The organism is Armatimonadota bacterium (assembly GCA_018268395.1).
GTDB lineage: Bacteria > Armatimonadota > Fimbriimonadia > Fimbriimonadales > Fimbriimonadaceae > JAEURO01.
Map to the genome: position 1 here is coordinate 936821 of JAFDWQ010000001.1, position 180535 is coordinate 1117355.

The window sequence follows — 180535 nt, forward strand, 5'->3', positions numbered from 1 at the left end:
GATCGTGCCGGCATCGACCACGACCTGCAAGTCGGTGAAGCAGGAGCCGTCGTTCATCTGGACGAAGCTGACCCCTTTGCTGTCCCGGCGGGTCTTGACCCAACCGAACGCCGAAGCCTGGTTACCATGGCCGATCGACAGCAGGTCGCGAACGTACGAGCGGCGGTAATCCATGGGAAGACCGATTCTACCGGGCCCGCCAGGTTCGGGCAGGATCGGACAGAGCCCGGCCAGGGCCTTCTAGCGACGGGGCAAGGGAGACGCTGGTCCACAATGGCGGGACCATGAAGGCCGTCCTCTGCTCCGCACTCCTTGCCGCCCTGTTGGCGTCCGGGTGCGGAAAGACGCTCGCCGCGTCCGACCTGGCCGGAAACTGGGAAGGGACCGTGGTCGTTCCCGACGCCGAACTCCTCAAGCAACTGAAAGCGATGGGTAAGTCGGACAAAGACCTGCCGGAGTTCAAGAAGGCGATCGAATCGAACAAGTATCCGATGGAGCTCCACCCGGACATGACGTTCACGTTCGGTTCAGGGCTGGCCGCCGCATCGGGGTCTTGGACGTTCAAAAACCCGACCCTTACACTGACGATCGACAAGGCGCGCGGCATGAAGGTCGAGGACATCGTCAAACAGGCACCCCAGATGAAGGACGAGTTCAAGCCCATGGTCATGACCGCGTCCGCGGACGGCGGCAAGATCACGGGTTCGCTGCCGAACCCTGGCGGACAGTCCGTGTCCGTCACGTTCGTCAAGGCGAAGGGCTAGGTTTTCAGGCCGGTTCGAGGACGACGGCCGTACCGTAGGCCAAGACTTCGGTCACGCCGGGCATGATGTCGTTCGCGTCGTACCGCATGGCGATGATGCCGTTCGCTCCCATCGCCGCCGCATGTTGGACCATAAGTTGGTACGCCTCTTGCCTGGCCTTTTCCGCCAGTTCCGTGTAGATCGTGATGTTCCCGCCGACCATCGTCTGGAACGATGCAGCGAAGTTTCCTATGGCGCTCCGGCTCCGGACGGTCAGGCCCCTGACGACACCGAGGTACTGGGCGACCTTGTACCCGTCGAAGTGGTTGGCCGTGGTCACGTACTGGTGAACGTCGGGCGGACGGACGTAAGGGGGCGCTTGCGACATGGACGACATTATGCGGGTCAGGCAGCACCCGAAGGCGAGCGGTCGTAAAGGCCGCTCATAATCCGTTCGTACGCCCCGCTCGTGGCCCACTTCTCGAGTTCCTTCGTCCGGTGGACAGGCATCGGGTGCGTGGACTGCAGCCCGTAGACAAGGAAGACGAGGACCTTGCCGATCGCGTCCAGTGCCGTCATGTCCTGATAGGCGCGCGACTGGTCGAGGAACGGCTCGATGTTCGCTTCGTCCCGCAGCCGGGACGGCCCGGCGCACAAGAGGAGGTTGGCCTTAGCCGAGAGTTCGAAGTCCTGGGCGCAGAGCAACCCGGCCCTGTCGGCAGAAAACTCGGCCTGCCTCGACCACTCCAAAAAGGCGAGGACGAGGCCGATCGAGATCGCATCGCCGAGCCCGAACGTCCGGCGCCCGATGAGCTCCAGAAGCGGGATCAGGACGCGGGCGATCGAACCGTACAGCAAATGCCCGCTCTTGATGTGTCCGAGCTCGTGGCCGACCAGATGGTACAGCTGCTCGTCGTCGAGACAGTCGATCATGCCGCTCCGGATCGTCACGTACGGTCGCTCGACCCCTCCCGCGAAAGCGTTCGGGAACGGGTTGCCCGTGACATAGAGCTCCGGCTCGGCCATGTCCAAGATCGAACAACACTCCCGCATCGTCTCGTAGAGCCGGCTGTACTGCCGCGGGCCACAGCGGACCGCCGTCGCCATGTTGTAGGCGTACATCCACCGGTCGTATCCGACCTCGTGAAACTTCTGGACGACCTTAGGGAGGAGGGGGATCTTCTCCAAGGCCTCCTGCGCCTTCATGTCCGTTTCGCTGGAATAGGCTTGATGGGTCAGGCCGGGAAAACGCTTTCGCTCAGGCATCGGTGAGACCTCGGACCGGTTCGGCCCGTCTTAGCTTGCCATACGTCCGCGCAGGAACGAAGTTGCGCGGTCTGGGCCCGTGGTTCGAGACCGATAGACTCGCGGACGTGAGGTGCCCGTTCTTCCTCGTCGACGCGTTCGTGGCCGGCCCGTTCACGGGAAACCCCGCGGGGGTCTGTCTGCTCGAGGCCGGTCCGGACCCGGAGTGGGCCGCCCGCGTCGCGGCCGAAGTCAAACAGGCCGAGACCGCGTTCTGCTGGCCCATAGGCGACCGGTGGGGGCTGAGGTGGTTCACACCGACCGTCGAGGTCGACCTGTGCGGGCATGCGACGCTCGCGACCGCCCACGCGCTCTACGAATCTGGCAGGCTGGCGGACGCCGACGCGGTTTTCGAGACGAAGAGTGGAACCTTGACGTGCCGTCCGGTGGGCGGCGCGATCGAGATGGACTTTCCCTCGGCCCCGCCGTCGGCCTGTCCTTCTCCGGACGGCTTGGCCGAGGCCCTGGGGACCGATTGGACCTGGTGCGGAGAAAACGGCACGGATTGGTTCGTCGAGGTCGGCGACACGGCCTGCCTCCGAGGCTTGTGGCCGGACATGGCGAAGGTCGAGCGGCTCGGAAAGCGCGGTGTGACCGTAACGGCGGTGGGGGACGGCACGGCGTGCGACTTCGAGAGCCGCTTTTTCGCACCCCAAAGCGGTATTCCTGAGGACGACGCGACGGGCTCGGCCCACTGTGCCCTTGCGCCGTATTGGGCGGAACGGCTCGGACGGAACCCGCTGACCGGCCACCAAAGGTCTGCGCGGGGCGCTGTGATCCAAGTCGAGGTGCGTGACGGCCGCACCGCATTGCGCGGTGCGGCCGTCACGTCCCTTCGCGGCGAATGGCTCCTTTAGCCCGGTTCAGGCGGCGGCGCGCTTCGTCGACTCTTTCAAGCTCACGTTGATCTCGAACGAGCCGGCCTCGGGCACCGTCATCGGAATGACGAGAGCGGGGACGTTCGAGGTCGAAATCCGCACGTTGGAGCCTTTGACGATCGTCGGCGGCGTGATGTCGCAAGTGAATCCTTGAGTCGACAGGAGCGTCATCGCGTTACCGCTCACGATGTTGCCCAACTCCGCGATGGCCGAGGCCGTCAACTGATCGAACTTGTCGACTTTGGACCCGATCATCGAGCCCGCGATCTTGTACGCCGTGACAAGGGACATCCCGTAGATGACCTGGCCCTCCACGTCGCCCGTGATGCCGCAGACGATGCTGAGCTGTTGCGACGTGAAGACTTGCGGACGCGCGCTGAGTTGGCCCCTCTCCGGCGTCGTGTGGACGATCTGTTTGATGACATTGACGCTCGCCTGGACGAACGGCATGATGTATTCGATTTTCATCTGTTTTGATCCCCCGATCGAGCCGTCCGTTAGGCGGCGAGCAGCTTGCCGACGGCCTCGAGGACGCGGTCCGGCTGGAACGGCTTGACGATGAAGTCCTTGGCACCGGACTGGATCGCTTCCACGACCATGCTCTTTTGGCCCATAGCCGTACACATGACGACGGTCGCCCCAGGATCCATCGCTTTGATCTCCTTCAGCGCCTGGATGCCGTCTTTTTCCGGCATGGTGATGTCCATCGTGACGAGGTCGGGCTTGAGCTCGGAATAGAGCTTGACCGCCTCGTTGCCGTTCTGAGCCTCGCCGCAGACTTCGTAACCGTTCTGCGTGAGGATGTTTTTCAAAGTCACCCTCATGAAGAGAGCGTCGTCCGTGATCAGGATGCGTTTCGCCATTGTCGTTCACCGTTTTCGGGTCGTTGATAGAAGAGCGGGATCCGAGATTCGAATCCGATTTCGGAGGCGCTGAATATGCGCTCCGTTCCTCCGACGAACAGCACCCCCCCTGGGCGCAGCGCGTCGAAAAACTTGCGGTAGAGCATGGACTTCGCGTCTTCTGTGAAGTAGATGACCACGTTCCGGCAAAGGATGAGGTCGAAGTCCTTGTCGAAGGTGTCCGCCAACAGGTTCTGCTTGCGGAACTCGAGGTGTTTCCGGGCGGCCGGCAGCGACTTCCATCCGCCGCCTTCGGCCACCAGGTACGCGTCGCGGTACTCCTTGGGAACGCTCTTGACGTCGCTCTCGCTGAACTCGCCACGCTTGGCCTGGGCGAGGGCGGCGTCGTCGATGTCCGTTCCGAGGATCCGGTGCGGGCCTGGGAAGTTGCGGTCAAGGACCATGCCGAGGGTCGTCGCTTCCGCGCCGTAGCTACAACCTGCCGACCAGCAGCGAAGTCCTTTGCCCGGCCTCAGAAGGCCGGGGATGACTTTCGTCCGAAGTTCGTCCCACTTTTCCGGATTCCGGAAGAGCTCGGAGACGTTGATCGCCAACTTGTCCATGAACCAGGACAGGTTCTCCTTCGAGCCGACGATCCACTTTGCTAGATCGGCCAGGTCGGCGTGGCCCTTCGACTCCGCCATCATCCCGATGCGCCGTTGGAGCTGGTTCGCCTTGTACTGGCTCAAGTCCAGTCCGGACGCCTTCAACACGGCCCGGTAAAGGTCGTCCCATTCGCGTTCGCTATGAAGCACGGCGCGCCCTCCCGTTCAAACTGGCGACGATGGCCTGCGCCATCTCGTCGATCGGAAACTCCGCATCGACGGCCCCGATCTCCTTGGCCGCTTTCGGCATCCCGTAGACGACGCAACTCGATTCGCATTCGCCGAGGACGGTCCCACCTGCTTCGCGAAGGGCCAGGGCGCCGGCTGCCCCGTCCCGGCCCATGCCCGTCAGCACGACCCCGATCGCCTGATCCTTGTACAGCTTGGCGCCGCTCTTGAAGAGGACGTCGGCGGCCGGTCGGACCCCGTGCTGGGGCGCTTCGTCGGTCAGCTTGACGCGTCCCTCGGACGTGACCGACATGTGTCGGCCGCCGGGAGCGACGAGCGCGATGCCCGCCTTGACCGTTTCCCCGTCGGACGCTTCGTGCACCGGCATCGCCCCGATCTGTTCCAGTCGTCTCGCGAAGCTGGCGGTGAATCCGGCGGGCATGTGCTGAACGATCAGGACGGGGGCGGGAAAACCCTTCGGCATTCCGGCGAACAGAGTGGCCAGAGCCTTCGGACCGCCTGTCGAACTGGCGATGAGGACGGTCTTGTCGGTCTGCCGAACGCTTGTCGGACGCGCGGTGTGCGACGGCCCGCACCGGCCGCCGACCCGGGCGCTCCGGACGCCGCGGAGCTTGTCCAGGAGTTCGTCCTTAGAGCGGACGAACTTGAATCCGGCACCGCCGTCAGGCTTCGTCACGAAGTCCACAGCGCCCAGTTCGAGCGCCTTGATCGTCTGCTCGGCTCCTTGCGTGGTGACGCTGCTCACCATGAGGACCGGCACGGGGCCGACCGCCATGATCTTCGCCAGCGCCGTCAACCCGTCCATGACCGGCATCTCGACGTCCAAAGTGACGATGTCCGGTTTCAGTTCTTGGACCATCCGGACGCCTTCCTCCCCGTTGGTCGCCACGCCGGCGACTTCGAAGTCCGAAGCGTCCTTCAGCCAGTCCGAGAGCATGCGCCGGATGAACGGCGAATCGTCGATGATGAGGACCCTTGTTTTCATGCTGCCGCCAACTCCTCGAACATCCGCTCGTAATCCTCGTACCCGGTCACGAACGCGTCCGTGATGGCATCGAGATCGTCTTCCTGGATCCCGAGCCGTCGGAAACTCTCCTCACACACCTTGTAGTGGAGGCCGTCTCCACCGAGACCGAACCCCATCGACATCGTGAGGTAGATGCCGAGGTGGACGCAGTCGACGATCGGCGACGGCGGATCGCAACTGTCCGGGTCGTGGTGCCACCGGACGGCTTGAACGATCTCGTCCGGCAGGTTCCAGTTCAAAGCGAGGTGCTCGCCCACTTGACAGTGGTCGTAACCGAGGATCTTGCGCTCCGCCTCGTCGAAGGGCACCTGCGCCTTCTCGGCATAGTCCACGACCAGCGCCGTCCGGTTTTCCAGCCACACGCTGAGCGCGACCTTTCCAATGTCGTGGAGCAGGCCGGCCGTGAACGCCTGATCCTCGTTGCAGAGCCCGCTCTTCTTGGCCAGGAGCTGGGCACCGAGGGCGGTCCCGAACGAATGCGACCACAGTTCGCGCGGGCCGAGACAGTAACCGTCCAGCTTCCGCGACATCCACGGGTACGTGGCCGCGACCATGCAAAGGTTGCGGACGCACCGCATCCCGAGCACCACGACCGACTCTTGGAGGTTGGTCACCTTGCGCGTCAATCCGTAATAGGCGCTGTTGGCCAATCGGAGGACGCGGGCGCTGAGCGCCTGGTCCTGCGCCAGGATCTTCGCGATGCCTGAGGCGTTGCTCGTGCTCGACTCCGCCTCACGCATGACTTTCAGCGCGGCCGCGGGCAAGCTCGGCAAGTCCGGTGTCCGCTTGACAATGTCTTCGATCGTGATGTTCTCGGCCATCAGGCCACCTCCCGTAAGCTTCGTTCGCGCAGATTGCACACGAGCTTCTCACCCGTGTTGACGGTGCGGACCTTCACGTTCCCGGTCGAGAGTTCGACGGTCACCGTGCGGCCGTTCGCCCCGCCGACGTCCGTAAAGATCGGCCGGATCCCAAGGGCCCTGACGGCGGCTTCCACGGCCTCGATGTTCCGCGCCCCCACGTCGAGCCTTCCCGCCCCTTGATCGCCAAACTTGAAGACTTGCGCCCCGCCCGCATAGGCGACGACGAGCCGCGATTTGGGCGCGCCCGCGGATTCGAGCAACCGGAGCATCTCGGGCAAACCGGTGTCTGCGAACTTCCCAGGCTTGTCCACAGGTTTGTCCTTGAACGACGCGGGCAGCATCAAGTGGATCATCCCTGCGACCTCGCTGACCGGATCGAACGCGACGAGCCCGATGCAGCTTCCCAACCCGAGACAGCTCAGGACTCCTGGGGACTTGACGACGTGGATCTCCGCCATGCCGACGACGACGGTCGAGGACGCCACGTTCAGGCCGCCTCCTCGACGCCGAGGCGCCCGAAGATCGCTTGGAGTCCGCCGACCGACGGGATGCAGAGGAAGAAGCCTTGGATGTCCCTGGAGCCGTCGACGAAGATCTCCGTCTCGATCGCTAGGGCGACGGACTCGGACATTTCAGCTTCGGCGACCAAGGTGCTGACGACGGTCGAACCCAAGTCGGCCGAGACAAGAGGCGGCGTCGCGTGCATCGCCAGGCCCGTCATGTCCGAAATCGCGTTCAGAAAACTGGAATTGATGATGTTGCCGACTTCGAGCGCGGCCGAAGCGCAGAGCTCGTCGATCTCCGCGGGGCTCTCCGGCGCCGTACCGATCAGCGTCCGGATCAGTTCCTGGGCGCTCGCCCACGGGAACAGGAAGGCAAGATGGCCCTCCACGTCACCGTCGAAGGGCATGTAGATGCCAAGGACGACGCCGTCTTCACCTCCAAGGACCAGGCCGGCCAGTCCGACGTCGACGGTGTCGACATGAGGCACGGCCATGTTGAAACTGCGGCCGGTCATGTCGGACAAGGCCGTCGTGGCCCGTCCGAGACCGATGTTCGCCAGTTCTTTGACGACCGACGAGGCCATCGGACCGAGGTTTCCAACACTGAAGACACCCATAACTACCGCCCGAGCCTGAAGCCCCGCCGACGGACGGCGGTCCCTCCAGGACACCCATGAGTGCATTCCATAAGCCTACGATCTGGGGTGCAAGTAGATTCACCGGTCAAATATGTGGAGGAAATGTGGAGAAAAAGGGGCGTTCCTCTTTACATCTTTTCAACACTTGTGGTTCAATACCTGGTAGAAGTACAAGGTGCGACAGCCGCCGGTTCGGGGGTAGGACGTACCTCAAAAAGCTTCAAAGCGTTCGGGGTGTGACGTTGCTCCTCTCCAGTCATGCCCCGTTTTTTGTTCTCCGGACGCCTACGGTAACATCCCTGTCGATGGCGGGTTTGGACCGAGACACCTTGACCGACGTCCTTCGGGTCGCCCGAGACCACGGATACCGGTACGTCCGCATCAAATCCGGACGACACTCCTTCGAGGCGGACCTTCCTGAGCCGGACACGCAGGAGCCGGATGAAGCGCCGAACGTCGTACTCGAGACTCCGTCGTCCGTCGAAAGCGAACGGATGTTGACGGCTCCGGTGGTCGGGTATTACCGTCAGCCTGACCCGCCGCTGACGGTGGGCGCAAAGATCAAGACAGGTCAAGTCGTCGGCGAAGTCCTGGCTCTAGGGATCGCGAACGACGTCGTGTCCGACGTCGAGGGCGAGGTCACCGAAGTCCTTGTCGAAGACGGCGCGGCCCTAGAGTACGGTCAAGCGCTCGCGAAGGTGAAGTCACCATGAAGACCAAAGGCCAGTCGCTCGTCGGCATCATCGTCGGCATCGGCATCGTCATTTTGCTGGCCGTCGCGTTCACGGTCGGATCGGGCGCGTTCGGAGGAAAAGTCGAAGCCCGTCCCGACGGTAAGGGGAACACCGTCGTCGGGAGGTCGATGTACCGGGCCAAGGACGAAGCTTGCCGGTCCAACCTGTCGCAGCTCCGCCAGTCCATTCAGATCAATACCGACCCCGTGGAGAACGTCCCGCCCGCACAGCTATCGGACACGAAGCTCGGCGCCGATTTCATGAAGTGCCCTGTCGGCGGCGAAGGCTACGTGTACGATCCGAAGACGGGTACCGTGTCCTGCCCGCACCCGGGGCACGAAAAGTACTGATGTTCCAACGCGTCCTCATCGCCAACCGCGGCGAAATCGCCTGCCGCGTGATCCGAGCCTGTCGACAGCTCGGTATCGAGTCCGTCGCCGTCTACTCCAGGGCCGACAAGGACAGCCGTCACGTGCAGATGGCCGACCGCTCCTTCTGCATCGGTGAGGCGACGAACCAGGACAGTTACCTGAACGTCGGCAACGTCCTGACCGCCGTCGAGATCACGGGCGCCCAGGCCGTCCACCCTGGATTCGGATATTTCAGCGAGAACGCACGGTTCGCCGACGAGGTCGGCCGTATGGGCGTCAAGTTCATCGGCCCGTCGGTCTCGGCGATCGAAGCCATGGGCGACAAGGCGAAGGCCAAACACGCGGCCGTGGCGTCGGACTGCCCGGTCGTGCCCGGCAGCGAGGGCCCGGTCCCGACCGAGACCGAGGCCCTGAAGATCGCTGAGGGCATCGGTTACCCCGTCCTTCTGAAGGCCGTCGCAGGCGGCGGTGGCCGAGGGATCCGGCGCGTCGACAATCCCGACGAACTCCAGTCCCTCTGGAAGCTCTGTCAGTCCGAAGCCCAGGCCAGCTTCGGCAACGACGAAATGCTCGTGGAGAAGTTCGTCGTCGATCCGCGGCACGTCGAGATCCAGATCCTCGGCGACGAGCACGGCGACGTGGTCTACCTGGGCGAGCGCGAGTGCTCCGTCCAAAACCTCCGTCATCAGAAGATCGTCGAGGAAGCTCCGTGCGCCGTCTTGGACGAGGCCACGCGCCGGCAAATGGGCGAGGCGGCCGTCCGGGTCGCGAAGTCGGTCGGATACTCCAACGCGGGGACGGTCGAGTTCCTGCTCGACCCGCAAGGACGGTTCTACTTCTTGGAGATGAACACTCGGATCCAGGTCGAACACCCGGTGACAGAGATCGTGACGGGCCTCGACCTCGTGCATCTCCAGCTCAAGATCGCGGCCGGCGAACGGCTCCCCTTCGGTCAAGACGACGTCCGGCTCAAAGGCCACGCCATCGAAGCCCGGATCACGGCGCAAGACCCGGACAATGCGTTCGCCCCGAGCACGGGCAAGATCACGAAGTGGAACCCGCCGGGCTTCGGCAATGTCCGGCTGGACACCCACGTCTACGCCGGATTTACGGTCTCTCCGTTCTACGATCCGATGATCGCGAAGCTGATCGTCTGGGGTCAAGACCGTGACGAAGCCGTCCGCAACCTCCGGTCGGCCCTTCGCGAGTTCGACGTCGAAGGGATCAAGACCAACATCCCGTTCCTGCAACGGCTCTGCAACCACCCCGACTATCGGTCCGGGCAGGTCGACACCGGGTTCGTCCCGAGGTTCCTGTCGGAAAGCACGGTCGGCGATGCGTGAGGCCAAGCGCCCGAACGCGTCGCCTGCGGCCGCTCGCGACGCCGCCTTTCGAGCGGTCTACGCCATGAGGGTCGGAAACGCGCCGATCGAGGACGCCCTCTCCGAAGAAACGCTCGGCGAGACGTTCGCACCGGAACTACGGGCCTACGTCGGCCGGCTCGTCTCAGCCGCCCAAGTCGGGGGCGACTCCGAGGGCCGTCTGGTCCCTCACCTCGCCGGACAGTGGGAGATCGACCGCCTAGCCTTGACCGACCGGATCCTTCTCGCGATGGCGAGCCACGAGCTTTGGAGCGAACCCCAGATCCCTCCGAAAGTCACGATCAGTGAATATGTCAAGTTAGCAGACTTATACGGAACGGCTGACAGCCGACGATTCTTGAACGGCGTTCTCGGATCGTTGGTGCTCGCCAGCCCGAAAGCACAGTGGACGCCTCCCGCCGAGATGGACCCCGTGCCTGTAGCGGATCGAACGGAGACCGAAGCGGGGACTCCCGAGGTGCCCGAGCCTGAAGAGGAGAATCGGGAAGGGTCGGAAGAGCGGAGCACATCCCGCTGGATCCTGAAGTCCGACGGCTAGAATCCGGACACGGTGTCCGACCTTTTCGACGTGCCAGGGCAGTCCGGCCTCGGACAGCCGCTCGCGGCCAGGATGCGCCCGCGAGACTTGGACGAGTTCGTCGGGCAGTCTCACATCCTTGGACCTGGTTCTGCTTTGCGACAAGCCGTGCTCGACGGCCGTCTGGGCTCGGTCGTCCTATGGGCACCGCCTGGTTGTGGCAAGACGACGCTCGCTCACATCATCGGCCATCACGCTGGAGCCTTCGTCGAAGTCCGGAGTGCGGTGACGGCCGGAGTCGCCGACGTTCGTAAGATCGCGGAGGCGGCCAAGGACCGCTTACGGATGCACGGGACGCCGACGCTGTTGCTCCTCGACGAGATCCACCACTTCAACAAATCGCAGCAGGACTCGTTGCTCGGCTATCTCGAAGACGGGACGCTGCTCTTGGTCGGGGCCACGACCGAGAACCCGTTCTTCGCATTGAACCCAGCGCTCCTGTCGCGTGCCCGCGTCCTGCCGCTTCGACCTCTCGAGCCCCAAGACGTGTCGGCCCTTGTCGAACGGGCGCTCACCGAGAAAGAAAGAGGGCTCGGCAATCTGGGGATCACCCTGCACGCCGATGCCTTGGACTTTCTCGTCCGGATGGCGAACGGGGACGGCAGACTCGCTTTGAACGCCCTTGAAGCGGCCAGTCTGTTGACGGCGGTCGAAGGCCCTGAGGCCAGGGACGTCACCGTGCCCGTCCTGGAGCAAGTCCTCCAGCGGCAAGCGGTCCGATACGACCGACAGGGCGACTACCACTACGACACCATCTCGGCCTTCATCAAAAGCGTCCGAGGGTCGGATTCCGACGCCGCACTCCACTATCTGGCTCGGATGATCCAAGCGGGTGAAGACCCACGTTTCATCATGCGCCGCCTACTGGTCCTTGCCAGCGAAGACGTCGGTAACGCCGAACCGCAAGGGCTGGTCGTTGCCGCCGCCGGGCTGCAGGCCGTCAGTATGTTGGGCATGCCCGAGTCGCGGATCACGCTTGCCCAAGTGACGACCTTCCTTTGCGAGGCGCCGAAGTCGAACAGGAGCTATCTCGCAATCGATAAGGCCTTGAAAGACGTCGAAGAGAAGCCCCTTCCTCCGGTTCCGATGCACCTCCGCAACGCTCCGACGAAGGGCATGGAAAAGCTGGGTCACGGACAGGGATACCTCTACCCGCACGACTTCCCGGATGCGTGGGTGAAACAGGCGTACCTCCCGGAAGGCGACCTGGACACTCCTTACTATGAGCCGTCGGACAGAGGTTACGAAGCCCGTATGGACGAGCGCCGGAGGAGGAGGGGCGGTTAGCCAGGTTTGAACCTGACCGCCAGGTATCCTCGACGTATGTCGCGCGTCAAAGAAGGCGATCGGGTCCGTGTCGTCTCTCGACCGATCACGGAGCAGGACCGCACCGTCTACGGGTACTACGAGCACATGAAGGGGCTCACCGGGATCGTCGAGAACGTGTACGGCAAGGACGAGGTCGCCGTCAAGGTCGATCTTGACTGCCTGCCGAAAATCCCGGCCGATCTTCATAAAGACGCGACCCGTCGGATGCGCGAGCGCTTCACGGAATCGGTCGGTGAGGAAGCCCGGAAACAGCTCTCCAAAGAAGAACTCGAGTTCGTACCGCACTACATGTTGCTCGTCCGCGCCGAGGACCTCGAGAAGGCCTAAGCGTCCAGAACCAACTTACGCCCCGATCGCGTCCTGGAAGGCGTCGATGCCTGACACCGCCAACTTCTTCGTTTCGCTGGCGCTGATCCCCGTCATGGGCTTTGCGGCGGTTTGGATCGTCTCACGGATGGTCCAAGGTGACCTTGGCGTCGCACCCGGACTCGGGGGGCTTTGCGTCTTGGTCGCCCTCATGATGATCGCCGTCCTCGTCCCGGAACAGCGGATGACGGCACCGGTCTTCCTGGTGACCGTCGTGACGATGGCCTTCTTCCCGTTCGCCGAGACCTATCTGGAACGGATCGGACTCGACAGTGCGGAGACGGACAGGCTGGACCGGGCCCACCGAGAGCTCGCCGTCAGGCCAGAGAACGTCCCCGCGCGTTTCGATCTGGCCCGTGCGCTCTACGACCGTGGCCTTTCCGGCCATGCGATCGCCTTGGCCGAAGACGCTCTGAACGGCCTGTCGGCCCACATGGACCCCTTGACGAACCGGTCTCAAAGGGACCTCTTCGTCAACGAGGACATCATGGTGAAGAAGTGGCGCCGCGACCTCAAAGACCCGCGGGCCTTCGATCCTGTCAAGTGTCCGGACTGCGGCGCTCAAAACCCTCCAGGACACCTGGCGTGTGCGAAATGTAAGGGGCCCTACCTTCTGACGCTCGCCCGAAAGGCGGACCGCCAGGGACGGATCATCGGCAGGCTCCTGACCGGATGGTCGCTGACGGCCGCACTGCTCGTCGGGTGCGCATGGATCGGGGTCTCCGTGAAGTGGCCGGACAACGCGGGCTTCATCGCGGCCCTGATCGCGGCGATCGGCGGCGTCATGACTTGGCTGTTCCGTCCACGGACCCTCCGCGGCTAAGCGACCGTGCCTTGGGCCGTCCTCGTTTGAACCTGAACAAGGCATAATAACGGCAAAATGGCAGGCCATTCTAAGTGGAAGAACATCCGGCTGCGCAAGGGCAAGCAGGATGCGATCCGAGGCAAGCTCTTTACGAAGCTGGCCCGTGAGATCATCGTCGCAGCCCGAATGGGCGGCGGCGACCCGGACACGAACGCGCGGCTACGGTTGGCCGTCGAAAAGGCGAAAGAGAACTCGGTCCCCAAGGACAACATCGAGCGGGCGATCGCCAAAGGCTCTGGCGGCGGTGAAGGGACCAACTACGAAGAGATCCTCTACGAGGGTGTCGGTCCGGGAGGGGTCGCGTTCATGGTCGAGGTCTACAGCGACAACCGGAACCGGACGGTCGGCGAACTTCGCCACGCGTTCACGAAGGGTGGTGGTGCCCTCGGCGAGAACGGCAGCCAAGCGTGGCAGTTCAAACACTGCGGTCAGATCGTCGTCGAGAAGTCCGACACGGACGAGGAGACTTTGACGATGGCCGCTCTCGACGCCGGTGCCGAGGACGTCGTCGCGGACGAGGAGACGTTCACCGTCACGACGCCGATCGCCAATCTGCACGCCTGTAACGATGCGCTCAAGTCGGCCGGGATCCCGACCCACGACGTGGGACTGACGCGGATGCCGACGAACTTCGCGACCCCGGACGCTGACGATCTTCGCAGAGTGGTCCGGCTCATCGAGGCGCTCGAAGATCTGGACGACGTCCGGGAGACGTTCGTGAACGTCGACATCCCCGAGGAGATCTTCGCCGACGCCTGAGGTCGGATCGGCCGTGGGCGAACCGGGGTGGGACATATGAGCGCGACCGCAGAACCTGTCGGCCGTGTCGGGACGCCTTGGGTGACCCTGATCCTGATCGGGCTCAACTTCGTCGTCTCCCTCCTCGCCACGCTCGATCCGAACCTTCGTCTGGAACTTGCATTCGAGCCCGGCCGGCCCAGCCTCTTCACGGCTTTGGCGAGCCTCTTCCTTCACGCCAACACGCTCCACCTCCTCGGCAACATGGTGTTCCTCGCAGCGGTCGGCCCGAGGGTCGAGTCCGTGGCCGGCCGGACAGCGTACGGCTTGATCTACGTCATCGGCGGTGCAGCAGGCGTGCTGGCCCATTGGGTGGTCTCCCGCGCGGTCGGCGGGACGCCTTTGATGGGCGCCAGCGGGGCGATCGCGTCGTGCGCCGGCTATTGTGCGGTGCGGTTCATGAGCAGGCGGGTGCCTCTCGCCCCCAAACTCAGCGTGACCGTCGGCACCGTCACCCTGGTCTGGGTCGCCCTTCAAGCGATCGGGGCGTTCGTGAAGGTCGGCGAACAGCACAGCGGTGGGCCGGCGTTCTGGACCCATCTTGTCGGATTCGGTGCCGGCCTCCTCCTCAGCCTGCTGTTCAGGGCCCCGCAGCAAGCCCGGCGTCAGTTCGGCCACGACGTCCTGGAGCAAATGACCGAACGGGGCCCGGCCGCCCTCGCCCAGGCGGCCGAACGCCACCTCGCCGAACATCCGGACGATACGAAAGCCTTGAACGACCTGGCCTCGGCCGCCAACCAAATGGGCGACCGTGAGCAAGAGTCGGGCGCCCTTCTCCGGTTGCTCGACCTCTTGCCGACCCCTTCCCAACCGAACGTCCTCGAACGCCTGGAAGCCTGCGGCGCCTTGGGGGCGCTCCCGGCCGTCCGACGTCTCAAACTGGCGGAGACGCACAAAGCGACCCGCCCCGACGTCTCCAAGCGGCTGTCGTACAGCATCGACGAATCGGATCCGCTCCGTCCTGAAGCTCTGCTGGCTCTGGCGACGTTGGAAGAGGGCGAAGGTCGGGACGCGGTGACCGCCGAACTCCGCGAACGGTTCGCTTTGCACCCGGCGACCGAGATCGCGAGGCAAAAGGGGCTGCTCCGATGACGTTAAAACAGCGCTGGAGGAACGTCCGTCCTTACATCCTGGCGCCGTTGATCTACTTGATCGCCAGGTCGTTGAACCTGACATGGAGGATCCGGGTCGAAGGGTTCGACCGGATCGCCAAGCTTCCGGGCGGGGCCATCTACGCCGGTTGGCACGGGCGCACCATGGTCGCGGCCAGCTTCTTCCGCAAGAAGGGCGTTTGGACGATCATCAGTCAGAGCAAAGACGGAGACATGCAGGACACGATCTTCCGGAAGTTCGGCTTCAATACGATCCGTGGATCGACAGGCAGGGGCGGGGTCAAGGCCGCGATCGAGTCCATCGAGGTCCTCAAGAAAGGGGCGGTGATGGCGTTTACGCCCGACGGTCCCCGCGGTCCGAGCGGGATCGTCCAGGGCGGCATCATGCTGATGGCGAAGAAGTCCGGGGCTTGGTTGGTACCTGTCGGCGTTTCGGCCGACCGGCGGTGGCTGGTCAAGACTTGGGACCGTTACATGGTGCCGAAATGGTTCGCACGGTGCACGATGGTCTTCGGGGAGCCCTTCCAGATCCCTTCGGACGCCAGCGAACAGGAGGTCGAGGCCTACCGGCTCAGGCTGGAACAGGAGATGCACCGGCTTCAGGACGAAGCCGAAGCCAAGATGGGGCACGGCAGTGCCGAGGCCGCAGCAGCGACGACTTAAAACTCCGTATCCGGAAACGCCTCGGCAAGGGCCGCCCTCGTCGCTTCCTCCCCAAAACCTTTGGACGTCAAAGACCGCGCAGCCTTTCTCGGATCGGAGAAGCGTTTCGTGCGGAGCCAGGCTTTGGCGGCTTCCGATTCGTCCGCTTCGGAGTACGCGGTCATGGCTCGGTCCAGCACCGCTTCGTCGACCCCGCGCCGCTCCAGCTTGGCCGCGACCTTGAGCCGGCCGTCGAATCTCTGCGACTTGGCGAGTTCGGCCTCCCGGTCGGCGAGCCGCTCGTCCATCACGAACTTCTTAGACTTGCAGTAAGCCACGATCCGTTCGAGTTCGGCCTCTTCGACGCCCTTCTTGGCCAAGAACGACCGTAGCTCCGCTTCCGACTTTTCGCTAGCCGCGAGGTATCGAAGGGCCGGGCCCAAGGCGGGGTCTGGACCGGCGCTCACTCTTCGATCGCGGCAACGGCCGTGGCCGGTTCCGGCTTGGCCAATAGCTTGGCCCGGATCTTGGATTCCAGTTCGGCCCTCACTTCGGCGTTCGTGTCAAGGTACTCCCTGGCGTTGTCCCGACCCTGCCCCAGCCGGACCTCGCCGTAGTTGTAGTACGTACCGGCCTTGGTGATGTGGCCCAGTTCGACGGCTTGGTCGAGGACTTCGCCCGACTTGCTGATGCCGTGTCCGAAGATCACGTCGAATTCGGCCTGCCGGAAGGGCGGGGCGACTTTGTTCTTCACGACCTTCACCTTCGTCCTGGCGCCATAGGCTTCCGTGCCGTTCTTCAAGAACTCGCCGCGCCGGACTTCCAACCGGACGGAGGCCCAGAATTTCAGGGCCCGTCCGCCAGGGGTCGTCTCGGGGTTGCCGAACATGACGCCGATCTTCTCGCGGATCTGGTTGATGAAGATCGCGGACGTCTTGGTCTTGTTGAGGGAGCCGCCCAACTTTCGAAGGGCTTGGGACATCATCCTCGCTTGAAGGCCGACGTGACTGTCGCCCATGTCGCCTTCGATCTCGCTCTTGGGGACGAGGGCGGCGACCGAGTCGAGGACGACGATGTCCATCGCCCCGGAACTGATCATGGCGTCCATGATCTGGAGCGCCTCTTCGCCCGTGGTCGGTTGGGCGACGTAGAGTCGGTCCACGTCGACGCCAAGGGTCTTCGCGTACTCCGTGTCGAGCGCGTGCTCCGCGTCCACGAACAAGGCCATGCCGCCGGACTTCTGGGCTTCGGCCACACAGTGAAGGGCCAGCGTCGTCTTGCCGCTCGACTCCCCTCCGTAGATCTCCGTGATCCTGCCGCGGGGGAGGCCACCGACGCCAAGGGCGATGTCGAGGCTGAGCGAACCCGTAGAAACGGCGTCCACCTGCTCCGTCGTCCCTTCTCCGAGCCGCATGATCGTGCCTTTGCCAAAGCTCTTCTCGATCTGCTGGAGCGCCAGCTCCAAGGCCCTTTCCCGATCCGTCATGCCGTTTTTCTCCGTGGTCGCCATCGTCTGCCTCGTCCGGAAACAGTAGACATCAATTTACCATAGGTTGGTTGACGAATCAAGGCCTTGTCGTGTGAAACCGGGATACGGGCCCTTCCTTTAAGGGAGGGCGCTTCCGTTCGTGCGGCGGCCCCTCGTCTTTGGCGTAGACTCGGGCCGCCTGAAAAACCTGCTCGCACTCGCACTGGCGCTGACGGGCTTGACCGCGACCGCGCAACAGACCGTCATCCGCATGATGGCGGGGCCTGCGTTCGGCATTCCCCCGAAGGACGACCCGAACCCGCGCAACCTCACCCGCAGGGCGGTTTTCGACGAGTTCCACCGTCAGAACCCGGACGTCCGCGTCGTCAACGCGGGCGGTCTGGAAATGGTCGGAGACCAGGCCGAGGTCAATTTCCTGATGTCGATGGCGGGCGATACCGCACCCGACGTGTTCTACGTCAACTTCCGACAGTACTTCAACTACATCGACCAAGGCTTCTGCCGCCCCCTCGACGACCTCCTCGACGCCGATCCGGACTCGAAACGGCGCGTGCTCCCCGAGGTCGAAAAGGTCTTGCGCCACTACGACGGACGCATGTACGCGATGCCGTTCTATCAGGTCGCCCAAGCGCTGTACTACCGCAAGGACCATTTTCGGGAAGCCGGGCTCGATCCGAACGAACCGCCCCAAGACTGGGAGCAGTTCCTCGCTTACGGACGCAAACTGACCGAGCGCGGCGGAAGGAACGGATTCGTCTTCGAACAGGGACTCGGCGGGAAGGGTTACTGGTGGACGAACTTCGTCTGGCAAGCGGGCGGCGAGGTCCTCCAGCCCGCCGACCGCGGCTATTCCCGAGCGGTCGTCGGTTCGCCTGAAGCGGCGAAAGCCCTGGACTTCTATCGCAGGCTGGTCCGAGAAACGTGGACCGGGGCGGACGGCAAGACGTACGGTCCGGTCGCATCGATCTCGAGCGATTGGAGCCGGGACGTCCGCGAGGGCCGGATCAGCATGTGGTTCGCGTACACGAACGACGTGCTTCTGAGCATCAGTGACCTACCGCCCTCCCAGATCGGCGTCGCGGCCCTTCCCGCCGGGCCCGCAGGACGGGCCAACGAGATCAACTCCGGCATGTGGGCGGTCAGTTCACAGGTCAAGGATCCGAAGAAGATCGAAGCCTGCTGGAGGTTCATCAAATTCTTCGTCAGCCAAGAAGCCGCCCGCGTCCAGACCGAAAAACTCGTCGAACTGGGACTCGGCAGTCTCGTCAACCCGGTGCTTTTGAAAAAGTTCGGGCACAGCGACATCGCTGAGGCCATCGATCCTGGTTATGTCGAAGCGAACGTCGAAGTCTGGAAGACAGGTCATCCGGAGCCGTACGGACGGAACTCGCAGCAGGTCTACGAGTTCTTGGACCTCGCCCTCGACCGGGCGAAACTGCAGGACACGCCTTCCCTTCAAATCCTAAAAGACGTCGAAGCCGAGATGAACAAGCGGCTGCTCGGCTATATCGAGCCGCAGGAACTCGCGGCCAAGAGACAGACTGTTGCGATATCGATAGGTTTTATCGGAATTATTGGATTGATCCTCGGAATTACGGCGCTCCGAAAGGCACGGCGCACGTTGGCGGTCTACGAAGACAGGCTACCGGCGGGGTCGGACCGGAAACGTGTGCTCCGGTTTGTCGCCGCTTGCCTGTTGCCCGCCGGTCTCAGCATGCTCGTATGGGCGTACTATCCCTTGCTCGCGGGCCTTGTCATCGGCTTCCAGGACTACAGGATCGTTCAAGGCACGAAGTGGGTCGGGCTTGACAACTTCGTCTCCGTCTTGACGCAACCCGTCTTCTACCACGCGGTGCTCAACTCGTTCCTGTACGTACTGCTGACGATCGGAATCGGCTTCCTCTTACCGGTCGCATTGGCCGTCGCCCTGAACGAGATCACGCGGTTCCAACTTCTGTTCCGGACGCTCTTCTATCTTCCGGCCATGACGAGCGGCGTCGTGATCTCCTTCCTCTGGCGGCAGATCTATGACAAAAAGCCAGAGGGCCTCCTGAACCAACTTGTGGCTCCCTTCGCGCCCGCTTTGAACCCCGTGCTCGACGCGTTCCACGGCCCTCATTTGACGGCGGCCAACGACTGGCTGGGCGATCCCAAGCTCGCCCTCCTCGCCGTCGTGATCCCGGGGATCTGGGCCGGTGCAGGGCCAGGCTCGATCCTCTATCTCGCCGCCCTCAAGAACATCCCCGACGAACGCTACGAAGCCGCCGATCTCGACGGAGCCTCGTGGGTCCAGAAGCTATGGAGGATCACGATGCCGGGGCTCAAGCCTCTCATGCTCATCAACCTGCTCGGCGTGTTCATCGGCGGATTTAAAGCGATGGACAACGTGTTCATCTTGACCAAGGGCGGACCGCTCTACGCGACGCACACCATCGGCCTCGAAGTCTGGAAGAACGCGTTCATGTACCTCAAGTTCGGGTACGCGACCGCTGCCGCTTGGGTCATGGGCGCGATCCTGATCGGCTTCACCGTCACGCAGATCCGGTACCTGACGCGCCTGCGTTTCGGGACGGCGAAGGTCTGACGGGTCCGGTCAGTGCCGACCGTGCTCGAGCGGCCATCGTTCGCATTCGACGAGGACAGGCGGCGGAACGCCCTTGACGGGAGCCGGAACGTCCGGGCCGTTGGGATCTTGCCCCCAACCCCGCTCGGCCTCGAGCCATAGCCAACGTGCCCGCAACGTCGACGCCACCCCGAACCTCTCGTCCACGAACGTGAACGCCCTGTCCCGGTAGATCCGACCGACGACGAAGAACAGGTCCAGCATGGGGACAAGCCCGAGGGCCTGACGAAGATCGTCCATTTCCGCGAGGTACTCCTGACGGGTCACCCGCCCAGGATACTGTGCCATTCTCTGGGGATCGACACGTTCTTGGTCGCCGACGTCGGGCTCGACGCGAAGAGCGCCGGATCGCAAGCCGTCTACACCTATTTGGCGGGCCAGTCGCCTGTCCCCGTGCCCGGCGAAGCGTACTTCGTTCCGCTCGGTCCCCGGCGCGCCATCGGCTACGTGCTCGCCGTCCGCGAAGCCGATGAACGATCGCTCGGGTTCGCACCGTCCCGCCTGAGGCCGTTAGGAGCGCGTGTCGAGGGCCTGGCCTTGCCGTCCCAGACCCTCGACCTTGTCCGGGAAGTCGCCCGGCAGACCTTGAGCCCGATGTCCGTCGCCTTGACGGTCGCCGTGCCTCCTTCGGTGCGGGAAAGGCTGGTGACGACGTGGCGGGCGGTCGACCCGCGCCCGACATGCGACGAACCCTTGACCACCGCCCAACAGGAAGCTTTGCGCGTCCTCAAGGACCACGGTGGACTCACGGACAGCAAAGCCGCCCCTCTGGCCGACGGGGCGAAGAGTTCGTTGCGGGCCCTGGAGCGCCGGGGTCTCGCCGTCCAGTCCGTCGAATTAAGCCGGCGACGGGAAGACAACCGGCTCACCGGGCATTTCCGGTTGACGGCAGACCAGGCCAAAGTCGAAACGTTCCTGACCGGTCCGGGCAAAAGACGCCCCGCACAGACGGTCACCCTGATGAGGCTCCAAGGGTCTGAGTCCGCGAGTTTCAGCGTGCAAGAGATCAAGAGCTTGGGCGGAGTCACCGACCAGACGATCAAAGCTCTGGTCCAAGCCGGTCTGCTCGAAGAAGAGTCCGGATCCCCGTCCGGCCTCAAGGCCCCACCACGACCGAACGACCACCAGCAGGCCGCCATCGATGCGATCGGGCGACCGCTCCGCGAAGGACGCCACGAGGAGTTCCTGCTCTTCGGCGTGACCGGCTCGGGAAAGACCGAGGTCTACCTCCGTTGCGCCGCCGAGGCCCTCAAGCGCGGCAGGCAAGTGCTGTACCTTGTCCCCGAGATCGCCCTCACCGCCCAAGTCATCGCCCAACTCCGCGAGCGGTTCGGCGACCAGGTCGCCGTCGTCCACTCGAACATGACCCCCGCCGAGCGCCTCGACAGTTGGCTCAAGGTGAAGAACGGCGAGTGCCCGGTCGTGCTCGGGCCCCGGTCCGCCGTCTTCGCCCCGCTCACCAACGTCGGACTGATCGTGGTCGACGAGGAACACGAGTCGAGCTACAAACAGGAGAACGCCCCCCGCTACCAGACCAAAGCGCTCGCGTCGTACCTGGGCCGACTCTCGGGCTGCCCGGTCGTCTACGGGTCGGCCACGCCGAGCATCGAGTCGTTCTTCGCGGCCGAGCGGGGCGACACGACCCTGTTGCGCCTCCCTTCCCGGGCCGCCGAGGCCGTCCTCCCCACCGTCGAGGTGGTCGATCTGGCCCAGCTCTACCGCGAAAGAAGGCCGTCCGTGCTGTCGCCGCAACTCGACGACAAAGTCCGCGAAGCCTTGGCTCGCCAGGAACAAGCGATCCTCTTCTTGAACCGCCGCGCCTACTCGCCGTTCCTCATCTGCAGGGATTGCGGCCACCGGTTCATGTGCCCCCACTGTGCGGTCTCCCTGGCCTTCCACCGCCGCGACCGCAAGATGCGCTGCCACCAGTGCGGACACCAGGAGGACGTGACCGAGACGTGCCCCGAGTGCGGCGGAACACGGGTCGCGCCGTTCGGGACAGGGACCGAAAAGGTCGAAGAGACGGTCCAGGCCCTGTTCCCCGACGCCAAGGTCAGCCGTCTCGACCGGGACGTCGCCCGCAAGAAGGGCGCGCTCGAAGAGACCATCGCCGCCTTCCGGAGCCGGACGAACGACATCCTCGTCGGGACGCAGATGGTGGCCAAAGGGCTCGACTTCCCCAACGTCACGGTCGTAGGGGTCGTCGCCGCGGACGTGTCGCTGAACGTTCCCGACTTCCGCGCGGGCGAGCGCACCTTCCAACTCCTGTCCCAGGTCGCGGGGCGGGCGGGCCGAGGGACGTCGCCGGGGACGGTCGTCATCCAGACCTTGAGCCCGACCAACGAGGCCGTGCTCTGCGCGCGCGACCACGAATACGAAGGCTTCTACCGGAGCGAACTCGAGCAACGGCGCGAAGCCGGCTATCCGCCGTTCAAGCGGCTCGTCAACGTGCTCGTGACGGGCGAGAACCGCCAGGACGTCGTCGGGCTCGCGGCCGTCGCGGGACAACGCCTCCGCCTTGCGCTGGCAGGAGTGGAGGTGCTCGGGCCGGTCGACTGCCCGATCGAGCGGCTCCAGAACCTCTGGCGCCGCCACATCCTCGTCAAGATGGAACCCGGCTCCGACCCCGGCCCGGTCCGTGACGCGCTGGAAGGGCTGAAAGCGTCGAAGGCGCGGCTGGTGATCGACGTCGACCCGGCGTCGTTGGTGTGAACCTCGGCCTCTCGCCCCCTCCGTCCCGCCGGAGCGGTCCACCTCCCCCGAGTGCGGCACGGACCATCCGCGTTCAGGGGAGGACCTTCTTCGCTTCTCTGACGAGAAGGTCGCCGTGAGAAGCCGATCAGACTCCGCGCCATCGCCTGACCCGCTCCGACCCCCTCCGTCTGCGGGCACGGACATCCCGCAGCCACCTCCCCCGAGTGCGGCACGGACCATCCGCGATCAGGGGAGGATCTCACGCCCACGAGGTCCTCCCCTGATTCCGCGATGATCGTGCGCGGCATCGGGGGAGGTGGACCGCTCCGGCGGGACGGAGGGGGTAAACAGCCGCATGCCGAAACCCCGCGTGCGGTCGGCGAAGACGGTCGGGAAAGGCCGGCGGCTCCGCGCCGACATGAGCCTGCCCGAGGTCTTGCTCTGGCAGGAGCTCCAAAAGAAGCAGTGGGGCCGCAAGTTTCGGAGGCAGCACCGCCACGACCCCTACGTCCTCGATTTCTTCTGCGCCGAGGTCGGGCTCGACGTCGAGATCGACAGCGCCTGGCACGACGGCCGCGCGGCGCAAGACGAGGCGCGGGACGAGCACCTCCTGTCGCTCGGCCTGTGCGTGCTGCGGATCCCGGCGGAAGACGTCCTCGACAGCCCGGAAGCCTGCGCGTCCTGGATCGCCGACGCCTGCGACGAAGTCTCCACGTGGCGGGCGCTCGGCAGACCGGCCGGCTTCAGGTCGGAACAACGCGTGAGACGTCCGTCTCGTTGACCCGCCCGCGCCTCAAACCTGCAAGACTGCGTGTACTGTCTACATGATCGCGTGTCAATGCTGCAGGACCGCGTGTCAACCCTGCAAGACCGCGTGTCAAGCGAGCAAGATTGTGTGTCAATCCTGCAAGACCGCGTGTCAACGCTGCATGACCGCGTGTCAAGCGAGCAAGATTGTGTGTCAATCCTACATGTCCGTGTGTCCGGTCACAGGACGGAGGCTCCTGCAGACCTGACACACGCTCCTGTCGACTTGACACGGAACCTTGTCAAAAGGACAGGAAGAACCGTACGTCGGACATGTCCCCTGTCAAGGCCGACGACCGGCCTTGTGCCCTTGACGACCGCACAAGCAGGATCGACACGCCCGTTAGACGGATGGACGAACACGGGGTGCAACCGGTCTTGCCCCTTGGTCCGCCGGCCCCACGATGACGTTTCCCGTAGCCGGAACCGGCTTCCCGGTACCCTTGCGCCTGGATGACGGTCCGCGAGCTGAGGCAAAAGTATCTGGGGTTCTTCGAATCGAAGGGGCACACGCCCTTTCCGAGCGGCTCCCTCGTGCCCGTCGACGTGACCGGGCGTCTCGACGAATCCTTGCTCTTCAACGGCGCGGGGATGGTGCAGTTCAAGCCCTACTTCCGGGGCATCGCCGAGCCGCCGAACAAGCGCCTCGCGACCGCCCAGAAGTGCCTGCGCACGGGCGACATTGACGAGGTCGGCGACCTCTCCCATCTGACCTTCTTCGAGATGATGGGCAACTTTTCCTTCGGCGACTATTTCAAGCAGGGCGCGATCGACCTCTCGTGGGAGTTCATCACCTCGCCGCAGTGGCTCGCCCTCGACCCGGTGCGGCTGTCGGTGACGGTGTTCGAGGAGGACGACGAGGCCTTCGCCTGCTGGTCGCGGCACTTCGGATCGGTCGGGATCGACCCGGCGACGCGCGTCTTCCGGCTTGGCGAAGAGACGAACTACTGGCCCGCGGGGGCGTTTTCGAGCGGCCCGCCCGGCCCCTGCGGCCCGAACACGGAGATGTTCTACTGGGTCTCGGACGACCCCGTCCCGCCGACCGTGGTCTCGGCCGACGGCACGGGCTATAGCCGCGAGGACTGGATCCGGGACGACGCCGAGAAGCGCTGGCTGGAGTTCTGGAACGACGTCTTCATCCAGTACGAGTGGCAGGGCCTGCCTGTGCCGGAGGGCGGTTACACCAAGACGGGGATGCCCGATCTGCCCTTCCAGTCCGTCGACACGGGCATGGGGCTGGAGCGTTCGGCGGCGGTCTTAGGGCTGAAGTCGAGCGTCTACGACACCGACGTCTTCCGACCGCTGTTCCGCGCGATCGCCTCCTGCGGGCGGGGCACGGCGTACGGGTCGGACGAGACGACGGACCGCGCGATGCGGATCATCGCCGACCACCTCCGCGCCGCGAGCTTCTGCATCGCCGACGGGATCCTGCCTTCGAACACGGGCCGCGGCTACGTGCTGCGCCGTTTGATCCGTCGCGCGGTCTTGAAAGGCCAGCGGGTGCTCGGTTTCGACGAGCTGTTCGCGCACAAGGTGCTCGACGGGATCATCGACGCGATGGGCGACCACTACCAGGAGCTGCACTTCCGCCGGGACGTGATCGCGGAGACGCTGAAGAACGAGGAGTCGCAGTTCCGCCGCACGCTCCAGGCGGGGTCCGAGATCTTGGCGACGCACTTGCGGGACTGGGACGAGGGTTCGAAGCGTCCGGGCGAGACGTTGGACGGCGAGGTCGTCTTCCGGCTCTACGACACGTACGGTTTCCCGCTCGAGGTCACTCAGGAGATCTGCGCGGAGAAGGGCGTGGCGGTCGACATGGCGGGCTATAAGCGCGCTCTGGCCGAGGCGCAGGAGCGGTCGCGCGCGGCCGACGAACGCGAGACGGTCTATGGCGGCGTGGTGCAGTTGTTCGTCTTCGAGACCGACGACGGCAAGCCGACGCCGACGGCTTTCAGGGGCTATGAGACGACGTCGGCCAAGAGCCTGATCGTGGGCGCCTTGCCCGACGTGGACGAGGACGGCGTCGCGACGGGCCCGGTCGTGATCGCGCTCGACGAGTCACCGTTCTATGCGGAAAGCGGCGGTCAGGTGAGCGATACCGGGACTCTTTCGGTCTTGTCTCCGGGCGCCGGGTCGTCGGTGCTCCGGGTCGTCGACGTCACCAAGCAGGACGGCGTCATCGTGCACCTCGTCGAACCCGACGCGCCGCTCGGGCACGAAGGCAAACCCCAGTCCGAGGCCGCGCAAGTGCTGCAGGAACAGTTGTTCCGGCAAGCGGTGGACGCCGAGGTCGACGCGGACAGGCGTCGGGCGGTCACGCGCAACCACACGGCCACGCACCTGCTCCACGCTGCGCTGCGCCAAGTGCTGGGGGGCCACGTGACGCAAGCGGGTTCGCTCGTCGGGCCCGACCACCTACGGTTCGACTTCACGCACGGCAAAGCGATGACGCCTGAAGAGACGGCGCGGGTCGAGCGGATCGTGAACGAGGAAGTGTTGAAGGCGCAACCCGTGACGGTCTACACCGACGTGCCGATCGACGAGGCCCGCAAGATGGGGGCGATGGCGCTCTTCGGTGAGAAGTACGGCGAACATGTCCGCGTCGTGCAGATCGGAGGCATGGGCCCTTCCGAGCCGAGCTGGTCGCGCGAACTCTGCGGGGGGATCCACGTCCGGAACACGGGCGAGATCGGCCTCTTCAAGATCCTGCACGAAGCGAGCGCGGCGAGCGGCGTGCGCCGCATCGAGGCGGTCACCGGGTTGGGCGCCTACGACTGGGCTCTCGGACAAGAGGCCTTGCTCGGCGAGGCCGCCGAGCGGTTGAAGTCCAACCCCAAGGAGATCGTGGGGGCGATCGACCGCACTCTCGATTCTTTGCGCGAGGAACGCAAGAAGCGCGAACGGTTGGCCCAGCAGGGGACCGGCGGCCAGCAGTCGAGCGAACAGATCGGCCCGGTGACGCTCGTCGTCGAGAAGCTCCGCGACGCTGATCCGAAGGACGCCCAGGCGCGGGCGGACCGGATCGTCGAACAAGGCCCGGACAGGGTCGCACTGATCGCCAACGCCACCGACGGCAAGTTGCTGTTCGCGGTCAAATGCGGCGAGGCTGCCGTCAAGTCCGGAGCCCATGCCGGGAACATCGTTAAGGCCGTCGCGACCGCGGCCGGGGGCGGCGGCGGCGGGCGCCCGGACTTCGCCACGGCCGGCGGGAAGAACCCCGCCGGCCTGGATGCGGCCCTGTCCGCGGGCCGCGACACGTTAGTGGGCCAGGTCAGCGGACCGGGCGGCGCTTCCTAAGGAAAGCGGCGAGCCCGGTTCCCAGGGCGACGAGCGTGACGGGTTCGGGCACGACGTCGACGGCGGCGTTCTCGTGATCCGGCGCAAAGTCGGAGATCTGGTTGTTGTTGCCCGTCCCGACGCGCGGCCACAGGTTCCACGTGTACTTGTCGAACGCGAGCCCCTGGTTCGGCAGCTCGGACTTGGCCACTCTCGCGGTCAAGGTCGCGCCCGAAACGGTGACGGTCCCGGCACCGAAGTTCGTCGACCCTCCTTCGAAGATCCGCGTCACCGTCAACGTGGTGTCGGGCCGCATGACGACCACCGAGTCGAAGAGGATGTTCTCGGTACCGGGAATGGACGGTGAGAACCGTGCGGTGCCTTGACCACGGTCGAAACCCCAGACGTAAAGGGCACCTGTCGTCGATCCGATGACGCCGGCCATCGTCGCGCTGAAGACGTAGTCCGAACCGTCATAGCCGACCGTCGCAGAGACGACGTCGACGTCCGCGTTCGGCGGTCCGGTATAGGTCGAAATAAAGTCGCCGACGGCGTCGTTGACGGCGAAGGCCGACGAGGCGGCACAAGAGAACAGGGCGATCAGCAGAGGTGTCTTCATTCCAAGTCATCCCGCCGGCCCGACGGATCGTCGGGTCGACAGACCCCCGTAATGGTCCGGGGGTGACGGAAGTTTCAACCGGAGCGCTTTAGTCGCTCAGACGGACGTCGCGCTTGTCGGGCAAGAACAGGGCCCCGACGACGACGGTCAAGGCTGCGACCGCCATCGGATAGTAAAGCCCCGCGGTACGGACGTGGGTGGCCGCGACGATCGCCGTACTGATCAACGGGACAAGGCCCCCGAAGACGCCGTTGCCCAGATGGTAGGGCAAGGACATCGAGGAATAGCGCACTTTGGTCGGGAACATCTCGACGAGGAGGGCGGCCATGGGGCCGTAGACCATCGTGACCAACGCCACGAGCACGAAGACAAGGCCGAGGACGGCCATCGTGCTTCCGGTGTTCAGCTTGATGTCGGCGAACTCCACGACCGACTTCTTGAGCGACCGGCCGTCGGGACTGATGACGTCTTTATGGACTTCGGTCGCGGTCGTCCCGTCCGTGAACGAAACGCCGAACTTCGTCTCCGTCACGGAGTCGCCTGGCAGGATCCCGAGTTTCGTGTCGGCCTTCTTCGCAACGGTCGTCTTCGGCGTCGAAGGGGTCGATCGGGACTGTAAGGTCTTCGCCTTGACGTCGGCACATCCGGAGACGGCCTGGAAGACAGGGACGTACAGCAAGACCGCGAGCAGACACCCGGCGAGGAGGATGGACTTGCGCCCGATCTTGTCGGACAACGCCCCGAACACCACGAACAACGGCGTCGCCAGGACGAGCGCCGACGCCACGATAGTATTGGCAAGGACTTGCTCGATCTTGAGTTCGGTTTGGAGGAAGTAGAGGGCGTAGAACTGTCCCGTGTACCAGACGACCCCTTGCCCGGCGACGGCGCCGAAGAGGGCTATGGTGACGAGTTTCAAGTTCTGGGGATCGGCGAAACTGTCGCGCCAGGGGTTCTTCGACTGCTTGCCGGCGGCCTTCATCTCGACGAACACGGGCGACTCCTGCATCTTGCGCCGGACGACGTACGAGAACACGACCAGGACGCTCGAAAGCCAGAACGGGACGCGCCAACCCCAGGCTTCGAACGCTTCCTTTCCGAGCGTCATCCGGCCGCCGACGATGACGATGATCGACACCAGTAGCCCGAGCGTCGCCGTCGTTTGAATGTAGCTCGTGAAGTAACCGCGCCTATGGTCGGGCGAGTGTTCGGCGACATAGGTGGCGGCGCCGCCGTATTCTCCGCCTAGAGCCAGACCTTGGGTCATCCGGAGCAAGAGGACGAGGACCGGTGCGGCGATGCCGATCTGGGCGTATCCGGGGACGCACCCGATCGCGAACGTGGCGAGGCCCATCATCACGAGCGTCACCATGAAGGCGTGCTTGCGGCCCACGAGGTCTCCGACCCTGCCGAAGACCAGGGCGCCGAACGGCCGGACGATGAAGCCGGTCGCAAAAATCGCGAGGGTCGACAGGAGGCCCGTGGTGGGGTCGGTCTCCGGGAAGAACTGCGTCGCGATGATCGTCGCCAGACTTCCGAAGATGTAGAAGTCGTACCACTCGATCAACGTTCCCGCACTGGAAGCGGCGATGACCGTCCAGAGCTTGGCGCGCTCGACGAACGTTCGTTCAGAGGCGGTCGTCGCCGAAGCGTCCGGTTCCCGGGTCTCGGTCATTGCGGCGCAGTGTAACACGAGTCCTCGGTCTTCGGCGAGAGTGGTGCCGACGGTCGAGCCCCATCCTGACGACGACGGCCGGTATCCTGACCGGGTGGCGACGACGGACGGACGGGGATTCGGGTGGCCGTTGAAAGCCGTCGTCGAACCCCTTGCGTTCGTCGGCGAATGCACGCTCCTGGTCTTGGACATGGTCCGGCGAATCGTGCGCCGTCCGTTTGAGATCGGCGAGACCGTGAACCAAATGGCGTTCATCGGGGTCGCCAGCGTCCCGATCGTCGCTCTGACGACCTTTGCAAGCGGGGCCGTCCTCAGCCTTTACTCGGCCGAGCTGCTCGTCCGATACGGTGCGAGCAACCTCGCCGGAGCGGCCATCGGTCTGGCCGTCACCCGTGAGATCGCGCCCGTCTTAGCCGGCATCATGGTCGCGGCGAGGGCCGGGTCGGCGATGGCCGCCCAAATCGCCTCGATGGCCGTGACGGAGCAGATCGACGCCCTCCGTTCGTTGAACGTCCATCCGACGAACTATCTCGTGATCCCGCGGATCGTGGCCTGCGTCACGATGCTGCCCGTCCTCTGCCTGATCGGGATCTACAGCGGCGTCCTTGGCGGAGAGATCGTGTCCGTGTACCGCGGAGGGGTGCCTATGGGCTCGTTCTGGAACTCGGTGCGACAGTTCGTCGAGCCGACCGACTTCACGAACGGGATGCTGAAAACGGTCGTGTTCGGCCTCGTGGTCGCGGTCGTCGCGTGCCAGCAAGGACTGCGCACCAAGGAAGGGGCGGTCGGTGTCGGCCGAGCGACCACGAACACGGTCGTCGCCAGCATGGTCTTGATCTACGTCGCTAACTACTTCCTGACGGCCCTGATGTTTTCCGGAAGATAGGACGGCCCCCCGAAGGAGGCCGTGGATTGTGGGTCGGCGGCGACGAACCGCCGTACGAACCTATTGCGGCCGACGTTAAGGAACGTGACACGGCCTAGGACGTTCCGGGAATCAAGACTCCTTCGACTTTTTCGTCCGCTTCTTCCGCCACCGCTGGAACTCCTTTTCTTCGTCCGGGCCATGGACGAACACGCTCAGCGCATGGAGGGCCACGGCGATCCCCCATCCGGCGATCGGCCACATCGCCCAGTTGAGGGCACCGTTGCGAAGGTCGATCCAGAGCAGGAAAGCGTTGACGATCGCATAGACGCCGGCGTGCTGAAGAAGCTCGGCGACCTTCATCTTCCTGAACGCCGACCGGTCGCCAGACTCCAGTTCACGCGCGGATTCGGACCGGCGTTTCGCGGCCCACTCCCGTTCGGCCTCGGCCAAGGCTTCCGGGCTGATGCCCAGTTCGTCGGCGCTCTGGGCCAGCCTCTCCCTGAGCGAACCCGTGTCCGAGCCCGTCTGACGTACGGCCAGCCGCAAAATCTCTTCGACGTCCTCCTCGCTTTGAAGGTGTTCGAAGTTCTCGCTCATCTGTCGGGGCATTGTAATCGAAGCCGGGTCGGTGCGCAAAACGGTCCGCACTCCGTCAAGGGTCATAAAGACCGTTACCTGTTCCAGCACATAGAGGTTGCGAAAGGTAAAACCGGTGCGATGGGCCCACGTATCGCGGTGGTCGGAGCCGGTCTTGCCGGTCTGGCGGCTGCGCGGTCGTTGAAAGCGGGAGGTGCCTCGCCCGTCGTCTTCGAGTCGGCTTCCGAAATCGGCGGACGTTGCCGCAGCGAGACCATCGAAGGATTTACGTTCGACTACGGGGCGACGAGCGTGGCCCCGTTGGGCCGCGACCTTGGCCGCGTCATGCTCGAAGAGCTCCCAAAGGACGACCTCGTCGCGATCCCCCAACCCGTCATGGCCCATAACGGGTTCCGGGTCCAAACATCGGGGGTCACTGCGGCGAGGACGCCCCGGTACACCTACGCTCCTGGGATCGGTCGGCTCCCTCAGTTGCTGGCAGCAGGACTCGACGTCGTGACAGACCGGTCCGTGGCTTCGATCGATCCGAACGGCAAGGACGGCTATACGGTCGACGGCGAGCCTTTCGACGCGGTCGTCGTCTCGGTGCCGCTCCCGATCGCGGCATCGATCGTGTCTCCCGAGGGCAACCGCTTCGCTCTTTGCCGCTATCGTTCTTGCCTCTCGGTCATGTTAGGGTTCCAGAAGGCATTCGAGCCGCCTTATCACGCCCTCGTCGGGCCGGACCAGACCCATCCGCTGGCCTGGCTCAGCGTCGAATCGACCAAGTCGGCGCAACGGGCGCCTGCGGGATGTTCGTCGTTCGTCGCCCAAATGGGTTCCGAATACAGCAGACGCCGGTTCGACGCGGACGACGAGACCATCCTGGAAGAAACACTTGGCGATGTGAGCCGTCTTCTCGGAAGGGACTTCGCCGATCCCGTGGTCTCGAAAGTGGTCAGGTACAAGTACAGTCATCCGGAGACGGTCACGGCGTTCGAAACGGTCAATAGTCCGATGAGCCGGCTCGTGATCGCGGGTGACGGCATCGGAGGAAGCCGCACCGAGCTGGCGTTCGAATCCGGGGTACGGGCGGCGCGTCTCCTCTTGGACAATTTATGAGACACCTAGCCTTGTTCACGGTCTGCCTTGCACCAAGCGCGTTCGCCGGTGACGTCAAGCTCTCCATTACGGGACCGGACGGTCTGAAGGGCACCGCGACGATGACGAACAAGCTCCTCGAAGACGGCAACAAGCTCGTCCGTCTGACCATGAAACTCAAGTACGAGAACGGGGAGTCGGTGGACGTCATCCAGGAGTCGTCGTACTCGGCCGACGGCGAGCCGAAGCGGATGCTCCAGACCTACAAAGGGACGTCGCGCAAAACGTCGGTCGTCGTCACGTTCGACCCCGACGGAGCGCAGGTCGTCAGCGACAACGGATCCGGCCCGAAGACCAACAAGGTCGTCCGTCCGCAGGGGTCCGTCGCGAACACGGCCGAGTTCTGGTTCCTGCGCGACCGGCCCAAGGTCGGCCAAAGCGTCGAGTTCTACGCCTTCCGCGTCAGCGAACAGGCCTGGGCCAAAACGAAGGCGAAGTTCGAAGGCAAGCGCGAGATCGTCGTCGGCGGCAAGAAAGTGTCGGCGAACGTCGTCTCGATGGGCGAATCGAAGGCGTTCTATGACGAAGCCGGTGACCTCTACCGCTTCGAGATCGGCAAGATGACCTTCGAACGGACTGCCGAGTAGACTCGCGCCCATGAGCGTCATCAAGGTCGCCGTCGCCGGCGCAGCGGGCCGCATGGGCCAAGAGAGCCTCCGCACGTTCGGCAATTCCCCAGAGTTCGAGGTCGTCGCCGCGATCGACAAGGCCCATGTCGGCGAGTCCGCGTCGGACTTCGCGGGCGCCCCGGCCCCCGACGTCGCCGTGACGGCCCGGCTAGGCGAAACCCTCGACGCTTCGCGGCCAGACGTTTTGCTCGACCTGACCCACCCGTCCTGCGCGGCCGACAACACGTTGACCGCCCTCAAACGGAACATCGCGGTGGTCATCGGCACGAGCGGACTCGGGAACGACAACCTGTCCGCGATCCGATCGGCCTGCCGCGAGTACGAGACCCCGGCGCTGCTCGTCCCGAACTTCGCCGTCGGCGCGGTCTTGATGATGCGGTTCGCCGAAATCGCCGCCCCATGGCTTCCTAGCGCCGAGGTCATCGAATTCCATCACGACGGCAAGGCCGACTCTCCCTCCGGCACGGCGACGAGGACGGCCGAGATCATTTCGGCCGCGCGCGAATCGGAACCGCGAGGGGTCGTCGGGTCGATCGAGAAGTACCCGGGCGCAAGGGGCGCGACAGTCAAAGGCGTCCATGTCCATTCCGTCCGGTTACCGGGACTGGTCGCGCACCAAGAGGTCGTGTTCGGCGGTACCGGCGAACTTCTGACGGTCCGGCACGATTCGCTGAACCGCACATCGTTCATGGAAGGCGTGAAGCTGGCGTGCCGCGAAGTCCGGTCGCTCAGCGGACTCGTGATCGGGCTCGACAAACTGATGTTCCGCTCTCGCGAACCGTAATCAGTCGGGGCGTTCGGGATCGAGGGCAGGGTCTCCCGACGGTAGCACGTCGCACGCCCAATCCCGGCGCTTCCAGTCTGCGGCAGGCGTCAGCGCTCCTGGACGAGGAACGTGTCGCGCAGGCTCCACGATCTCCATTTTCGGAATGTACCGTTTGCAGTTCGGGAACGCCTTTCCGACGCGGACGACGACACCGAGCTTGGCCCCGTGGCACGCGTCGACAAGCGGCCCCTCGTACACGATTTCGGCCCTCCCTTCGACCCGAAAGCGCGTCTGGGCTTGAAAGTCGACGAACAGGAGGTGCACGCGCGGCTCACGGACGATGTTGCCCAGGCCGAGGAACATCCCGTTACCGTCGAACTCCGGCCAAAAGAGGGTGCTCGGGTCCAAGACGCGGACGAACCCTGGGTCGCCGCCACGGAACGTGCACGATGGCCCACCGTCCGGCCCGACCGTGGCCAGGAAGAACATCGGAAGCCGTTCGATCAACCTCTTGTCTTCCTCGTCGAGAACGGACTGGACCGTTTTCTCGACGATCCGGTCGGCAAGGCGACGGGAATCGAAGCGGTCTTGCAGTTCCCTTTGGCCCGGATGATAAAAGTCGTCCATCCTGACCAAGAACCATACCTATGAGTCCAGAAACGGCGAGGCGGAGCCTTCAGGCTCCGCCGTCGCCAAGAGAGGCGTTCCGAGGGCTAGGGGCTCAACCGCCACGTCGCGCGGTCGAAGCGGACGCACCATAGGTTCGTCGCCGTCGGGCCGGTCGCTTTGACGCGCACCCGGGACTTCACGCGTCCCGTACCCGCCTCGATCTGGGTCGCTGGGTCACAGACCACCAGGGCGTTCGATTCGGCCAATCCGAGCGGCGTCGTGACCGCCCGCTCGAACAGGCCCGTCGTCCAATTGAAGACCTCGGTTTCGGCGGACAAGTTCGGCGTGCTGCCTTTGGCGATTACGCCGAAAGTTAACGATCCCGACGGGAAGGCGCTCGGCACGGTCGCTTCGAACTCGACGTTCACGGGCGGGGTCGACGCGTTCGGCACGATGAACTTGCAGACTTCGAAGAAGTCGTTATCGTCGGCCTGGAGGGAGGCCAGGTTTCCAGAGTTCTGCCGACCGCGTTTGACTGACGCCGTGTCCGGGGCGAGGTCCATGTACGGCTGGAGGCGGAAGACGTGGCTCTCGGCAAGTCCCGCCAGGTTCATAAAGCCGTGGACGATGACGCCGCCGTGAGGCATCGCGACGATTCCCGACGGAATGTCGAAGTTGCCGACGCCCGTGTCAAAGGTCCACTGGTAGAGTTCGACGCCGCTCGGCGACAACGAGTTGACGAGCCAGTCGGCTCCAGGCTTGCCGAGGACTTCGATGTGCGAGAACGACGTGATCGTCCCGTCCGGTCCGACCGCCAAGTGGTCCATGAGGTTCCGACCTACGTTAGGGGTCGGGACGAACTGCGACCAGACGAGCGCGCCCGCCGGCGTCAGACGGTAGTACTTCGACCGGAACGGAGCGTCGTCGTCCGATCCGGCGAACGCGATGTCCCCGCCCGGCATCTCGGCGGCCGCCGTGAAATCGAGCAAAGGTTCGTCGAAGTTCCATTGGAACACGCCCGCGGGATCGAACTTGGCGATCCTGCCGACCGAAGTCAGCGCCGCCGCCGCCCGGACGTACGTGAGGTAGGTGGCCCCGGTCGTCGCATGGAAGACCTTCGGATCCCGGTCGGTGATCGCCGGATCACCGATCGTCTTCGAGTAAATCGGCACTCCTAACGGATCGAGCCGGTCGAGACCGATGTCGATCTGACCACCGTTGTCCACCGTACCGCCGACCAGGACCTGACCCGTGACGTCGACGTCGATCGACCGTGCGCTTTGATCGATCACTGCGGCTGGATTACCGAAGTTGTAGAGCCAGTCCGTGTTCAGCGCAGGGTCCAGTTTCACGACGACGGGCTGGTCCGGAGACAGCCCGTGACCGCAGAAAAGGACGTTGCCGCCGACGCCGACCTTCATGTCCCCGACTTGGTCGTTGGGGAATTCGTTGACGACACGGTCGTTGACCATGGCGCCGGTCGGCGACAGGACGACGAACCAATAATCGCTGACCGTGACGTTCCCCGTCACTTCGCAAGCAAGGTAGACGTCCCCGGTCGGGCTGAGCGCGGCTTTGACCGGAAAGACGTCCCCCGCAGCTCCCGGCTTCGGATAGGTCACGGTCCACACGACGTTCCCGTTAGGATCGATACGGACCGCCCAGAGGTCATGGTCGGTCACCAGTTTGTTGCCGACGATGACGATGTCGCCGTTCGGCATTTTCACCGAGTCGTACACCTTGGCGTCGGAAGTCGTGTTACTGAGCTTCCAAACGACGTCCGCCTGGCCCAACGGGGCGGCGGAAGCTCCTGTCGACAGTGCCGCCGCTATAGCGGACAGCAAAAGCAAGCGTTTCATTTTCATGTTCCCACGGGCCATCGCCCGTCGGTAAAAATGATGGGAAACCCGCTGTCACAGCATCGTCACAGCATCTGTCACAAAGCCGACAAGGACCTGCTACTTGAGCATCTTCTTGAATGACGCGAGAGTCAGCGAGACCATCACGACGAACACGCACGCCGCGACGAGGAACCCCTTTCCGATCGAAGGGTCGTCCCATCCGTTGAGCACCAAGGCCCGGACTCCCTCGATGACATAGGTCACCGGGTTCCACGCCGCAAGGATCCGGAACGTCGGAGGCAGGAGGTGCATCGGCGCCTGCGACGTCGTGAGGTACAGGAACGGAAAGACGATGATGAAGAGGGACTGGACCAACCGGGCGTTCTGGGTGCGCAGTGCCGAGATCATGCTCACGCACGACCATCCCATGGCGAACAGGACGAGCAACCCGAAGATCGCGACCGTTCCGAGGACTCCGGTCTGGATCCTGACGCCGACCGCGAGAAGCAGGGCCAAGACGATCAGCCCTTGCATGACGGCTTGGACGGCGACCTCCGTCAACCGACCGAGGATGATCGTCAACCGACTGATCGGCATGATCATCAGCTTTTTGAAGTAGCCGTTCGAGATGTCCTGGACCAGTTCGATCCCGGCATTGCCGCAACTGAAGAACACGGCCGTGAACAGGGCGATCGGAGCGATGAAGTCGCGGTAGGAGACGTCCTTCGGAAAACCGGGGACCTGAGAGAACGCGCTCAAGGCCGAGGCGTTCACGACGAAGAAGAAGACCGGGATGAACAGCGAAGGCAGCAACGCGAGCCACGGTCGCCAGATTTGTTTAATGCTGCGAATCGAAAGGTAGTACCAATCGGAAAAGAAAGTCGTCATCGCTACATCCGGTTCCTGGAGTAAGGGTCGGTGACGTTACTGCTGACGTCTTCGTCCCCTAGGTTGCTTCCCGTCGTCGTCAAGAAGACCTCCTCAAGGTCTTTGGCCTTGTGTTCGGCCAGCAATTCGCTGACGGTTCCAGACGTCACGATCTGTCCTTTGTCCATGATCGCGATCCGGTCGCACAGTTCCTCGGCCTCCTCCATGAAGTGTGTGGTCAGGAAGACCGTCATCCCTGACCGGTTCAGTTCTCTGAGATGTCCCCAGATGAGTTGGCGCGCGTGCGGGTCCAGACCCTGGGTCGGCTCGTCGAGGAACAGCACTTTCGGTTCGTGAAGGAGCGACAACGCAAGGTCGAAACGACGCCTCATCCCGCCCGAATACGCTGCGGTGTACTTGTCCGCGACTTTCTCCAACTCGACGAGCTTAAGGAGCCGGGCGACCTGCTCATCGATCTTCGGCTTGGGCAGGTGATAGAGGCGGCCGTGCAGTTCGAGCATCTCGCGCGCGGTCGCGGTCTCGTCCAGCCCGATCTCCTGCATGGCGAATCCGACCCGCCTGTAGACTTCCTTCGGGTTCTTCGTGATGTCGAGGCCGTCGATCGAGACCCGCCCGCTCGTCGGTCGGACGAGATTCACGAGCATATTGATCGTCGTCGTCTTTCCCGCTCCGTTCGGACCTAGAAAGCCGAAGAACTCACCTTGGTCGACGGAAAAGGAGACGCCACGGACGGCTTCTGTGCCGTCCGCATACGTCTTCCGCAAGTCTTCGACTTCGATCATCGCCGACATCGGTGTCCAGTATGACGCCGGGCCTGCCGGACCGTCGCAGGAACGGGCGCCGCGGTCAGGGCCCTTTCCGCTTCGGAACGATGCCGTACTTACGCTCAGCCGACTTGAGCCGTGCGGCAAAGGTCTTCGCCCGGTCGCTTTCTGCTGCAAGGTGTTCGTCCCAGGGACGGGACACTTTATAGTCGGCGAATCCGCGACGGACCGCTTTGACTTCCCAGGCGAACGAGTAGCTTCCTTTCCCGTGGCGCAGTTCGCGGACCTTGAAGCCGCCGATGCCCTGGACGACTACGGCAAGGCCTTCGGAGTCGGCCGACATCGGAGTGAGCTGTACCGTCATCCCGTCGGTCAGCGCGACGTTCTGGAAATGCTTCGGAAGGGCGACTTCGGCGGCCCCGTCGACCAGTCGAGCCGTCCCCCGGACGTAAGCTGCGGCTTCCGGGCCTTCGACCGACGCGTAGACGATGTCCTTTTCGAGGTCGTCGGGATCGGGTTGGACAAAGTTCTTCACATCGGCCTGCACCGTGCCTTTTTCGCTTCCGTCCGTGAACACCGCAGCTTGGACCGCTCCGTTCCGGTCACGGAGTTGGAACACGGGCCGTAGGTCGCCGGAATAAGTGGACTCGATCTTGGCCGAGTTCGTCCGGTTGACGACCGCGATGTAGCCTGTCGAATCGAGACCGAAGAGGTTGGAGACCTGGACGAGTGCTCCTTGGTCTTCAGCGATGATCGCAAGGCCTGTGTCCCCCATCGTCACATGGCGAGCGCTGATCGGGTTGCCGAAGATCCGAAAGTCGCCTTCGACCTGTGTCCGGCCTTGGAACAGTCCGGCGAAGCCGTTGTTCCCGTTCCACCGGGCAAGGACGCCGATGCCGCCGAAGTTCTTCGCTTCGCCGAACACGCCGGCGGTCCCGGTCCCGAAGCATTGTCCGGCCACACCGTATTGACTGTTGGTCGTCCCGAAGACGCCCTGGATCCCGGAGCCGACGACCCCGATCCCGTTCGAAGCCGTTCCCTGCACCCCTCTTCCTGACGGACTCCGTGACTCGCCATAGACGCCGATCCCGCCGGGGGCGATGTTGTTGGTCGCCGTGCCTCGAACGCCGGTTCCGCGTCTACCTGCCGAACTGAACGAGCCTCCGACCGTGTCGTCCGCGATCGCGGTGTTGTTCCCGACGACAGGGATGGTCGGCCCAGACGCCTGCTGTACGAAGACTTGTCCGGCGCGGAAGGTGCCTTTGATGTTCGCGTGCCCGACCTGGGCCGTGCCCGGCGTGTCGCTCTGGAGGAACACGTTGCCGATGACCGCTTGGATGCCTGAGTCCTGTGCCTTCGAGACCGCGAAGGCGAGGACGCCTCCCGCGACCGCGAGGGAGACGAAAGTCAAACGCTTATGCATAGGCGACAGCGTATGGCAGATTCCGACGCAACGGGACCTGACTTTCGTCAGACCCGCAGGCGTCCGTCCCTAGTCCTCGCGAACCGAGCACGGCCGACCGACGTTATACTGAGTGACGACTGGGGGCGAAAGGGTTCGACAGGGTCGGATCGAGCACCGGTTGCGAGCCGAGGCGCCGTTGGCCTCGTAAAAAGCGGCAAAAAAGTAAACGCGAACAACAACTTCGCTTACGCTGCGTAATTTCGCAGTGCGTCCACCGGAACCCTGCCATCGGGGTCCGCAACGGGCGACGCAAAGGATGGCTCGAAGGAAGGGCTTCGGTCCGTAGCCTGACCTTCTAAACAAAACCGGACTAGGCGGAAGCCTCGCTTGCCTCCCGGCAGGGCCCCGCCGAAGTTAACGGGAGGAGACGCTCGTGGTGACCTATGCGGCGGCGACTTTGGAACAGGGTTCAATTCCCTGCGCCTCCACCAGACTTTGATTGAAAACGCCAAGGGCTCCGGGCCCTTGTGCGTTCGGTCGGCCCGGACGGCTCAACACGGGCGACATTGGCCGGTCTTCCGGGAATTCGCCGAAGAATCTTCCTGTCTTGTGTGAGATGTCCGCCGGAACGCCGTTTGTCCCTTCGTGAAGAGACTCGAACTGTTCCCCTTCTTCGTTGGTTTCGACCGGAGCGCGCGCTCCCGAAGTCCGAAGGCCCCGGTACTTCCGGTCTTGGCGCTCTCAGCCGCCGTCGGGCTCGTCGTCCCCGCCCAAGCCCAGTCGTCCGATGCACCATTGGTCGCGTCGGCAGACCAGACGGCGGGAGCGGCAGCGGCTCCTGCCCAAACGGTCCCGCCCGCTCAGAAGAAGGAGTCGGCCAACTTCCACGTCATTAAGGTCGGCCTCACCGGACTCTCGATCGACGACTCTGACGAGTCGAGCAAGATCCGGAGGTTCGTCATTCCTCGTGACGGCGTCGTCCGTTTCGAAAACGTCGGTGCCAACGAAGCGACCCTCACGCTTTCGGGCGAACAGAGCCCGATCAAGCTCAAGAAGGGTGAAGCCAAAGAGTTCACGGGCACGAAGTCGAACGACATGACCGTCACCGTGTCCACGGGTTCAGGCGGGTTCACGACCGACGTCGAGATCATTGTCGCCAAGAAGCTCGAATTCTTCGGCAAGATCGGGGCAGGCATCTCGCTGACCTCGGGCGACGACTTCGGAAAGTACGACCTGAAGACCGACACCGGTGGCACTCAGAGGATCGTCCGAGGAGACAGCCGAAGGGTCACGGGCACCTTGACCGGGCAGATCTTCGTCGCGTTCGACGACGAAATGGGGATGAACTCCAAGTCGGGTTGGCTTCCAAAACTGTTGACGCTTGGCGCCTATTCGCCGTCGCACCACCGCTTCGGCTTGGTCGCATCGATCGCGGCCTCCGAAGCGACCGATCCCACCTATCAGATCGGACCGGCGTGGTTCTTGGACCGCGAAGGCAAGCTCGTCGTCTCGTTCGGCGTGCAATTCCGCCAGAGAGACGCCCTTCTGTTCGGCCTTAAAGACGGAGACGCCTTCTCAGGATCGGCCTTGCCGACGCGGAAGGAGTGGGTGAAGAACTTCTTCATCGGCCTGACCTTCAACCTCCAGAGCAAATAGGCGGACGGTGAGCATGTCCGTCCCCTGTTCGAAGAACGTCGGGAAGGAGACCCCCATCAACTGGGGGGCCTCCGCCCCTCCACCGTCCGTAGACCGGGCCAAATCCGTCACGGCGGCCCCAATGTCTCAAGGGAGGCATGTCGCCGTGGTCGCATTCCACGGCATCGGCACCCACCTGCCGAACTCGATGATGTCGGGAGCGGCCCGGCAGGTCGCCGACGCGCTCTCCGTGCGTTCGCCGCAACCTGCTCCTGTGGTCTCGGTCGACGCCGTCGAAGGCACGGAAGGAAGGATCGAAACCCGGATCGACGTGACTTCGGTGACAGCCGACGGAAAACCGCTCACGGTGTCCGTCTTCGAAGCGTACTACTCGCCGTTCCTCAAAGGCAAAATGTCCGTCGCTAAGATCCTCGCGTGGCTGGCGGGCGTCGCCTTCACCAACTTTTCGACGAAGGTGCTGAAACGGAGGATCTTCGACGAAGAGGTTTCGTTCCGGCCCCAGAAGCACACCAAGCTCTTTCTGGCCCTATCGCTCGGCACCCTCGTTTCGGTCATCGCCATCAACGGATACAACACGGAGGTGCTCCTCCTGGTCGCGCAAGGCAAGTTCGTTCCCAACGCCGGACACGTCGCTCTTGGAGCCGGATGCCTGCTGTCGTTGTTGACGGCGCTGGCGTTCGGGATCAGCGTCAAAGCCAAGGTCGACGCCCGACCCGTCGGGCCGCCTCCGAAGAAGTCGAAGTCGAACCTGGCTGGATTCATGGTTCTGATCGGCACGGTCATCGCGACCGCATCGGCCAGTACGGTCTTACGGTTCCTCTCGGTCTCGGATCTGCCGAAGGGCCACGTTCCGCCCTCGCCCTTGGCCGTCGCCTTCATCGTCGTCGCCTTGGTGGTCTATGCGGCGAGTTGGGTCGCGCGGTCCTTCTTGCTGAACTATGCGGGCGATCTGGCGACCTATGCGAACGGCTACTATTCGTCCGAGCACTTCGAAGTGCGGGACAGCATCCGGAAGCGCACGGTCGGCGTCCTCGAAGCGGTCCGCTCGATGGACAGTGTCGACTCGATCGTGATCTTGGCCCACTCTCTCGGAAGTGTGGTGGCCTACGACGCTTTGAACAAGTTCGTCCTTCAATACGTGAAAGCGGGCAAGGATCCGAAGGTCAGAGTGCTGATCACGTTCGGCAGCCCTCTCGACAAGATCGCCTTCCTGTTCCGACCAACGTCCGAGGGATCGTCGGAGCTCATGACGGCGGCGATCACGTCTCGAAGCCCGCTCGTCGGATCCCTGAGCGTCCGGTCACAGATGAAGTGGCTGAACGTCTATTCGAACAGCGACATCATTGCCGGAAGCCTCGAGTTCTTCGACCCGCGCACGGAGGACGGCGCCGTGGTGCCGTCCTACGTCGGGATTCAGGTCGAGAACATCGACGACGTCCAGAACGACGCCCCGGTCGCCTCGCACGGGCAGTACGACAAGCACGATGCCCTTCGATCGGCTTGGTCGAAAGCGTTGTCACACCTTGGTGTCTAAGGCTCCGGTGGGGTCAAGGACGGGATCACCGCCAGCAGGGTGCGGTGCCCTCCGGAGCCAGTTCCGTGCTGAGCACAGTCACCCTACTGTCAGAAATCTCAAATTGAATAAATATCCCTAAGTACTGTATCGAAAACGAAGATAATGAGTGTACAGTGTTCTCGTAGCCGCACTTCGGAGGCCAAGAGCGCGACGGACGTGGCGGCGACAGAACGAGTACCTCTAGTTGACTTGCAACAGATCGAAACGCCGGGTTCCCTCGGGGCCCGGCTGTTCTTTTCCCGGCGGCATCCACGACCTAGGCCCGGAGCGACCTTTCGCCGTTAGGGCCGTCTGAACCTCGTACCGAAACGATCGTATGCCGACGTTGTTCCCAGCCTGCGCCCTCGCGTTCTCCCTCTTGCAGGGAGCCCCCCGGGTCATCGACCGGACGGACGAGCGACTCCCCTTGATCGTGCGCGGCGAGCAGGTGATCGACGGGACGCTCGTCGACAATAATCCGGACCGGCCCGCCGTCGTGCTTCTGCCAGGAGCGTCGCTCAAGATCGGAGAGATCCGGCGCGCGGTCACGGTCCGCTGGGTCGAAGCCGAGGACCGCGGGATCGGTTGGATCTTTGGCCGCGAGTTGCCCAAAGTGGACATCGGGATGTCCCACCATGACTTTGCCCGAGCAGCGGTGGTCGGGCTTGGCACCGTGCACTTCGAGGCGGACTCTGTCTCTGCGAACTGCGGCGTGTTGCTCACCGCCGAACCCAGCGGGGACTATGGAAAAGGCAGCACGGTCGATATCGGCGAGATCAGCGGATTTCGAGAAGGCGTGCTCGCCTCGGGTCAGCAAGACCTCACGGTCACGATCGGAAGGGCGACGGCGGCGCTCTGGCCGAACGAACCGGCAGGGCACACCTTCTATGCGAACGAGTCGTACCTCGGTAAGACGTTCCTCCGCGTGAAGGGCGTCAAGCTCAGGATCGGATCGGTCCGGGCCTTGGCGCGTGCCTCCCGGATCCGCGTCGACCACTACACCGCAAAGTTCAAAGGGGCTTGGGGCGTCGACTACGAGTGCCTTGACGATCAAAACCCGTGTGGCGCCTTGGACGCCTTCGACGCCGCAGGTCAGGCGAACGTGGTCTGGAAGCACCCGGGCGGTGACGCACAAAGCCCGGTCGCCCTGGCCTTTCGACTGGCCGACCGTGGAGGGTTCGGGCAGGCTTCGGGCCGGTTCGAGTTGTCCGGCGTCTTCGACCACTCCCTCGCGCCCGACCCCAACGTGACGTCGGCCGCCCTCCACATGCTCGACCGTCCTCAGCGAAGCTTCGTCGACGGAGTCCGCTTGATCGGCCGTGCCAAGGCTGACGCGTACGACGGCGTCGAGACGCGGGGCATGACCGAAGAACCGCCTCGAAAATAAGTCCCAAGAGGGGGAACTTCTCGACCCTTGACACCGATACCTACACATGTAGGTATAACAGGTACCTACAAATGTAGGTGAGTCAAGGATGGACAGAAACGACGAACTCGCTCCCCTGACCGACGTCCAATTGGAGGTCATGCAGGCCCTATGGTCGGTGGACGAGGCAGGTCTGGGAGACGTGTGGTCCGAAGTCTCGAAGAGGCGGCCCTTGGCGAAGAACACCGTCCAGACGCTCCTCTCGCGCTTGGTCGACAAAGGCTGGGTGGACACCCGCCAGGACGGCAAGGCGTTCCTCTACCGCGCAGTGAAAGGCCAAGGCGCAGCCCGGCGGCAAATCGTCCGCCGCGTCCTCGATGCCGCGTTCCAGGGTTCGACCGAAGGTCTTGTGATGGCCCTCCTCGAAGAGAAGGGCTTGAGCAAGGAAGAGGCCGACCGCCTGAAGGCGGTCATCGAAGAAGCCGGGAGGAAGGTCAAGTGAAGCCGTTGTCCGAAGTGTTGCTCGAACCTTCGGTCCGCTGGGCGCTCCAGAGCGTGCTCGCCGTGACCCTGACCTGTGCCATCGCGCTTGTGGTCGGGCGCATGGCACGGCGTTCCGCGGTGCTGAAAGTCTGGGTCTACGCCACGGCGCTCGCCGTGTGCTTGGCGGCACCGCTCGTGTCTGGAGGGTTCCTCGGTTCGGGACGGGCGTTGATCCCTCTTCCGGTCCTCGGACAGCGGCAGCAGGTCGCAAAGGAGTCCAGGGTCGAACCTGCTTCCGCAACCGTCACCGTTCCAACGGGAACGTTGGTCGTCGAAGAGGACGTCCCTGAATCCGTTCCGCTCTCATCTACGGAAGGTCCGGTACCTGCCGACCTTCCCAGGTCTCAACCCGTCTTCGACCTCGCAGGTGCCGCCGCCGCCTTGTACGTCGGCGGACTGGCCCTTGCGTTGGCCAAGCTCGGAGCCGGGGCCGCCGCCGTCCGACGCGTCGTTTCGACGGCCCGGCCTTATTCCGAAAACGAAGCGACCGCGTCGGCGAGGCTCGCGCTTCCCAAGTCGAGGATGTTCCACCGCACGCTGGTCTCGGACACCTTGACCGTACCGGTCGTTGCGGGGGCGTTGCGCCCTGTGCTCGTCCTGCCTGAAGGTTTCGGCGAAGGCCTCTCTGCTGAACAGTGCCGTCAGATCGTCGCCCACGAGGCAGAGCACGCCAGGAGCTGGCACTTGTCCACAGGCCTCCTTGCCCGAACCGTCTCCGCCGTCCACTGGTTCAACCCGTTGGTCGGGCTCGTGCGCAAAGAGCTCAACCGCGCGATGGAAGAACAGTGCGACAACGCCTCGCTGGCCCATGGAAGCCGTGAAGAGTTTGCGAAGCTTCTCGTCAATCTGGCCCAAGGAGGGCGAGCGAACGCTGCGCCCGCTCTGGCCCTCAGCGTTTTAGACCCTCGGTTCCCCCTCGAGCAACGCATCCGCGGCTTGCTCGATCCTGAAAGAAGGACACACACCACCATGAAACCCACGACCCGACTCGTCGTCCTCGGCGCCTCCATCGGCGGGTGCCTGCTCTTGGCAGGCACCCAACTGGTCGCCGCCCAGACTCAAGAACGACCGGCCGAAGGCCAAGTCTTCGAAATCGTCCAAGACGCTCCGGCGGCCGGAGGCCGGGTTTTCGAAGTCGTTCAGGACGCTCCGGCGGCCCCCATGGTCGTCACCGACCGACAAGGCAAGCGCTATGTCCTCCGACCGGCCGCAGGCCAGCGGAAGAACGCCAAGCGCGCCGGCAATCAACGCACCCGGTACGTCTTGGTCCCGCTCGGCGAGACGGCCCCCGAGCCCGGACGTCCCGTCATGACCGGCCCCGCCCGGCAAGTCGCCGGCCGACCGGCTATGGTCGTCGAATCGACCGGTGCCAAGACGATCGCCCCGTTGGCCGCCGAAGGGCGGCCCGCGACGATCGGAAGCACGGTCGAACTCGATCCGATCGGACGGCCGACGATGATCGTCGAAGCACCAGCGGTGGCGGGCCAAGCCGCGGCTCCGACCCGCTATCGCCAAATCCGCGACCCGAAGGGAGGCAAAGTCTCGGCCGGACGGGCCACGACCGTGAGCGATGCGATGTTCGCGCCGTCCGGCTCGTTCCAGTTCGTCCGTCCGAAGGAGGGTACGGCCGTGTTCGCCCCGAGCAGTTCCTTCCAGACCGCTCGTCCGGCGCGAGGTTCGACCGCGTTCGCACCGAAGGTCGCGACGACGGGACGCCAGGCGGGGACCGTCTTCGCCAGCCCTGCCTCGGCACCGAAGTTCCGTTTTGTCACGACGAGGGACGCGTTCGCTCCGGTCCGCGATAACGCTCCGAAGCAAGACCCGTTCGGCGATCAGGACCGCGAGTACTTCCAGCGCGCTTCGGAGATGCTGGACGGAGCCCGACGCAAGTCCGATCCGCTGGCCGCGCCCCGTGAAGACGGGGTCAAGAGGGCTGTCGAGTATCGGCTCTCGACGGGCCTCCAGGTCAGGCCCGACGATGCCCGCCGTCTTGCGAAACTGGAGTTGGACCGCGCCGGACTCGCACGTCAAGCGGGCCTCGTGCGGCAGGACGCGCTGCGATCGACGGAAGCGAAGCGGTTGGCCGAGCTTGAACTGGGCCGTTCTCGGAACGCCATCGCCACCGCCCAGGACGCCCGACGGTCGGCCGAACTCGAACTCGCCAAGTCGCGGACTGCGGGCAAGGCGGGACAAGACGCCCTTCGCCGCGCCGAACTCAGGCTGGCGGAGACCCGCGTGGCTCAGGAACGGCTTGCCGAGACGCGGATCGCGGGAGCGGCGCGGTTGGCCGAAGCCCGGATCGCGATCGAACGCGCGGCCGCGGCCAAGGCGGTCGAGCGGGACGCCCGTCTGAAGATCAAGTCCGCCGACGGACGCAAACCGTACCGTGTGATCGAAGGTGCGACCGTGATCATCTATGACGACGGCACGACCGAGATCCGCCCGCCGGTCAAATCGAAGACCGCGAAGACGGTGAAGGCCGCCAAGGCCGCCGCTCCGAAAGCGATCAAGCCGGCGACGAAGCCTTCGACAACCACGAAGATCAAGCGCTGATCCTTCGATCGCGCCCGACAGGGTCCCTTGGCCACGGCCGAGGGATCCTTTCTTTTGCCCTCCCCACCGACCCACAATGGGAGCGTGTCGGAGATCTCCGATCTGGCCGCGTCGTGCGTGCGTTGCGGGTTCTGCCTCGAATCGTGTCCGACGTTCCGGATCACAGGCGACGAGAGCGAATCCCCGCGAGGCCGGATCTACTTGGCCCGAAGCGTGGACGACGGAAGCCTCGACCTGAACGAGGACGTCCGCCGCTCGTTCGACACGTGCGTGGGATGTCGGGCGTGCGAGACGGCCTGCCCCAGCGCCGTGCGGTACGGCGAACTGATCGAGACTGTCCGCGACAAGGCCGAGCAGCGGTCGCCCCGCCGGGCGGTCCATCGGCTCCTCGACCATGTCACCGATCCCAGGCGCCTGAGAGCGTCCTTGGCCCTCGCCGGGCTCTTGCCGCGCATGCCGATGCCCTCCCTCCTGGCGCGCGGACTGACGAAAGAGCGGCAAGTCGCAGACCTTCCCCGATTGCCGGAGCGGCGCGTGCTGCCGGACGTCGACGAAACCTCGCTTCCGCTCCTTCAGGGCCAGGTCGCCCTGCTCGAAGGTTGCGCGATGGGCGTGATGTATCCTGACGTCCATGAAGCGACGCGGCGGCTTCTCAGGCGCGTGGGGTTCCAGAGCACCCTGGCCCGCGGATGCTGCGGCGCCCTCCATGCGCACAACGGCCGTCTCGACGACGCCCGTCGCATGGCCAAGGCCGTCATGGCTGAAGGGGACGCCCTCCTCGTCGTGAACGCGGCCGGGTGTGGAAGCTGGCTCAAAGAGGCTTCGACCCGACCGGTGCAAGACGTCACCGAGTTCCTCGCCGCCAAGGGCTTGGCCCCGCTTCTGGAGCGGTCGCAAGGTTTCGGCGGCCTCGCCGTGGTCTACCAGGACGCGTGCCACCTCTCCCACGGGCAACGGATCACAATGCAGCCGCGGGCCCTCTTGGCGGCGGTGCCCGGTCTCCGCGTCCTCGAGCTCGCCGAACCCGGAGCGTGCTGCGGAAGCGGCGGGGTCTACAACGTCCTCCAGCCGACGCGTGCGAAAAAGATGCTCGACGCCAAATGGGCCGACATCAAAGCGACGGGGGCGCGCCTCGTCGTCACCGCCAACCCCGGCTGTCACGGCTGGATCGCCCAGGCCGCCCGCGAGGACGGTGGCGGTATCGAGGTCGTCCACATCGCGTCCCTGCTCGAAGCCTCCTTCACAGGTTTCTAAGGTCCCGGACCCGACGGTGCGGTTTGGCGTATGAAGTCATGGTCTCCACAAAAGCGCGGTCCGCTTATGCCCGATTCCCCTGAACTCAGCCCGGCTACTGCGACGTTGCCCGACATCCAGAAGACGCCCGACGAACGGAACATCCCGATCGACAAGGTCGGCGTGCGCGGCGTCAAGTTCCCGATCGTCGTGCTCGACCGGGCCAACGAACGCCAGCACACGATCGGCAACTTCACGCTCACGGTGGACCTGCCCAGCCACTTCAAAGGCACCCACATGAGCCGCTTCCTCGAGGCGCTCAACTCGCACGGCCGCGAGATCAGCGTGAACAGCCTGCCCGCGCTGCTGCACGAGATGTCCGAGAAACTTCACGCCGAGAAGGCGCACGTGGAGGTCACCTTCCCGTTTTTCATGGTCAAGGCCGCGCCCGTCACGGGCAAGGAAGGGATGATGGAGTACACCTGCGGCTTCAACGCCGAAGGCAACGGCGAGTTCGCGATCGAACTCTTCGTCAAGGTGCCCGTGGCGACGCTCTGCCCGTGTTCCAAGGAGATCTCCGCCTATGGTGCGCACAACCAGCGCGGTTGGGTGACGGCGCGCGTGCGCGGCCCGCGGCACATTTGGCTGGAAGAACTGATCGAGATGATCGAGGCCTCGGCGTCCTGCCCTCTGTTCCCCGTGCTCAAGCGTCCGGACGAAAAGTGGGTGACGGAACACGGGTACGAGAACCCGCGTTTCGTCGAAGACCTCGTGCGCGAGGTCGCGTTACGGTTCGACGCGGACGAGCGGATCTGCTCCTATGAGATCGAAGTCGAGAACGAAGAGTCCATCCACGCCCACAACGCCTACGCTTATCTGAAGCGGAAGAAGTAGGGCGGCGGCGTGGGCCTTCCAAGGGGCCCGACCAGTGAAGCGCATACGGGTGGTTCGGGTCGGTCCGGTGGTCCGGACGGAGCGCGGACTTCAGTCCGCAGGAGCCCTGGCTTCAGCCAGGCAAGTCCCCTGCATCCGGGACTTTTGGATGATGCGTGCAGCAAGCGTGTGGCAAGCGCGTAGCAAGCGTGCAGCACCTGAGGAGCGCCGTAGGTTCAAAAATCCGGTACCTGCACGAAAACCTAGAGAAAACGGCATCGGTGACCGAAGGGCGATCCTTCGCCCTGGTGCCTCGCTCTCACCCTTGCGACTGGAAGTTTTCGAGCGCGGCGGCATATCGGGGCGAGGACTGCGCTTTCAAAGTTGACTTTCCCCAGCTTTGAGGGTCCGTGTCACGGACATGGGTGCAAACGGGCACGGACATCCCGTTTCACCCATGCCACCCGGCCGGTTCAAGCTATGACCTGGAAGCATCACGCCATAAAACCGATGCTTCACGTCATGAACCCTCGGATTCACACCAAGAAACCGATGCTTCGCGCCGTAAACCCTCGGATTCACGCCATGAACACGAGGGTTTCTATGACGAGCTCGAGGATCAGATCCGACAGTTTGTCCATTCTGACAGCCAAAACTTACACGTATCGCTCGACGTGCGGCAAGGGCAAGACGCCCCGGCCGGACACGTTCCTTTGGAACCGGGGTGTAACCGGCACCCCGGCCAGTGGCGACGAGGTTTGTGATCCATCCGGTGTCGGCTGCCTCCAGACTCCGAAGTTCTCGCGATGCCGACAAGAAGCCAATTGAGTCTGGAGGCTTGACCGACGGCTCCCGGCAGTAACGCTTCCCCTGCTTGGCCAAGTGTCGGCACGACCAGAACCGGGATGTCCCGGAAGCCGACGTTTTCGTCATGTCGGCGTGCTGGGAATTCGAGTCGGTGCGGACGAAGCCTCCAGACGAGGTTCCGGCGGCGTGCGGAATGAGACGGTGTCCGGAGTCTGGAGGCAGCCGGGTCACCCGTTAGTCAAGCCACTCTATCGCGGCTTTTTCGGAACCGCGGACGCCCGCGTCCTTCAACCGGCCCATGCCTGACTCCGACCCTAGAAGCGGCGAACCTGAGCCTCCGTCCGTCCCAACGACGGACAGATGGAAGAAACGAAAGTCCCTCGTCCGAGGCTCGGGCTCTGGCTCTCGACGTCCCTCTTGGCCGGCGCCGTGATCCTCGTCCTGGAGATGTTGGCCTTCCGGCTCTATGCCCCGTACTTCGGCTACTCCATCTATGTCTGGGGCAACATGATCTGCGTCGTCATGGTCGCCCTGGTCATCGGCTACGCCCTCGGCGGGTGGCTGGCGGACAGGAGCCGCGACGACGGGCCGCTCTACTGGCTGGTGCTCTTTTCCGGCGTCTACCAGTTGGCGTTGCTCTTCACCGTGCATCCGCTTCTCGAAAAGCTCGCAGGGACGGGCGAGGTCACGGGCAGCATCCTCGCGACGCTGATCGTCTTCACGCCGCCGATGGTGGCCCTTGCGACCGTCGGCCCCTATCTCATCCGCCTTCTGGCCAAGGAGGGCCACGTCGGAACGACCGCGGGCCGGATCTATGCCCTTTCGACCGTCGGCAGCATCTTCGGCATCATCCTGACGACGTTCTTCCTCGTCCCGCAGATGGGGACGCAGGCGACCCTGGTGAGCGCCTGTGCGACGACGCTGGTGGTGGCGGTGGCGGGATTGGCCACGCGCAAGGCTTCTGCCGCGGCCTTCATCCTCTTGCTCGGACTCTTGCCCTTCGCGCCGCCCCCGGCGTGGGCGAAAGGCGCGACCTACGTCGCCGAGTCGGCCTACAACCTCATCCTCGTCCAAGAGGACGGCCCGGCCAAGATCCTCTCGCTCAACAGCACGAAAGGCGCCCAGACGATCAAGGTCGAAGGACAAGCGTTCACGGGCTTCTACTTCGACGACTTTCTTTTCGGCCCGGTCCTCGTGCCCGCGAAGAAGGGGCTGGTCCTGGGGATGGGGGCGGGCAGTTCCTTGACGGCGTCCCGGTTGACGTCGAAGGACGTCGTGTTCGACGCGGTGGAGATCGATCCGAAGGTGGTTGACGCGGCGGAGAAGTACTTCGGCATCCCGCGCGAAGCCCCCTGGCTCAAAGTCCACGTCGCCGACGCGCGTCCGTGGCTGATGGCCCGCAAGGACCGGTACGACATCGTGCAGATGGACCTCTACCAGGGCGGGCTCTATATCCCCTTCTATCTCGCGACGAAGGAATGTTTCCGGCTCGTTCGCGACCACATGACGGACGACGCGCTTCTCATGATGAACGTTTCCGACCCGAGCCAGGAGCGAAAGCTTCTCAAAGCGATCGGGCGGACGGTCTCGGAGGTCTTCCCGTCCGTGTTCGTCCTCCCGCGCGGCGAGGGCAACCGCATGCTGTTCGCGTTCACGAAGAAGGTCGAATGGTCGGAGTTCGTGGGGCGTCTCACCGAGGCGAAGGTCGAGCCGGAGATCAAGGCCCAGATCGGACGGGCGCTCCCGCACTTCGAGGTCTTCAAGCCCGACGCCGATTCGCCCGTGCTCACAGACGACCACTCGGCGCTCGAAGAGATCACGCGCCAGGCTTTGGCGGACGTCAAGCATTAACGCTCTCTGACACCCGGCCTGCCCTCCGGTCGGTCCCGTCCGACACCGGCAAAAAGCCACCGGGCCAGACCGGGGCACCCTCCTGTCGCGGCGGCCACGGTGTATCGTCACGCCATGGCACCCCGACTCGACGCGATCGGCATCGTCGTCAAAGACATGGCCGAGTCGCTGCGCTTCTACCGACTTCTCGGCCTGCCCTTTCCCGAGGAACCGGGCGGAGAGGACCATATCGAGGCGTCCACCGCAAACGGGTTGCGGGTGATGCTCGACGACGTCGAGACGGTGAAGAGCTTCATGCCGGACTGGGCGGAGCCGACGGGCCACCGGATGGGGCTCGCCTTCGCTTGCGACGGTCCAGCCGACGTGGACGCCGCCTATGCGACCGTCACGGGCGCGGGCTTCACGGGGAAGACCGCGCCGTGGGACGCGTTCTGGGGACAGAGGTACGCCCAGGTCGTCGACCCTGACGGGAACGTCGTCGACCTGTTCGCCGCGCTTTAGTCCTGCTCCTGCGCTTTCGGGCGTCGGCCGCGCGGCTCCAGCAACGGCGGAGCGGTGACGGTCTCAATGGCCGGAGCCTCTTCTCGGAGGGCGGCGACAGGTTCGGGCGTCGTCGGCGGCGTCGCTTTCGTCGACCCGAGGCCCTTCACTTTTTCGGCCAGGTCGATCCCGAACATCTGCTTCAGCTGTTCGTTGAGGGCCATGAGCCGGGCAGGCGAGACGGGATCGGACCCGTTCGCGCCGGACGTCTTGGCGTCGATGAGCGTCATCTTCCCGACGTTGGTCTCGGAGATCGTCGACGTCACTTGACGGATGACGCCCTCGATCTTCTGGAGCAGGAAGATCTCGCGGGCTTGGTCGCCGGCTTCCTGCCACGACTGCGACATCCGCGTAAGCGCCTCGGCTTTGGCTTTGCCGTCTTCGATGATCGCGGCGACGTCGGCGGCGGCTTGCTGTTCCATCGCCTCACATTCGGCCATTGCCGGTTGGATGACGTCGGCTTCGAGTTTTCGGCGCACCTGTTCGAGGCGCGCTTTCTGGACGGCGATATCGGCCTCGGCCTGGGCCAGAAGCGCGGCGACGGCGGCCCGTTCTTCGGCGATGACCGAGTCGCGGCGCGTCAAGGCGTCGGTGAGCCGCTTCTGGGCGTCGGCGTTCGCGACGGACGTCTGCGCGGTCATCTGCGACTGGACTTCCTGAAGCTGGTTCTCGGCGGCACGGACGACGGCGTCGGCACGGGCCTGGGATTCGGCGATCCGTGCGGACGACAGGAGTTCGGCGTTGCGGATCCGACCGATGGAGTCGAGGTACTTGACGTCGTCGGTGATGTTCTGGATCTTGAGCGTGTCGACGACGAGGCCGAGCGCGGTCATGTCCTGTTCGACCTCCTGCACGAGCTTCTCGGCGAAGAGGTTGCGGTCTTCGTTGATCTGTTCGGGCGTCAGGGTCGCAAGGACGCCGCGGAGGGAGCCTTCGAGCGTGGCTTTAGCGATGCCCATGATGTCCGCCCGCGACTTTCCGAGGAAGCGCTCGATCGCGTTGTTGAGGACGGGTTCATGGCCTGCGATCTTGACGTTCGCGACGCCTTGGACGTTGAGGGGGACGCCCCCCTTGGAATAGGCGCCCGTCGCGTTGAGTTCGATGATCATGTTCGAAAGGTCGAGCACGTCGACGCGTTCGATGAACGGCCTTCGCAGGGTGTTGCCGCCCTTGAGGACGCGGTAGCCGACGTTGCGCGCGCCGACCCTCCGGTTCTGACCGCTGAAGATGATGACCTGGTTCGGCGCGCACACGTAGAAGAGCGCTCGCAGACTGAGGGCCAGGAGTCCGAGCAGCGTCACGACGACGCCGACGGCGAACATGGCGATTTCCATTATTTGTCCTCCTTGCCGCTGATCGAGGCCGGAATGTCGATGCCTGTGGTCTGGTGGACGGCGTCGAAGACGTTGCCCAACATTTGGGGGAACCCGGCCATGTAGTTCGGAAGGGTCTGACCGTCCCCGCTGTCGATGATCTGGAGTTCGGCAACGTGGACTTTCTTCACGCCTTCCGTCGCCGCCGTCAGAAGGTTCTCGAGTTCTTCGATCAAGGTGATCTGCTTCGCGCTCGGGCCGGCCTTCTGCCACGCCTGATAGAGCAGGGTCAGAGACTCCGAGACGGCACGGCCCCGTTCACGGATGATCGCCGCCTGGCCCCGGGCTTCGTATTCCTGCGCGATGCGAAGGGCTTCGGCAGGAAGGACCTTGTCGGCCTTCAGACGGATCGCTTCCAGTTCGGCACGGACCTTCTGGAGCTGCTGTTCGGCGATGGCGCGGGCTTCTTTCGCCGCGGCGGTGGTGCGTTCCTCTTCGCTGTTGATCTTGGCCAAGAGGTCGGCCTTGACCGTCCTAAGTTCGTTCGTGAGTTTGGCGATGGCGGAGTCCGTTTCGGCCCGGGTGACGTTGGCTCGTCCCGTGTTCTGGGCTTCGGCCTGCTCGGCCAGGCGCCTGGCGTCCGATTCGGCGATCTCGGCCGAACGGACGACGTTGGCGATCGCCTTGCGGCTCGTCGCGTCGAGGTAGCCGACCTCGTCGCTGACGTGGAGGATCTTGAGCGTGTCGAGGTGCAGGCCGAGCTTCTTGAGGTCTTCTTCCGTCTCCTTCGTCATCGCCTCGGCGAAGACGAGGCGGTCTTCGTTGACCTGCTCCGGGGTCAGTGTGGCGACGACCCCTCGCAGATGCCCTTCGAGCGTCTCCTTCGCCACGCGGCGGACTTCGTCACGGCTCGTATCGAGGAAGCGTTCGACGGCGTTCGAGATCACGCGTTCGTCGCTACTGATCTTCACGTTGGCGATCGCCTCGACGTTCATCGCGATACCGCCTTGCGAGTAGGCGTTGCGGACGGCGATCGGCACCTCCATCAGGGCCAAGGACATCCGGTCGACCTCCGTCAACCCCGGGATGCTCAGACAGCGGCCCCCGATGACAGGCTTGAACCCGCGCTTTCGACCGTCGATCTCGCTGCCGCTCAAGAATCCGGAGATGATCAAGGCCTCGTTCGGCCCGCAGATCCGGAGGAAGAACTTGGTCAGGATGACGAAGAGGATCAGGGCCCCGAGCACGGTGACCCCGCCCATGACGGCCGTCCCGATGGGGCCGAGGGACTGTAGGAGTTCTGCGATGTTCATTTGGTTCACTCTCCCAAGATGTCTGTGCAGCGCGAGACCCGCGCCTGTCTGCCGTCGATCTCGATCACGACGACCTCTTCGCCCTGCAAGATCTCTCCGCCGTCGTCACTGACCGCGACGAGGTCGATCAGGTCGCCCTTGACGCTGGTCCTCACTTTGCCGGGAAGGCTGCCACGGATCGGGACGGTGACTTTTCCCGCCACGCCGAGGAAGTCCGTCTCGCTCGCCGAGCTCGTCCGCTCCATCTTGCTCAAGGCCCGGACGGCGACGGCCGCGATCGTGCCCGTCAAGAGGGCCGTCCCGACGGCCACGATCGCCGTCAGCGGCTCGCGACTGACGTTCGCCAGGGTCAGGAGCGTGCCCAGGAGCCCGAACGTCCCCACCGCATAGGTCCAGAAGCGGACGGAAAGGAAGGGGAGCCAGACGGCTCCCTCTGCGCTTTCTCCCAAGGGGTCGTAGTCGGCGTGTCCGCCCGCGTCATGGGCCTCGATCGGGCCGTGAGACGCGTCGACGTCATTGGCGAGGTCGCCCCCTCCGATCTCGGCATTGGCGCCCAAGCCCTCCAGCGCCGAGAACACGATCAGCCCGACCCCCACAATGGCCGCCACGATGTATGCGGCAAGCATTTTCAGACTTTACTATCTCGCGGCGATGCGGTCGGTTGCTTTCGATAGGGAGTTCGTCCGATCCGCCGGGCCTGAACTTTCAATAGTTTCTGAAAGTTCGTGACACGGCACGGTAGACTTTCGCTTCAGAGATGGGGTCCCGGGCTGACAAGCGCCCCTGGTTGGCGGAGGGTGAAGACAAGCGCGCGTTCGTCCGCGGGATGTTTTCGGACATCGCGCCCACTTACGACCTGCTCAACAGCCTGATGAGCTTCCGTCTCCATCGGAAATGGCGGACGATCGCGGTGGACGGGCTCCAGTTGAAGCCGGGTGACGCCGCGCTCGACGTCTGTTGCGGCACGGGCGACTTCCTTCCGGTCCTCCGTCGCGCCGTCGGCCAGAAGGGCCGGGTGGTGGGCATCGACTTCGCCGGTCCGATGCTCGACCGGGCCCGTGGGAAGACCAGATCCGGCCTTTGCCTGGGCGACGCGTGCGCGCTTCCGGTCTGCGGCGCCAGCTTCGATTCTTACAGTGTCGGTTGGGGCCTGCGCAACGTTCCGTCCGTCGAAAGGGCCCTGGCCGAAGCCGTCCGTGTCCTGAAGCCCGGCGGGCGGTTCACATCGGTGGACATGGCCCGCCCGAAGGGGTTGGCCGGAGCGGTCTCCGAGCGCGTGTTCCATACGGCCGTCCCGGTGCTGGGCCGACTGTTCGGAAGGACGTCCGCGTACACGTACCTTCCCAAGAGTACGACCGTCTTCCTCGAACCGGACGCGATGGACGACGCGATGAGGGCTGCAGGTCTGACCGATATCCGCCACAGGCGCTTGTTCTTCGGCAACATCTGCGTCCATTGGGGGACCCGGCCATGACCGCGCCCGCGATGGTCGGACTGCTGTCCAAGGTCGCGCCCCCTTGGGCGGTCTCCGGATTGGCGGAACGGCTGGAGGCGGTCGAAGCCTGCCTGCGACAGGAGTCGGCGAGCGTCGTCAAGACGGTCGCGGCCGTCGGCGAGACGACGCTGGAAGCGGGCGGCAAACGGCTCCGACCCGCCTTGGCCGTCGTGAGCGCGTGCGCGGCCGGGGGCTCCGACCAAGACACCCGCATCATCGGGATCGGCGCCTGTCTCGAACTGGTCCATATGGCGACGCTCGTCCATGACGACGTCATCGACGAGTCGCCGACCAGGCGGGGCCGGCCGACGGCGGCCAGCGTCGTCGGCAACACGGCGGCGATCCTCAGCGGAGACGTCTTGCTCGCTAAAGCGATGCGGCTCCTCGCGGCCGACGGCGATACCGAGATCATCAGAAGCGTCAGCGAAGCCGTGGTCGACCTGGCCGAGGGCGAGGTGATGGAACTGGAACTTCGCGGCTTGCTTTCCGCATCGGAGGACGCGTACCGGACCGTCGTAGCGCGCAAGACGTCCGCGCTCTTGTCCTGCGCGTGCCGGGTCGGAGCCATGACCGCCGGTGCGGACCCGACGGTGACCGTCGCGTTGTCCGAATACGGTCGACGTCTCGGCGACGCGTTCCAGATCGCCGACGACCTGCTCGACTACGACGGCGACCGCCTCAAGACGGGCAAACCGTGGGCTACGGACTTCCGCGAAGGACAACCGACCCTTCCGCTCATCTTCCTGACGGGCGCCCTGTCAGCGGAAGAATCGGTGTTCGTCGAGACGCGTTTCGGAAACGGGGTCGGCGACGACGACCTGACCCAGATTTGTGGATGGATGAAGGACCGAGGGGCCCTCGCCAAGGCCGCCGATGCCGCCCGTCACGAATCGGACCAAGCGATCGCCGCCTTGTCCGCGCTTCCCGATTCTCCGTACAAGGACATCCTCGAAGGCGTCGCTCGGTTCGTGGTCGAACGGGACGCCTGAACCGTGAAGGCCTATTCCCTGTACCTGTTCGATCTGGACGGCACGGTGTACCGCGGACGCCAACCCGTCCCCTATGCGCCCGCGACGATCACCGAACTGCTCCGGCGCGGTGCGTCCGTCAGGTATCTGACGAACAACTCGGCCGCACGGCCTGTCCAGGTTTCGGCGATGCTGAACCACATGGGCGTCCCTTGTCGGAGCGAATGGGTGATCGGTTCGGGACAGATCGCCGCCGCAGAGTGCCGGACGAAGCGCGAGGTCTACGTCGTCGGTGAAGACGCGCTTCGGCACACGTTGACGGAAGCGGGCGTGGCGCTCGGGGACCGAGACCCCGACACGGTGCTCGTCGGTATTTGTCGTCAGATCACGTACGAGATCCTCGATACCGCGGCGGCGTTCGTCCGACAGGGCAAGGAGTTCCTCGCCACGAACCGGGACGCGACGTTCCCCCTGGAAGGAGGCCGCCTTCAGCCGGGAGCCGGCGCGATCGTCGCGGCGATCGAAGTCGCGTCCGGACGTTCCCCGCGCGTTCTGGGCAAACCGGCTCCGGACATCGTGCTGGCGGCCCTTGCGGGCAGCGACGCCGCCTTGAGCGAAACCATCATCGTCGGCGACCGGATCGACACGGACATCGCCTGCGGCCAGGCCGCGGGATGCGACACGTTCCTTGTCCTGACCGGCGTGGAACGCGCGCTTCCACCGGGGCAAGCCGGTGCACCCGACCTTCGAGGCCTGCTGTGACCCGGAACGTCCCAACCGGTAGGCTCGCGTGATGGACGTCAGGTTCGAGCGGGTGCGGCTGACCAAGCGCTACCCCTTGACGATCAGCCGAGGGACGAGCACGGGCTCGGACAACCTCTTCGTCTTCGTATCGGACGGGCAGCACGAAGGCATCGGGGAGTGCGCGTTCGGGACGGGTTCGGACGGCGACCAGTCCGCTTGGGGCGAGGCGCAATTGGCCCCGATCGTCGAGGCCGGGTTTCATCGGCGCGACGTTCATGCCTGCTGGCAGGCGATGCACGATGCCGGAGTCGATCCCGCGGCCGCAGCCGCACTCGACACGGCCCTTTGGGACCTCAAAGGGAAACAAACGGGCCTTCCCCTCTACCGCTTACTCGGACTGCCGCTTCCGAAGGTCGCGTCCAGCGTCACGATCGGGATCAACCCACTGGACGTGATCCGAGATCGCGTCCCGGAAATCCTCTCGCGGACGGGCGCACGTTATCTGAAGGTCAAACTGGGGAACCCTGACGGGACCGAAGCGGACCAAGCTTCGTTCGAGGCCGCGCGGGAAGCGTCGGCACCGTTCCGTATCGGGCTTCGCGTCGACGCGAACGGAGGTTGGTCGCTCGAGACCGCGCGGACGATGGCACGCTGGTTGTCCGAGAGGGGCTGCGACTATGTCGAACAGCCGCTGGCCGCGGGACAAGAGGACGAACTGCCTGCACTTTTTCATGACGCCCCACTGCCGGTCTTTTTGGACGAGTCCGTCCGAACGAGCCACGACGTCCCGGCCGTCGCCGACCGGTGCCACGGCGTCAACTTGAAGATCATGAAGACGGGCGGGGTCACAGAGGCGTTGCGGCTCGTCGCCACGGCCCGGGCCCACGGACTTTCGACGATGATCGGGTGTATGAGCGAGAGCTCGGTCGCGATTTCTACGGGAGCGGCGATCGGCGCCCTGTTCGACCATATCGATCTCGACTCGCACCTCAACCTCGCACCCGATCCTGCGAGCGGTGCCGACTGGAAGGACGGCGTCGTAGTCCCGACGGACAAGCCTGGCCACGGTGCGGCCCTGAAGGCGGTCGATGTTCGGCCCTGAGGCACGGCTCGCCCTTTACATGGAGGGCGCCTTTGAGTCGAAGACCGGGAAGATGGGCCTCGGTGTCCTCCGTTATTCGCCGAACCCGGTCGTCGCCGTGATCGACAAAGGCCACGCCGGTGAGAGGCTGGCGGACGTCACGGGCATCGTCCACGGGGCCCCGATCGTCGCTGGAGTCGGCGAGGCGGCCGATCTGGGCGCTGAAGTCTTGATCCTGGGAATCGCCCCTCCAGGAGGGCAGATCCCGGACGACTGGCGTCCGGCGATGGACGAAGCGGTCGCGCGCGGCCTCAGCCTCGTCAACGGGCTCCATGAGGGGCTCTCTCGACGGTTTCCGACTTTGGGGCCTGGCCAGTTCGTTTGGGACGTCCGCGTCGAACCGCCAGGAATCGGGGTCGGCGGGGCTCAAGCGCGTCTGATGGCGAACCGCAGAGTCTTGACCGTGGGAACCGACATGAGCGTCGGCAAGATGACGGCAGGGCTTGAAATCGCCAGGTCGGCCCGGGCCAAGGGGGTCGAGACGGCGTTCGTCGCGACGGGACAGGTCGGGATCGTGATCACTGGGGCCGGCGTCCCTTTGGACGCCGTCCGCCTGGACTATGCGTCAGGAGCCGTTGAGAACGAAACATTAAAGTATTCAGCGTCTCAACTTATCGTTATCGAGGGACAAGGATCGTTGATCCATCCTGGAAGTTCGGCGACTTTGCCGCTCATGCGAGGATCTTGTCCGACGCACCTCGTTCTGTGCCACCGCGCGGGTATGACCCGTTTACCCCGTGTTCCTTGGGTCGAGGTCCCGCCGCTGAAGGAGGTCGTCCGGCTGTTCGAAGACACCGCGTCCGCCTGTGGCACGTTCGGTAGCCCCAAAGTCGTCGGCATCGCGTTGAACACGTCCCATCTGGACGAAGGCGGGGCCTGCGGGGCCGTCCGCGAGGTCGAGCGGGATACCGGGCTGCCCGTCTGCGACCCTGTCCGGGACGGGGCCGGGCCGTTGCTCGACGCGATCCTTCGAGCCTGACCGCCGACCGGCCATAATGTGGCCCATGAGCCTGGTAGTGCTGGACGCGAGCGCGATGAAGCGGACGCTCGGTCGCATGGCCCATGAGATTCTGGAAGCCAACGGCGGAGGCGAGGGCCTCGTCGTCGTCGGAATCCTTCGCCGCGGGTACCCGGTGGCCAAACGGCTCGCCTTCACGATGACGCAGATCGAAGGAACGACGGTCCCCTGTGGCAAGCTCGACGTCACGTCCAGCCGGGACGACCGTCGGGACGAGGCCTCCGACGCGAGCGAGATCCCTTTTGAAGTGACGGGGAAGAGCGTGATCCTCGTCGACGAGGTCGTCTTCACTGGCCGGACGATCCGGGCCGCGATGGACGCCCTGATGCGGTTCGGAAGGCCGAGCCGGATCCAATTGGCCGTCCTCGTCGACCGGGGCCACCGCGAACTCCCGATCCAGCCCGACTATGTCGGCAAGGTGGTCGAGACGGAGCGCGGAGACCACATCGTCGTCAACGTGTTCGAGAACGAAGGTCAAGACTCCGTCGTCCACCAGTTCGCCAACGAGCGGGAGGCGGTCTCCGGTTGAACAACGTGCTCTCCATCCGACAAACCCCGGTGGACGTGGTCCAAACCCTTCTCACCGCGGCTGGAGAGTTCAAACGGTCCGTCAAGAAGAGCGGCCCTGTGAAGGGCCTGCCCCGGCGCACGGTCGGTCTTCTTTTCTTTGAAAACTCGACGAGGACGAGGGTCGGTTTCGAGCAGGCCTGTCACTACCTCGGGTACCGGACGGTCAACTTCTCAGGTTCGGGCAGTTCGGTCAAAAAGGGCGAGACCCTGAAGGACACGATCTTGACGCTCCGGTACGAGCGCCTTGAGGCGGTCGTGATCCGGCACAGCGCGTCCGGATCCTGCAACCTGGCCGCGCGCTACTTCAACGGGCCCGTCATCAACGCCGGTGACGGATGGCACGAGCACCCGACCCAGGCTCTCGGCGACGGCCTGACCGTCATCGAGCGCAAAGGCAAGATCGACGGGCTGAAGATCGCGATCGTCGGCGACATCACCCACTCGCGCGTCGCGAGGAGCAACGCCTGGCTTTTCAGCAAAATGGGGGCCGAGGTGCGGTTCGTCGGTCCCCGGACGCTCGTGCCGGGACAGACGTCGCAATTCCCGGCGACGGTCTACCACGATCTCCGGGCCGGCCTCGACGGCGTCGACGTGGTGATGGCTTTGAGGCTCCAGCTCGAACGGATGGAAGAGGGGCTCGTCAGCATCGGCGAGTACCGACGGCTGTATCAGATCAATCGGTCGAGTCTGCGGTCCGCAGCCCCGGACGCCATCGTCATGCACCCGGGCCCGATGAACCGGGGCGTCGAGATCGACGATTTGACCGCAGACGGCCCGAACAGCGTGATCACCGAACAGGTCACCAACTGCATCTTCGGCCGGATGGCGTCGCTCGCCTACGCGTTCGGCGACGTCCGGGCTGCCGGGACGGGGGGTTTGACGTGAAGACGCTCTTGAAGAACGGCCGGATCCTCGACCCGTCTTTGGGCCTCGACATCGCGGGCAGCGTCCTCATCGAAGACGCACAGATCGTGGAGGTCGGAGCCGAGGTCGACGTCCAGGGCGTCCAGGAGACGTACGACTGCTCGGGGCTGTGGATCTGTCCGGGGCTGGTCGACATGCACACCCATCTCCGGGAACCGGGCGAGGAACACCGGGAGACGATACGGACGGGGACGCAAGCGGCGGCGGCGGGCGGATTCACGAACATCTGCTGCATGCCGAACACGACGCCTGCCCTGGACAACCCGGCACTGGTGGACTTCATCCTGGACCGCGCCTCGGCCCCTGACGCGGGGGGCGTGTTCGTGTCCCCGGTCGGCGCCTTGACGGTTTCCAACGCGGGGGTCCACATCAGCGACCTCGCCGCGTTGAAGAAGGCGGGGGTCGTGGCCGCCAGCGACGAAGGTAGCCCGGTCCAAGACTCGCGCGTGATGATGCGCGCGATGGAAACGTGCCTTCAGGTGGACTTACCGATCCTGGCCCACTGCGAAGACCGCTCTCTGAGTTCGGAAGGGTGCATGAACGACGGTTCCCGTAGCGCGTTGCTCGGCCTGGCCGGAATTCCCCGCTGTGCCGAAGAGATCATGGTCATGCGGAACTGCCTCCTCGCGCTCAACACCGGGTGCCGCATCCATATCCTTCGGGTCAGCACGTGGGGGGCCGTGGAGATGGTCCGACAAGCGAAGTACCTTGGCGCGCCCGTGACCTGCGAGGTCTGCCCCCACCATTTCAGCCTGACCGAAGACGACGTCGGAGAGTTCGACCCCAACTTCAAGACGACACCTCCACTGCGCACACAGGTCGATGTCGACATCATTCTTCAGGCCTTGAACGACGGGACGATCGATTGCATCGCCAGCGACCACTCCCCGTATGCGCCGTACGAGGTCGAAGTCCCGTTCCAAGAAGCCCCGTTCGGACTGGCCGGCCTTGAGAGCGTGGTCGGCGCCACATTGACCTACGTCACGCATAAGGGTCTGTTGAACCCGCTCGAGACCGTACGGAAACTGAGCACGGCTCCGGCCAAAGTGTTAGGGATCGAGGCCGGATCTCTGAGCCCGGGTTCGAGCCCGCTCGCCCAAGTCACCGTCATCGATCCGAACGTCGAGTGGACGTTCGACGCCGCCCGGACGTTTTCGAGGGGCAAGAACACACCGTTCCATGGCGTGCCGTTCCGCGGCAAGGCCGTCCTGACTTTCTGCGGAGGAGAGATCTATCGTGACCAGCTGTACCCGTCGGCGCGTTATCAAGTCGAGTTGGACTAGCCTCCTCGCCGCCGTGCTCGTGGCCGGGTGCTCCAACGGCAAGATCCCGGACCCCAACGACCCGCCGGTCGGCCAGACGATTTCGGGAACCGTCCTGCTGGCCAACGTCCAGGACGTCATGAACAATCTGGACGAACGGACGTTCCGCCGTGAGATCACGCCCGTACAGCGGGACGAGATGCTGCAACGCGTCGTCAAGCAAATGTTGAAGGACGTCGACGTGCCGGACGTCCCTGAAGAGGAGGCGTGGCAGTTCGGCGACGCCTATCGCATCGCAGGCGACTGGGAGACCGCCAAAGTCCTGTACGAACGGGCGGTCAAGCGGGCGAAGTCCAAAGACCGGATCGTGAACGACAAGCTCCGGTTAGCCCGGGCGCAAGCCCATCTCGGACCGGTCGAGAAGGCGATCGCCACAGCGCGCTCGACGTTCGATTCGGGGGCGAAAGACAAGGGTCCGATCCTGATGTCCGTCCTCTACGAGATCGTTCCGGAAGGACAAGGCAAAGGAAAGGACATGGCACTGGCCAAGCTTCTCGAGGACGCGATCCCGCAACACAAGGCGACGATCGTCGACCCTCGTTCTGAAGCCGGAAAGGCGTTCCTCCTCGCGCGTCCCCTTCATGTCCACAAGGCTTGGATCAAGATCGCCCAGCTCTATCAAGCGGCCGGCCGCGAAGACCTCGCCCGCAAGGCGATCCTTGCGGACGAAGCCGACCGTCTCGATAGGGCCGACCTTTAAGCCCTCACGGGTCTTTGACGTACCTGGCGTGTCCGTCGACATAGGCGACGCAACGCCCGCCCGGGACCGTGATGTAGCCGATTTCCGTTTTAGCCGGTTCTTTGACGTCGCTGATGTTGCCGCCCTGGAACGTCCAGACGAATCCGTCGAGAAGCCTATCGTTCTTCAGGTACGGCATGACCGACGACGAAAACTCACCGGTTCCGGGAAGCCTGTCTTTGTTGTCCGAGGCGAAAAGGAGCGCCGCGAGGGCGACCTGCTTGGCGTTCGACAACGCGACCGTCCGCTCTGCAGCCAGCTTGGCTTGACGGAAAATCTCGTAGTCGCCTTTCAAGATCTCGGACCGGAACAGGCGTCCCCCGCTCACATAGGCGACGAACGACATGTCCGGGGCCAGGAAGTGGGGGCCGGAGCAATCGGCCGCAACGAGCGCCCTGGTCGATTCGGTGTGCTTTTTCGCCGCCAGCCAAAGACCCTGGACAGGGCGGGACGTTTCCTTGTCGACGGTCAAGACGTGCTCGTGGAGTTCAAGCGTCAGTGGCAGCACGTCGACGGGTTCTGGATCAGGGTCGAACTTCTCGGCGGTCTCGACGACGGTCGCTTTGGACGGGTCCAAGACGATCCGGCCGTTGACGCCCTCGACGTTCTGCACTCCGCCGGCTTTGACTTGGGTTCCGAGCAGTACCGTCCCGCCCGCGCCCCACCTACCGTCGAAGAACGCCGCGCCCTTGACCGTCGACCTGTTCTTCCGGACAGACTTGCCTTCAAGGTCGAAGACCTCGACGTCGAACTGCGTCGTGCGGTCGGCCGGATCGACCGTCCGTTCGACCTTGATCCCGACGCGGACGGCGAACGGCTTGGTCGGTGAGACGAACGTCTGGACGATGACCGGTCCTTCTTGCGCGGTTGGACCGCCGAAGGCCCGCACGGCACCGGTCGAAAAGTCGACGCGGAAGGACCGCGTCGACCAGACTCCGTCGGAGCCGGACGGGCCCGGGCCGGACACCGTCGCGATCCCCACGGACGGATCAGAAGTCGGCTCCACTTGGACCGCTTCGGAGACGTTCGTGTCGAGTTGGACGGGATAGACCTTGTCGTTGGACGTGTCCCAGACCATGCATTTTCGCGCAGGCATGGAAACCGGTGCGCCCTTCAAGGCCTTTTCCAAGAACCTCTTCGGAACGTCGGTCGCCATCATGACGGCGTAGCGGCCGCCTGTCATGGGGGTCAAAGATCCGACCGTCAGGTCCGAAACCTGTCGGGCCGGTTCGGCGAAGAAGACGTCCCTGTCGACGACGACGAAGGGGTTCGGCGCGGGTTGGGCCGTGGCGTAAACCGCCGAAAGGCCGATCCAGCACAGGTTCCAGCCACGCATGCTCTTCAGTGTGCCTCAAGTTTCGGAAAAGTTCGCGTTAGTCGGCAGAAAGAAGCCCGAGAAGCCAAAACGCGCACGACAGTTTCGAACGGCGGCCCGATGACGCCTGCCCGTCCGCGGTGACGAGGGTCAACGCGTTGTGCCCGCTCTCAAAGCCGATCGTCGGATCGGAGACGTCGTTGACGGCGACCGCGTAGACCCGTTTCTTTTCCCGTTTTTCACGGGCAACCTCTAACCTGTCGTCCGGCTCCGCGGCAAAGGCGACGACCCTTGCACCGACTTTAGCGGCCGCGGCCAGGGTTCCGATCACGTCCGGGTTCTCGACGAGATCGAGCTCGGGCGGCCCGTCGCCCCTGCGCAACTTTCCAGCGACGGGCCGGGCCGGTCGAAAGTCCGCTACCGCTGCCGCGCCGATGATCAAGTCCGCTTCCTTACCGAACGGAAGGGCGGCGTCGAGCATTTCCCGGGCCGTCCTTACGCGTACGGTCCGGGCGGCCCGAGGCAACGGTTCGTTGGTCGGCCCGGTCACGACCGTCACCTCAGCGCCCATGACCACGGCGGCCTTAGCGAGGGCCGCTCCCATCTTTCCGCTCGAACGGTTGCCGATGAATCGGACGGCGTCGATCGGTTCGTAAGTCGGTCCGCTCGTGAGGAGTACGCGTCGACCCTTGAGCTTTTGGGTGCCGGCGAGCGCGTCGAGGGCCGCGTCGACGATGTCCGAGTTGGACGCGAGTTTGCCTTGGCCGGACTCGCCACAGGCGACGTCCCCTTCCGACGGTTCGACAAGCGTCACGGCGCGTTCGGCAAGGGCGCAAAGGGACGACCGGGTCGTGTCGTGGGCGTACATCGACGGGTTCATCGCGGGAGCGACGACCATCGGACCTTCGAACGCCAAGGCAAGGGTCGTCAACATGTCGTCGGCGATCCCGGCCGCGATCCGGTTGATCGTGTTGGCCGTCGCCGGAGCGATCAGAAGGAGGTCGGCGGACCGTGCCCAGTCGACGTGCGCCATTCGGCCGCGGACGGGCTCGTCGAAGGTATCGACGAGGGCGGGCTCTCCCGTCAAGGCTTCGAACAGGTCACGCGAAACGAACTTTTCGGCACCGTCCGTCAAGCACGCGCGAACACGGACACCGGCCCGCATCAGGTCCCGTGCGATGTCGCACGCGCGGTAGCACGCGACGCTGCCGCTGACGCCGAGGACGACCGTCCGGTCCTCAAACACTTGTTCCGGCTCCCTGGACGATCGCTTCCAGCTCTTGGACGGCCCGGTCCACATCGTCGTTCACGACCCTGTGAGCGTATCGCTCCGCGAGGGCCATTTCGACCAAAGCGCCCTCTAGCCGCCGCGCGACGGTGGCCTCATCGTCTGTACCCCGTCCCCGAAGCCTTGCGGCCAGGGTCTCTCCGTCCGGAGGGAGGACGAACACGGAGAGGGCGTCGGGGCGGGCGTCCATGACCGACACTGCTCCTTGAACGTCGATCTTCAGCACCGCGATCTTGCCCTCCGCCAACAGCCGTTCCAAGGTCGCGAGCGGTGTGGCATACCCGTTTCCGTGAACCTCTTTAAACTCGAGGAACTCGCCTCGTGCCGCCATGTCGTCGAACCGGGAGCGGTCCACGAAGCAGTAGTCGACCCCTTCGACCTCGCCCTTGCGGGGCGTACGCGTCGTGACGGCGACGACCCGCTCCACCAAAGGGTTAAGGCGCTTCCAGGCGTCGATCAGCGTGTCCTTGCCCACGCCGCTCGGGCCGCTGAGGATGACGATGTGCCCTGCCATGTCAGACAAGGTCCATCAGCTTGGCCGCAAGGCGGACCGGGTCGTGGCGGACGTAGTCCATTTCACTCATGAAGTCGCCGATGATCGGACGGTAACCCATCGTCGCGACGCGGTCGAAGTCGGGGACGACCAGTTCTTGTTGGAAGTCGCGGTACTTTTCGAGGGTCGCTTCGGTCGGGACGCCCGTGTTGATGACCACGAAGTCGACGACCTTTCCGGTCACGTTGGCCTGGATCGCCACCAGGTGTTCGGCGGCCGTGAACGCCTCGCTCTCCCCGCGTTGGGTCATGACGTTGCAGACGTACGCCTTCGGGGCAACCGAGGCGGCGAGTGCGTCCGCGATGCCAGGGACAAGGAGGTTGGGGATGACGCTCGTGTAGACGCTGCCGGGGCCGATGCAGATGAGTTCGGCCTCGGCGATCGCTTCCAAGGCCGAAGGGTGAGGAGTGCATTCGGAAGGGTCGACGTAGATCCGCCGGACGCGCTTTCCCGATCCGACGATGGCCGTCTCGCCGCAAATCTCGGTCTGGTCGTCCATGAGCGCCCGCAAACGGACATGGTCTTTCGTCGACGGGACGACCTTTCCGCGGATCGCGAGGACGTCGCTCGCCATTTCCAGTGCGAGGTCGATGTCTCCGTCCGCTTGCTCGATGAAGCCCGCGATCAGGAGGTTCCCGACCGAGTGCCCGCTCAGTGACCCGCTCTTCTTTTGAAACCGGTGTTGGAAGAGGTCGGTCATCAGCTTTTCCGCGTCGGCCAGGGCGACCAAGCAGTTCCGGATGTCGCCGGGCGGGATAATGCCCATTTCCTGGACCAGGCGCCCGCTGGAGCCGCCGTCGTCGGTCACGGTGACGATGGCCGTGATGTTGCTCGAATACTGCTTAAGGCCGCGGAGAAGCGTGCTAAGGCCCGTGCCGCCGCCGATCGCGACGATCCGGGGACCGGCCGCCAGGATCTGCTTGCGCCTCCAACCCGAGACCGCATCGGTCCGTCCGCTTTCGCCGTCACCGTCCTTCAGCCTTTGAATGCCCCTCGTTACGCCGAAGTAGAGCGCCGAGCCGCCGGCGACCATCAACAAGAACCCCAGGATATGGTTCGTCTCGTTCATGGAATTGAGCGGCACCATGTGGCTGATCGAGTCGAACCACCAGCGGGCCATGCCTTCCGTGACCGGCTTAAAGGCGAAGCGGAAGCTGAGCAGGACCCCGGCCTCCAAGACGATCAGGCCGGCCAGCGCCAGAAAGAAGTACCGCCGCAGCCCGCGGGCCGGAGCGAACCTCTGCCGCCACCGATAGCCCGTCAGCCTATTCTTGATCATCCTTGTCCGGTAGGAACGCGCCGAGGACCCCGTTCAAGGCGGAGTACAGGAGGCTGCCGACCAACGCCGCAGGAAAGCCCTCGATGTGGAACCCGAAATCGAGGTTCCCGACGATCAGCAACATAAAGGCGTTGATGAGGAGCGAGACCAACCCCAAGGTCAGACAATTAAGCGGCAGGGTCAGGAGTTTGAGGAGCTTTCCGAGGGTGGCGTTGACGAGGGCGAGGACGGCGACCCCGACGAACAGCTTGCCGACGTCCGCGACCGTGCCGACCCGGGCCTGGAACTTCCCGGCGAACAACATGTTCGTCAGGAAGGCCGCCACGACCAGCGAGAGGACGGCCAGCACCCACCGGAGCAGCAGCCTTTTCATTCGACCACGGTCATTCTAGCCCACGGCCCGTGTCCGGGCCGATCTGTTAGAGGCTCGCCTTGCCGACGTCGCTCAATGTGAACTTGACGGACTTCACCTGGCCCGCCGACCAAAGCTTCAGCGCGACCTCGGCTCCCGGACGGAGCGGCGAAACGACCTTTTGAAAATCTTCAATGTCTTTGACCGGTTTTCCATTGACCTCGGTCACGACGTCAAGTTCGTGGACGCCCGCGGTCCCAGCCGGGGAATCGGCCTCGACGTCGACGACCACCGCCCCTTCCGACGGCGGCTCGGACGAAGCGTTCGTGCGCTGCTTCAGTTCTTCCCGAGCGTCGGGGACACCGAGGACGCCCTGCCTGCGGATCAACTGGATCCCGATCCGGCCGTACTTGGCATACCCGAACTTGACGATGTCGTCGACTACCTGGCGCATCCGGTTGGAAGGAATGGCGAAGCCGATCCCGATGTTGGCCCGGGTGGTGGTCGCGATCGAGGAATTGATGCCGACGAGTTGCCCATCGGCGGTGCACAGGGCGCCTCCCGAGTTGCCAGGGTTGATCGCCGCATCCGTCTGGATGCCGTCGATGAAAACCGCGTCGCCACTGCCCGGAAGCTGTCGGCCGACGTTACTGACGACCCCCACGCTCAGCGTGTTCTCGAAGCCGAGGGGGTTGCCGACGGCAATGACCCATTGTCCGACCTCAAGCTTGGCGCTGTCCCCGACGTCGATCGGCTTGAGCCCGTTAGCGTTGACTTTAATGACCGCAAGATCGGAGCGTGGATCGGTGCCGACGACCGAGGCGGGCAGGTTACGGCCGTCGGTGAGCGTGACGAGGACCTTGTCGACCAACCTCGACCGACCGAACCCCATGTCCGTGCGGACGACGTGGTTGTTCGTCACGATGTACCCGTCGTCGGTCAAGATGACGCCGCTGCCTGCTCCGTCTTGGGTGATGTGACGGCCGAAGAAGTCCGCCCCGTCGATCTGGGTCGTGATGTTGACGACGCTCGGAAGGATGAGCTTGGCCGCGGCTCGGAAGTCCGGTGCGTTGCCCGTGTTGTCCAGCTTGACCGGTTGAAGCGTCACGCTCGGCTTTTTAAAGATCGAAGACTCGTTGTAACTCCGGTCGCGCCACAGCTTATCGACGCGCAAGGCCGCTGTGACCCCGGCAAAGACCACACCGAACACGGCGACGGTCGCGATCGCGATTCCACTCTTGGTCATTTTGGTCACCTAGTTCTATACCGGTTGACGTCGCCGTCGTTCCCACGGGCCTACCGTTCAGGGCCCGTACCGGGGAAGGACGTAGGCACGGACGAGCTCTGCCCATTGCGCGAGGACGCTGTCGTCAGGAAGCTTTCCGGCCCATTCCAAGACGGCCTTCGTCTCAGACTCACGGAACGGGAACGGAGGTACGACTCCGATCGCAGAAGCTTTCTTGACCTCGATCAAGGCATCGGCGGCCATGTTCGTCGTGCGGGCGAGGCACCAAGCGAGAAGGTAACCGGCCAGGGGGCACGGCCGGATCCGCTGGGCCTCGTCCAAAATCCGGGCCGCATCGGCGATCAGCCCGTGTCCGATGTAAGCGTCCGCAGCCTCAAGGAGCCGCACGGGGTCCTCGGCCAACGGTCGGACCATCGGATCCGGCCCGACCGAAGCGTCTTTCGATGCGGCGAGGAACGCCTCGGCGCGGAAAACGGGGTCGAGCGGGGCCAGGAACCGCCCGTTGAGGAACGAAGACCTCTCCGCCCCTTCGTCCTCGCCCGCCCGTCGCTCGCAAGCGGCCCGGAACCACCACAAGAGCGGGTCGTCCCCTTGGGTCAAAAGCGCCTGGTCGATCTGGCTGACCGCATCGGTAGTGCGACCTGCCGACGCCTCGGCCTTGGCCGACTGGACGGCACGGACGTGCTCCAACCCCCAGATCCTTTGCTCGGGGGTCTCGCCGCGCGCCAAGGCCCGCCAGAACGCCTCCTCCGCGCTTTCGGCGCCCTGGTCGCCGTCCGAAAACGGAAGATAAGCGCGTCGCGACGACTGAAGAAGGGCGTCTTCCGACTCGGACCGAGGGTCTAGAACCGAAGGCCTCGGACCGACGCGGGAGTCCGTCCGGACGAGGCCGGTCCGGTCGACCGTGGCCACTTCCGCCGCATCCCGGTCCAAGGCCGCCGCGAACAGTTCGCCAGGGCCGATGTCCAGCGGCGATTCGAGCGCCCGGCCGTCGCAGTCAAGGACCTGGACCGTCCCAGAGAAACCCGTCGACGAGACGGCCCAGACGTTCGCCCCGCGGAATCCGACAGCGAGGCCCCGCTCGAAGCCCTTGACGCCCGGTTCCTTGAGAGGCACGAGCCGGACGCGGAACATACGGGTCTGTCGAGGTCCGAAGAAGTCGCCTTCGGGGCAGCGGCCCAGACGGGCCGTTCCGTCGGTCCAAGCGACGGGCGCGTCCTCGCACCAGAGGGCAAAGCCTGGCGTCTCCGAAGTGCCCTCCCAGACGAGCGCTGGTCCGTCGGCCCGGTCCGGCACCGACCCTGCCCCAAGCTGGAACCCGACGGGGCACCGGGCAGGGACCAAGTTCCGGTTATGGACGTGGACGTCCACGAGGACGTCCGCCCGATCGGGCTCAAGAGTCGTGCACACGTGCGCGACGAACCCGGGTGCGGCCAGTGAACACGTCATCACGCCTCCCGGAGACCGTTCGGTCCGAGGTTCGAAGACCTCGAAAGCGAGCGGGTCGAGCCCGGACCGGTCGCATTCACCGAAGAAGGGTGTCAACCCGTATGAAAAACCAAGCGAACGGCGCCCCCACGGCTGGGGCACGATGCCGTCAGGTAGGGGCCACAGTGCCACACCGTCTGACGCCAGGTTCAGAATCCGCCCGCCGAGTCCGGGAACGACGGTCACGGAGACAAGACCGTTTTCAAGGACGACCGTCGGGAACGTCATCGCCCGTTTCTGACCGGTGCCTTTAAGTCCCGGCCAGGGGTAACTGGAGGCACCTTGGCCCGACAGGGCGAACGGTACGGCTTCCAGGGCCTCACACGCCACGTCCCACGGATGTTCCGACACTTGTACGAGCACGATCCTGACCTTTCCTGAGACGTCTGCCACAATAGCGTTGCATTGAGCGCCCCGAGGAGGAGTATGAAGTCCAATCCAGGCACGGTCGCGGCTCCACGGGCCGTCCGCCGCCCGGACTCTCAAGGTGTCCGGATCGCAAAGGTGGTCTTCTGGTGGGTCTGCCTGCCGGCGCTGATGATCTTCATCGGCTACCGTTTCGTCGGCCCCAGCATCGGTCGCGTTCCCGAAATCAAGAAGGGCGCCCAGAAGATCCTCGCGAACAGCGTCCAGGACCCGGAAACTCCCGACGGCGGCGACACCGTATCCGACGCCTCGAAACCGACGATCGATATCAGTGTCGAAAAGGGTGCGGCCCGTCCGAAGCCGCAAACGGAGCCTCGCTCCCGGAGGAAGAAGCCAAAGCCGAAACCGAGCGCTTCGGACGCCGACAGGGTGGAGTCGCCGAAACAAGACCCTGCTAGCGGAGACGGGGCCACCCCTCCTCCTGACGGCGATCCGGCCAGTGGGGCAGGCGACGGCACGGGACGGGGCGAAGGCGTGCTCGTCAGGCTGCCCGTGGTCTGATCAGACACGACTCGGTGTGGGAGGCCACTTGTGCCACGGCGCCGACAAGTTCGCTTTCCGGAAGCGCCACGAGCCCGAGGACGTCCTCCGACGGAGCGACCGCAGACTCGGTTCCCAATCCGTACCCGTTGGCGACGGCGAGGTAATCGGAATAGGCCAGTGCCGCGCGGGCGACGTCCTCTCCCGATTCACCGTTCTCAGGGCCGACGAGGGTCGCGAACACTTGAGGCAGTTTCCAGGCCCGGAAAGCACCCAGCGTGATGGCTCCGATCGGGCCGAACTGCTCCTCGAAAACGGTTTGGAACGAGCACCCTCGGAACTCGGCTTCCGAAGAGACACGGTTGAACTCTTCGGGGAAGCCGATAGCGACGAGCCCTGTCCCAAGATCGTGAAGGACGCCGGCTGCGAACAACTCGTCGCCGTTGACGGACGAGACGAACGGCGACGTCTGCTTTCGGCGGAGGAAGACGTACTTGGCCATGATCCCGACGAACGTCGAGTGTTGGACGAAGCGGACCGGATCGAGGCGCGACCGCTGTGAGCCGCTCATCACCGATTGCATGAGAACGGACATCGACACGGACTTGGTGCCGCGGACGCCCAAGATCGACAGCGCCGTTCTCATTTCGGTGACGGGTTTCGGGGACAGTGCGTACAAGGGGCTCGAGGCCGAACGCAACAGCCCGGCCGTCAGCGCCGGGTCGCTGGCGACGGTCCGAAGGACCTCCTGGGAGATCAGTTCCTGATCGACCAACTGGCACAGCTTGGTCGCGGCCATCGGGATCTGCGGCAGTGTCGTATCGCACGACAGCCGTGCGAGCATCTGGTCATAAGTCGGCATCCGTCGGTCTCCGTCAGGTTCATTTTCGGTTCCAAGGAGGAGAGAACTTAGCTCTGTCCTGCCAGGTGGCGAACGTCGGTCGAGACTCTGGTATAAGGGCTGGGCAGTGGCCGAAGGCGAATTTGACCGCGATCCCAGCTCGCTCGGCGACCTTTTTAAGCTTCAGTGCGGGCGGTTGGCCGAGCGGCCGCTCTTCCTCGTCCCCGACCGTCGGGGCGTCCAGACGCTCACTTATCGGGAAGCCTTCGACGAGGTCTACCGTTACGCGAGGGCGATCCACCGCTTCGGGCTCAAACCCGGCGAACGAGCCGTCATCGCCAGCGAAACGTGCCTCGAGTGGGCCCTGGTCGATTGGGCGTGCCAGACCCTTGGCATCGTCCTCGTTCCGGTCTATCCGACGTTGCCACCGGATCAAGCCCAGTACATCGCGTCGGACTGTGGCGCGAAGCTCGTCTTCGCCCAAGACGTCCGGCAATCGGAGAAGTTCGAAGGCGTCACGACGGTCACGATGGGCCGGGAGCTCCTCTCGACCGAAGCCGAGCTCGGCGTGGACGAATGGAACGCCCTCACGGCATCGGTGAAACCGGACGACACCGCCACGGTCATCTACACGAGCGGCACCACGGGACAGCCGAAGGGCGCGGTTCTGACGCACCGCGGGTTCTTGGACCTCTGCGCCGCGATCAAAGGGCCTTACGGCATCGGTGAAGGCGACCTGTTCCTCAGTTTCCTACCGCTCTCCCACGTGTTCGAACGGTTCGCGGGGCACGTCCTGCCCGTCGGCGTCGGCGCGGCCGTCGCCCACGCGGGATCGGTCGTCACGCTGGCGGCGGACATGCTGCAAGTCCGACCGACGATCATGTGCGCGGTGCCCCGGTTCTTCGAAAACCTGAGGCACAGGGTGATCGAAAACGCCCATAAGGAGGAAGGCTTGAAGAGGAAGGTCTTCGACCTGGCCATGGACCAGGCCGCCAAGAAGGCGAGGAACCGGCCGTGCCCCTGGTTCTGGCTGACAGACGCGTTGGTCGGCAAGAAGATCCGTGAGCGGACCGGTGGGCGGCTCCGGTTCTTCGTCAGCGGCGGAGCGGCCCTTCCGGCCCCCGTTGCCGATTTCTTCGTCGGGTTCGGCCTTCCGATCCTTCAGGGCTACGGCCTGACCGAGACGACTGCGGCGACGTGCCTGAACCTTCCCAGCGACAACCGTCCCTGGACGGTCGGGCCACCGATTCCCGGCGTCGAAGTGAAACTGGCCGACGACGGGGAGATCCTCATCCGAGGGACGGCGGTCATGACCGGTTACTGGGGCCTTGAGGAGGCCACCCGGGAAGCCATCGATCCCGAAGGCTGGTTCCATTCGGGGGACATCGGGGAGTTCGAGGACGGCAAGCTCAAAATCACGGACAGAAAGAAGGACATTCTCGTTCTGGCGAACGGTAAGAACATCGCGCCCCAGAAGCTCGAGGCCCTCTTGGCCGAACTGCCCCTCGTCGGCGAAGCAGTCCTTTTCGGAGACGGGATGGACCACGTTTCGGCCATGCTCGTACCGGACTTCGACAAAGTCGCCCATTGGGCCAAGGAGAACGGTCATCCTGAAATGGATCCCGAAGCGTCCGTGGCCTTCGAACCTCTAAAAGAGCACTTCAAGTCTGAAGTCCAGAAGCTGAACAAGACGCTCGCAGACTTCGAGAAGGTCAAGCGCCACGTGCTCGTCCCGGCGGTCTTCTCCGTCGAGTCCGGCGAACTGACGCCTTCGCTCAAGGTCAAGAGACGCTTTGTTAAAGAAAAGTACAAGTCTTACGTAGAAGACTTATTGAAATAACCGATTCTCGACGGTTCCGTCCTGTCCCAGTTCCTTTTCGGCTTGAGCGACGGCCCGTAGTTCGCCCAGGACCACGTCGATCGATTCGACGGACCGGGACCCCATCGCAGGGAGACCGGTCAACGCGAATTCGGCGCTCTTCGTTTCGATCTCGTCGGCGAGCGATTGGAGCCGCTCGGAGACGGTGCGGACGGACGGCAGGACTGCGGCGAGCTGACCGCTTTGGTGTGCGTAGGCCGTCCAGTCGGACGAGGCCATGCGTTTGAGTCCTTGAAGGGCGTCGCCGATGTCAAGGTCGACAAAGTCCTCGACGATGCTTTTGATCTCCGACTCCTTGTCCTGTCGAGGCGGGCCGACGCAGCCCTTGCACAGCAGCATCAGTTCGCCCATGGCCGTGTCCGCCGCCCGCTCTGCCTGCCTTTTCAAGGCGGACCAGTATGCGGGCACGTCAGGCCCGGACCACTGGGCTCCTCCGAGCGACGATCGGATCCGGGCCCAGTGGTACGCCGACGCCTCCAGATATTGGAGCGCGACCGGATCCACCCACCGGTGGAGTTTCCGCTGTTCGGACAATTGTCGCAGTTGACCGGCGAAGCGGCTGACCTCGAGCCTGAGTCGGGCCTCCGGATCGTTCTGCAGGCGCCTTTGCCGGACCAACGCCGTCCCGAGGGAAAGAGAGACGCCGACGAACGCTCCGCACCCGACGAGCGCGGCCAGCCACGCTCCTGCCGCCGCCAACGAAGCGAAGAGCACCATGGCCCCCATCGCCGAGACCCCGTAGACGACAGGCGGCACCGACTGGACCACCTCGCGGGTCGCCGATTCCAGCGTCGCGTCGACATAGTCGCGCAGATAGGGGAACCTCTTGTTGCGTGTCCCGGACATGCTCGCTTCCTCCAAGCATACGCCCGGACCCCGGATCGGGTTCGTCGACGCGGGTACACAGGGGCCATGCGGCTGACCGACACCCACTGCCACTTGAACGACGGCCGCGCGTTTCCCGTCCCCGAAGCGACCGTCGCAGAAGCGGCCGAAAGCGGGGTCTGGCGGCTCGTCGTCGTGGGCGTCGATTCCGAGTCGAGCCGAAGGGCCGTCGAGATCGCAGAGGGGTGTGACCAGGTCTACGCGGTCGTCGGCTGGCACCCCAATTACACGTCGGACTACCGGGAGGGGAGCCTGAAGGAGGTCCGGGAGCTACTGGACCACCCAAAGTGCGTCGCCCTCGGCGAGATCGGCCTGGACTTCTATCGCGACCACGCCTCACGGGACGACCAGCACAGGGCGTTGCGGGAGCAACTCGACCTGGCCGAGGACAAGGGCGTTCCCGTCGTTTTCCATTGCCGGGACGCCTACCCCGAGCTGCTCAGCGTTCTTGAGGGCCGCAAGGGCCTTCCCTACCTCTTCCACTGTTTCGCCGGATCGGACGACGATGCCGCGAGGGCGTCGGGTCTGGGCTCCTGGTTCGGAGTCGACGGACCGCTGACGTATGCGTCGGCCGGTCCGCTCAGGGAGGTCGTCGCCCGTCTGCCAAAGGACAAAATCGTGCTGGAGACGGACAGCCCCTATATGACGCCCGTACCCTACCGTGGCCAAAGAAACCGCCCGTCCTTCCTGCCGTACGTCAACGCGGCGTTGGCAGAGTGCTGGGGCGTGACGGTCGAAGAATGTGCGGCGCAGACCGAGGCCAACGCCGAGGCGTTCTTCGGTTTTTGACCGGGCAGAGGCTAGAGCGCGGCCCTTTCCTTGATGTCGAAATAGGCGCTGACGAGAGCGGCGGACAAGTCTTGCGGTTCGGCTTCGATGTTGGACAGCCCGGCTCCGGCCAACCGGACGGCGGCTTGGTCACGGTCCGATTGGTACCAGGTGGCCGCGGCCCTCGAGAACAGCGACCGTTCGGTGTCGACGGGCTGTGACAAAAGAGTGGACAGGCGCGGGTCTTTGACCCGGACGACGATGACGAGGTGCTGTCGCCGCATCGGACCGAGGGCGTCGGCCAGTTCGTCGGCTTGGTCGTCGTTCTCCGCATCCGTAAATATGACGACCAAGGAACGGCGCTTCCACTTCGAGGACAGATAGGTGAACGCCTTCGCGTAGTGCGGCTGGACAGGTTCGGCGACGACGTCGTGCGCGGCCTTCAAGACGGCCGCCACCTGTGCTTTGCCCCGTTTCGGCGCCACATAAGCCCGGACCGCGTCGTTGAAGGCGAAGAGGCCGACCAAGTCGCCCGAGCGTTCGGCCGCATGGAACAACATCAGTGCCGCGTCGAGGGCGTGATCGATCTTGCTGACGCCTTCGATCTCTCCGAGCATGTGCCTCCCGAGGTCCAGGCACACGATCACGGACTGGTTCCGCTCTTGTTCGAAGTTCTTGACGACGAGACGTCCCCGTCTGGCCGTCGACTTCCAGTCGACGAAGCGGAAGTCGTCGTCGTTGTAATCGCGGAGGCTCTCGAACTCGGTGCCCAGACCGCGGATCCGTGACTTCCGGACACCGACCTGCGAGAGCCGCCCCTTTTGCTTAAGAAGGTCGAAGTCGCGCACCTTACGGACGTTCGGGTAGACGCGGACCGGCATCGGATTGTCGATCTGCTGCTGGACCCATGCCAGTCCAAGAGGCGCCTTGAAACGGACGAACGTCGACCGGAACTCGTCGGAACCGCGCTCTCGAGGGATCACGGTGTAGGCGGTCGACTCCGGACGTCTCGGCGTCAGTCGAAGCCTTGTTTCGTTACCCTCGGCCTCGCAGTTCAGAGGCGCTTCGTCCCTAAGCTCGACGTCGAGCGTGACCGGTGCCCCGGACTCGACTTCGAGCGTCACCCGGTTCGGAGTACGGACCGACAAAACGGAGTCGTAGACGCGTCGGACAGAGACCGCGGGCCAACGGGCGGCCAACAATCCTGTCAAAGCGAACAGCGCCAAGACGGTCATGTCGTACGGCCAAACGATGCGTTCTAACCCCGGTACGAACGCCCCGCCGACCGGAAAGAGCAGACCGGCCGCCAGAAGGATCCACACCCGCTTCGTCGGGGAGACGCGCGACATGTGGACTGGTAGGATACTAGAGTGAACGACCGGTTCCTTGTCCTCACTCCGGAAAAGGTCGTGCTGGACTACCGCATCTGCGGGATCGGAAGCCGGATCGCCGCACACGTCTTGGACCTAGCGTTGGCCGTCGCGGTTTCCGCCGTACCGATCTATGCCTTCGCGTTTCTGGAACCGGTCTTGGGCAAGGCCGCGGCGGACATGGCGGGCGCGTTGGCCGGATCGTTGGCCTTTCTCGGCTATTTCGTCGTCTGCGAGGGCTTGTTCAGGGGACAGACGGTCGGCAAGATGAGCGCCCGTATGCGCGTCGTCATGGCCGATGGGACGCCCGTCACGTTCTTGGCCGCCTTCTACCGGAACGTGCTCCGGCCCGCGGACATGCTGCCGATCGCTTACTTGATCGGGTTCGTCTGCATGTTCACGAACCCGAGGTCTCAGCGCCTTGGCGACCTGGCGGCGGGGACGATCGTCGTCGCGGAACGCCCCCGAAAGCTCGGTTTCACACCTGCGCCGCACCATGTCGGGATCCATCGCTTCGAGGACTCGGTCGGCGCGCTGAGGAAGATGACGATCGAGGAGTACCAGGTCCTCAAGAACCTCTGCGACCGGTTTCCGGAACTTCCCGCGACGACTCAAGAGTGGAGCGTCCGGACGATCTGGAAGCCGTTCGCCGAACGCCACGGTATCGAGCCCGTCGAGAACGTCCATCCGGTCTACCAGATGGAAGCCACGGTCATGAAGTTCGGCCGGATGCACAACCTCATTTAAAAGGTCTGGAAAAGCTGTGGGGGCCGATTTTCAGTTTGGGGCCGTGGACAACACGGGTCGTTTTCCCCCAGGTTGTCCGGCCGATCCGACCCGCTTCGCCCAAGTTCAAGACCGGTCCGGTTTCCACCAGATACCTCTCGTAACAAATACAATCATCTTCATGACCAATGAAGGGTTTCAGAAAGAGAGCAGGTGGGAAAACCCCGCCCGATACTCTCTGGCTGAGATCCGCCTGACGGACTTTCGGAACTACGGTCCGTCACATTTGGAGTTCGATCCGGGCCTGAACCTCATCGCCGGAGCCAACGCTCAGGGGAAGACGAACCTCCTCGAAGCGGTGTCCCTCGTTTCGACTGGGCGGCTCTTGCGGGGCGGAAGGGACGCGCATGCCGTCCGCCACGGGTGCGAAACCGCGACGGTCGAAGGCACCTTAGGCGGATCGGGGACGACGGTCACGGTCGAACTCAAGAAAGCCGGTCGAAAGCGGGTGGCCCTGAACGGGGCGTCGCTCCCCCGAGCGTCCGACCTCCTCGGCCGTTTGCCGAGCGTCTCGTTCTCGGCTGCCGACTTGGCCGTCGTGACAGGGGAACCGGCCGACCGCAGACAGTTCCTGGATTGGGAGCTCGCTCAACTGTATCCCGCGTACCTGCAAGCCCTGGCCGTCTACAAGCGGGCGCTCGAGCAGCGGAACGTGTTGTTGCGACAAGCTCAAGAGCGGGCGGTCCCCGACGAGCTCTTCGAAGCCTGGGAAGAGCGTATGGGGCCGTCAGGCGCCACACTGAGGGCCTTCCGGACGGAATGGGTGGAATCCCTCGGGCGCTGGGCGAAAGAAGCCCATGCGGTCATGGGAGGCGGTGAAGACCTCGTCCTCGAGTACGTCCCCAAAGAGGACGCGTCGGATGCGGACGCGATGTTGGACGCCCTGGCCGCTTCGAGGCGGGCGGACGTCCAGCGGGGTTCGACCACGGTCGGCCCGCACCGGGACGACGTCGCCGTGACGGTCGGAGGCACCGAGGCCCGCCTGTTCGGCAGCCAAGGCCAACAAAGGACGGCCGTCATCGCGGTCAAGCTCGCCGTCCTCACGTGCGCCGAAGAGACGTTCGGTCAGACGCCCGTCCTCCTGCTTGACGACGTCTTCAGCGACCTCGACGAGACGCGGCGCGCCCGGCTTATCGGCTTGACGCTCGACCGGGGTGGGCAGGTCTTCCTGACGTGCACCGAGGTGGCACAGGCGGGTGTGCTCGCCGACCGGGCGACGGCGTTCCGGGTAGAGTCCGGCGAGGTGCGACCCCAGTGAAGAGGCTCTCCGACATCCTTCCCTCGGCCGTCGAGCAGAAGGACGTCCTCCGAGCGGCCCGCGCCCAATCCGTGTTCGTCCGATGGAAGGAGGCGGTCGGAGACGTCCTCGCCCAGAAAACCGTGCCGGACCGCTACGACCACGGGATCCTCTGGGTCAGTGCGGACAGCGCGACATGGGCACAGGAGCTTCGGATGCGTGAAGAGACCGTCCTCGAGAGGTTAAACGAACTGGCCGCGGAACCGGGCCTGTTCCGTCAGGTCAAGGTCTCCTTGAGGCCCCGGTTCCGCGACCTCATGGGGTGATCCGTGCGTGAGGAACTCGTCCGGCGCCCCCTCGTCATCGCCTTCCTTGGGCTGTGCGCCGGCCTGTCCTCTGGCTTTTCGGCTTGGAACGCGGCATGGGCGCTCCTGCTCGTGCCGTTGCTCTGGCGGCGTTGGGGACTGGCCGTCCTCGCAGGAGCGGTCGCTCTCGGCCTGATCCTCAAGCCGGAGCCCCGGACACCCGTCATCGTGAAAGGTGCGGTCTACCAGGGCACGGTGACGGTCGTCGACGTCCCGACGACGGGAAGGGGGCGGACGACGGCGATCGTGTCGGGCCGAGACCGACCCTACCGGCTTTATCTACCCCCTGACTCTCCGGCGAACCTTGGCGACGTCCTTGCGCTGCGGGCCCTCGTCGTACCCTTGCCCAAGAAAGCCGTCCGACACCACCTCGAAGTCGCGGCTCTGGCACCTGAGGGGCGGATCGTGGACGTGTCGCGCGGTTCCCCGGTGTGGAGGTGGGCGGTCGGGTTCCGCCGTTCGTTCTTGGACCATGTGGAGAGGCACGTCGATCCGGCAGCCGTCGGGATGGTCGAAGCCCTGTGCATGAACGTCACGGACGACATCGGCTCGGGGACGTACGAGGACCTCAGGCGGACGGGGACGATCCATGTCGTCTCCGCTTCTGGCTTGCACGTCACCGTCCTGTGCGTGGCTCTGGCCTGGCTCTTGATGGCGCTACCGCTACCCAAGTGGGTGCAGAACGTCTTGCTCGTCTCCGGGCTTTTCCTGTTCGCTGCCGCAGCCGGCTTTCATCCTCCGATGCTGAGATCCGTACTCATGGTGCTCGTCGCGACGTCCGCTTATGTCGTGCGTCGGGAAGCGGACGCGTTCTCAGCCTTGGCCCTTGCCGGAACGGCAGACTTGCTCTGGAGGCCGGCGGACGTCGCCGACCTCGGGTTCCAATTGTCCTTCCTGGCGGTCGGCGCCTTGATCGCCTTCGGCGGGCCGGCGCCGGACACGGAGACCCCCCGATTGGCGTCCAGGATCGGACAGTGGGGTTGTGCCCTAGCCAGGGCTTCGCTCGTGGCGACACTGGCGAGCCTGCCGTTGCTCGCGTCGACGTTCGGCGAAGTCTCGGTCGTAGGGACCGTTGCTAACCTTTTGGTGATCCCGGTCCTGCCCCTTGTCGTCGTCGGAGCGATCGCATCTTGGGCCGTGTCCTGGTGGTCGTTGCCCGTTTCGGTCGGCGTGCTCAAACTCGTCGTCGAACCGACTACAGGCTGGATCTCTGCGACCGTCGAGTCGGTCGCCAGGTGGCCCTTCGCGTCCCTACCCGTGCCACCTGTTCCCACCTTTTGGTTGGTGCCTCTTTACGCCGCTCTCGCCTGCCTCTACGAACCTCGGAGGCAGGCGGTCCCGGACTCGCGAGGAAACGTCACTCCGACATGAGCTTGAGGCTCGCTTCGACTTTGGACTTCTCTTCCATGAGCCTGGCGCAGTCGTTCCGGGCGGCATCGACGACTTCCGGTTTCGCCCTGCCCGTGAAGTTCGGATCGGCAAGACGGGCCTCCAATTGGGCGATTTTCGGAGTCAACTTTTCCAGTTCTCCTAGAAGGCGGGCGGCCTCCTTTTCCGGGTCGATCAACCCTTGGGTGGGAAGGAAGAATTCGAGGCCGCCGATCGCTGTCGAGAGGTGGCGTTCGTCGGGACGTCCCTGTTCCAGGGATTCGATCCAGGCCTGCGAGCAGACGACAGGCCCGCCGCCCTGAAGGTCGCCGGCGTAGAACGCACGGGGGATCTTGGCGCCTGGAGTCAATTTGAGCTCGGCCCGCATGGCGCGGAGCGCACGGACCGCCTCCATCCAGCTTTCGACGGTCGCTTCGGCTTCAGGATCCGTCCACTCGGGACAGACCTCGGGCCAAGACGACGCCATCAGCATCCCGCCTTCCGCCTTCTTGGGCAGATGGGAGTAGATCTCCTCGGTGATGTGGGGCATGACCGGGTGGGCGAGTTTCAGGAACGCCTCGAGACAGGTGACGAGCACGTGTTGCGGCGTGGCCCGGACCTTCGGATCGGCCAGCCGTGGCTTGGAGACTTCCACGTACCAGTCGCAGAGTTCGTTCCAAAAGAACTTGTAAAGGGCTTGGGTCGCAGACTGGACGTCGTACGATTCGTAACCTTCACGGACGGAACGCTCTGTCGCGGCGAGGCGGCTGAGGATCCATCGGTCGAAGACGTCGTACTCCCCGCTCGGCCCCTCAGGCAGGCCTTCTAGGTTCATTAAGACGAACCGAGAGGCGTTCCAGACCTTGTTCGCGAAGTTCCGGGCGTCGGTCGTCCGTCGTTCGCTGTAGCGGATGTCCTGGTTTTCGCCCGTTTGGCTGAACAGCGTCCACCGGAGGGCATCGGCGCCCTTCTCCTCAATGACGCCCATGGGATCGACGCCTGTCCCGAGGCTCTTGCTCATGCGCTTTCCGTCTTCGGTCAAAACGGTCGCGTAGATGTAGACGTCATGGAAGGGGATGTCGCCGACCAGGTCGCAGCCCATCATGATCATCCTTGCGACCCAGAGATAGAGGATCTCGCGACTCGTGACAAGCACGCTCGTCGGATAGTAGCGGTCGAGGTCCGCGGTCCTCTCCGGCCAGCCCATGGTCGCGAACGGCCAAAGTCCGCTGCTGAACCACGTGTCCAAGACATCGTCGTCTTGCCGGACGATCTTCTTGTCACCGGCCTTGCGTTGGGCGTCTTCCCGACTGAGCGCAGCGAAAGGCTCGCCCGACTCCGTGTAGTAGACGGGGATCCGGTGGCCCCACCACAATTGTCGGCTGATGCACCAGTCCCGGACGTTGCGCATCCAATCGAGATAGACAGAGGCGTACCTGGGCGGTGAGAACGTAATGCGTCCGTCTTCGACGGCCCTGATGGCTTCGACGGACAAGTTCTTCTGATCGACCCACCACTGTTCGCTGGCCATCGGTTCGATGACCTCGTGGCTGCGTTCGCTGATCACAAGGGCGAGTTCGTGGTCTTCGACGCGGTCGAGGAAGCCTTGAGTTTCGAGGTCGTCGACGATCTTCTTGCGGGCCTCGATCCGGTCGAGGCCTGCGTACGGGCCACAATCCGGCGTCATCTTCGCCGACTCGTCAAGGACGACGAGGATTTCCAGCCCGTGGCGCTGACCGACTTCAAAGTCGTTGGCGTCGTGTCCAGGAGTGATCTTGACCGCGCCTGTGCCGAACTCTGGATCGGGATACTCGTCGGCGATCAAGGGGATTTCACGGCCGACGAGGGGCAGGGTCAAGGTCTTCCCGACGATCCCGGTGTACCGTTCGTCCTTGGGATGGACAGCGACCGCGACGTCGGCCAACATCGTCTCGGGGCGGGTCGTCGCCACGATGACGTGTCCAGAACCGTCCGTAAAGGGGTAGCGGACGTGATACAGCTTGCCCTTGGTCACAAGCCGCTCGGTCTCGATGTCGCTCACGCTCGTCTTCAGGGCCGGATCCCAGTTGACGACGCGAAGGCCCCTGTAGATCAGGCCACGCTCGAACCAGTCGACGAAGACCTTGAGGACGGCCTCGTGATAGCCGTCGTCGAGCGTGAAGCGTTCTCGCTCCCATTCGAACGCGCAACCCAAGGCCCTGAAGCCCCGGAGTATCGCGCCCCCGCTTTCATGGCGCCACTGCCACACGCGCTCCAGAAACTTTTCACGTCCGAGATGGAACGGCGACGTCCCTTCCTTCTTGAGGATCTTGGTCACGACGCCTTGGGTGCCGATTCCGGCATGGTCTTGTCCCGGAAGGATCAGAACGTCGAACCCGCGAAGGCGCTTGTAGCGGCCGAGAAGGTCTTGGAGGCCGTAGCACAGGGCGTGCCCCATATGGAGGGAGCCCGTGACGTTGGGAGGGGGGATCGTGATGCTGTAGACCGGCTTTCCGCTCTCCGGAGACGGTCTGAAGAGGCCTGCTTCTTCCCAGGCCCGGTACCACTTGGATTCGACGAGGGACGCGTCGTAGCGCGTCGAAAGCTCTGTATTCATCTGTCCGCTTTCCTGTCTTGAAAGACCGGTCGAGTGTACCGTCGACCGTCGTTCGAGGCCGGGCTACAGGTTGTAGCGGCGCTTCATCTCAGCGAACCGTTCGTAAGCTTTGGCATCGAGCGCAGCGGTCAGGCGTTTGTTCAGAACAGGCACGACCTGGTCTTTGAGGCACCGGTCCCGGGCCATCCATTGATAGTAGTGGCGCCCGCCATGGTGGTACGGGCCGTAGAGCCTGGATCCGGGGAACCTGTCGACCAACCAACGGAACAGGTGTTCGTGGTCGACGTGCATCCGGAGGGTGACGTGGGGCTTCCGGCCGTCGCCCCCAAAATGACCCTCTCCGATCATGACCCCGACGAACAAGCCTGCGTCAAAATCGCTCAACATGGTGTTTCACCGTAATGTAACACGTGAAACACTGGCCGGTCAAGAGCGGGTGCCGAAGAGGTCGCGGATGACCTCCTCTGCGGAAACGTCTTCGACGGCGATGTCGTTGACCGGGTGGGCCTGTAGGATCGCCCCGGTCACCGCTGCTGTCTTCTCGCGGGCGACGGCCAGCACGACCGTCGAGTCGGCAGACTCCACCACGTCACCGAACACGGCCAGGTCCGGGACGGCGCCGTCGAACGTCAGTCGGAGCCTCCTTGTTCCCGAATAGCGCGCCGTCAGGGCTTCGAGCGTCCCGTCGAACACGAGCGTGCCGTGATCGATGACGACGACACGCTTGCACAATTCCTGGACGTCCTGCATGTAGTGGCTCGTGAGGAGGATCGTGCACTTCTCGCGCTTGTTGAAGTCTTGCAAGAAGTCCCGGATGCGTTTCTGGCTGACGACGTCCAGCCCGATCGTCGGTTCGTCGAGGAACACGACCTTAGGTGCGTGGAGCAGCGCGGCGACGAGTTCGCACTTCATCCGCTCGCCGAGGCTGAGTTTACGGACCTGCGTCCGGACGACGTCTTTGAGCTGAAGGGCGTCGAGCAGGTGCTCGATCCGCTCGTCGAACTTGTCCTTGGGGACGTCGTAGAGCTCCCGCAAGACGACGAAGCTGTCCCAAGCCGGCAGGTCCCACCAGAGTTGCTGACGGTTGCCCATGACCAGCGAAATCTGTCGGAGCATTTCCGGCTTCCGGTCGAAAGGCCGATAGCCGAGGACGCGCGCTTCTCCGCCAGAGGGGTAAAGGATGCCCGAGAGCATCTTCAAGGTCGTCGTCTTGCCGGCTCCGTTCGGCCCGAGGAACCCCACGATCTCGCCTTCGTCGACCGTGAACGAAATGCCCTTGACGGCTTCGACCAGGTTCTTTTCCCGGCTGAAGAGGGACTTGACGGACCCCCAGACGCCAGGTTCCTTCTTCGGGGTGGCGTAGACTTTTGTGAGGCCGCTCACCTCGATGACGGACATAGGGACAGGTTACCGTCTCACGGCCAAAGGGGCGAGTGGTAGAGTCCGGGGGACAGGGCGCAAAGGACGGTCGAGCACGGAACGGCGGAAAGGAGGAGAGAGTCGAGGCGGTCCAAAATGCCGCCGTGGCCGGGGAGGACGCCTCCGCTGTCCTTGAGCCCCGTGACCCGCTTGAGATAGCTTTGGGCGAGGTCGCCGACCTGGCCAAGGACTCCAGACGTCACGCCTGCAAGGGCGGAGGCTACGATCGGGATTTTCAGGGAAACGCCCACGATCAGCGACGTGACGACGCAGGCGGCGAGATTGGCCATCGCCCCCTCCCAGGTTTTGCCCGGCGAGATCGTCGGGGCGAGCTTGTGCCGACCGATCGCCTTCCCTACGACAAGGGCGAACGTGTCGCCCGCCCATATCGGTAACAGGAGCATCAAAGTCGCGTTCGGGACGAACGTGCCCGTGCCGAGTGGGGTCTGTTGGTGCGTCACGACGATCGTCGCTAGCGGTGCCGCCAGCCATCCGGACGACATCGGGGTCGCGTACTTCCGGCGGAACCCCTCGATGACGCCGAAGCATCCTGCGAGGTAGGCCGCCCACACGATGGCCCAGAACTGCCAGGATCCCGGCGGCGTGACGCGGGCGACGGTCAAGGGGACGACCAAGCACAGGACGCCGATCGTCGCCGTCGGCCAGGGCCTGTCTTCGAGTCCGGCGATCTTCACCAGTTCCATGAAGCCGATCAGGAAGACGAGCGACGAACAGACGACGATCGGCAGAGAGTGGGTCGTCAGCAACGCCCAAAGGGCCAGCGCGCCACCCAAGACGCCTGTCACGACCCTTCTCAGCATTGTTCGGGAGCCTGACGGTTTCAGCGGCGGTTCGGCGTCGTTGTCCAAGAGAGTGCCTCGGCCTTGGCGTTCTCGCGAAGTATCGCACAAGGCCGTGGCTGTGCGGCTTAGGGATTGACGACGACGTTGATCTTCGACGTGTGCGGAGCTTTGAGTCCGTAGACGTCCGTGACCGTGAGAGTGACGACGTACGTCCCCGGTTTGCTGAACCGTCGCTTGACGACCTGGTTCGTCGCGTCGACCTGGAGGCCGTCGGCCGCGTCGAAGTCCCACTCGAACTTGAGCGGGCTGGAGCCGGCGTAGCCGTTCGCGATAAAGTTGACGACGTCGCCGAGGGCCAGGTTCAAGTCTCCTTGGGTGATTTCGCCGAAGACGGGCGTGGCATCGTTGAGGACCCCGACTTCCCCGATATAGAACGTCGCGGTCGCGTCGCCCGCTAAGGCGATGGACGTGACGGACTTGTTCGTCCGGTCGAACCCTCGGATCGCATGGAGCGGGATGCCCGCTTTCGTCCAGCCTCGCTCGTCGGCGCCGCGTCCTTTGACTTCGAGAAAGGCCTCGGACTTGAGACCGTCCGACGTCGTGAGCACCAATCTAATGTTCTCGAGCCCGACCGGTGCCGAGGCTCCGGCGCCCTCGTTCTGAGACCCGCCGCCAGATTCGCCGCCGGCCAGTCCGCTGCCGCGTCCCGGGCCTTTGCCTCCTCCGGCGGCCCCACCGCCCGCGGCGGGGGCGCTACCGGTCGCGGAGGCCGGGATCCTGAGGACGAACTGCAACAGATTGTTCTTGTCGGCATAGGCGGCGCCGAGGTCGACGGGCGTTGCGAACGTGACGATGCCCCCTTGGAAGAAGTTTCGCGAAGAGACCCGGATGCTGGTGGTGCCTTCGAAAGCGGCTTCGTCGGTCTCCGCGATCGTCCCGCTGCCCCACGACTTAAAGGACATGCCCTGGTCTTTCGCCGATCGGGTCGGCGTGTAGAGCGTCTGCGCATGGGCGGTCGCCGCGAAAAGGGCCGTCAGGGCGAGAAGCGTCGTTTTCATCGTGGTTCCTATGGTTTCTTGATACGGCGGATCGCCGTCGCGCGGCCCGTCACTCTATTGACGTCTATGACCACCCCACAGATTACTCCAGGCTGGTCTGCGACTTCAAAGCGCGTGGGCAACTGAGTTCGGAATCGGTGCAGGATGACGTCCTTGTCCATCCCAAGGACGCTCGGATGGGGTCCGCACATCCCGACATCTGTGATGGCCGCCGTTCCTCCAGGAAGGACGCGTTCGTCGGCCGTCGTCACGTGCGTGTGGGTGCCGACGACCGCGGTGACCCTGCCGTCAAGGTGGTACGCGAACGCGATCTTCTCGCTCGTGGCTTCGGCATGGAAGTCGACGAAGACGTGGGGCGTATCGACGGGCTCGAGCGCCGCATCGATCCATTCGAACGGATCACCGTATCCGTCCAGGAAAACCCGGCCGCACAGGTTCACCACGGCCATTCGGACACCTTCGCGCTCGATGTAGCAGAGCCCTTGACCCGGCACTCCGGCGGGCATGTTCCCGGGGCGGACGATGGGCTTCCCTTGATCGAGGTAGCCCATGATCTCCCGCTTGTTGAACGCGTGGTTTCCCAGGGTGACCGCGTCGACGCCGGCTTTGTAGAGTTCTTCGGCGATGTCCGGCGTGATGCCGACTCCGGACGCGCTGTTCTCCCCGTTCACGATGACGAAGAGCGGGTCGTACTCGTTCATCAGGTCCGGGAGACGGCGGGACACCGCTTCACGGCCGGGACGGCCGACGATGTCACCGAGGAAGACGATGCGGTAGGTACTCAAGGTTCACGCCTAGGTTCGAGACTGTACTCGGTCGCACCGACCGGCGGTTAGGCTTCCGAAGTCCGGAGGAGGCTCTCCGGAACGCTTTCGTCCGGAAGCCGTTCGAGGCCGATGGAAAGGATCCTCCTACCGTCGGTCTCGGTCACGGTGAACCGGTACCCGTCGGCTTCGACGCACTCGCCTTGTGAAGGCTGCCGGCCGAACAGACCGAAGACGAACCCGCCGAGCGTATCGAACTCCTCGCTGTCGAAGTCCGTACCGATCAGCCCGTTCACGTCGTGGATGTTCATCTTTCCGCCGATGGTGAACCCCTTTTCGTCCCGGACGACCTGCGTCTCTTCTTGGTCGTATTCATCGACGATCTCGCCGACGACCTCTTCCACGATGTCTTCGATCGTCACGACGCCCGCCGTTCCGCCGAACTCGTCCTGGACGATCACCATTTGGGTCCGGTTCTGGCGCATCTCCTGCAAAAGGTCGTGGAGGTTCTTGTTCTCGGGGACGAACAGGGCCGTGCGCATCGTGTCCCGGAGACGGCGGTCGCCTTCGCCCCGGGTCATGGAAGACAGGACGTCCTTGGCGTGGACGATGCCGACGATCTGGTCGTCGCTCCCTTCGAAGACCGGGATGCGGGAGTGGCCGGTCTCTTCGACGATCTTTGCGACTTCCTGGAGCGTCGACTCCACGGGAACGGCGTCCATATCGACGCGAGGGGTCATGATCTCGCGGGCCACCGTGTCGCCGAACTCGAAGACCGAGTGAAGCATTTCCTTCTCCTCCTCTTCGATCTCCTGCGTTTCGACGGCCTGCTCGAGCCTCTCTTTGATCTCTTCCTCAGCCTGATTGCCGATTGAAAAGCTCGCTTTGGCCCCGAACCGGCGAGTCAACAGCCCTCCCACGGCAAGGGAGACTTGGGCGGCGGGCCGGAACAGGGTCGTAAAGAACCGGACGAACCCAAAGGTCCGGCACACCGTCCGGACCGGGTCGGCGACCGCGTACGAACGAGGTATGAGCTCGCCGAAGACCACGTTGAGGGCGACGACGGGGATGCCGATCAGGAATCCGGCGAGCAGGGCCGACGGCCAACCCGGCGCCGCTCCCGTCACGGCGGTCACGGAGGGCCCTGCCGCCAGGGCCATCGGGAACGTGATCAGGATCAGCCAGGCCCGCATGGTCTGCGAACCGAGGAAGCAGGCTGCGACCAGCAGAGGCTTGCGCGCCAAGGCTTCGGTCAGGATCCGTGAGTTTTTGTCTTCGGTCGCGACGAGCTTGAGATGCGAGCTCCGAAGAAGCTCGATCGCGGTCTCGGCCGCGGCGAACACGCCGTTCAGTGCGATGACGGCCAAGGCGGCGGCTGCAAGTTCGACGCTGTTCCAGCCCGTGACCGTGGCCTGGGACAGAAGTCCTTGGGCGAGAACCGTCAAGGGGACGACGAACAGTGTCAGTCCGATGACGCCCGATGCGGCGGTGCCGGCGTGAAGCCTTGTCGGCGCTGTGCGCCGACGACGTTCGGGGGGGTCGCTCATACTTGGGCGAAATCGTCCATGGACACCATGCCGTTCATGCGCCGCCCCGCCTCCGGCAATCCGGGGTGGCTTGAACCTTTTCGGTCTCGTTTCCGATCTCTGACATGGCTCTTGACCAGGGGTCCGGCGACTGTGCCGGACGCTCCACAGCTCATGGGCTATCGTCCATTGTACACTTTCGGTCGTTAAACGCCAAATCCTCTCCCTTCGCCCGGTTCCTGACGGATACGGTCACTTCGGCGTCAGTCCGAAGAGGAGGAGCCCGAGGATCACGCCGACGCTCGCGCCGAGCGTGAGTTCGAAGATCGAGTGGATCTTCGCTTCCCAACGGCTTTGCGCGATCATCGCCGCGAGCAGGATCCCGATCGCGGACACGGCGAGGTTGTCCGTAAGGAAGAAGACGCACGTGGCTAGGAAGAAGCCGTACGCGGCGTGTCCGCTGACAAGGCCCCCTTTCGTGACCTGTCCGTGCTTGCCAAGGCCCTTTCCGATGATGACGATGATCAAGACCATCACGAGTCCCATGCACAGCCTCAGGGCGAAGGGCGCGCCGATGTTCTCAGCGGTGAGGCTGATCCGGATCCGTTCCCATTGGTCGTCCCCGACCGCGATCATCGAGCCGACGATGATCGCCATGATCGTGGTGATCAGGACCGCGCCTGCGCTGATGTCCTTCGCGAACTTGGCCAGCGGATGGTAGTTCGGGCTGACGAGGTCGACGGTCGCCTCGATCGCGCTGTTGAACATCTCCGCGACAAGGACGAACGTGATGATGAACATCAGGACGAGGATCTCTCGGAGCCGCAGGTTCAAGATCATCGCCCCGAGGACCGTGATGAGCGTCACGTAGAGGTGGATCCTCATGTGACGTTGCGTCCGGAACGTGTGGACGATGCCTTCGAAAGCCACGCGGAACGGCCCGATGATGTCGCGGCTAGCCATGTCCCCCCGCGTCGCCGTGAGGCAGGCTGTGCCATCCGGAATCTTGAGGCAAGCCGGCGTCGGCCATGACGACGTTCATCCGGTGCACCATGTCGGCCCGGCCATCGTCGGTGGCATCGTCGAAGCCGACGAGGTGGAGCGCACCATGGACGGCAAGAAAGGCGAGTTCGGCCGACACGGGAACGCGACGCCGTCGCGCACCGGCCCGGGCGCGGTCAAGAGAGACCGCGATGTCGCCGAGCGGCGCCCCTTCCCATCCAGGGCCTTCGAAACTGAGGACGTCCGTCGGCTCGTCGACGCCCCGGAATTCGGAATTGAGTCGGCGGAGGCCGTCATCGTCTGTGACGAGAACGTCGATCACGTGTCCAGAGACGTGATAACGGACGGCGAACGCTTCGAGTGCGGCGACCATCGGCCTGGTCCGCACCGTTCGGCCCGTCGTGTTCCTGACGGAGAGCACCGGCGTTGGGTCCGAGGAGTCGACGGGTAGGGGGCGGTCCTTAGATCCGCGAACCGCGGCGGCGGCGCTGTCGGCGCTTCTTTTCGCTCGGCTTCTCGTAGTGGGCATGCTCCTTCAGTTCGCGAAGAAGTCCACTCTGCTGAAGCTTCTGGTTGAAGCGCTTCAGCGCGGAGTCGATCGATTCGTTGTTATGGACGCTGACGTAGACCAAGCCGTGTGCTCCTGAGGCGCGGATGATACCCTGCCCGCCGGCCGGGCGGCGGGCCCGTCCGGACAGGCCCTTACAGGACAGCGCCCGCTTCCAGTGGCTCGCTCGAGGGAACCCTCTTCCCTAAGCGATAAGAGTCGACCATTTCATGAAGGTCTTCGATAAACGCTAAATCGGGTTCTCGTCCTGAAAAGAGATGACGGTCGATACGCCAACAAACATGCCCTCGATGTGTATAAAGATCGATATGGACGGCCGACCCTTCCATTGATAGGATCTTCATCCGGGCGATTTCCTGTTCCTCTAGCCGCACGTTGGCAATAGATCGTAGTGGGCCGGACAATGTTCCGCCCAAAGCCCGATTGGGCCTACGGAGTTTCGGCGTCGGGCGAACTTCGCAAGTGTGCGGACAACCGCTTTGCGGCCTCAACGTTCGTCCGATGGCCGCTTTTGACGGCGACGACGTTAAGAAAGAAAGGCGGCATCCCTGCCAAGTACAAATCTCCGATCAAATCGAGCAATTTATGCCGCGCAGGCTCATCGTCCCATCTGGCCGGGTTCTGATAGGCACCGTGGCCGATGACGAGCGCAGACCCACTGTCGAGCCCTTGACCGAGTCCTGCGCCCAGCAAGAGGGGGACCTCTTCTTCGAACGCGAACGTCCGCGCTCCTGCGATCTCTCGCCGGAACGCCTCCGGCGTCAGTTGGCACTCGAACGACTGCGACCCGGGCCATCTTTCTCCGCACTCGAAATCGAACCGCCAGTGTCCGGAACCGACCGAGATCCCTATTCGGACGTCACCGTCGACATAGAAGACCCTCTCGAACAGCCTTAGACTCGCTGTCCCGATGTCTTCGAGTCCGACCGAGTCCAGCGCGGCCACGTACCCCGACGCGCTGCCGTCCAAAGCCGGCAGTTCGGCTCCGGTCATGCGGACCAACACGTCGGTGACCCCAAGGCCCGCTAAGGCGCTCATCGCATGCTCGACGGTCGAAACGCCGCTGAGGCGCGTACAACGTGTCGTGTCTGTGACCTCGTCGACCGTCGCCCGGGTTTGGACGCCCCCGCTCTCGAATACGATGCCGCCGTCCGAAGGGACGAATTCGACGTCGACGGGCTCGCCCGAGTGGAGCCCTTTGCCGGTCAATCGGATCGACGATCTGACCGTCTTCCGAGCGAAGCTAACCTCCACTCTTCAGCCGCTCCACTTCGCGCTCCAACGCACGGATCCGGTTCATCAGCTCGGGAACCTTAGCCTGGGTCGCCATCAACCTGAGGGCTTCCTTGATGGGGCGAGGCGGCACACCGAAGAACTCTCCAGGGCCCTCGAGGTCGCCCATAAGACCGGAACGGCCCGCCAGGAGGATGTCGTCTCCGCACCGGACGTGGTCGGCGAAGGCCACTTGCCCGCCGACGACCACGTTCTTCCCAATGGTCACGCTGCCGCTGACCCCGACCTGTCCGGCCAGGACCGAGTTCTCCCCGATGTGCGAGTTGTGCCCGATTTGGACCAGGTTGTCGATCTTGACTCCGTCCGCGAGGGTCGTCGACCCTGCGGTCGCCCGATCGACCGTGGTATTGGCCCCGACCTCGACGTCGTCGGCGACCTCGACCCTGCCGACTTGTGGCACTTTGATCCGCCTCGTACCGTCGGACGCGAACCCGAAGCCGTCCGTGCCAAGAACCGCACCGGAATGGACGATGCAGCGTTCTCCGATGGAAACGTCTTGGACCAAGACGGCGCAGGGAAGGACCTTCGATCCCTTCCCGACACGGCACCGTGGCCCGATGAAACTGTGCGGAAGGACGTCGGCCCCGTCTTCGATGACGGCGTCCTCTTCGACGACCGCATAGGCGCCGATCCGAGCGGTGGACGCCACGGAAGCCGACTCGTGAACGATCGCGGTCGGATGGACTCCCTCACGGCCCCGCAAGGGCCGGTCGCAAAGACTCAGGAGGTGAAAGAAGGCCAGTCGGGGCGAATCCGAGAGCAAGGCCGGCCTGTCGAAGTCCGGAGCCGACCTCTCGACGATGATGGCACCGACGTCGGTCGCCAAAGCCCGTTCGAGATAGGTCGGAGATTCGGCGAACGTCACGCCGAGCGGATCGCCCTCACCCGCCGAGACCGGTCGAAGGAACAGGGTCCCGGTGCTTCCCCTGGGTTCGGCTCCTAAGAGCCGTCCTAGCTCCTCTAGCGTCCATCCTTGCCGTCCATCCACGCTAAAAACTCCTTGGTCGCGTCCCGGACTCCGGGCCCCTTCCCGACGAGACGGTACCCCTTTATCCGCGCGAAGAGCCCGGCCAGTCGTTTGAGCCGATCGCTCTTGGCCCATTCCGGTCCCGGATCCGGTGGGAGCGGACCGCTCGAGAACGGCCGGGTCTCGAACGCGACGGATTCGCCCGGTACGCCGGGCAGCCGTTGCACCGTTTGGATCAAGGAGGCTTCCAGTCCCTTGAGGGCTTCCGTCGTCGCTTTTCGGGCCTCGGCTTCTGCTTGTCGCTCGGCTTCGTCAAGGGCGTAGATCCGTGCCGCCGCACCCTCGGAGGCTTTGAGCCGAAGCTCTTGCCTGAGCCCTTCCACCCGCTCCGAAACCGTCCTACGGTACTGAGCGTCCAGGGCCGCGATCTCGCTCCTGAGTGCGTCGGCCTCCTTGTCTGTCCGCTGCTCTAGGAACCCTCGCCGTCCTCGCCGTCTCGGCTTGGCATCGTCGGGGAACCCTGCGATCGTGGCCAATCGGACCCACTTTGGCCCGACTTTGTCCGCGTGGGCCTCGAACGTCGCTCTCAGATCGGCGAAGAGCTGGGTGAACCGGGCGTCATATTCGACGCGCAGTTCGTTGTCGCGGGCCTGGCTTTCCGCTTCCACTTGGGCCAGGAGCGTGTGCCGCAGCGAGGCGAGCGCCTCCTGGAACGCCCGTTCTTGGTTCTTCTTGGCCGTCTGGATCGCCCGCTTGGCTTCCTCTTCGCCGGATCCGATGAAAGCGTTCCGGGGACGGACTTCAGGAAGCGAAGCCTTGACGCTGACCGAGACCGGGTTACCTGGAGGAGGCTCGGGCCTGGCGACCGGCACGGACTCCGGGACGGTCACGTAGACCGCTTCGGGCGCCTTCCCGCACCCGGCCGAGAGGCCGAGTGCGAGCCAAACGGGCAGGGCCTTATTTCGCAGCATTCAGGGACTTCGTCACCGCTTCGGTGAGATCGTTGGCCCCGTAGACGCAAGCACCCGGCGACGAGAACACGAGCGTGTAACCGTCTTTTTTCGAAATGTCCTTGATCGAGGCGTCGGCCTTCTTCACGGCTTCTTGGATCAGGTTCTCCTTCAGGGTCGCAAGCTCGTTGTAGAACGACTGGCCCCACTCCTGGACGAGTGCTCCGGTGTTCTGGACCCGGTTGTTGTATTCCTGAAGCAGGTTGCGGTCGTCGTCGGTCGGGTTCGGTTTTTGGTTCAGAGTGTCGAAGTTTTTGGCCGCCTTGACGACCTCTTCCTTCACCTTGTCCAGTTCGGCCTTCTCCGTCGCACTGATCGGCGTCTTAAGACTGAGGTTCTTGAGCTTCTGGGCTTGCTCGATCGTGAGGACGCGGTGGGTCTGCATGAAGTCGATGACGCCCTGACGAGCGACGGACTCGGCGTCCATCTTCTCCCGGTTCTTCTTACCCATCTCGCTGTCGACGACCGCTTTGTTCACGTCTACGACACCAAACTTGTCCTGAGCGCCTTGGAACCCTCCGGTGAGCACGACGCCGCCCAACACGGCGGCCACGAGCCATCCCGCCATCGAGATCTTGTTCTGATTCATCTGATTCACTGTCCTTGTCCTTAGAAACTCGACCCGAACGAGAAGTGGGTCCGGTTCTGGCCCTCTTGGTTGAAGGCGAAGTCGATGCGGATCGTGCCGAGTTGCGGGACGCGGAACCCGACTCCCACGCCGTAGCCGAGCCTCAGACGCGGCTTACTGCTCTGGTCGAAGTCCTTGATCTGCCCGTACCCGCCCCATGCTCCGCCATAGTCCACGAAACCGATCACGTTGAACGACTTTTGAACGGGTTGTCGGTACTCCAACGTGGTCAAGAACGACTGGTTGCCCCAGAACCGCTGGTTCTGATAGCCGCGCAGGGACTCGGCGCCGCCGACGAACTGCTGTTCGAAGAACGGGGCCGTGCCCGACAACATCCCGTACTTGGCCCGGAAGGCGACGACCGGTCGAGGCTGGTCGATCGGAGCGTCCAACGGCAGCCTCTTCGACCAGAACTTCCGGTACTCGATGTTCGATTTCACGTAGAAGTTCTGACCCAGGACGTCTGTGTAGTTCTTGACGTTCCCGCCGATCGACGTGATGTTCGAATACCCGGGGGACACGGTGAGCTGTAAGAGCTCGCCCTTATAGGGCTCGACGCTCGGCTGGCGCGTGTCGTAGGCCGCACCGAGTTCGAACGTCACGAGGTCGCCGTCCTGCTGGATGAACTCGTCGGTCGGTCCAGGGTTCAGGTTCAGCGTCTTGATGTTCTGCCCGCGGACGCCCACGGTCGCCCGGAAGTCCTTCATCGGCCTGCTGAACGTCACCGAAGCGCCCGTGCGGCGTTCGTCGAACTTGCCCGTCGACTCGTTCCCGCCGAACGGGTCGACGCCGGCGCCCGTGAAGTTGTAAACGACCCTTGAGAACAACTGCACGTTCATCGACGTGTCGCGGGAGTCGTAGAAGCGGTTCCCGAAGGCGACTTCGGCGGAAGGGCCGCCGCCCACCGTCGCTTGGGCGAGTTGGATGCCCACGCTCTGGCCGCGGCCCAGGAAGTTCGAGTCGCTATAGCTTAAGGTCCCGACGAGCCGGCTTTGGGGGTCGAGCGCGATGCCGGCGTTCAAAAGGCCCGTACGGGCTTCCTTGAACTCGATCGCAAGGTTGTATTCGCCCGGTACGTCGGTCGGCTCGGGGATGGCGGGTTTGACCCCGTCGTTCTCGAACCAGTACGTATAGTAGAGCTCTTCGATGTCGCGCCGCCAGTCTTTCGCGCTCAGCGTCTTCCCAGGCTTGGTGCGCATGATCCGCCGGATGACTTTCTCCTGCGTGCGCTTGAGGCCGATCAGCTTGATCTCGCGGACCTTGGGTTCGACGATGCTGATCAGCAACGTGCCCGGCGACGAGTCGTCCGGTCCGAGCTTGTCGAACTGGACGCCCATGTAGCCCTTGTCCTCGTAGGCTTTGGCGACGGCGTCGCTGATCGCCTTGGCGTTGCGGTTGTTCCAGACCTGTCCCGTCGCTTGGGCCGTCGTCGCGATCTTCGTCACGTCTTCGGTCTTGAGCACGCTGTTCCCGACGACGCGGACTTCGCGCACGACCGGGTACTCGGCGACCTCGACGATGACCTCGGCTTCACTTTCCGAAACCGGCCGGCTGAGCATCTTCACGTCTTTGAAGAAGCCCATGTTGCGGACGGACGCCTCGTCGTCGAGAAGGTCCTTTTGGACCAGCGGCCGCCCGACCTTGATCTTCATGGCGGCCATGATCGCGTCCGACGTGACGTTCTGGTTCCCGCGCACCGTGACCGATTTGACGGTCGATCCGGCTTGCCCCCAAGCCATGGTCGCCAACAAGACGACCGTTCCGATTAGCATCCCGCGTTTCAACACCCGGCCCTGACTCCTCCGTGATTGGTCGGTAGTTTAGACGCATCGGCAAAATTCGCGTTATGAACGCTTCGGGACAGGCCCTACCGAACCTCGGGACGCCGGCATCCGTCTTCACAAATTAGGCCCGGTCCAGGTACAACGAACCTCTAGGGCCGAGCTTTCGTGCCGAAAATGCTCTTTAGAACGATGCGTACTTTCGTCCCTGTCGTGTTCCTCGCCCTCTCGGTGCCCTTTGCTCGGGCCGAGGAAGGCGGGAAGGTCATCGGAAAACTGGGACAGGCGATCGAAGCGACGCCGATCCGATCGGCCGCGACGTCGCGGGCCAAGGTCTATTACACGGCCAAGAAGTTCCAGTACCTCGTCATCAACACGACGAAGAACCCGGAATGGGTGAGCGTCCTTCTGCAGAACGGCCGCAGCGGCTATATCCAGGCGGACAAGGTCGCACGATTGCCGTACGACGTCAAGGTGAAGGCGCCGGAAGTGAAACCTGGGACGTCGGCCCGTGATTCTCGGGCGGCCTTGAACACGTCGAGAGGGACCGGGGTCAAGGCCCAAATGCTCGAGTACTCGTTCCAGTTCATCGGTACGCCGTACGTCTGGGGCGGGAACAGCCTGAAGAACGGTATCGACTGTTCGGGCTTCGTCCAGCAACTGTTCGGCAAGATCGGCGTCGACCTACCGAGGACCGCATCGGAGCAGGCCCTTGTCGGCATCCCGATCTCAAGGCTCGAAGAACTTCAGCCGGGCGACAGGCTCTATTTTTGGGAAGCGAAGCGGGCCAAGATCGGTCATACGGGGATTTTTCTCGGATTCCGGGAGGGACATGCGTTCTTCATCCACTCCAGCTCGGGCCGGCACGGCGTCCAGACCGACGACCTCGCTAACCCGAAGTGGCGCAAACTTCTTGTCGCGGCCCGTCGCGACGGCTAGTTGTTCTGAGCCGATGTCCGGGCGAGTTTCAGAACCTCTTGTAAGGTCTTGAAGTGGAGTTTGGCGACGTCCTTGAGAGCCGTCTTTCCGCCGGTCCCGACGATTTTCGCGCCCGCTTCGACGGCGTTCCGGTTCGCACCCTTTGGCAGGAAGCCGCCGAACGTTTCGGACAGGCTCCTGAGCCCTCGGATGAATTCGGCCCTGGCCAACACGCTGGCAGCGGCGACGGCCGGGTCGCCCTCCTCGTGCGGAACCGAGAACCGCACGGTCTTACCGCGGGCGGCTAGGGCCTTAGCGACCCCGTGAGCGTCGGAGATACGGGCGGACACGACCGTTTCACAGGCGACCTGGTCCAAGAGGTTCTCGATCGCCCGCGCGTGGCCCCAGGCAAGGAGCGCGTTCAGGTTCCGGACCTTCTCGTAAAGCTCGTTGTACTTGCTAGGGCCGATCACGATAATGGCGTGAGGGCAAGACTTGCGGACGAGGGCGTCCCATTCGAGGCACGCCTCGTCCTTGAGCTTCTTGCCGTCTTTGACACCTGAGAGGGCCGTTTCCTGCTCAGGGCCGACATAGCAGGCTGCGACCACGAGCGGTCCGAAAAAGTCGCCCTTTCCACCTTCTTCGACCCCGATCCTTGGTGTTGCAGCAGCCCCTGATCCCGTCATGAACCGATCCTACTCCTATGTGCGACGCCGGATCCGAGCCCTTGGCGACAAGGGTCCCACCGGGATCCGGGAAGCCGAATCCGGCATACTGTCGGCGGTGCTGAGGGCAGAGGGCCTGGGAATGAGGTTCGGAGGGACATGGTTGTTCCGGCACGTCAGCCTTGAATTGGACTCCGGCCAGTGTCTTTGCGTCCTAGGCCCGAACGGATCGGGCAAATCGACCTTCCTCAAGATCCTGGCAGGGCTTGTCTCGCCTACGGAAGGCCGGGTCCACAGGCCGGAGCGCCACGAGATCGGTGTATCGGCCTTGGACCTTGCGACGTATCCCCACTTGTCGGCCTTCGAGCACTTAGAGCTGTTCTGCAAACTGCGGCATCTGCCGCCTCCGGAACCCGACCTTCTCGAGCGCTACGGGCTCGTCGGTGTCGGGCCCAAGCCTGTCGGACGGTTCAGCACCGGGATGCGGGCACGCTTGAAACTGGTCTTGGCCCAGGTCCACCGACCGACCTTGTTGCTCCTCGACGAACCGACCGCAGCCCTGGACGAAGCCGGCCGTGAGCTTGTCGGAACCGTCATCGAATCTCAGATACAGCGGGGCGCCGTGGTCTTGGCCACGAACGACCCGGACGACCGCCGGTACGCTACGCATGAACTCCGATTGGATCCGTGAAGCCCTGGCCGTCTTCCAAAAGGAGTGGCTCAGCGAAGCGCGGTCGAGGCACGGCCTCTTCACGTCCCTTCTCTTCAGCTTCCTCGCCGTCGTCGCCGTCTCTTTTGCAAGTTTCGGAGAAAAACCTTCACCGATCACCGCGTCAGGCATGCTGTCCGTCGTCTTGATGTTCTCGGCCGTCGTCTCGTTACCACGTTCGTTCCTCATTGAGGACGAGCAAGGCACGTTCGACCTCATACGGATGGCCGCGGATCCGACCGCGCTGTTCTTCGGCAAATGGCTGTACAACGCCGTTCAAGCTTTGCTCTCGGCCGGGGTCCTCGCCTTGCTGTTCGTGGTCCTCACCGGCGTCGAAGTCCGGAACGCGCCGATGTTGGCGACCGGAATCGCCGTGATGGCATTGGCCCTCGCCGGAGGCGTCAGCGTGTGCGGCGCTTTGGTCATGGGTGCCGCGAACCGGTGGCTGCTCGGGACGGCGGCGGCCCTGCCGATTCTCCTGCCTCAAATCTTCATGGGGATGAGCGCGATGAGCAACGCTTTAGGACAGCGCGCTGGGAGTTCCGGATGGACCGGCATCCTTGGTCTGACCGGGTGGGCGGTCGCTCTTTGTTCGATCGGGCCCCTGCTCGCTGCGGCGGCTTGGAAGACGGACGAGTGACCTTTCGCGCACGAGACGGCCTGTCCTCGCGATAGAATAGGGTCAAGGAATGAGACCGACACTGCTTTTCTTAGGGCTCGGTTTCGTCGCGATGACCGCGTACAACTTCATCGTTCCGAACGCGATGGGGTTCACGAACGCAAGGGTCTTGCTCTGGCACTTGCCGTGTGCGTTCGTGTGCACCTTCCTTCTTTTCGGACAGGCCTATCTGGGCGTGCGCTACCTGATGGCCCGCGATCTGAAGTGGGACGCAAGGCTTGGCGGGTGTATCGAACTGGGCGTCCTCTTCGCCTCGTTGACGATGGTCACCGGGATCTGGTTCAGCAAGTTCGAGTGGGGCGCATGGTGGAGTTGGGACCCCAAGCAGACGTCGTTCCTGATCGTCCTTTTCCTGATGACGGCGGGCCTGGCGCTCAGGGCAGGTTTCCCGGACGAGAAGCGGCGCGCGGCCGTTTCTTCGGCCTATGCCGTCCTGACGCTCCTCCCGGCTTTGTTCTTGACGTTTGTCTTCCCGCGGCTCAAAGAGATCGAGAACCGGTCCCTTCACCCGTCGCAGACATTGCCCAAGAACCAGTTGGACGGCAACTATTGGGCGGGCGTGCTGGGCACGTTCGTCCTACTCAGCGTCTTTGCCTACGTCGCGTACCGGATGCGCGCGCAGGTCGCGATGCTCGCTTCCCGATCGGATGACAACTATGGAATGGAACAACCTTCTGTGGGCGGTCCCACCGTTACTCGTGTGGTTCGGCCTGTGGGCGTATCTGAGGACCATTGACAAGCGCCTTCGGGAGCTTGAAGAGCGCCGCTGACACGTTCCGGCTTTTAACGGTGCAGGCCCGCCTGTTCCGGCGCGGTGCCGTCACAGGCGGGTCTGTCCGACCCTCGTTCCAACGTCCGGACGTTGCTCGGTCGTTCGCCTCGACACGAACTTCGTCAAGGCGACCGTTCAGCCCTTAGCGGGAATCCGCTTCAACAGCTCTTTGACGGCCGTCTCGAGCTGAGGATCCCGGTCTTCGGCGGAGTCGTTGGGGTTCCACCGGACCTCGACGTCCGGCTTCCGACCGTTCGCTTCCAGATTCTCGCCGTTGATGGCGTACGCGCCGCTGCCAGGCATCCGGATCGATCCGCCGTCCCATAGTCCGAACGCGCCCGTCCCGATCACGCCTCCGGCCGTGGTCTCACCGACGACCGGACCGAGTTTGAGTCGACGGAACCCTTCCGAGAAGATTTCGGCGTTGCTGAAGGAGTACTGGTTGGTCAAGCAAGCGGCAGGCAGCTCGAGGGCGTTGCCCCGGAAATTGTTCTCGCTGAACTTGACCCCCGGGTTGTCCCGGACCGTCCGGATCAGCCACGGCGATTTCAACATCGTGTTGAGGATGATGTGGCTCGTGAAGCCTCCTCCGTTGTAGCGGACGTCCAGCAACACGCCGTCTTTCCCGTTCAATTCGGTCTGGATCTCTCGTAGGAACACGTCCAGGCTCGGCACGTCCATGCTCTGGATATGGATATATCCGAACCGACCCTTACTGTACTGATCGACAAGTCGGCGGTTCTTCTCGACCCATGTCCGATAGAGGATGCCGGTCCGTGCGGACGGGCGCACGGGTTGGATCGTCAATGAAACCGTCCGGTCGTTGCGGGACACCGACAACGACGTTTTGCGCCCGGCTTTCTTATTGAGGAGCGTACTGAGCGGCGTCGCGGAGGACAGGGCCGTGCCGTCGACGGATTCGATCCGGTCCCCGGGCTTCAGTTCCGAATCGGGGTTCGAGGCGGGCGTTCCCTCGTACACCTCCTTGACGACGTATGCGCCCCGTGTATCAAGGGCGACCGGGTCCCATTCGACACCGAGCCATGCCGCTTCGTCACCGCCCGTCCGACCGGCTCCGGGCGCATTGGCACCGAGGTGCGACGAGTCGAGAAGCTCCATCATTTCGCCCATCAGGGCGTAGAAGTCTTCGCGGCTCTGGACCCCCGGCACGATCGCCTTGAAGTCGTCCCGGATCTGACGCCAAGGTTTGTCGTTCATGGCCGGGTTGTAGTAGAGCCTGTCCATGGCCCACCAGACTTCTTCGAAGAGTGCGGACTCCTCGGCCGCCATGTCGACCGTGTACTGGGCATTGAACGCGACGGGCGCCAGCGCGCCTGATGCGACGGTCAGGGCCGAGGGCCTCCCGGCTTGGACGACATAGACCTTTTGTCTGTTGGAAGCGGTCTCAAGGCTTCCGACAGCGCCAGTGACGGCGGTCACAGGTTTGACGGCGCCCGTGCGAAGGTCGACGGTCGCCAACTGACCGTCGACGTTGGCGTAGACGGACCGACCATCGCCGGACCACAGGCCACCGATATCGCCCGTCGCCAAGACGCGGCGACGGTCTTGAAGACCGCGCTCGACGATACGGACCGAAGGGTCTTTGGGTGTTTCCTCCTTCGGAGCGTCGATCTTGTCAAGGTCGTCTTCGGAGTACGTGACAGGCTGGGGAACGAGGTCGACGACGACGAGGGGCCGTTTGCTGTCCCGGACTTCAGAGTAGTTGACGCCTTCGACGGCCGCATAGGCTACGGCCTTTCCGTCTCCGCTGAAGACAGGTGCGGACGCTTCCTTGCCCACCATGGCGAGGAGGACCGACTGTCCGGTCTCGACGTTCACTGCTTCGATCGCGATTCCTCTCGGCTTCGCCGTGCGGTAGGCCAGCCACTTTCCGTCCGGCGACCAGTTGAAGGCTCGGTTCCCTTCGAGCGCACCGCCAAAATCTCCCTCTGCCAGTTTTTTGGCGGTGCCACCCGCAGAAGGGACGACCCTGATCTCGCGGTCGCCGACATGGAACGCGACCCATTTGCGGTCGGGTGAGACGGTCGGGCAGGTCAGATCCTTCTCATCGGTCAAGAACGTCTTGACGTCTCCTTCGACGGTGACGGTCTGCAGCGAACGTTTGGCCCCGTCCCCGGACGCGGCGAACAGGACGGTCTTGTCGTCCAGCCAGGCCGCCTGCCCGTCGTAGCGGGGCGAAGTCGTCAGACGGCGGGTCGTCCCGCCTCTCTCCGGGATCAGGAACAAGTCGCCCCGGACGGCCAGAACCGCCCGTTTCCCGTTTGGTGACACGGTGAATTCGCGGGCACCGGTCGTGAGGGAAAAGTCTTGGGACGGATCGCGCTGGCTGTCGGCGGGCGCCTCGATGTCCATCGGCGCGGCCGCGCCCGAGTTCAGGTCGACCTTCCAGATGCGGGAGTCCTTCTGAAAGACGGCTGTCCGGCCCGCAGCGTCGGCCGATGGGAGCCGGACCGTTCCGGAGGTGAACTTCGTGATCTGGCGCAGCCCCTTCCCGTCGGTCCTGACGGTCCACAAGTTCGGTGCGCCCGACCTGTTGGACACGAAGAGGAGGGTCTCCGCCCCGATATAGGTCGGGAACAGGTCGTCGTGGTCACCAGGCAGCACCATTTTGTGGTTCCTGAAGGGGACGACGTTGTCGGCGATCCAAATACGGGCTGTGTTCGAGCCCCCGTGTCCCGGTTTCCTCCAGTTTCCGGGCCCACCGCCCGTGTTGTAGACGACTTTGCTCCCGTCGGGCGAGACAGACGGATAGTATTCGACTTCGAACGGGTGGGACGTCAGTCGGACGACGTCGCCGCCGCCGGTCGGAACGCGGAACACGTCCATACGGCCGAACGAGGTCGTATAACCGTAAAGCCTGCTCCCGTCGGGAGAGACGCACAGCGGATACTCGGCCCCGCTGTCGTAGGTGATCCGCTTGATGTCGTCACCGGACGGAGCCATGGCATAGACGTCCATGGAGCCGTTCCTCGTCGACGCGAAGTAGATACGGCGGCCGTCGGGAGACCAGCGGGGGAACGTGTCGTCGGCAGGATGGACGGTCAAACGTCGCGCCGGGCCGTCTCCCGACACGGGCGCGGTCCAGACGTCGCCCTGCCAAGAGAACGCCACGGTCTTGCCGTCGGGCGACAGGCAGGGGTCCGTGGCGCGGAGGACAGGGCGTGCGGACGCCGGGACGACGACGGCGAGGGCCATCAGACAAAGCGAACTGCGACGGGACATTCCGTCGCAGTTCTACCGGATCGCGGAAGAAAAGGTCAGAGTTTCAGGTCGACGATGCCCGAGACTCCGACGCCGTCGACGGCTTTGATGTCGTTCTTGTTGGTCACGGACGAGGTCGAGACCGGGATCATGGCTCTGAGCCGGATCTCTCGGCCGAAGAGTTCGATTTCGGGGGACGCGACCGCCCGGACCTTGTCGACGTTGACTTTGGCCCCTTTGATCTGTGCGGCACCAATCGCGCTCTTTGCGCCGACGCCGATGCCGATGATCGGGACGACCTTGGTGTAGTTGGTGTCCGTGTCCTTATGGCCTGTGAGCTTGTCGAACTGTTTGTCGATGTCCGGCCCGAACTTGTCGACGGCGACGCCGACTCCGAGGATTTTGATGACTTGCTTGATCTGGCCCGTCCCGACGGCGGTGAGGCCCAAGACGGCGACGAGGGCGACGAGCGCGCGCTTACGGTTGAGTTTCATCCCTTTGATTCTGACGAAAGCGTCTTCCGACCGTGACGGCCAGGGCAAAAAAGAGGGCCCCCCGGTCCGAGGACCGGAGGGCCGTTTCGTCAAGCGTCCGTCCGAGGACTAGAACTTGAGCGAGAGCTGCGTGCCGAAGAGGCCGCCGCGGTACTTGCGGCCGCCGACCGGCGACGGGCCGAGCGGGTCGTTGCCCGAACCGACACCGAAGTCGACGTCGCTGAACTGGTAGGTGAACATCAGGCTCGTGTTCGCGCCGAGTCCATAGTTGAACCCGACGGTGTACCAGCGCATCTTGTCGTCCGGGGTCGCGCCCTGGCCGTCGAAGCGGGTGTCCTCGTAGCTGAACATCGCGCCCCAGTTCTCAGCGAGCTGGTAGTCGAGGCCGATGGTGAACGAGTTGATCTTGTCGTAGTTGGCGTAGTTGTAGCCGGCTCCGGTTTCCTTGGGCTCGTCGAACTCGCCCTTGGCCCACAGCTTCGTAGCCTTGCTCGGTTGGAACCAAAGCTTGGCGTTGAAGCCCTTGATGTTCCTCGGGCTCCACTGGTTGCCGAGGCGGCCCCAGCTGCCGGGAGCGGAGAAGAACTGCTCGACTTCGCGGTAGCCGAGACCGGCGCCCCACGTGTCAGCGGTGTAGGCACCGCGGATGTCCCAAGCCTTGTTCTTCGTGTCGAGCGCGTTGCTCGTGTTCTCGGAGAGCGTGGACTGGGAGTAGGCGCCCCAGAGGCTGAACTTGTCGAACTTGAGGTCGGCTTGACCGCCGAACACGTTCATCCTGTTCGCCGGCTGGTTGCCCGCGTCGAACGGGTTGACGTCCGCCATCCGGGTGTCGCTGTCGAACCAGAGGTACGCCAGGTTGATGCTGCCCATCTCGCCGACCGGGAAGTCAAGGGTGACGCCCAGGGTGCGGTCGATCTGGCCGGCGCCCCACGGGATCGGGTTGATCGCCACGCCGTTCGAAGTCATCGGGCTGTTGTTCGTACCACCGAGGACGTGCAGCGAGGCCTTACCGAAGTTGAAGCCGAGGATGCCGCCGTCGAAGTAGTAGTCGCCGTTGTCCCAGCGCTCGTTCTTGTAGTAGCCGGTGTAGTTCGACCTCTTGAGGAGGTACGGACCGACCTGCGCACCGACGCGACCGAGCTTAGCGTTGAAGCCCTGACCGGCGAGAGCCGAGTCGAAGGTGACGCTGGCCGTGTTGATGTACACGTCGCTCGAACCCGTGCCGAAGCCCGAGCCCATCGACTGCGTGCTCATGTTGCCGAAGGCCGTGTTGCCAAAGCCGCCGCCGAGCATGTTGTCGTGGACGAGGCTGACCTGCCACTTCGGACCTTCGGTGTTGGTACCCGTGAGGTCGAGCTGCAGGGCGTGATAGACCTGGAAGTCGCGGGTCATGCCGGAAGGCTGGCCGAAGTAGCTGCCCTCACCGACGCCGACCAGACGGTTGTCCGGGGTCATGCCGATGTTGCCGTCGGTCGAGTGACCGGCGAGCATCACGAGGTCGAAGACGCCATGGACGTCGACGGCCGGCTTGTGCTTCTCGAGCTCGGTGACGCGGTCGCCGAGGCTACCGAGGTCCTGGCGCATCTGCTTGACGTCGGCGCCAAGGCTCTTGAGTTCGGGTTCGAACTCCTTGACCATGCGCTCGACGGCGTCGAGACGGCCGCCCCAGCCCTTCATCATGTTGACGGAAGCTTCGAGGTCGTCCAGGCGCTTCTTGATCGGATTCAGGTCGACGCCGTCGCCGCCCATCATCTTCTTGAGCTCGGCGATCTGGTCGCTGAGCTCCTGATGCATGCCCATCATCTTCTTGTAGCACGCATAGGCGGCCGCAGCGAACTCGTAGCGGCTCATCGGCCTGTTGCCGTGGAACATTCCGTCCGGATAACCGACGAGACAGCCCGCTTTGTGCAGACCCTCGACAGCCTCATAGGCCCAGTGGTTCTCCGAATTGTCCGGGAACGGATCCTGAGCGAAGCCCGGAAGGGCGATGCTCGCGAGGACCGCACCCAGTGCGATTTTCAGCATTCGGTTCATTTGTGGTTTGTCTCCTGCGGTCGGAGACAGAAACGCCGTTACGGCAGACCGAATGCTCGGCGGACCCACAACTTTCCTTAAGTTCCCTGTAGGGCCAAGCGTCCAAGTGCCTTGGCGACGCGTCCTGCGTCTCGTTCCGCATACGAAGCCGGGAAACCCGACCTCGGTATCATTATCGTCCAGTTACAGGCAACTTTGCAAGGGCCTAGGCTGAAATCCTCGCAATCCTCACCCTTTCCGGGACCCTCGGCCTAACGGTCAAGCCCTGACGAGGGCGAGAAGCTCCTCCGTCTTTTCTTCGACCAAGGCCCGGTCGCCCCGCGACTCGACGTTCAGGCGAATGACGGGTTCGGTGTTCGATCCGCGTAGGTTAAATCGCCAATCCTTATACTCTACGCTCAGTCCGTCGGTCTTGTCGACGACGCCTTCGGAGGCATAGGCGGCCTCGACCCGTGCGATCGACCCGGCGACGTCGGCGACTTCAGAGTTGACCTCGCCGGAGCAGGGATAGTTCTCGATCATTTCGCCGACCAGGTCCCCGAGGGTCCGCCCCGTCGACGAGACGAGTTTCGCCACCAGGATCAAGGGGATCATGCCGCTGTCGCAGTACCAGTGTCCACGGAAGTAGTGGTGGGCGCTCATCTCGCCTCCGTATACGGCGTTTTCGGCCCTCATCTTCTCCTTGATGAACGCGTGACCCGACTTGCACATGACGGCCCTTCCGCCTGCCTGTGCGACGATCTCCAGGGTGTTCCATGTCAGCCGAGGGTCGTAGATGACCGTCCCGCCGGGTTCGTCGCCCAAGATCGCCTGAGCGAGCAGTCCGACGATGTAGTAGCCCTCGATGAAACCACCGTTCTCGTCGAAGAAGAACGCCCGGTCGTAGTCGCCGTCCCATGCCACGCCGAAGTCGTATCCGCCTCCGGCCATCGCGTCCTCGACCGGTTTCCGCGATTCCGGCAGGATCGGGTTCGGAACCCCGTGGGGAAAGTGCCCGTCCGGCTCGTACATCATCGGTGCGACCTGCAAGGGAAGTTTCGGCGTCAGCGCCTGCATCGCGACTCCGGCCGCACCGTTGCCGGCCGAGGCCAAGACTTTCAGCGGCTTTAAGGGCGCCGGGCCGACGAACCCCAGCAAATGCTCGACGAAATCGCTGTAGACGTCCTTGTCCGTCCGGGCGCCTGCACCTTTGCGCTCCCAGTCCTGGAGCTTGGTCCGTCGCTCGATGTTCTTGAGCCCGGTGTCCCCGCTGATCGGGCGGCTCTCCGAGCGGACCATCTTCATCCCGTTGTACTGGGGCGGGTTGTGGCTCGCCGTGATCATCACGCCCGCGTCGAACCCGTACCGGGCCGTCGCGAAGTAGACCATCTCGGTCCCTACCAGGCCCAGGTCGGTGACGTCGGCACCGGCGTCGTTCAGGCCGTCGGCCAAAGCGTCCAGGAGGCGAGGCCCGCTCAGCCGAATGTCCCGGCCCAGGCAGACCGACCCGGCACCGGTCTCGTCCGCCAGCGCGCGTCCGATGGCGTACGCGACCTCCGGGTTCAATTCGTCCGGGACGACGCCGCGGACGTCATAAGCCTTGAAGCAGGGGAGGAACTCGCCCATGTGTCCGGTCAAAGTACCTGAAGATCCTGTGAACGGATGAGGGGCCAGAAGGATCAAGGGTTACGAAGATGAGGGACAAAGGACTGGTGGAAAGGGTCCTCCAAGGCGACCGCCGAGCGGCGGGCCGACTTGTGGAAGAGCACTATCCGCCCATCTATAGGTTCCTGACCTTCTTGACCGGTTCCTCCGAGGAGGCCCGCGAGCTTTGTCAGGCGACGTTCGTGTCAGCAAGGCAGAACCTTGCGGGCTTCCGTTTCGAGTCCGGGCTCGGCGTCTGGATCAAGCGGATCGCGTACAACGAGTTCCTCAAGTCGAAGCGCGGCCCAAAAGTCCAGAGCCTGCACGACCTGGACGACCTCCCCGCCGATGGCGCGCTGTCCGCGGACGGGATCGTCCTTGCCCAGGCCGTCGCGTCACTGCCGGACGGCATCCGTGAAGCCTTCGTCCTTCGGGAGATCGACGAGCTGTCGGTCGCGGAAACGGCCGAGGTCCTCGGCATCGCCGAAGGGACGGTCAAATCACGGTGCCACTTGGCGAAGAAGTCGCTGAGGCGCCGGTTAGCGTCGACCTGGACCTGGTCCGAACCGACGCAAGAGGTGAACCATGCAACACAAGAAACCGTATCGGCGTGCGATCCGTGAGCTCAGGGCGTGGCGGCCGCGGGCCGGAATGTCCTCGACCTTAGCCGCGTTTGGCGCGGATACGGGCGGACGACGTCCGTCCGTCCGCACTTGGGTCGCGACTTCGGCTCTCACGGCCGTTGCGCTCGGTGCCGTCGTCCTGGTCGTCCCCACCAGGCCGGCCTATGGCATCGATCAGGTCACAGAGGCGCTCAAGAACGCTCCGAACGTGCACATCGTCATGACCGGGCCTTCGGGCGCGATGACCCAGGAAATGTGGGTGTCCGGGACGATGCGCCGCTACCGCTTCCAGAACGATTTCAAGATCCTGTACGAGTCGACCGGGATCGCCTCGACCGACTTCGTCATCGACCGCGGGTTCGATGGCGAGCGCGTCTGGGCCGTCAACCCCGGCCGGAAGTCGGCGAGCATCGCCCGGGAAGGACCGGTCGGTTTCGGTTGGAAGGACGTTCCTACCGTCGCCTCGATCGCAAGCGAGTTCGGAAGATTCGCTAAGGGCGAAGTTCTGAAGTCAGAAAGGACCGTCGGTGGCCGGTCCGAGGCCACCTACACGGACGCAAAATCCGGCTGGAAGCTCGTTATCACCACGGAGCCCGACAGGGGACGCCCTTTGAAAAGCGAGTTTCTCATGAGGGAGAAGGACGGACGTTGGACGGTCCGTTCTGCGAAGACGTACGAGTACCCGGAGTCCTTCCCGCAAGAGACGTTTTCGTTCCGTCCACCGGACGGCTACGTCGTATACGACTACGACACCATCGTCGGGGCCTTCGACAAGAACCTGTCGGGAGCAGGGCCGGCGCGGACCGTCGGCGGCGTCCAGATCCGGATCCTCGGAGCCTATCGGGAAGAGGACGGCACGGTCATGGTCGTGTGGTCGGGCGGGGCATGCCCGCCTCCAAGGGCCGTGGCGGGCGCGTTCGACTCGGACGGGAAGAGCCTGCCCGTCGATTCGATCACCGAGGGAGACGACCGGAACAGGCCGAAGAACCACGGCGTGCCGCCCAAGACGAAGCCGAAACCGGTCCCCCGCGATCAGGTCGTCGACATCGTCCGGCCGCTAGGATTCCGGAACGGGAATCCCGTGTACGGGCTGAGAGTGTTCATGCCGGGAACGACGTTTTTGGAACGTGGTACCGATCCGAAACCGCCCGCCGTTCCGAACAGGGCCGTGGATCTCACCGTGGTGTTGCCCGTTTGCAGGAAGATCACACCGAAGGTCGTCCGCCCGGCGAAAGGTTGGATCAAGTTCCGCGTCGACGGCGAGCAGGTCGGGACGGCCACGTTTGAGGTCACCGCCCGGCCGATCGACCGGTTCTGGCGGCTGCTAAAGTTGCTCGACCCGGCGCACTCTCCGAGCATGGGCGCCGTACCGCTCTCGAAAGTGCAGAAACCCTAGCGGCTCCTCGCGGGCATGGTACACACCGTCCATGCCCGCAACCTTGATCGGAGCGCACATGCCCACGGCCGGAGGACTGGACAAGGCCGTCCGGCGCGGCAAGGACATCGGTTGTACGGCCGTCCAGGTCTTCACGTCGAGCCCGCAGCAATGGAAGGCCAAGGAGGTCACGGACGAAGCGGCGGAAGCGTTCCGGAACGCGTGCCAGGAAACCGGCATCGGTCCTCACGTCGTCAGCCATGACAGCTACCTGATCAACCTGGCCGCTCCGGACGATGAACTCCGCGAAAAATCGGTGGCCGGTCTGACGGGCGAGATCCTCCGCTGCCACAAATATGGGATCCGGTGGGTGGTCAGCCACATGGGGGCCCACATGGGCCAAGGCCTCGACGTCGGTCTGAAGCGTGCCGCAGAGGCCGCCCTTCGGATCCTCGGGTCGACGCCTGACGATGTGACGCTCTTGATGGAGACCACGGCCGGGCAAGGAACCGTCTTGAACAGTCGGTTCGAAGAACTCTCCGAGATGATCGGACATTGCGGCGGACATCCACGTCTTGGCGTCTGCCTCGATACCTGCCACATCTTCAGCGCGGGCTATGACTTGCGTACGCCCGAAGCCTATGCCACGACGATGGACGCCTTTTCGAAGACGGTCGGATTCGACAGGCTGAAAGCCGTCCATTGCAACGACTCCAAGTTCGGTCTCGGTGCGAAGAAGGACAGGCACGAACACCTCGGTGACGGGCATTTGGGAGCCGAAGCGTTCCAGTGTCTCGTGCGCGACGACCGCCTGGCGACCGTTCCGATCCTTGTGGAAACGCCGGAAGCCGAAACGATGCACGCTGAGAACGTCAAGCGGCTCTGGAACTGGATCCCGGAATAAAAAGGCCGGCTAGGCGGAGAGGACAGACCGAGCCGGCACTTGTCAGATTTTTGGTCGCGCGACCTCCCGTCTCGTCGACGGACGGGTCGGTCTACGCCCTGGTTATCCGGACAAAGGAAGAGGGCCGACCGATGCACAACGTTTGTTGTTTTCGTTATTTTTGCCCACGATTGGGACCTTCGGCCTAACGGTGATCGGCGTCAATCCCCCGTACTCCTGTCAGGGTCCTGACCTTCACCCTGAGCCGTAGCGTTTTGCACCCGAAAACCTAAAGCAGAGACTTATGGTCGAACTCGCGGTCAGGATCGCTTTAGCTACGGCTCTGTTACTCGTCTCCGGGACGACGGGCCGGCCGACGTTCGACTTGTCCTGGAAGTCGGCGGCCGTCTTCACGACGTATTCGTTCTTCGCCTTCCTGCTGGAACGCAGGGGGATGAGGAACGCCGGGGTCAGCGGTCTGGTCGGGGTGGCCGATGCGGCCGTCGTCGTGTTCTTGTTGTCTGCTACCGGGCATGCGGACACCTTCGGTTTCCTCGCCTTGTTGCCGACCGCGTACGCCGTGGCGCGGTTCGGTGCCGACGCCTTGGCCGTTTCGCCCCTTGTGGTCGCCTGGCTGTTGATCGGTGCCGGCCTCTTCGGCGGACCGGGCTGGACCCCGTCGGTCTTGATCCAAGCTTGCGGCGTGTTAGGCTTGGGCATGCTCGGAGCCCGCCGCGAGAAGACGGTGCGGATCGTCGAGTATGTCGAGACCGTCGCCGAAGGCCCGGCGTCCGAACCGATCCCGGCCGAGTTCTTCGAACTGCGCGAGAAGTACAGGACATTGCGGCAACACGCGTCCGAGATCGAGCGTCGTTCCAAGCGCGACCATGTCACGGCGAGGCTCGTCGGCGGCAATCAAGCCGAGGGTCTGAGCCTTGCGTCGTTGGCGAACAGGTTGCGGGAGATCTTCGGGGTCGAAGGACTGACGCTTTACGCCCTTGACGACTCGCTCGACCTCTTGGTCGTCCGTGCGGCTTCCGGCGACGTCCCTGTCGCGGTGAGCGACTCGTCTTTCCCCGTCCCGGAGTTCGTCAGCGAGTGGCAGCTCCGCGACCGGCTCACGGACGCGGTCAAAGCCCTGAAGACTCCGGAAAACGCCCAGCAGACCGCGACCGTGGTCCTCAAGGACTGTGGCCGGATCGTCGGACTGTTGGCGCTCTTCGACGGTGTCAAGACCAAGGTTTCCGATGCCGCCGAGTCGGCGCGCGACGCCTCAGAAGCGATCGCCAGGTTCTTAAAGGGCGCTACGGCCCGGGACCGCGAGACCAAGCGTCTCCGGCAGTCCGAGCTTCTTTACATGATCGCGAGCACGGTCCACGGCGCCGAGACCGCGACGACCCTGAGCCACCGCATCGCTCGGGAAGTCTGGGAGTCGTTAGCCGTCGACCATCTGTCCATCGAATTCTTCGGACATCGCGGCGCCCGGTCCGTCCAAGGCAGCGCCTTCCCGCTCATCGCCTCGATGTCGTTCGATGAAGGCACAGGACTGGAGGGATGGAAGTCGTCGGGGGGCCCCGAAATCGTCATCGACGACGCAAGACAAGACGACCGGGCGCCCCGCGAGACGGCCCTGAAGCACCGAATCGGCAGTTTCTTCGCCGTACCGGTCCGGCACGATGGCGAGACGGTCGGCATCATCACGACCGGGACGCACCGGGCCCAGGGCGTCGACGCCGATGCAATTGAAGCCGTGCGGATCGTCGCGGCCGAGCTCGGTCAAGCCTATGGCAGGGCCGAAGGGTCGTCTCCGGGGCCTGGAGGGCTTGCGACGCCGATCGAGTTCCATGAGGCGGTCAAGGACGCGGACGAGGGCTTTTTCGTGTACCTCGATGTCCTAAAGCGCGACGAGTCGGTCGAGGCGTTCGGGCGGGTGGCGGTCGACAAGGCCGTCCGTCGTCTGGCCCACCGTCTGCGCTCCCTGTTGCCTTCCGGCGGGCTGCTCTGTCGCCGACCCGAAGGAGACTTCGTCGCGTTCTTACGGACGTCGAACGAGGAAGAGGTCCGTCACTGGGCCGCCCAAGCCGGGGTCGCCGCTTCGATGGTGACGTTGGACTCCTTGGACGGAAAGACCAAGATCCCGATGGCCGTCCGGGCGAAAGTCGCTCTCTTCGCCCCGCATTCCCACCGGATTTCTAGGGAGGTAAGGCGTTAGTGGCCCAATTCAGTAAGTTTCCTGGCCAGCCTCTCCCCCGCCATGCTGATAAAGTATCGGCAACAGTCGAAGGCCGGGAGGTCGCCGCGAGAACGGCGTTGGCCGCCTCCATGCATGGACTTCGACCTCAAAGGACGACCATGGAGGCTTACGACTGGCAGGGGACATTGGAGGCGTGTCAGATCACGCTCCGTCTGGACCCGGATCACTTGGGTGCATTGGAGACGTTGGCGCAGGCCCAATGGTTCGCCGGTCGTTACAACGACGTCATCTCGACCACGAGCCGCCTTCTCCGGTTGAACCCGTTGGAGCCCGGCTACCGTTACACGCGTGGGATGGCCCATTTGAGCAACGGCGACCTCGCCCTCGCCCAACAAGACTTCCGGACGGCCTTGGCCCAAAGCGACAATGCCGAGTTCAGGGCCCAAGTCGCGTCCTCGATGTCGGCGCTAGAGGAATGGATCACGAACCTTCCCATGCGGTCGTCCCGTTTCGGCTCGGCACTGGTCAGCCCTCTCGGGCGACTTAACTGACAACAGGCACAATCCCCGGGCCCCCGCGAAGCCCCGGACGGCTCTCGAACGTGTAGACTGTCGGACACCGTCCGTCACGAGGAAACAATGTCGATCCGTAAAGACCCTGCCATCGATGTCCTCCGGCTCTTGGAGAACCTCAAGACGTTGGCCCAGCGCCCGCGACGGGCCTTGGGCGTCACCTTCGGCTATGACCCGGACGAAATGGTGATGCAGATCGAGAAGATCCGGGCTTCGTTGCCGCGAGAGGTCAAGGACGCCGCCACGATCGCCAAGGAGACCGACCGGATCCTCGAGTCGGCGAAAGAAGAGGCGGACCGGTCCGTCGATCAAGCCGGTTCGCAAGCCCAGCGCATACTGGCCGAGGCGAAAGCCGAGGCCGAGAGGATCGTCACCCAGGCCAAGCTCCAGCAGGAGCAGCTTTTGAGCGAAAGCGAAGTCTTCAAGCTTGCGAAGGCCCAAGCCGACGAAGTCCGGCACAACGCCGAGCGCGAAGCCAGCCAGATGCGCCGGGGCGCCGACAGGTATGCCCACGACGTTCTTTCGAAGCTCGAAGCCTCGGTCGGCAAGATTTTGGCCCAGGTGGAAAAGGGGCGCTCCGAACTGGAGACGGTCGAACGCGAGCCGGCCGCCGTCCCCGTCCGGGAGAAGGTCAAGGCGCTCTGACGGTCAGTCGACCGGCCCGGCCTCCCATGCGTCCAGAAGGGCCCATGCCGCCATCGCACGCGCATAGTACGAACCACATTCCGGTTCGTTGAACGGGTTCCGATTGTGCCCGGCGTGCCGTTCACGGACGGCGGCAGCGACTTCGAGCCCTTCGTCCTTAAAGCCATAGTCCATGAGCAGGACCGCGGCTTGGTATTCGAAACCGGTCATGCATTCGCCCCAATAGGGGAACGGCACTTTGGGCCTCCCGCCTCGGGGGTAGGACGCGATGAGGGTCCCTTTCTCGTCGGCCGTCGCGAACGTCCGCATGTTGTTGTAGTGGTCGCGGAAACTGCGCATAAAGTTGTGCTTGTAGACGGCGTGGACCGCGTTCCGGACGTGGTAGCCGTCGAACAACGTCCCCAGTCCGACACGGTTGGCCTTGTACTGCCCCACTAACTGGTCGACAAGGCATCCGCGACCGATCTGGAAGACCGGTTCTTTCTTGTCGAGCTCTCCTCCCAATGACGACAGTTCGGCGGGCTTGGCCTCCGGCACCTCGACCCTCTGCTCGTAATACTCGCCGTTATAAAGGTTCTTGTCGACCCAGTCCCGACCGGTCTTCCGCAGGGCGTCGAGCTGTTCGGCCGTAGCGTCGTCACCGACGGTCCGGGCCATCTTCGCGACCGCCGCCATCGCGGCGTGGTAGTAGCTCGTGCACATCGGGTTCGGGCCTACGAACTCGACGTCGTACGTGTTGTGCTGATAACCCTCCATGACGCCGTCCTTGTCCGCGTCCCATCCGCCCGGGAGCCAAGCGTATTCGAGCATCTTCTTGGCCACGGGGTAGTACGTCCGGAGCCAAGCGAGGTCGCCGTCCTTGAGAAACTGCTGGTAGACGCGTACGATCAGGCCCATCTGACCGTCGGCTGCGGCGGCACCCCAGGACTGCTGGGCCATGGGGAGGGTCAACCGGAACCGCTCTGCGCCTATCGGAGTCATCCCGTTTTTCAGGTGGGACTCCAGCATGCTGCGATGGAGGTCGGGAAAGAGGTTGACCGTCGCTTCCTCGTAGTTCCAAACGTGGGTGCACGAGCCGTGACAGCATCCAGACTTGGACCCGCAGCCTTCCGAGGCCATGAACGTCCCGTCTTCGATACGGAAGCACGTGTGGGAGTTCAGGGTCGCGAGGTTGAACAGCGCCGCCTCCTTTAAGGCGGTAGGGACCTTTCTTGCGACCACGGAGTCCGTGAACTTGGCCGTCCGGGCCTTGAGGCCGGCCAACTGGGGCAGGACACTCATGGCCACGTCGGTCGCGTCGCGGAACAACGTCGCATAGTGGTTCCTGACGAGTTCGCCGTCCTTCCCTTTCCAGTCCCAGCCGTACTCCTTCATGTTCCGCCAAGGGAAGTGCCAGGCGATCAAGAGCCGCACCGACTTCTTCTCTTTCGGACCGACGCGGAACAACGAGTGGACCGAACTGTCCCATGTGTCGCTGGGGCTGGGAGGGCACGGTTCCGGGCCGAGATCGTCCTCGATGTATCCCTTGGCGAGCAACTCGTCGATGATGCCGAGCTGCTCTCCGTTCCAGCCCCGGTCCCGGAAAGCCCACCGACGTGCGGTCCGGACGTCGGAGCCGTCGGACAGCGCGACGAGCGTCCCGTTTTGGGGCGACGCCAGGTCTCGGGCCTTAGACCAGGCCATGCCTTTCCAACCGGCCACTTCGACGATCTCGGTCACGTTGTCCTTCAGATCGAAAACGACTCCGTCGCACCCGATGATGTTCGAGGCCAAGAACGAGACGGACGCGTCCAAACCCTCGTTCGTTTGATTCGTAACAGTGATGGTCAGGAGGCCGAACGGAAGCGACGATGATGCGGTGTCTCCCGGGATCAGAGGGTTGAACGCTTCGACTTCGACGGACAGCGGTGTCGCGGGATCGGAAAGCTTGAGGCGACCGAACGGGTACGTCGCCTCGAACGAGACGTCTCGGAACCTCGGGACTCCTGCGAGCACCTCCTCCTGGCCGCTGTTGTTGGCCCGACCGTAGACCAGGTCGCCTTCGAGGATCCGGAGTTTGGCGCTTTCGTCCTTGGTGTCGGCACGGCGCGTCCAAAGCGCCAAATGGCTGTACATCGGCCTCCAACCGCGGTTCGGCCTGCTCATGAGCTGCCAGTCGGTCAGGCGTCCTCTTCCATCGATGCCGAAGAACCCGGTCCCGATGCCTCCGATCGGCATCATCACTTCTCGCAGACTCTCGCCCTTATAGGCCCGCAACACCTTCCAATCGGCCATAGCCGATTGTGAGCCTCCGGGCGTCCCGCTGTAAAGCGTCGGAGGTTGTCTTTTAGGCGAGTCGGACGGGCAAGACGCGGATCCTGCGCTGCGGGTCGTTCCCGACGCTTTCGCTGGCCAACCGTTTGTTTTCGACGATCTGGTGCTGGATTTTCCGGATGCGGGCGTCCTGTGGGTTCAATTCGAGCGGCCTGCCCGTATGGATCACGGTCGCGACGGCTTCTTGCGCCTCTTGGATCGCGGCGGCTTCCCGGTCCGTGTCGTGACCGCCGCCCCGTAAGAGGTCTTCCAAGGCCGCCGAGATCTGTGTGAACGTGTTGGACTTGACCACGAACGTCGGAACGGGCCGTTGCAGGTCGCGGAGCTTGGCGGGCTTGGCCTGCGCGGTGGAGCGGATCGCGATCACGGCGTCGGCTTGTCCGATGTCGTTCGTGATCACGACCGGGAACTTCCGCTCGCGGATGGCCCTTTCGAGCCGCGTCCGGGCGATACCGTAGGGAAAGACCCTGAGGACAGGCTTCAGTTTGGCGTTCGACCTGTCCTCCGTGGGAGCGCGGTCCCTCGTCGTCCTTGGTCTCGAGGGCTGCTGGAGTTGGTCGGGTTCGGTCGCTCGCTTCGAGAGGGCCGGGAAGCGTTCGTTGAACCCAGGTTCGTCGATGTCTTGAGTCTCTTCCCTCTGGACGACTTCGACCATTCCCGAACCTGTCCGGACGCGGATCTCCGGACGGGGCTGGACTCCTCGCAACATCAGGTCCACCGTCTTCTGGACATCGTGGTGGACCGCGAGCTTATCGTAATCGATCAGTTCGATGACGACGTCGAACGTCGGCGGTGCCTTGCGCTCGAGAACCGTCTTTTGAGTTCCTCGCCGACGGGCTTCGTCGTCGGAGAGCGTAACGGCTTGGATCCCGCCGATGAGGTCGCACAACGACGGGTTCAACATCAGGTTTTCGAGAGTCTGACCGTGGGCTGTCCCGATCAATTGGACGCCGCGTTCGGCGATGGTCCGGGCCGCTTCGGCTTCGGCCGCGTTACCGATCTCGTCGATCACGACGACTTCCGGCATGTGGTTTTCGACCGCCTCGATCATGACCGCGTGTTGGAAGCTCGGATTGCGCACTTGCATCCTGCGGGCGGCACCGATCGCGGGGTGGGGTACGTCCCCGTCGCCACCGATCTCGTTCGACGTGTCGACGATGACGACCCGACGGTTGACTTCATCGGCAAGGACGCGTGCGACTTCACGGAGCTTGGTCGTCTTTCCGACTCCGGGCCGCCCTAAGATCAGAAGCGACTTGCCCGATCGGACGATGTCGTCGATGATGTCGATCGTGCCCTCCAGGGCCCGACCGACGCGGCACGTCAGACCGATGACCTTACCCACCCGGTTCCGGATGCACGAGATGCGGTGCAAGGTCCTTTCGATCCCGGCCCGGTTGTCTTCACCGAACTCGCCGATGTTCTTCACGACCCACTCGATGTCGTGTTCGCTCACGGTGACGCCAGGCCAGCGTTCGACGCTGTCCTTGTACCGCGCCTCGGCAGGTCGGCCATAGTCCAAGACCACTTCCACGAGACCGTTCAGGTGGGGATTGGTCAGGAGCTTTTCCCGGACGACAGGCGGGAGGATGTCAAGCAGTTGGGGGAGTCCGTCGTGTATCAAAGACACCATTGGTTCTGACGTCCGGTCGGTCGCAACCGATCCCGGAGCCGGTACCTGTTTTTCAACGGTTAATGCGTCCGAGGGTCAACCTGCCTCGTCGAACGAACAGCCGGAGCTCGGTTTCTCGGGTGCCATGGAAAGATCGATATCGATAGGTTTGATTCCTGTATACCTGGCAAGTTCGAAGTTCAGATCCTTCAACATGTCCTTGCTATAGCCCGGCCACTGTCGGAGCACCTTGCCTTCGGGGCCGATCAGAGTGGTGTACACCGAGCGCGAGGCCCGAAAGGCCTTGTAAACGGCCCCGTCACCTGCAAGGAGCATGGGATAGGGCACTTTGAAATCGTCACGGTATTTGCTGGCCACGTGGGCCGGGCCATCGATGATGCCCAAAAACGCGACCTTCCCGGAGTAGCCCTCGGCCAAGCGGTTGAAGAACGGCTGAGATTCGATGCTGCAGGGGCAACCGTCTTTCGTGAAGACGAGGACGACGGGCCCGATCTTGGTCAGGCCTTGAAGCGCGACGGTCCGTCCCTCTGGATCAGGAAGGCTGAAAGCCGGTGCGGTCTGGCCGATCTGGGCTTTCGCGTCCCGCAACATAGGTCCGGTGACCGGGTGTCGGGGCTCGTCAAGCAGGTTCGTCGTGTTCGATTCCGGGCGCGCACCGACGACTTGACCGTACAGCGCGAGCCCGACGCCTGCGAGGGCGAGGGACCCGATCAAAGCGAACGTCTTCGCAGCCCGGCCCACGAGAGCTATTGTAGTTGCACCTGAGGGCCGGTGAAAGGTCCGCACTTTGCCCGAACGGCGTCAGGCGCCGACGTTATACTGGCCTCATGGCCCAGCGGTTGCCCGACTGGCTGACGATCCGCCTCCCCCGCCCCGACTCGATCCAAGAAGTCGAAGGCATGATGCGCTCGAAGAACCTGCACACGGTGTGCGAGAGCGCACGTTGCCCGAACCTGCCCGAGTGCTGGAGCAAGAAGACGGCGACGTTCATGATCCTTGGGGACACGTGCACGAGAAGTTGCGGCTTCTGCGCGATCAAGGTCGGCAAGGGCGACGAACTCGACCCGTTCGAGCCGCTCAACGTCGCCCAGACGGCCAAGAAGATGGGCATGAAGCACGTCGTCGTCACGAGCGTCGCCCGCGACGACGTGAAGGATCAAGGCTCGGGCCAGTTCGCCCGCACGATCGAGCAGCTGCACAAGCACGTGCCGGAGATCATCGTCGAGGTCTTGACGCCCGACTTTCAAGGCAAGCGAGACCTGATCCAGACGGTCTGTGACGCCCACCCGGAGATTTACAACCACAACATCGAGACCGTCGAACGTCTCCACACGATCGTCCGGCCACAGGCACGGTACGAACGGACGATGTCGGTCCTCAAGACGGTAAAGGAGATCGACCCGACCATCTATACCAAGAGCGGGCTCATGCTCGGATTGGGAGAGACGCAGGCAGAAGTCGTCGAAACATTGAAGGACCTGCGTGCGATCGGCGTCGACGCCGTCACGATCGGTCAATACCTTCGGCCGACCATGAAGCACCTCCCTGTCGTCGAATACGTCCATCCGGCGGTCTTCAAGGAATACGAGGGGATCGGACACGACCTGGGTTTTGCGTTCGTCGCGAGCGCTCCGTTCGTCCGTTCGAGCTACAACGCGATCGCGTTCAGCGAGAAAGTGATGGGAGAACGTCTGGCGCGGGTTCAAGCCGTTCAGGCCTGATCCTTCGGGTTTCGCCGACCCAAGGCGTCCTGATGCGTCTATCCTAGTGAAAGCGCGTGGGCGTCGTCCGTTCTGCCGGGTCTTCTTTGGTCTCGTCGGCCGTTTGGTCGACGACGGTCGTCGTCGCCTTATGGGGCGCAGACACCATCGCCCGAACCTGGAAGGTCCTCCTCGCTCCTGGCGTCCCGATCTCCATGACCTACAAGGCCGAGGGCGGGACGCACGCCGTCGACGTCAGCCGGTTCGAGTGGGATCCGCGGTCGCTATCGGCGACCTTCCATGACGCCCGCTTGACGGGCCCGAAAGGCCATCGGCTGTTCGAAGCGGGTCTTGTCGCGGCGAAATACGACGACGGGCTCATCGTCGCGCAGGTCGACCGGGCGGGCATGACGGTGGAACGCAGTCAGGACGGTTCCTTTGACGTCGTTCGGGCGATCCCGGTCGGTCCGAAGGGACAGCACCCTCCGGCGTTCCAGATCAAGGCGTACCGCCTCCTGGTCCGCTACGTGGACTCGAGCAAGACTCCGACCATCGAGTCCGACGTCCGGATGGAGGACGTTACCGTGAACCAAGACTCTGGAGACTTCTGGGCGGACGCCAGACTGTCGGTCCCCGGCTTTCTCCCGACTCCGGCCCGCGCCCAAGTCGATCCGGACGGGCGGTTTTGGATGCGGGTCGAACGCATCGAGGGCGATGCGGCGCGACTCGTGCCTGTCCTCGAACGCTTTTTCGATCCCAAAGACCTCGGTCGTTTCGGTCCTGTCCGGACGAAACGCTTCATGGTCCAAGGTTCCGCCGAGATCGCCCTTCGCCCCGAGAAGGTGCCCGACGTCCGTGGCGATCTGCGGGTGAGCACCGAGCGGATCGATCTTGGGAACGCGATCGGCGGCGCATTGACGGCTTCGGTGAGCGGTTCCCTGAGCCGGGCCCGTATCGTCGGACAGCTTCGCGACGCCGGTCGTACGGTCCGATTCGACGGAGTCGCAGGAGCCGGCAGCGAACCGATCGTCGTGGGCAATTTCGAAGCACGGTTGCCGGGCAACAAGCTCTGGCCGATCGTTCCGCCCTTGCCACAGGGCGCCCAGTGGAGGAACGGAACGGCGCGCGGACGAATCGATCTGCGGGGCGAGAAAGTCTCCGCGGACGGTCGCTTGACCCTCGCTTCGGCTGGCGTACGGAACGAGCGCATCGAAGGCGCGCAGGCTCGGTTCGTCTTGTCCGACGGTTCCTTGAGCGTGGCCGTCGAGAAAGGCAGGTGGCGGGGCGGGGCGGTGACGGGTGTCTTCAAGACCGACTTGAAGACCGGAGCCCTGATCGGAGGTGCCGATTTGGGCACCGTCCCCTTGACCGCGTTCAAAAAGGAGCTGGGGGTGGAGGGCGTCACAGGTTCGGGGCGCGCCAAAGCGCTGTTCGCAGGAAAGGTCGACAAACCGGTCGTGGCCCTCGAGGCCCATGGGTCGGCCCGCTACGCACCGCGCGGCTCAGAACCATGGGACGTCGGCGCGTTCGAAGCCAGGGTCCAGTTCAATGGGACGACACTGCAGGCCCAGCGTTTGACCGTGAGCGGGCAGAGCGGCTTCCTGAGTTTCGACGGTAAGGCCGACCTGAAGTCCCAATCGGTGACGGGCGACTTTGTCGCGGGGGGCCTTCCGCTCCGAACATTGTCGCCCGACGCCCACGGGACACTGTTCGCACGGGGAGGTTTGCAGGGCACGTTTCAAAAGCCCGTGGTCTACGGGCGGGTCGAAGGGTACGGCGTCGGCATGAAGGATCTGACCGTCGCTCAGGTCGTCGTCGATGTTCAGGCCGACCGTGACACCCTGAGGGTGGCGGGTCTTCGGGCCCTGTCGGGAACGGGCAACGTGCTGGCCGAGGGAGAGGTCGCTTGGGCCACGAAGAAGATCAAAGGAAGTTTCCAGGCTTCTGACATCTCGCTATCGGAGTTTTTGGACAACGACGTACTCGGTCAAGTCGACGTCACGGAAGGCGTGTTCGGCGGAACGTACGACGATCCGACGGTCCAAGCCCGGATCGGATTGCCGCGCTTCTCTGCTTACGGCGTCATCGGTGAAGGTCTGACGGCAAGGACCACGTACCGGAACGGGGAAGCCAAGATCGAAGACGTGAAGGGCACGGTCGCGGGAGGCTCGGTTTCCGGGACCGCCTCGTTCCGTCCTGAATCCGAGAAAGGGACCGCCGAACTCTCGTTCACGGCCCTGGATCTCGGTGTGATCGGAACGCCAAGCGGCGCGCCCTCGTTGGACGGGCGATTGTCCGGAACCGTCAAGGGATTTTGGACGGGCAAGGACTGGACGGCCACGGGATCGGTCGACGCCTCACAGGTAGCGGTCAATGGCACGCCGTTCGGATCTGGCCAGATCACGGTCGACGGCCGTCCCGACATCGTGACGTTGACAGGCGAGATCGGCTCCGTCGACCGCTTTGTCAGTCTGCGCCAGTTCTCCTACGAACCCGAGTCTCAGAGGTTTTCCGCCGAGGCCACCGCCTACAACCTTCGCTTACAGGACCTCTTCTCGGCCTCTAAGCCGTACTGGGACCAAGGCTCAGCGGCCATGCCGGAGTGGCTTCAAGACGTGGACGGATCGTTCTCAGGAACGGCCTCGGTCAAGGGTGATCCGGACACGTGGACTTTGAGCGACAGCGAGTTCACGCTGAACGGGTTGATCGTCGGCGGTCGGGACGCGGGCGAACTGAAGGCGAAAGTCTCCCGGACCGGATCCAAATGGGCGGTGCCGATGCTCACATGGAAAGCCGGTGAGTCGAGCCTTACCGCTTCGGGCGAGTTCGACGAAGCGGGACCGATCAGCGGTAACGCGACGCTGACGAAGTTCGACCTCGGATGGATCCGGGCCGTCCTCCCGGACTCGCCTCCTTTGACCGGCGAAGCATCGGCGACGGCCGTGTTCGCGGGGACGAAAGACGATCCGACGGGGCGGGCGACCTTGCTCGTGACAAAGGCGGTCGTCGAGGGCGGCGAGGGTTCAAAGGCTTCGGAACCGGTCCAAGTCTTGCTGGACGACGTCTCGTTCGGCAACCGCCGGCTGACCTTGAACGGGCAAGCGACGTATCTCGGTTTCACCGGTGCTGTCTCGGGCGTCCTGCCTTACTCGGCCCTTGAACCCGACGACGGGCGCAGCATCCGAGAACCGTTATCGGCGCGTCTTGCGTTCGGCCCCCTGCCGATCTCGGAGTTCAGGGACTACTTGGCCGACATTGACGTTGACAAGTCCTCGGGCCAAGTCGAACTCTCGGCCCAGATCGATGGCTTCTGGGACAAGTTGCACGTGTCCGCCTTTGGAAAGGCTGACGCCGAAAAGCTCTATGTGAAGAGCTCCGAAGCGATGCTGAACGACGTCCATGTGACGTTTAGTCAAAAGGACCGCATCGCCGATCTGGACCTGAGCGCGAAGAGCGGACTGGGTGGAGCGGTCACGGCGAACGTCAGGGCGAACCTGGCCGACATCTTTAGCGGTCGGTTCAGTACCGACGCCCTGCTCGACGAGAGCAGCGTCCGAGGGACGGCCAAGTTCGACAACGTGGTTTGGCGTCAGAAACTCCCGGGAGCGACGACGGCGACGTCCACGGTCCTCAATGGGGCTTTGGCGATGGGGGGCCCGGTCCGTTCGCCTCGGATTTCCGGCGACCTGGACTTCGAAAAACTCGTGCTGTACCTGCCGCAAGAGTTCTCCCAGGGAGGGCCTGCGGAGTTTCCGGTCGATCCACGGTTCGACGATCTCACGGTGAGAGCCAAGTCAGGGACGAAGATCGAAACCGGAATCGGCACGTTGCAAGTCGTCGGTATCGGCAAGATCAACGGCTCGATGTCCGAACTTCAGGTCAATATGCCGCTGACCCTTGAGAAGGGCAGTTTCCGCCTGCCGAGCTCGAGGATTTCGTTGGAGCCGGGGGGCAAGATCCTTGTCAACTACGGCTCATTGGGCGGAGGCGAAGCCCTGACGAGGATCGATTTGGACCTGGAAGGACGGACGACCGTCGTGTCCCGCCTGGCCAACGGCCAGTACGAACCGTACGTCGTCAACCTTGAGATCCAAGGCAACGCGCTGGACGAGAACAACCTACGGTTCACGGCTGCCAGCGATCCGCCCGGACTTTCCCAAGAGGAGATCCTGGCCTTGATCGGTCAGCGCGACCTGATCCAGGGGCTCGCCCAAGGCGTGCTGGGCGGGTCCGGAGATTCGGACAAGCTCCGTGAGGCCCTGTATTCCGTCGCTGTGCCGAGCATCTCGCAGAACCTCACGCAAGGGATCGCGCAAGGACTGGACCTTGACTACTTCCTGGTGGACTATAACCCGTTCGACCAGTTCGTGCTCAGCGCCGGGAAGACCTTGGCCAAAGGGTTGACGCTTCACGTCACGAAGCAGCTCCAAGGAACGCAGTTCGGTCCGCCGCGATATGAAGTGAAACTCGAATACCGGCTTCCCGTACGGGACGACCTCCTCAGTCGGTTCAGGATCGGTCTCGGGTTCGACCAGAACGTGCCTTATAAGGTCACTTTAAGTTGGTCCAAGAGGTTCTGACGTCTTCGACGGGATTCCCGGCTAAGCGGTCCAAGACCGCACCCATGACCCGTTCGTTCAAGAATCCGTTCTTGAACACCCGTTCTTGCCCCGCCTCGGTGATCGCGAGCCTTCGAGGTTCGTCGGCGAGCAGGGCGACGCACTGACGGGCGCACTCGTCGGCGTCCGACCAGAAGACGGCCTCTTCTCCCTCGACGTACATCGCACCGTGCTCTGGTGTCCGTTCGGCGCAAAGGAGCGATCCGATCATGGGGATCTCCGTGCTGCGGGTCGTATGCATGTCGCGGTTCCCTTCACTGAGCAGGCCGATGCAGATCTTCGAGCACTGGATCCAGGTGGCGTACTCGTCGTCGTTGTAGACGCCGGGCGACCTCCAATACGGAACGAGCGAGTTCCACTCCTTGGCCATTTGCCACCGGTCGCCGACGATGGACAGTGGGACGCCGTGTTCCACCAGTCGGAGAAGGAACTCGTCCCGACCGGGCATCCACGTGCCTACGAAGAGGACGTCGCTGGAGTATTTACGGACGTTGACGGCCGTGATTTGCCGCGGGGCATGGGCGACCTCGTCCGCGCACATCATGATGCGCATGACTTCTTTCGCTCCCAGTGCCTTGGCCTCGGGAACGTTCAGCTCGCGGAAAACGACGACCAGATCGTATTCGGGGATCGTTTTCCGGAACAGCTTCCAAGAATATCGGTCCCTCGTTCCGAAGGGGTCGTCGATGTTGAGCACGACCGTTTTCAGCCCGGCTGAACGGCACTCCCGGACGAACTCCGGCCCAATGAACCGTCCATGGTCGACCCAGACCACGTCGAAGTCGTGCGGGGCCATGGCTTCCCATGTCTTCGCCCCGATCTCCTTTCCGATGAACATGCCACCGGTCTCGTAATGGAATTTCCAGAGATAGCCCTTGCGCGGCAAGTGTGCGGAGGGGTCGAACACGTCGACGGTGTGGCCGATGCGCCTCAACGCGTTGGCCCGATGGAGGCTGGTCCCCGAGTTGAGCCCGACGTAGGCGATGCGCAACGAAGCCTGGTCCACCACTCGTCGGCAGGATACCGTCCGTCAGGCTCCGACGCCGACCGCCGCCTGAAGCGCGCCCAAGACCTTGAGCCCGTCGGACGACCCGAGAAGAGGGCGTGTCGCGCGTTCCGGGTGAGGCATGAGGCCGAGGACGTTCCCCGTCGCGTTCAAGACGCCGGCGATGTCGTCGGTCGACCCGTTAGGATTGGCCGAAGCCGACGCCTGCCCGTCAGGGCCGACATAACGGAACGCGATCCTGTCCTCGTCTTGTAGCCGTTCGAGCGTGTCGTGGTCGCACACGTAACGGCCCTCCCCGTGGGCCACGGGACACCGGACGATACCGGTCACTCCTTGCGTCCAGAAGCTGACCCGGTTGACGGGCAGCAGGTGGACGTCGGCGTGGACGAACTTCTCGCTCGCGTTTTGAAGGAGGGCGCCTTCGAGCAAACCGGCCTCACAAAGGACTTGGAAACCGTTACAGACCCCGATGACGGGCCGGCCCTCACGAGCGAACCTTGCGACCTCGGCCATGATGGGCGCCCGGGCCGCCATCGCGCCGCACCGTAGGTAGTCGCCATAGGAAAACCCCCCAGGGAGGAACACGGCTCCGAAACCGTCGAGGCTGGTCGCTTCGTGCCAGACGTACTCCGCCGGGACACCGACATCATTGCGGAGCGACCACAAAGCGTCTTGGTCGCAATTGCTTCCTGGAAACCGGACGACCGCGACCTTCAAGCGACGACCTCAAATCGGAAGTCCTCGATCACGGGGTTCGTCAGGAGGCGCTCGCACATTTCTTTGATGCGCTCTTCCCGAGGTTCGTCGACGACCAGTTCGACGATCTTGCCGATCCGGGCGTCCTGGACCTCTGAATAGCCGAGTTTCTTCAGCGAGCCCGCGACCGTCCGACCGGCTGAGTCGAGCAGCGACGGTTTCAGGGTGACGAACACGCGGACTTTGACCATCGAACGAATTCTGGCAGACGACCGTCTTTTCGGTTGGGCGTAACCCGAAGTCCGGGAGACACGTCAAAATAGCGAACGGTCTAAAGACTCACTTCTTTGTGAATTTGGGCCAATACTGGAACTTCAGGAGGACGGACATGAATTTGGCAATGATCGCTGCAGGAGTCGTTTTGGCTCCAGACATGCAGCCGAAGCCCACGGCGCCAGTGCGCCGTGCCGCCGTGAGCCGGGTTTACAGGTGGATCGCCGTGCCAGGTGGATCGATCGTGCCGGTCTCGTTTCCGTTCACGCTCCTCGTCCCGGTGCCGGTGTCCCAAGACGCCTTCGATTCGGCCACGGTCGAGTTCACGATCACCATGGGCCAAGAAGCCTCCGCGAAGAAGGGCGGCTTTTCCAAGGCGTTCGCCGAGAAGTACAAGAGTGTCCTGACGGACAGCTGGTGCGACAAGACGAAGACCGATCCGAAACTCGTCCTCGACCCGGTCATGTCCGGGTTCTGAACCGGGCCCCCTCGCTTGTTCCGGCGGGCAGTAACCTCGCCGCATGCCGAAACGCCTCGTCACCGCCGCCGATCTGTTGACGTTCCAGTTCGTCGGCGACAGCCAGTTGTCGCCTGACGGGTCAGCGGTTTTGTTCTCGAAGCGTCACATCGACGACAAAAACGCCTACGTCACCAACCTCTTCTCTGTGGACGTACGCACGAGGGAGGTCCGTCAGTGGACGCAGGGTACGGGCGGAGCGGGAGCCGGACGCTGGTCTTCAGACGGATCGAGGATCGCCTTTATCGGGGGCCGGGACAAACCCGGCGCACAGATCTACGTCCTCTCGACCGCAGGCGGCGAGGCACGCAAGCTGACGACGCTGCCCGAGGGTTCGATCGGCGCGTTGATGTGGTCGCCGGACGGTCGTTCGATCGCCTTCCTGTTCCGAGAGTCGCATCCTGCCAGGACGGAGGCGGCCAAGAAGGAGCGGACCGAGAAGGGCCAGAGCGACCCACCCTGGGAGATCGACACGCTGTTCTATAAGATGGACGGCGACGGTTATTTCGGCGGTCAGCGGTTCAAACTGTACGTCTGCGACACGGAGACTGGCGAGTACCGCGAGCTCTATGCCAAAGATCCGCTCGGGTTCTATTCCTTCGATTGGCTTCCCGACTCGTCCGGTCTTGTCGTCGCCCACTCGGCGGCGAAAGACCCGCTGCTAGACAAGCCCAACGACCAACTGTTCATCGTGCCCCTTAAGGGTCGGGCGAAAGCCGTATCCTGCAACACCAAGGGGCAAAAGGGCTCGCCCAGAGTTTCGCCCGACGGCAAGACGGTCGCCTACATCGGATCGGACAGGCCAGAAGATCCCTGGGGAGTCCACAATTTGCGGCTCTGGACCTTGCCTCTTGCGGGAGGCGAAGCCCGGTGCCTGACGGCCGGAGACGACGTGTGCCTTGACGTCCTGACGCTTAGCGACACGATGTTAGGGCACACCGCCGACGGCGGGGGGAGCGGCCTGGTCCAATGGTCGCCTGATGGAAAGAGGATCTTCGTCAGTGTCGGCTGGGAAGGATCGGTCGACGTCGGGATCGTCGACGTCAAGAAGGGCGGGATCACGATGGTAACGAAGGGCGAACACGTCGTGATCGGTTGCAACCTCTCCAAGGACGCTTCGACCATGGCCGTGACCTTCGGCGATGCGCTCAAGCTGATGGAGGTCGGGGTGTTGGACACCGCGAAGGGGACGGTCAAACCGCTGACCTCGTTCAATGCGGCCGTACTGGACGGGCTTGAACTCTCCAAACCGAAGTCGGTCCGGATCGCTTCGACGAACGGGGTCAAGGTTCAAGCTTGGGTCATGGCGCCGACGGGCGCGAAGAAGGACAAGGCCGGTCGGTCCGCCGTCGTGCTTGAAATCCATGGCGGGCCGCACGCCCAGTACGGATGGAGTTTCTTCCACGAGTTTCAAGTCTTATGCTCGGAGGGCTATACCGTGGTCTTCAGCAACCCTCGCGGTTCGAAGGGGTACGGGGAGGAGTTCTGTGCCGCGATCCGGGGGGATTGGGGCAACAAGGACTGGGACGACGTGTCCGCGGTCAAGGACTGGATCAAGAAGCAGGCCTGGGCCGATCCGGCCCGGCTCGGAGTCATGGGCGGATCTTATGGGGGCTACATGACGAACTGGGCCGTGTCCCATACGCACGACTTCAAGGCGGCCATTACCGACCGGTGCGTGTTCAACTGGCTCTCGATGGCGGGTAACTCGGACTTCCCGTTGAACAAAGACGGATATTTCGGCGGGCAAGCATGGGGCCCTCTGGACAAGATCGGCAAACTTTGGCAGCAGTCGCCCATCTCCCACTTCGCGTCGGTCAAGACTCCGATGCTCATCATCCATTCGGAGGGCGACTATCGTTGCCATGTCGAGCAGAGCGAACAAGTGTTCTACGTCTTGAAGTCCCTGGGAGTCGAGACGCGGTACGTCCGGTTTCCGGTGTCGACGTCGCACGGTTTGTCCCGCGGAGGGCCGCCCGACTTGCGGATCCACCGGTTGAACGAGATCACGGCCTGGTGGCGCCGCTACCTGGTCAAGTAACGGGGTCGGTCGGGTCCTTCGTGCCGGATCCGGGCGAAGCCCGGCTGGAGCGCGAACTCCTGCCGGGCCGCCTCCCGTCTCTTAGTTCGGCCTCGACCCCGAAACACGTTCAAAGACGAGCGCGATGAGGACGTCCGTAGGAACCTTCATAGCGTGTGCCGGGCGGGATCAGACCCGCCCGGTCTGTTTTTGAAGCTTCTCTTCCGAATGCTGCAAGTCGACGAAGAGGCTCGGGAGTTTGCGTTCGGCCCGTATCTGGCGCGGAGAGGCCCCGAGCGTGTCCCTGATGAGCTTGCCGAAGTTCGAGAGTTCGGGCACGCCACACCGCACCGCGATGGACTTGATCGGTTCGGTCGTCGATGTCAGGAGTCGGCAAGCGAGATTGACGCGTTCGAGCCGGATGTACTCTTGGACGGTCGTCCCGTGCTCTTGTCGGAACAGCCGGTTCAATTGGCTTTGAGAAAGCTGGACTTCGCGGGCGAGGTCGGCGACACGGATGCTCCGAGAGATCCGCTCGTGGATCAGACCCTCGACCCGTTCGACATAGACGCTTCGGCGGACGTTCTGGGGACCCTCCGCGATGCTCCAAAGGACTTGCCACACGAGCGAGACCTGGCTGACGCGGCTGAACGGCAGGCGGTCGATGACCCGGAGCCAGTCCTGGATCAGCCACGTCATCCGATCGCCGATCTCTTTGCATTGGGGCACGGCGACTTCCTCCTCTTTGGAGTCGTCCGGTTGGAACCAACAGTACAGTTGCTGGTACGGCTCGGGGCCTGACCGTACGATCTGGCACCGGGCCCGCGGCGGGAACACGAGGACGGTCGACGGCTCGAAGGGGACCTCGAACCCGTTACACGTCACCAGTCCGCCGAACGTCGTGGCGACGATTTGCCACTTGTCGGCCGGCTGGTGCCAAGACAGCACCGTCTCTGCGGTCGAATAACTACCAATTCCGAGGATAGCGGGGGCTGATTTCAGGCTGATTCGAAAGAATTGGGCCATCTATCGTCCCCGATTAGGTCTTTTACGTCGAATCTTTTGAGCCTGAAAACAGTTCAAATGCGTAATATGGATCACTGAAGGCGATTGTACACCACTCTCATCAGGCGAGTTTATGGAAAAATTTGGTCTAACACACGGCCGGAAATCTTGGCCCGCCCTTCGGGGCACCGAGGCGATCCGGCGGACGGCCTTCACGGGCCGGATGGAGAGGAGGACGCGAGTCGTCCAGGAAAAGTCAGATCGTTGGGCGGCCCTGCTATCGGCCGCCCCTTTTTTTCTTGTCCCTGGCGTTCGGCTGCCATGTAGAATCCAACCGTGTCCGAAACCGTGAAGCTCTATGGGCTGAACAAGCTGAGGGAGACGTTGGTCGTGGCCGAAAGTACGAGGCGGTCCATGCAGTCGAACCGGGGCAAGGACACCAAGCCCGAACTGGCTCTTCGTAGGGCCTTGTGGGCGGCGGGCCTCCGTGGCTATCGTAAGAACGTACGGAAGTGGCCAGGGACACCGGACGTCGTGTACGGAAGGGCGAAGGTCGCGGTCTTCGTACACGGGTGTTTCTGGCACGGGCACGGTTGCGCCAAGGCCAGTATCCCGCGTTCGAACCGGACGTTTTGGACGGCGAAGATCGAGAGGAACCAAAGTCGGTTCCTTGAGCAGGTCTCGTCCCTCGAAGCCGAGGGCTTTCGTGTCCTCACGGTCTGGGAATGTGAGCTGAAAACCGGCGTGGAAGAGGTCGTCACCCGCATTGGAAGGCTCCTCTCGGAGCAATCTTGAGCACGGCTGAGTGGTGGGACGAGGCGCGCCGGGTCGCTGAGGACTCGGCGGAACGGGTCCGGACTCTTGGCCGGGCGAAGGTCGACCCGACCGAAGCCGCAGCGTTTGTCCACCGTTTCCTTCTACGGGCCGGATTGATCATCGCCTTGGAACCCCAGCGCTGGCTTCGCGAGCCGACAGGCCGGCCGTATTGGGCGTCGCTGTGCGAGGCGCCGGACGTGCCTTACCGCTTCGACCAACGGCTGTCCCTTCTCTTCTTCTCCGGGTTAGGCCAGCCGTCGCGCCGGGCGCGCCAGCTTGTCCGGTCACAGATCGGGGACGTCCCCTACCTTGGGACAGGCCTTTTCGACCCGGACACGTTCGAGTCCGACCAGACAGAGGGCGGGGCCCCTGCCATGATTCCGGAGCCGGTCGTCGAATGGATCCGCAGCGATGGTGCGGCACGGCTGGCGACCGCTTCCCTCGCCGGGCTCGCGACAGGATCCGAATGTTGGGACTCTTCGGAACATGTCCACGACCCCGAATGTGGACGCGGCGACCGGTTGGCCGAAGCTGCGCTCCGGATCGCGTCTGCCTCGAACGGAGACGACAGGCTCCTTGTCGCACGTTTGGACGGTTCTTTGAGCGGATTGGACAGCGACGTCTTGAACGTCCAAACGGCCCGGTTCCGGATCGCCCTGATCGGTCTGGCTTCGCAGAGCGGTCCTGAGCCGGTCCCGCTCCTCGACCTTCGACGAACGGTCCGGGTCGGTGTCGCAGCTAAGTCGGGCGTCTCCGCACTGGTCGAAGGGGCGAGGGTCGAGTTCAAGGCCGCTTTTGACTGGAATCCGGCCAAGGGGCAGCGCAGCGGCGACTTGCAGGCAGGCGTCCTTCGGACGATCGCCGCATTCCTGAACACAGAAGGGGGCTCGCTTTATATCGGAGTCAGCGACGATGGAACCGTAACCGGAATCGAAGAAGAACTGGCGACATTGAGCGACGCCGATCCGCGGGATGTCTTCGAGGGCCGGATCCGAGAGGCCCTGAAGAACCATGTCGAACCGCTCCCGCTTCACCTTGTAGAGCTGAGATTCATTAAGGAACAGTCGAAAGAAGTTATACGTATCGACGTGTTGCCAAGTCCTGGAATCACGTACTTTGTCCGTAAGGGCCCCGATGGTCGACTCCAGGAAGACGTCTGCGTCCGCGACGGTAACCGAACGTTAAGCCTCTCGGGCCGCGCACGGGACCAGTTCGTCGTCCGTAAGTCGGGTGGGTAGCGGCCTTGTAGCCTTCGGGTAAACCCCTCGCCATGAGGCGCTTCTTATTGGCGGGACTGGTCGCCGTATCCGCCGTGGCTTGGGCCGACACGACCGTCACCTTCATCCATACCAACGACCTTCACGCACATGTCGAACCTGTGAAGGTGAAGGGACAGGATCTGGGAGGGTATGCCCGGCAAGCCACCGTCATCAAGCGCCTGAAGGCGTCCGCAGTGAACCCGCTCGTCCTCAACGGCGGCGACACGTTCCAAGGGACGCTCTATTTCAACGTTTACAAAGGAATGGCCGACGCCGCGTTCATGAACGCGGTCGGGTATCAGGCGATGGCGGTGGGCAACCACGAATTCGATCTCGGTCCCTCGGCCCTAGCGGACTTCGCCCGCGCCGTCGACTTCCCGATCCTCGCGGCCAACCTCGATCTTGAAAACGAACCCGCGCTGAAAGGTCTCATCAAGGCGTCGACGGTCTTAGAGGCCGGCGGGGTCAAGGTCGGTATCGTCGGCGCCGTAACGCCCGAGCTTCCCCAGATTTCGAACATCGGCGATAACGTCCGTCTCAAGCCGCTCGTCGAAAGCGTCCAAGCCGAGGTCGACGCCTTGTCGTCACAAGGGATCGACAAGATCGTCCTCGTCAGTCATTGTGGGTACGGTCTTGAAAAGCAGGTCGCGACCAAGTTGCGAGGCGTCGACATGGTCGTGGGTGGGCACACGCACACCTTTCTGGGCGACACGAAGCTACCAGGCGACTTGCGGAGCGGCGGCCCTTACCCCACCGTCGTCAAAGGAGCCGACGGCGCAACGGTCCTGGTCGTCCAGTCGTGGGAATGGGGGAAGGTCGTCGGGCACATCGTGGTGACCTTCGACGACGGTGGCAAGGTGAAAGCGTGGTCGAAGGACCAACCGACGGCCGTGACGTCCGATGTCCCTGAGGATCCATTGGTCCGCTCGATGGTCGCGGCCCTAAGGAAGCCCATTGAAGAACTGATGACCAAGGACGTGGGCCGGACCAAGGCCGACGTCCCCAAAAGCGGCCCGGGCGCACAAGGGGTCATGGCCGACATGATCACGGACGCGATGTTAGAAGCCACGGTGAAGCAAGGGTCGGTCGTGGCCCTCATGAACGAGGGTGGGATCCGGTCGGCGCTGAACGCGGGGCGTATCACGTACGGCGACGCGATCTCCGTCCAACCCTTCAACAACACGCTGACCATCGTCGACTTGACGGGCCAGGAACTGAAGGAAGCACTGGAGTCGGGAGTCCTCTTCGTTTCCGCTGGAACGAGCTTCACGGTCCGGAGCGGCAAAGTGTCGGACCTGGTCGTCGCCGGCCGTCCTGTCGAACTGGAGAAGACCTATCGCTGCACGTTCAATTCCTTCGTGGCCAAGGGAGGCGACGGCCTCGAGGTCGTCAAGAACGCCAAGGGGTATCGGTACGACACCGGGCTTCTCGACATTGACGCCTTGCTCGACTATCTCAAGTCCAAGGGAGAGATCGACCTCAAGCCGCAGAACCGGATCCGTCGGGGATGAGGGCGTCATAATCGCCGACAGAGGATCGAATTGAACCTGATCGCATTGGCCGTTTCGCTGTTCGTCTCGCAGACGGCCGATCCCTGGGACCGGGCCGAACGTGCCCTGGCCTCGTCCCACGGCGTTTCGGCGTTGATGACCGTGACCATCGGTGGTGAACAGGCTTCAGGACGGTTACAGCTTCGGTCACCGGACCTCGTCCGATTGCGATTGACAGGCCCGACTGTGGACATGGAGTATCGACAGAGTCCGCGGGCTTCGATCTACATCGACCATCGCTCGCGCAGCTATCAGTGGTGGCCTTGGTACCCGGAAGCGATGCCCCCTCCGACCACGCCGCAAATGCTCCAGGTCGCCTTTCCGCAAGTCTTGATGCAAGGCAGCTTGAAGTCGTTCGGTCCGAAATCCGGTTGGAAAACGCTCGCCCGGGAAAAGGTCGGCAACGTGGATGCGGACGTCATCTCCGTCGGGCCGCCCGGCGGAAGCGGGACGAAGCTATGGATCGACGACTCCGGCCACATCTTGCGTCAGGTGATGTCGTTCCAGCAGCAGAGCGGACCGTTGACGATCGTGAGCGAGTTCCAAGGGGCGGCTTACGAAGCGTTGCCCGACAGTGTCTTCGGCATCGAACTGCCGGTCGGATACGAACCTGAGGCGACGCCGCGTTTGAACGACACGGCGGTCGTGGGCCAACGTGTCAAACTGACGACAGGGTTGCGCCTTCCCGAAGAGGCACCAGAGGATTTGAGTGGGCTCGGCGCGGTCGCACCGGTGATGGTCGTGGTCACCTCGGACGACCTTGAACCTAGTCCCGATGCCGAGACTTGGCCGACCTTGGCGGCAGCGGCCAAGAAGAAGGGCCTGGCCTTCGTACAGGTATGGGTCGGATCGAAGCCCGTGTTCAAGAAGACGCCGTGGTCGCAGTATTGGGACAAGGACGGGACGTTGGAAGTCCGGTTAGGGCCGACCGAAACGCCCTACGTCTATGTGATCGAGAAAGGAACGGTCGTCTCAGGATGGCAAGGGAAGATCGGCAAACGGTCGGCCGAGGTCGAGCGCGCCTTGTTCGCGCCGTATTCGAAGAAAGACGACTAGTCCGAAAGGACACGTTCCGCAAGGATCAGGGCGACAAAGTCGTCGACGGGTTCCGGCGGCGTCTGTAGCGTCGACGGGAGCAGCTTTCTCCAACCCCGACGGGGGTTGTGTTCCCAGTAGCGTTCCCTCGCCTTGAGGGTCGTGTCCCGTTCGTCGACGACCAGGATCCCGACGCTGGGCAGGCTCTCCCGGATTCCTGCGACGATATCCTTCGACCTCGTCCCAGAGCCGACGATCACCATCGAAAAGGCGTGCTCTCGGACGGCTTCCAAGACGCGGTCCTTGAGTTGTCCTGTGGGGACGACCGCACGCCACAGCAGATCGAGCCTTCCGGCGACCGACCGATGGACCACGGCCATGCCGCACTTGCTGCTCCCCGGGTCGACCGCCAACACCGTCCGTTCTCCGAGAGCCGTCATCGCAACCGGAATTCTAGCTTGAGACGGTCGGCGGCTCGCGTTTCTTGCGAGGCCAGGAACTGGACGCGGATGACCCTGTTGACCGCTTTGATCTCCCGGACGAGGGCCAGGGTCGCGTCGGACTCGAACGTTCCCAACGGGAGCGACGTGCCGACGGCCGGGATCATGCCGTCGCGGACGGCTTTTGCCGCGATGTTCGCGTTCAAGAATTCGGTCAACGCCTTGACGATCTGCTCTTCCGACTTCTGACCGTCGAACCGGGTTTCGATGACGACTTGACCGGACCGATAGACGATCGGATTGTTCTTGACCGTCAACTGGATCAAGACGGGCTCGCCTAAGAACGCATTGAACCAGGAGTTGGCCAAGATGACTTGGTTCCTGTCCTTCCCCGCCAGTTCCGCCGTCTTATCGTCGATCTTTTCCTTGTCCGTCCTGGGTTTTCCACCGGGCCCGATGACGTCGCCAAGCACGGCCGCAGGGCCGCCCCGGGTCGTCGGCTCCGCGCCTCGCTGAAGCGCGGTGTCGGAGGCGTCCTTGAGTATCGCGATCACGTAGTTTCGGGCTTCGGCCAAAGTCAAGCGCCCGCCGACTTGGATACGGGCAAGTTCGTCGCCCCTGTCGAAGATCAGGCGCTGCGTCCGTGGGATGAAGGCTGTCCGGCGGACGAGTTCTTCCGCGCTGGTCTTGACCGATTGGAGCTCGGCGCGGGCTTGCTCGAGATCGGCCTTGGCTTGTTCATAGTTCCCTTGGACTTCTTTCAAGTCTCCCCGGACGAGGTCGAGTTGCGACTTTGACGTGTTGAAGTCGGACTGCAACGTCTCGAGGTCCTTCTTCAGTTCGTTCCGGTCCTTTTCAAGCCGCTTTAGTTCTGTGTTCTGGCGGAGGACCTCCTGGTCGAGCCGCAGGTTCTCCCGCTTGATCTCGTTCAGTTCGTTAACGGCGTAGCTTCGCCGGGCGTCGACGCTCCTGTACTCGGCACGGACGCGGTCGAACTCGTGTTTGAGGGACGACAGGCTCCGTCGCACGTTCGAAAGGTCGGTGCGGACGCGCTTGGCCTGCTCGGTGAGGGCGGTCGAGGCCTTTTTCAGTTCGGCGATGTTGAGTTGCGACTTGCGGAGCTTGGCTTGTTCGGCTTTGACCCGGCCTTGCTCGACCTTGACTTCGCTCCGAGTCTTCTCGAGTTCGACTTCCGATTGGCGGACCGAGTCGTCTGCGGTTTCGAGCTTCTTGTTCAGCGCGACGAGCTGGCTCCTCATCCGGTCGCCTTCGAGGATCATGACCCGGACGGGGGTTGAAAAGAGGATCAGCAGTCCGATCGTGACCAAGGACGCGATCATGCCGAACAGGGCCGTGAACAGCGCGGCAGTGTGCCGCGGTCGGAGCCGACCGATGGTCTTCCGTTTCTTGCCGAAGTGCCGACCGATCAGGTCTCCCCAGTAGGCGAGGAGTCCGCTGAGGACGACGACGACCGCGATGAAGAACAGGCCGGTCGGGCTCATGTCACGTGTTGCGGCGATGGACCAGATAGCCCGCCAACGTGAGTCCGATCACGATGGGCAGGAAGCTGGCCGCAAACGCGGGGACGCGCCCTCCTTGCGCGGATATCGACATGACGTTCGCCAAAACCAGGTAGGCCAAGATGATGATGACAGCCTGCCAGAAGCCCGCCGAGGCCGGGACCCTGTGCGACCGGATCCCTAACGGCGCGCCGACCAGGCTGAAGACCAAGGCAGCCAGCGGAAGGGCGATCTTGTTCCAGTATCCGAATTCAAGGTTCGCGATCTGTGAACGCAGACCTGCGGTCATGTCCGGGCTCTTTCGGAGCTTTTCGATCTGACGGCCCATCTCCTTCATCGGGAGGGCGTCGAGGTCGCGAAGGGCCTTGGCCAGGAGCTCTTCCGGGGTCGCATCGAGATCGGGCATTTCCGTCGGTTGAGCGCTCCCGAACTTCACCAGCGACTTGGCGTCCGCGGACGTCATGCTCCCGCCGCCACGGACGACCCACCGCTTTTCGCTCGTGTACTCCAACTCTTCTACGAAAATGTAGTACGTCGGGAGTTGGTCGGATCCGTAAACGGTCACGATGACGCGGCTCAACGTCCGCTTCGAGAAATCAAAGTCTGCGGCCCAGAACGACGCGACGAGCTTGCCGTCCTTGTAGACCGCTTGCGACATCTCTTGTGCCGTCTTGCCTTTCAAATCCGCTTCGAACCGCTTTTTCAACCCGACGGCTTCTTGCGTGGTCAGAGGCACGACTTGCTCGTTCGTGCAGAACGTGAGGAACGAGACCGCCAGTCCGAAGGCGGCGACAGGCCACATGATCCTTCCGACGCTGACCCCTGCCGCCTTCAAGGCGACGATCTCGCTGTCCCCGCTCAATCGACCGAAGGACAGAAGGCCGGAAAGCAAGACGGCCATCGGGAAGGTCTTCACCATGATGCCCGGCATGAGCAAGGCCGTCAATTGCCCGACGAGCAAGGGGTTGATGCCGTCCGTGATGTAACGGGTCAGTTCGAACAAGAACGACCCCGCCATGATCAGGACGGTGAAGATGGCGACTCCAAAAGCCCACGGGCCGATCATTTCCGAGAGGATCAAGCGGTCCAGCCGCTTCATTCGCCGACCCCGTTCTGACCCCGGACGCCTTCGCCAAGATAGTATTTGCGGACGTGGGGGTCGTTACGGATCGCCCTCTCGTCTCCCTCGGCCTGGATCTTTCCGTCGATGAGGATATGGTTGTAGTCAGTGATCGAAAGGGTCGCCTCGACGTTGTGGTCCGTGATCAAGATGCCGATGCCCTGCTTGCTGAGGCGGCGGATGATGACTTGGAGCTCTTCGATCGTGACGGGATCGATGCCCGTGAACGGCTCGTCGAGCAGGATGAACTTCGGGTCGGTCGCCAGCGCCCGGGCGATTTCGACCCTCCGCCTTTCGCCTCCTGAAAGGACCCCGCCTTGACTCTTCACGACGTGCGTCATGTGCAGGTCCTCCGTGAGTTGGCGGACGCGCTCCTCCGCCGCTTTCCGAGGTGTACCGTGCATCTCCATGACGAGCTTCAGGTTGTCCTCGACGCTGAGCCTTCGGAAGACGCTGGACTCCTGGGCGAGATAGCCGACTCCGGCGCGGGCCCGCTTGAACATCGGCCATGACGTGACCGTCGTCCCGTCGAACTTCACTTCGCCTTGGTTCGGTCGGACCAGGCCCGTGATCATATAGAACGTGGTCGTCTTCCCGGCCCCGTTCGGACCGAGAAGCCCGACGACTTGGCCCTGCTCGATGGCGAACGAGACGCCGTCGACGACCCGGCGGCCCTTATAGGCTTTCACCAACCCTTCCGCCCGGATGATCATTGGCCGTCCTTGTCCCGAAGGCTGCCGGAACCGGAGCCTTTGGTCCGGACTTTGACGACTTCGAAGTCTTTGTCCAATGTGACCGAAGCTTGTGCGACGTCGAAGTCGAGGATCGTCCCGATCTTGTCCGGCTCCGTCTTATCGCTCGTCAGATGGACGTTCCCGGTCAGAGTGAGCACCTTGTTATCGCCTTCGGACCGGGCGTCGAGAGTGTTGCCGGTGAGCGTATAGAGGACGATCTTGCCTTTGCCGTCCCTTTCGTCCACCGTGATCGTCACGGGGCCGGAAACGTCGGCCGAGATCAATGGGTTCTCGTTCTTTTCCGCAAGAGAGCGCAGGACGAACGTACCTTTTGAGCCCCGCATGACCATCGTCCGCTTTCCGTAGTCCCCGCTCCGTGTGTTCGTGAACAGGATCGCCGTCGGCACTTTGACCGTGGCCGTGTTGCCGTCGTCGACCAAGTCGACCGAGGCGCTCTCGAATCGGGACGTTCCGGCGTTGTCGGACACGGTCAAGACCACGTTCCCCTTCATGTGCCCGGACTTCAAGTGCATGTCGCCGTCCTTGCCGCGGTTGATCAGACCGGTCATGTCCCGGCACGAGAACTCGAGGTTCTGATCCTTGGAAAACCCTCGGACGGGGTTGCCCGAGACTTCGAACGTCATGGACGTTTTGTCCGGGAAGGTGGTCGACGACTCCACGAACCACATGGCGAACCGCATGCGCTTGTCCGACAGTTGCGGGCCTTGTTGTCGGGCGACCGATCCCACAGCGGCGAGGACGAAGGCAAGGGCGATGGTTCGTTTCATTGGAATTTGGCCGGAGTGGCGATCTTCTTCAGGTCGGGCGTCGCCCAGATTTCAGGCAATGGCCCCAAGACCATGCCTGCCGAGGTTACCGTGACGTCGCCTTTAGCCACGAACCGCCCCAAATCTTGATCGTAAACGAGCGCTTTGGCCGCCAACGTCAAGCCTCGGACTTCGTCCGTGACGTTCACCTGGCCGTCCAAAGTCAAGACGCCCTTCTTCCGATCGACGGAACCGTGCGAGCCTTTGAACCGACTGACGACCTTTCCGGCCCTGACGACGTTTCCGGACACGCCCGCGAGCGTCCCGCTCGCGACGCCGTCCCGTTCGAACGAGATGTCGGACGTTTCCGAAAGCACGACGAACGATGTGCCCTGTTCGGCTCCGTTGACCGTGATCTCCGTCCCTTTTGCCGTCACGTCTTTGATCGGGGGCGCCTGTGAGTCAGGCTCGCTCGATCCTTCAGGACGGTTGCTCACTTTCGTCCCCGCCGGAGCTCCGCACGACACCATGAACGTCGCCAGGATCAGGGTCATGAGGAGAGCGGGACGTGAGATAAGGACTCCCTCCTTGCGAAGCGGCCCGTGTGCTGTCCGGCCAGTTGTCCACAAGCCGCCGCGATGTCGTGGCCCCTTTCGACCCGCTCGGTCACGTTGACGCCCCGCGATTCGAGCCCCTTTCGGAACGCGGCGATCCTCTCCCTAGACGGCCGGGCGAACCCGTTTCCGGTATCGACCCAATTGAACGGTATGAGGTTGACGACGCTCGGCATCCCTTTGACCAGACGTGCGAGCGCTTCGGCCTGTTCGGGCGAGTCGTTGACGTCCTGGATCAAGAGGTACTCGAAGGTGGCCTTTCGGCCCGTGGCCCTCTGGACCTGGCGCATGGCATCGACGACCTCGGCGACGGGCCACTTATGGTTGACGGGCATCAACCGGCTGCGGACTTCGTCAAACGGCGAATGGAGCGACAGCGCCAGGTGGACCGGTAGCGCGAGTCTGGCCAGTTCCAGGATCTGAGGCACGATCCCGACCGTCGAGACCGTCATGTGCCGATAGCTCAGACCCACTTCTTCGTGAAGAACCGTCAATGCACGGAGCACGTTCGGCAGATTGAGAAGCGGTTCGCCCATCCCCATGAGGACGACATGGCTGATCCTTCGCGGACTTAACCTCTGAAGCATCAGGTACTGCCCCACGATCTCTCCGGCCGTGAGGTTGCGGTCGAATCCGCCGAGGCCGGTCGCACAGAACGAACAGCCCATCGGGCATCCGACCTGGCTGCTCAGACAACAGGAAACGCGGTCTTCGTACGGAAGGTGGACGCACTCGTACACTTGGCCGTCGCCGTTATGGACGAGGAGCTTGTCGACGTCGTCGCTCGAGTGCCGGTGGGAGACCGTGGTGAGTCCATCGACGTCGTACGATTCGTCTAAGAGGGCCCGGAACGGCGCGGGCAGGTCGCCCATCGTCGAGAATGTGGGCGCCGCCTTCCCATAGATCCACTTTGCCAACTGGCGGCCGCGGAAGGGCCTTTCGCCAAGGCTTTCGGCCAAGGCTTCCAGTTCCGAGGTGGACATCCCCACCAGGGTCGGGCGGGGCGTGGACACCCTCGGATTCTACCGGAGGGCCAAGTCCTGCTCCGGACTGCCGTCAGGTTCGACGGCTTCAGCCCTTCGGCTTGGTCTCGACTTTGATCGTCCGGTTCTCCGTCCGGACGTACGTCAGGCCGGCCGCCTTGGTCACGACGTCCATCGCGTACTTGAACGACGTGCCGATCAGGAAGGCGTCCACCTTATAAGCAGGGACTTTCGGGTCGACCTCGATCGTGATCCCGGCTTGCTTGCCGAACTCGGCGAAAACGTCTCTGATGTCGGCCTTCGAAAGCTTCGTGGTCACCCGCTTCTGGAGGTCCTTTTCGTCCAAGCGGCCGAGCGGTTTCGGAGAAGCCTGGACCGTCTTCTCGGGCGTCACCGAAACAGGGGGCGCGATCCGGGTCAAGAAGTACACGCCGTTATTGACCTCGAACTTCAGATTGGCCGCATGGCACACGATTTCGAGCGCTTCGTCGAACGGCACGCCCGAGAGGGCCAAATAAAGGGACGTCCGCACGTTCTGATCCAGAACGAAGCTCTTCTTCGACTGGTTGAACAGGTCGAACAAGACTTCTCGCACGTCGCGACCTTTCGCCGCGATCGTCACCAGACCCGTGTCCTGTGAGATCTCGACGTCAGACGGGGTTCCTGAAGCTTTGTCTTGGCTCCAGACCGCCGGAGCAAGGGCGAGGGCGCAGACCAGTAGCAGAGGTTTCATGATGGTTCTCGGTTAGGGTTGGTAGATGCGGACGACGTTGCGGGGTGCTTTTCGATTGACCTTTCGGGCCCTCGGTTTCGAGACATGAGCCGAGGCCTTGCCGGACGACGAGCGGGGTGCGGTGACTTTCGGTCTGGCGGCCGTCGACCGGGTGGTCGGCTTGTCCGCCGGCCGGCCGGTCGCTTTCGTGGCGGGCTTCTTAAGGGGCGCGGCAGAGTCCGCGATCAGGAGGTCGCCCCCGACTTTGTCGAGTTCGTGGGTGACGGTCTCCTTATGCGGTTTCCCCGACGCGTTGTTCCCTGACGACGCGACTTCAGCATTCGGGTCCGGAGTCGTTCCTTCCGGGCCAGTGGCATGGGGCGCGTCCTCGTGTCGAGGCTCTTCGCCTCTCAAATCTGGTGACAGCGGCGGTGGTCCCGTTGCGAGACCGTGGCCGGTATCTTCGTGGCCCGACGTTTCGTCCTTGACGGCGGTGTGTTCCACCGTGGCCTCAGATTGAGTCGAGTCGCCGGCGGCAGGCTTCTCGGTGATGACGCTGCTCGCCCTGGCGCCGAAAAACGCCGACGGCTGTCTCATGAAGGTGCTCATCGTGACGAGCACGGCCGCAAGACTCAAGGAGAGGACGAGGTTCTTCGGCGTCTTGAACGCGTCGAAGAGGGACGTAGGATAGGGGGCTTTGCCCGGCACCGACACAAGTCCAGGAACGGTGTGGGCCTGAGGCGGCTCGCCCACGATCTTGGCTTTGAGGCGTTCGACCAGTCCCCGCTTCTCTTTGGCGACGACGACGGCCTGTGCGATCTCGGCGGGTGCACCGCCTAAGGCTTCCCGCTGTTTGTTCGCTTCAGCCTTGCACTCAGAACACGCCTTGAGATGGCGCTCCATCTGGTCGAGAAGCTCATCAGGAAAGTCGACGCCCGCCAAATAGCGCTTCATCTGCGCTTGGATCAGCTGGCATTCGATGCTTTGGACCGACATCCTTGACACTCCTTGTGAGGTTTTTCCCGTTGGGCCGAGCGGGGCCCAGTAGGATTGTCGGTCGTCGTCGTCGGTTCTTTAGCCCGGCCCGAGCCGTTCACCGAGAACGGCGCTCACACGTTGGCCGTTCCGGTAGAGCAGGAGCTCGAGCGGGACGTCGCCGTCTGTTTGGACCGCCCGGGAAACGGCAGCGACGTCGAGGCCCGCTCCCCGCTGTTTCACAGCGACCACCCTGGCACCCGTCGATCGGAGCGCGGTCTTGACGGCGGCGGCACGCCAGGCTCCGTGCCACCTGACTTCGAAGCGGGAACGGAGCCACGCGCTCTCGATCGCCTTTTCCGAGGTCAAGTACCCGTTCGAATCGCCTAGTCCGTCGAGACCGAGACAGCCCAAGCCATGGGCGCGGATAAGGGCGGGGTCAGATTCGAAGACGAACCTCGAAGGCTCGGAGGCCGTGCTCCGCAAGGTCAGCTCACCCGGCGACCACGAACCGCTCTCCACCTGGACGGCCCAAACCCCGGCCACGTGCTCTCCTTGAAAACCGCCGAAGTGGACGAGGGCTTCCTTACATTCGGACGCGTGGGACACGAACCATCGGTCCGGGCTGAGCGAGTCGAGGTCTTTGTCGGAAAGGAGCGGGGTCAGCTTGACTCTGGCCGCCCTTAGCGTGCGGAGCTTCTCGGCGAGGACGTCGAGACGCGGCGAAAACCGGGCTGGATCGAACGTGCGTTCGCCGCCCTGACGCCTTGCGGGATCGGCGAACGCCAGATCGAAGTCCCAAGTTGCTTCGAGACAGTCCTCGACCCGGACTTCCGCGTCCTGGCCAGAGACAGCCAGGTTGTGCCTCGCCATGGCGGCCCGTTCGGCGTCGGTCTCGTAGCCGATCGCGGTCCGGCCTTGGCTCAGGGCGATCAAGTCGCCGCCGATGCCTGTGGTCAGGTCGACGACCTTCCCTTCGGGAAAACCGAGGATGTGGACGGCGGCCGAGACCTCTTCGTGAGTCGCCATCTCGAGGGATTCGCGGTCGAAGAGCATCTGCCCGGCAAGAGCGAATTTGGACCGTGCTCTCGACCGTAGCTCCCATTGGAGGAACGCCCATCTTGCCGCCTCGTCCCCGACCGACGCGGCAAGGCGTCCGATCTCTTTCGGAACGGGCTTGCGGTCTTTGGCCAGCTCCAGGGCTTGGATCCGGACCGGATCGAGAACCGTCCCAGTCCCCGTCACGACGTTATCCCAGTCGGTCGGGGTTCAATCCTTCGAGCTCGGGTAAGACGAAGACGCCGTCCTTACGGATCAAACGGTCGTCGAACCAGATTTCGCCCCCACCGTAGTCGGGCCGCTGGATGAGGACCGTGTCCCAGTGGATCGCGCTCTTGTTCCCGTTGCCGCCCGGAGGCGGATACGCGTTTCCGGGCGTAAAGTGGAAGCTGCCCGCGATCTTTTCGTCGAACAGGGTGTCCTTCATCGGGTGAAGGATGTAGGGGTTGAACCCGATGGCGAACTCGCCGATATATCGGGCGCCCTCGTCCGTGTCGAGGATTTGGTTGACTTTGTCGGTCAAGGCGCCGGCCGAAGCCTCGACGATCTTGCCCGCCTTGAAGGCGTAGCGGATGTCCTTGAACTCGGTCCCTTGATAGAGGCTGACGGTGTTGAACTGGATCGTGCCTTCGACAGACTCTTTGACGGGGCACGAGAAGCACTCGCCGTCGGGGATGTTGCGCAATCCGACACACGGCTTGCTCCCGATGTCCTTGATGCTGAACCGTAGGTCAGTCCCCGGTCCCTTGATGTGGACGCGGTCGGTCGCGTTCATCAGGTCCTCGAGGGGACGGCACGCCGCCTCCATCTTCTTGTAGTCCATCGTGCAGACACGGAAGTAGAAGTCTTCGAAGGCCTGAGTCGACATCGCGGCCTGTTGCGCCATGCTGGGACTGGGCCATCGCAAGGCCACCCACTTCGTGTTCGGTACGCGCCGTTCGAAGACCACCGGCGTTGCGTAAACGCGTTGCCAGAGGGCGACGTTTTCGCTCGGGACGTCCACAGTGTTGCTGACGTTGTGCCCTCCACGGATGGCGATGTAGGCCGTCATGCGGTCCATTTCGTAGGCTTCGACGTCGGCGATCAAAGCCGCGTTGGCCTCGTCCATATCGAGCATCGCTTGACGGCGGACGGTCTCGTTCTCCAACCGTACGACGACTTGTGCGCCCCTTGACCGTGCGACCTTGACCACTTCGGCCACGGCCTCGAAAGGAACGTCGGAGGCGTGGACGAGCACACGGTCCTCGGGGGTCAGGCGCGTCGAATGGTCGCACAGGAGCTCGGCGAGCCGCGAGACACGTGGATCGAGCATTCCGGAAGGTTACCGTCCGCTCGGTCGGGCCCGCAGACGGGTCAAGGCCCGGGGCTTAGCCCCGGGCCGTCCGGCCTTAGCTGCCTCGTGACGAGATGAAGCGCTGGCCGTAGAACACGAACGGGAAGTCTTGGCCGGACAACCCGTCTTGAACGGAGTACCAGCCCGCCCCCCCGTTGTTCGACTGGAGCGCGTTGGCTCCGTAGGTCGTCTTGTACCCAGGATTAGCCAGGTACGGCGTCCAGGGGCCGGAGAAAGGCCAGGTTCCGGTCGCCGACCAGACCAGGTAATAGTCGCCCGGCGTCAGGACAGTGTCGAACTGGACGTCCACTTGCTGAAGCCACCGGATGTCGAGCGGCTGACCGTTGTGGATGCGGAACATGTCCGACATCTTCGCCCTAAGGAAGCTGCCGGTGCTTACGAGGGCACCGACCCCGCCTGCGGCCGTCTTCTTCCGGATCTCGAACAGTCCGCCTTTCACAGTCGGGACGACGGCGTTGGTCTGGTACATCCAAAGGGTCGCACCTGTGACCTGCCACTTGGTGTTCGAGACCGTGAAGTCGTCGGCCAACCGGTCGTTACCCCCGTTCCAGTTCGCAGAGCGGAAACCGCAGACGGTGCAACCCTTCTGCACTTCGCTCCAGAACCCACCGAGCGAACGGGTGCCGGTCTTGAGGCCTTCTTGACCGACGTCGTTCGCTTCAGCGTTGTTGTAGACGATTTGACCTTGAGTGAAGCCGTTCGCGCAGGCGCAAACGGCCAGAGAAATCATGATCGCTTTCATTCTTCAAACTCCGCCGGGAAAACCCGGCTGCAAAAAAACCAGTCCTCAAGACGAGGGCAGGTACTCAATATTCTGGTGATCTGGTCACCGAAAGTTCGTGCCTAAGCTCGAATTTCAGGTATTAATGCGGGACTTTTTGGGAAACTTTTGGAGGAATGTCGGCGTCTACACACTCTTATCTTAGTTTGGGCCACGTTTCTATATGAAAAGGTCGGGGCATCCTTAGGAAGGACGCTCCGACCTGAATCGGGCGGGTTATAGGCTCACTTTCGGCGCTTACGGGCCAAAGCCACGGTGCCGGCTCCAAGCGCGAGCATCGAGAACGGTTCGGGAACCACGTTGAACTGCATGCCGAAGTTCGCCGCGGGGTTTCCGCCGAAGGGCGAATTGAAGACCGTGCCCGCAGGATTGTTGCTCAGGAAGGAGCCCGGTGTGCTGCTCACGAACATCTTGTCCGCGCTCGTTCCGACCGTAGGAGGCCCGTAAAGGCCCATGCCCAGCTTATCGAGTTGGGCAGCCGTCGTACCCGACGCGCCGCTGTTGTCGAAGAAGAACCCGACCCAGAGGTTGGCGGACGGCAGGACGATGTTGTTGGCGGTCAGGTCGGCAGAGTACAACGTCACGCCGGTGCCGATCGACGTTGCAGCGAACGTGACGCCGCCAAGGGCCGTTCCCGGACCGCCGCCCGTTCCGTCCGTCTGGAAGAACCGGAGCCGCATGCGGGCGGTCGTGGCCGACGTGTTCAGGTTCGCGATGGCGAACTTGATCGCGCCGAGCTGACCGCTTCCCGTCATGTTCAGGTCGTCGAGGACGATGTTCGTCGTCAAGACGCCGCTGACCGACGTGGTGCCTCCCGCGGCGAAAGCGGAAGACATGAACGACGTCGTGTTGTCGTAGACCAGTTGGGCGTTCGCCCCTACGCTTATGGCGACCGACGCCAAGATTAAGACCTTCTTCATTGTTGTCATGACCCTCAAGCCTCAGGAGTTCGATCCCTCGAGGCCAAGACAAAATGATATAGCAGGCGTCTAGCAAACCAGACGGTCGGCGGGCCAAGAGCGTGCAAAGGGAGGAGAATCCGGCAGACTTGCTTGGGTCTGGTCGGGACTTAGGAAAGCCTCAATGGCTTTTGAGCGACAGCGTAGGTTTCCGGAGTCAGGTAGGCCAGGTCTTGTGGAAGGCCCGAAGGAGCCGTCGGGGACAGGGCCGGTCCGTGGCCCGCCCAACAGAACGCGCTATACCCGCCGAAGCTCGGCACGGCCGCCCAATAGGAGCCGACCTGGGGGAACACCTTTGCGTAGAGCCTCTGGATCTCGTCCAGGGAGTACGGACAGAAGACCATGTTGTCGGCCTGGGTCACGACGTACCCGCCAGGAGCAAGGAGCCGCTTGACGTCCCGATAGAAGTCCTCGGTGAAGAGCATCTCGCTGAGTTCGCCCTCCTCCTCTTCGTAGACGTCGGTACAGTCCACGACGATCAGGTCGTAAGGATCGTGGTCAGACTGGGCAAAGGCGAACGCGTCGCCGACCGTAAGGTGGACGCGAGGGTCGTCAAAAGCACCGTCGCTGACGGTCGGCAGCGACCTGCGGCTCACGTCGATGACGCCTTGATCGATTTCGACCATGTCGATCCGTTGCAAGGACGAACGGCGGCACAGTTCTCGGAGCACGCCTCCGTCTCCTCCGCCGACGACGAGCGCCCGTCGGGGGTCGGGGACGTTGGACAAGGGCGTCCAGACGAGTGCCTCGTGGTACGCGCGTTCGTCAAACGTCGTCAACTGGATGTGCCCGTCGAGCAACAGCATCCGCCCGAACACGTCCGACTCGTAGACTTCCACAAGCTGGTATTCGGTCTGCACGGATTCGATCCGGGACGACACCTCGACCGACATCGTCAGCTTTCCTGACCGGATCGGGAACGTAAGCGTCATCAATAGTGCCAGTCGACGTTCGTGACTTCTTTGGCGTGACGTTCGATGAACTCCCGGCGGGGTTCGACCTTATCGCCCATCAACCTCGAGAACATCATTTCGACCTGGAGGTCCCGCTCGCCGTCGAACTCGACTTTGATCAACCGGCGCTTTTCCGGGTGCATCGTCGTTTCCTCCAATTGGTCAGGGTTCATTTCACCGAGACCTTTGAAGCGCGTCACCTCGGGTTCCTTTTTGCGCTTGAGCGTGCCGATGATCTCGTCCCGCTCCTTTTCGTCCATCGCGTAGAACCGTTCGTTGGTCCCTGCCTTGATGACGTACAGCGGCGGCTGCGCGAGATAGACGTGCCCGTTCTCGATCAAGGGCCGCATATAGCGGTAGAAGAACGTCAGAAGCAACGTCCGGATGTGTTCGCCGTCCACGTCCGCGTCCGTCATGATGATGATCTTGTGGTAGCGGAGCTTGTCGAGGTCGAAGTGCTGGTGGCCGTTCTTCTTGTCGTCGAGCGGCTCCTCGCCTTCTGGCGTTTCGCGCCCGGTGTTCACGGCGATGCCGACGCCGAGGGCCGCGATCAAGGCTTTGATCTCCTCGTTGTCGAGCGCCTTGTCGAGCCGTGCGCGTTCGACGTTCAGGATCTTGCCGCGTAGGGGCAGGATCGCCTGGAACACACGGTCGCGGGCGCCCTTGGCCGATCCTCCTGCAGAGTCGCCTTCGACGATGAACAACTCGCAGATGGTCGGGTCCTTACTGTTGCAGTCGGCCAGTTTTCCGGGCAGACCGAAACTGTCCATGGCGTTCGAGCGCTTGACCGCCTCGGCCGCCTTTCGGGCCTCTTCGCGGGCCCGCTGGGCGATCATCGCTTTGTCGACGATGCGCTTGGCGACTTGCGGGTTTTCCTCGAGATACGTCTGTAACCCGTCGCCGACGAGCGAGTTCGTCAGGCCCTGGACTTCCGGCGTGACGAGCTTGACCTTGTCCTGAGAGTTGTAGCTGGGGTTCTCGAGCTTGAGGGCGATGACGGCGGTCAGGCCCTCGAGGACGTCGTCACTGTTGAAGTTTTTGTCCTTCTCCTTCAAAAGGTTCATTTTTCGCGCGTACTGGTTGATCACGCGCGTCATCGCGGTCATGAACCCGGAGACGTGGGTTCCACCATCTGGTTGGTGGATGTTGTTCGAGTAGGCGAGGATGGTCGTGTTGTACGCCGTCTGGAACTGGATCGCGACTTCGATCTCCATCCCTTCCCGGACGCGGTGGAAGTAGATCGGCTTGTGGATCGAATCATAGGCCTCGTTGAGGTCTTCGACGAGCTGGACGATGCCTCGTTCGAAGTGGAACGTCTCGTCGTCTTCGGCGTTCGGGATGCTCTTGAAGGTCAGTGTCAGGCCCTTGTTCAGGTAGGCGACCTCGCGGAGCCTGGCCTTGATCACGTGGATGTCGTAAACCGTGTGCGTCAAGACTTCCGGGTCGGGCAGCCAGTGTTGGCGGGTGCCCGTTCCCTTGGCCTTGCCCACGACGTCGACTTCGGAAACGGCGATGCCTTGCTCGTACCGTTGCCTGTAGACCTTCCCGTCGCGCTGGACGGTCGTCTCCATCCACTTGCTCAGGGCGTTCGTACAGGAGACGCCGACGCCGTGAAGGCCGCCCGAGACTTTGTAGCCGCCACCTTCGCCGAACTTGCCGCCCGCGTGGAGCGTGGTCATGACGACCTGGAGCGCGCTGATGCCCTTTTCGTGGATGTCGACGGGGATGCCGCGACCGTTGTCTTCCACGCTGAGCGACCCGTCATCGTAGAGGACGACGTCGATCTGGTCGCAGTGCCCGGCGAGCGCCTCGTCCACGCCGTTGTCGAGGACTTCGCGGAACATGTGGTGAAGACCTTTCTTCCCGTTGTCTCCGACGTACATCCCGGGGCGGTGCCGGACGGCCTCCAAGCCCTCGAGGACTTGGATCTGGTCGGCGTTGTACTCGCCTTCGACCTTCTTGGCGATCGATTCGGTCGCCTCGGTGCTGCTGTAGTGGACCTCTTGCTCGGGTACCGACTGCCCGTCCTGTTCTGGCTGTTCGCCGTGCTCTTCTGCCATAGCCGCTCGCGTAGGGTGTGCCAGGTTCAATGCGAACCTGAGGGGAGGCGCCATTGTACCCTGTCCATGATGCCGGCCTTTGTGCCCTTTCGGGAGGCTCCTGCATGCTCTCGCCGGCTCGGATCCGACGCCGATTCCTCTTGCAGTCGCTAGGTTCGCTCAGGTATGATTGCACTATCAATAATCAGGCGTTGTGGCTTGGTTGTTGTGGTTTGTTTACTATTTAGGTAATGGCAATGAAGACTTGTAACGTCGGCTTTTTCGGCCTTGACGGGCCGAATCGGGAGCGAACCTTTGCATGAAAACACTTCGCCCGTGTTCCGGACGACCATCCGGATGCAGGTCCGTGACCGACTGATCGAAGGCATCATCAACGGTAAGTTTCCGGCGGGACAGAGGCTGCGCGAACTGGAAGTCGCGGAGATGTTCCGCACCAGTCAAGGCACGGTGCGCGAGGCGTTGCGCGAACTGGAGGCCATGGGTCTCGTCCACTCCGAAGCCCACCGAGGGACATGGGTCCGCGAGTTCGGGGTCAAGGACATCGTCGGCAACTACGAAGTCCGGACCGTGATCGATGGACTGGCGTGCCGGCTGGCGGCCACCAACAGGAACCTCCCGTTGAGGGTGCTCAAAGAACTGGCGGACGAGACGCTGAAGTACGCGGTCGCGGACGACCTTGAACGGTTCCTCGCCGCCGATTACGAGTTCCATAGCGTGATCGTCCATGCGGCCGAGAACGAACCGCTGTTCATGGTCTGGCGCTCGTTGATCTCGTCGGTCACGATCGTCACCAGACAGGCGCTGCCTCCGACCGACTCGGACCAAGTGGCGAGCCGGGTCTTCCTGTCGGAACAGCACTATCCGATCGTCGAGGCCCTCTCGAACGGCGATCCGGACGGAGCGGAAGCGGCGATGAAGGAGCACATGGCCTCGGTCATCACGACCGTCAAAAAGGTGTACGCGGAGACGTCGTTCGCTTCGGAAAGAGAGAACGGCCACACTGTGAACAGGTAAGAATCCTGGGCCGACCGCCCTAACGCGAGTATTATCGGTCCCCGATTATCAATAATGGATCGGGGGCATGGTGACACTTTCGGTAAGGGCGGTCGGATCTTGTTCGGCCGATGAAGGCGCGGCGGTCGTCATCGAATTCTGCACGTCGGACGGACACACCGTGTGGCGCCTGCCCGTCCTTGACGGACTCGAAGCCGACGACGTCCAGCGCGACGTCGCCTCCAGGATCCGTGACGTCCTCGACCGGCAGGAGCAAACCTGGTCGGAAACAAGGACGTGGATCCAGCGTGCCGCCAATGCCGGCCCGGACACTTTTTCTCCCCGTGAGCACTCCCGGTTCGGGGAAGGCGGGGACACGGCGGTCCCGCGCAAGCGGGCCGCCGGTCCTCATTGACCATCGGCTCTCGGCGACCGGCCACGCCTGTGACGAAGCTGTGACGAGCCTCGCCGTACGATCCTGACAAGTACTTGGCCCGCCGACGAGTCCGAACACCGTTCCCGGTAACGGCTCCGAAGGACGGTCGGGCCAGGGCAGGACGGATACAATGGTCGGGCACCGGACATGCAAATCGGAGAGCCTGACCCTGTCTGGAGGGTGGAACTGTTCGGCGGACTTACGGCCGTCGCGGTCGGGAAACGGATCACACGGTTCCGCACCCGGAAGACCGCTTCCCTTTTCGCCTACCTCAGCTTCCACCACGACAGGCCGCACTCCAGGGAAGTCCTGACCGACATGTTCTGGCCAGAGGCCAACCTCGATGCCGGTCGGCAAAGCCTGCGCATGGCCCTGTCCGCGCTCCGGGAAGCGCTTGAAACCGAAGACGGGGCCGGGACCGTCGTCGTCAGCGACCGTTCCACCGTCCAGATCACCGGAGTCCGGACCGACGTCGACGAGTTCGAAGACGCCGTCAGCGGTCCGAACGACCTCACCCGGTTGGCAAGGGCGCTCCGCTCGGTGAAAGGGCCGCTGTTGCAGGGGTTCGACGACCATTGGATCGTGGCCCAGTGGCTGAGGCTCGAAGAAGCCTACGCGCAAGCCGCCGTGCGGCTGATGGACACAGCGTTGGACCAGGGTGCAGTGAAGGACGCGATCCTGATCGGGAAGGAGGCGACCGCGCTTCTCGGCCCGCGCGAAGACGTCCACTTGTCCTTGATCAAGCTTTACGTCGCGGACGGCAGCCCGGGTCAAGCGATCGCACAGTTCGAGGATCTCGAAAGGACGCTCGACGAACAATGGGGCGAGACGCCCTCGGACAAGGCGTACCAAGTCTTGGAAGCCGTGCCGAAAGGGGCGAAGCCCCCGGGCCGGGTTCCAAGACCCTCCGTCCCTGCTCGCACGAGCTCGTTCGTCGGACGAGAGTCGGAGACGGACGACGCGCTCGACCGTCTGCTGGACCAGGGCGTCCGCCTTCTCACGTTGATCGGACCGGGCGGCAGCGGAAAGACGGCCCTCGCCCGTGAGGTCGCGACGAGGGCCGTCGAGAGCTTCGCGGGAAGAGTGTGGCTCGTCGAACTGGCCGACCTGGCTCAGGCCGACCGGATCTGCGGTGCCGTCCTCGAAACCGTGGCCGGACCGACGGACAAAAAGGCCGGGCCCGACGACGTCGGTGACGTCCTGGGCGACGGCCCGGGCCTGCTCGTCCTGGACAACCTGGAACAGCTCCTTCCCGATGGAGCGTTGCAGGTCAAATCGCTCCTGGAACGGGTTCCTGGCCTGACGGTGCTGGCGACCTCGCGTATGACCCTCGGCCTCGACGGTGAGCACGTGTTCCGGGTCCCGCCCTTGCCTGTTCCGTCCGTTCAGGCCAAGCCCTCCGAGATCGCTCGGTCTCCGAGCGTCGCATTGTTCGTCGACCGTGCCGCCGCCGTGACGCCGGAGTTCCGGCTCGGGCCGGACAACGCTTTTGCCGTGGCCGAAATCTGCCGAAGGCTCGACGGGCTGCCGTTGGCCGTCGAAATCGCAGCGGCGAAGACCGTCACGGGTTCTCCCGCCCAGATCCTCTCTAAACTAGGAGGGTCGGTCGATTTCCTGGTCAGTCGGAAGCGTGACGTGCCGGACCGTCATCAAAGCTTACGGGCGGCGCTGGACTGGAGCATCGGGCTCCTCGACGAGGGTCTCAAGGCCACGTTCTCTGAACTTTCGGTGTTCCGTGGCGGCCTGACCCTCGCGGCCGGCGAATCGGTGACCCGGTCTCGAAACTTCGAGGACGACCTCGCCCGCCTCGTCGAGGCGTCGTTGGTCCAGGCCGAGCCGTCTGGCGCCGAGCCGAGGTTCAGGCTTCTCGAGCCGGTCCGGGAATACGCGGCCGAGGGACTGGAACCGCTCCATCGGGCTGAAATCCGGCGGAGGCACTTCGAGGCGTTTCTGAAACTGGCGCAGGGCCAAGGTCTGGGAAACCTTGATCCTGGATCGAAGGCTTGGCTCGACGCGCTCCACCGCGACCACGAAAACCTGTGCGCCGCCTTTGAATCGGTGTGGGACGGCGTGATCGACTGCCGGCAAGCGATCGAACTCGTCGCCGCGTCGCGGGACATGTTCCGGCCAAGGGGTCACACCGCGGTGTGGCGCGTTTACGTGGCCGAACTGTGGGACACGCTCGGACCAGAACAGGGCACGTGGGTCAAAGCCGCGATCAGACTGGAACAAGCCAGGCTGAGTTCGAACGCCCTCGATGGTGCCACTGTTCGTGCGATGTATGAAGAGGGCCTCGTTCTGGCCCAAGAGACGGGTGATCCTGCACAACTGGCCACCGCCCACGCCGGGTTCGCGGGGGCGCTGAAGTTCTCGGGCGAATACGAACGTTCGATCGGGCACTATGAGGAAGCCGCCGCCAGTTTCGAAGCGCTCGAAGACCATCGCGGACTCGCGAATACGATCCGACAGATGGCCATGAGTTACGCCAGCATGGGCGACCATGAGATGACGTACGAGACTTTGAAGCGGGCCTTGCCCCATGCGCGCATCAGTGGCGAAGCCGACGCCTTAGCGTGGACTTTGACGGACCTGGGGGTCGAACACGCCATTCACGGACATCTGGAGGAATCCAAAGAATGCTTCCGGGAGGCCCACGAGACGTGCCGGCAGACGAACAACGTCCACATGCAGTCGATCGTGTACTGGCAGCAAGCCGAATCCGAGTTGCGGACACGGCGCCCGGCCGAATCGGTGGCGACCCATCGGCTCAGCGTCGTGTGTGCCCTGGAAGCGAACTTCAAGGACGGACTGAAGTGGATCCTGCTTTCTTTCGGATGCGCGCTCGCGGAAAACGGCCAAGACGCGCTGGCCCTCAAGACACTGGCCCGGACGGCCAAATGGCGGGAAGTCGAACGGCGGATGCTCAGTGGCGACGAGCACGAAATCTACGGTCCGGCCCGGGCCGCGCTTGAGGACCGTCTAGGCACCTCGTTCGAGTCGCAATGGCGGGCGGCTGAGTCGTGCGACCTGGACGCCTTGATCGACGAGCTCGTCGCCCTTTAGGCTTTACCTTTCGCCAGGAAGGACGATGCCTCTCATGATGACCCTTTGGCAGGCGAGGAAGACCACCAGCGTCGGCAGGGCGGCCAGCGTGACGGCGGCCATGACGACCGCTTTGGGCGCCACGATCTGCAACTGGTAGACGAACACCATCAGGGTCCAGATCCTGCTGTCCTGACAAACCAGGAAGGCGTAGATGAACGATCCGTACGCCCCCATGAAGGCGAGAAGCGCGATATAGCCCAGAACAGGTTTGGACAGCGGCATGGCCAACCGGAGCATCATCAGCCACTCTGGAGCTCCGTCGACCTGTCCCGAATCGAACACTTCTTGAGGAAGGGAGTCGAAGAAGCCTTTGAGGAGGTAGATCGTGTACCCGCTCGCTGCGGTCGGAAGCACGAGGGCGGCGAACGTGTTCAGGAGGCCGAGATCCTTCAGGAGCAGGAAGGAGGGGATCATCGCCACTTCCGCAGGAAACGCCATCGTCGCCAAAAGGAACAGCAGGATCTTCGCCGTCGCCTTCATCGGAAACCGTGAGAGGGCGTACGCGGCCAACGGATTGACGGTCAGTTGGGTCAGGACCGCGAGGAGGCAGAACACCACAGTGTTCCAAAGCGCACCCCCGTGCAGGGCCGCATAATCCAACACATAGCCATAGTTCCGCGCCGCGAATTCAGACCGGATCGTTGAGGCGTGCTCCCGGACGTACGACGTCTCGAAGGCGACTATGGGCAGCGGGCCCTCCGCGACGGCGTTCCACTTCGACTCGACGGACACCTGGAACCGTGCCGCTAGCGAGCGCGAAAACTCGTCGACGAGCTTCTCCCGTTCACTGTCAGGAGTCGGAGCCGAGCCCACGGCCTCACCCCTTACGGCGCGCGCCGTCGCTCGGTCGAGAGTCTGGTTCCACGTCAACACCGCGAACGACTTCGCCCCGCGCCGGACCTCTTCCGGTACCGAACTGATCCGGTTCCGGTACTTCGCGCGCAGGAATTCCTGCCACATCCACTCCGTCCGGACAGGTACGCGGTATTCGGCGGGAAGGCTCGACTTGAACTCGGCCCAGTCCGCCCATTTTCGACCGGGCGGCGGGTTCCAAGACTTCCGTTCCCAACCTTCGAAAGGGACGGTCACTTGCTGGAAGGAATTGTTGAGGTCGGTGTAGGCCCGGTTCAAGGCATCGACGGTGCCGTACTTTTGGCGGAGATAGCCTTGCCACCTGAGCGCGAGCTTGCTCGTGACCCCGTTGGCCGGGACACGGAACCCGGCCTTCCACTGATCCCCTGGCAGATCGGCCAGAAACTTGGCGTAGGCCCCGACGGTCGCTGGACCGGCCTCGCCGCCGATGGTGTTCGAAGCGATCACGTCCGCATCTCCCGCGTACTTGTCGTCCCGGTATTTGGTTTGGAGCTCACGGTCGTCGGCCCAGTACGCAGGAACGATCTTATTGTCGTTCTGGTCGGTAGGCCCCTTGAACCCGGTCGAGACCATGAAGAAGAACGGATAGACCGTGGTGACAGCCCCGGCCGTTAGGAGCAGGTAGACGACCGCCTGGGCGATCCGCGCCCGAGGTGACCGTCGACCGACCTTTCCGACGAGTGGCATCCTTGAGATTGTCCCCTATCGGAGGGCGGAAGTTGCCGGCGGACGCGATCGGCCCCCCTCCGGCAGCAAGCGACCCCAAGCACCCTTACCAGGATCCTGAAAATCCCGGTAAAAACCCCTATAACCAGTATTTTTACTAGTCAGACCCGTAATCCTGACAGGGAATGAGCCCTCAGAAGGTTCACAACGGGCCGCCCAGGGAAGGGCGGGTCAGCGGCCTTCAAGGAAGAAAAACGCAATGTCCTTTCGCGTGAACAACAACGTCGTGGCGATGACCGCCTACCGCAACCTCTCGTCGACCGGTTCGTCGATCGCCACCTCCATCACCCGCCTGTCCACAGGCCTCCGCATCAACTCGGGTGCCGACGATCCGGCCGGCCTCATCGCCTCTGAGAACTTCCGCCGGCAGATCAGTGGCATGGACGCCGCTCTTCGGAACAACCAGGACGCTCTTAACTACGCTAAGACCGCCGACGGCGCGCTCGACGAAGTGAGCCGACTGCTCCGCGACGCCCGGGCCTTGGCCGTCGCGAACGGGAACAGCACCGTCGACGCCAACCAGAAGCAGGCGAACCAGAACCAATTGAACAACATCCTGGCATCGATCGACCGCATCGCCCAGACCACGAGTTTCGGTGACAAGAAGCTCCTCGACGGAAGCGCTGGAACATACGGGACGGTCAACAATCCGTCTAAGATCACGTCCGTCAACCTCGCCGGAACGATCGGCGGCGTTTCGATGAATCAGAGCGGCACGATGGACATTACGTTCTCGGCGAACGCGGCCAAGGCGGCCCTTGCCGGTACGAAGACGTACACGAACGGCCAGACCACGGCTTTGACGACCGCGGGCACGTTCTCGATCAACGGCTACAGCTTCAACGTCCAATCCGGCGACACCGTTGCCGACATTGTTTCGAAGGTCAATTCGGCCGCCGCCAACACGGGTATCGAAGCGAACTTCAACACGACGACCAGTACGATCGACTTGAAGTCGACTGAATACGGAAGCGACGTCCACATCAACCTCACCGACGGCAGCGCAACGTTGCTTTCGGCCTCGGGGAGTTCGAGTGCGGTCGGCGCCGACGCGGCAGCGACCATCACTTACAAGGATTCGCTCGGTGGAACCTTGGCCACGGCTGCGTTCACCCGCGGCAAGGGTCTCAACCTCCGCGATGCCGACGGGAACTCGATCAGCCTGACCTCGAACGGTGGCACGGCCGGCGGCACGGTCACGGGCGGCATCCAGGTGACGGCCGGCCAGAGTTCGTTCCAGATCGGTGCGAACGCGGACCAGACGGCGAACCTGAACCTTGGGAGCTTCAATGCGGGCGCCCTTGGGCTGGCTTCACTGGACATCACGGTCAGTGACATGACGACCGCTCTCGATACGCTGGACTTGGCGATCAAGCAGGTGTCGACGTCCCGTGGCAACATCGGCAGCTTCATGAGCAATTCGATCGAGTCGAACATGCGGTCGCTCAGCGTCACGAAGGAGAACCTCATCTCCACTGAATCGACGATCCGCGACATCGATATCGCTCAAGAGATGACCAACTACACGAAGCTCCAGATCCTCCAGCAGTCGGGACTCTCGGTCCTTGCGCAAGCCAACCAGGCACCGCAAGCCGTGCTTTCCCTGCTCCGGAGCTAGTCTTGAGCTCAGACCGAATTTCAGCGAAAGGACCACCCCGGCTTCGGCCGGGGATGGTCCGTTTTAGCGTCCGCCCTCAGCCGTTCTTCTTGGCGAACTGGGCCATGAACGAAGCCAGCGCTTGACAGCCTTCGATCGGAAAAGCGTTGTAGGTGCTGGCGCGGCACCCGCCGACGCTCCTGTGGCCCTTGAGCTCCAACATTCCTTCGGCCTTTGCTTCGGCGACGAAGCTGTCCGTCAAGGAGTCGTCGGCGAGCGTGAAGGCGATGTTCATCCTGCTCTGGCAGTGCCGCTCGGCGTGACCTTTATAGAACCCGCCAGACCCGTCGATCGCGTCGTAGACCACCTTGGCTTTGGCTTCGTTGTTCCGAGCGACGGCCTCCAGTCCGCCGAAGTCCAACCAGTGGCGGAAAACGAGCCCGCAGACGTACATCGACCACGTCGGCGGCGTGTTGTACATCGAGTCGTTGTCGGCCTGCACCTTGTAGTCGAGCATCGGAGGCAGACCGCTCGGCACCCGCTCCAGCATGTCTTTGCGGAGGACGACGATCGTACAGCCCGCCGGCCCGAGGTTCTTTTGGGCCCCGGCGTAGACCATCGCGTATCGGGACATGTCGAACGGGCGGCTGGCGATGCAACTCGACATGTCGCAGATCACGTCGCCTTCAAGCTTCGGATCGGCTAGGAAGTCGACGCCTTGGATCGTCTCGTTGGTCGTGATGTGTGTATAGGCTCTTCCTGGAGAATACGACAGATCACCCAGGTTTGGAACCGTATTGTAATTGGATGCCTTGCCCGTCCAGACGACGTTCGCCTGACCTTCCAGGGCAGCGGCCTGGACCGCTTTCTCGCCCCATGTCCCGGTGACGATGTAGTCGGCAGTCCCACCGTGCAGGAAGTTCTGAGCAAGCATCGTGAACTGCAGGCTCGCGCCACCTTGGAGGAACAAGACCCGGTAGTCGTCCGAAATCGAGCACAACGTGCGAAAATCGGCTTCGGTCTGCTCTGCGATCTGAAGGAACGTCTTGCCACGGTGGCTCATCTCCATGACGCCCATACCGCTTCCGTTCCAGTCCAACATGCCGTCCCTCGCCTTCTCGAGCACCGGGACGGGAAGGACTCCGGGTCCGGCCGAAAAGTTGAACACGCGTTTTGTCGCGATCGCCATGGAGACAGTTTATCCGCCTATCTAGAGGACGATGGCCGGTTTGGGGCCCACTTGTCCTCCCAAGCGGCCTTCCACTTCGTGTGGACGTACCGTGGCACGGTCCAAACCGACTTGGCCGTTTCGGACGGACGCTGCTCTTCGGTGAAGGCCATCGCATATCCGGCGGAACGGGCCGCATGGGCGCACCGCTCATCGAACTTCCCGTTGGGATACGCCAGATATCGTGAGGTCCCGCCGAGTTTTGTTTCCAACTGGGCCTTGGACGCCGTCAGCTCCCGCTTCAGGCCCGCGTCGTCCAGTTTCGAGAGGTCGGCCGGATGCGTGACCGTCTGGCTGGCGACCACGACCAGCCCTTCGTCCGAGAGTTCTTGGAGTTGTCGCCAATCCATCTTGGGGCGGCCCGTCCTCCCCCCGACGAACCCCGTATGGACGAACATGACGGCCGGGATCTTCCTTTTCCGGAGTTCGGGCAAGGCGAACCGATAGAAGCCCAAGTAGTTGTCTGCAAAAGTGAGGAGGACAGCGTTCTTGTCGATCGTCCTAGCCTCCGTCAAGTGCCGATAGAGGTCGTCTACGGTGACGAAGACGGCGCCCTGGCCTTCTAGCCAGTCCAACTGATCGCGAAATTCGTCAGGCGTACAGTCGAACCACAAGCTGGACGCGTTCCTGTGCGGGACAAAGTCGTGGTAGGTCAGGACGATCGTCCGACCCTTGAGGTCGGGAGTGACGTCGGGAAGCGTCGGAGCAGCCCTCCGGGGCTCCTTGCGAGGAACGTCCGGTCGAGACACCGCAGGGGGCGAGTGGACCGGCCGCGTACATCCGGCGAGAAGGACGGCGCCCACGAGCCAGGGCAAGCGGAGGACGCCACTATCCCGGCCGGGCGCACTCTTCATGGCGGAAGCAATCGACAAGATGGTCGTTGACGAGTCCGGCGGCCTGCATGTACGCGTAGACGATCGTCGGGCCGACGAACCCGAACCCCCGCCTCTTCAAGTCCTTGCTGATCGTGGCCGCGAGGGGAGTGACCGCCGGAACCTGATCTAAGGCCGTCCATTTGTTCTGTACAGGTTTGTCGTTCACGAATTTCCACAGATAAGTTGAGAACGATCCGAATTCTCCTGCGACGTCAAGGAAAGCCTTCGCGTTCTTGATCGAAGAACGCACCTTGGCCTGGTTCCGGATGATGCCGGGGTCGGCCACGAGCCGCGCCACGTCGTCCTCGCCATAGGCCGCGACCTGGTCAGCGTCGAAACCTTGGTAGGCAGCGCGATAGCCTTCGCGACGGTTCAAGACGGTCGACCAACTCAGACCGGCCTGGGCCCCCTCGAGGATCAAGAGTTCGAACAGATGGCGGTCGTCCCGGCTCGGGACCCCCCATTCGGTGTCGTGATATTGACGGTAGGCGTCCGAGCCTTCACACCATGAACACCTTTGGACCGCCATGCTCCTCCTAATACGACTTTCGTCGCCGCGTCATCATCGCGACGACAGGCAGCCAGCAGGCGGCGAGCGTGAAGAACGCGACGAGGCCCCATTGGAAGGTGCGCGTGAAGTAGAGGGCGAGTCCGAACGAGACCAGTCCCAACACGGCCATCGTGATCGCGTAGGCACCGTACATCGACCAAAGCGCTTCTAGCTTGCGGCGTTTCGTTGAAGGCACCGGCATGTCCGCAGACTTGAGGACGGATCCGAAGAACACTCCGACGACTCCGAGCACGGCCCAGATCGGATTGAGCAGGGCGCTGATCCCTAGGCCCGCGAGCAGAAGGACCGAACCGGATTGTTTCGCGAGTCGCATGGAGTCCGACATAGCTTTCCTCTTCAACGGTTACGGTCGGACGGTACCTGCGGGTTGCGCAAGGAGCGGACGCAAGAACCGCCCGGTATGGCTGACTTCGACTTCAGACACGTCTTCTGGCGTCCCCATCGCGACGACCGTGCCTCCCCCCGTCCCGCCTTCCGGTCCGAGGTCGACGATCCAGTCCGCCGTCTTGATCACATCGAGGTTGTGCTCGATGACCAAGACGGTGTTGCCTTGGTCCACGAGCCTATGGAGCACTTTCAGCAACCTTCTCACGTCCTCGAAGTGCAAACCTGTGGTCGGTTCGTCGAGGATGTAGATCGTCCGGCCCGTCGACCGTTTGGAGAGTTCCTCGGCAAGCTTGACGCGTTGTGCTTCCCCTCCGGACAACGTCGTGGCGGGCTGGCCCATCCGGATATATCCGAGGCCGACGTCCATCAGCGTGACGAGCTTCCGGTGGATCTTCGGGATCGGCTCAAAGAAGGCGCACGCTTCTTCGATCGTCATTTCGAGAACGTCACTGACGGACTTGCCTTTGTACTTCACGTCCAACGTCTCGCGGTTGTAACGCTTGCCTTTGCAGACCTCGCAAGGGACGTAAACGTCCGGCAGGAAGTGCATCTCGATCTTAATGATCCCGTCGCCCTTGCACGCCTCGCAACGGCCGCCCTTGACGTTAAAACTGAACCGTCCTGCTTTGTAGCCCTTCATCTTGGAATCGGGCGTACGGGCGAAGAGGTCACGGATCATGTCGAACGTGCCCGTATACGTGGCCGGGTTCGACCTCGGGGTCCGGCCGATCGGGGACTGGTCGATATCGATGACTTTGTCGAGCTGCTCGTGCCCGTCCAACGATCGGTGGGGCTCCCAGACGCCCCTGGTGCCGTAGACCTCGTACATGAGGCGGGGGAACAGCGTGTCCTGGATCAAGGTCGACTTGCCGCTTCCGCTCACTCCCGTCACACAGGCGAAAGTCCCCAAGGGGATCAGAAGGTCGACCCCTCTCAGGTTGTTGCCCGTTGCTCCTCTCAGCGTCAGCCAACCGGACGACATGTAGACGGGACGATACCCTTTTTGTCTTCAAGGAGCGAAAGACCGGTACGCATCTTGCACGTTGATCGTGGGCCGGTCATGTAAACTCCTGGAGGCAGAGGCCTGTGGGGGCCTCGACCTTGCTTTATTAGGAGATGACATGCGACCGTCTCGACGGGATTTCTTGATCACCGGCGCCGCTGCCCTCGGCGCTGGGCCGCTGGCCCGGTTCGCTGGAGCCCGAACGGTCCAGCCGCGGATCCAGTTCGTCAACCAGCTTCCGGTCCCTCCGGTCATCGACATGCGGTCAGGCGGGTCTTTGACGATGCGGGTCAAGCGCGCCAAACAGTGGTTCGGAATCAGCCGACCCGGCTCGGTCCGCCCTGGGACGACGATCTACGGCTACGAGGGTCGCTATCCCGGGCCCACGATCCTTGCCCGGCACAACGTGCCGATCGAAGTCAAGTGGGTCAACGAGCTCGTCGACTCGATGGGAATGCCGTTCCCCCATATGTTGCCGATCGACAACACGGTGCACTGGGCTGACCCGTACAAAGACGGATCGAACCGCGCCGTTCCGATCGTTACCCACCTTCACGGCGCCCATACGGCCTCCCAAAGCGACGGCCACCCGGATGCTTGGCACCTGCCGAATCTGGAACGGGTCGGACGCTTGTACTGGCCGACCTACCTCTACGAGAACACGCAAGAATCGGGGACGCTCTGGTACCACGATCACACTCTCGGGATCACGCGCCTCAACGTATTCGCCGGTATGGCGGGCGCCTACTTGTTGACGGACGACAACGAGCAGTACTTGATCGACCATGACATGCTGCCGAAGCCGAAGTACGACGTTCCCTTGCTGATCCAGGACAAGATGTTCGACGCTACCGGACAGTTGTTCTATCCGGCGGACGCTGAAACCGAAGGCGTCCCGTACCCCAGTGTCTTGCCCGAGTTCTTCGGGGACACGATCTGTGTCAACGGCATGGCCTGGCCCGTCTTGGACGTCGAGCCCAGGACGTACCGCTTCCGCGTCATCAACGGCTGTGACTCAAGGTTCCTGCACATCTTCCTTGATCCTCAACAGTTCATGTTCCAGGTCGGTGCGGACCAAGGGTTCTTCAACACCCCCAGTCCTCAGTCCGGAATGCTTCTGGGCCCGGCCGAGCGCGCCGACATCGTCATGGATTTTCGGGGTCAAGAAGGCACGACGATCGTCATGTACAACACGGCGAAGGGGCCTTATCCCTTCGGCGATCCGCCCGATCCCGAGACAGCAGGCCGGATCATGGCGTTCCGGGTCTCCAAGCCTCTGGACCAGAGCGTTCCGATCGCCGAGCTGCCCGAAAACCTTCGACCGGTCCTCGGCCCGGTCCCGGATTTCGGGACCCCTGTCCGCAAGCGCCGCCTGGTCTTGTTCGAACAACTGGACGAATACGGCCGGCTCCTACCGAAACTGGGTACGGCCGAAAACGGCGTGATGGGTTGGAACGACCCCGTGACGGAGACCCCTCGGGTCGGTGACGTCGAAGAATGGGAGATCTTCAATCTGACGGAGGACGCCCATACGGTCCACATCCATCTCGTCGGCTTCTTGCTGAAAAACCGGCAGGAGTTCTCGGCCAAAGCCGATCCACGGAACGGCAAACTCGACATCGTCTACTTCGTCGAAAAGGCGGTCATTCCGGAAACGGGCGAACTCGGGTTCAAAGACACGGTCCACGCCTACCCGGACGACTGCACACGGCTTCTCATGAGGTTCGACAAGCCAGGCGACTACATGTGGCACTGCCACATCGCGTCCCACGAAGACCATGAGATGATGCGGCCGATCACCGTCCTTCCATAACCGGAACGGACGGTGAGAGCGGCCTGCGGGTAAACCCGCGACGTGGGGCACGTCATCGTCTGCGGACTGGGGCAATTGGGGTACCGCATCGCGAACCTGCTGCTTCAGCTCAAGTGCGACGTCGTCATCGTCACTCAGGACACGAGGCAAGAGTTCCTCGACCTCATCACGGCGGCCGGGGCCACGATCGTACACGGTGACGCACGGGCCGACCACGTGTTAGCCCAGGCGCGGCTGGACAAGGCCCGGGCGTTGATCGCCTGCGTCGACGACGACGTGACGAACATCGAAGTCGCCTTGGACGCGAAGCGGCTGAACCCGTCCCTCCGGATCGTGGCGCGGTTGTTCGACCAGACCCTGGCCAGGAGGCTGGAAACGACGGTCGGGATCAATCGGGCGCTCGGCATGTCGGTCCTGGCCGCTCCCGCCTTCGCGGCGTCCGCGTTCGGAGGGTCGGTGTTCGGTTCGTTCGTCCTTGACGGGAACGCGTATGTCGCGACGAAGGTCCGTCATGGCGACGGTCCGGCCGGAGCGGTCGAAGAAGCCGACCGTAACGACGTCGAGGTCGAGGCGATCGTGCCGTTCCATGAGTTCGTCAGAGACGCGGTCGAAGAGGGTCGGCACGTGCGAAGGCCCTTCGGCGAGTCCGTCCGTGAAGTGGTCCACGGCGCTCAGAGCGTGTGGCGGAACATGCCGAAGTTCTTGCGCATGCTCGTGCTCGTCATCCTGTCCCTCGCCTTCATCAGCGTTTTCGTGTTCCAAATCGGAATGGGACTCTCGCCGATCGACGCCCTCTACTTCGTCGTGACGACCTTGACGACGACGGGCTATGGGGACATCTCGCTACACAAGGAGGCTGTCTGGCTCAAGGTCTACGGGTGCTTCCTCATGTTGATGGGCTCGGCTTCGGTCGCGGCCTTGTACTCGACGATCACCGACTTCGTCGTCACGGCACGGTTCGACCAGTTGCTGGGCCGACAGTCCGTCGGACTTGAAGACCATGTCGTCGTGGTCGGGTTGGGCAACGTCGGCTTCCGTACGACCGAGACGCTGGTCGCGATGGGGGCGAAAGTCGCGACGGTCGAACTGGATCCCGAGGCCCCCTACCGACGCTTCCTGGACAAGCGCGTCGCTTTCACGGCAGGAGACGGCCGTGACGTGGACACCCTGGAGCGAGCTGCGGTCCGTTCGGCCAAAGCCGTCATCGTGGCGACACAGAACGATGCGGTGAACCTCTCCGTCGGTCTGGCCGCACGGACGTTGAACGACCGTGCCCGGATCATCGTGAGGATCTTCGACGCGGACTTTGCGAGCAAGGTCGAGGACGTCATGACGATCGACTCGGCGCTCAGTGCGACCCGCATCGCTGCCCCGGGGTTCGTCGGCGCGACGCTGTTCCCGGACGCGCTGTTGTGTTACGTCGACGGCGACCGGTTCTGCGTCGTCTCCAAAGACAGCGAGGGGCGGCTCAATGTCACGTCGCACTCTCTCGAAGCGGTGTCCGGTCGGGTCTTTTAGTCTCCGCCTCCGCCACCGCACCCGCCTCCGCCGCACCCGCTGCTCGAGTCGCCGCCAGACGATCCTCCCGAATCACTGGACGGTCCAGAGTCCGTAGACGACGATTCGCTGACCGCCGACTGTCCGTCCATGGTGCCGTCCGTCGACGCGTCGCCGCCCAGAGAGCCGGGGTCGCCGCCGTCTCCTGCGGCGTGGTGACCGCCGTCCGAATGCACGGCATGGCCGGACGGTCCATAGGATCCATGGTCGACAAAGTGGGATCCGCCCGAAATGCCGTTGCCGCTTCTTCTTTGGCCAGGCTGTCCGCCTTTTCGGACGAAGGCTGCGATCACGAGGATCACGACGACGACCGCACCGGCACCCACAAGGGCGATCCCCAGACCCGTCGTCGCGTCTTGTGCCAAGAGCGGCGCGCAACCCGCGCCCAGTGTCGCCAGAACGCCGACCGCCGCTAGTCCTCCGGCCCATCGGGCCTGCTTCTTCGGGACGGACCAGGTGTCCTGCGAAATCTGGTCGGACACCGTCGAACGGTGTCGTGCCCGATCGGTAGCACGGGGCCAGAGGTCGTCCGGTGCGGGCTCACCGAAAGCCTCTTCGTAAAGCGCGAGGGTCTGGCGGTACTGCCGATCGATGCGGCCGTCTTCGGCGGATCCTCCCCGGGAAGGATGGTGGTGCAGTTTCCGCGGCAAGAACGCGTGCATCCGCTCCCAATAGGACACCGTGTACTGAAGGTGCAGGTGCCAAACCTGGTCGACGTCTTCGCTCGGGGTCGCCTCTCGCTCGCCCGTCATCGCCAAGTAGACGAACCGTCGGTATTCCTCGATCGCCCGGAGCGCGAAGGCTTCGGTCCATCCCTGCTGACGTGCCAACTTCTGGGCGAACGTCACCGTGACACCGGTCTCATCGATCGCGAATTCTTGGATCGCGCTCCACAGTGCGTCGTGTTCTGCCCTCATGTGTCCGGCCCCTGTAGACTACATACGGGACAGGCCCGCCGAGGGATGCTACGCGGTCGTCGGGACCGGGCCGCGAGGTTGCCGACGGACGGCAGGCACGTCGATCCGTTCGTCGCCGTTCAAATAGCGGCTCGTCGGTGAGTCTTTGGCGAGGAACTCTTCGAGCGGCCCCTCGTTGACGACGTACCCGCCGTGCTCGCCCGCTCCAGGGCCAAGGTCGACCAGCCAATCGGCGGCCCTCATGGTGTCCTCGTCGTGCTCCACCACGATGACGGTGTTCCCCAGGTTCCGTAGCCGCTTCAGCGTTTCGATCAGTTTGTGGTTGTCACGTTGGTGGAGACCGATGCTCGGTTCGTCGAGGACGTAGAGACATCCCATGAGCCCGCTCCCGATCTGGGTCGCGAGACGGATGCGTTGCGCTTCGCCTCCCGCCAAGGTGTTCGTGTTCCGGTCCAGCGTCAGATATCCGAGACCGACGTCGAACAGGAACCGGAGCCGTTCGACGATCTCCTTGACGGCCCGCTCCCCGATCTTGAGCTGGCGCGGCGTGAACCTCTCGTTCAGCGAGACAAAGTACCCGAGAGCTTCGTCCACGGGAAGCCGGGTGACGTCGGCGATCGACACGCCCTCCGTGACACCGTAGGGCGTCACGGTCTCGGCCGCCATCTGCACGACGGCGCTCGCCTCTGGCGTCGTGGCATGGCCGGCCCCGCTGCCGAACCCCCCGGGCAACCGGACGCTCAGAGTCTCCGGTTTGAGCCGTGCACCGTGACACGCCGGGCAGGGTCGCGTCCGCATGTATTGGGCGAGGTCGTTCTTGACCCACTCGCTTTCCGTCTGGTCGAGACGCTTGCGGAGGACGTTGAGGACACCGGTCCACGTGTAGTTGAACGTCCGGGACGACTTGCCATAGTTCATCGTCACCTTCACGGGTTCGTCAAGACCGGTCCAGACGACCGCCCATTGGTCGTCGTCGAGCTCGGCCGCGGGCAACGAGGCATCGAAGCCGATGGCTTGTCCGACGCCGTCGAGGACGTCAGGCCACCACTCCTTGACTTCGCCGGACTTGTAGACGAACGGAAGGATCGCTCCGTCCCTGAGCGGTTTGGAACGATCGGGGACGACCAGGTCGAGGTCGAACTCGGTCTTCGTCCCAAGTCCCGTACACTCTGGACAGGCCCCATACGGCGAGTTGAACGAGAAGACTCTCGGCTCGAGCTCAGGCATGCTGAATCCGCAGTCCGGACAGGAATAGTGTTCTGAAAACGTCCTCTCGACAGAGTCTCCGGCCGCCCCCGCGTCGGGGGCTTGCCAACTGACCGTGACCAGCCCCTTACCCATCTTCAGGGCCGTCTCGACCGAGTCGGCCAGACGACGGTCGATCCCTTCCTTCACGACGATACGGTCGACGACGACCTCGATCGTGTGCTGCTTGTACCGGTCCATCGGGATGTCGTCGGTGACTTCGTACATTTCGCCATCGACGCGGACGCGGACGAACCCGGCTTGTTGGACCTCGCGCAGTTCTTTCTTGTACTCGCCCTTGCGGCCGCGGATCACGGGCGCCATCACTTGGAGCTTCGTCCCTTCAGGCAACCGCAAGACTTCGTCGACGATCGTGTCCGTCGACTGTCGTTCGATCGGACCGTGACCGTTCGGACAGTAGGGCGTCCCGACACGGGCGAAAAGGATGCGCAGGTAATCGTAGATCTCGGTGACGGTGCCGACCGTCGACCTCGGGTTCTTCGAGGCGCTTTTCTGGTCAATGGAAATGGCGGGCGAAAGGCCGTCGACGTGGTCGACGTCCGGCTTGTCCATCTGCCCCAGGAACTGTCGGGCATAGGCGCTCAGCGATTCGACGTACCTGCGCTGCCCCTCGGCATAGATCGTGTCGAACGCGAGGCTGGATTTACCGCTCCCGCTCAAACCGGTGATGACCACGAGCTTGTCGCGGGGGATCTCCACCGTGACGTTCTTGAGGTTGTTCTCCCGGGCTCCGACGACCACGATCTTGTCGTGAGACATGAACGGTCAGTGTACTCGAAAAACGTAGACGCGTGACGGGTGGATCGACCGGATGTCGGACCCGATTCCGTGGACCGTCACCTACGCTTTCCTGCATTCCTTGGTCTCCTGTCCGGACGGTCGAAGGGCCTACAGTCAAGGCTCTAAAGCAGAATTTGAACTTGCCGACTTTCTGGGGATGAAGACTTGGACAAATCGCCCCATGACGTTTCGGAACGATCGATCATGGTGGAACGACGGCGGGACATAAGGCGTGTCAGCGGGCGTGAGGTGATCGTGAGAACATTCCTGACACTCAGCACGCTCTTGTCGATGGCCGCCATGGCCCAAGCCCAACCGCGCTTTGCCGTGGAGGCTATGGGAACGGGCAACGACATGACCGGTGTCTTCCTGAAAGCTTCGAACATGGAGCGCCATGTCTCGGGCGTTTTCCGGGCGACGATCGGAGTCCACAGTGGCGGCACCACCATTCACGGAACTGTCACGGGGTTGACCTGGAACCTCCTCGGTGCCAAAGTCTCCTTCCAGGCCGACTGCCTCGACGCCGCGGGAAACCGCTACTTCGTCGACGGAACGGTCGCGGATAAGGGAGCCTCCTCCCTGGACATGATCGACCTGAGGGTCACGTCCGCGAACCGTTCGTTGTTCCAAGACAGATCGACCGACCAGTACGTCAAGATCTGGGTCTTCCCAGGCTAGTCGGACACTGCGGCGGCGCCGAGGCGCCGCCGCTCGCCGACGTCGCACGACGCCGAGCCTTCCGCACACTCTTACTGCGATCTTCGTTCGGGGCACCTGATCGGTTCTGATCTAGAATCCTGACATGATCTTTGACGTGCTCCTTTTGGGTTTGCTGTCCAAACCGGAGACGGCTTTCAGGCAGAAGACACTGACGGTCTTTGCGGCCGCTTCTCTCAAGGAGTCCTTTACGGACATCGGAACGGCCTTTCAACGTGCGAAGGGCGTCAAGGTCCGCTTCTCCTTTGCCGGCTCCCAACAGCTCGCCGCACAGATCGGTGCTGGGGCGCCGGCCGATGTCTTCGCCAGCGCGGACTTGGCCAACCTCCAGAAGGTCAGGGTGCTTGCAGGAACTTCGACCTTGTTCGCGGAGAACCGATTGTCGGTCGTCGTCCGAAAGAACGGCCCGTCTCTCAAGGACCTTCGGGGGCTCTCCTCGTTCGGCAAGTTGGTCGTGGCTTCTCCCAAGGTTCCGGCCGGTGTGTATGCCCGAAAGATGCTGGATAAGGCATCCCAGCGATATGGGGCTGCGTGGAAGACCACCGTCCTGAAGAAAGTCGTGTCGGAGGAGCAGGACGTGAGGGCCGTCCTGACCAAGGTCGTCCTGGGTGAGGCGGACGCCGGAATCGTCTACGCCACAGACGCCTTCTCGGCAGGCCGCCAAGTCCGCACCGTTCTGATCCCTTCTCAGTTCGATGTCCGGGCTTCCTACTTCGCGGCCGTTCCTGCTCGCGCCGGTCAGGCCCAGTGGGCCAAGGACTTCGTCTCGTTCCTCAGATCGCCTGAAGCCCGTAAGGCCCTGAAGGCCAGAGGCTTCAGCCTGCCGTCCCCCCGACCCGCTCCGTGAAGTCCCGCGCCCACCCTCTGGCGTGGATCTTAGCGGCCGGCCCGCTGCTGATGTTGCTGGCCCTTCCTGGCATCGCGCTCGTCGTCCGGGGCTCCTCAGGTGCGTTCCTGCAGGCTCTGTCCGCCGAAGAAACGTGGGACGCGCTCGGCGTCAGTCTACCGACCAGCCTCGTCGCGCTAGGTGCGATCGTCGTATTCGGGACCCCTCTCGGGTTCGTCCTGGGGAAGGGACGGTTTTGGGGCAAAGAGGCGTTGCGGGCGGTCGTGGCGACGCCGGCCGTCCTCCCGCCAGCAGCGGCTGGACTGGGGATGCTCTTGGCGTTCGGACGCAACGGACTTCTCGGTCCGGCGTTAGAGTCGGCTGGGATCGTCCTGCCGTTCACGGCGACGGCGGTCGTGCTGGCCCAAGTGTTCGTAGCGTCGCCCTTCCACGTCCTTCAAGCGGCCAGCGCCTTCGAATCCGTCGACGCCGCGGTCGAAGAGAGCGCGATGCTCGACGGCGCCGGTTCGTGGGGCGTGTTCTGGCACATCGTTTTGCCCCAGGTCCGGCCGGCGCTCCTGTCCGGCGCGACGTTGGCATGGGCGAGGGCCTTGGGAGAGTTCGGAGCGACGATCCTCTTCGCCGGTAGCCTGGCCGGCGTCACCCGGACGATGCCCCTCGCCGTCTATCTCGAGTTCGAGGGCAACATGGACGTGGCGATCGCGTTGTCCTGTCTCCTGGTCGCGATCGCCGTTCTCGGGGTCTTTGTCGGACGATGGCTCGCCCGAGGCACTGCAAGATTCAGGGCTTCTTGAGTTCGAAGAGATCCTTCGGTAACGAACGGGGATACTCGTATAGAACGAGCCGGTGTCCGGTTCCTTTCATGGAGCCTGCTAGCTTTTGAGGGTCTCGTTCCCACAATTCCATGGCAAGGAAAAACTTGCTCTTTGGATCGGTCCAAACAGTCCATTTTTGGGTAGCTGTCGTCACTTCGTACTTATCGACCACTTGCCCGTCCCGTTCCGACGATGTGGGTCCGGTGACGACCTGACCCTGAGCGATTTCTGCAAGGGCCTCTACGGGCTGAGCCAACTCATCAAGCTTTGTCGGGCCATCTGGCACGGACTCCGACCGCCAAGTGTCCTTGACCAGGTCGTGGACCGTCAACGTACCCTTGGACTTCAGCGAGACCGACCGCTTCCCTTGAACGTAAATCTCCGTGCGCACCGAATCCCTCGACATCCACCTTGTGAAGTAAGGGGTCTTTGAGCCGTCGTCCCGTATCACGAAGGCCCTGCAAACGACGAATTCTGGTGTGAAGGCGCCTCGGAGCCGTTCGATACTTGTCCCTTTGGCTTCCCGGTTCTGGACGAGTACGACCAGCAGCGACGCGGCAAAGGCGAAGACCGCGAACAAGCCGAGACCCAGTGCAGGCCGAGCAATGCGCTTCGAAACTTTCTTCCCGTCGAGGACTGCCTGTAGAGTGGATTCAAAGCGGTCAAGTGGCACCTCCGATCGACCGAGCGAGCGGGCTGACTCAGAGTAACGGAATGGTTCCTGTTGCATCGTTGACCTCGTGGGACGACAAAAGCTCTCGTAGCAAGGATTTGGCACGGCTCAGCCGCCAACTCAGTGTTCCTTCAGGTACCCCGGCGATGGCTGACGCTTCGCGCGACGACCATCCTTGGACCTCGCGCAAGACGAACGCCTCGCGTAACGCCGACGGAATTCGACCAAGCGCATCATAGAGATGAAGCGTGTCGAGATCCAGCCGCATCGGGGCCACATTTGGGGCCTCTTCGACCAATCGGACGATGCGAAGGATCGATCGTCTGCGACGTCATTGGAGATATTCGCGGAAGGCGATCTTGGTGAGCCAGGCCTTTACGGTGCCCGCTCCCTCAAACGCCATGGCCCGGAACCGGGCTTTCACGAACGTGTCCTGCGTCAGATCTTCTGCAAGATCCTTGTCACGGCAAAGAAGGATCAGCGTCCGAAGAACGTGAGGATAGTAGACCCTGACGACCTCTTCAGCGGCCCGGCACTCACCTTGCGCAAACCTTCGCACAAGGTCCAGGTCCCCCACCGGGCGAGCGTTCTTGTCTTCCAACTCTAACTCAGATGCGTGTGGCCCCCGATCCCTTGGCGAGAATGACAAAGTCGGGCCCGGTTCTCTTGGAACCAGGCCCGTTTTGGCTCTTAATGAAAAAGGTGGCTCAGCGTTTGACGAACTGGAAGCCGCGGCGGGCTTTCTTCCGGCCGTACTTCTTGCTTTCCTTGATCCTGGCGTCGCGGGTCAGGAAGCCTCCGCCACGGAGCCCGGGGCGCATGTCTTCGTCTAACTCGACCAGGGCGCGGGAGATGCCCAGTCGGACGGCACCGGCCTGACCGGTCGTTCCGCCGCCCTTGACTTTGGCGATGACGTCGTACTTCCCGTCGACGTCCAAATGGGCGAGCGGGCTCTTCACCAGGATCTCGAGGACGGGGCGGCACAGGTAGTCCTTATAGTCGCGCCCGTTGATCGTGATGAGGCCCTCGCCCGGCTTGAGCCAGACTCGCGCGACGGCGCACTTGCGTCGTCCGGTTCCGTAGCTGATGGAATTCTTCGCCATGTCAGTTCTTTCCGATGGTGAGCGGCTGGGGGTCCTGCGCCGCGTGCGGGTGGTCCGGCCCCGCGTAAACCTTAAGCTTCTTGAACGTCGCGTGCCCGAGCTTCGTCTTCGGCAACATGCCCCAGACGACCTTCTCGACGAGCTTGACGGAGTCTTTGGCGAGGAGGTCTTCGCGGCTGACGTTCTTGAGTCCGCCCGGCCATCCGGAGTGCCAATAGATCAGCTCTTCGCCCTTCTTGCCCGTCATGACGACCTTGTCCGCGTTCACGATCACGACAAAGTCGCCGCAATCCATGTTGTAGGTGAAGGTCGGCTTGTGCTTGCCGCGAAGGATCTGCGCGACTTGACCAGCCAGTCGCCCGATCGGCACACCCGCGGCGTCGACCACGTGCCATTTCTGCTCGATCGTGCTCGGCGTCGCCGTATACGTCCTGTTCATCCGGTTCCTCTGAAATCTAGCGGGAAGTCATCGCCGGGCATACGCCGACGCGCGAAAGCTTCCGCGTGGAACGCAGAAGATACCCGGTCCCGTCCGAACCTGCGACGGACCTACGCGGCGGACGCGTCGGCCGGAGGACCATCGGCGTAGAAAGAACCGAGGGATTGCGGGCGGGAAGCCTGCGGGCGACGTGTCCGGACCCTGTCTGGGGAGATGATATGACACGTTTCGGTCTTCAGTGCCGAGCCGCCCTTGCGGCCGGCCTTCTTGGTCCGACGATGGCCATGGCGTCGACGGTCGGAGACAGCTTCGACGATGGTCGCACGGACGCGACTCTGTGGACCGTCCAAACGGAAGGCGGACCTACGATCCGCGAAACCGGAGGGTCCTGCACGGTCGAGGTTCCAGCGACCTCCTCCGGATCGATCTTCTACGCACGGTACGTCAGCGTCCCGATGTTCGTCGGGGACTTCGACGCCAAGGTCGACTACGCGCTCGATCTTTGGCCTGCGGGCAACGGTTTACGGGTCGGACTTTCGATCGAGGACGCCGATTCGGGCATGGCGTGCGAGCGTACGAACTTCGGGCCCGGCCTCCAGGAGGTCTACCTAGCAGACTTCGGGGCCTATACCCTGTGGTTCCCGACGTCGGATACGAGCGGCTCGTTGCGCTGGGTTCGAACGGGCGAGAACGTGGCAGCCTATTGCCTTCAAAACGGCGAATGGACGCTGATCGGGGGCAGCCATGGTTCCGGTGGGCCCGTCCGACTGACGCTCTGGGTCTGGAGCCACGACGGCAATTTCGGACATCAGGACGCCCGCATCCTGTTCGACGACTTCTTCGTCCAAGACTCGGCCTCTCACCGACGGATTGCGCCGGAAACAGAGACCGTCCGGACGGGAAAAGTCCGTTCGGGCACGCTGCAAGATCTCGCCGACGATGACGACTCGTCCCAGATCCTGGCCAAATTCCTGGTGCCGAACATGTCGGCACCGATCGTACGCGTCGACTTGACGTACCGGTCCGACTTGCTGCAACCGAAGGCCTTGTCCAGCGTGATCCGTATGCGCCACAAGAACGCCGGGAGCTACGTCCTCCGGACGTTCCAGTTCGATTACCCGGCCCAATCGTTCGTGGAGACGATGTCTGGTCGACCGACCCAAGCCGCTTACGGGAATTTCATCGCGCCGTGCCAGGGCGTCCTGAGCCGCTTCGTCCGTCAGGACGACGGGCAGACAGGGGTGCGTTTCGAAATCGCCGTGACGGGCCTCGCTTCCGCACAGCTGCCGGCTTTCGAATTCGAGTTCGCCGATCAGTTCGTGGCAGAGTGACCGACCGTCGAGGGTCCGATTCCGTATGCGGTCCCGTCTTCGTCTGACCGCACGTGCTCGCGGGGATGCCTCCCGTATCGGACCCTCATCAACGTCAGACCCTTGGCCGGAAGCACGACCGGTCGATGGATAGGGCTCGAACGCCCCTCGACCAAGAGCCGGGCGATCGAGCCGGGCTCGCGGGCCCCACGGCCGACTTCGACCAGTCCCCCGCTGATGCGACGCATCATGCCCCTGGCGAAGGCAGTGCCGACGATGTCGATCCGGACCTCGTCCGACACCTTCGTGACCCGGACAGAAAACAACTCGCGCACCGTGTTGGCCCCTGGCGGGACAAGTTGCGTAAAGGCGAAGAAGTCGTGCGATCCGACTAAGGACAAGGCCGAAAGTTGCATGCTTTCGACGTCGAGCGCCCGTCCGTGCCAGTGGGAAGTCCGGTCTGAAAACGGGTCTCGCTTCCCGCATCGGACCTTGTATCGGTACCACCTGTCGACGGCCCAGAACCGCGAATGAAAGTCGGAAGGAACGACCTGCGCACGGACGACGGCAACATCCGGGGGCAACAGGTCGTTAGCGGCACGCACCCACTTCTCGGGCAGGATCGGCCGGCCGGTGTCGAAGTGGCAGACCTGTCCTCGGGCGTGGGCACCGCTGTCGGTCCGGCTGGCGCCGACGACTTCGATCTCTTCGTCTGCGACTTCCGAAACAGCGAGGGAGAGCGTACTTTGAACCGTACGCTCTCCCTCTTGCGGCGCCCAGCCGCAGAAGTCCGTCCCGTCGTACGCGACGACGAGCTTGATCCTTCTCTTAGTCCCGGACAAGTTCGAGGACGGCGGTGTCGGCACCGTCGCCGCGCCTCGTCCCGGTGCGGGTCAGGCGGGTGTACCCGCCGTTCCGACTCTTGTACATCGGGGCCACGTTCTTGAAGAGGTGGTTGACGAGGTCCTCACCGTTGATGAGGCTCCGCTCCTGCAGGATCTGCAGTTTCTCCGTTTCGGTCTTGCCCGCCAGGATCTTGGTGGGAAGGACGCTGGAGCGGCTGTGTCCGACGAGGACTTTGCGGGTCTCGCGCCTGGCGGCGACCGAGTCGTCCTTGGCCGTCGTGATGAGCTTCTCCACGACCCGGCGGAGTTCCTTGGCCCGGCCGAGGGTCGTGTGGACGTAGCCCGTGCGGATCATCTGCCGTGCGAGGTTGCTGAGCAACGCACGGCGCTGGTCGCTCGGGAGGCCCAGCTTTCGTCGGTCGATCTTATGGTTCATGCCGCGTCACCTGTCAGGTCAGAAGTCGTCTTCGTCATCGAGCATGTCCAGGCTCACGTAGCCGCCCTTGGCCGCTTTGAGCTGGAGTCCGTGCTCATTGAGCTTGTCCCTGACTTCCAGAAGGGACTTCTTGCCGAAGCCGCGGATGCTCGTGAGGTCTGCTTCGTTCACGATCGCGAGCTGGCGAAGGTTAAGGATCCCGGCGCGGCGGAGGCAGTTGAAGGTGCGCTGGCTGAACTCGAGTTCCTCGAGTTTCAGGTCGGGCACGTTCGCCAGTTCCGGCGCGAGAAGGTCGTCCTCGTCGATTCCGATCTCGGCGTTCGCACGCCCGAGTTCGAAGAACATCTTGAAATACTTGTCGAGGATATGGGCGGCCTGCGTGACCGCGTCGTTCGGCGGGACGGCCCCGTTCGTCCACACGTCGAGCACCAGGCGCTCATAGTCCGTGCGTTGTCCCACGCGGGTGGCTTCGACCACGTAGTTCACTTTCTTTACAGGTGTGAACTGCGAGCCGGACGGGATGATCCCGATCACGCCCTTGTACCGTTCTTGCCTTTCGGGAAGCACGTAGCCCGTGCCCCAACCGACATAAAGTTCGGCATTGAGGGTGGCCTTGGGGTCGCTGATCGTGGCCAGGTAGCACTCAGGGTTCATGATGCTGACCCCCGTCGGGCACTGGACGTCGGCACCGGTCACCCGGCCAGGGCCCTTGACTTCGAGCCGTAGAACCGTCTCTTCAGGCGGGACGCCTTCGCAATCGATCCGGATCGCGAGTTCCTTCAGGTTGAGAAGGAATTCGGTCGTGTCCTCCTTCGCGCCGGGGATCGGCGCGAACTCGTGGAACACCTTGTCGATCTTGACGGCCGTGACGGCCGCGCCCTGGATGCTGCTCAGCAGGACGCGCCGGAGCGCGTTGCCGATCGTCTGGCCGTAGCCGCGCTCGAGCGGTTCGAGCACGAACTTTGCGAACTCGTTAGAAATCTCAAGGGTCTGGATGTGCGGCATGTTTCTTTAGACCCGGCGCTTCTTGGGCGGCCGGCAACCGTTGTGGGGCACTTTCGTGACGTCGCGGATCGAGACGACCTGGAGTCCCGTCGCGTTGAGCGACCGGATCGCGGTCTCGCGTCCTCCACCGGGGCCCGAGACGAAGACGTCGACCGTCTCCATGCCGTGCTCCAGGGCCTTTTGGGCGGCCCGCTCGGCGCTCAGTTGCGCTGCGAACGGCGTGCCCTTGCGGCTCCCTTTGAACCCGACGTTGCCGCTGCTTCCCCAGCACAGCGCGTTACCCTGCGGGTCGGTGATGGTCACGATCGTGTTGTTGAACGACGAGTGGATGTAGGCGTTGCCGTGGGCGACCTGCCTCTTGTCTTTCTGCTTGCCTCGGGACGTGGGTTTGCGTGCCATGTCTTACTTCTTGGCCTTCTTCTTACCGGCGACGGTCTTGGCCTTGCCCTTGCGGGTCCTGGCGTTGCTCCGCGTGCGCTGGCCCCGGGTCGGTAGGCCACGGCGGTGGCGCAGACCGCGGTAGCTGCCGATCTCGATCAGGCGGCGGATGTTCGAATAGACTTCGCGGCGCAGGTCGCCTTCGACCTCATAGTCCTCGTCGATGACGTTACGGAGTTTGCCGACTTCGTCGTCGCTGAGGTCGCGGACTTTCTTGCGAGGGTCGAGGCCCGTCTTTTCGACGATCTCGGACGCCCGCTTCGGGCCGATGCCGTAAATGGACTGGATGCCGTAATAGACGCCCTTGTCCCTGGGGAGGTCAACACCTGCGATACGCGCCATTCTGTTCTTCTCTTATCCTTGTCGCTGCTTGTGCTTCGGGTTCACGCAGATCACCCTCACGACGCCTTCGCGCTTGATGATCTTGCACTTGTCACAAATCTTTTTCACACTGGCCCTGACTTTCATGAATCGCCACCTGCCTTCTGGTGCGGGCCATCGGCCTGCCCCGTTCCCGGCCCGCCCTTCCGGCCCGGACCGCGAATCTTTGCCGGGCTTTGGGCCGTCCTTTCCGACGGCGACCCGTGCCGCGCACGGGACGCTTAGTCCTGGCGCGAAGGTGGATTGTACCAGCCCCTCCCCTCGGATGGCTATGCCCTGAGGCCGCCGCCCCTGCACCGCCGCGAGAACGGGACCTTTGCCGACCGCCCCTTGCCGTCAAGACCGCGTCCCACTGTGCTCCCCTGCACGATATGTAGACAAAACGTGACATATGTAGTAGCATGTCTACATGTCGGCGCAGCCGCTGCTCTTCGATACGCCTCCTCTGGTCCAGGCGCCGGAGCGAATAGGTCAGGCCCGGGTCGTCCGAAGGCTCGCCCGCCAAGTCTTGACACGGCCGACCGGCATGCTCAAGGGACTGGACTTTACGCTGAACCCGTACTCCGGGTGCACGTTCGGGTGCGAGTATTGCTACGCGGCGTTCTTCCAGCCCGACGAGGACAAGGCGCGCGAGTGGGGGCTCTGGGTCGAAGTCAAGGAGAACGCCCTGGCCTTGATCTGCCAGGAACCGAGGCTGGCCGGTGCGAGCGTCATGGTCGGTTCCGTGACCGATCCCTATCAACCCTTGGAGCGGGAGACCCGGCTCACGCGATCGCTCCTCGAGCACATGGCCGGACTCCGACCACAGCCGAAAGTGCGCGTCCAGACCCGTTCGCCCCTCGTCTCGCGGGATGCCGACGTGCTCCTCCGGTTCTCTGACCTGAGGGTCGGAATGTCCGTGACGACGGACTCGGACGAGGTGCGAAAGCGGTACGAACCGAAGTGCGCGAGCATCGGGAGAAGGCTTCAGGCCGTCCGCGAACTGGCCGCGGCCGGCGTCGAGGTCACTGTCAGCATCGCTCCGATGCTTCCGATCACGGACGTCGCGGCCTTTGCGAAGGCCGTCCGGGAAAGCGGGGCCTCACGGATCTGGACCGGGTACTTCCATCCGGGAACCAGGAAGTTCGCTTCCGGCACGAGGGAAAACGCTCTCGTCCTGGCCAAACAAGACGGCTGGACCTTCGAGCGGTACGTCGAAACGTCGCTAGCCCTCAAAAAGCTCCTGCCCGACCTTGTGGTGAAGCCGTCGGAGGAGGGCGGCAGTCCTTAGCGGTACCGGTATACGATACGGGCGCGGGTCAGGTCGTACGGAGAGACGCTGACGCGGACCTTGTCGCCGTTCAAGATCCGGATCCAATGCTTGCGCATCTTGCCGCTGACGTAGCAAAGGATTTCGTTGCCCGTGTCTTCGAGCTTGACCCGGAACTGGGCGTTGGGAAGGTTCTCGACGACGACACCGTCGAGCTCGATGCCTTCTTCCTTGTCGGAATCTTCCGTCTTCTTTTTGACCGGACCTCGATATCTGCCTCTGCCTGCCATGCGTGTTATTCGACCGTCAGCACCTCGGGGCCTTCACGAGTGACGGCGACCGTGTGCTCGAAGTGTGCGCTGAGTTTACCGTCTTTCGTGACCATGGTCCAGCCGTCGTCGAGCGTGACGACGTCTTTGGTTCCTTCGTTGACCATCGGCTCGATGCAGATCGTCGTCCCTTCGCGCAACATGGCGCCGGAACTGCACTTCCCGAAATTGGGCACGCTCGGTTCTTCGTGGAGGCTCCGTCCGATCCCGTGTCCGACGAGCTCGCGGACCACGGAATAGCCGTTCGATTCGACGTACTTCTGGACGGTGCAGGAGATCTCTCCGACCTTGTTGCCGACTTTAGCCTTCGCGATCCCTTGCCACATCGATTCCTCCGTGATCTTCAAGAGCCGTTCCGCCGCCTTCGACACGGGGCCGACGGCGAACGTCCAGGCGCTGTCCGCATGAAAACCGTCTTTGAGGACGCCGAAGTCGAGGTCGATGATGTCGCCGTCCTGCAGGACGCGGTCGTCCGGGATCCCGTGAATGACGACGTCGTTCACGCTGATGCAAGCCGTCGCGGGGTAGCCCCGGTATCCCAGAAAACTCGGTAGCGCGCCCTTTTCGCGGATCAGCTTTTCCGCCAGTTCGTCGAGCATCTTCGGGGTCGTCTTACCGGGCTCGATGGCCTCGGCGCACAAGCGCATCGTCCGGGCCAAAATCCGCCCCGACTCGCGCATCTTGGCGATTTCGCTGTCCTTTTTCAGGATGATCAAACGCCTAACCCCGTCACGATCGCCTGGAACACGCGGTCGGGTTCTTGAGCCGCGTCGACCCGGATCAACTGGCCACGAGACGCGTAATAGTCTACGACGGGCTGGGTGTTCTCCCAAAAGACGCGGAGCCGCTCCATGATCGTTTCGGGCTTGTCGTCTTCACGGACCACAAGGGGGCTGTTGCACTTGTCGCAGATGCCCTCCCTTTTGGGCGGCTTGTTCACACTGTGGTAGATCTCGCCGCACTTCGTGCAACCGACCCGGCCGCTCAACCGACGGACGACGACGTCGTCTTCGATCTCGAGCGAGACGACGCCGTTGAGCGGGATCTCCTCGTGCTTCAACTCTTCGTCAAGGGCCTCGGCCTGACGCACGGTGCGGGGAAAACCGTCGAGGACGAAACCATGTTTCCGCACTTCGTCCGAGCGGATCCGCTTGACCATCATTTGGATCGTCACGCCGTTCGGGACCAGCTCGCCCCGGTCGATATAGCTCTTCGCGAGCTGGCCAAGGTCCGTCTCGGCTTCGATCTCGGAACGAAAGATGACCCCGGACGACAACGGCTTGACCCCGAGCCGTTCCTGGAGCATTTGTGCTTGCGTCCCCTTACCGACGCCCGGCGGTCCGACCAAGATCATTCGGATGGGCATGGGCGCAGTTTACTTGAGCCCCTCGTAGGGTTCAGGCGACACGTGAGGCCCGGCCCGTGTACGCGCTTTCGTACCCGGCGATGGCGACGGCGGACGCCCTGAGACCGTCCTCCGCCGTGACGCTCGGAGGCCTGCCTGTGGTCACGGCCTTCAAGAACTCGCCGACCATCGCTCCGTCGAGGTCGGACGCGGTGCCGAGGTTCCGATACCGGTCGGTCAACTCGGAAACGCCTTGGCCGAAGAGGTCCGCTTCGATGACGCCCTTCTCACCTAAGACTTTCAGGGTCACGTCGCCCCAAGTCCGGTAGTTTTGGGGTCGCGACCAGCTCGAATCGATGGTCGCGAAGACGCCGGACGGGTAGCCCAAAGTCAAATGGGCGGTGTCGTCGAACTCTTGCGAGTACATGTTCGTCCCGGTTTGGGAGACGACCGTCTCGGGCGCCTCGCCGAGCAACCGCCATAACAGGTCGGCGACGTGGACGACATGGTCGATCATCGCGCCGCCGCCAGACAGTTCGGCGCGAGTGAACCACCCGAACGGGCACGTGCCCCGGTTCGTCGCGTTGACGGCGAGGACACGGCCGATGTCTCCGGCGCGGACACGCTGGAGCAGCCGTTGGAAGACCGGTGAGAACGGACACGGGAAGGCGGTCATGACCATGACCTCCGTGGTTTGGACCGCGTGCCGGATCCGATCGGCATGCTCGCGGCTCGGCGCGAGCGGCTTCTCGCAGAGGACGGGCTTGCCCGCCTGGGCGGCCGCTTCGATCAGCTCGGCATGGAGCATGTTCTCGGAGCAGACGACCACGGCGTCACACTGGCCGAGCAGGTCCTCCGAGTTCGCGAACAACGCTCCTCCCCATTGCTCGAGGATCGGACGGGCCCGTTCTGGGTCCGGGTCTGCGACGCCCACAAAGGTCGCGTCGGGTCGGGTCGACAGGGCGCGCGCGTATCCGGACGCGTGGACGTGGGCCGCGCTGAGCATGCCGACTCGGAGCATGGGCCCATTATGATCGCCCACTTGGTCGGTGCATCCACCACGGTGGACCTCGGCAGCGTCCTTGGTCCTTGACGCGGCCGGGTCTCAGGGCCTGACTTGAAACGGACCGCCGAGCCGGTTCATACTGAGCGTCCTCTCGGGCGGTTAGCTCAGTGGTAGAGCACTACAATGACACTGTAGGGGTCACAGG

At 63.4% G+C, this 180535-nt stretch carries 172 protein-coding genes, 1 other RNA gene and 1 pseudogene (1 of these 174 only partly in view); 75 read left to right on the forward strand and 99 right to left on the reverse strand.

The features are described from left to right. Positions 1-174: the 5' end (the start) of an asparagine--tRNA ligase gene (gene asnS, locus JST30_04285; protein MBS1713535.1), read on the reverse strand. It extends 1218 nt beyond the left edge of the window; 174 of the gene's 1392 nt are visible here — the first part of the coding sequence; it begins with the start codon at positions 172-174; its stop codon lies off the left edge, out of view. Between the two features lie 110 nt (positions 175-284). Here asnS and JST30_04290 point away from each other — a divergent pair, with 110 nt between their 5' ends. Continuing rightward, complete coding sequence (locus JST30_04290; protein ID MBS1713536.1) at positions 285-764, forward strand: hypothetical protein; 480 nt, start codon at positions 285-287, stop codon at positions 762-764. Positions 765-768: 4 nt separating this feature from the next. Here JST30_04290 and JST30_04295 read toward each other — a convergent pair whose 3' ends face one another. Continuing rightward, complete coding sequence (locus JST30_04295; GenBank protein ID MBS1713537.1) at positions 769-1131, reverse strand: YbjQ family protein; 363 nt, start codon at positions 1129-1131, stop codon at positions 769-771. 17 nt (positions 1132-1148) lie between these two features. Continuing rightward, positions 1149-2009 carry a M48 family metallopeptidase gene (locus JST30_04300; protein ID MBS1713538.1) on the reverse strand — a complete coding sequence of 287 codons (861 nt, stop codon included), beginning with the start codon at positions 2007-2009 and terminating at the stop codon, positions 1149-1151. A 107-nt stretch (positions 2010-2116) separates the two neighbouring features. Here JST30_04300 and JST30_04305 point away from each other — a divergent pair, with 107 nt between their 5' ends. After that, positions 2117-2905, forward strand: coding sequence for a PhzF family phenazine biosynthesis protein (locus JST30_04305; GenBank protein ID MBS1713539.1), 789 nt, complete (start codon positions 2117-2119; stop codon positions 2903-2905). 6 nt (positions 2906-2911) lie between these two features. Here JST30_04305 and JST30_04310 read toward each other — a convergent pair whose 3' ends face one another. The 7 genes from JST30_04310 to JST30_04340 are packed head-to-tail and all read right to left on the reverse strand — an operon-like array spanning position 2912 to position 7599. Then, on the reverse strand, positions 2912-3394 hold the full coding sequence (locus JST30_04310; protein MBS1713540.1) for a chemotaxis protein CheX: 483 nt from the start codon (positions 3392-3394) through the stop codon (positions 2912-2914). 29 nt (positions 3395-3423) lie between these two features. Continuing rightward, positions 3424-3789: a response regulator gene (locus JST30_04315; protein ID MBS1713541.1), complete on the reverse strand. Its 366-nt coding sequence runs from the start codon at positions 3787-3789 to the stop codon at positions 3424-3426. Then, complete coding sequence (locus JST30_04320) at positions 3771-4583, reverse strand: protein-glutamate O-methyltransferase CheR (protein ID MBS1713542.1); 813 nt, start codon at positions 4581-4583, stop codon at positions 3771-3773. The genes JST30_04315 and JST30_04320 overlap by 19 nt, the downstream gene beginning before the upstream one ends. Further along, entirely contained in the window at positions 4573-5607 is a 1035-nt protein-coding gene (locus JST30_04325) for a chemotaxis response regulator protein-glutamate methylesterase (GenBank protein ID MBS1713543.1), read from the reverse strand. Before JST30_04325 ends, JST30_04320 begins: the two co-directional genes overlap by 11 nt. Beyond that, entirely contained in the window at positions 5604-6470 is an 867-nt protein-coding gene (locus JST30_04330; protein MBS1713544.1) for an HDOD domain-containing protein, read from the reverse strand. Before JST30_04330 ends, JST30_04325 begins: the two co-directional genes overlap by 4 nt. Continuing rightward, positions 6470-6997: a chemotaxis protein CheD gene (locus JST30_04335; GenBank protein MBS1713545.1), complete on the reverse strand. Its 528-nt coding sequence runs from the start codon at positions 6995-6997 to the stop codon at positions 6470-6472. The genes JST30_04330 and JST30_04335 overlap by 1 nt, the downstream gene beginning before the upstream one ends. 2 nt (positions 6998-6999) lie before the next feature. Beyond that, complete coding sequence (locus JST30_04340) at positions 7000-7599, reverse strand: chemotaxis protein CheC (GenBank protein MBS1713546.1); 600 nt, start codon at positions 7597-7599, stop codon at positions 7000-7002. A 359-nt stretch (positions 7600-7958) separates the two neighbouring features. Here JST30_04340 and JST30_04345 point away from each other — a divergent pair, with 359 nt between their 5' ends. From JST30_04345 to JST30_04390, 10 genes are all read left to right on the forward strand, one after another. Further along, positions 7959-8366, forward strand: coding sequence for a hypothetical protein (locus tag JST30_04345; protein ID MBS1713547.1), 408 nt, complete (start codon positions 7959-7961; stop codon positions 8364-8366). Beyond that, the gene (locus JST30_04350) at positions 8363-8737 is read left to right on the forward strand and encodes a hypothetical protein (protein ID MBS1713548.1); all 375 of its coding nucleotides are present in this window, start codon (positions 8363-8365) and stop codon (positions 8735-8737) included. Before JST30_04345 ends, JST30_04350 begins: the two co-directional genes overlap by 4 nt. Beyond that, positions 8737-10101 (forward strand): acetyl-CoA carboxylase biotin carboxylase subunit, encoded by a 1365-nt coding sequence (gene accC, locus JST30_04355; GenBank protein ID MBS1713549.1) that lies wholly within the window; start codon positions 8737-8739, stop codon positions 10099-10101. The genes JST30_04350 and accC overlap by 1 nt, the downstream gene beginning before the upstream one ends. Further along, positions 10094-10678, forward strand: coding sequence for a transcription antitermination protein NusB (locus JST30_04360; protein ID MBS1713550.1), 585 nt, complete (start codon positions 10094-10096; stop codon positions 10676-10678). Before accC ends, JST30_04360 begins: the two co-directional genes overlap by 8 nt. A 72-nt stretch (positions 10679-10750) precedes the next feature. Beyond that, positions 10751-12004 (forward strand): replication-associated recombination protein A, encoded by a 1254-nt coding sequence (locus tag JST30_04365; protein MBS1713551.1) that lies wholly within the window; start codon positions 10751-10753, stop codon positions 12002-12004. Positions 12005-12040: 36 nt separating this feature from the next. Next, positions 12041-12373 carry a hypothetical protein gene (locus tag JST30_04370; GenBank protein MBS1713552.1) on the forward strand — a complete coding sequence of 111 codons (333 nt, stop codon included), beginning with the start codon at positions 12041-12043 and terminating at the stop codon, positions 12371-12373. Between the two features lie 46 nt (positions 12374-12419). Next, positions 12420-13235, forward strand: a complete 816-nt coding sequence (locus tag JST30_04375; GenBank protein ID MBS1713553.1) for a zinc ribbon domain-containing protein — start codon at positions 12420-12422, stop codon at positions 13233-13235. A 57-nt stretch (positions 13236-13292) separates the two neighbouring features. Then, positions 13293-14036 (forward strand): YebC/PmpR family DNA-binding transcriptional regulator, encoded by a 744-nt coding sequence (locus tag JST30_04380; protein ID MBS1713554.1) that lies wholly within the window; start codon positions 13293-13295, stop codon positions 14034-14036. Positions 14037-14072: 36 nt separating this feature from the next. Continuing rightward, complete coding sequence (locus JST30_04385; protein ID MBS1713555.1) at positions 14073-15167, forward strand: rhomboid family intramembrane serine protease; 1095 nt, start codon at positions 14073-14075, stop codon at positions 15165-15167. Then, positions 15164-15850: a lysophospholipid acyltransferase family protein gene (locus JST30_04390; protein MBS1713556.1), complete on the forward strand. Its 687-nt coding sequence runs from the start codon at positions 15164-15166 to the stop codon at positions 15848-15850. Before JST30_04385 ends, JST30_04390 begins: the two co-directional genes overlap by 4 nt. On the opposite strand, the gene JST30_04395 is transcribed toward JST30_04390, so the two are convergent. Then, entirely contained in the window at positions 15847-16296 is a 450-nt protein-coding gene (locus JST30_04395; protein ID MBS1713557.1) for a RecX family transcriptional regulator, read from the reverse strand. The two genes, JST30_04390 and JST30_04395, sit on opposite strands and share 4 nt — an antisense overlap. Further along, positions 16293-17315: a recombinase RecA gene (gene recA / locus JST30_04400; protein MBS1713558.1), complete on the reverse strand. Its 1023-nt coding sequence runs from the start codon at positions 17313-17315 to the stop codon at positions 16293-16295. The genes JST30_04395 and recA overlap by 4 nt, the downstream gene beginning before the upstream one ends. Before the next feature lie 142 nt (positions 17316-17457). On the opposite strand from recA, the gene JST30_04405 reads away from it, so the two are divergent. Continuing rightward, the gene (locus tag JST30_04405; GenBank protein ID MBS1713559.1) at positions 17458-19902 is read left to right on the forward strand and encodes an extracellular solute-binding protein; all 2445 of its coding nucleotides are present in this window, start codon (positions 17458-17460) and stop codon (positions 19900-19902) included. 9 nt (positions 19903-19911) lie between these two features. Here JST30_04405 and JST30_04410 read toward each other — a convergent pair whose 3' ends face one another. Next, a complete protein-coding gene (locus JST30_04410; GenBank protein MBS1713560.1) occupies positions 19912-20208 on the reverse strand; it encodes a hypothetical protein in 297 nt (98 codons plus the stop codon). 42 nt (positions 20209-20250) lie between these two features. Here JST30_04410 and priA point away from each other — a divergent pair, with 42 nt between their 5' ends. From priA to alaS, 3 genes are all read left to right on the forward strand, one after another. Continuing rightward, positions 20251-22653, forward strand: coding sequence for a primosomal protein N' (priA, locus tag JST30_04415; protein MBS1713561.1), 2403 nt, complete (start codon positions 20251-20253; stop codon positions 22651-22653). A gap of 337 nt (positions 22654-22990) precedes the next feature. Continuing rightward, complete coding sequence (locus JST30_04420) at positions 22991-23416, forward strand: DUF559 domain-containing protein (protein MBS1713562.1); 426 nt, start codon at positions 22991-22993, stop codon at positions 23414-23416. A 479-nt stretch (positions 23417-23895) separates the two neighbouring features. Continuing rightward, positions 23896-26739, forward strand: coding sequence for an alanine--tRNA ligase (alaS, locus tag JST30_04425; protein MBS1713563.1), 2844 nt, complete (start codon positions 23896-23898; stop codon positions 26737-26739). On the opposite strand, the gene JST30_04430 is transcribed toward alaS, so the two are convergent. Continuing rightward, the gene (locus JST30_04430) at positions 26714-27337 is read right to left on the reverse strand and encodes a PEP-CTERM sorting domain-containing protein (GenBank protein MBS1713564.1); all 624 of its coding nucleotides are present in this window, start codon (positions 27335-27337) and stop codon (positions 26714-26716) included. The two genes, alaS and JST30_04430, sit on opposite strands and share 26 nt — an antisense overlap. Positions 27338-27425: 88 nt before the next feature. Further along, positions 27426-29012, reverse strand: a complete 1587-nt coding sequence (locus JST30_04435) for an MHS family MFS transporter (GenBank protein MBS1713565.1) — start codon at positions 29010-29012, stop codon at positions 27426-27428. A gap of 94 nt (positions 29013-29106) precedes the next feature. On the opposite strand from JST30_04435, the gene JST30_04440 reads away from it, so the two are divergent. Then, complete coding sequence (locus JST30_04440) at positions 29107-29898, forward strand: ABC transporter permease (GenBank protein MBS1713566.1); 792 nt, start codon at positions 29107-29109, stop codon at positions 29896-29898. A gap of 111 nt (positions 29899-30009) precedes the next feature. Here JST30_04440 and JST30_04445 read toward each other — a convergent pair whose 3' ends face one another. Beyond that, on the reverse strand, positions 30010-30477 hold the full coding sequence (locus JST30_04445; GenBank protein MBS1713567.1) for a 2TM domain-containing protein: 468 nt from the start codon (positions 30475-30477) through the stop codon (positions 30010-30012). Positions 30478-30597: 120 nt separating this feature from the next. Between JST30_04445 and JST30_04450 the strand changes: the two genes are divergently transcribed. The 3 genes from JST30_04450 to JST30_04460 are packed head-to-tail and all read left to right on the forward strand — an operon-like array spanning position 30598 to position 33030. After that, the gene (locus tag JST30_04450) at positions 30598-31578 is read left to right on the forward strand and encodes an FAD-dependent oxidoreductase (GenBank protein MBS1713568.1); all 981 of its coding nucleotides are present in this window, start codon (positions 30598-30600) and stop codon (positions 31576-31578) included. Then, on the forward strand, positions 31575-32204 hold the full coding sequence (locus JST30_04455) for a hypothetical protein (GenBank protein MBS1713569.1): 630 nt from the start codon (positions 31575-31577) through the stop codon (positions 32202-32204). Before JST30_04450 ends, JST30_04455 begins: the two co-directional genes overlap by 4 nt. Positions 32205-32214: 10 nt before the next feature. Beyond that, entirely contained in the window at positions 32215-33030 is an 816-nt protein-coding gene (locus tag JST30_04460) for a 4-hydroxy-tetrahydrodipicolinate reductase (GenBank protein MBS1713570.1), read from the forward strand. On the opposite strand, the gene JST30_04465 is transcribed toward JST30_04460, so the two are convergent. The 5 genes from JST30_04465 to JST30_04485 form a co-directional block, all read right to left on the reverse strand. Next, a complete protein-coding gene (locus JST30_04465) occupies positions 33031-33639 on the reverse strand; it encodes a pyridoxamine 5'-phosphate oxidase family protein (GenBank protein ID MBS1713571.1) in 609 nt (202 codons plus the stop codon). Between the two features lie 86 nt (positions 33640-33725). Continuing rightward, positions 33726-35480, reverse strand: coding sequence for a hypothetical protein (locus tag JST30_04470; GenBank protein ID MBS1713572.1), 1755 nt, complete (start codon positions 35478-35480; stop codon positions 33726-33728). A 99-nt stretch (positions 35481-35579) separates the two neighbouring features. After that, a complete protein-coding gene (locus tag JST30_04475; GenBank protein ID MBS1713573.1) occupies positions 35580-36350 on the reverse strand; it encodes an ABC transporter permease in 771 nt (256 codons plus the stop codon). Between the two features lie 2 nt (positions 36351-36352). Further along, complete coding sequence (locus tag JST30_04480; GenBank protein MBS1713574.1) at positions 36353-37132, reverse strand: ATP-binding cassette domain-containing protein; 780 nt, start codon at positions 37130-37132, stop codon at positions 36353-36355. 64 nt (positions 37133-37196) lie between these two features. Next, positions 37197-38537 carry a hypothetical protein gene (locus JST30_04485; GenBank protein MBS1713575.1) on the reverse strand — a complete coding sequence of 447 codons (1341 nt, stop codon included), beginning with the start codon at positions 38535-38537 and terminating at the stop codon, positions 37197-37199. A 121-nt stretch (positions 38538-38658) separates the two neighbouring features. On the opposite strand from JST30_04485, the gene ssrA reads away from it, so the two are divergent. The 10 genes from ssrA (at position 38659) to JST30_04535 (ending at position 51457) form a co-directional block, all read left to right on the forward strand. Continuing rightward, positions 38659-39010: a transfer-messenger RNA gene (gene ssrA, locus JST30_04490) on the forward strand. Between the two features lie 154 nt (positions 39011-39164). Next, on the forward strand, positions 39165-40175 hold the full coding sequence (locus tag JST30_04495) for a hypothetical protein (protein MBS1713576.1): 1011 nt from the start codon (positions 39165-39167) through the stop codon (positions 40173-40175). Positions 40176-40320: 145 nt separating this feature from the next. Further along, on the forward strand, positions 40321-41709 hold the full coding sequence (locus JST30_04500) for a hypothetical protein (protein MBS1713577.1): 1389 nt from the start codon (positions 40321-40323) through the stop codon (positions 41707-41709). A 358-nt stretch (positions 41710-42067) separates the two neighbouring features. Continuing rightward, a complete protein-coding gene (locus tag JST30_04505; protein ID MBS1713578.1) occupies positions 42068-43117 on the forward strand; it encodes a hypothetical protein in 1050 nt (349 codons plus the stop codon). Positions 43118-43205: 88 nt separating this feature from the next. Beyond that, entirely contained in the window at positions 43206-43598 is a 393-nt protein-coding gene (locus JST30_04510; GenBank protein ID MBS1713579.1) for a BlaI/MecI/CopY family transcriptional regulator, read from the forward strand. Next, positions 43595-46192 (forward strand): hypothetical protein, encoded by a 2598-nt coding sequence (locus JST30_04515; GenBank protein MBS1713580.1) that lies wholly within the window; start codon positions 43595-43597, stop codon positions 46190-46192. The genes JST30_04510 and JST30_04515 overlap by 4 nt, the downstream gene beginning before the upstream one ends. 84 nt (positions 46193-46276) lie before the next feature. Then, entirely contained in the window at positions 46277-47446 is a 1170-nt protein-coding gene (locus JST30_04520) for a (Fe-S)-binding protein (GenBank protein ID MBS1713581.1), read from the forward strand. Between the two features lie 66 nt (positions 47447-47512). After that, positions 47513-48319 (forward strand): GTP cyclohydrolase I FolE2, encoded by an 807-nt coding sequence (locus tag JST30_04525; GenBank protein ID MBS1713582.1) that lies wholly within the window; start codon positions 47513-47515, stop codon positions 48317-48319. A gap of 1146 nt (positions 48320-49465) precedes the next feature. Continuing rightward, complete coding sequence (locus JST30_04530; protein ID MBS1713583.1) at positions 49466-50956, forward strand: fused MFS/spermidine synthase; 1491 nt, start codon at positions 49466-49468, stop codon at positions 50954-50956. Between the two features lie 114 nt (positions 50957-51070). Then, complete coding sequence (locus JST30_04535) at positions 51071-51457, forward strand: VOC family protein (protein ID MBS1713584.1); 387 nt, start codon at positions 51071-51073, stop codon at positions 51455-51457. Here JST30_04535 and JST30_04540 read toward each other — a convergent pair. From JST30_04540 to JST30_04550, 3 genes are read right to left on the reverse strand one after another with little or no spacing between them, the layout of a single operon-like run. Next, positions 51454-52830 (reverse strand): flotillin family protein, encoded by a 1377-nt coding sequence (locus JST30_04540; GenBank protein ID MBS1713585.1) that lies wholly within the window; start codon positions 52828-52830, stop codon positions 51454-51456. The genes JST30_04535 and JST30_04540 overlap by 4 nt on opposite strands. Further along, on the reverse strand, positions 52830-54122 hold the full coding sequence (locus JST30_04545) for a flotillin family protein (protein MBS1713586.1): 1293 nt from the start codon (positions 54120-54122) through the stop codon (positions 52830-52832). Before JST30_04545 ends, JST30_04540 begins: the two co-directional genes overlap by 1 nt. Before the next feature lie 5 nt (positions 54123-54127). Beyond that, entirely contained in the window at positions 54128-54748 is a 621-nt protein-coding gene (locus JST30_04550; GenBank protein ID MBS1713587.1) for an NfeD family protein, read from the reverse strand. A 131-nt stretch (positions 54749-54879) separates the two neighbouring features. On the opposite strand from JST30_04550, the gene JST30_04555 reads away from it, so the two are divergent. Genes JST30_04555 through JST30_04595 form a run of 9 tightly spaced genes read left to right on the forward strand, consistent with a single transcriptional unit; the run spans position 54880 to position 63004 of the window. Continuing rightward, positions 54880-55596, forward strand: coding sequence for a ubiquinone/menaquinone biosynthesis methyltransferase (locus JST30_04555; protein ID MBS1713588.1), 717 nt, complete (start codon positions 54880-54882; stop codon positions 55594-55596). After that, positions 55593-56606 (forward strand): polyprenyl synthetase family protein, encoded by a 1014-nt coding sequence (locus JST30_04560; GenBank protein MBS1713589.1) that lies wholly within the window; start codon positions 55593-55595, stop codon positions 56604-56606. Before JST30_04555 ends, JST30_04560 begins: the two co-directional genes overlap by 4 nt. Positions 56607-56609: 3 nt before the next feature. Then, positions 56610-57347, forward strand: coding sequence for an HAD-IIA family hydrolase (locus JST30_04565; GenBank protein ID MBS1713590.1), 738 nt, complete (start codon positions 56610-56612; stop codon positions 57345-57347). Positions 57348-57378: 31 nt separating this feature from the next. Continuing rightward, complete coding sequence (locus JST30_04570; protein ID MBS1713591.1) at positions 57379-58431, forward strand: dipeptide epimerase; 1053 nt, start codon at positions 57379-57381, stop codon at positions 58429-58431. Continuing rightward, positions 58418-59449, forward strand: a complete 1032-nt coding sequence (locus tag JST30_04575; GenBank protein MBS1713592.1) for a DUF1611 domain-containing protein — start codon at positions 58418-58420, stop codon at positions 59447-59449. Before JST30_04570 ends, JST30_04575 begins: the two co-directional genes overlap by 14 nt. Before the next feature lie 16 nt (positions 59450-59465). After that, positions 59466-60017, forward strand: a complete 552-nt coding sequence (pyrR, locus tag JST30_04580; GenBank protein MBS1713593.1) for a bifunctional pyr operon transcriptional regulator/uracil phosphoribosyltransferase PyrR — start codon at positions 59466-59468, stop codon at positions 60015-60017. Beyond that, entirely contained in the window at positions 60014-60943 is a 930-nt protein-coding gene (locus tag JST30_04585) for an aspartate carbamoyltransferase catalytic subunit (protein MBS1713594.1), read from the forward strand. Before pyrR ends, JST30_04585 begins: the two co-directional genes overlap by 4 nt. Next, the gene (locus JST30_04590; GenBank protein MBS1713595.1) at positions 60940-62265 is read left to right on the forward strand and encodes a dihydroorotase; all 1326 of its coding nucleotides are present in this window, start codon (positions 60940-60942) and stop codon (positions 62263-62265) included. The genes JST30_04585 and JST30_04590 overlap by 4 nt, the downstream gene beginning before the upstream one ends. Positions 62266-62278: 13 nt before the next feature. After that, positions 62279-63004 (forward strand): hypothetical protein, encoded by a 726-nt coding sequence (locus JST30_04595; GenBank protein ID MBS1713596.1) that lies wholly within the window; start codon positions 62279-62281, stop codon positions 63002-63004. A gap of 4 nt (positions 63005-63008) precedes the next feature. Here the strand turns inward: JST30_04595 and JST30_04600 are convergent, their stop codons facing one another. The 7 genes from JST30_04600 to JST30_04630 are packed head-to-tail and all read right to left on the reverse strand — an operon-like array spanning position 63009 to position 70927. Continuing rightward, entirely contained in the window at positions 63009-64379 is a 1371-nt protein-coding gene (locus JST30_04600) for a hypothetical protein (protein MBS1713597.1), read from the reverse strand. A 37-nt stretch (positions 64380-64416) separates the two neighbouring features. Next, positions 64417-65604, reverse strand: coding sequence for a bifunctional phosphopantothenoylcysteine decarboxylase/phosphopantothenate--cysteine ligase CoaBC (gene coaBC / locus JST30_04605; protein ID MBS1713598.1), 1188 nt, complete (start codon positions 65602-65604; stop codon positions 64417-64419). After that, positions 65597-66148, reverse strand: a complete 552-nt coding sequence (gmk, locus tag JST30_04610; protein MBS1713599.1) for a guanylate kinase — start codon at positions 66146-66148, stop codon at positions 65597-65599. Before gmk ends, coaBC begins: the two co-directional genes overlap by 8 nt. Before the next feature lie 13 nt (positions 66149-66161). After that, positions 66162-67478: a YvcK family protein gene (locus JST30_04615; protein MBS1713600.1), complete on the reverse strand. Its 1317-nt coding sequence runs from the start codon at positions 67476-67478 to the stop codon at positions 66162-66164. Then, entirely contained in the window at positions 67465-67851 is a 387-nt protein-coding gene (locus tag JST30_04620; GenBank protein MBS1713601.1) for a phage holin family protein, read from the reverse strand. Before JST30_04620 ends, JST30_04615 begins: the two co-directional genes overlap by 14 nt. 46 nt (positions 67852-67897) lie before the next feature. Further along, positions 67898-69076 (reverse strand): trypsin-like peptidase domain-containing protein, encoded by a 1179-nt coding sequence (locus JST30_04625; protein ID MBS1713602.1) that lies wholly within the window; start codon positions 69074-69076, stop codon positions 67898-67900. A gap of 57 nt (positions 69077-69133) precedes the next feature. Continuing rightward, positions 69134-70927, reverse strand: coding sequence for a hypothetical protein (locus tag JST30_04630; protein MBS1713603.1), 1794 nt, complete (start codon positions 70925-70927; stop codon positions 69134-69136). 63 nt (positions 70928-70990) lie between these two features. Between JST30_04630 and JST30_04635 the strand changes: the two genes are divergently transcribed. Continuing rightward, positions 70991-71491, forward strand: a complete 501-nt coding sequence (locus JST30_04635; protein MBS1713604.1) for a hypothetical protein — start codon at positions 70991-70993, stop codon at positions 71489-71491. On the opposite strand, the gene JST30_04640 is transcribed toward JST30_04635, so the two are convergent. After that, positions 71472-72332 carry an HDOD domain-containing protein gene (locus tag JST30_04640; protein MBS1713605.1) on the reverse strand — a complete coding sequence of 287 codons (861 nt, stop codon included), beginning with the start codon at positions 72330-72332 and terminating at the stop codon, positions 71472-71474. The two genes, JST30_04635 and JST30_04640, sit on opposite strands and share 20 nt — an antisense overlap. A 106-nt stretch (positions 72333-72438) precedes the next feature. Between JST30_04640 and JST30_04645 the strand changes: the two genes are divergently transcribed. After that, entirely contained in the window at positions 72439-74151 is a 1713-nt protein-coding gene (locus tag JST30_04645) for a long-chain fatty acid--CoA ligase (GenBank protein MBS1713606.1), read from the forward strand. Here JST30_04645 and JST30_04650 read toward each other — a convergent pair. Beyond that, positions 74140-75036, reverse strand: coding sequence for a hypothetical protein (locus JST30_04650; GenBank protein MBS1713607.1), 897 nt, complete (start codon positions 75034-75036; stop codon positions 74140-74142). The genes JST30_04645 and JST30_04650 overlap by 12 nt on opposite strands. 66 nt (positions 75037-75102) lie before the next feature. Between JST30_04650 and JST30_04655 the strand changes: the two genes are divergently transcribed. Continuing rightward, positions 75103-75864: a TatD family hydrolase gene (locus JST30_04655; protein ID MBS1713608.1), complete on the forward strand. Its 762-nt coding sequence runs from the start codon at positions 75103-75105 to the stop codon at positions 75862-75864. 11 nt (positions 75865-75875) lie between these two features. On the opposite strand, the gene JST30_04660 is transcribed toward JST30_04655, so the two are convergent. After that, positions 75876-77192 (reverse strand): DUF58 domain-containing protein, encoded by a 1317-nt coding sequence (locus JST30_04660; protein ID MBS1713609.1) that lies wholly within the window; start codon positions 77190-77192, stop codon positions 75876-75878. A 21-nt stretch (positions 77193-77213) separates the two neighbouring features. On the opposite strand from JST30_04660, the gene JST30_04665 reads away from it, so the two are divergent. The 4 genes from JST30_04665 (at position 77214) to JST30_04680 (ending at position 80972) form a co-directional block, all read left to right on the forward strand. Beyond that, complete coding sequence (locus JST30_04665) at positions 77214-77960, forward strand: RDD family protein (protein ID MBS1713610.1); 747 nt, start codon at positions 77214-77216, stop codon at positions 77958-77960. A 160-nt stretch (positions 77961-78120) separates the two neighbouring features. Continuing rightward, a complete protein-coding gene (gene recF, locus JST30_04670; protein ID MBS1713611.1) occupies positions 78121-79257 on the forward strand; it encodes a DNA replication/repair protein RecF in 1137 nt (378 codons plus the stop codon). Next, positions 79254-79562 carry a DUF721 domain-containing protein gene (locus JST30_04675; GenBank protein MBS1713612.1) on the forward strand — a complete coding sequence of 103 codons (309 nt, stop codon included), beginning with the start codon at positions 79254-79256 and terminating at the stop codon, positions 79560-79562. The genes recF and JST30_04675 overlap by 4 nt, the downstream gene beginning before the upstream one ends. Before the next feature lie 3 nt (positions 79563-79565). Then, entirely contained in the window at positions 79566-80972 is a 1407-nt protein-coding gene (locus tag JST30_04680; GenBank protein MBS1713613.1) for a ComEC/Rec2 family competence protein, read from the forward strand. On the opposite strand, the gene JST30_04685 is transcribed toward JST30_04680, so the two are convergent. The 15 genes from JST30_04685 to JST30_04755 form a co-directional block, all read right to left on the reverse strand. Next, positions 80959-83565 carry a valine--tRNA ligase gene (locus tag JST30_04685; GenBank protein ID MBS1713614.1) on the reverse strand — a complete coding sequence of 869 codons (2607 nt, stop codon included), beginning with the start codon at positions 83563-83565 and terminating at the stop codon, positions 80959-80961. The two genes, JST30_04680 and JST30_04685, sit on opposite strands and share 14 nt — an antisense overlap. A 63-nt stretch (positions 83566-83628) precedes the next feature. Then, positions 83629-83952: a hypothetical protein gene (locus JST30_04690; GenBank protein MBS1713615.1), complete on the reverse strand. Its 324-nt coding sequence runs from the start codon at positions 83950-83952 to the stop codon at positions 83629-83631. Positions 83953-83991: 39 nt separating this feature from the next. Next, positions 83992-84963, reverse strand: a complete 972-nt coding sequence (locus JST30_04695) for an ATP-binding cassette domain-containing protein (GenBank protein ID MBS1713616.1) — start codon at positions 84961-84963, stop codon at positions 83992-83994. 17 nt (positions 84964-84980) lie between these two features. Beyond that, positions 84981-85805, reverse strand: coding sequence for a phosphatidate cytidylyltransferase (locus tag JST30_04700; protein ID MBS1713617.1), 825 nt, complete (start codon positions 85803-85805; stop codon positions 84981-84983). Positions 85806-85912: 107 nt separating this feature from the next. Next, entirely contained in the window at positions 85913-86845 is a 933-nt protein-coding gene (locus tag JST30_04705; GenBank protein ID MBS1713618.1) for a PKD domain-containing protein, read from the reverse strand. A gap of 8 nt (positions 86846-86853) precedes the next feature. Beyond that, on the reverse strand, positions 86854-87630 hold the full coding sequence (locus tag JST30_04710; protein MBS1713619.1) for a TIGR00282 family metallophosphoesterase: 777 nt from the start codon (positions 87628-87630) through the stop codon (positions 86854-86856). 47 nt (positions 87631-87677) lie between these two features. Then, positions 87678-89156, reverse strand: a complete 1479-nt coding sequence (locus JST30_04715; protein MBS1713620.1) for an HlyC/CorC family transporter — start codon at positions 89154-89156, stop codon at positions 87678-87680. Between the two features lie 231 nt (positions 89157-89387). Next, entirely contained in the window at positions 89388-90098 is a 711-nt protein-coding gene (locus tag JST30_04720; protein ID MBS1713621.1) for a diacylglycerol kinase, read from the reverse strand. Further along, positions 90091-90558, reverse strand: a complete 468-nt coding sequence (gene ybeY, locus JST30_04725) for an rRNA maturation RNase YbeY (protein ID MBS1713622.1) — start codon at positions 90556-90558, stop codon at positions 90091-90093. The genes JST30_04720 and ybeY overlap by 8 nt, the downstream gene beginning before the upstream one ends. A 40-nt stretch (positions 90559-90598) precedes the next feature. Next, complete coding sequence (rpsU, locus tag JST30_04730) at positions 90599-90769, reverse strand: 30S ribosomal protein S21 (protein MBS1713623.1); 171 nt, start codon at positions 90767-90769, stop codon at positions 90599-90601. 365 nt (positions 90770-91134) lie between these two features. After that, positions 91135-91959 carry a UDP-3-O-acyl-N-acetylglucosamine deacetylase gene (locus JST30_04735; GenBank protein MBS1713624.1) on the reverse strand — a complete coding sequence of 275 codons (825 nt, stop codon included), beginning with the start codon at positions 91957-91959 and terminating at the stop codon, positions 91135-91137. After that, entirely contained in the window at positions 91949-92986 is a 1038-nt protein-coding gene (gene lpxD, locus JST30_04740; GenBank protein MBS1713625.1) for a UDP-3-O-(3-hydroxymyristoyl)glucosamine N-acyltransferase, read from the reverse strand. The genes JST30_04735 and lpxD overlap by 11 nt, the downstream gene beginning before the upstream one ends. After that, the gene (locus JST30_04745; protein MBS1713626.1) at positions 92959-93936 is read right to left on the reverse strand and encodes a hypothetical protein; all 978 of its coding nucleotides are present in this window, start codon (positions 93934-93936) and stop codon (positions 92959-92961) included. The genes lpxD and JST30_04745 overlap by 28 nt, the downstream gene beginning before the upstream one ends. Then, on the reverse strand, positions 93923-94564 hold the full coding sequence (locus JST30_04750) for an OmpH family outer membrane protein (protein MBS1713627.1): 642 nt from the start codon (positions 94562-94564) through the stop codon (positions 93923-93925). The genes JST30_04745 and JST30_04750 overlap by 14 nt, the downstream gene beginning before the upstream one ends. A gap of 20 nt (positions 94565-94584) precedes the next feature. Continuing rightward, on the reverse strand, positions 94585-96375 hold the full coding sequence (locus tag JST30_04755; protein ID MBS1713628.1) for a BamA/TamA family outer membrane protein: 1791 nt from the start codon (positions 96373-96375) through the stop codon (positions 94585-94587). Between the two features lie 201 nt (positions 96376-96576). Between JST30_04755 and JST30_04760 the strand changes: the two genes are divergently transcribed. Continuing rightward, the gene (locus tag JST30_04760; protein MBS1713629.1) at positions 96577-97323 is read left to right on the forward strand and encodes a C40 family peptidase; all 747 of its coding nucleotides are present in this window, start codon (positions 96577-96579) and stop codon (positions 97321-97323) included. Here JST30_04760 and JST30_04765 read toward each other — a convergent pair. Beyond that, the gene (locus tag JST30_04765) at positions 97320-97988 is read right to left on the reverse strand and encodes a ribonuclease HIII (protein MBS1713630.1); all 669 of its coding nucleotides are present in this window, start codon (positions 97986-97988) and stop codon (positions 97320-97322) included. The genes JST30_04760 and JST30_04765 overlap by 4 nt on opposite strands. Positions 97989-98109: 121 nt before the next feature. Between JST30_04765 and JST30_04770 the strand changes: the two genes are divergently transcribed. The 3 genes from JST30_04770 to ccsA are packed head-to-tail and all read left to right on the forward strand — an operon-like array spanning position 98110 to position 100091. Then, entirely contained in the window at positions 98110-98658 is a 549-nt protein-coding gene (locus JST30_04770; protein ID MBS1713631.1) for an ABC transporter ATP-binding protein, read from the forward strand. After that, on the forward strand, positions 98636-99316 hold the full coding sequence (locus JST30_04775) for a heme exporter protein CcmB (protein MBS1713632.1): 681 nt from the start codon (positions 98636-98638) through the stop codon (positions 99314-99316). Before JST30_04770 ends, JST30_04775 begins: the two co-directional genes overlap by 23 nt. A 49-nt stretch (positions 99317-99365) precedes the next feature. Beyond that, positions 99366-100091, forward strand: a complete 726-nt coding sequence (ccsA, locus tag JST30_04780; protein ID MBS1713633.1) for a cytochrome c biogenesis protein CcsA — start codon at positions 99366-99368, stop codon at positions 100089-100091. 171 nt (positions 100092-100262) lie between these two features. Here the strand turns inward: ccsA and JST30_04785 are convergent, their stop codons facing one another. From JST30_04785 to JST30_04800, 4 genes are all read right to left on the reverse strand, one after another. Beyond that, complete coding sequence (locus JST30_04785) at positions 100263-103370, reverse strand: PD40 domain-containing protein (protein MBS1713634.1); 3108 nt, start codon at positions 103368-103370, stop codon at positions 100263-100265. A 35-nt stretch (positions 103371-103405) separates the two neighbouring features. Then, entirely contained in the window at positions 103406-103843 is a 438-nt protein-coding gene (locus JST30_04790) for a hypothetical protein (protein MBS1713635.1), read from the reverse strand. Between the two features lie 108 nt (positions 103844-103951). Then, positions 103952-105877: an S-layer homology domain-containing protein gene (locus tag JST30_04795; protein ID MBS1713636.1), complete on the reverse strand. Its 1926-nt coding sequence runs from the start codon at positions 105875-105877 to the stop codon at positions 103952-103954. 258 nt (positions 105878-106135) lie between these two features. Then, positions 106136-107482, reverse strand: a complete 1347-nt coding sequence (locus JST30_04800; GenBank protein ID MBS1713637.1) for a phosphomannomutase — start codon at positions 107480-107482, stop codon at positions 106136-106138. Positions 107483-107550: 68 nt separating this feature from the next. Between JST30_04800 and JST30_04805 the strand changes: the two genes are divergently transcribed. From JST30_04805 to JST30_04830, 6 genes are all read left to right on the forward strand, one after another. Beyond that, a complete protein-coding gene (locus tag JST30_04805; protein ID MBS1713638.1) occupies positions 107551-108123 on the forward strand; it encodes an RNA polymerase sigma factor in 573 nt (190 codons plus the stop codon). Next, on the forward strand, positions 108086-109519 hold the full coding sequence (locus tag JST30_04810) for a hypothetical protein (GenBank protein MBS1713639.1): 1434 nt from the start codon (positions 108086-108088) through the stop codon (positions 109517-109519). The genes JST30_04805 and JST30_04810 overlap by 38 nt, the downstream gene beginning before the upstream one ends. Positions 109520-109550: 31 nt before the next feature. Beyond that, positions 109551-110402 carry a deoxyribonuclease IV gene (locus tag JST30_04815; protein MBS1713640.1) on the forward strand — a complete coding sequence of 284 codons (852 nt, stop codon included), beginning with the start codon at positions 109551-109553 and terminating at the stop codon, positions 110400-110402. 283 nt (positions 110403-110685) lie between these two features. After that, positions 110686-112593, forward strand: a complete 1908-nt coding sequence (locus JST30_04820; GenBank protein ID MBS1713641.1) for a GAF domain-containing protein — start codon at positions 110686-110688, stop codon at positions 112591-112593. A 140-nt stretch (positions 112594-112733) separates the two neighbouring features. Beyond that, entirely contained in the window at positions 112734-113126 is a 393-nt protein-coding gene (locus JST30_04825) for a hypothetical protein (GenBank protein ID MBS1713642.1), read from the forward strand. A gap of 87 nt (positions 113127-113213) precedes the next feature. Beyond that, complete coding sequence (locus JST30_04830; GenBank protein ID MBS1713643.1) at positions 113214-113792, forward strand: hypothetical protein; 579 nt, start codon at positions 113214-113216, stop codon at positions 113790-113792. Positions 113793-113795: 3 nt separating this feature from the next. Here JST30_04830 and JST30_04835 read toward each other — a convergent pair whose 3' ends face one another. The 3 genes from JST30_04835 to JST30_04845 all read right to left on the reverse strand — a co-directional run bounded on the left by JST30_04835 (position 113796) and on the right by JST30_04845 (position 118479). Further along, positions 113796-116066: a hypothetical protein gene (locus JST30_04835; protein ID MBS1713644.1), complete on the reverse strand. Its 2271-nt coding sequence runs from the start codon at positions 116064-116066 to the stop codon at positions 113796-113798. Positions 116067-116118: 52 nt separating this feature from the next. Then, positions 116119-117738, reverse strand: a complete 1620-nt coding sequence (locus tag JST30_04840) for an AAA family ATPase (protein ID MBS1713645.1) — start codon at positions 117736-117738, stop codon at positions 116119-116121. A gap of 75 nt (positions 117739-117813) precedes the next feature. Then, positions 117814-118479, reverse strand: a complete 666-nt coding sequence (locus JST30_04845) for a redoxin domain-containing protein (GenBank protein MBS1713646.1) — start codon at positions 118477-118479, stop codon at positions 117814-117816. Positions 118480-118565: 86 nt separating this feature from the next. Between JST30_04845 and lipA the strand changes: the two genes are divergently transcribed. Beyond that, positions 118566-119459 carry a lipoyl synthase gene (gene lipA, locus JST30_04850; GenBank protein MBS1713647.1) on the forward strand — a complete coding sequence of 298 codons (894 nt, stop codon included), beginning with the start codon at positions 118566-118568 and terminating at the stop codon, positions 119457-119459. A gap of 56 nt (positions 119460-119515) precedes the next feature. Next, positions 119516-124018, forward strand: coding sequence for a hypothetical protein (locus JST30_04855; GenBank protein ID MBS1713648.1), 4503 nt, complete (start codon positions 119516-119518; stop codon positions 124016-124018). Here the strand turns inward: JST30_04855 and JST30_04860 are convergent. From JST30_04860 to purS, 3 genes are read right to left on the reverse strand one after another with little or no spacing between them, the layout of a single operon-like run. Then, positions 123990-125063, reverse strand: coding sequence for a glycosyltransferase (locus tag JST30_04860; protein MBS1713649.1), 1074 nt, complete (start codon positions 125061-125063; stop codon positions 123990-123992). The two genes, JST30_04855 and JST30_04860, sit on opposite strands and share 29 nt — an antisense overlap. Positions 125064-125087: 24 nt before the next feature. Continuing rightward, positions 125088-125780, reverse strand: a complete 693-nt coding sequence (gene purQ, locus JST30_04865; GenBank protein MBS1713650.1) for a phosphoribosylformylglycinamidine synthase subunit PurQ — start codon at positions 125778-125780, stop codon at positions 125088-125090. Continuing rightward, positions 125777-126010, reverse strand: a complete 234-nt coding sequence (purS, locus tag JST30_04870) for a phosphoribosylformylglycinamidine synthase subunit PurS (protein MBS1713651.1) — start codon at positions 126008-126010, stop codon at positions 125777-125779. Before purS ends, purQ begins: the two co-directional genes overlap by 4 nt. A 137-nt stretch (positions 126011-126147) precedes the next feature. On the opposite strand from purS, the gene JST30_04875 reads away from it, so the two are divergent. Further along, entirely contained in the window at positions 126148-126510 is a 363-nt protein-coding gene (locus tag JST30_04875) for a hypothetical protein (protein MBS1713652.1), read from the forward strand. Positions 126511-126553: 43 nt separating this feature from the next. Next, positions 126554-128590, forward strand: a complete 2037-nt coding sequence (locus tag JST30_04880) for a S9 family peptidase (GenBank protein MBS1713653.1) — start codon at positions 126554-126556, stop codon at positions 128588-128590. 168 nt (positions 128591-128758) lie between these two features. On the opposite strand, the gene JST30_04885 is transcribed toward JST30_04880, so the two are convergent. Next, a complete protein-coding gene (locus JST30_04885) occupies positions 128759-129595 on the reverse strand; it encodes a helix-turn-helix transcriptional regulator (GenBank protein MBS1713654.1) in 837 nt (278 codons plus the stop codon). Positions 129596-129988: 393 nt separating this feature from the next. On the opposite strand from JST30_04885, the gene JST30_04890 reads away from it, so the two are divergent. The 4 genes from JST30_04890 to JST30_04905 are packed head-to-tail and all read left to right on the forward strand — an operon-like array spanning position 129989 to position 134255. Continuing rightward, positions 129989-130369 (forward strand): very short patch repair endonuclease, encoded by a 381-nt coding sequence (locus JST30_04890; GenBank protein MBS1713655.1) that lies wholly within the window; start codon positions 129989-129991, stop codon positions 130367-130369. After that, positions 130366-131628, forward strand: coding sequence for an ATP-binding protein (locus JST30_04895; protein ID MBS1713656.1), 1263 nt, complete (start codon positions 130366-130368; stop codon positions 131626-131628). Before JST30_04890 ends, JST30_04895 begins: the two co-directional genes overlap by 4 nt. A gap of 32 nt (positions 131629-131660) precedes the next feature. Then, entirely contained in the window at positions 131661-133160 is a 1500-nt protein-coding gene (locus JST30_04900) for a 5'-nucleotidase C-terminal domain-containing protein (GenBank protein ID MBS1713657.1), read from the forward strand. A 30-nt stretch (positions 133161-133190) separates the two neighbouring features. Next, positions 133191-134255 carry a hypothetical protein gene (locus tag JST30_04905; GenBank protein ID MBS1713658.1) on the forward strand — a complete coding sequence of 355 codons (1065 nt, stop codon included), beginning with the start codon at positions 133191-133193 and terminating at the stop codon, positions 134253-134255. Here the strand turns inward: JST30_04905 and JST30_04910 are convergent. The 15 genes from JST30_04910 to JST30_04980 form a co-directional block, all read right to left on the reverse strand. Further along, positions 134252-134674 (reverse strand): pre-16S rRNA-processing nuclease YqgF, encoded by a 423-nt coding sequence (locus tag JST30_04910; protein ID MBS1713659.1) that lies wholly within the window; start codon positions 134672-134674, stop codon positions 134252-134254. The genes JST30_04905 and JST30_04910 overlap by 4 nt on opposite strands. Next, positions 134671-136176, reverse strand: a complete 1506-nt coding sequence (locus JST30_04915; GenBank protein MBS1713660.1) for a DUF3084 domain-containing protein — start codon at positions 136174-136176, stop codon at positions 134671-134673. Before JST30_04915 ends, JST30_04910 begins: the two co-directional genes overlap by 4 nt. A gap of 1 nt (position 136177) precedes the next feature. Next, positions 136178-137293, reverse strand: a complete 1116-nt coding sequence (locus tag JST30_04920) for an LptF/LptG family permease (GenBank protein MBS1713661.1) — start codon at positions 137291-137293, stop codon at positions 136178-136180. Next, positions 137290-138027: an LPS export ABC transporter ATP-binding protein gene (gene lptB, locus JST30_04925; GenBank protein ID MBS1713662.1), complete on the reverse strand. Its 738-nt coding sequence runs from the start codon at positions 138025-138027 to the stop codon at positions 137290-137292. The genes JST30_04920 and lptB overlap by 4 nt, the downstream gene beginning before the upstream one ends. After that, on the reverse strand, positions 138024-138836 hold the full coding sequence (locus JST30_04930; GenBank protein ID MBS1713663.1) for a hypothetical protein: 813 nt from the start codon (positions 138834-138836) through the stop codon (positions 138024-138026). Before JST30_04930 ends, lptB begins: the two co-directional genes overlap by 4 nt. Beyond that, positions 138833-139369, reverse strand: coding sequence for a hypothetical protein (locus JST30_04935; protein ID MBS1713664.1), 537 nt, complete (start codon positions 139367-139369; stop codon positions 138833-138835). Before JST30_04935 ends, JST30_04930 begins: the two co-directional genes overlap by 4 nt. Then, complete coding sequence (rlmN, locus tag JST30_04940) at positions 139366-140412, reverse strand: 23S rRNA (adenine(2503)-C(2))-methyltransferase RlmN (GenBank protein MBS1713665.1); 1047 nt, start codon at positions 140410-140412, stop codon at positions 139366-139368. Before rlmN ends, JST30_04935 begins: the two co-directional genes overlap by 4 nt. A gap of 88 nt (positions 140413-140500) precedes the next feature. Continuing rightward, positions 140501-141145, reverse strand: coding sequence for a hypothetical protein (locus tag JST30_04945; GenBank protein MBS1713666.1), 645 nt, complete (start codon positions 141143-141145; stop codon positions 140501-140503). 12 nt (positions 141146-141157) lie between these two features. Continuing rightward, on the reverse strand, positions 141158-142120 hold the full coding sequence (locus JST30_04950) for a hypothetical protein (GenBank protein ID MBS1713667.1): 963 nt from the start codon (positions 142118-142120) through the stop codon (positions 141158-141160). A gap of 78 nt (positions 142121-142198) precedes the next feature. Continuing rightward, the gene (locus JST30_04955) at positions 142199-143344 is read right to left on the reverse strand and encodes a hypothetical protein (GenBank protein ID MBS1713668.1); all 1146 of its coding nucleotides are present in this window, start codon (positions 143342-143344) and stop codon (positions 142199-142201) included. Positions 143345-143348: 4 nt separating this feature from the next. Then, positions 143349-144470: an aminopeptidase gene (locus tag JST30_04960; GenBank protein ID MBS1713669.1), complete on the reverse strand. Its 1122-nt coding sequence runs from the start codon at positions 144468-144470 to the stop codon at positions 143349-143351. 76 nt (positions 144471-144546) lie between these two features. Then, complete coding sequence (locus JST30_04965; protein MBS1713670.1) at positions 144547-145254, reverse strand: hypothetical protein; 708 nt, start codon at positions 145252-145254, stop codon at positions 144547-144549. Positions 145255-145517: 263 nt separating this feature from the next. Beyond that, entirely contained in the window at positions 145518-146213 is a 696-nt protein-coding gene (locus JST30_04970; GenBank protein MBS1713671.1) for a PEP-CTERM sorting domain-containing protein, read from the reverse strand. 149 nt (positions 146214-146362) lie between these two features. Beyond that, a complete protein-coding gene (locus tag JST30_04975) occupies positions 146363-147184 on the reverse strand; it encodes a polyamine aminopropyltransferase (protein MBS1713672.1) in 822 nt (273 codons plus the stop codon). Then, a complete protein-coding gene (locus JST30_04980) occupies positions 147184-149265 on the reverse strand; it encodes a type IIA DNA topoisomerase subunit B (GenBank protein MBS1713673.1) in 2082 nt (693 codons plus the stop codon). The genes JST30_04975 and JST30_04980 overlap by 1 nt, the downstream gene beginning before the upstream one ends. A gap of 315 nt (positions 149266-149580) precedes the next feature. On the opposite strand from JST30_04980, the gene JST30_04985 reads away from it, so the two are divergent. The 3 genes from JST30_04985 (at position 149581) to JST30_04995 (ending at position 153757) form a co-directional block, all read left to right on the forward strand. Next, the gene (locus tag JST30_04985) at positions 149581-150279 is read left to right on the forward strand and encodes a GntR family transcriptional regulator (GenBank protein ID MBS1713674.1); all 699 of its coding nucleotides are present in this window, start codon (positions 149581-149583) and stop codon (positions 150277-150279) included. Between the two features lie 67 nt (positions 150280-150346). Then, positions 150347-150673: a hypothetical protein gene (locus tag JST30_04990; protein ID MBS1713675.1), complete on the forward strand. Its 327-nt coding sequence runs from the start codon at positions 150347-150349 to the stop codon at positions 150671-150673. A gap of 168 nt (positions 150674-150841) precedes the next feature. Next, the gene (locus JST30_04995; protein ID MBS1713676.1) at positions 150842-153757 is read left to right on the forward strand and encodes a tetratricopeptide repeat protein; all 2916 of its coding nucleotides are present in this window, start codon (positions 150842-150844) and stop codon (positions 153755-153757) included. A gap of 3 nt (positions 153758-153760) precedes the next feature. Here the strand turns inward: JST30_04995 and JST30_05000 are convergent, their stop codons facing one another. Next, on the reverse strand, positions 153761-155359 hold the full coding sequence (locus JST30_05000; GenBank protein MBS1713677.1) for an ABC transporter permease subunit: 1599 nt from the start codon (positions 155357-155359) through the stop codon (positions 153761-153763). A gap of 238 nt (positions 155360-155597) precedes the next feature. On the opposite strand from JST30_05000, the gene JST30_05005 reads away from it, so the two are divergent. Beyond that, on the forward strand, positions 155598-157016 hold the full coding sequence (locus JST30_05005) for a hypothetical protein (protein MBS1713678.1): 1419 nt from the start codon (positions 155598-155600) through the stop codon (positions 157014-157016). A gap of 76 nt (positions 157017-157092) precedes the next feature. Here JST30_05005 and serC read toward each other — a convergent pair whose 3' ends face one another. The 5 genes and pseudogenes from serC to JST30_05030 form a co-directional block, all read right to left on the reverse strand. Beyond that, positions 157093-158184: a 3-phosphoserine/phosphohydroxythreonine transaminase gene (gene serC, locus JST30_05010; protein ID MBS1713679.1), complete on the reverse strand. Its 1092-nt coding sequence runs from the start codon at positions 158182-158184 to the stop codon at positions 157093-157095. A gap of 17 nt (positions 158185-158201) precedes the next feature. Next, positions 158202-159038 (reverse strand): polysaccharide deacetylase family protein, encoded by an 837-nt coding sequence (locus JST30_05015; protein MBS1713680.1) that lies wholly within the window; start codon positions 159036-159038, stop codon positions 158202-158204. A 13-nt stretch (positions 159039-159051) separates the two neighbouring features. Further along, on the reverse strand, positions 159052-159627 hold the full coding sequence (locus tag JST30_05020; GenBank protein ID MBS1713681.1) for a DNA-3-methyladenine glycosylase I: 576 nt from the start codon (positions 159625-159627) through the stop codon (positions 159052-159054). A 7-nt stretch (positions 159628-159634) separates the two neighbouring features. Then, positions 159635-159982 (reverse strand): hypothetical protein, encoded by a 348-nt coding sequence (locus JST30_05025; GenBank protein MBS1713682.1) that lies wholly within the window; start codon positions 159980-159982, stop codon positions 159635-159637. A gap of 30 nt (positions 159983-160012) precedes the next feature. Further along, positions 160013-161026, reverse strand: a pseudogene (locus JST30_05030) (excinuclease ABC subunit UvrA). 151 nt (positions 161027-161177) lie between these two features. On the opposite strand from JST30_05030, the gene JST30_05035 reads away from it, so the two are divergent. Together JST30_05035 and JST30_05040 are read left to right on the forward strand one after the other, a co-directional pair. After that, complete coding sequence (locus tag JST30_05035) at positions 161178-162872, forward strand: multicopper oxidase domain-containing protein (protein MBS1713683.1); 1695 nt, start codon at positions 161178-161180, stop codon at positions 162870-162872. A 42-nt stretch (positions 162873-162914) separates the two neighbouring features. After that, entirely contained in the window at positions 162915-164390 is a 1476-nt protein-coding gene (locus JST30_05040; GenBank protein MBS1713684.1) for an NAD-binding protein, read from the forward strand. On the opposite strand, the gene JST30_05045 is transcribed toward JST30_05040, so the two are convergent. Then, positions 164387-165346: a hypothetical protein gene (locus JST30_05045; GenBank protein ID MBS1713685.1), complete on the reverse strand. Its 960-nt coding sequence runs from the start codon at positions 165344-165346 to the stop codon at positions 164387-164389. The two genes, JST30_05040 and JST30_05045, sit on opposite strands and share 4 nt — an antisense overlap. Positions 165347-165394: 48 nt before the next feature. Continuing rightward, positions 165395-167371, reverse strand: a complete 1977-nt coding sequence (uvrA, locus tag JST30_05050) for an excinuclease ABC subunit UvrA (GenBank protein MBS1713686.1) — start codon at positions 167369-167371, stop codon at positions 165395-165397. A gap of 276 nt (positions 167372-167647) precedes the next feature. Here uvrA and JST30_05055 point away from each other — a divergent pair, with 276 nt between their 5' ends. The 3 genes from JST30_05055 to JST30_05065 all read left to right on the forward strand — a co-directional run bounded on the left by JST30_05055 (position 167648) and on the right by JST30_05065 (position 169750). Beyond that, a complete protein-coding gene (locus JST30_05055; GenBank protein MBS1713687.1) occupies positions 167648-168070 on the forward strand; it encodes a hypothetical protein in 423 nt (140 codons plus the stop codon). Between the two features lie 124 nt (positions 168071-168194). Further along, positions 168195-168956, forward strand: a complete 762-nt coding sequence (modA, locus tag JST30_05060) for a molybdate ABC transporter substrate-binding protein (GenBank protein ID MBS1713688.1) — start codon at positions 168195-168197, stop codon at positions 168954-168956. Then, complete coding sequence (locus JST30_05065) at positions 168953-169750, forward strand: ABC transporter permease subunit (GenBank protein MBS1713689.1); 798 nt, start codon at positions 168953-168955, stop codon at positions 169748-169750. Before modA ends, JST30_05065 begins: the two co-directional genes overlap by 4 nt. On the opposite strand, the gene JST30_05070 is transcribed toward JST30_05065, so the two are convergent. From JST30_05070 to rplM, 5 genes are all read right to left on the reverse strand, one after another. Continuing rightward, the gene (locus JST30_05070; protein ID MBS1713690.1) at positions 169737-170351 is read right to left on the reverse strand and encodes a hypothetical protein; all 615 of its coding nucleotides are present in this window, start codon (positions 170349-170351) and stop codon (positions 169737-169739) included. The two genes, JST30_05065 and JST30_05070, sit on opposite strands and share 14 nt — an antisense overlap. Before the next feature lie 121 nt (positions 170352-170472). Then, positions 170473-170712 (reverse strand): hypothetical protein, encoded by a 240-nt coding sequence (locus JST30_05075; GenBank protein ID MBS1713691.1) that lies wholly within the window; start codon positions 170710-170712, stop codon positions 170473-170475. A gap of 63 nt (positions 170713-170775) precedes the next feature. Next, on the reverse strand, positions 170776-171003 hold the full coding sequence (locus tag JST30_05080) for a hypothetical protein (GenBank protein MBS1713692.1): 228 nt from the start codon (positions 171001-171003) through the stop codon (positions 170776-170778). Positions 171004-171151: 148 nt separating this feature from the next. Continuing rightward, positions 171152-171547, reverse strand: coding sequence for a 30S ribosomal protein S9 (gene rpsI, locus JST30_05085; protein MBS1713693.1), 396 nt, complete (start codon positions 171545-171547; stop codon positions 171152-171154). A gap of 1 nt (position 171548) precedes the next feature. Next, positions 171549-171986, reverse strand: a complete 438-nt coding sequence (gene rplM / locus JST30_05090) for a 50S ribosomal protein L13 (GenBank protein MBS1713694.1) — start codon at positions 171984-171986, stop codon at positions 171549-171551. A 218-nt stretch (positions 171987-172204) separates the two neighbouring features. Here rplM and JST30_05095 point away from each other — a divergent pair, with 218 nt between their 5' ends. After that, a complete protein-coding gene (locus JST30_05095; protein ID MBS1713695.1) occupies positions 172205-173317 on the forward strand; it encodes a hypothetical protein in 1113 nt (370 codons plus the stop codon). On the opposite strand, the gene truA is transcribed toward JST30_05095, so the two are convergent. Genes truA through rpmJ form a run of 6 tightly spaced genes read right to left on the reverse strand, consistent with a single transcriptional unit; the run spans position 173299 to position 176488 of the window. Further along, positions 173299-174138, reverse strand: a complete 840-nt coding sequence (gene truA / locus JST30_05100) for a tRNA pseudouridine(38-40) synthase TruA (GenBank protein ID MBS1713696.1) — start codon at positions 174136-174138, stop codon at positions 173299-173301. The genes JST30_05095 and truA overlap by 19 nt on opposite strands. Beyond that, the gene (gene rplQ / locus JST30_05105) at positions 174125-174577 is read right to left on the reverse strand and encodes a 50S ribosomal protein L17 (GenBank protein MBS1713697.1); all 453 of its coding nucleotides are present in this window, start codon (positions 174575-174577) and stop codon (positions 174125-174127) included. The genes truA and rplQ overlap by 14 nt, the downstream gene beginning before the upstream one ends. 18 nt (positions 174578-174595) lie before the next feature. Next, the gene (locus tag JST30_05110) at positions 174596-175582 is read right to left on the reverse strand and encodes a DNA-directed RNA polymerase subunit alpha (GenBank protein ID MBS1713698.1); all 987 of its coding nucleotides are present in this window, start codon (positions 175580-175582) and stop codon (positions 174596-174598) included. Positions 175583-175588: 6 nt separating this feature from the next. Then, a complete protein-coding gene (gene rpsK, locus JST30_05115; GenBank protein MBS1713699.1) occupies positions 175589-175981 on the reverse strand; it encodes a 30S ribosomal protein S11 in 393 nt (130 codons plus the stop codon). Positions 175982-175984: 3 nt separating this feature from the next. Next, on the reverse strand, positions 175985-176362 hold the full coding sequence (gene rpsM / locus JST30_05120; protein MBS1713700.1) for a 30S ribosomal protein S13: 378 nt from the start codon (positions 176360-176362) through the stop codon (positions 175985-175987). A gap of 12 nt (positions 176363-176374) precedes the next feature. Continuing rightward, entirely contained in the window at positions 176375-176488 is a 114-nt protein-coding gene (gene rpmJ / locus JST30_05125; protein MBS1713701.1) for a 50S ribosomal protein L36, read from the reverse strand. Between the two features lie 322 nt (positions 176489-176810). On the opposite strand from rpmJ, the gene JST30_05130 reads away from it, so the two are divergent. Beyond that, complete coding sequence (locus tag JST30_05130) at positions 176811-177671, forward strand: radical SAM protein (protein ID MBS1713702.1); 861 nt, start codon at positions 176811-176813, stop codon at positions 177669-177671. On the opposite strand, the gene infA is transcribed toward JST30_05130, so the two are convergent. From infA to JST30_05150, 4 genes are read right to left on the reverse strand one after another with little or no spacing between them, the layout of a single operon-like run. Next, positions 177668-177940: a translation initiation factor IF-1 gene (gene infA / locus JST30_05135; GenBank protein ID MBS1713703.1), complete on the reverse strand. Its 273-nt coding sequence runs from the start codon at positions 177938-177940 to the stop codon at positions 177668-177670. The two genes, JST30_05130 and infA, sit on opposite strands and share 4 nt — an antisense overlap. Positions 177941-177945: 5 nt before the next feature. Continuing rightward, complete coding sequence (gene map, locus JST30_05140; GenBank protein ID MBS1713704.1) at positions 177946-178695, reverse strand: type I methionyl aminopeptidase; 750 nt, start codon at positions 178693-178695, stop codon at positions 177946-177948. Next, positions 178692-179345, reverse strand: a complete 654-nt coding sequence (locus tag JST30_05145; GenBank protein ID MBS1713705.1) for an adenylate kinase — start codon at positions 179343-179345, stop codon at positions 178692-178694. The genes map and JST30_05145 overlap by 4 nt, the downstream gene beginning before the upstream one ends. 31 nt (positions 179346-179376) lie before the next feature. Further along, positions 179377-180345, reverse strand: a complete 969-nt coding sequence (locus JST30_05150; GenBank protein MBS1713706.1) for a Gfo/Idh/MocA family oxidoreductase — start codon at positions 180343-180345, stop codon at positions 179377-179379. Positions 180346-180535 lie beyond the last annotated feature (190 nt).

Bases quoted from the DNA above. Each gene is read 5' to 3' on its own strand.
- JST30_04290 (MBS1713536.1), top strand. From the start codon at position 285: ATGAAGGCCGTCCTCTGCTCCGCACTCCTTGCCGCCCTGTTGGCGTCC.
- JST30_04295 (MBS1713537.1), bottom strand. From the start codon at position 1,131: ATGTCGCAAGCGCCCCCTTACGTCCGTCCGCCCGACGTTCACCAGTAC.
- JST30_04300 (MBS1713538.1), bottom strand. From the start codon at position 2,009: ATGCCTGAGCGAAAGCGTTTTCCCGGCCTGACCCATCAAGCCTATTCC.
- JST30_04310 (MBS1713540.1), bottom strand. From the start codon at position 3,394: ATGAAAATCGAATACATCATGCCGTTCGTCCAGGCGAGCGTCAATGTC.
- JST30_04315 (MBS1713541.1), bottom strand. From the start codon at position 3,789: ATGGCGAAACGCATCCTGATCACGGACGACGCTCTCTTCATGAGGGTG.
- JST30_04325 (MBS1713543.1), bottom strand. From the start codon at position 5,607: ATGAAAACAAGGGTCCTCATCATCGACGATTCGCCGTTCATCCGGCGC.
- JST30_04330 (MBS1713544.1), bottom strand. From the start codon at position 6,470: ATGGCCGAGAACATCACGATCGAAGACATTGTCAAGCGGACACCGGAC.
- JST30_04340 (MBS1713546.1), bottom strand. From the start codon at position 7,599: ATGGCCTCGTCGGTCGTCAAAGAACTGGCGAACATCGGTCTCGGACGG.
- JST30_04345 (MBS1713547.1), top strand. From the start codon at position 7,959: ATGGCGGGTTTGGACCGAGACACCTTGACCGACGTCCTTCGGGTCGCC.
- JST30_04350 (MBS1713548.1), top strand. From the start codon at position 8,363: ATGAAGACCAAAGGCCAGTCGCTCGTCGGCATCATCGTCGGCATCGGC.
- accC (MBS1713549.1), top strand. From the start codon at position 8,737: ATGTTCCAACGCGTCCTCATCGCCAACCGCGGCGAAATCGCCTGCCGC.
- JST30_04360 (MBS1713550.1), top strand. From the start codon at position 10,094: ATGCGTGAGGCCAAGCGCCCGAACGCGTCGCCTGCGGCCGCTCGCGAC.
- JST30_04365 (MBS1713551.1), top strand. From the start codon at position 10,751: ATGCGCCCGCGAGACTTGGACGAGTTCGTCGGGCAGTCTCACATCCTT.
- JST30_04370 (MBS1713552.1), top strand. From the start codon at position 12,041: ATGTCGCGCGTCAAAGAAGGCGATCGGGTCCGTGTCGTCTCTCGACCG.
- JST30_04375 (MBS1713553.1), top strand. From the start codon at position 12,420: ATGCCTGACACCGCCAACTTCTTCGTTTCGCTGGCGCTGATCCCCGTC.
- JST30_04380 (MBS1713554.1), top strand. From the start codon at position 13,293: ATGGCAGGCCATTCTAAGTGGAAGAACATCCGGCTGCGCAAGGGCAAG.
- JST30_04385 (MBS1713555.1), top strand. From the start codon at position 14,073: ATGAGCGCGACCGCAGAACCTGTCGGCCGTGTCGGGACGCCTTGGGTG.
- JST30_04390 (MBS1713556.1), top strand. From the start codon at position 15,164: ATGACGTTAAAACAGCGCTGGAGGAACGTCCGTCCTTACATCCTGGCG.
- recA (MBS1713558.1), bottom strand. From the start codon at position 17,315: ATGACGGATCGGGAAAGGGCCTTGGAGCTGGCGCTCCAGCAGATCGAG.
- JST30_04420 (MBS1713562.1), top strand. From the start codon at position 22,991: ATGCCGAAACCCCGCGTGCGGTCGGCGAAGACGGTCGGGAAAGGCCGG.
- alaS (MBS1713563.1), top strand. From the start codon at position 23,896: ATGACGGTCCGCGAGCTGAGGCAAAAGTATCTGGGGTTCTTCGAATCG.
- JST30_04430 (MBS1713564.1), bottom strand. From the start codon at position 27,337: ATGAAGACACCTCTGCTGATCGCCCTGTTCTCTTGTGCCGCCTCGTCG.
- JST30_04435 (MBS1713565.1), bottom strand. From the start codon at position 29,012: ATGACCGAGACCCGGGAACCGGACGCTTCGGCGACGACCGCCTCTGAA.
- JST30_04445 (MBS1713567.1), bottom strand. From the start codon at position 30,477: ATGAGCGAGAACTTCGAACACCTTCAAAGCGAGGAGGACGTCGAAGAG.
- JST30_04450 (MBS1713568.1), top strand. From the start codon at position 30,598: ATGGGCCCACGTATCGCGGTGGTCGGAGCCGGTCTTGCCGGTCTGGCG.
- JST30_04455 (MBS1713569.1), top strand. From the start codon at position 31,575: ATGAGACACCTAGCCTTGTTCACGGTCTGCCTTGCACCAAGCGCGTTC.
- JST30_04460 (MBS1713570.1), top strand. From the start codon at position 32,215: ATGAGCGTCATCAAGGTCGCCGTCGCCGGCGCAGCGGGCCGCATGGGC.
- JST30_04465 (MBS1713571.1), bottom strand. From the start codon at position 33,639: ATGGACGACTTTTATCATCCGGGCCAAAGGGAACTGCAAGACCGCTTC.
- JST30_04470 (MBS1713572.1), bottom strand. From the start codon at position 35,480: ATGAAACGCTTGCTTTTGCTGTCCGCTATAGCGGCGGCACTGTCGACA.
- JST30_04475 (MBS1713573.1), bottom strand. From the start codon at position 36,350: ATGACGACTTTCTTTTCCGATTGGTACTACCTTTCGATTCGCAGCATT.
- JST30_04480 (MBS1713574.1), bottom strand. From the start codon at position 37,132: ATGATCGAAGTCGAAGACTTGCGGAAGACGTATGCGGACGGCACAGAA.
- JST30_04485 (MBS1713575.1), bottom strand. From the start codon at position 38,537: ATGCATAAGCGTTTGACTTTCGTCTCCCTCGCGGTCGCGGGAGGCGTC.
- JST30_04505 (MBS1713578.1), top strand. From the start codon at position 42,068: ATGCCGACGTTGTTCCCAGCCTGCGCCCTCGCGTTCTCCCTCTTGCAG.
- JST30_04510 (MBS1713579.1), top strand. From the start codon at position 43,206: ATGGACAGAAACGACGAACTCGCTCCCCTGACCGACGTCCAATTGGAG.
- JST30_04525 (MBS1713582.1), top strand. From the start codon at position 47,513: ATGCCCGATTCCCCTGAACTCAGCCCGGCTACTGCGACGTTGCCCGAC.
- JST30_04530 (MBS1713583.1), top strand. From the start codon at position 49,466: ATGGAAGAAACGAAAGTCCCTCGTCCGAGGCTCGGGCTCTGGCTCTCG.
- JST30_04535 (MBS1713584.1), top strand. From the start codon at position 51,071: ATGGCACCCCGACTCGACGCGATCGGCATCGTCGTCAAAGACATGGCC.
- JST30_04540 (MBS1713585.1), bottom strand. From the start codon at position 52,830: ATGGAAATCGCCATGTTCGCCGTCGGCGTCGTCGTGACGCTGCTCGGA.
- JST30_04545 (MBS1713586.1), bottom strand. From the start codon at position 54,122: ATGAACATCGCAGAACTCCTACAGTCCCTCGGCCCCATCGGGACGGCC.
- JST30_04550 (MBS1713587.1), bottom strand. From the start codon at position 54,748: ATGCTTGCCGCATACATCGTGGCGGCCATTGTGGGGGTCGGGCTGATC.
- JST30_04555 (MBS1713588.1), top strand. From the start codon at position 54,880: ATGGGGTCCCGGGCTGACAAGCGCCCCTGGTTGGCGGAGGGTGAAGAC.
- JST30_04560 (MBS1713589.1), top strand. From the start codon at position 55,593: ATGACCGCGCCCGCGATGGTCGGACTGCTGTCCAAGGTCGCGCCCCCT.
- JST30_04570 (MBS1713591.1), top strand. From the start codon at position 57,379: ATGGACGTCAGGTTCGAGCGGGTGCGGCTGACCAAGCGCTACCCCTTG.
- JST30_04575 (MBS1713592.1), top strand. From the start codon at position 58,418: ATGTTCGGCCCTGAGGCACGGCTCGCCCTTTACATGGAGGGCGCCTTT.
- pyrR (MBS1713593.1), top strand. From the start codon at position 59,466: ATGTGGCCCATGAGCCTGGTAGTGCTGGACGCGAGCGCGATGAAGCGG.
- JST30_04600 (MBS1713597.1), bottom strand. From the start codon at position 64,379: ATGCGTGGCTGGAACCTGTGCTGGATCGGCCTTTCGGCGGTTTACGCC.
- JST30_04615 (MBS1713600.1), bottom strand. From the start codon at position 67,478: ATGATCAAGAATAGGCTGACGGGCTATCGGTGGCGGCAGAGGTTCGCT.
- JST30_04620 (MBS1713601.1), bottom strand. From the start codon at position 67,851: ATGAAAAGGCTGCTGCTCCGGTGGGTGCTGGCCGTCCTCTCGCTGGTC.
- JST30_04625 (MBS1713602.1), bottom strand. From the start codon at position 69,076: ATGACCAAGAGTGGAATCGCGATCGCGACCGTCGCCGTGTTCGGTGTG.
- JST30_04635 (MBS1713604.1), top strand. From the start codon at position 70,991: ATGAAGTCCAATCCAGGCACGGTCGCGGCTCCACGGGCCGTCCGCCGC.
- JST30_04640 (MBS1713605.1), bottom strand. From the start codon at position 72,332: ATGCCGACTTATGACCAGATGCTCGCACGGCTGTCGTGCGATACGACA.
- JST30_04650 (MBS1713607.1), bottom strand. From the start codon at position 75,036: ATGTCCGGGACACGCAACAAGAGGTTCCCCTATCTGCGCGACTATGTC.
- JST30_04655 (MBS1713608.1), top strand. From the start codon at position 75,103: ATGCGGCTGACCGACACCCACTGCCACTTGAACGACGGCCGCGCGTTT.
- JST30_04660 (MBS1713609.1), bottom strand. From the start codon at position 77,192: ATGTCGCGCGTCTCCCCGACGAAGCGGGTGTGGATCCTTCTGGCGGCC.
- recF (MBS1713611.1), top strand. From the start codon at position 78,121: ATGACCAATGAAGGGTTTCAGAAAGAGAGCAGGTGGGAAAACCCCGCC.
- JST30_04685 (MBS1713614.1), bottom strand. From the start codon at position 83,565: ATGAATACAGAGCTTTCGACGCGCTACGACGCGTCCCTCGTCGAATCC.
- JST30_04690 (MBS1713615.1), bottom strand. From the start codon at position 83,952: ATGTTGAGCGATTTTGACGCAGGCTTGTTCGTCGGGGTCATGATCGGA.
- JST30_04695 (MBS1713616.1), bottom strand. From the start codon at position 84,963: ATGTCCGTCATCGAGGTGAGCGGCCTCACAAAAGTCTACGCCACCCCG.
- JST30_04700 (MBS1713617.1), bottom strand. From the start codon at position 85,805: ATGCTGAGAAGGGTCGTGACAGGCGTCTTGGGTGGCGCGCTGGCCCTT.
- JST30_04705 (MBS1713618.1), bottom strand. From the start codon at position 86,845: ATGAAAACGACGCTTCTCGCCCTGACGGCCCTTTTCGCGGCGACCGCC.
- JST30_04715 (MBS1713620.1), bottom strand. From the start codon at position 89,156: ATGAGCGACCCCCCCGAACGTCGTCGGCGCACAGCGCCGACAAGGCTT.
- JST30_04720 (MBS1713621.1), bottom strand. From the start codon at position 90,098: ATGGCTAGCCGCGACATCATCGGGCCGTTCCGCGTGGCTTTCGAAGGC.
- JST30_04745 (MBS1713626.1), bottom strand. From the start codon at position 93,936: ATGCTGCGAAATAAGGCCCTGCCCGTTTGGCTCGCACTCGGCCTCTCG.
- JST30_04750 (MBS1713627.1), bottom strand. From the start codon at position 94,564: ATGAATCAGAACAAGATCTCGATGGCGGGATGGCTCGTGGCCGCCGTG.
- JST30_04755 (MBS1713628.1), bottom strand. From the start codon at position 96,375: ATGCTAATCGGAACGGTCGTCTTGTTGGCGACCATGGCTTGGGGGCAA.
- JST30_04760 (MBS1713629.1), top strand. From the start codon at position 96,577: ATGCGTACTTTCGTCCCTGTCGTGTTCCTCGCCCTCTCGGTGCCCTTT.
- JST30_04765 (MBS1713630.1), bottom strand. From the start codon at position 97,988: ATGACGGGATCAGGGGCTGCTGCAACACCAAGGATCGGGGTCGAAGAA.
- JST30_04770 (MBS1713631.1), top strand. From the start codon at position 98,110: ATGAGGTTCGGAGGGACATGGTTGTTCCGGCACGTCAGCCTTGAATTG.
- JST30_04775 (MBS1713632.1), top strand. From the start codon at position 98,636: ATGAACTCCGATTGGATCCGTGAAGCCCTGGCCGTCTTCCAAAAGGAG.
- ccsA (MBS1713633.1), top strand. From the start codon at position 99,366: ATGAGACCGACACTGCTTTTCTTAGGGCTCGGTTTCGTCGCGATGACC.
- JST30_04785 (MBS1713634.1), bottom strand. From the start codon at position 103,370: ATGTCCCGTCGCAGTTCGCTTTGTCTGATGGCCCTCGCCGTCGTCGTC.
- JST30_04790 (MBS1713635.1), bottom strand. From the start codon at position 103,843: ATGAAACTCAACCGTAAGCGCGCGCTCGTCGCCCTCGTCGCCGTCTTG.
- JST30_04795 (MBS1713636.1), bottom strand. From the start codon at position 105,877: ATGAACCGAATGCTGAAAATCGCACTGGGTGCGGTCCTCGCGAGCATC.
- JST30_04800 (MBS1713637.1), bottom strand. From the start codon at position 107,482: ATGGGCGAGTTCCTCCCCTGCTTCAAGGCTTATGACGTCCGCGGCGTC.
- JST30_04805 (MBS1713638.1), top strand. From the start codon at position 107,551: ATGAGGGACAAAGGACTGGTGGAAAGGGTCCTCCAAGGCGACCGCCGA.
- JST30_04810 (MBS1713639.1), top strand. From the start codon at position 108,086: ATGCAACACAAGAAACCGTATCGGCGTGCGATCCGTGAGCTCAGGGCG.
- JST30_04815 (MBS1713640.1), top strand. From the start codon at position 109,551: ATGCCCGCAACCTTGATCGGAGCGCACATGCCCACGGCCGGAGGACTG.
- JST30_04820 (MBS1713641.1), top strand. From the start codon at position 110,686: ATGGTCGAACTCGCGGTCAGGATCGCTTTAGCTACGGCTCTGTTACTC.
- JST30_04825 (MBS1713642.1), top strand. From the start codon at position 112,734: ATGGAGGCTTACGACTGGCAGGGGACATTGGAGGCGTGTCAGATCACG.
- JST30_04830 (MBS1713643.1), top strand. From the start codon at position 113,214: ATGTCGATCCGTAAAGACCCTGCCATCGATGTCCTCCGGCTCTTGGAG.
- JST30_04835 (MBS1713644.1), bottom strand. From the start codon at position 116,066: ATGGCCGATTGGAAGGTGTTGCGGGCCTATAAGGGCGAGAGTCTGCGA.
- JST30_04840 (MBS1713645.1), bottom strand. From the start codon at position 117,738: ATGGTGTCTTTGATACACGACGGACTCCCCCAACTGCTTGACATCCTC.
- lipA (MBS1713647.1), top strand. From the start codon at position 118,566: ATGGCCCAGCGGTTGCCCGACTGGCTGACGATCCGCCTCCCCCGCCCC.
- purS (MBS1713651.1), bottom strand. From the start codon at position 126,010: ATGGTCAAAGTCCGCGTGTTCGTCACCCTGAAACCGTCGCTGCTCGAC.
- JST30_04875 (MBS1713652.1), top strand. From the start codon at position 126,148: ATGAATTTGGCAATGATCGCTGCAGGAGTCGTTTTGGCTCCAGACATG.
- JST30_04880 (MBS1713653.1), top strand. From the start codon at position 126,554: ATGCCGAAACGCCTCGTCACCGCCGCCGATCTGTTGACGTTCCAGTTC.
- JST30_04885 (MBS1713654.1), bottom strand. From the start codon at position 129,595: ATGGCCCAATTCTTTCGAATCAGCCTGAAATCAGCCCCCGCTATCCTC.
- JST30_04890 (MBS1713655.1), top strand. From the start codon at position 129,989: ATGCAGTCGAACCGGGGCAAGGACACCAAGCCCGAACTGGCTCTTCGT.
- JST30_04900 (MBS1713657.1), top strand. From the start codon at position 131,661: ATGAGGCGCTTCTTATTGGCGGGACTGGTCGCCGTATCCGCCGTGGCT.
- JST30_04910 (MBS1713659.1), bottom strand. From the start codon at position 134,674: ATGACGGCTCTCGGAGAACGGACGGTGTTGGCGGTCGACCCGGGGAGC.
- JST30_04915 (MBS1713660.1), bottom strand. From the start codon at position 136,176: ATGAGCCCGACCGGCCTGTTCTTCATCGCGGTCGTCGTCGTCCTCAGC.
- JST30_04920 (MBS1713661.1), bottom strand. From the start codon at position 137,293: ATGAAGCGGCTGGACCGCTTGATCCTCTCGGAAATGATCGGCCCGTGG.
- lptB (MBS1713662.1), bottom strand. From the start codon at position 138,027: ATGATCATCCGGGCGGAAGGGTTGGTGAAAGCCTATAAGGGCCGCCGG.
- JST30_04930 (MBS1713663.1), bottom strand. From the start codon at position 138,836: ATGAAACGAACCATCGCCCTTGCCTTCGTCCTCGCCGCTGTGGGATCG.
- JST30_04935 (MBS1713664.1), bottom strand. From the start codon at position 139,369: ATGACCCTGATCCTGGCGACGTTCATGGTGTCGTGCGGAGCTCCGGCG.
- rlmN (MBS1713665.1), bottom strand. From the start codon at position 140,412: ATGTCCACCTCGGAACTGGAAGCCTTGGCCGAAAGCCTTGGCGAAAGG.
- JST30_04945 (MBS1713666.1), bottom strand. From the start codon at position 141,145: ATGAAACCTCTGCTACTGGTCTGCGCCCTCGCCCTTGCTCCGGCGGTC.
- JST30_04950 (MBS1713667.1), bottom strand. From the start codon at position 142,120: ATGTCGGTCCAAAGCATCGAATGCCAGCTGATCCAAGCGCAGATGAAG.
- JST30_04960 (MBS1713669.1), bottom strand. From the start codon at position 144,470: ATGCTCGATCCACGTGTCTCGCGGCTCGCCGAGCTCCTGTGCGACCAT.
- JST30_04965 (MBS1713670.1), bottom strand. From the start codon at position 145,254: ATGAAAGCGATCATGATTTCTCTGGCCGTTTGCGCCTGCGCGAACGGC.
- JST30_04970 (MBS1713671.1), bottom strand. From the start codon at position 146,213: ATGAAGAAGGTCTTAATCTTGGCGTCGGTCGCCATAAGCGTAGGGGCG.
- JST30_04975 (MBS1713672.1), bottom strand. From the start codon at position 147,184: ATGACGCTTACGTTCCCGATCCGGTCAGGAAAGCTGACGATGTCGGTC.
- JST30_04980 (MBS1713673.1), bottom strand. From the start codon at position 149,265: ATGGCAGAAGAGCACGGCGAACAGCCAGAACAGGACGGGCAGTCGGTA.
- JST30_04990 (MBS1713675.1), top strand. From the start codon at position 150,347: ATGGTGACACTTTCGGTAAGGGCGGTCGGATCTTGTTCGGCCGATGAA.
- JST30_04995 (MBS1713676.1), top strand. From the start codon at position 150,842: ATGCAAATCGGAGAGCCTGACCCTGTCTGGAGGGTGGAACTGTTCGGC.
- JST30_05000 (MBS1713677.1), bottom strand. From the start codon at position 155,359: ATGCCACTCGTCGGAAAGGTCGGTCGACGGTCACCTCGGGCGCGGATC.
- JST30_05005 (MBS1713678.1), top strand. From the start codon at position 155,598: ATGTCCTTTCGCGTGAACAACAACGTCGTGGCGATGACCGCCTACCGC.
- serC (MBS1713679.1), bottom strand. From the start codon at position 158,184: ATGGCGATCGCGACAAAACGCGTGTTCAACTTTTCGGCCGGACCCGGA.
- JST30_05020 (MBS1713681.1), bottom strand. From the start codon at position 159,627: ATGGCGGTCCAAAGGTGTTCATGGTGTGAAGGCTCGGACGCCTACCGT.
- JST30_05025 (MBS1713682.1), bottom strand. From the start codon at position 159,982: ATGCGACTCGCGAAACAATCCGGTTCGGTCCTTCTGCTCGCGGGCCTA.
- JST30_05035 (MBS1713683.1), top strand. From the start codon at position 161,178: ATGCGACCGTCTCGACGGGATTTCTTGATCACCGGCGCCGCTGCCCTC.
- JST30_05045 (MBS1713685.1), bottom strand. From the start codon at position 165,346: ATGAGGGCAGAACACGACGCACTGTGGAGCGCGATCCAAGAATTCGCG.
- uvrA (MBS1713686.1), bottom strand. From the start codon at position 167,371: ATGTCTCACGACAAGATCGTGGTCGTCGGAGCCCGGGAGAACAACCTC.
- modA (MBS1713688.1), top strand. From the start codon at position 168,195: ATGATCTTTGACGTGCTCCTTTTGGGTTTGCTGTCCAAACCGGAGACG.
- JST30_05075 (MBS1713691.1), bottom strand. From the start codon at position 170,712: ATGCGGCTGGATCTCGACACGCTTCATCTCTATGATGCGCTTGGTCGA.
- rpsI (MBS1713693.1), bottom strand. From the start codon at position 171,547: ATGGCGAAGAATTCCATCAGCTACGGAACCGGACGACGCAAGTGCGCC.
- rplM (MBS1713694.1), bottom strand. From the start codon at position 171,986: ATGAACAGGACGTATACGGCGACGCCGAGCACGATCGAGCAGAAATGG.
- JST30_05095 (MBS1713695.1), top strand. From the start codon at position 172,205: ATGACACGTTTCGGTCTTCAGTGCCGAGCCGCCCTTGCGGCCGGCCTT.
- rplQ (MBS1713697.1), bottom strand. From the start codon at position 174,577: ATGAACCATAAGATCGACCGACGAAAGCTGGGCCTCCCGAGCGACCAG.
- JST30_05110 (MBS1713698.1), bottom strand. From the start codon at position 175,582: ATGCCGCACATCCAGACCCTTGAGATTTCTAACGAGTTCGCAAAGTTC.
- rpsK (MBS1713699.1), bottom strand. From the start codon at position 175,981: ATGGCACGCAAACCCACGTCCCGAGGCAAGCAGAAAGACAAGAGGCAG.
- rpsM (MBS1713700.1), bottom strand. From the start codon at position 176,362: ATGGCGCGTATCGCAGGTGTTGACCTCCCCAGGGACAAGGGCGTCTAT.
- rpmJ (MBS1713701.1), bottom strand. From the start codon at position 176,488: ATGAAAGTCAGGGCCAGTGTGAAAAAGATTTGTGACAAGTGCAAGATC.
- JST30_05130 (MBS1713702.1), top strand. From the start codon at position 176,811: ATGTCGGCGCAGCCGCTGCTCTTCGATACGCCTCCTCTGGTCCAGGCG.
- infA (MBS1713703.1), bottom strand. From the start codon at position 177,940: ATGGCAGGCAGAGGCAGATATCGAGGTCCGGTCAAAAAGAAGACGGAA.
- JST30_05145 (MBS1713705.1), bottom strand. From the start codon at position 179,345: ATGCCCATCCGAATGATCTTGGTCGGACCGCCGGGCGTCGGTAAGGGG.
- JST30_05150 (MBS1713706.1), bottom strand. From the start codon at position 180,345: ATGCTCCGAGTCGGCATGCTCAGCGCGGCCCACGTCCACGCGTCCGGA.